This window comes from Streptomyces viridifaciens (genome assembly GCF_001888885.2).
GTDB classification, from domain to species: Bacteria; Actinomycetota; Actinomycetes; order Streptomycetales; family Streptomycetaceae; genus Kitasatospora; species Kitasatospora aureofaciens.
Window position 1 is genome coordinate 7,174,871 of record NZ_CP090841.1, and the last position, 230,686, is coordinate 7,405,556.

The 230,686-nt window shown below is 72.1% G+C and carries 184 protein-coding genes, 9 pseudogenes and 1 riboswitch (2 of these 194 cut by a window edge); of the genes and pseudogenes, 96 read left to right on the plus strand and 97 right to left on the minus strand.

Features of this window, described 5'->3' with window-relative positions:
• Positions 1-150, minus strand: partial view of a MarR family winged helix-turn-helix transcriptional regulator gene (locus BOQ63_RS39375; RefSeq protein WP_150476307.1) — the start only. 321 nt of this gene lie to the left of the window's left edge; the window shows 150 of its 471 coding nt (coding positions 1-150); it begins with the start codon at positions 148-150; its stop codon lies beyond the left edge, outside the window.
• Entirely contained in the window at positions 147-1,979 is a 1,833-nt protein-coding gene (locus BOQ63_RS39380) for an MFS transporter (protein WP_223886330.1), read from the minus strand. The genes BOQ63_RS39375 and BOQ63_RS39380 overlap by 4 nt, the downstream gene beginning before the upstream one ends.
• A 227-nt stretch (positions 1,980-2,206) precedes the next feature.
• Here BOQ63_RS39380 and BOQ63_RS39385 point away from each other — a divergent pair, with 227 nt between their 5' ends.
• Positions 2,207-3,664 (plus strand): PTS transporter subunit EIIC, encoded by a 1,458-nt coding sequence (locus BOQ63_RS39385; RefSeq protein WP_030288825.1) that lies wholly within the window; start codon positions 2,207-2,209, stop codon positions 3,662-3,664.
• A gap of 145 nt (positions 3,665-3,809) precedes the next feature.
• Here the strand turns inward: BOQ63_RS39385 and BOQ63_RS39390 are convergent, their stop codons facing one another.
• Complete coding sequence (locus tag BOQ63_RS39390; RefSeq protein ID WP_030288823.1) at positions 3,810-4,451, minus strand: carbonic anhydrase; 642 nt, start codon at positions 4,449-4,451, stop codon at positions 3,810-3,812.
• A gap of 303 nt (positions 4,452-4,754) precedes the next feature.
• Between BOQ63_RS39390 and BOQ63_RS39395 the strand changes: the two genes are divergently transcribed.
• The gene (locus tag BOQ63_RS39395; RefSeq protein WP_318299394.1) at positions 4,755-5,765 is read left to right on the plus strand and encodes a hypothetical protein; all 1,011 of its coding nucleotides are present in this window, start codon (positions 4,755-4,757) and stop codon (positions 5,763-5,765) included.
• Positions 5,766-5,794: 29 nt separating this feature from the next.
• Positions 5,795-6,013, plus strand: coding sequence for a hypothetical protein (locus BOQ63_RS39400; RefSeq protein WP_191093630.1), 219 nt, complete (start codon positions 5,795-5,797; stop codon positions 6,011-6,013).
• A gap of 474 nt (positions 6,014-6,487) precedes the next feature.
• On the opposite strand, the gene BOQ63_RS39405 is transcribed toward BOQ63_RS39400, so the two are convergent.
• From BOQ63_RS39405 to BOQ63_RS39420, 4 genes are all read right to left on the minus strand, one after another.
• On the minus strand, positions 6,488-6,754 hold the full coding sequence (locus tag BOQ63_RS39405; RefSeq protein ID WP_030288812.1) for a DUF4235 domain-containing protein: 267 nt from the start codon (positions 6,752-6,754) through the stop codon (positions 6,488-6,490).
• A 5-nt stretch (positions 6,755-6,759) separates the two neighbouring features.
• Positions 6,760-7,224: a DUF3618 domain-containing protein gene (locus BOQ63_RS39410; protein WP_072655897.1), complete on the minus strand. Its 465-nt coding sequence runs from the start codon at positions 7,222-7,224 to the stop codon at positions 6,760-6,762.
• Positions 7,221-7,562 (minus strand): phage holin family protein, encoded by a 342-nt coding sequence (locus BOQ63_RS39415; RefSeq protein ID WP_072655898.1) that lies wholly within the window; start codon positions 7,560-7,562, stop codon positions 7,221-7,223. The genes BOQ63_RS39410 and BOQ63_RS39415 overlap by 4 nt, the downstream gene beginning before the upstream one ends.
• A 606-nt stretch (positions 7,563-8,168) precedes the next feature.
• A complete protein-coding gene (locus tag BOQ63_RS39420; protein ID WP_030288810.1) occupies positions 8,169-8,867 on the minus strand; it encodes an SDR family oxidoreductase in 699 nt (232 codons plus the stop codon).
• Between the two features lie 414 nt (positions 8,868-9,281).
• On the opposite strand from BOQ63_RS39420, the gene BOQ63_RS39425 reads away from it, so the two are divergent.
• Positions 9,282-10,025: a G1 family glutamic endopeptidase gene (locus tag BOQ63_RS39425; protein ID WP_030288808.1), complete on the plus strand. Its 744-nt coding sequence runs from the start codon at positions 9,282-9,284 to the stop codon at positions 10,023-10,025.
• Between the two features lie 300 nt (positions 10,026-10,325).
• On the opposite strand, the gene BOQ63_RS39430 is transcribed toward BOQ63_RS39425, so the two are convergent.
• On the minus strand, positions 10,326-12,368 hold the full coding sequence (locus BOQ63_RS39430; protein WP_150476310.1) for a heavy metal translocating P-type ATPase: 2,043 nt from the start codon (positions 12,366-12,368) through the stop codon (positions 10,326-10,328).
• 98 nt (positions 12,369-12,466) lie between these two features.
• Between BOQ63_RS39430 and BOQ63_RS39435 the strand changes: the two genes are divergently transcribed.
• Entirely contained in the window at positions 12,467-12,862 is a 396-nt protein-coding gene (locus BOQ63_RS39435) for an ArsR/SmtB family transcription factor (RefSeq protein WP_030288804.1), read from the plus strand.
• 59 nt (positions 12,863-12,921) lie between these two features.
• Here BOQ63_RS39435 and BOQ63_RS39440 read toward each other — a convergent pair whose 3' ends face one another.
• The 3 genes from BOQ63_RS39440 to BOQ63_RS39450 form a co-directional block, all read right to left on the minus strand.
• On the minus strand, positions 12,922-13,890 hold the full coding sequence (locus BOQ63_RS39440) for an NAD-dependent epimerase/dehydratase family protein (RefSeq protein WP_072655900.1): 969 nt from the start codon (positions 13,888-13,890) through the stop codon (positions 12,922-12,924).
• Positions 13,891-14,004: 114 nt separating this feature from the next.
• Positions 14,005-14,628, minus strand: coding sequence for an ester cyclase (locus BOQ63_RS39445; protein WP_072655901.1), 624 nt, complete (start codon positions 14,626-14,628; stop codon positions 14,005-14,007).
• Positions 14,629-14,702: 74 nt separating this feature from the next.
• Positions 14,703-15,428 (minus strand): SDR family oxidoreductase, encoded by a 726-nt coding sequence (locus BOQ63_RS39450; RefSeq protein WP_030288799.1) that lies wholly within the window; start codon positions 15,426-15,428, stop codon positions 14,703-14,705.
• Between the two features lie 138 nt (positions 15,429-15,566).
• Between BOQ63_RS39450 and BOQ63_RS39455 the strand changes: the two genes are divergently transcribed.
• Positions 15,567-16,562 (plus strand): LysR family transcriptional regulator, encoded by a 996-nt coding sequence (locus BOQ63_RS39455; protein ID WP_150476311.1) that lies wholly within the window; start codon positions 15,567-15,569, stop codon positions 16,560-16,562.
• Between the two features lie 84 nt (positions 16,563-16,646).
• Here BOQ63_RS39455 and BOQ63_RS39460 read toward each other — a convergent pair whose 3' ends face one another.
• Together BOQ63_RS39460 and BOQ63_RS39465 are read right to left on the minus strand one after the other, a co-directional pair.
• The gene (locus BOQ63_RS39460) at positions 16,647-16,817 is read right to left on the minus strand and encodes a hypothetical protein (protein ID WP_157881799.1); all 171 of its coding nucleotides are present in this window, start codon (positions 16,815-16,817) and stop codon (positions 16,647-16,649) included.
• Between the two features lie 65 nt (positions 16,818-16,882).
• Positions 16,883-17,284, minus strand: coding sequence for a hypothetical protein (locus BOQ63_RS39465; protein WP_030288795.1), 402 nt, complete (start codon positions 17,282-17,284; stop codon positions 16,883-16,885).
• Positions 17,285-17,736: 452 nt separating this feature from the next.
• Here BOQ63_RS39465 and BOQ63_RS39470 point away from each other — a divergent pair, with 452 nt between their 5' ends.
• Positions 17,737-18,456 (plus strand): hypothetical protein, encoded by a 720-nt coding sequence (locus BOQ63_RS39470; RefSeq protein WP_030556052.1) that lies wholly within the window; start codon positions 17,737-17,739, stop codon positions 18,454-18,456.
• 355 nt (positions 18,457-18,811) lie between these two features.
• Here the strand turns inward: BOQ63_RS39470 and BOQ63_RS39475 are convergent, their stop codons facing one another.
• The 5 genes from BOQ63_RS39475 to BOQ63_RS39495 all read right to left on the minus strand — a co-directional run bounded on the left by BOQ63_RS39475 (position 18,812) and on the right by BOQ63_RS39495 (position 25,103).
• Positions 18,812-19,480, minus strand: a complete 669-nt coding sequence (locus BOQ63_RS39475; RefSeq protein WP_072655904.1) for a hypothetical protein — start codon at positions 19,478-19,480, stop codon at positions 18,812-18,814.
• A 193-nt stretch (positions 19,481-19,673) separates the two neighbouring features.
• Positions 19,674-20,156, minus strand: a complete 483-nt coding sequence (locus tag BOQ63_RS39480) for an acyl-CoA thioesterase (protein ID WP_079183960.1) — start codon at positions 20,154-20,156, stop codon at positions 19,674-19,676.
• Positions 20,153-22,489 (minus strand): 5-methyltetrahydropteroyltriglutamate--homocysteine S-methyltransferase, encoded by a 2,337-nt coding sequence (gene metE / locus BOQ63_RS39485; protein ID WP_072655905.1) that lies wholly within the window; start codon positions 22,487-22,489, stop codon positions 20,153-20,155. The genes BOQ63_RS39480 and metE overlap by 4 nt, the downstream gene beginning before the upstream one ends.
• Positions 22,490-22,624: 135 nt before the next feature.
• Positions 22,625-22,856: riboswitch (cobalamin riboswitch) on the minus strand.
• 234 nt (positions 22,857-23,090) lie between these two features.
• Complete coding sequence (locus BOQ63_RS39490; RefSeq protein ID WP_223886174.1) at positions 23,091-24,137, minus strand: DUF8832 domain-containing protein; 1,047 nt, start codon at positions 24,135-24,137, stop codon at positions 23,091-23,093.
• Positions 24,138-24,377: 240 nt separating this feature from the next.
• Positions 24,378-25,103, minus strand: coding sequence for a YcnI family copper-binding membrane protein (locus BOQ63_RS39495; protein ID WP_150476312.1), 726 nt, complete (start codon positions 25,101-25,103; stop codon positions 24,378-24,380).
• Between the two features lie 923 nt (positions 25,104-26,026).
• On the opposite strand from BOQ63_RS39495, the gene BOQ63_RS39500 reads away from it, so the two are divergent.
• The 3 genes from BOQ63_RS39500 (at position 26,027) to BOQ63_RS39510 (ending at position 29,338) form a co-directional block, all read left to right on the plus strand.
• Positions 26,027-27,121 (plus strand): sugar ABC transporter substrate-binding protein, encoded by a 1,095-nt coding sequence (locus BOQ63_RS39500; RefSeq protein WP_072655907.1) that lies wholly within the window; start codon positions 26,027-26,029, stop codon positions 27,119-27,121.
• Between the two features lie 136 nt (positions 27,122-27,257).
• Complete coding sequence (locus tag BOQ63_RS39505) at positions 27,258-28,046, plus strand: ATP-binding cassette domain-containing protein (RefSeq protein ID WP_072655908.1); 789 nt, start codon at positions 27,258-27,260, stop codon at positions 28,044-28,046.
• Positions 28,043-29,338, plus strand: a complete 1,296-nt coding sequence (locus tag BOQ63_RS39510; RefSeq protein WP_030286037.1) for a sugar ABC transporter permease — start codon at positions 28,043-28,045, stop codon at positions 29,336-29,338. Before BOQ63_RS39505 ends, BOQ63_RS39510 begins: the two co-directional genes overlap by 4 nt.
• Before the next feature lie 252 nt (positions 29,339-29,590).
• Here the strand turns inward: BOQ63_RS39510 and BOQ63_RS39515 are convergent, their stop codons facing one another.
• Positions 29,591-29,893 carry an RICIN domain-containing protein gene (locus tag BOQ63_RS39515; RefSeq protein ID WP_030558301.1) on the minus strand — a complete coding sequence of 101 codons (303 nt, stop codon included), beginning with the start codon at positions 29,891-29,893 and terminating at the stop codon, positions 29,591-29,593.
• 82 nt (positions 29,894-29,975) lie between these two features.
• Between BOQ63_RS39515 and BOQ63_RS39520 the strand changes: the two genes are divergently transcribed.
• Together BOQ63_RS39520 and BOQ63_RS39525 are read left to right on the plus strand one after the other, a co-directional pair.
• Entirely contained in the window at positions 29,976-30,560 is a 585-nt protein-coding gene (locus BOQ63_RS39520; RefSeq protein ID WP_072655909.1) for a TetR/AcrR family transcriptional regulator, read from the plus strand.
• A gap of 92 nt (positions 30,561-30,652) precedes the next feature.
• Positions 30,653-31,633 carry a zinc-binding dehydrogenase gene (locus BOQ63_RS39525; protein WP_030286032.1) on the plus strand — a complete coding sequence of 327 codons (981 nt, stop codon included), beginning with the start codon at positions 30,653-30,655 and terminating at the stop codon, positions 31,631-31,633.
• Positions 31,634-31,931: 298 nt separating this feature from the next.
• Here BOQ63_RS39525 and BOQ63_RS39530 read toward each other — a convergent pair whose 3' ends face one another.
• Positions 31,932-32,390 carry an SsgA family sporulation/cell division regulator gene (locus BOQ63_RS39530; protein ID WP_051746994.1) on the minus strand — a complete coding sequence of 153 codons (459 nt, stop codon included), beginning with the start codon at positions 32,388-32,390 and terminating at the stop codon, positions 31,932-31,934.
• A 495-nt stretch (positions 32,391-32,885) separates the two neighbouring features.
• Between BOQ63_RS39530 and BOQ63_RS39535 the strand changes: the two genes are divergently transcribed.
• From BOQ63_RS39535 to BOQ63_RS39545, 3 genes are all read left to right on the plus strand, one after another.
• Entirely contained in the window at positions 32,886-34,370 is a 1,485-nt protein-coding gene (locus BOQ63_RS39535) for a PucR family transcriptional regulator (protein ID WP_072655910.1), read from the plus strand.
• Between the two features lie 174 nt (positions 34,371-34,544).
• Positions 34,545-34,691, plus strand: coding sequence for an alpha/beta fold hydrolase (locus tag BOQ63_RS39540; protein ID WP_223886176.1), 147 nt, complete (start codon positions 34,545-34,547; stop codon positions 34,689-34,691).
• A gap of 111 nt (positions 34,692-34,802) precedes the next feature.
• Positions 34,803-35,666, plus strand: a complete 864-nt coding sequence (locus BOQ63_RS39545; RefSeq protein WP_150476313.1) for a helix-turn-helix domain-containing protein — start codon at positions 34,803-34,805, stop codon at positions 35,664-35,666.
• Between the two features lie 432 nt (positions 35,667-36,098).
• On the opposite strand, the gene BOQ63_RS39550 is transcribed toward BOQ63_RS39545, so the two are convergent.
• From BOQ63_RS39550 to dnaK, 8 genes are read right to left on the minus strand one after another with little or no spacing between them, the layout of a single operon-like run.
• Positions 36,099-37,913, minus strand: a complete 1,815-nt coding sequence (locus BOQ63_RS39550; RefSeq protein ID WP_072655912.1) for an FAD-dependent oxidoreductase — start codon at positions 37,911-37,913, stop codon at positions 36,099-36,101.
• On the minus strand, positions 37,913-38,176 hold the full coding sequence (locus BOQ63_RS39555) for a UBP-type zinc finger domain-containing protein (protein WP_030286021.1): 264 nt from the start codon (positions 38,174-38,176) through the stop codon (positions 37,913-37,915). Before BOQ63_RS39555 ends, BOQ63_RS39550 begins: the two co-directional genes overlap by 1 nt.
• Positions 38,177-38,181: 5 nt before the next feature.
• Positions 38,182-38,628 (minus strand): thioredoxin, encoded by a 447-nt coding sequence (gene trxA / locus BOQ63_RS39560; RefSeq protein ID WP_030286019.1) that lies wholly within the window; start codon positions 38,626-38,628, stop codon positions 38,182-38,184.
• Positions 38,625-41,264, minus strand: a complete 2,640-nt coding sequence (gene clpB, locus BOQ63_RS39565) for an ATP-dependent chaperone ClpB (RefSeq protein WP_072655913.1) — start codon at positions 41,262-41,264, stop codon at positions 38,625-38,627. The genes trxA and clpB overlap by 4 nt, the downstream gene beginning before the upstream one ends.
• Positions 41,255-41,629: a chaperone modulator CbpM gene (locus tag BOQ63_RS39570; RefSeq protein ID WP_030286016.1), complete on the minus strand. Its 375-nt coding sequence runs from the start codon at positions 41,627-41,629 to the stop codon at positions 41,255-41,257. Before BOQ63_RS39570 ends, clpB begins: the two co-directional genes overlap by 10 nt.
• On the minus strand, positions 41,626-42,564 hold the full coding sequence (locus BOQ63_RS39575) for a DnaJ C-terminal domain-containing protein (RefSeq protein ID WP_072655914.1): 939 nt from the start codon (positions 42,562-42,564) through the stop codon (positions 41,626-41,628). The genes BOQ63_RS39570 and BOQ63_RS39575 overlap by 4 nt, the downstream gene beginning before the upstream one ends.
• Before the next feature lie 6 nt (positions 42,565-42,570).
• Positions 42,571-43,155 (minus strand): nucleotide exchange factor GrpE, encoded by a 585-nt coding sequence (locus BOQ63_RS39580; RefSeq protein WP_072655915.1) that lies wholly within the window; start codon positions 43,153-43,155, stop codon positions 42,571-42,573.
• A 10-nt stretch (positions 43,156-43,165) separates the two neighbouring features.
• Complete coding sequence (gene dnaK / locus BOQ63_RS39585) at positions 43,166-45,070, minus strand: molecular chaperone DnaK (protein WP_030286009.1); 1,905 nt, start codon at positions 45,068-45,070, stop codon at positions 43,166-43,168.
• A 635-nt stretch (positions 45,071-45,705) separates the two neighbouring features.
• Between dnaK and BOQ63_RS39590 the strand changes: the two genes are divergently transcribed.
• Positions 45,706-47,487 (plus strand): PucR family transcriptional regulator, encoded by a 1,782-nt coding sequence (locus tag BOQ63_RS39590; protein WP_079183964.1) that lies wholly within the window; start codon positions 45,706-45,708, stop codon positions 47,485-47,487.
• A 208-nt stretch (positions 47,488-47,695) separates the two neighbouring features.
• Here the strand turns inward: BOQ63_RS39590 and BOQ63_RS39595 are convergent.
• Positions 47,696-48,208 (minus strand): annotated as a pseudogene (locus BOQ63_RS39595) (aldehyde dehydrogenase family protein); the annotation flags it as partial.
• Positions 48,209-48,639: 431 nt separating this feature from the next.
• Between BOQ63_RS39595 and BOQ63_RS39600 the strand changes: the two are divergent.
• The gene (locus BOQ63_RS39600) at positions 48,640-49,089 is read left to right on the plus strand and encodes a DUF1931 family protein (RefSeq protein ID WP_030286000.1); all 450 of its coding nucleotides are present in this window, start codon (positions 48,640-48,642) and stop codon (positions 49,087-49,089) included.
• Between the two features lie 215 nt (positions 49,090-49,304).
• Here the strand turns inward: BOQ63_RS39600 and BOQ63_RS39605 are convergent, their stop codons facing one another.
• The gene (locus BOQ63_RS39605; protein ID WP_223886178.1) at positions 49,305-51,041 is read right to left on the minus strand and encodes a protein kinase domain-containing protein; all 1,737 of its coding nucleotides are present in this window, start codon (positions 51,039-51,041) and stop codon (positions 49,305-49,307) included.
• A 144-nt stretch (positions 51,042-51,185) separates the two neighbouring features.
• Between BOQ63_RS39605 and BOQ63_RS39610 the strand changes: the two genes are divergently transcribed.
• The gene (locus BOQ63_RS39610; protein ID WP_030285996.1) at positions 51,186-51,980 is read left to right on the plus strand and encodes an FHA domain-containing protein; all 795 of its coding nucleotides are present in this window, start codon (positions 51,186-51,188) and stop codon (positions 51,978-51,980) included.
• Positions 51,981-52,035: 55 nt separating this feature from the next.
• Here BOQ63_RS39610 and BOQ63_RS39615 read toward each other — a convergent pair whose 3' ends face one another.
• The 3 genes from BOQ63_RS39615 to BOQ63_RS39625 all read right to left on the minus strand — a co-directional run bounded on the left by BOQ63_RS39615 (position 52,036) and on the right by BOQ63_RS39625 (position 55,664).
• Positions 52,036-52,275 carry a hypothetical protein gene (locus BOQ63_RS39615; RefSeq protein ID WP_030558130.1) on the minus strand — a complete coding sequence of 80 codons (240 nt, stop codon included), beginning with the start codon at positions 52,273-52,275 and terminating at the stop codon, positions 52,036-52,038.
• A gap of 38 nt (positions 52,276-52,313) precedes the next feature.
• Positions 52,314-54,821 (minus strand): ATP-binding protein, encoded by a 2,508-nt coding sequence (locus BOQ63_RS39620; protein ID WP_150476314.1) that lies wholly within the window; start codon positions 54,819-54,821, stop codon positions 52,314-52,316.
• Between the two features lie 81 nt (positions 54,822-54,902).
• Positions 54,903-55,664: a Crp/Fnr family transcriptional regulator gene (locus BOQ63_RS39625; RefSeq protein WP_030285990.1), complete on the minus strand. Its 762-nt coding sequence runs from the start codon at positions 55,662-55,664 to the stop codon at positions 54,903-54,905.
• 182 nt (positions 55,665-55,846) lie between these two features.
• Between BOQ63_RS39625 and BOQ63_RS39630 the strand changes: the two genes are divergently transcribed.
• Genes BOQ63_RS39630 through BOQ63_RS39650 form a run of 5 tightly spaced genes read left to right on the plus strand, consistent with a single transcriptional unit; the run spans position 55,847 to position 60,078 of the window.
• Positions 55,847-56,611, plus strand: coding sequence for a hypothetical protein (locus BOQ63_RS39630; protein ID WP_072656460.1), 765 nt, complete (start codon positions 55,847-55,849; stop codon positions 56,609-56,611).
• 7 nt (positions 56,612-56,618) lie between these two features.
• Complete coding sequence (locus BOQ63_RS39635) at positions 56,619-57,035, plus strand: hypothetical protein (RefSeq protein ID WP_030285985.1); 417 nt, start codon at positions 56,619-56,621, stop codon at positions 57,033-57,035.
• Complete coding sequence (locus BOQ63_RS39640; protein ID WP_094743066.1) at positions 57,032-58,234, plus strand: protein phosphatase 2C domain-containing protein; 1,203 nt, start codon at positions 57,032-57,034, stop codon at positions 58,232-58,234. The genes BOQ63_RS39635 and BOQ63_RS39640 overlap by 4 nt, the downstream gene beginning before the upstream one ends.
• Positions 58,231-59,412, plus strand: a complete 1,182-nt coding sequence (locus BOQ63_RS39645) for a protein kinase family protein (RefSeq protein WP_072655918.1) — start codon at positions 58,231-58,233, stop codon at positions 59,410-59,412. The genes BOQ63_RS39640 and BOQ63_RS39645 overlap by 4 nt, the downstream gene beginning before the upstream one ends.
• Positions 59,413-59,427: 15 nt before the next feature.
• A complete protein-coding gene (locus tag BOQ63_RS39650; RefSeq protein WP_030285979.1) occupies positions 59,428-60,078 on the plus strand; it encodes a vWA domain-containing protein in 651 nt (216 codons plus the stop codon).
• 688 nt (positions 60,079-60,766) lie between these two features.
• Here the strand turns inward: BOQ63_RS39650 and BOQ63_RS39655 are convergent.
• The 6 genes from BOQ63_RS39655 to BOQ63_RS39680 all read right to left on the minus strand — a co-directional run bounded on the left by BOQ63_RS39655 (position 60,767) and on the right by BOQ63_RS39680 (position 69,767).
• Positions 60,767-65,251, minus strand: a complete 4,485-nt coding sequence (locus BOQ63_RS39655) for a hypothetical protein (protein ID WP_150476315.1) — start codon at positions 65,249-65,251, stop codon at positions 60,767-60,769.
• Positions 65,248-65,547: a hypothetical protein gene (locus BOQ63_RS39660; RefSeq protein ID WP_030285975.1), complete on the minus strand. Its 300-nt coding sequence runs from the start codon at positions 65,545-65,547 to the stop codon at positions 65,248-65,250. The genes BOQ63_RS39655 and BOQ63_RS39660 overlap by 4 nt, the downstream gene beginning before the upstream one ends.
• A 330-nt stretch (positions 65,548-65,877) precedes the next feature.
• Positions 65,878-66,810, minus strand: a complete 933-nt coding sequence (locus BOQ63_RS39665; protein ID WP_143174861.1) for a hypothetical protein — start codon at positions 66,808-66,810, stop codon at positions 65,878-65,880.
• 383 nt (positions 66,811-67,193) lie between these two features.
• Positions 67,194-68,213: an NADPH:quinone reductase gene (locus BOQ63_RS39670; protein WP_030285972.1), complete on the minus strand. Its 1,020-nt coding sequence runs from the start codon at positions 68,211-68,213 to the stop codon at positions 67,194-67,196.
• Positions 68,214-68,319: 106 nt separating this feature from the next.
• A complete protein-coding gene (locus tag BOQ63_RS39675; RefSeq protein WP_030285970.1) occupies positions 68,320-69,213 on the minus strand; it encodes an aldo/keto reductase in 894 nt (297 codons plus the stop codon).
• Complete coding sequence (locus BOQ63_RS39680) at positions 69,210-69,767, minus strand: TetR/AcrR family transcriptional regulator (RefSeq protein ID WP_050367024.1); 558 nt, start codon at positions 69,765-69,767, stop codon at positions 69,210-69,212. Before BOQ63_RS39680 ends, BOQ63_RS39675 begins: the two co-directional genes overlap by 4 nt.
• Positions 69,768-70,111: 344 nt before the next feature.
• Here BOQ63_RS39680 and BOQ63_RS39685 point away from each other — a divergent pair, with 344 nt between their 5' ends.
• Positions 70,112-71,413, plus strand: a complete 1,302-nt coding sequence (locus BOQ63_RS39685) for an MFS transporter (protein ID WP_150476316.1) — start codon at positions 70,112-70,114, stop codon at positions 71,411-71,413.
• A gap of 224 nt (positions 71,414-71,637) precedes the next feature.
• On the opposite strand, the gene BOQ63_RS39690 is transcribed toward BOQ63_RS39685, so the two are convergent.
• From BOQ63_RS39690 to BOQ63_RS39720, 7 genes are all read right to left on the minus strand, one after another.
• On the minus strand, positions 71,638-71,787 hold the full coding sequence (locus BOQ63_RS39690; RefSeq protein WP_157881910.1) for a hypothetical protein: 150 nt from the start codon (positions 71,785-71,787) through the stop codon (positions 71,638-71,640).
• A 43-nt stretch (positions 71,788-71,830) separates the two neighbouring features.
• Positions 71,831-72,349 carry a hydrogenase maturation protease gene (locus tag BOQ63_RS39695; protein WP_046387080.1) on the minus strand — a complete coding sequence of 173 codons (519 nt, stop codon included), beginning with the start codon at positions 72,347-72,349 and terminating at the stop codon, positions 71,831-71,833.
• Positions 72,346-73,707, minus strand: coding sequence for a Ni/Fe hydrogenase subunit alpha (locus BOQ63_RS39700; protein WP_072655921.1), 1,362 nt, complete (start codon positions 73,705-73,707; stop codon positions 72,346-72,348). The genes BOQ63_RS39695 and BOQ63_RS39700 overlap by 4 nt, the downstream gene beginning before the upstream one ends.
• Before the next feature lie 64 nt (positions 73,708-73,771).
• Positions 73,772-74,617, minus strand: coding sequence for an NADH-quinone oxidoreductase subunit B family protein (locus tag BOQ63_RS39705; protein ID WP_050367026.1), 846 nt, complete (start codon positions 74,615-74,617; stop codon positions 73,772-73,774).
• 1 nt (position 74,618) lies between these two features.
• Positions 74,619-75,425 carry an FAD/NAD(P)-binding protein gene (locus BOQ63_RS39710; RefSeq protein ID WP_030285958.1) on the minus strand — a complete coding sequence of 269 codons (807 nt, stop codon included), beginning with the start codon at positions 75,423-75,425 and terminating at the stop codon, positions 74,619-74,621.
• Positions 75,422-75,877: a Crp/Fnr family transcriptional regulator gene (locus BOQ63_RS39715; protein WP_030285956.1), complete on the minus strand. Its 456-nt coding sequence runs from the start codon at positions 75,875-75,877 to the stop codon at positions 75,422-75,424. Before BOQ63_RS39715 ends, BOQ63_RS39710 begins: the two co-directional genes overlap by 4 nt.
• A complete protein-coding gene (locus BOQ63_RS39720; protein WP_072655922.1) occupies positions 75,874-77,025 on the minus strand; it encodes a 4Fe-4S dicluster domain-containing protein in 1,152 nt (383 codons plus the stop codon). Before BOQ63_RS39720 ends, BOQ63_RS39715 begins: the two co-directional genes overlap by 4 nt.
• 462 nt (positions 77,026-77,487) lie before the next feature.
• Between BOQ63_RS39720 and BOQ63_RS39725 the strand changes: the two genes are divergently transcribed.
• Positions 77,488-77,718, plus strand: coding sequence for a hypothetical protein (locus BOQ63_RS39725; protein ID WP_072655923.1), 231 nt, complete (start codon positions 77,488-77,490; stop codon positions 77,716-77,718).
• Positions 77,719-77,788: 70 nt separating this feature from the next.
• The gene (locus BOQ63_RS39730) at positions 77,789-78,757 is read left to right on the plus strand and encodes a 1-phosphofructokinase family hexose kinase (protein WP_072656461.1); all 969 of its coding nucleotides are present in this window, start codon (positions 77,789-77,791) and stop codon (positions 78,755-78,757) included.
• Between the two features lie 345 nt (positions 78,758-79,102).
• Here the strand turns inward: BOQ63_RS39730 and BOQ63_RS39735 are convergent, their stop codons facing one another.
• From BOQ63_RS39735 to BOQ63_RS39750, 4 genes and pseudogenes are all read right to left on the minus strand, one after another.
• Positions 79,103-79,633 (minus strand): hypothetical protein, encoded by a 531-nt coding sequence (locus tag BOQ63_RS39735; protein ID WP_030557688.1) that lies wholly within the window; start codon positions 79,631-79,633, stop codon positions 79,103-79,105.
• Positions 79,630-80,220 (minus strand): annotated as a pseudogene (locus tag BOQ63_RS39740) (DUF4913 domain-containing protein). The gene BOQ63_RS39735 and the pseudogene BOQ63_RS39740 overlap by 4 nt, the downstream one beginning before the upstream one ends.
• A gap of 277 nt (positions 80,221-80,497) precedes the next feature.
• Positions 80,498-80,842: pseudogene (locus BOQ63_RS39745) on the minus strand (CBS domain-containing protein); the annotation flags it as partial.
• Complete coding sequence (locus BOQ63_RS39750; RefSeq protein ID WP_223886179.1) at positions 80,839-81,501, minus strand: OsmC family protein; 663 nt, start codon at positions 81,499-81,501, stop codon at positions 80,839-80,841. The pseudogene BOQ63_RS39745 and the gene BOQ63_RS39750, both read right to left, overlap by 4 nt.
• A gap of 266 nt (positions 81,502-81,767) precedes the next feature.
• Here BOQ63_RS39750 and BOQ63_RS39755 point away from each other — a divergent pair, with 266 nt between their 5' ends.
• Positions 81,768-81,965 carry a hypothetical protein gene (locus tag BOQ63_RS39755; protein ID WP_030285944.1) on the plus strand — a complete coding sequence of 66 codons (198 nt, stop codon included), beginning with the start codon at positions 81,768-81,770 and terminating at the stop codon, positions 81,963-81,965.
• A gap of 131 nt (positions 81,966-82,096) precedes the next feature.
• Positions 82,097-83,083 (plus strand): Acg family FMN-binding oxidoreductase, encoded by a 987-nt coding sequence (locus BOQ63_RS39760; RefSeq protein WP_043481573.1) that lies wholly within the window; start codon positions 82,097-82,099, stop codon positions 83,081-83,083.
• Positions 83,084-83,358: 275 nt separating this feature from the next.
• On the opposite strand, the gene BOQ63_RS39765 is transcribed toward BOQ63_RS39760, so the two are convergent.
• Together BOQ63_RS39765 and BOQ63_RS39770 are read right to left on the minus strand one after the other, a co-directional pair.
• On the minus strand, positions 83,359-84,222 hold the full coding sequence (locus BOQ63_RS39765; RefSeq protein ID WP_072655924.1) for a universal stress protein: 864 nt from the start codon (positions 84,220-84,222) through the stop codon (positions 83,359-83,361).
• Positions 84,223-84,286: 64 nt separating this feature from the next.
• Positions 84,287-84,784, minus strand: a pseudogene (locus BOQ63_RS39770) (STAS domain-containing protein); the annotation flags it as partial.
• Positions 84,785-84,853: 69 nt separating this feature from the next.
• Here BOQ63_RS39770 and BOQ63_RS39775 point away from each other — a divergent pair.
• The 4 genes from BOQ63_RS39775 (at position 84,854) to BOQ63_RS39790 (ending at position 87,459) form a co-directional block, all read left to right on the plus strand.
• A complete protein-coding gene (locus tag BOQ63_RS39775; RefSeq protein ID WP_223886180.1) occupies positions 84,854-85,270 on the plus strand; it encodes a chromate transporter in 417 nt (138 codons plus the stop codon).
• A gap of 22 nt (positions 85,271-85,292) precedes the next feature.
• On the plus strand, positions 85,293-85,850 hold the full coding sequence (locus BOQ63_RS39780; protein WP_072655925.1) for a hypothetical protein: 558 nt from the start codon (positions 85,293-85,295) through the stop codon (positions 85,848-85,850).
• Entirely contained in the window at positions 85,802-86,605 is an 804-nt protein-coding gene (locus BOQ63_RS39785; protein ID WP_143174862.1) for a hypothetical protein, read from the plus strand. The genes BOQ63_RS39780 and BOQ63_RS39785 overlap by 49 nt, the downstream gene beginning before the upstream one ends.
• 101 nt (positions 86,606-86,706) lie before the next feature.
• Entirely contained in the window at positions 86,707-87,459 is a 753-nt protein-coding gene (locus BOQ63_RS39790; RefSeq protein WP_143174863.1) for a S1 family peptidase, read from the plus strand.
• A gap of 730 nt (positions 87,460-88,189) precedes the next feature.
• Here BOQ63_RS39790 and BOQ63_RS39795 read toward each other — a convergent pair.
• The 7 genes and pseudogenes from BOQ63_RS39795 to BOQ63_RS39825 form a co-directional block, all read right to left on the minus strand.
• Positions 88,190-88,699, minus strand: coding sequence for a flavodoxin family protein (locus BOQ63_RS39795; RefSeq protein WP_072655927.1), 510 nt, complete (start codon positions 88,697-88,699; stop codon positions 88,190-88,192).
• A 181-nt stretch (positions 88,700-88,880) separates the two neighbouring features.
• The gene (locus BOQ63_RS39800) at positions 88,881-89,759 is read right to left on the minus strand and encodes a universal stress protein (protein WP_072655928.1); all 879 of its coding nucleotides are present in this window, start codon (positions 89,757-89,759) and stop codon (positions 88,881-88,883) included.
• A gap of 229 nt (positions 89,760-89,988) precedes the next feature.
• Positions 89,989-91,392: a nicotinate phosphoribosyltransferase gene (locus tag BOQ63_RS39805; RefSeq protein WP_072655929.1), complete on the minus strand. Its 1,404-nt coding sequence runs from the start codon at positions 91,390-91,392 to the stop codon at positions 89,989-89,991.
• Between the two features lie 3 nt (positions 91,393-91,395).
• Positions 91,396-91,884, minus strand: coding sequence for a cation transporting ATPase C-terminal domain-containing protein (locus tag BOQ63_RS39810; protein ID WP_223886332.1), 489 nt, complete (start codon positions 91,882-91,884; stop codon positions 91,396-91,398).
• Positions 91,885-92,182: 298 nt separating this feature from the next.
• Positions 92,183-93,097: pseudogene (locus tag BOQ63_RS39815) on the minus strand (HAD-IC family P-type ATPase); the annotation flags it as partial.
• A 12-nt stretch (positions 93,098-93,109) separates the two neighbouring features.
• On the minus strand, positions 93,110-93,343 hold the full coding sequence (locus tag BOQ63_RS39820; protein WP_072655931.1) for a DUF1918 domain-containing protein: 234 nt from the start codon (positions 93,341-93,343) through the stop codon (positions 93,110-93,112).
• A gap of 158 nt (positions 93,344-93,501) precedes the next feature.
• A pseudogene (locus BOQ63_RS39825) lies at positions 93,502-93,812 on the minus strand (NAD(P)-dependent oxidoreductase); the annotation flags it as partial.
• A gap of 13 nt (positions 93,813-93,825) precedes the next feature.
• On the opposite strand from BOQ63_RS39825, the gene BOQ63_RS39830 reads away from it, so the two are divergent.
• Complete coding sequence (locus BOQ63_RS39830; protein ID WP_030285927.1) at positions 93,826-94,167, plus strand: hypothetical protein; 342 nt, start codon at positions 93,826-93,828, stop codon at positions 94,165-94,167.
• Positions 94,168-94,395: 228 nt separating this feature from the next.
• Here the strand turns inward: BOQ63_RS39830 and BOQ63_RS39835 are convergent, their stop codons facing one another.
• Positions 94,396-95,286, minus strand: coding sequence for an IS3 family transposase (locus tag BOQ63_RS39835; protein ID WP_150475799.1), 891 nt, complete (start codon positions 95,284-95,286; stop codon positions 94,396-94,398).
• Positions 95,283-95,573 carry a transposase gene (locus BOQ63_RS39840; RefSeq protein ID WP_072653749.1) on the minus strand — a complete coding sequence of 97 codons (291 nt, stop codon included), beginning with the start codon at positions 95,571-95,573 and terminating at the stop codon, positions 95,283-95,285. The genes BOQ63_RS39835 and BOQ63_RS39840 overlap by 4 nt, the downstream gene beginning before the upstream one ends.
• 137 nt (positions 95,574-95,710) lie before the next feature.
• Between BOQ63_RS39840 and BOQ63_RS39845 the strand changes: the two genes are divergently transcribed.
• The 4 genes from BOQ63_RS39845 (at position 95,711) to BOQ63_RS39860 (ending at position 98,502) form a co-directional block, all read left to right on the plus strand.
• Positions 95,711-95,944 carry a universal stress protein gene (locus BOQ63_RS39845; protein WP_030285925.1) on the plus strand — a complete coding sequence of 78 codons (234 nt, stop codon included), beginning with the start codon at positions 95,711-95,713 and terminating at the stop codon, positions 95,942-95,944.
• Positions 95,945-96,153: 209 nt separating this feature from the next.
• A complete protein-coding gene (locus BOQ63_RS39850; protein WP_043482100.1) occupies positions 96,154-96,717 on the plus strand; it encodes an Rv1733c family protein in 564 nt (187 codons plus the stop codon).
• A 772-nt stretch (positions 96,718-97,489) separates the two neighbouring features.
• Complete coding sequence (locus BOQ63_RS39855) at positions 97,490-97,942, plus strand: hypothetical protein (protein WP_141763637.1); 453 nt, start codon at positions 97,490-97,492, stop codon at positions 97,940-97,942.
• A 119-nt stretch (positions 97,943-98,061) separates the two neighbouring features.
• Positions 98,062-98,502: a DUF7144 family membrane protein gene (locus BOQ63_RS39860; RefSeq protein WP_141763638.1), complete on the plus strand. Its 441-nt coding sequence runs from the start codon at positions 98,062-98,064 to the stop codon at positions 98,500-98,502.
• Between the two features lie 284 nt (positions 98,503-98,786).
• Here BOQ63_RS39860 and BOQ63_RS39865 read toward each other — a convergent pair whose 3' ends face one another.
• Positions 98,787-98,999: a hypothetical protein gene (locus tag BOQ63_RS39865; protein WP_030556308.1), complete on the minus strand. Its 213-nt coding sequence runs from the start codon at positions 98,997-98,999 to the stop codon at positions 98,787-98,789.
• A gap of 11 nt (positions 99,000-99,010) precedes the next feature.
• Between BOQ63_RS39865 and BOQ63_RS39870 the strand changes: the two genes are divergently transcribed.
• Positions 99,011-99,562, plus strand: a complete 552-nt coding sequence (locus BOQ63_RS39870; protein ID WP_030556306.1) for a sulfocyanin-like copper-binding protein — start codon at positions 99,011-99,013, stop codon at positions 99,560-99,562.
• A 309-nt stretch (positions 99,563-99,871) separates the two neighbouring features.
• Positions 99,872-100,834: a ferritin family protein gene (locus tag BOQ63_RS39875; RefSeq protein WP_191093631.1), complete on the plus strand. Its 963-nt coding sequence runs from the start codon at positions 99,872-99,874 to the stop codon at positions 100,832-100,834.
• Between the two features lie 106 nt (positions 100,835-100,940).
• Here the strand turns inward: BOQ63_RS39875 and BOQ63_RS39880 are convergent, their stop codons facing one another.
• The 5 genes and pseudogenes from BOQ63_RS39880 to BOQ63_RS39900 all read right to left on the minus strand — a co-directional run bounded on the left by BOQ63_RS39880 (position 100,941) and on the right by BOQ63_RS39900 (position 106,361).
• A complete protein-coding gene (locus BOQ63_RS39880) occupies positions 100,941-103,265 on the minus strand; it encodes a heavy metal translocating P-type ATPase (protein WP_107488601.1) in 2,325 nt (774 codons plus the stop codon).
• 42 nt (positions 103,266-103,307) lie between these two features.
• Positions 103,308-103,736, minus strand: coding sequence for a 6-carboxytetrahydropterin synthase (locus BOQ63_RS39885; RefSeq protein ID WP_305953092.1), 429 nt, complete (start codon positions 103,734-103,736; stop codon positions 103,308-103,310).
• Positions 103,737-103,908: 172 nt separating this feature from the next.
• Positions 103,909-104,232: pseudogene (locus BOQ63_RS39890) on the minus strand (thiopeptide-type bacteriocin biosynthesis protein); the annotation flags it as partial.
• A gap of 291 nt (positions 104,233-104,523) precedes the next feature.
• Positions 104,524-105,225: a sirohydrochlorin chelatase gene (locus BOQ63_RS39895; RefSeq protein ID WP_158876569.1), complete on the minus strand. Its 702-nt coding sequence runs from the start codon at positions 105,223-105,225 to the stop codon at positions 104,524-104,526.
• 11 nt (positions 105,226-105,236) lie between these two features.
• Positions 105,237-106,361, minus strand: coding sequence for a uroporphyrinogen-III synthase (locus tag BOQ63_RS39900; protein WP_030556295.1), 1,125 nt, complete (start codon positions 106,359-106,361; stop codon positions 105,237-105,239).
• A gap of 193 nt (positions 106,362-106,554) precedes the next feature.
• On the opposite strand from BOQ63_RS39900, the gene BOQ63_RS39905 reads away from it, so the two are divergent.
• The 5 genes from BOQ63_RS39905 to BOQ63_RS39925 are packed head-to-tail and all read left to right on the plus strand — an operon-like array spanning position 106,555 to position 114,257.
• Entirely contained in the window at positions 106,555-108,675 is a 2,121-nt protein-coding gene (locus BOQ63_RS39905) for a molybdopterin oxidoreductase family protein (protein ID WP_072655933.1), read from the plus strand.
• Complete coding sequence (locus tag BOQ63_RS39910; protein WP_223886182.1) at positions 108,672-109,880, plus strand: NAD(P)/FAD-dependent oxidoreductase; 1,209 nt, start codon at positions 108,672-108,674, stop codon at positions 109,878-109,880. Before BOQ63_RS39905 ends, BOQ63_RS39910 begins: the two co-directional genes overlap by 4 nt.
• Entirely contained in the window at positions 109,880-112,483 is a 2,604-nt protein-coding gene (gene nirB, locus BOQ63_RS39915; RefSeq protein WP_072655934.1) for a nitrite reductase large subunit NirB, read from the plus strand. Before BOQ63_RS39910 ends, nirB begins: the two co-directional genes overlap by 1 nt.
• Before the next feature lie 50 nt (positions 112,484-112,533).
• Positions 112,534-112,902: a nitrite reductase small subunit NirD gene (gene nirD / locus BOQ63_RS39920; protein ID WP_030285904.1), complete on the plus strand. Its 369-nt coding sequence runs from the start codon at positions 112,534-112,536 to the stop codon at positions 112,900-112,902.
• On the plus strand, positions 112,899-114,257 hold the full coding sequence (locus tag BOQ63_RS39925; protein WP_030556287.1) for a nitrate/nitrite transporter: 1,359 nt from the start codon (positions 112,899-112,901) through the stop codon (positions 114,255-114,257). Before nirD ends, BOQ63_RS39925 begins: the two co-directional genes overlap by 4 nt.
• A gap of 224 nt (positions 114,258-114,481) precedes the next feature.
• Here BOQ63_RS39925 and BOQ63_RS39930 read toward each other — a convergent pair.
• Positions 114,482-115,674: pseudogene (locus tag BOQ63_RS39930) on the minus strand (RICIN domain-containing protein); the annotation flags it as partial.
• 64 nt (positions 115,675-115,738) lie between these two features.
• A pseudogene (locus BOQ63_RS39935) lies at positions 115,739-116,048 on the minus strand (DDE-type integrase/transposase/recombinase); the annotation flags it as partial.
• Positions 116,049-116,683: 635 nt separating this feature from the next.
• On the opposite strand from BOQ63_RS39935, the gene BOQ63_RS39940 reads away from it, so the two are divergent.
• Entirely contained in the window at positions 116,684-117,682 is a 999-nt protein-coding gene (locus BOQ63_RS39940) for a YihY/virulence factor BrkB family protein (RefSeq protein WP_051746981.1), read from the plus strand.
• A 479-nt stretch (positions 117,683-118,161) separates the two neighbouring features.
• Here the strand turns inward: BOQ63_RS39940 and BOQ63_RS39945 are convergent, their stop codons facing one another.
• Positions 118,162-119,229, minus strand: a complete 1,068-nt coding sequence (locus BOQ63_RS39945; protein WP_030285900.1) for an SRPBCC family protein — start codon at positions 119,227-119,229, stop codon at positions 118,162-118,164.
• A gap of 3 nt (positions 119,230-119,232) precedes the next feature.
• Positions 119,233-120,063, minus strand: coding sequence for a hypothetical protein (locus BOQ63_RS39950; protein WP_072655936.1), 831 nt, complete (start codon positions 120,061-120,063; stop codon positions 119,233-119,235).
• A gap of 441 nt (positions 120,064-120,504) precedes the next feature.
• On the opposite strand from BOQ63_RS39950, the gene BOQ63_RS39955 reads away from it, so the two are divergent.
• The 13 genes from BOQ63_RS39955 to BOQ63_RS40015 all read left to right on the plus strand — a co-directional run bounded on the left by BOQ63_RS39955 (position 120,505) and on the right by BOQ63_RS40015 (position 127,878).
• Positions 120,505-120,855, plus strand: coding sequence for a gas vesicle protein GvpO (locus BOQ63_RS39955; protein ID WP_046386381.1), 351 nt, complete (start codon positions 120,505-120,507; stop codon positions 120,853-120,855).
• A 72-nt stretch (positions 120,856-120,927) separates the two neighbouring features.
• On the plus strand, positions 120,928-121,371 hold the full coding sequence (locus tag BOQ63_RS39960) for a gas vesicle structural protein GvpA (RefSeq protein WP_030285897.1): 444 nt from the start codon (positions 120,928-120,930) through the stop codon (positions 121,369-121,371).
• A 1-nt stretch (position 121,372) separates the two neighbouring features.
• Complete coding sequence (locus tag BOQ63_RS39965; protein WP_030285896.1) at positions 121,373-122,086, plus strand: GvpL/GvpF family gas vesicle protein; 714 nt, start codon at positions 121,373-121,375, stop codon at positions 122,084-122,086.
• Between the two features lie 13 nt (positions 122,087-122,099).
• Positions 122,100-122,351 carry a gas vesicle protein GvpG gene (locus BOQ63_RS39970; RefSeq protein ID WP_030285895.1) on the plus strand — a complete coding sequence of 84 codons (252 nt, stop codon included), beginning with the start codon at positions 122,100-122,102 and terminating at the stop codon, positions 122,349-122,351.
• Positions 122,352-122,387: 36 nt separating this feature from the next.
• Positions 122,388-122,825, plus strand: a complete 438-nt coding sequence (locus BOQ63_RS39975) for a gas vesicle protein (RefSeq protein WP_167395850.1) — start codon at positions 122,388-122,390, stop codon at positions 122,823-122,825.
• Positions 122,822-123,640 carry a GvpL/GvpF family gas vesicle protein gene (locus BOQ63_RS39980; RefSeq protein ID WP_030285893.1) on the plus strand — a complete coding sequence of 273 codons (819 nt, stop codon included), beginning with the start codon at positions 122,822-122,824 and terminating at the stop codon, positions 123,638-123,640. The genes BOQ63_RS39975 and BOQ63_RS39980 overlap by 4 nt, the downstream gene beginning before the upstream one ends.
• Positions 123,637-123,885 carry a gas vesicle protein gene (locus BOQ63_RS39985; protein WP_030285891.1) on the plus strand — a complete coding sequence of 83 codons (249 nt, stop codon included), beginning with the start codon at positions 123,637-123,639 and terminating at the stop codon, positions 123,883-123,885. The genes BOQ63_RS39980 and BOQ63_RS39985 overlap by 4 nt, the downstream gene beginning before the upstream one ends.
• Entirely contained in the window at positions 123,882-124,292 is a 411-nt protein-coding gene (locus BOQ63_RS39990; protein WP_030285889.1) for a gas vesicle protein K, read from the plus strand. Before BOQ63_RS39985 ends, BOQ63_RS39990 begins: the two co-directional genes overlap by 4 nt.
• A 510-nt stretch (positions 124,293-124,802) precedes the next feature.
• Positions 124,803-124,976, plus strand: a complete 174-nt coding sequence (locus BOQ63_RS39995; protein ID WP_072655938.1) for a CsbD family protein — start codon at positions 124,803-124,805, stop codon at positions 124,974-124,976.
• A 306-nt stretch (positions 124,977-125,282) separates the two neighbouring features.
• Positions 125,283-125,732 carry an SRPBCC family protein gene (locus BOQ63_RS40000; protein WP_030285887.1) on the plus strand — a complete coding sequence of 150 codons (450 nt, stop codon included), beginning with the start codon at positions 125,283-125,285 and terminating at the stop codon, positions 125,730-125,732.
• 216 nt (positions 125,733-125,948) lie between these two features.
• The gene (locus BOQ63_RS40005) at positions 125,949-126,326 is read left to right on the plus strand and encodes a transposase (RefSeq protein ID WP_072655939.1); all 378 of its coding nucleotides are present in this window, start codon (positions 125,949-125,951) and stop codon (positions 126,324-126,326) included.
• Between the two features lie 41 nt (positions 126,327-126,367).
• Complete coding sequence (locus BOQ63_RS40010; RefSeq protein WP_072656465.1) at positions 126,368-127,351, plus strand: IS3 family transposase; 984 nt, start codon at positions 126,368-126,370, stop codon at positions 127,349-127,351.
• Positions 127,352-127,500: 149 nt separating this feature from the next.
• On the plus strand, positions 127,501-127,878 hold the full coding sequence (locus BOQ63_RS40015; protein ID WP_030285885.1) for a hypothetical protein: 378 nt from the start codon (positions 127,501-127,503) through the stop codon (positions 127,876-127,878).
• 557 nt (positions 127,879-128,435) lie between these two features.
• Here BOQ63_RS40015 and BOQ63_RS40020 read toward each other — a convergent pair.
• Entirely contained in the window at positions 128,436-128,600 is a 165-nt protein-coding gene (locus BOQ63_RS40020) for a hypothetical protein (RefSeq protein WP_454131814.1), read from the minus strand.
• A gap of 191 nt (positions 128,601-128,791) precedes the next feature.
• Positions 128,792-130,132 (minus strand): type I glutamate--ammonia ligase, encoded by a 1,341-nt coding sequence (locus BOQ63_RS40025; protein ID WP_072656466.1) that lies wholly within the window; start codon positions 130,130-130,132, stop codon positions 128,792-128,794.
• Positions 130,133-130,409: 277 nt separating this feature from the next.
• Between BOQ63_RS40025 and BOQ63_RS40030 the strand changes: the two genes are divergently transcribed.
• Together BOQ63_RS40030 and BOQ63_RS40035 are read left to right on the plus strand one after the other, a co-directional pair.
• Complete coding sequence (locus BOQ63_RS40030) at positions 130,410-132,593, plus strand: pyridoxal phosphate-dependent decarboxylase family protein (RefSeq protein ID WP_167395851.1); 2,184 nt, start codon at positions 130,410-130,412, stop codon at positions 132,591-132,593.
• Positions 132,594-132,777: 184 nt separating this feature from the next.
• A complete protein-coding gene (locus tag BOQ63_RS40035; protein WP_072655941.1) occupies positions 132,778-133,860 on the plus strand; it encodes an alpha/beta fold hydrolase in 1,083 nt (360 codons plus the stop codon).
• On the opposite strand, the gene BOQ63_RS40040 is transcribed toward BOQ63_RS40035, so the two are convergent.
• From BOQ63_RS40040 to BOQ63_RS40060, 5 genes are read right to left on the minus strand one after another with little or no spacing between them, the layout of a single operon-like run.
• Positions 133,850-135,154, minus strand: a complete 1,305-nt coding sequence (locus tag BOQ63_RS40040; RefSeq protein ID WP_072655942.1) for an NAD(P)/FAD-dependent oxidoreductase — start codon at positions 135,152-135,154, stop codon at positions 133,850-133,852. The genes BOQ63_RS40035 and BOQ63_RS40040 overlap by 11 nt on opposite strands.
• Positions 135,151-135,954, minus strand: coding sequence for an ABC transporter ATP-binding protein (locus tag BOQ63_RS40045; protein ID WP_030556274.1), 804 nt, complete (start codon positions 135,952-135,954; stop codon positions 135,151-135,153). The genes BOQ63_RS40040 and BOQ63_RS40045 overlap by 4 nt, the downstream gene beginning before the upstream one ends.
• The gene (locus BOQ63_RS40050; protein ID WP_030285871.1) at positions 135,951-137,843 is read right to left on the minus strand and encodes a dipeptide/oligopeptide/nickel ABC transporter permease/ATP-binding protein; all 1,893 of its coding nucleotides are present in this window, start codon (positions 137,841-137,843) and stop codon (positions 135,951-135,953) included. The genes BOQ63_RS40045 and BOQ63_RS40050 overlap by 4 nt, the downstream gene beginning before the upstream one ends.
• Before the next feature lie 2 nt (positions 137,844-137,845).
• Entirely contained in the window at positions 137,846-138,814 is a 969-nt protein-coding gene (locus tag BOQ63_RS40055; RefSeq protein WP_030285868.1) for an ABC transporter permease, read from the minus strand.
• A gap of 14 nt (positions 138,815-138,828) precedes the next feature.
• Positions 138,829-140,409, minus strand: a complete 1,581-nt coding sequence (locus tag BOQ63_RS40060; RefSeq protein ID WP_072655944.1) for an ABC transporter substrate-binding protein — start codon at positions 140,407-140,409, stop codon at positions 138,829-138,831.
• A gap of 211 nt (positions 140,410-140,620) precedes the next feature.
• Here BOQ63_RS40060 and BOQ63_RS40065 point away from each other — a divergent pair, with 211 nt between their 5' ends.
• The 11 genes from BOQ63_RS40065 (at position 140,621) to BOQ63_RS40115 (ending at position 176,649) form a co-directional block, all read left to right on the plus strand.
• Positions 140,621-142,309, plus strand: a complete 1,689-nt coding sequence (locus tag BOQ63_RS40065) for a DUF885 domain-containing protein (RefSeq protein WP_072655945.1) — start codon at positions 140,621-140,623, stop codon at positions 142,307-142,309.
• Between the two features lie 302 nt (positions 142,310-142,611).
• Positions 142,612-142,983 carry a DUF5132 domain-containing protein gene (locus BOQ63_RS40070; RefSeq protein WP_030285863.1) on the plus strand — a complete coding sequence of 124 codons (372 nt, stop codon included), beginning with the start codon at positions 142,612-142,614 and terminating at the stop codon, positions 142,981-142,983.
• Between the two features lie 246 nt (positions 142,984-143,229).
• Entirely contained in the window at positions 143,230-145,482 is a 2,253-nt protein-coding gene (locus BOQ63_RS40075) for an ABC transporter ATP-binding protein/permease (RefSeq protein ID WP_359795363.1), read from the plus strand.
• Positions 145,483-145,586: 104 nt separating this feature from the next.
• Positions 145,587-169,556, plus strand: coding sequence for a non-ribosomal peptide synthetase (locus tag BOQ63_RS40080; protein ID WP_072655946.1), 23,970 nt, complete (start codon positions 145,587-145,589; stop codon positions 169,554-169,556).
• A 3-nt stretch (positions 169,557-169,559) separates the two neighbouring features.
• On the plus strand, positions 169,560-169,775 hold the full coding sequence (locus BOQ63_RS40085; protein ID WP_072655947.1) for an MbtH family protein: 216 nt from the start codon (positions 169,560-169,562) through the stop codon (positions 169,773-169,775).
• A gap of 5 nt (positions 169,776-169,780) precedes the next feature.
• Positions 169,781-171,028, plus strand: a complete 1,248-nt coding sequence (locus BOQ63_RS40090) for a cytochrome P450 (protein ID WP_030285856.1) — start codon at positions 169,781-169,783, stop codon at positions 171,026-171,028.
• 30 nt (positions 171,029-171,058) lie between these two features.
• The gene (locus tag BOQ63_RS40095) at positions 171,059-171,811 is read left to right on the plus strand and encodes an SRPBCC family protein (RefSeq protein WP_030285854.1); all 753 of its coding nucleotides are present in this window, start codon (positions 171,059-171,061) and stop codon (positions 171,809-171,811) included.
• On the plus strand, positions 171,811-172,008 hold the full coding sequence (locus BOQ63_RS40100; protein ID WP_030285852.1) for a hypothetical protein: 198 nt from the start codon (positions 171,811-171,813) through the stop codon (positions 172,006-172,008). The genes BOQ63_RS40095 and BOQ63_RS40100 overlap by 1 nt, the downstream gene beginning before the upstream one ends.
• A gap of 418 nt (positions 172,009-172,426) precedes the next feature.
• Positions 172,427-173,695: an IS21 family transposase gene (gene istA / locus BOQ63_RS40105; protein ID WP_072653819.1), complete on the plus strand. Its 1,269-nt coding sequence runs from the start codon at positions 172,427-172,429 to the stop codon at positions 173,693-173,695.
• Positions 173,695-174,513, plus strand: coding sequence for an IS21-like element helper ATPase IstB (istB, locus tag BOQ63_RS40110; protein WP_223886207.1), 819 nt, complete (start codon positions 173,695-173,697; stop codon positions 174,511-174,513). Before istA ends, istB begins: the two co-directional genes overlap by 1 nt.
• Positions 174,514-175,287: 774 nt before the next feature.
• Positions 175,288-176,649 (plus strand): jacalin-like lectin, encoded by a 1,362-nt coding sequence (locus tag BOQ63_RS40115; RefSeq protein WP_072655948.1) that lies wholly within the window; start codon positions 175,288-175,290, stop codon positions 176,647-176,649.
• Positions 176,650-176,837: 188 nt separating this feature from the next.
• Here BOQ63_RS40115 and BOQ63_RS40120 read toward each other — a convergent pair whose 3' ends face one another.
• Positions 176,838-179,549 carry a beta-L-arabinofuranosidase domain-containing protein gene (locus BOQ63_RS40120; RefSeq protein ID WP_079183970.1) on the minus strand — a complete coding sequence of 904 codons (2,712 nt, stop codon included), beginning with the start codon at positions 179,547-179,549 and terminating at the stop codon, positions 176,838-176,840.
• Between the two features lie 479 nt (positions 179,550-180,028).
• On the opposite strand from BOQ63_RS40120, the gene BOQ63_RS40125 reads away from it, so the two are divergent.
• The 8 genes from BOQ63_RS40125 to BOQ63_RS40160 all read left to right on the plus strand — a co-directional run bounded on the left by BOQ63_RS40125 (position 180,029) and on the right by BOQ63_RS40160 (position 190,598).
• Positions 180,029-181,591 (plus strand): alpha-L-arabinofuranosidase B, encoded by a 1,563-nt coding sequence (locus tag BOQ63_RS40125; RefSeq protein WP_072655949.1) that lies wholly within the window; start codon positions 180,029-180,031, stop codon positions 181,589-181,591.
• A gap of 147 nt (positions 181,592-181,738) precedes the next feature.
• On the plus strand, positions 181,739-183,292 hold the full coding sequence (locus BOQ63_RS40130) for an alpha-L-arabinofuranosidase B (RefSeq protein WP_030556254.1): 1,554 nt from the start codon (positions 181,739-181,741) through the stop codon (positions 183,290-183,292).
• A 411-nt stretch (positions 183,293-183,703) separates the two neighbouring features.
• Positions 183,704-184,735, plus strand: a complete 1,032-nt coding sequence (locus BOQ63_RS40135) for a LacI family DNA-binding transcriptional regulator (RefSeq protein WP_197698020.1) — start codon at positions 183,704-183,706, stop codon at positions 184,733-184,735.
• Positions 184,736-185,441: 706 nt separating this feature from the next.
• Positions 185,442-186,425, plus strand: a complete 984-nt coding sequence (locus BOQ63_RS40140) for an ABC transporter substrate-binding protein (protein WP_030285838.1) — start codon at positions 185,442-185,444, stop codon at positions 186,423-186,425.
• Between the two features lie 78 nt (positions 186,426-186,503).
• The gene (locus BOQ63_RS40145; protein WP_072655951.1) at positions 186,504-188,027 is read left to right on the plus strand and encodes a sugar ABC transporter ATP-binding protein; all 1,524 of its coding nucleotides are present in this window, start codon (positions 186,504-186,506) and stop codon (positions 188,025-188,027) included.
• Positions 188,024-189,106: an ABC transporter permease gene (locus BOQ63_RS40150; RefSeq protein ID WP_030285835.1), complete on the plus strand. Its 1,083-nt coding sequence runs from the start codon at positions 188,024-188,026 to the stop codon at positions 189,104-189,106. The genes BOQ63_RS40145 and BOQ63_RS40150 overlap by 4 nt, the downstream gene beginning before the upstream one ends.
• Complete coding sequence (yjfF, locus tag BOQ63_RS40155; protein ID WP_078867414.1) at positions 189,103-190,074, plus strand: galactofuranose ABC transporter, permease protein YjfF; 972 nt, start codon at positions 189,103-189,105, stop codon at positions 190,072-190,074. The genes BOQ63_RS40150 and yjfF overlap by 4 nt, the downstream gene beginning before the upstream one ends.
• A gap of 263 nt (positions 190,075-190,337) precedes the next feature.
• Entirely contained in the window at positions 190,338-190,598 is a 261-nt protein-coding gene (locus BOQ63_RS40160) for a hypothetical protein (RefSeq protein WP_072655952.1), read from the plus strand.
• Between the two features lie 173 nt (positions 190,599-190,771).
• Here the strand turns inward: BOQ63_RS40160 and BOQ63_RS40165 are convergent, their stop codons facing one another.
• Positions 190,772-191,446: a TetR/AcrR family transcriptional regulator gene (locus BOQ63_RS40165; protein WP_063756608.1), complete on the minus strand. Its 675-nt coding sequence runs from the start codon at positions 191,444-191,446 to the stop codon at positions 190,772-190,774.
• A gap of 143 nt (positions 191,447-191,589) precedes the next feature.
• Between BOQ63_RS40165 and BOQ63_RS40170 the strand changes: the two genes are divergently transcribed.
• Entirely contained in the window at positions 191,590-193,845 is a 2,256-nt protein-coding gene (locus BOQ63_RS40170; RefSeq protein ID WP_079183971.1) for an MMPL family transporter, read from the plus strand.
• Between the two features lie 222 nt (positions 193,846-194,067).
• Here BOQ63_RS40170 and BOQ63_RS40175 read toward each other — a convergent pair whose 3' ends face one another.
• A complete protein-coding gene (locus BOQ63_RS40175; RefSeq protein WP_072655954.1) occupies positions 194,068-195,708 on the minus strand; it encodes a glycoside hydrolase family 27 protein in 1,641 nt (546 codons plus the stop codon).
• A gap of 379 nt (positions 195,709-196,087) precedes the next feature.
• On the opposite strand from BOQ63_RS40175, the gene BOQ63_RS40180 reads away from it, so the two are divergent.
• Positions 196,088-196,450 carry a CGNR zinc finger domain-containing protein gene (locus tag BOQ63_RS40180; protein ID WP_143174865.1) on the plus strand — a complete coding sequence of 121 codons (363 nt, stop codon included), beginning with the start codon at positions 196,088-196,090 and terminating at the stop codon, positions 196,448-196,450.
• A gap of 173 nt (positions 196,451-196,623) precedes the next feature.
• Here the strand turns inward: BOQ63_RS40180 and BOQ63_RS40185 are convergent, their stop codons facing one another.
• Positions 196,624-197,658 (minus strand): site-specific integrase, encoded by a 1,035-nt coding sequence (locus BOQ63_RS40185; protein WP_072655956.1) that lies wholly within the window; start codon positions 197,656-197,658, stop codon positions 196,624-196,626.
• Positions 197,659-198,267: 609 nt separating this feature from the next.
• Positions 198,268-199,248 (minus strand): pirin family protein, encoded by a 981-nt coding sequence (locus BOQ63_RS40190; RefSeq protein WP_072655957.1) that lies wholly within the window; start codon positions 199,246-199,248, stop codon positions 198,268-198,270.
• A 117-nt stretch (positions 199,249-199,365) separates the two neighbouring features.
• Between BOQ63_RS40190 and BOQ63_RS40195 the strand changes: the two genes are divergently transcribed.
• Complete coding sequence (locus tag BOQ63_RS40195) at positions 199,366-199,854, plus strand: carboxymuconolactone decarboxylase family protein (RefSeq protein ID WP_030285813.1); 489 nt, start codon at positions 199,366-199,368, stop codon at positions 199,852-199,854.
• Positions 199,855-199,992: 138 nt separating this feature from the next.
• Here the strand turns inward: BOQ63_RS40195 and BOQ63_RS40200 are convergent, their stop codons facing one another.
• From BOQ63_RS40200 to BOQ63_RS40225, 6 genes are all read right to left on the minus strand, one after another.
• On the minus strand, positions 199,993-200,700 hold the full coding sequence (locus tag BOQ63_RS40200; RefSeq protein WP_046385456.1) for a helix-turn-helix domain-containing protein: 708 nt from the start codon (positions 200,698-200,700) through the stop codon (positions 199,993-199,995).
• A gap of 14 nt (positions 200,701-200,714) precedes the next feature.
• Complete coding sequence (locus tag BOQ63_RS40205) at positions 200,715-201,578, minus strand: universal stress protein (protein ID WP_030285809.1); 864 nt, start codon at positions 201,576-201,578, stop codon at positions 200,715-200,717.
• Between the two features lie 243 nt (positions 201,579-201,821).
• Positions 201,822-202,316 carry a universal stress protein gene (locus BOQ63_RS40210; RefSeq protein ID WP_050367051.1) on the minus strand — a complete coding sequence of 165 codons (495 nt, stop codon included), beginning with the start codon at positions 202,314-202,316 and terminating at the stop codon, positions 201,822-201,824.
• Positions 202,317-202,556: 240 nt separating this feature from the next.
• On the minus strand, positions 202,557-204,920 hold the full coding sequence (ppsA, locus tag BOQ63_RS40215) for a phosphoenolpyruvate synthase (RefSeq protein ID WP_072655958.1): 2,364 nt from the start codon (positions 204,918-204,920) through the stop codon (positions 202,557-202,559).
• A 201-nt stretch (positions 204,921-205,121) separates the two neighbouring features.
• Positions 205,122-206,387 (minus strand): APC family permease, encoded by a 1,266-nt coding sequence (locus BOQ63_RS40220; RefSeq protein WP_499504817.1) that lies wholly within the window; start codon positions 206,385-206,387, stop codon positions 205,122-205,124.
• A 165-nt stretch (positions 206,388-206,552) separates the two neighbouring features.
• The gene (locus BOQ63_RS40225) at positions 206,553-207,086 is read right to left on the minus strand and encodes a flavodoxin family protein (protein WP_030555609.1); all 534 of its coding nucleotides are present in this window, start codon (positions 207,084-207,086) and stop codon (positions 206,553-206,555) included.
• A gap of 265 nt (positions 207,087-207,351) precedes the next feature.
• Between BOQ63_RS40225 and BOQ63_RS40230 the strand changes: the two genes are divergently transcribed.
• The gene (locus tag BOQ63_RS40230) at positions 207,352-207,969 is read left to right on the plus strand and encodes an Rv1733c family protein (protein WP_079183973.1); all 618 of its coding nucleotides are present in this window, start codon (positions 207,352-207,354) and stop codon (positions 207,967-207,969) included.
• A gap of 6 nt (positions 207,970-207,975) precedes the next feature.
• Here BOQ63_RS40230 and BOQ63_RS40235 read toward each other — a convergent pair whose 3' ends face one another.
• Entirely contained in the window at positions 207,976-210,372 is a 2,397-nt protein-coding gene (locus BOQ63_RS40235) for a glycoside hydrolase family 65 protein (protein ID WP_318277727.1), read from the minus strand.
• Positions 210,373-210,656: 284 nt separating this feature from the next.
• Between BOQ63_RS40235 and BOQ63_RS40240 the strand changes: the two genes are divergently transcribed.
• From BOQ63_RS40240 to BOQ63_RS40250, 3 genes are all read left to right on the plus strand, one after another.
• Positions 210,657-213,380: a bifunctional acetate--CoA ligase family protein/GNAT family N-acetyltransferase gene (locus tag BOQ63_RS40240; RefSeq protein WP_454131427.1), complete on the plus strand. Its 2,724-nt coding sequence runs from the start codon at positions 210,657-210,659 to the stop codon at positions 213,378-213,380.
• A 6-nt stretch (positions 213,381-213,386) separates the two neighbouring features.
• The gene (locus BOQ63_RS40245; protein WP_030285795.1) at positions 213,387-214,118 is read left to right on the plus strand and encodes a CBS domain-containing protein; all 732 of its coding nucleotides are present in this window, start codon (positions 213,387-213,389) and stop codon (positions 214,116-214,118) included.
• A 122-nt stretch (positions 214,119-214,240) separates the two neighbouring features.
• Complete coding sequence (locus BOQ63_RS40250) at positions 214,241-215,590, plus strand: chloride channel protein (RefSeq protein WP_454131425.1); 1,350 nt, start codon at positions 214,241-214,243, stop codon at positions 215,588-215,590.
• A gap of 116 nt (positions 215,591-215,706) precedes the next feature.
• Here the strand turns inward: BOQ63_RS40250 and BOQ63_RS40255 are convergent, their stop codons facing one another.
• The 4 genes from BOQ63_RS40255 to BOQ63_RS40270 all read right to left on the minus strand — a co-directional run bounded on the left by BOQ63_RS40255 (position 215,707) and on the right by BOQ63_RS40270 (position 218,552).
• Positions 215,707-215,973, minus strand: coding sequence for an SHOCT domain-containing protein (locus tag BOQ63_RS40255; RefSeq protein ID WP_030285791.1), 267 nt, complete (start codon positions 215,971-215,973; stop codon positions 215,707-215,709).
• 50 nt (positions 215,974-216,023) lie between these two features.
• Positions 216,024-216,488, minus strand: a complete 465-nt coding sequence (locus BOQ63_RS40260) for a DUF6325 family protein (RefSeq protein WP_046385470.1) — start codon at positions 216,486-216,488, stop codon at positions 216,024-216,026.
• Positions 216,485-218,128 (minus strand): MFS transporter, encoded by a 1,644-nt coding sequence (locus BOQ63_RS40265; protein WP_107048777.1) that lies wholly within the window; start codon positions 218,126-218,128, stop codon positions 216,485-216,487. Before BOQ63_RS40265 ends, BOQ63_RS40260 begins: the two co-directional genes overlap by 4 nt.
• Positions 218,129-218,204: 76 nt before the next feature.
• Positions 218,205-218,552 (minus strand): hypothetical protein, encoded by a 348-nt coding sequence (locus tag BOQ63_RS40270; RefSeq protein ID WP_072655959.1) that lies wholly within the window; start codon positions 218,550-218,552, stop codon positions 218,205-218,207.
• 74 nt (positions 218,553-218,626) lie between these two features.
• Here BOQ63_RS40270 and BOQ63_RS40275 point away from each other — a divergent pair, with 74 nt between their 5' ends.
• Positions 218,627-219,277 (plus strand): STAS domain-containing protein, encoded by a 651-nt coding sequence (locus BOQ63_RS40275; RefSeq protein ID WP_360329626.1) that lies wholly within the window; start codon positions 218,627-218,629, stop codon positions 219,275-219,277.
• Positions 219,274-219,702, plus strand: a complete 429-nt coding sequence (locus tag BOQ63_RS40280; RefSeq protein WP_072655960.1) for a DUF7144 family membrane protein — start codon at positions 219,274-219,276, stop codon at positions 219,700-219,702. The genes BOQ63_RS40275 and BOQ63_RS40280 overlap by 4 nt, the downstream gene beginning before the upstream one ends.
• 90 nt (positions 219,703-219,792) lie before the next feature.
• Here the strand turns inward: BOQ63_RS40280 and BOQ63_RS40285 are convergent, their stop codons facing one another.
• The gene (locus BOQ63_RS40285; RefSeq protein WP_046385472.1) at positions 219,793-220,677 is read right to left on the minus strand and encodes a YhjD/YihY/BrkB family envelope integrity protein; all 885 of its coding nucleotides are present in this window, start codon (positions 220,675-220,677) and stop codon (positions 219,793-219,795) included.
• Positions 220,678-221,136: 459 nt separating this feature from the next.
• Between BOQ63_RS40285 and BOQ63_RS40290 the strand changes: the two genes are divergently transcribed.
• The 4 genes from BOQ63_RS40290 (at position 221,137) to BOQ63_RS40305 (ending at position 224,537) form a co-directional block, all read left to right on the plus strand.
• On the plus strand, positions 221,137-221,832 hold the full coding sequence (locus BOQ63_RS40290) for a CBS domain-containing protein (protein ID WP_030285776.1): 696 nt from the start codon (positions 221,137-221,139) through the stop codon (positions 221,830-221,832).
• Between the two features lie 9 nt (positions 221,833-221,841).
• Complete coding sequence (locus tag BOQ63_RS40295) at positions 221,842-222,444, plus strand: CBS domain-containing protein (RefSeq protein ID WP_107488603.1); 603 nt, start codon at positions 221,842-221,844, stop codon at positions 222,442-222,444.
• A gap of 185 nt (positions 222,445-222,629) precedes the next feature.
• Complete coding sequence (locus tag BOQ63_RS40300; RefSeq protein ID WP_030285772.1) at positions 222,630-223,310, plus strand: response regulator; 681 nt, start codon at positions 222,630-222,632, stop codon at positions 223,308-223,310.
• 237 nt (positions 223,311-223,547) lie between these two features.
• Positions 223,548-224,537: an Acg family FMN-binding oxidoreductase gene (locus BOQ63_RS40305; protein WP_072655961.1), complete on the plus strand. Its 990-nt coding sequence runs from the start codon at positions 223,548-223,550 to the stop codon at positions 224,535-224,537.
• Between the two features lie 16 nt (positions 224,538-224,553).
• Here BOQ63_RS40305 and BOQ63_RS40310 read toward each other — a convergent pair whose 3' ends face one another.
• Positions 224,554-226,269, minus strand: coding sequence for a sensor histidine kinase (locus BOQ63_RS40310; RefSeq protein ID WP_030285767.1), 1,716 nt, complete (start codon positions 226,267-226,269; stop codon positions 224,554-224,556).
• 195 nt (positions 226,270-226,464) lie between these two features.
• Here BOQ63_RS40310 and BOQ63_RS40315 point away from each other — a divergent pair, with 195 nt between their 5' ends.
• A complete protein-coding gene (locus BOQ63_RS40315; protein ID WP_030285765.1) occupies positions 226,465-227,508 on the plus strand; it encodes a zinc-dependent alcohol dehydrogenase family protein in 1,044 nt (347 codons plus the stop codon).
• A gap of 25 nt (positions 227,509-227,533) precedes the next feature.
• Positions 227,534-228,193, plus strand: coding sequence for a helix-turn-helix domain-containing protein (locus tag BOQ63_RS40320; protein ID WP_030285762.1), 660 nt, complete (start codon positions 227,534-227,536; stop codon positions 228,191-228,193).
• 22 nt (positions 228,194-228,215) lie between these two features.
• On the opposite strand, the gene BOQ63_RS40325 is transcribed toward BOQ63_RS40320, so the two are convergent.
• Positions 228,216-229,256: a zinc-dependent alcohol dehydrogenase family protein gene (locus BOQ63_RS40325; protein ID WP_043481126.1), complete on the minus strand. Its 1,041-nt coding sequence runs from the start codon at positions 229,254-229,256 to the stop codon at positions 228,216-228,218.
• Between the two features lie 284 nt (positions 229,257-229,540).
• Here BOQ63_RS40325 and BOQ63_RS40330 point away from each other — a divergent pair, with 284 nt between their 5' ends.
• Together BOQ63_RS40330 and thrS are read left to right on the plus strand one after the other, a co-directional pair.
• On the plus strand, positions 229,541-230,275 hold the full coding sequence (locus BOQ63_RS40330; RefSeq protein ID WP_072655962.1) for a leucine-rich repeat domain-containing protein: 735 nt from the start codon (positions 229,541-229,543) through the stop codon (positions 230,273-230,275).
• A 213-nt stretch (positions 230,276-230,488) separates the two neighbouring features.
• Positions 230,489-230,686: the start of a threonine--tRNA ligase gene (gene thrS / locus BOQ63_RS40335; protein ID WP_046385473.1), read on the plus strand. 1,080 nt of this gene lie beyond the right edge of the window; the window shows 198 of its 1,278 coding nt (coding positions 1-198); it begins with the start codon at positions 230,489-230,491; the stop codon falls past the right edge of the window.

A 230,686-nucleotide genomic window follows, 5' to 3' on the forward strand; every position in this document is an offset into this window, starting at 1 on the left:
GTGCTGCTCGACCCGGGCCAGGGCGGAGAGTTGGGCGGAGGTGAGGTCCTGGTCGCCGGAGGCGCGGACCAGCTGGCGGTTGAGCCGGCCGATCGCCAGCCGGAGCCGGACCACCGCCTCGGCGGAGAGCCCGCCGCCGTCCGCGCTCACGGCCCCTGCTCCGTCGCACGCGGGGCGCCCGGGTCCGCCGCGGCCGCGGACCGGCCAGTGGACGGGGACCGGCCAGTGGGTGCGGACCGGTGGGTGGTCGTGGACCGGTCGGCGGCCGGACGGTCGGCTGCCGGCGGGCCGGCCTCGGCCGCCGTGGTCGGGGAGGCTTCGGCGGCGGTCCGGGGCCGGCCGTGGACCAGCGAGGCGGCCGCGGCGACCAGGGACATCGCGATCGCCAGCCAGAACACCACGACCAGGCCGTCGTGGAAGGGCCCCGAGATCAGCTGGGGGAAGAACTCCCGGCCGGTCAGCGTCCGGGCGTGGTCCGGCGGCAGCCCGCCGAGCACCTGCGGACCCAGCAACTGCTGGACGGGGTTGTAGCCCAGAAACGCGGCGAACAGGGTGCCCACCGGAGGCAGCGAGGCGATGGTGCGCGCGTCGGCGGCGGGCACGCCCTGCGCGGTCAGCCCGGCGGTGAGGGTGTGCGGCAGCGAGCCGGCCAGCCCGGCGACCATCAGGGAGAAGAAGACCCCGATCGACAGCACCATCCCGGCGTTCTGGAAGGTGGCCCGCATGCCGGAGGCGGCGCCGCGGGCCGCGGCCGGCACGCTCGACATGATCAGCGAGGTGTTGGGGGCGGCGAACAGGCCGCCGCCCAGACCGTTGAGGAAGACCAGGAGCGCGAACCAGGGGTAGCCGAAGTCGGTGGGCAGCAGGAGCAGCCCGGCGAACGAGGCGGCCATCACCACCAGCCCGCCCGCGGCGAACAGCCGGGCCCCGGCGCGGTCCGACAGGTAGCCCGAGATCGGCCCGGCGGCCAGGAAGCCGACGGTCAGCGGGACGAGGTAGATGCCCGCCCACAGCGGGGTGTCGGCGTAGTCGTAGCCGTGCAGCGGCAGCCAGATGCCCTGGAGCCAGATGATCAGCATGAACTGAAGCCCGCCGCGGGCGATCGAGCCCAGCAGGGTCGCCGCGTTCCCGCCGGTGAAGACCGGGTCGCGGAAGAGCGAGAGCGGGAACATCGGCTCGGCGGTCCTGGCCTCGACCAGGCAGAACACCGCCAGCAGCGCGACCCCGCCGAACAGCCCGGCCAGCACCCAGGGGTTGGTCCAGCCCATGGTGTGGCCGCCGTAGGGCTGGATGCCGTAGGTGATCGCGGCGAGCAGGGCGGTCAGGCCGACCCCGAAGGTGATGTTGCCCCACCAGTCGATCCGGGCGGGCTTGCGCACCCCGGTCTCGCGCAGTGAGCGGTAGGCCCACACGGTGCCGAGGACGCCGATCGGCACGTTGACCCAGAAGATCGAGCGCCAGTTCCACTCGGCCAGCAGCCCGCCCAGGACCAGGCCGATGAAGGACCCGGCGATGCCCGCGACGATGTTGACCCCGAGCGCCGTGCCGCGCTGCCGGGCCGGAAAGGCGTCGGTGATGATCGCCGCCGAGTTGGCCATCAGCATCGAGCCGCCGACCGCCTGCACCACCCGCCAGCCGATCAGCCACAGCGCCCCCGGCCCGCCGTGCAGCGGGTCGAGGGACAGGGCCACCGAGGTGAGGGTGAAGATCAGGAAGCCCGCGTTGTAGATCCGCACCCGGCCGTGGATGTCGCCCAGCCGGCCGAGGGTCACCACCAGGACGGCGGTGACCAGCATGTAGCCCATCAGCATCCACAGCAGGTAGCCGACGTTGCCGGGCTGCAGCGGGTCCAGGCCGATGCCGTTGAAGATCGCGGGCAGCGAGATCAGCACGATCGAGGCGTTGATGGTGGCGACCAGGGTGCCCAGAGTGGTGTTGGACAGCGCCACCCACTTGTACCGGGGGTGGTCCGCTTCCACACCCGTACGGGCCGGTCGCCGTCGCCCGGTCCTGCCGCCGCCGGAGAGTCGTGTCGCCACCGCTGCCTCCCGCTGTCCCGGGGAAGCGTCTCCCGAGGCCCGCCGCGGATCGGAGTGGAAATGTCGATAGCTTCCGCCAACTAACGATAGTCCCGGCACCCGTTCGGGCGACAGGCCCCGGCGGGCCACCGGTTGAGCGCCCTGACCAACCGGGTACGTCCCCTGGCATGTCCGACGAGAAGCACCGCGCCGTGGCCGAGGCGATCCTCCCGCTGGTCGGCGGCGCCCCCAACATCCGCTCGGTCGCCCACTGCATGACCCGGCTCCGGCTCGGCCTGGCGGACCGTTCGCTGGTCGACCGCGAGGCGCTCGGGGCGCTGCCGGCCGTCCTGGGCACGGTCGAGGACGACACCTACCAGATCGTCCTCGGTCCCGGTGCCGTAGCCGGGGTCACCGCGCAGCTGCGCCGGCTGCTGGACTCCGGCGGTGATCCCGCCCCCGCGGCGGCCGCCCCCGGCGCCGAGGACCTCGCCGGGCGCGGCGCCCGGATCCGGGCCGAGGCCCGGGTGCGCAACGCGACGCCGGTGAAGCGGATGCTGCGCCGGATCGCCAACGTCTTCGTCCCGCTGATCCCCGCCCTGATCGGCTGCGGGATCGTCGCCGCCCTCGCCGGGGCGCTCGCCAACCTCGAGTGGGCCCCGGGCCTGGTCACCGCCCTCGGGCCGGTCTCCTCCGGGTTCATGTCGCTGATCGCCGTCTTCGTCGGCTACAACACGGCGAAGGAGTTCGGCGGCACGCCGGTGCTGGGCGGGGCCGTCGCCAGTGTGACCGTCTACGCGGGGGTCGCCAAGGTGGAGGCGTTCGGCCACCACCTCACCCCCGGGCAGGGCGGGGTGGTCGGGGCGCTGCTCGCCGCGCTGCTGGCCGTCCGGTTGGAGCAGTGGACCCGGCGGGTCGTGCCCGAGGCGCTGGACGTCCTGGTCACTCCCACCGTCACCGTCCTGTTCGGCGGGCTGGCCGCGCTGTTCGGCCTGATGTTCGTCGCCGGGGAGGTCTCCACCGCGATCGGCCACGCCGCCACCTGGCTGCTCGCCCACGGCGGGCTGCTCGCCGGGCTGGTGCTCGGTGGCCTCTTCCTGCCGCTGGTCATGCTCGGACTGCACCAGGCGCTGATCCCGATCCACACCACCCTGATCCAGCAGCAGGGCTCCACCGTCCTGCTGCCGATCCTCGCGATGGCGGGGGCCGGGCAGGTCGGCTGTGCCGCGGCCGTCTACCTGCGGCTGCGGCACAACACCTCCGTCCGGGCGACGATCAGGTCCGCACTGCCGGCCGGACTGCTCGGGATCGGCGAGCCGCTGGTCTACGGGGTCACCCTGCCGCTGGGCCGCCCGTTCGTCACGGCCTGCGTGGGCGGTGCCGCCGGGGGCGCCTTCGTGGGGGCGGCCGGCCAACTCGGCGGCGCCGTCGGCTCGACGGCCGTCGGCCCGTCCGGCTGGGCCCTGTTCCCGCTGCTGGCCGGCCCGCACGGGATGGCCGCCGGCGCCGCCGTCTACGGCGGAGGCCTGCTGACCGGGTACGCGGTGGGCTTCCTGGGCACCTACTTCTTCGGCTTCACCCGGGAGACGCTCGCGGAGTACAACGCCGCCGCCGCGGAGCCCGCCCCCGCCCTCGCGGCCGAGTAGCCCAACGCGCCGGGCCGGCGGTGCCGGTGGCGTCGTCGCCGGTGCGCAGTGGGCCGTTCGGGTGTGCCCCGGTGTGATCGGCGCAGCGTGATCGGCGCAGCGCGACAACGCGAGGGCGGCCCCCGGGGCTGCGGGAGCGCTGACGTCAGACCACGGCGTCGGCCGCCATCTCCACGCCGCGGGCGGTGACCAGGTGCACGGCTCCGTCCGCCAGCTGGTAGGACAGGCCCACCACGGCGGCACTGCCCGCTTCGACGGCGTGGGCCAGGGCGCGCGAGCGCTCCATCAGCAGGTTGACCGTGTGCCGGACGTGCTCCGCGATGAAGTCCGCGTCCTCGACGCGCCCGGCCGCACGGGCAGCCAGCACGCTGGGCGTGACCCGCTCGACCACGTCGCGCACGTACCCGCGCACCGTGGTGCCGTCCGAGACAGCGGCCCTGGCTGCGGCCACCGCCCCGCAGGCATCGTGGCCCAGCACCACCACCAGAGGGCAGCCGAGGACACTGATCCCGTACTCGATGCTGCCCAGCGTCTCCGGGCCGACCACGTGACCGGCGTTGCGGACCACGAACAGGTCGCCCAGCCCGCGGTCGAAGATGATCTCCGCGGCGAGGCGGGAGTCCGAGCAGCCGAACAGCACCGCGAACGGCGCCTGCGCGGGCGCGATCTCACTGCGGCGGGCGGCGTCCTGGTTCGGATGCTCGACGGTGCCGGTGATGAATCGCTGGTTACCGGCCAGCAGTATCTCGAAGGCTTCCTGGGGCGTGGGGGGCTGCGTCAGAGTCATGGCCGCAGGCTACTGTCCCCACCCGGTCACCGCCCGGAACTGGCACCCTTCCGAGTGCGACCACCTGGGCCGACCGTCACCGCGGACTCACGCGCGGCAGGGGGAAGGTCAGCTGCCGGTCAGCGGGGAGGGGAAGTGGCGGATCACGCTCGCTCGTGATCGGCCGGAGCGACTGCCGGTGTCGGCGGGCAACCGTTTCGTGCCTGGGGCGTCGGGCAGAAGCGGGCCGTGGCTTCGTACGAGCCGGAGCAGCGGGTGGCGCGAGCGACCGCGCCCGTCGCGCGCGGGGGCAGAGGAGGAACGATGATCCCGCGGACCGTCGCACGCGTGCAAGGCCTGTTCAACCTCGTCGGCGGCGCCTGGCTCCTCCTGCACCTGCGCAGCTTCGAGCGGGTCTTCGGCCCCAGGACCGACCGGTGGCTGCGGTACACCTCCGGTGGCCTGCAGGCCACCACCGGCTGGACGCCGGACGGCGGCGCGGAAGCGGTCCGGAGCCGCCGGGCGGGCGTGGGATCGGCGGCGACCCTGGTGTCCGTCGACCTGATCCACGTGCCCCTGGGCCGGCTCCGGCCCACCTACCTCCTGGACGCCGCCGTGCAGGCCGGATGGCTCGCCGCCCGGGCAGCGTGCGGCCGGCTGACTCCGGGGAACGCGAACGAACGTGCCGGCGGCGTGCCGGTACACCGAAACCGGCCAGCACAGCGGTCAGCGGCGGTGCCGTCGCCGGCCGACAGCGGACTGAAGGACGACGCGACAATGACCAGAACCCACCCCGGCACGGCGACGGACCACAGCGCGCGCACGATCGATCCGGACCTGTTGGGCATCTACCTGAACGATCACCTGGCCGGAGCCACGAGCGGCACGGAACGCGTGCGCTACCTGGCCCGGGCGACCGCCGGATCGCCGCTAGGCCGTGAGATCGGCCCACTCGCGGCCGAGATCGCCGAGGACCGCAAGACACTGCTCGCCATCATGCGGAACCTGGGCGTGCCGGTGCGCCGCTACAAGGTCGGCGCGGCCTGGATCGCCGAGCGCGCCGGACGGCTGAAGACCAACGGCCGCCTGGTGCGGCGCTCCCCGCTGACGACCTTCTTCGAACTGGAGATGCTGCGCATGGCGGTGGAGGGCAAGGCCGCCGGGTGGCAGACCCTGCGCCGGCTGGCCCCCGACCACGACGCGCTGGACGCGCGGCTCCTCGACGACCTGCTGGAGCGGGCCCGGAGTCAGCAGCAGACCTTGGAGCAGTGGCGGGAGCGGCGGATCCAGTCGACTTTCGAGAGGCCCGGTCCGGCGACCGCCGACTCCCCGTAACCCCGGGGAGGGCTCGGGGAGTTGGCGTCGTGGTCGTGGTCGTGGTCGTGGTCGTGGTCGTGGTCGTGGTCGTGGTCGTGGTCGTGGTCGCGGTCGTGGCGCCGGCGGGCGGGCCCGCCGGGAAGGCGCCGTACGACGTGGTGCGGGTCATCACCACGGTGAGAAGGCCGAAGGGGCCGGCCGCGGGGCCGACGCTCCGGCCGCCCACGAGCACGGGCATGCGTACCGTGGTGACGCCGGACTCCTGAGGGTCCAGGTGGCCGCCGGCGCGCCCGGGGTGTGCCACGCCGTTTGCGGTGTCGTCGGGTGCGGCTGGGTGTCGTCTCTGGCCCACTCTGCGAGGATGACGGCGGGGCCGGGTGTCCGGATGGTCCGGGCAAGCCGCTGGCCGCTTGTGGTCAGACAGGTCGCAGTGTTCATGCCACCCTCCGAATGCCGTTGACGGTGATGCCGGTCGCGAGCAGGGACGGTCCGGGGCTCCGGAAAACGGGCCGCGGTCTCGATGGGACCGTCGGCTCCGTAGCCGACCGGTTGTCCTGTCTTTCACGCTACCGGCGGCGCAACGGCAGACCGCGGTACCCCGGAGGGAACCTCGTCGGCGGGGCGGTACCCGGGTACTACGCCCGCCCGGGGCGGCAGTACCGCTGGTCACCGGGGACGGCCGGATGCTCGGCAGAGAACCGGTGTCCGTGTCCCACCGGCCCTCCGGCCTCCTTTCCGGGTCAGCCGGGCCAGGTTCCGGTCAAACGGCGGACGGTGGTGGCCCCGACGCGGTCGACGGCCGCCTTGACCCCGGCGAAGATCGCGCCCTGGAGCGTGGCCGCGAGCAGCACCTCGCGCCAGGAACGATCTTCGTCGGTGGCGTCCGGAGCGTCCTCGCCGTGACCGAGCGCCTTCCACGTCTGCTTGAACAGCGCTCCCGCGGCCATGCCGCTGACGGCGCCGAGCACGAGGGCGACCGGCCTGTAGGCGATCTTCGATGCTTTCACCCGGTTCACCCCTTCCGGCGGCGGCAGGCCAGCCACAGCACGACAGCCACACACGCTGCGGCCACCAGTACCTTGCGGTTGTCCCGCGCCAGCTGCGCCCCCCGGGCGGTCTTCTCCCGCACCGGCTCGGGCGCCTTCTCCTCCCACAGATGACCGACCTCGGCGGCCTTGGCCCGGGCCTGCCCGGCGGCCTGGGCGGCCTTGTCCCTGACCGGTTCGGGGAGCCGGTCCTGCGCCTGGTGGGCCACGTCGGCGGCCCTGGCCTTCAGTTCCGCGGCCTTGAGGGTGGCCTGTTCCTTCAGCTCGCCGGCCTTCGCCGCAGTCTGCGCCTTGACCTCGGCGGCCTTCTCCTCGGCCTTCGCCGTGAGTGCCTGGACCGTCTCTCCGAGCTCGGCCCGGGTCCGCTCGACCTGTGCACGGAGTTCCTCGGGGCTGGAGGCGGTGGGTTCGTCGTGAGGCGGCTGGGTCATCGGTGTGCACTCCCCTTCATCTCGGCCATGTCGGCCTTCACGTTCTCGACGGTCCGCTCGGGCGCGGGCGGCCCGGCCCGGTCGACCTGTTTCTCACTCATGACCGGCGTCGCGGTGATCACGCCCAGCGCCGCTGTGACGATCGGCCCGGCTGCCCGTACCGGCAGCGCCACCGCCAGTGCGGCGGTCACGGTCGCGACCAGCGCCTGCGCCGTCAGGAATCCGACCACGCGGCGCCGCCGAACAGGACGCCGCCCTTGCCGTAGCGCTTGCCCTTCTCCTTCATTCTCCGCCTGCGCCAGGCACAGTTCGTCTCGCACCGGCTCGGTCAGCTGCACGAGGCCCGCTGCACCAGCTCGCCCACCGGCTCATGGCCGAAACGGTCCACGCTCGGGCGGACCCGGCACCGTGCGGCTGGGTGCTCGACACGACGGTCGCCTCCTGTACCTCTGAACTCCTGCCGGCCGGACCGCGTCGCGCGTCCGACCATCCGATGAGGACGCGAGTACCCGGAGCAGGCGAATTCAGGCCGGGCAGACGATCCAGTCGTCTGCCCGGCCTGAATTCGCCTGTCCTCCCGACCTCCCCGAACCACCCTGATGGCCGCAGGTGCCGACCACTTCGCCACCGAGGGCCCGGACGGACCGCCGCTCGCCGCCGCGCGGAGCCTCGCCGAACGGGCGCAGCGAGTCGCCTCGGTGTGCAGCGGCGCCTTCGTCCTCGCCGCGCTCGGCCTGCCGGGCGGTCGCCGCGCCAAACCACCCACTGGCGACACGGACGCGCACGCGCCGCCACCCGCGCGTGCACGTCGAACCCGACGCCTTGCACGTCAGCGACTGGCGCTACCACACCAGCACGGGCATCGGCGCGGGCATCGGCCTCGCCCTCGCGCTGGTCGAACACGTCCACGGTGCCGACGCCGCTCAACCCGACCCCGGGCTGGGTCAGTTGACCTGGCCGGCGGGCCGCACCACGAGGTGGCTGACGTCGACGCCTTCGGGCTGGTTGACGGCGAACAGGATCGTCTCGGCGACCTGCTCGGCGGTCAGGGCCGGTGCCGCGTCGGGGCAGCCGCCGCGCTCGTCCCAGAACGGGGTGTCCACGATCCCCGGGGCGACGAGGGTCACGCCGATGCCGTCCTCGGCCACCAGCAGCCGGACGTTCTCGACCAGGGCGTGTGCGGCCCACTTGGTGACCGAGTACATGTTGCCGGGCGTGTTCCTGATGCCCGCGACCGAACCGACGACCACGATCCGCCCCTTGGACTGCCGCAGGTGAGGCAGCGTCTGCTGCACCAGCAGGGCCGGGCCGAGGACGTTGGTGAGGACCATGGTGCGCATGGCCTGGGCGTCGTGGTTCTCCAGGGTGCCGGGCAGGGAGAACCCGGCGTTGGCGATCACCGTGTCCAACCGGCCCCAGGAGTCCACGACTTGCCGCACGGTGGCGGCGACATGGTGCTCGTCGGCGGCGTCCCCGCTGATGGTCAGCAGTCGTTCCCCCGCGCCGGTGGAGGTGGCGAACGCGGCCAGCCTGTCGGCGTCGCGGCCGGTGATCGCCACGCGGTGGCCCTGCTTGAGCAGGCCGCGGGCGGTGGCCGCGCCGATTCCGCTCGAACCGCCGGTGATCAACGTGACAGGTTCCATGGGATGACCTCCTCCTTGACGGCGGTACCGGCGACCCCGCCGGGATCCAGGCGCCGGAGAACGCCAACCGACGTGTGATGCCCGGCCGTTGCGAGTCGCTGCCGCTCCCCCGATGTCGTGACAGTCGACGATCCGATGAGCCGGCGACGCGGGCGGTCCGAGTACGCCTCGGCCACACCACCGGTGATCAACTTCTGTCGTCGGCCCCGATGCTACTACGCCGCGGCCATCGACCCCCGTGACTGCGGCTGCAGTACGAACTCCACGACGGACCGGGGACCGGCGGCGACACCGAGCCGATGGAGCAGCTCACAGAGTGGCGTTTCGTTATGTCCCCGTAACATCCGCACCTGATCCGGCGGGTCTACCTTTGTCGACGCTCGGCCAACTCCACACCCTCACAAGGGAGTAGCCATGCCCGAAGTCCGTCGGCGTACCCTCGCCGTGTCCACCGCCCTGCTGACCCTCCTGGGCACCGCGGCACCGGCCGTCGCCGCCACCGCCCCCACCCTCGTGCAGGCCCCGCTCGCCCACCACGGCGGCGGCCTGTTGCACAGCACCAGCGGCAACTGGGCCGGATACGCCGCCACCGGTGGCCGGTTCACCAGCGTCAAGGCCAGCTGGGTCCAGCCGGCCGTGTCCTGCAACGGCACCGACACCTGGTCCAGCTTCTGGGTCGGCCTCGACGGCGACGGCAGCAACTCGGTCGAGCAGACCGGCACCGAGGCCGACTGCTCCAGCGGCTCCCCGGTGTACTCGGCCTGGTACGAGATGTACCCGGCCTACCCGGTCAACTACAGCAACACCGTACGGCCGGGCGACCACTTCACCGCGAGCGTCACCACCAGCGGCAGCGGGTCCTTCACCCTCACCCTGTCCGACACCACGGCCGGTTGGAGCCGCACCGTCAACAAGTCCCTCAAGAGCGCGGCCCTGGCCTCCGCCGAGGTGATCGCGGAGGCGCCCTCCAGCTCCAGCGGGGTGCTGCCGCTCTCGAACTTCGGCTCGGTCGCCTTCAGCGGCTCCACCGTCAACGGCCAGGCGCTGGGCGGCTTCAGCCCGGACGCCATCACCATGGCCTCGGGCGGTACCACCAAGGCCACCACCTCCGGGCTGAGCGGCGGCAGTTCCTTCTCGGTGACCTGGAAGCACAGCTGACGGACGGTGGACGGGGCCGCGCCGCGGGTGCGGCCCCGTCCACCCGGCATCCACGAACTGCTGGAGCGGCAGGCTCCGCAGCGGCCCGAGCTTCTCCCTGCTCAGCCGGAACGCGTACGCGCCCATCAGCATCTGCACCAGCAGGAATGCCGCCCACAGACCGGTGATCCGGACCGGGGCGAGGAAGGTCACACCTGACTTCCGGCTGATATCGAGCGAGTGACGCTCAGCGCCGGGCCGCGAACGAGCGGAAGGCCGTCGCCCCCGGCCCGGGAGCGACGGCCTTTCCGTGGTGACGGCTCAGCCTTCGGCGCGGGCCCTGGCCCAGGCGGCCTCGCGCAGCAGCCGCAGGCCGTTGAGGCCGACGATGACGGTCGAGCCCTCGTGGCCGAGGACGCCCAGCGGCAGCGGGAGGGTGGCGACCAGGTCCCAGACCACCAGCGCGGAGATGAACACCGAGGCGATCACCAGGTTCTGCACGACGAAGGAGCGGGCCCGCCGGGAGAGGGCCACCACGGCGGGGACCGTGGCGAGTTCGTCGCGCACGATGACGGCGTCGGCGGTCTCCAGCGCGAGGTCGGAGCCGGCCCGGCCCATGGCGACGCCGGTGTGGGCGGCGGCCAGGGCGGGCGCGTCGTTGACGCCGTCGCCGAGCACCAGGACCTTGCGGCCAGCCCTCTCCTGCTCCTGGACGGCGGTGACCTTGTCCTGGGGGAGCAGCCCGGCGCGGACGTCGGTGATCCCGACCTCGGCGGCCAGTCGGGCGGCGGCGCGCGGGTTGTCGCCGGTGAGCAGCACCGGCGCCGTGCCGGTGAGGGCGGTGAGCGCGGTGACGGTGGCGGCGGCGTCCGGGCGCAGGCGGTCGGCGATGCCGAGCACGCCGACCGGGACGCCGTCGACCTCGACCAGGACGGCGGTGCGGCCGCCGGTCTCCAGTTCGGCGGCGACCGCGGCGGCGCGGGCGGCGATGGCGCCCCCGGTGCGGTTCAGCAGCCGGGCCGGGGCGCCGACCGCGACGGTGCGGCCGTCGACGGTGGCGGTGACGCCGATGCCGGGGGCGGATGCGAAGTTCTCGGCGGTGGCGAGGGCCAGGCCCCGGGTGCGGGCCGCGTCCACGATCGCGCGGGCGAGCGGGTGCTCGCTCGGGTGCTCGGCGGCTGCGGCCAGGGCGAGCAGGCCGTCGGTGGTGAGGCCGTCGGTGGTGAGGCCGGAGCCGGCGATACCGGAGCCGGTGAGGCCGTCGTCGGTCGGGCCGGAGCCGGTGAGCGGGCGCAGGTCGGTGACCCGGGGCGTGCCCTCGGTCAGGGTGCCGGTCTTGTCGAGGGCCACGCCGTCGACCTGGCCGAGTCGCTCCATGACCACGGCGGACTTCACCAGCACACCGTGCCGTCCGGCGTTGGCGATCGCCGACAGCAGCGGCGGCATGGTGGCGAGCACCACGGCGCACGGGGAGGCGACGATCATGAAGGTCATCGCCCGCAGCAGCGAGCCGGTGACGGCCGCGCCGAAGGCGAGGGGCACCGCGAAGACCGCGAGGGTGGCGATCACCATGCCGATCGAGTAGCGCTGTTCGACCTTCTCGATGAACAGCTGGGTCGGCGCCTTGGTCTCGGAGGCCTCCTCGACCATGGCGACGATCCGGGCGATCACCGAGTCGGAGGCGTCGCGCTCGACCTTCACCCGCAGCGCACCGGTGCCGTTCAGGGTGCCGGCGAACACCTCGTCGCCGACCTCCTTCGCCACGGGCAGCGGCTCGCCGGTGATGGTGGCCTGGTCGACCTCGCTCGCGCCGTCCAGCACCCGCCCGTCGGCGCCGATCCGCTCGCCGGGCCGCACCAGGACGGTGTCGCCGACCGCCAGCCGCTCGGTCGGCACGTTCTCCTCACGGCCGTCGTCCAGCAGCCGGGTGGCGGTGGTCGGGGCGAGGTCGAGCAGTCCGCGCACCGAGTCGGCGGTACGGGCGGTGGCCAGGGCCTCCAGCGCGCCGGAGGTGGCGAAGATGACGATCAGCAGCGCGCCGTCCATGACCTGGCCGACGGCGGCGGCGCCGAGGGCGGCGACGATCATCAGCAGGTCGACGTCGAGGGTCTTCTCGCGCAGTGCCCGGAGGCCGGCCCAGGCGGGCTCCCAGCCGCCGGTGGCGTACGTGAGGGCGTACAGCGGACCCCAGGCCCAGGCGGGGGCGCCGGTGAGCTGGAGCGGGAGCGCGATCAGGAACAGCACGGTCGCGGCGGCGGCCCAGCGGGCCTCGGGGAGGGCGAACACCCGGGTTCGGCGGCGCGGGGCGGTGTCGGGACGCGGTGCGGCGGAGGGCGCGGGTCGCTCGATCAGAGTGGTGGGCATGGGGGCGGGACCCTTCGGGGCAGGGCGGGGCCAGTGACTCATCCACGATACATGAACATATGAACCCCTCTTCATGTATGAGTTGTACTATTGCCCGCATGGGTCATGGAGCCGCCCCCGCAACCGCCGTCCCGCACACCCGCCTGGACGAAGCCAGCGCTGCCCGGGTGGCCACCACCCTCCAGGCCCTGGCCACCCCCTCGCGCCTGCTGATCCTCTCCCGTCTGCGCGAGGGCCCCTGCGCGGCGACCGAACTCGCCGCCGAGGTCGGCCTGGAGCAGTCCGCCTGCTCCCACCAGCTGCGCCTACTGCGAAACCTCGGCTTGGTGGTCGGGCGGCGGCAGGGCCGTTCGGTCGTCTACGCCCTCTACGACAACCACGTCGCCGCCCTGCTCGACCAGGCCGTCTACCACATCGAGCACCTGCGCCTCGGTCTCACCGACACGGACACGGACACGGACGCGGACACGGGCACGGACACCGCGCTCGACTGACTCGGTTGACTCCCCGTCGGGTCGGCCCGAAGGCTCCGTCCCGACGGGGAGCCGACTGCTCAGCGCTGGTGCCAGGCGGTGAGGAGCTCGGCCTCCTGGTCCGGGGTCAGGGTCTGCGGCAGCGGGTCGAACGGCCGGATGTCACGGGCCGAGTCGGCCACCGGGCGGACCTTGAGGCCGGTGGCGAGGGCGGCGGACGGGTCGGCGGTGCCGGTGGCCCGGATCAGCGGGTTGGTGCTCCACAGCGGCAGCGCCTGGTCCTGGACGCCGGCCGCACCGAGGAAGTCCTCGTCCACCCAGGTGAGCGTGGTGCCGGGCGGGGCGACCGCCGAGGCGACCGCGTCGAGTAGGTCGCCCATGCTGAAGGGCGGGGGCGTCGCGGCGTGGAAGGGGCCCGAGGCGCCCTGGTCGAGCAGGCCGAGCATCCAGTCCGCGAGGTCGCGGGCGTCGATGACCTGGATCGGGGTCTCGGGCCGGCCCGGGGCCAGTACCTCGCCGCCCCGGGCGAGCCGCTGCACCCAGTGGTCGAAGCGGTGGGTGTAGTCCTCGGGACCGATCACATAGGTCGGACGCACCAGCAGCACGTCCGGGCCGAAGGACTCCCGGGCCTCCCGCTCGCACTGGACCTTGAGGACGCCGTAAGTGGCGGCGGTGATCGCCTCGGCCTCGGGCCCGTCGGCGGGGAGCAGTGGGGAGCGCTCGGTGAACCCCGGGGCGGTGGGCGTGCCGTAGACGGCCAAGGAGGACACCAGGAGATAGCGCCCGGCGGCGCCGGGGTCGAGTGCGGCGGCCAACTGGCGGATCTGGCGCGGGAAGTAGGCGCTGACGTCCACGGTGGCGTCCCAGGCGAGGCCGCGCAGGACGGACAGGTCGGCGTCGCGGTCGGCGATGAGGTGGGTGGCGTCCGGGAGCAGATGGGCACCGGACCTGCCCCGGTGTAGCACCGTGACGTCGTGCCCGGCGGCGAGGGCCGCCCGGGCGAAGTGGTAACCGACGAACCTGGTGCCGCCCATGATCAGAATGCGCATCAGGCCATGGTGGCAGCCCGGCGCGGGCCGGGCCAGGGCCGATGCGGTCCTGGCCCGGCCCGCGTGGGTTCGGGGGCGCGTTCGGGGGCGTGTTCGGGGCGCGCTCCGGAGCCGTCAGCCGTGGATGCCCAGCTGGGTCAGCAGCGTCTGGTTGTCCTCGATGTGCCAGTCCTCCACGATCCGGTCGGTGCCGACGTGCTGGATGTCGATGGCGTTGAACTCGACGCTCTGGCCCTCGCCCCGGACGCCGTTGAAGGTGCCGGTGAAGTGGCCGCGGAAGACCAGCCGGGCGGTGATCCTGTCGCCGGTGACCAGCACGTCGGACAGCTCGCAGGTCAGGTCCGGCACGGCGGCGCGGAAGGTCTTCGAGGCGGCGAGCGGCCCGGCGGGGCCCTGGGGGCGGCCGGGCGGCAGGGTGTTGTCCCGGAACTGCGGGCTGATGGCCGCGTCCAGGTACCGCTGCCGGCCGGTGTTCCAGAAGGTGTACAACTGCTGCGCCAGTCGGACCTCCTGGGCCGCACGCCGGGCGCCGATCGAGCGGTCCACGGTGAGCGACTTCGGCTGCACCAGGTCGGGCGACCGGTCGAGCAGGCGCTGCGGCCAGGAGTGCGAGGCGGGCTCGGGGTTGCCGTCGTGGCGGGCGGAGGAAGGGGCGGGGGCAGCGGCGGCGGTGCCGGCCGCCAGGGCCGCGACGGTCGCGGCGACGGCGGCGGTGCGGGTCAAGGTGCGCCAGGACATGGGGAGTTGCTCCTCGGATCGAATCGGGGGGTGGATTTTCGCGGACGGGCGTGGCCGGACGGCCGGACGGACGGTCAGGCGAGCCGGCCGCCGCCGTCGACGTGCAGCACGGTGCCCGTGACGTACGGGTTGTCGATGGCGTAGAACACGGCCTTGACCAGGTCCTCCGGGCTGCCGACGCGGCGGGCCGGGTTGCGCTCGGCCACCCCGCGCAGGAACGCCTCCTTGTCGGCGCCCAGGCCGTCCCAGGAACCGGTGTCGACGATGCCGGGGGAGACCGCGTTGACCCGGACCGGGGCGATCTCCACCGCCAGCGCCTGCACCAGGAAGGCCAGCGCGCCGTTGGTGGTGGCCATCACCGTGCGGGCGGGCGCCGGGCGCCAGGCCGCCACCCCGGAGAAGAAGGTGAACGAGCCGCGCTCGGACACCTGCCCGGCCAGATGCTTGGCCAGCAGCATCGGGCCGATCACCTTCGCGGCGAACGCCCGCTGCACGTCGGCGAGTTCGAGGTCCTTCAGCGGGCCGTTGGCGGGCATCGCGGCGGTCGAGACCAGGTGGTCGAACCGGCCGGCCCGCCGGGCGAACCCGGCGATCGAGTGTTCGTCGGTGAGGTCGAGCGCGATCACCTCGGACGGCCCGGTCAGCTCGCCGGCCGTCCACTCCAGCTTGCGCGGGTCGGGACCGGCCAGCACCACCGCGGCGCCGGCCGCCGAAGCGGCCCTGGCCAGGGCACGTCCGGTGCGCGAACCGGCGCCCACCACGACCAGTCGCTGTCCCTGCAGAGGCGTGCCGTCGGACATGGGAGTACTCCTTCGAGTTCGGGTCATCAGGGGATTCCGGCCACCCGCTGTTCCCTGCGGCGGCCGCACCACGAGCCTCTCCCGACGTGGGGTGATGAGTCCAAGGCATCTTTTCGACAGCTGCCATAAAATTCCTTCATGGCAACCCCGACACTCCGACAGCTCGAATACCTGGCCGCCGTGGTCGACACCGGCTCGTTCACCCGCGCCGCAGAGCAACTGCACGTCACCCAGCCCGCGCTGTCCCACCAGATCAGGGCCCTGGAGACGGCGCTCGGCGGCCCGCTGCTGGAACGGCTGCCGCGCTCGGTGCGGCTCACCCCGACGGGCCGGGCGGTGCTGCCGCACGCCCGCGCCGCGCTGGCCGGGGCCGACCGGCTGCAGGCGGTGGCCCGGCGGGCCACCGGGCTGGAGGAAGGGGAGTTGGAGGTCGCCGCGGTCTACTCGATCAGCCTCGGCATCCTGCCGCCGGTCCTCCGGGCCTGGCATCGCCAGCACCCCGGCGTGCGGATCCGGCTGCGCGAGTACGCGCACGCCGACCGGCTCCAGGAGGCCATGGCCGAGGGCCGGGCCGACCTCGCCATCGGACCTGCGCCGGAGGGCTGGGAGGGGCCGATCCGGGAGCTCGGCGTCGAGGAGTTCACGGTCGTCCTGGCCGCCGACGACCCCCTGGCCGACGACCCCCTGGCCGACGACCCCCTGGCCGACGACTCCCGGGCCGACGACGGGCTGCGCGAGGGCCGGTCCGAGGGCCGTACCGCCGGATCCGTCGCACTCGGCGCCCTCGCGGACCGCGCCTGGGTCCACTACGCCCCCGACAACGGCCTCGCCGACCTGCTCGACCAGGCCTGTGCCCGCGCGGGCTTCCACCCCCGGGCGGCGGTCCGCGCCGAACAGACCTCCGCCGCACCGCTGCTCGCCGCGGCGGGTCTCGGACCGGCCCTCGTGCCGGCCGACATCATCCCGCCGCAGTTCGACGGGCTCCTGCTCCGCCCCGACCCGCCGATCCGCCGCACCCTCACCGCCTACACCCGCACCCGGCCCGACCCGCTCACCGTGGCCTTCGCCGAACTCCTCGCCGAGCGCGCCCGGATCAACCCAGCGGCCGCCGAGCAGCCGGCCGACCACGGCTGAGGCCCCGGATCCGGCAGCGGGCGCGGACGCCGCGGACGCAACACCGCGGCGGCCGGGGCCCGGCCGCCGCAGGTCAGCCGCGCCTCAGTCGGTCGGCGCGCTTCCGGCTTCCTCTTCCTGCGGGGCGGCGGCCGGAGCCTCGGACGCCGCAGTGTCCGCCTCGACGGGGCTCGTCCCGCCGGGGGCCGCCGCGTCGCGGTCGGCGCTCCCACCTGTCACCTCGGGCAGCGGCTTGCCTCCGCTCCAATCGGGCATCGGTTTGCCTCCCGTCCAATTCGGCATCGTGCTACCCGTTGCCGGCAAAGCACGTTGACGCCCTCTCACAGTGCGGCAAGAACGTCCTGGTGTACACCGTCGAGGACGAAGCCGTTGTCCAGGCGGATCCGGACCGTCACCCGGCTTCCGTGCGCCCGGTGCGTGGCCCACTCCGGTTCCAGCGCGGCGATCTGCGCCTCCAGCCGCTCCCGGCTGGCCTCCGGCATGGTGTGCCCGTAGTCGTCGAAGAGCGCCTTGAGCCGCTGGTACTCGCGGACCTCCTCGCTCTCCGGGAGTTCGCCGTCCACCCGCTCGACGGTGCCCTCCGCCCCGACGCCCAGGGAGAGGAACCCGACGACGGTCCCGGGCCCACCGGGGTTGCCGGGCTCGCCGGGCTCGCGGGTGAAGGCCTCACCGATCCCGAGGTCCGCCGTCAGCCTGACGCGTCGTCCTTCCTCCAGGGTCATCCGTCCTCTGCCTCTCAGATCGTTCGGTGCCGCGGGCGCGGCCGTCCGACGGTCAGGTCATTATCCGTGGCCGCGGGGGTGGTCGGGTCAGGCGCGGCCCGCCGCGGCGCGGCGTCGGGCCCTCCGGGCCCCGGCCGTGGCGGCGGTGATCGTCGGATAGGCCGCGGGGTGGCGAGGAGATCGGTGGCGAGGTCTCGCCGCACCGGACTTCCCGTGCTGCGTGCCCACGATCACCGCCCCTCGATGAAGCCCCACAGGCCGGCCCTTTACCTAACACGCCCCGGGAGCGGAGCCTTTGCGGACGCGTGGTGGCGAGCCGCGAGCCGTACCCTGGCGCAGCTGGGCGATCTCTGACACCATCTCAGCCGACGTGAACGATTCGTGTGTCCGTCGTTCACTCCACCCGCACAAGAGCAGTCGTAGAGCGTCGTCGAGAAGATCTGAGGCCTGCCATGAAGACCTTACGGACCCGCACCTCGCACGTACTGACGGTCGTGCTGATGCTCCTGGGCGTGACGACCGCCGCGACCGCGCAGGCGCAGGCGGCCCCGCAGCGGCTCGCAGCGAGCACCACCATCTGTTCCAACTCCCCGATACCGGCGGGGTGGGTGGTCACGAGCTCGTACAGCAGCTGGGGCTGCCCCGGCACCGGAGTCTCGTACACGATCACCGACACGGCCGGGCAGACCAACCTCACCATCTGCTCGTTCTCGCCCAAGCCGGCCGGGTGGGTGGTGACCAGCTCGTACAGCAGCAGCAACTGCGCGGGCAGCGGCGTCGCCTACGGCTTCCACAACGTGGCCAACGACACCAACGTCGGTGTGTGCTCCATGTCCCCGATCCCGGCGGGGTGGGTGATCACCAGCTCGTACAGCAGCAGCAACTGCGCGGGTACCGGCGTCGCCTACTCGCTCCACAACGTCGCGAACGACACCAGCGCTGGTGTGTGCTCCATGTCCCCGATCCCGGCGGGGTGGGTCGTCACCAGCTCGTACAGCAGCAGCAACTGCGTCGGCACCGGCGTCGCCTACACCCTCTTCAAGATCACCACTCAGACCTCCGCCGTCGTGTGCTCCTTCTCGCCCCTCCCGGCGGGCTGGGTGGTCAGCAGCTACTACCCGAGCAGCAACTGCTACGGCAGCGGCGTCGCCTACTCCATCCGCAAGGCCTGACCCGCCAGCTGCCGGCACTGCGCGGCGGCCCGGGCCGGTGAGGCGCGAGGAAGCCTGACGACAGGGCCTCTCGGCGGCTCGGGAGCACCACTCCTCCCGGCCGTCCGGAGGCCCTGTCGCCATCGCGCCGCCCGCGCCCACTCCAGCGACGTCCGCTTCGCCCGCGTGCACACCTTCGTCCAGGACATCCGGGTGGTGCGGGGCCGGCCAGCCCTCACCGCTGCCGGCTCCCACGGAGGCGGCGCACCGGGCGGCCGACTGGTTCGAGGCGGTCCTCGCGCGGCCCCGGGGCCGCTACGAGTGGCTGTACCAGGGGAAGGCCTACGCCCTCCGCGACGAGTACGCCGGGCGGCCCTCAGTCGAGGGTGAGCAGGAGCGCCACCGTGTTGCCCTCGGCGTCCAGGCACTCGGTCGTGTTGGAGCCGTCCGGGTTGGCCAGGACGCCCAGCACGGTGCCGGTGCCGTCCTCGTCCGGGATCATCAGCCAGTCGTTCGCGAAGTCGCCCTCGATCGGCTCCACCGGCCAGTCGGCCGGTTCCACCGAGGCGAGTTGAAGCGACTCGCGGAGGTTCTCCAGCCTCCAGCTGTCGCCCTCGGCGGCGCGTGCGTGCAAGGTGGCCCAGGCACGCTTGAGCATCCCGGTGCCCGGCTCGATCCAGGTCCTGCTGGGGTTCGCGTGCACCACGGCCAGACCGGACGGGGTCGCCACGCGGTCGCCGCAGTCCCGGGTCCGGACCGGGACGGTCTCGCCAGGGTGTACCAGGACCGCCACCGGGACCCCGGGTGCGTTCTCGCGGGCGATCAGGTAGACAGGCGTGCCGCCGGGCCGCATCGGGAAGCCCCCGCCCTCCGGTCCCAGCGGGTCGTAGATCGTGCCGTGGCCCGCGGCCCCCCGGATCAGACCGAGCCGCTCGATCCGCCAGCCGTCGCGGGTCAGAACACCCTCGGACGGATCGGCCAGGGCCGCGCTCAGCGCGGGCATGAACTCGTACTCGTACTCGAACTCGTCGTCCTCGTAGGACATTCGATCACTTCCCGAAGTCGTAGGTTCCGGGGAGCGTAGACCGTGGCACCGACACGCCGGTGGCCGTCCCGGGGCGGAGCCGCAGCGTCGGCCGGACCCGCTTCTTGGTCTGTGCGCCTCATGGGTCGGTCGAGCCACCGACCGGAGTGCCGTGGGGCTCGCCGTTTTCGGCGTGGCCCCACGGCACTCCGGTCTAGCTGCGGGTTTCGGTGGTGCGGCGCCGGCGCCGTGCGCGGGCCTGGCGGCGGCGGTCGGCCGGGGTGGCCGGGTGGAGGGCGGGGACGCGGTGGGGTTGGCCGTCGGCGTCGACGGCGACGAAGACGAGGTGGGCGGTCGCGGCGCGGGTGACGGGGCCGGTGAGGTTCCAGCGTTCGGCGGTGACGGCCACGGTGACATCCATGGAGGTGCGGCCGGCGTGGTCGACCTGGGCGCGGACGGTGAGCAGGTCGCCGGCGCGGACCGGGGCGAGGAAGGTCATCTCCTCGACGGAGACGGTCACGGCGGGGACTCCGGCGTGTCGGCCGGCCGCTGCGGCTGCGGCGTCGTCGATGAGCTTCATGACGACGCCGCCGTGGACGGTGCCGTAGAGGTTGGTGTCGTGCTCGCTCATGATGTGGGCGAGGGTGACGGCGGAGTCGGCCGGGGTGCGGGAGGTGATGTCGGCGGGGGCGGTCATCGGCGGCCGTCCAGGGTGGTGCGCAGGTCGCGGGCGGCGGTCACGAGGTGTTCGAGGGCGGGCCGTACTTCGGCCCAGTGGCGGGTCTTGAGGCCGCAGTCGGGGTTGACCCACAGGCGGTCGGCGGGGAGGTGGTCGAGTGCGGCGCGCAGGAGGTCGGTGACCTCCGACGTGCCGGGGACGCGGGGCGCGTGGATGTCGTAGACCCCGGGCCCGGCGGCGCGGGGGTAGCGGGCGGCGGCGAGTTCGGTGGCGACGGCCATCCGGGAGCGGGTGGCTTCGAGGGAGATGACGTCGGCGTCGAGGTCGTCGATGGCGGGGAGGATGTCGCCGAACTCGGCGTAGCACATGTGGGTGTGGATCTGGGTGTCGGCGCGCACGCCGCTGGTGGTGAGGCGGAAGGCTTCGGTGGCCCAGGCGAGGTGGTCGGGGTGGGCGTCGCGGCGCAGGGGCAGTGTCTCGCGCAGGGCGGGTTCGTCGACCTGGATGACGGCGGCGCCCGCGGCCTCCAGGTCGGCGACCTCGTCGCGCAGGGCGAGCGCGACCTGGCGGGCGGTGTCGGCGAGTGGCTGGTCGTCGCGGACGAAGGACCAGGCGAGCATGGTGACCGGCCCGGTGAGCATGCCCTTCACCGGACGGTGCGTCAGATCGGCGGCGTAGCGGTACCAGTGGGTGGTCATCGCTGCGGGGCGGGAGACGTCACCGGCCAGGATCGGGGGCCGGACGTAGCGGGTGCCGTAGGACTGGACCCAGCCGTGCCTGGTGGCGAGGTATCCGGTGATCTGTTCGGCGAAGTACTGGACCATGTCGTTGCGTTCGGGCTCGCCGTGGACGAGGACGTCGAGTCCGGCCTTCTCCTGGAAGGCGATGACCTCGCTGATCTCGGCCTCGATGCGCGTGCGGTAGGCGGCGTGGTCGATCCGGCCGGTGCGCAGTCCTGCCCGGGCGGAGCGCAGGGCGTCGGTCTGGGGGAAGGAGCCAATGGTGGTGGTGGGCAGCGGTGGGAGGTTGAGCCGGGCCTGCTGGGCGGCGGCCCGCTCGGGGTACGGCTGGGGGCGGTGGGTGTCCTGAGCGGTGACGGTGGCTGCGCGGGCGCGGACTTCGCGGTCGAAGGTCAGGGCGGAGGCCGAACGGGAGGCGCGGGCGGCCCGGTTGGCGGCGAGCTGGGCGGCGACGGTGTCACGGCCGTCGGACAGGGCCCGGGCGAGGGTGACGGTCTCGTCGACCTTCTGCCGGGCGAAGGCGAGCCAGCGCAGCACCTGCGGGTCGAGGTCGTGTTCGCGGCCGGTGTCGAGCGGCACGTGCAGCAGGGAGCAGGACGGGGCGACGTCCACCTGCCCGGCCAGCCCGAGCAGGGTGGCCAGGGTGGCCAGGCTCTGTTCGAGGTCGGTGGTCCAGATGTTGCGGCCGTCGATCACACCGGCGACCAGGCGCTTGTCGGGGACGCCTCCGATGGCTGTGAGAGCGGGCAGGTTGGCGGCCGCGGGGCCGGTGAAGTCGAGTGCGAGGCCCTCGACCCGGGTGCGGGCGAGGACGGGCAGGGCGTCGCCGAGGGCGTCGAAGTAGGAGGCGACCAGCAGCTTCGGCCGACGGGTGGCGGAGGTGAGGTCGCGGTAGGCGCGGGCGGTGGCGGACAGGACGGCGGGCGGCTGGTCCTGGACGAGTACGGGCTCGTCCAGCTGGACCCATTCGGCTCCGACCGTGTGCAGGGCGTCCAGGATCTCGGCGTAGACGGGCAGTAGCCGGTCGAGGAGGGTGAGCGGCTGGAAGTCCGCGGGCGCGTCGGGAGCAGGTTTGGCGAGGAGCAGGAAGCTGATCGGGCCGAGCAGGACCGGGCGGGTGGTGAGGCCGAGGAGTTTGGCCTCGGCGAGCTCGGTGAGCGGCTTGCCGGGGTCGGCGCGGAAGGCGGTGTCGGGGCCGAGCTCGGGCACCAGGTAGTGGTAGTTGGTGTCGAACCACTTGGTCATCTCCAGCGGTTCGGCCTGCTCGGTGCCGCGCGCCATGGCGAAGTAGACGGCCAGGGTGTGCTCCGGCGTGCCGGGGCGGGCGTCCTGGGCGGCGGCGAGGTGGCGCGGCGGGACGGCTCCGAGCATCCATGCGGCGTCGAGGACGTGGTCGTAGAGGGAGAAGTGGTTGCTGGGGATCTCGCCGAGCCCGGCGTCCGCGAGCTGCTGGAACACCTTGCGGCGCAGGTCGGCGGCGGTGGTCAGGAGCTGGTCGGCGCTGCTGCGGCCGGCCCAGAAGTCCTCGACGGCACGCTTGAGTTCGCGGTCCGGTCCCTGGCGGGGGTAGCCGTGGACGGTCGCGCTGGGGCGGTGGGTGGTGCGGTTCACGGAACTCTCCTTCGCGAGTTCGCATGGACCCCGCCGGACAGGGGTGCGCGAAGGAGCGGGCCGATGGGGGACGAGAGCCCCTGCCCGTGCCGCCGCCGACCTTCCCGCGAGGTCCCGGTGAAGACCGTGCGCCGCTGCGGCGCACGGGCAGTGGCAGGTCTTCGGACTCGCGGGCGTGCCGGGCCATGGTGGCCGTACCGGCTCCTACCGGCCGTCGCTTCCCGGACAAGAGCGTCTGTCCAGTGCTTGATTGACGGCTTTCGTTCCCACTCACCGCTGCGGGGCAGTTCCGGATTCGCACCGGATTCCCTCTTGCGACGCCTCCCGCCTGGCGGACGGGGGCGAACCAGCTGCACGCCCACCCTAGCCGCACTCGCGGCCCCGCGGCGACCGGTTCAGCAGCCGGAGTACCGGTGGAAGCCGTGGCCGGGTCTGCGGCCGAGCAGACCGGCGTCGGCCGTTCGGATCGCGGCCAGCGGGTCTGGCACGAGCAGTGGTTGACGGCGGACCCGGCCCGGTCCGGGGAGCCGCTGACGAGGAGGTGCGAGCGGCCGCTGGACGGCCGTTCGTCCGCGGCGGAGTGGTTCTGCGGCAGCCGGCGTCAGGCGACGTGGAGTGTGAGTGCCGCGGTGTGGAGTTGGCCGGCGGTCCGGAACTGCAGGTAGGCCCGCCAGTTGCCGGGTTCGCCGAGCAAGGCGTAGAGGGTCAGCGTCGGCCCGCCGTGGTCCGCGTGGACCGGGGTGGTGGGGTGGAGGTGGGCCAGGGCCTGGTCACCCTCGTGGACGATGCTGAGGTGGGCGTAGCTGTCGAGGTACGGCTGGAGGTCGGTGACCGGCTGACCGTCCTTGCTGATGGTCACGATGAGTGGGGCGGGCGTTCCTGCCGTCAATTCTCCTTGGACGGCGATGGCGTAGCCGTCGGCCGTGGTGCTGTCGGTCGCGGCGGGCAGCGGCGCGGCGGTGGCCTGGCCGGGCACGGTCACGGTGCGGCTGAGGACGAATTCGCTGCCCTTGCGGGGGCCGGTGTTCGGTGTGAACGAGGCGTACAGGCGCCAGGTGCCCGGTTCGAGGGCGGTGAGCTCGGCGGTCCAGGTGCCGTCGGGGGCCATAGTGGGGTGGAGGTGCTGGTAGCCGGTGAGGTCCGAGCGGATCGCGTAGAAGTGCAGCCGCTTGGTCTGGACGTCGGCGAAGTCGGTGACCGGGCGTCCGTCCGGGCCGATGACGGTGAACGGGTAGGTCACTGCTCGGCCGGCGGGGAGGCTGGTGGCCGCGGAGTCGAGGCGGTAGCCGTCGCGTTCGGCGGCGAGCCCCTCCCCGGTCGCCGTGGCCGGCATCCCCGCCATCCCGGGCATCCCCGCCATCCCGGGCATCCCCGCCATCCCGGGCATCCCCGCCATCCCGGGCATCCCCGCCATCCCGGGCGTCGTCGCACTGGGCGGCGCGGTCATGCCGTGGTCCATGCCGGGCGGGCCGGCAGGTGCCGAGTGCGTCGACGATCCGCGCGCGGGCAGTGTGAACAGGACGATCGCGGCGACCGCCAGGGCGAGTGAGCAGGCATGGAGGACGCGGTGCCCCGCCCAGCGGCTGGCCGCAGAGGAATCCCCCTGCTCTGTGGACGGCGACTTCTGGTGTTCGGTGCCGGTGTTCATCCTTGCCCGCTCTCCTCTGGTTCGGCCGGTCGGGCCGTGCTACTCAGGAGATCCGAGCGGCCGGTGGCGATAACGGAAAGACGCGGGCGCGGGCACGTTTCCGCGCGGGGCGGCGGACGAGGCCCGTGCGTGCGGCCGCCCTCGCCACGGGGGATTCCGTGGCGAGGGCAGCGGCTGGGCACGCGGCGGGCGCGGGAAGCATCCCGCACCGGTCGCGGCCTGCTCACGCGCGGGGTGTGCTCACGCCGAGGCGTCCGCGCCGGTGCCACGGCCACGGCCGCGACGGCCGAGTACGAAGCCGGCCGCCGTGCCGAGGACGCCGACCACGATGCCCGCGACGCCCAGGGCGCGGGCGGTGGAGTCGCTGCCGCTCGCCTTCGCGGTGTCAGTGCTCGTCGTGTTCGCCGGCGTCGGGTCGGCCTTGGCGCCCGCCGCGGCGCCGGGGGCGGGAGCGTCGGAGTCACCGGCGGTGGCGGCGGTCAGCTTGAGCACCGGCGCCGGGTTCTTCGGCTCCGGCTGGCCGGCCTGGGGCTCCTCGATCCAGCGCACCACGGTGCCGTCGCTGTAGGTCTGCAGGGCCTTGAAGACCACCTTGTCGGTGCCGTCGGGCAGCGCGCCGAGGTCGACGGTGAAGTCCTGGAAGTGGCCGGGGGTGATCTGGCCGCCGGTCCACACGACCTGCGAGACGGCGTCGGTGATGTCGCCGTCGTCGGTGTGGACCGGGGTGGCGAGCTTGGTGGTCCGGATGCTGTCGGTCCAGCCCGGCACCGGCGCGACCTTGACGGACGGGATCGGGTGGTCGGTGGGGAAGTCGATCTCGACCTTCACCGTGCTGTTCTTGTCGTCCTCGTTGGGCACGCGGAATGCGAAGGTCTGGTCCGTCGCGTTCTTCGGCACGCTGGACGGCTGCACGATGACGTGCGCGGACGCCGGTACGGCCGCGCCGAGGACGGTCGTGGCACCCAGCGTGCAGGCGGCGGCGACCCGCGAACAGACTTCGCAAGGCCTCGGAGAAGGCGCGGCACTGCTCGTTCAGATCGCCCGGGTCGAGCGGCGTCCCGCACCCCGGCACCGTCCTGTCGCACCGGGTGCACCTGCGTTGGGGGAGGGCGCGGCGCCTACTGGGTGGCGGGCTTCCGGGTCGCCGAAATGCGCCGCCACCAGGATGTGGACGCCCTCGTGCGGTTCGGTCTTCTCAGTGCCGGTCTCCATGCCGTGGGGGGCGTCGGTGCTTCCGTCGGCGCCTGTCCGGACATCACACGATGCCCGTCACGCCGGCAGCAGCGCACCGGTCGTCACCCCCTCCAATGCCTGGCGGGCATCTCCTGGGGCGGAGAGCAGCACACGGGCGCGGGCGGAGAGGTTCGCACGAGCAATGCGCGCCTGGCGAGAAACGATCTCCGCACGGGCAGCATGGCTCGGGACCGTGCCCGGGTACTGACGTAGAGCCAGAACTTCGACCCGGCAAGGGAGTCGGATCGCCGCGCTAGCCAGCTCGAGGTGTCCGTGTCCGGCGTGCGAGGAGCCCTCAGTCATCAAGCCTTGGAGTCAGTGATCCCGCAAGCGGCCAGGTGGTGTTCATGGTCCGTGGCCCGTTGTCCGGGCCGATCCGCTCCCGCTTTCGCCCGGTTGCCGTTACCGAGGGTTCAACCTGCGTATACGCGTGTACACGACACCGTTTATCCGCGGGCAGCCTTGCCGGGCGGGTCGGTGTGCTGTCGGCCGGGCCGTCGATCTGCGGTCCTGTCGGCCGGATGCGTTCAGGAAGATAACGAAAAGGCACGCGATGGTCTCGTCTTGGATTTACTTCTTGACGTCCGCTGACGAAGGGGGGTTGACTCCCCCCAACTCCGCCGCACCGTTGCGGCGACGTCAGGGAGGCTCCTCACATGAACGCAACGATGCGTCGCGCCGTCATCGCCACCGCAGCCGTCTCGATGGCCCTTTCCATGGCCGCCTGTGGCAAGGCCGGCGGCGACAAGAAGGATTCCGCCGCCTCCGGCGACAACAAGTCCATCGGCCTGCTGCTGCCCGAGAACGCCTCCTCGGTGCGCTACGAGTCATTCGACAAGCCCTTCATCGAGGCCAAGGTCAAGTCCCTGTGTGCGGACTGCAAGGTGTTCTACAACAACGCCGAGGGCAGCGCCGCCAAGCAGAAGCAGCAGTTCGACACCCTGATCGCCCAGGGCGTCAAGGTGATCGTCCTGGACGCCTTCGACGCCACCTCGACCGAGAGCTGGGTCAAGGAGGCCGCCGCCAAGGGCGTCAAGGTCGTCGCCTACGACCGCCTGGCCACCGGCCCGGTCGCCGCCTACGCCTCCTTCGACAACGAGAAGGTCGGCGAACTCCAGGGCCAGGCCCTGCTCGACGCCCTCGGCCCCCAGGCCGCCGACGACAACATCGTCATGATCAACGGCGATGACGCGGACCCGAACGCCGGCCAGTTCAAGGCCGGTGCCCACAAGATCCTCGACGGCAAGGTGAAGAAGGTCGTCTACGAGCAGTCGGGCGAGTGGAAGCCCACCGTCGCCGGCCAGAAGATCGGCGCCGCGATCACCCAGCTCGGCAAGGACGGTTTCCAGGGCGTCTACTCCGCCAACGACGGCATGGCCGGCGCCATCATCACCCAGCTCCAGGGCGCCGGCATCAAGGTCCCCGTCGGCGGTCAGGACGCCGGTCTGGACGCCGTCCAGCGCATCGTCAACGGCGACCAGGCCTACACCATCTACAAGGCCTACAAGCCGCTCGCCGACAGCGCCGCCGAACTGGCCGTCGACCTGCTCCAGGGCAAGGACGTCAAGACCGTGGCCACCACCACCGTCGACAGCTCCACCGACAAGGGCATCCCGGCCAAGCTGCTCGACCCCAAGGTCGTCACCAAGGCCAACATCAAGGACACCGTCATCGCCGACGGCCTCTACAAGGTCTCCGACATCTGCACCGCGGACTACGCCGCCGCCTGCGCCGCCGCCGGCCTGAAGTAACACCGCCCGGGCGGTGCACCCCGTCTCCCCCGGAGGGAGCACCGTCCGCACGCCCTTTTTCGACGTTCACCCGCGCGGCGACGCGCGGGCCAGCCCGGCCGCCGACCACCATCACGGCGCGTACGGGAAGAAGGAGATGGTTCACGTGACAGGCGCACCCGTACTGGCGTTGCGCGGAGTCTCCAAGCGCTTCGGCGCCGTCCAGGCACTGACCGACGTGCATCTGGAGGTACACGCAGGCGAGGTCGTGGCCCTGGTGGGCGACAACGGCGCCGGAAAATCCACGCTGGTGAAGACCATCGCAGGTGTGCACCCCATCGACGAGGGAACGATCGAGTGGGAGGGCGAGGCGGTCTCCATCGCCCGCCCGCACGACGCCCAGGCCCTCGGCGTCGCCACCGTGTACCAGGACCTCGCGCTCTGCGACAACCTCGACGTGGTCGGCAACCTGTTCCTCGGCCGCGAGCTGAAGCGTTTCGGCACGCTCGACGAGGTCGCCATGGAGAAGCGGGCGCGCGAACTGCTCGACACCCTCTCCATCCGCATCCCGAGCGTGCGCATCCCCATCGCCGCCCTCTCCGGCGGCCAGCGCCAGGTGGTCGCCATCGCCCGCGCCCTCGTCGGCGATCCCAAGATCGTCATCCTGGACGAGCCCACCGCCGCCCTCGGCGTCGAGCAGACCGCCCAGGTCCTCGACCTCGTCGAGCGCCTGCGCGGCCGCGGCCTCGGCGTCATCCTGATCAGCCACAACATGGCCGACGTCAAGGCCGTCGCCGACACCGTCGCCGTCCTGCGTCTGGGTCGCAACAACGGCGTCTTCGAGGTGGCCGGCACCTCGCACGAGGAGATCATCTCCGCCATCACCGGCGCCACCGAGAACGCCGTCACCCGACGCCAGGCCCGACTCGCGGAGGAAGCGAAGTGACCACCGAACAGACCACCCCGGACGAGCCCGCAGCGGCCACTCCCGCCCCGGCCGAGCCCACTGCGTCCACGCCCGCGGTCGACCCCCGCCTGCTCGTCCGCGAGTCCGGCCTCGCCGGCTACCTCGCCGAGTTCAAGCAGAAGATGAAGAACGGCGACCTCGGCTCCGTACCCGTCGTCCTCGGCCTGATCCTCATCGGCGCCATCTTCCAGGGCATCACCGGGAACTTCCTCAACCCCGACAACCTCACCCACATCACCCAGTGGATCGCCGGCCCCGGACTGATCGCCGTCGGCATCGTCTTCGTACTCCTGCTCGGCGAGATCGACCTCTCCCTCGGATCCGTCGCCGGCGCCTCCGCCGCGATCGCCGCCGTCCTGTCCGCACGCTCCGGCTACAGCGAGTGGCTCTCCTGCCTCATCGCCGTCGCCGCCGCCCTCGCCATCGGCGCCCTCCAGGGCTTCTTCTTCGCCAAGATCGGCGTTCCGGCCTTCGTCGTCACCCTCGCCGGCCTGCTCGCCTGGAGCGGCCTGCAGGAGTACGTCCTCGGCGACAAGGGCACCGTCAACGTCGTCCACGACGGCGTCCTGGCCAACCTGGACAACTACTTCCTCGGCGACGGTGACATCGTCTACGCCTGGGGCCTCGCCGTCGTCGCCGTCGCGCTCTTCGCCGCCGGACAGTTCCTCGACGCCCGCCGCCGCACCGCCGCCGGCCTCACCGCGCGGCCCGTCAGCGAGATCGTGCTGCGCACCGGCGTGCTCGCCGTCGTCGCGCTGGCCGCCGCCTACATGCTCAACCAGGACCGCGGCCTGCCGCTGCCCGTGCTGGTCTTCCTGACCGTCGTGGTCGTCACCGACTTCGTCCTGCGCCGCACGAGCTACGGCCGGCAGATCTTCGCCGTCGGCGGCGGTGTGGAGGCGGCCCGGCGTGCGGGCATCAACGTCTCCTGGGTGCGGATCTCGGTCTTCATGATCTCCGCCGGCATGGCCGCCCTCGGCGGCCTCTTCTACGCCTCCCAGCAGGGCTCTGCCGACAAGATCCTCGGCGGCGGGAACGTCCTGATGAACTCCATCGCGGCGGCCGTCATCGGCGGCACCAGCCTCTTCGGCGGACGCGGCAAGACCTGGTCCGCTCTGCTGGGCATCCTGGTCATCCAGAGCATCACCACCGGCCTCGACATGGTCCACGTCAACCAGGCCATCCAGTACATGATCACCGGCGCCGTCCTGCTCGCCGCCGTCGTCCTGGACTCGGTCTCCCGCCGCACCCGCAAGACCGCTGCGCGCTGACGTTCCGTCGTCTGCTGTCTCCCGCCGGCCCGGTACCCGTCCCCACGGGCACCGGGCCGGCGTGTTGGTCTTCCGGAAGCCCGGAGCGTCGCCCATGAGTCGATGCACGACGGCGACGTCCTCGGCGGCGACACGGGCCAAGAACACCGGCGGGGGCAAGCTCGCCGCGGGCGGCACCGCGGCTGGTGGAGCGGGGCCGCTGGGCGGGACCCCGGGAGCGGCTGGGGGAGCCGCTCCCGGGGGCTGTTCGTCCTACGGCAGCTGCCACTGCTGGTTGCTGCCGCCGTTGCAGTCCCAGATCTCCAGCCGGGTGCCGTTGGCGGTGGCGAAGGCGGGGTCGTCGAGGCAGCGGCCGGACTGGGCGCTCTTCAGGGTGCCGTCGGGCTGGGGCGTCCACTGCTGGTTGGCACCGCCGTTGCAGTCCCAGAGCTCGACCGGGGTGCCGTTGGCGGTGGCGCCGCCGGTGACGTCGAGGCACTTGCCGCCGTGGGTGAGGGTGCCGTTGGTGCGGGTCCAGGTCTGCGCGGCACCGCCGTTGCAGTCCCAGAGCTGCACCGCGCTTTACTCGGAGGGGACGGCGGCTGCGGCGGGTGTGCGACCGGTTGTTCTTGAATGGTCGCTCATGTATGTTTACCCCATGCCCAGACCACGCGAGTTCGACCCCGAGACCGTCCTGAACCAGGCGATGCTGCGGTTCTGGGAGCGCGGGTACCGGGCCACGTCCATCGAGGATCTGGTGAAGGCCACGGGCGTGAAGCCGGGCAGCATCTACAGCGCGTTTCCCGGGGGCAAGCACGCCCTGTTCGTGAAGTCGCTGGAGCGCTACTCGAAGCTGGTCGTGCCCGGGAAGCTCGGGGAGCTGGAGGCGCCGGGCGCGTCGGTGGCGGAGGTCCGCGGCTACTTCGACGGGCTGGTGCGTGACCTGCTCAGCCCCGAAGGGCGGCAGGGATGCCTGCTGGTCAACACGGCGATCGAGAAGGCCGCCGAGGACGACGAGGCGGCTGCCGTCGTGCGGGGTCACCTGGCGCGCCTGGAGCGCTGCATGACCCGTGCCCTGGAGAACGCCGTCCGCCGGGGCGAGGTCAGGGCTTCGCTTGACGCGAGTGGCAGTGCCAAGCTGCTGGTCGCCACCTGCCAGGGGCTCATGGTCGTCGGCAAGGCCAATCCCGACGAGGCGGTTCTGCGGGCCATCGTCGACAACGCCTTCGCCGCACTCTCCTGACGGCGCAGGATCGAAGGAGTTCGGGCCACCGTGCGCGGTGGCCCTTTCGTCGGCCCGATAGTTGAATGACTACTAAAGAATGAGGTTCGGACATGAAGGCCATCGTCATATCCGCCCACGGCGGCCCCGAGGTACTCACGGTCACCGAATTGCCCGACCCGGTGGCCGCCACCGGCGAGGTCCTCGTCAGGGTCAAGGCCTTCGGCCTCAACCACGCCGAGGCCTACATGCGCAGCGGCGCCTGGGGACCGGTGGCAGCCGTCCCCGGGATCGAGTGCGCCGGCCTCGTCGAGGCCGACCCCTCGGGCGAACTCCCGGTCGGAACGAAGGTGGTGGCGATCCTCGGCGGCATGGGCAGGACCCGCAACGGCAGCTACGCGGAACTGGTGAGCGTCCCTGCAGCGAACGTGGTGGCCGTGAACTCGCTGCTGCCCTGGTCCGACCTGGCGGCGGTGCCGGAGGTGTACGCCACGGCGTACAGCGCCCTGCACGGCAACCTGGCACTCGGGGTCGGGGAGACGTTGCTGGTCCGGGGTGCGACGTCCTCCCTCGGACAGGCCGCCGTCAACCTGGCCGCCCACCACGGTGCGACGGTGCTCGCCACCACCCGCCACTCGGCACACGCACCCCTGCTCAAGGAACTCGGGGCCTCTGACGTGCTCGTCGACGACGGACGCCTTGCTGAGCAGGTCGAACGCCGGAGCCTCGCCGTCGACGCGCTGCTCGACATCGTCGGCAACACGGTGCTTCGCGACTCCCTGGCCGCGGTCGGGCCGCGCGGGCGGGTCTGTCAGGTCGGTTTCCTCGGCGGATTCGAGCCGGTGAAGGACTTCGACCCGATCGCCGACCTGCCCAGTGGCGTCCGGCTCAGCTTCTTCGGCAGCGCGTTCGTGCTGGGAACCCCGGCCTTCCCCCTCTCGGACGTCCCGCTGGACGAGATCTACGCCCAGGTCGAGGCGGGCTACCTTCGGGCCCGCCCCACCAGGGTCTTCCGATTCGAAGAGATCGTCGAAGCCCACCGGGTGATGGAGTCCGGCCGGGCCCTGGGGAAGATGGTCGTCACCCTGGACTGACCCTCTTCGCCGGACCCGTGGTTCCCGGCCGGCCCGCGGGTCGCCGGCCGGCCGGGCGGAGGCCACACCCGCGGCACGGAGGGCGTTCGGATACGTATGCCCTCGTCTCCCCGGTTCCGGCACGTTCCGTTCCTATGGGTGCTGACGGTGTGCGGGGACACCACGAGCACGTCGGCAGCCGACCGGTTGCCGACTCGACGATGCCGAGGCCGGGTCCCGTCCGCGTCACTGTTCCCGGCTCCAGAGGGTACGCCGTGGGTGGTCGGCCGCTTCACCGGAGGTGGTGGCGGGGCGGGCGTCAGCCGGCGGGGCGTGGCAGTTCGGCGTCCCAGTCGATTGCGTCGGCTTCGGTGCCCCGGGGGACGAGGGCGAAGACTTCCCGGCGGAGCCAGCGGCGCACCTGACGCGACGGGAGGTCGACCAGGACGGCGTCGTCGCGGTTGCGGAGCATGACGCGCAGGGCCGTCCGGCCGTGGCAGGTGCAAGGGGGCCAGATCCGGACGTCGCCGAGACCGGCGGGCCGCTGCAGCCCCTCCCAGAGGAGGTCGCGGGAGAACTGCCAGACACCTCCTTCGGTGGCCTGCCCGAGGAACTCGAGCGCGACGACGAACGGGTCGTCGCTGCGGTAGCCCAGGTGCACGGGGACGCCGAGCGACTCGTGTTCCCCCAGGACGAGTCGGGCGTCGAGGCGGATCTCGGTGCTCGTGACCTCCGGACGGGGCTGGGAGGAATTGGGCAGCGACTGGTGGGCGGGCATGGACTCTCCTGGGGCGGTGTCGGGGCGGGTGTCGGTGCCGGCGCACGGAGGGCGGGGCCGTGTGGGCGCGGCGCGGTGGTCTCGCCCCGGGCCCTGGGAGCTGCCGTGGACCAGGAGAGGCGGATTCGGCACCCAGGCTAGGAAGGGATGCCGCCGGGGATGTTCCGGTGGTGCACCAAGACGTGACGGTCCGTGCACCGTTCGGCCGCCGCACCGGGCGGAAGGTGGGCCCGCTCAGGCCGTTCCCGTTCTCCGGGGGCCGGTGGGCCCGGTGCCACACCGGTCCTCGTGTTCTCGTCCCAACGGTTCGAACTCCCTTGAACGGTAAGCAGTTTCGCCTTGTCCGCGGGCGCGGGCGCGGCCTCCCGCGCGGAGCGGGCCCTGCTCGGCAAGAGCGCCGTCCGGCCGGACGGAGCCGTCGGAACCACGGTTTGTTGAATATTTGTCCACCTCCTTCCGCTCCTTGTATGAATGGCGCCCGGGAGGCTTTTGATCATGAAGAAGTGGATCCAGCGCGCTCGTCCGGGAGGCGAGGCGGTCCAGTCGTTGGTGGACGCCCTGGCGGAAGTGCTGGGTCGTTCCGTCGTCCTCGACGACCCGCTGGTGCGGATGATCTGCACCAGCCGGCACTTCGGTGACGAGGACCGGGTGCGCGTCCGCACCCTGCTGCAGGGCGTCGCCGACGACGAGCCCATCCGCTACGTGCTGTCGCAGGGCGTCGCCGGGTGGGCCCGCCCGGGGGTGATTCCGGGGCGCGACGACCTGGGGCTGCAGCCCCGCTACTGCGTGCCGATCCGGGAGCGGGGGCACATGCTGGGCATCCTCATGGTCGTGGCGGCCGGGGAGCCCCTCACGGCGGCCGAGATCGAGGCCATCGACGTAACGGCCAGCGCCGTGGCGGCCGAACTGTACGAGGAGCAGCTGGCCTCGAACGTCGAGGAGGAGCAGGTCCGCCGGCTGGTGAACCAGCTCGTCGGCACGAACTCCGCGCAGCGCTGCGAGGCGCACCGGCGCCTGGTGGACGACGACCTGCTGCCGACCGGCCCCTACGTCGTGGTCACCAGCGTGGCGGTCCCGGGGCAGCGGGAGGCGTCCGGCCAGGTCGCCGTGGCGCTGCGCGGGGCGCTGGAACCGTTCCGGCAGACTCGGGCGGCCCGCGGTCTGCTGGCGATCGAGCAGGACCGGGCCGTCCTGGTGCAAGTCTTCGAACGGGAGCCCGCGGAGGACGAGCTCGACCAGCAGTGCCGGGCCGTGGTCCGCTCGCTGAGGACCTTCCTGGGGCGGGAGGCGGCCACGGTGGTGGGCGTGGGCGGGCGCCAGACCGCGCTCTCCCGCGCATGGACCTCGTACGACCAGGCCCGGGTGGCGGCCCGGGCGGCCCGCCGGCTGCCCCAGCTGGGAGGCATCGGTGACTGGGAGCGGCTCGGGGAGTACGCCGTGTTCCTCCAGTTGCCCGAGGACGTGCTCAACGACTCGCTGGTGCCGCAGCCGCTGAAGCGCCTGCTGAAGGGCGGCGGCAACGCCCGGCTGGAGGAGACCCTGCGCTGCTTCCTGGAGAACGCCGGTTCGGTGCCGAGGACTGCGGAAATCCTGGAGATCCACCGCACCTCCTTGTACTACCGGCGGCGGCAGATCCAGGAGATCACGGGCCTGGACTTGGACAACGGCGCGAACCGGCTCGTCCTTCACATGGGGCTGCGGCTGTGGGACCTGCTCCGAGCCTCCCGGGCGCCCTCCCGCCAGCGGTCCGAGCCGCCACCGGGCGGCCGGGCCGCGGCGCTACCGAGCGAGGAAGCCCCGTTGCTACAGAGGGATGAAGCCCCGTCGGGTAATCCCTACGTCGGGCGGTCGTCAACGAGGTCCGTGCACGGCCAGACTCGTCACCACGAGCTGCCACTCGCCAAAGACCTGCCGGTTTCGGACTTCCTGACCCCAGGAGCCAATACGAACGGACAAGGACGAGCACCATGCACGAACTGATCACCAACGGCGGTGTGCGCTTGAGCTACCGTGACAGCGGCGGCGACGGAGTCCCGCTGGTGCTGCTCCACGGCTGGGGGCAGACGCAGGACATGTTCCGCCACCAGTACGAGGCACGACCTCCTCGACCGCATCGACGTACCGACCCTGGTGCTCGGTTGCGAGGGCGGCCACGTGGACCCCGTCTCCCAGCGCTTCATCGCCGAGCGGATCCCCGGTGCCCGCCTTCACGTGTTCCCGGCGAGCATCGCCGGCTCGCACTTCCCGGCCCTGGAGAACCCTGGCGAGTTCAACGCCGTCGTGGAGGACTTCCTCTCCTGAACGCCCCTCGCCGGCGGCGACGCCGCCACTGACCGCCGCGAGCCCCTGCACCAGCACAGAGCCACTCATCACTGGTCGGAGCCTCCCGTGAGCCAGTCGGGTCCCTCACCCATGCCCGTTACCCCCGAGCCCGAAGCCGAAGTGCACCAGCTCGACCAGGCCGCCCGTGAGGGCGGCGACGGATGCATCGACATCCTCTCCCCGCCGCCCGGAACCGATCCCGAGGACTGCCTCCACGTCGCCCTGCACGTCCACGGCGCGGCCTCCGTCCGGCGCGGCGGGGCCAGCACCGTCCTGGCCCCCGGAGACCTGCTGATCAGCGCCACTCCGCACCCGGCGGGCCTGCTGCAGGACTCCGAGTGCCGCATGCTCCTCTTCCGCGTCCCCTGCTTCTACCTGGGCGTCCGGCAGAGCGATGTCCGGCGCGCGGGCGGGTTGGTGGCGCGGGGGACCGAGGGGACCGGCTCGCTCGCCTCCCAGTTCCTCCGCACGCTCGCCGCCCAGGCGCGGGCCCACCGGGCCCGGCCGGGCAACCACCTCGCGCGCAGCGTCTCCGACATCGTCGCCGTCCTGGTGGCCGAGCTGCTCGACCGGGAGGACCCGGAACACCCCACCGGCGCGGCCGAGTTGCTGTCCCGGATCCGCGCCCACATCGAGGAGAACCTCGCCGACCCGGACCTCTCGCCCGAATCGATCGCCCGCTCGCAGCACATCTCGGTGCGCTATCTCCACAAGCTCTTCCAGCAGGACGGGACGACCGTGGGCCAGTGGGTGCGGCGACGCCGGCTGGACGCCTGCCGCCGGGAGCTGGAGCGCCCGTCCCGTCGGCAGGCCAGCGTGTCCGCCGTCGCGCACCGCTGGGGCTTCGTCAGCCACTCCCACTTCAGCCGGGCGTTCCGCGACGCCTTCGGCGTCTCGCCCCGCGAGTGGCAGGCCTACGCCACCCGGACCGAGGGCCACAACCCTGCCTCCTGACCCCTCCACCCGGTGCCATCCGAAAGGCCGCCATGCCCCCCACCAGGCCCACCGTCGTGCTCGTCCACGACGGCTGTTCGGACGCGACCAGCTGGTTCGGCGTCATCGCCGAAACCGCCAGGGTCGGGCGGGACCCGGCCGGGAAGGCAGCTTCCGGGCGAAGAGGCCGGAGCCGATGAACGACGAGACGGTCGTCACGGGCGCGGTCCAGGACGCGGTTCCCGGGCGCCGCCCGTCCGAGCGGGCCGGAAGTGGTTCGTGCCTCGGCCCCGGACTCAACGCCCCGGTCCGAGCGGCACTACCGGACCTGATCAACCGGGTGGCCGCCGCCGTCCAGCTCGCGCACCGGCGTCGTCCCGGCCCCTGTGGGAGCTCAGGCGGCCTCTCGTGCCCGTGGCCGCCGCCGCGGTGGCGCTGGACGGGTGCCGTTCGTCACGCGAGCCATGCGGACTCCTTGTGACGTATGCGGGGGGAGACGTCCGAGTGGCCCGCGACAGCCGGCGTGCCCGTGGTGCCGGGTACGGCCGAATGCCCCAGGTGCCGGTGCACGAAGTGGATGGCCATCGCGCCCTCACCGGCCGCGGAGGCCACCCGCTTCACCGAGCCGCTACGGACGTCCCCTACCGCGAAGACCCCGGGCAGGCTGGCCTCCAGGGTCATGCACGAGCGCCCGCGGCCGTGCCACACCTCGGGGTGGGCGCAGGCTTCCTGGGCCTCCGACCCGGTGAGGACGAAGCCGCGGGAGTCGAGGGCGACGATGCCGGCGAGCCACTCGGTGTGGGGGTCGGCTCCGGTGAAGATGAACAGGCTCCGTACCGCGAGCCGGCGGTGGCCGCCCGTGCGGTTGTCGACCACGTCGAGCTCCTCCAGCACTTCCTGGCCGATGACCTCGGTGACCTCGGTGTGCAGCATGACTTCCACCCGCGGATGGCGCGCGACCTGGTCGACCAGGTAGCGGGACATGTTGGCCTCGAGGCTGGCTCCGCGGACCAGCAGGTGCACCTTCGGCGCGTACCCGGCGAGGAACAGCACCGCCTGGCCCGCCGAGTTGCCCCCGCCGACGACGGCCACCGGGTCGGTGAGGCACTGCTGGGCCTCGTAGACGGTCGCCGAGTAGTGCACGCTCGTTCCCTCCAGGCGTTCGATACCGGGCACCTGGAGCCGGCGGTAGCGGGCACCCATGGCCAGGACGACGGCGCGGGCGGCGAGCTCGCTGCCGTCGGCGAACGCCACGACATAGTGGTCGTCGTCCTTGGGACGGAGACCGGTCGCCTCCGCCGGGATGCTGATCCTGGCGCCGAACTTGTCGGCCTGGAGCACGGCGCGTTCGGTGAGTTCGGCGCCGGAGATTCCGGATGGGAAGCCGAGCAGATTCTCGATGCGGGACGACGTGCCGGCCTGGCCGCCGGTGGCCATCGCCTCCACCACCGTGGTGCTCAGGCCCTCGGAGGCGGCGTACACCGCGGCAGCGAGGCCGGCGGGTCCGGAGCCGACGATGAGGACGTCGCCGTGCCGGTTTCCGGCGGGTAGTGACGGCAGGCCGATGAGCCGGGCCAGTTCCGCATTGCTGGGGTTGCGCAACAGGGTGGTGTCCCGCCAGATGACGAGTGGTGTCTCCGCCGGGCCGACGCCGAAGCGGCGCAGCAGCTCCTCGGCCTCCACGTCGGTCTCCAGGTCGATCCAGCGGTGCGGCAGCCGGTTGCGGACGGCGAACTCGCGTAGCCGTCTGGTGTCGGGCGAGTAGCGCGAGCCGATGATGCGGAAGCCGGCGCCCTGGCTGACGAGCAGCGCGCGACGGCACAGACAGGCGCGCAGCACGATGTCCCCGATGGTGGAGTCCTGGGCCACCAGGTGGCGCAACTGGTCCAAGGAGACCACAAGGACCTCGCCCGGCCCCCTGGCGACAGCGGTGTAGAAGGCCACTTGTCCGTACAGCAGGCCGAGTTCGCCGATGAAGCGACCGGGGCCGTGCACGCGCAGCACGTGCTCCTCGGGAGTGCCGTAGTCCTCGACGACGGCGACGGTACCGCTGAGGACGACGTAAAACGTCTCGCAGCGCTCCCCCTCCCGGATCAGCACGTCGTTCGGAGCCATGGTCCGGCGTTGCCCGTGCTCCGCCAGACGTGCTGTCTGGTCCTCCGTGAGGCGCGGATACGCGCCGTAGGTGTCCGGGGTCTCCCAGAAGGCAGCCTCGTCCGCTTTCTCCAGCACCGGCTTCTCGCCCGGCAGCGACTGGTCGCCGGACATCAGACGAACGCCTCGTGGACGAAGCACCAGCGCCATTCCTCGCCGGGCTGGAACGACTGCACGATCGGATGGGCGACGACAGCTGCGTGCCTGCGCGCGTGCTTGTTCGGCGAGGAGTCGCAGCAGCCGACGTGCCCACAGGTCAGGCAGAGCCTCAGGTGGACCCACGGGGAGCCGAGCATCAGGCACTCCTGACACCCTTCTGGGGTCAGCGGCTGGACCGGCCGGACGAGCGCGAGGTGGGGGTCTGCATGCAGGGTCATCCGGATCACCCTTTCCGGGTCGCGATCGACTGTTCCACCCACTGGCGCAGAGCGGGGGCGGGCGCCGCCCCCGCCTGCCGGGCGACCGTCTCGCCCTGATCGAGGATCAGCAGTGTCGGTACGGCCTGGACCTCGAAACGCTGCGACAGTCGGGGGTTCTTGTCGACGTCGACCTTGACGAGTTTGATTCGGCCGGCGAGGTCGGTGGCCACCTGTTCCAGGGCCGGGCTGACCATGCGACAGGGACCGCACCAGGTGGCCCACAGGTCGACCACGACGGGAACGTCGGCCCGCTCGGCGACCTCGGTGAAGTCGTCGTCGCCCGCGTCCACCGTCCACGGTAGGGGCTGCTTGCAGTGGCCGCACTTGGGACGGCCCTCCGCGGCCACGGGCACCCGGTTGGTGCGCCCGCAGTGGGGACAACTGACGGTCGTCGCCTGCATCGTGCTCATGCCGCCCGCGCTCCCTTCACGTCCTCGGGCTGGTCGTAGGTGACCACCATCTCTCCATGTTCGGCGTCGACGCGGATCGTCGCGCCGTCCTGGACGTCTCCGCGCAACAGGGACCGTCCGACGAGGGTTTCGACCTCGTGGGAGATGTAGCGGCGCAGCGGTCGGGCCCCGTAGACCGGGTCGTAGCCCTGGTGGGCGATAAACTCCCGTGCGGAGTCGGTGAGTTCGACGGTGATGCGGCGTTCGGCTAGGCGGCGGCGCAGTTCGTCGAACTGCAGCTCCACGATCCGTTCGATCTGCCGCTCACCGAGCGGCTTGAACAGCACGATGTCGTCGACGCGGTTGAGGAACTCCGGGCGGAAGTGCCCGCGCAGCTCGCCCATCACCAGGGCGCGGGCGTCGGGCTTGATCTCACCCTCGGCGGTGGCGCCGTCGAGGAGGTGCTCGGAGCCGATGTTGGACGTCATGATGATCACGGTGTTGCGGAAATCGACGGTGCGGCCCTGAGCATCGGTGATGCGGCCGTCATCGAGGATCTGCAGCAGGGTGTTGAAGACGTCGGTGTGCGCCTTCTCGATCTCGTCGAACAGCACGACCGAGTACGGCTTGCGGCGTACGGCCTCGGTGAGCTGGCCGCCTTCCTCGTAGCCGACGTATCCGGGCGGTGCGCCCATGAGTCGGCTGACGGTGTGACGCTCCTGGTACTCGCTCATGTCGAGGCGGACCATGTTCTCCTCGGAGTCGAACAGGGCCCGGGCGAGGGTCTTGGCCAGCTCGGTCTTCCCGACGCCGGTGGGGCCGAGGAAGATGAACGATCCGATGGGGCGGCGTGGGTCGCGGATGCCGGAGCGGGCGCGGATGATGGCGTCGGCGACGAGCTTGACGGCCTCGTCCTGGCCGATGACCCGCTCGCGCAGGATCTCGTCGAGGCGCAGCAGTTTCTCGCGTTCGCCCTCCTGGAGGCGGGCGACGGGGATGCCGGTCCAGGCGGCGACGATCTCGGCGATCTCCTCCTCGGTGACGACCTCCCGCAGCAGCCGGTTCTGGCCCTGCTTGGCGGCCAGTTGCTCCTCCTCGGCCTTCAGCCGGCGCTCCAGTTCCCGGAGTTTGCCGTAGCGGAGTTCGGCGGCCCGGTTGAGGTCGTAGTTGCGCTCCGCCTCCTCGGCTTCGAGGCGGACCTGCTCCAGTTCCTGGCGCAGTTCCTGCACGCGACGGATCGCCTGCCGTTCGGCCTCCCACTGGGCGCGTTTGGCGTCGGCCTCGCCACGCAGGTCGGCCAACTCCCTGCGCAGCTCCTCCAGGCGGGTTTTGCTGGCGGGGTCGGTCTCCTTGGAGAGGGCCGCCTCCTCGATCTCCAGGCGGGTGACGCGGCGGGTGATCTCGTCGAGTTCGGCGGGCATCGAGTCGATCTCGGTGCGCAGCCGGGCGCACGCCTCGTCGACGAGGTCGATGGCCTTGTCGGGCAGGAACCGGTCGGTGATGTAGCGGTGGCTGAGGGTGGCCGCGGAGACCAGCGCGGTGTCCTGGATCTTCACGCCGTGGAAGACCTCCAGGCGTTCGCGCAGCCCGCGCAGGATGGAGATGGTGTCCTCCACGCTCGGCTCGTCGACCAGGACCTGCTGGAAGCGGCGTTCGAGAGCGGCGTCCTTCTCGATGTGCTTGCGGTACTCGTCGAGGGTGGTGGCGCCGATCATGTGGAGTTCGCCGCGGGCGAGCATCGGCTTGAGCATGTTGCCCGCGTCCATGGCTCCTTCGGCGGCGCCCGCGCCGACGACGGTGTGCAGTTCGTCGACGAAGAGCAGGATGCGTCCTTGGGCGGCCTTGACCTCGCCGAGCACGGCCTTGAGGCGTTCCTCGAACTCGCCGCGGTACTTGGCGCCGGCGACCAGGGAGCCCATGTCGAGGGCGAACACCGTCTTGTCGCGGAGTCCTTCGGGCACGTCGCCGCGGACGATGCGCTGGGCGAGGCCCTCGACGATGGCGGTCTTGCCGACGCCGGGGTCGCCGATGAGGACGGGGTTGTTCTTGCTCTTGCGGCTGAGGATCTGGGTGACGCGGCGGATCTCGGCGTCGCGGCCGATGACCGGGTCGAGTTTGCCGGCCCTGGCCTCGGCGACGAGGTCGCGGCCGTACTTCTCCAGAGCCTCGTAGGCCACTTCAGGGTTGGCGGAGGTGACCCGCTGGTTGCCACGGACCTGGGTGAGCGCGCTCAGGAACGAATCCCGGGTCACGCCGTACTCCTTGAGCAGGCGTCCGGCGGCGGTCGCCGAGCCTTCCTCGACCAGGGCGAGCAGGAGGTGCTCCACGGACACGTACTCGTCCTTGAGGCGTTTGGCCTCCCGCTCGGCGGCATCGAGCAGGCGGGACAGGCGCTGGGTGACGAAGACCTGGCCGGGTGCCGCGCCGGGACCGGTGACCTTCGGGCGGCGGGAGAGCTCCTCGCGCACGGCCGCGCGCAGTTCCTTCGGCTCGGTGCCGGCCTGTTGCAGCAACCGTGGGATCAGACCGTCGTCCTGATCGAGAAGCGCGAGCAGCAGGTGTTCCCCGTCGACCTCGGTCTGCCCCATGCCGACGGCCGCGCTCTGGGCCTCCTGCAGGGCTTCCTGGGACTTCTGGGTGAGACGGTTCATGTCCATGGGGGTGTTCCACTCCTCGTACCGGCGCGGCGCAGGGCGGCTTCGAGCAGGCTGATGCGGTCCAGCAGGTCCAGCACCAGGCCGATGGATGCGTAGTTGAGGCAGAGTCCGGTGCGCAGCCGCTGGACGCGGGCGAGGGCGGCCGGTGCCGTGGGTTCGAACGCCAGCTCTCCAGAGGCGTCGCGCTCGGCCTCGACCAGGCCGAGAGCGACGAACCGGCGGATGAGGTCGGGATGGACCCCGGAGAGGCGGGCCACGGTCTGCAGAGAGAGCCTGGGCACCGGCACGATCGCGTACCGGACGCGTGCCGGCGCGGCGGCTGCCAGCCGAGACGCCTGGCGCGCCCCGGCGCGTGGGTCACTCATCGTGTCCTCCTGGGGTCGAACGAGGAGACGGCGGCGAGCTCCTCGAACAGTTCGCGCTCCCGGTCGCTGAACCTGGACGGCACCATGATCCGGAGCTCGGCGTAGAGGTTGCCGTTCGCACCCCGCGGGTTCGGCATGCCCTCGCCGCGCAGTCGCAGCCGCCGCCCGCTGGACGAGCCCGCGGGCACCGTGACCTTCGCCGTCGCCCCGCTCGGCGTGGGCACCGGAACCGTCGCACCCAGCGCGGCCTCCCAGGGGGTGACCGGAAGCTGCACGTACACGTCCCGGCCCTCGAGGCGGAACTGGGGGTGCGGCTGGATCCGCACCCGCAGGTACAGGTCCCCCGCGGGGGCGTCACCATTGCCCCGGCCGCCCTCGCCCGCCAGGCGGATACGCTGCCCGTCGGTGACACCCGGGGGCACGTCGACCTCGTACCGCCGCGGCTGCCCGGAGGGCCCGGCAAGGGTGACGGTGCGGCGGCCACCGCGGTAGGCCTCCTCGAGGGTGAGCGGCAGTTCGGCCTCCTGGTCGGCTCCGGGGACACGCACCCGTCCGGCGCCCCCGAAGATCGAGCCGAACAGGTCGTCGACGTCGACGCCCTCCGCGCCGAAGCCGCTGGTGGCATACCGGACCCGGGGGCCGCCCCCGGTGGACCAGCGGAAGCCGCCGCCGGGTCCCGCGCCGGCGCCGACCCGCTCCTCCCAGTCCTCGGGGACCTTCCGGAAGTCCTCGCCGAAGCGGTCGTAACGGCCCCGCTGGTTCGGGTCGGACAGGACACTGAAAGCCTCGTTGATCTCCTTGAACCGCTCCTCCGCCGCGGGGTCCCTGTTGACGTCGGGGTGGTACTTGCGGGCCAGCTTGCGGTACGCCCGCTGGATCTCGTCCTCGTCGGCGTCTCGCGGGACCCCGAGAACCTCGTAGAAGTCGCGTGCCATGGCCGCTCACTCCCGCTTGGCGACGGTCACGGCGGCCGGCCTCAGCTGCCGCTCGGCCTCGCCGTAGCCGGGGCGCAGCACCTGCGCCACGGTGTTCGGTTCGGCGTCGGGGTCCTGGACCACGCCGACGACCTCGTGCCGGGAGGGGTCGAACGGGACGCCGGTCTCGGCGTGACGCTCGTAGCCGAGGCGTTCGAGGATGGACACGGCCTGGTCGCGCACGGCGCGAACCCCTTCGACGATCGCCCCGGGGTCGGAGCCCGCGTGGTTCAGGGCCAGTTCGAGGTTGTCGATGACCGGAAGGAAGGCCGCCGCCGTGCGGGCGCGTTCGACCGCGCGCTCCCGGTCCAGTTCCCTGGCATGTCGCTTGCGCAGGTTGTCCAGATCGGCGAGAGCACGCCGCCAGCGGTCCTCGACCTCTTTCAGCGCGGCCGCGTACTCGTCCTCGGCCCCTGCCGGACCGGTGGCCGCGTCGGGCCCCGGTTCGGCCTCCGCGGTCGGCGGCGCGGGCTCGGGCAGGTGGCCCTGCGGCGGTCGTGCGGCGCCTTCGCGCGGTGGGTCGGACGATCGGTCCTGGGGAGGGATCGGCATGGCGGATACCTCAGCCCTTGTCGAACTCGGCATCGATCACGTCTTCGTCGGCGCCTGCACCGCCCTGCCCGGAGCCGTCCGGCCCGGTGGTGTCCGACGGACCACTCGCCGCCGCGGCTTCGGCCTGGTGGGCGGCGAGCCCGGCGTGGACCTGCTGGAGTTCGGAGGTCAGACGCCTGACCTCGTCCACTCCGGCCTCGTTTTTGACCGCGTCGCGGGCCTCTGCCACCAGCATCTCGGCTCGCGCCTTTTCGTGGGCGGGCGCGGCGTCGGCCAGTTCGTTCAGACGCTTCTCGACCTGGTAGGCGATCGCGTCGAGTTCGTTGCGGGCGTCGACGGCCTCGCGGAGTGCCTGGTCCTGGCCCCGGTTGCTTTCGGCCTCCTGGACCATGCGTTCGACCTCGCTCCGGTCCAGGTTGGAGCTCTCGCTGATGGTGATGCCCTGTTCCTTGCCGGTGTCCTTGTCGCGAGCGCTGACGTTGAGGATGCCGTTGGCGTCGATGTCGAAGGTGACCTCGATCTGCGGTCCGCCCCGCGGCGCCGGCCGGATGTCGGTGAGCTGGAACCGGCCGAGGACCCGGTTGTCGGCGGCCCGCTCGCGCTCGCCCTGGAGGACGACGATGTCGACGGCGGGCTGGTTGTCCTCGGCGGTGGAGAAGGTCTCGCTGCGGCGCACCGGGATGGTGGTGTTCCGCTCGATGATCTTCGTCATCACTCCGCCGCGCGTCTCCACTCCCAGCGACAGCGGGGTGACGTCGAGCAGCAGGACGTCCTTGACCTCACCCTTGAGCACCCCGGCCTGGATGGCGGCGCCCAGCGCCACCACCTCATCGGGGTTGACGCTCATGTTGGGTTCCTTGCCGCCGGTCAGTCGACGCACGAGGGCCTGGACAGCGGGGATGCGGGTGGAGCCGCCGACGAGGATGACCTCGTCGATGTCGTTGTCGCTGACCTTGGCGTCGTCCATGGCCTGCCGGACCGGACCGAGGCAGCGCTCCACCAGATCTCCGGTGATCTGCTCGAACGTGGACCGCATGATCGAGCCGGTGAGATGCTTGGGCCCGGACGCGTCGGCGGTGATGAACGGCAGGCTGACCTGGGTCTGGGTGACGGAGCTGAGCTCGGTCTTCGCCTTCTCCGCCGCCTCGAACAGGCGTTGCAGGGCCTGCGGGTCCTTGCGCAGGTCGATGCCGTTCTCCTTCTGGAAGTCGTCCGCGAGGTAGTCGACCAGACGCCGGTCGAAGTCGTCGCCGCCCAAATGGCTGTCACCCGCTGTGGAACGCACCTCGACCACGCCGTCGCCGACATCGAGGATGCTCACGTCGAAGGTGCCGCCGCCCAGGTCGAAGACGAGGACGGTCTCGTGCTGCTTCTTGTCCATGCCGTACGCGAGGGCGGCCGCCGTCGGCTCGTTGATGATCCGCAGCACTTCCAGTCCCGCGATCCGTCCGGCGTCGCGGGTCGCGGTGCGCTGGGCGTCGTTGAAGTAGGCGGGCACCGTGATGACCGCCTCCGTGACCCGTTCCCCCAGCTGCTTGGAGGCGTCGTCGGCGAGCTTGCGCAGCACCAGGGCGCTGATCTCCTCGGGCGCGTACAGCTTGTCACGCACCTTGAAGCGGGCCTCGCCGTTGTCTCCCGGTACGACGTCATAGGCGACGGCCCTGGCCTCGTCGGGGATCTCGTCGAAGTGCCGGCCGATGAACCGCTTGGCCGAGTAGATGGTGCCTTTGGGGTTGAGGATCGCCTGGCGCCGGGCCAGCTGCCCCACCAGACGTTCCCCGGTGTCGGTGAAGGCCACCACGGACGGTGTCGTGCGGTTGCCCTCGCTGTTGGGCACGACGGACGCCTCGCCGCCCTCCCACACGGCGATCACCGAGTTGGTGGTGCCCAGGTCGATGCCCACTGCCTTGGCCATGAGGAACTCCTTCCGCGGCGGTCGACGTCCGTCGGCGACCGTTCATGGACCGCCGAGCGGTCCCGACTGCCACCAGAGTGGCTGTTCGCCCGGTCACCCCGCCTGCGCCCGGCGGGTCGAAAAGTGACATCGTCGGTCGGTCTGCGAGGACAGGAGGCGGGACGGCGATTCGGGTTCGCAGCGGGGTGCCTCAGGGACGTGGTTCTTGGAAGCCCAGAGGGAACCGGGTTGATTGCATGGTCGACCGCAAGGGACTCTCTCCTTGCTTCGACGCTCAGGAGGCGGGCAGCACCCGGGGCACCACCGTGGAACCGAGGCCGAGGTGCAACCGCGGAAGCCGGCGAACGGCCCCGTGGTCGGGCCGGTCGCTGCATCGCTCCGGCCCGGTGGTCTCGCGCACCAGCGCGGTGCGCGAGTGCGCCGGCTTTACGGCATCCGCGGGACCCGACCTGCCGCGGAAGTCCCGCAGCCCGGCGTGAGCGGTCGCGTGTGGACACTCGTTGACAGCGTCCACCACCGGTCGCCCCACGAGCCATGAGAGGAAAGGATCCACACATCTCGGGTGAGCCGTACCGCGAGCGGGTAGGCGACATGCCGCTCGGTTCTCCGAAGGCGCCGAGGGAGGGAGTGATCCCATGGCCGGCAGCCGGGCGCACAGCCTGTACCACCACTCCTCCCACCGGAAGGGCAGCATCCCGCGGGGCAGCGCCGGACGGCGCCCCACGGTCGCGCGCGGAGAGCCCCGCCCGCCCGCGCGCGCCCCGGCCGACCATGCCCTCCACGATCTGGTCGCGCTCTCCCGAGCCCTGTTCGATGCTCCGGACGAAGTAGAGATCCTGCGCCTGGCCATGGACCACATCACCGCTGCGGGGTCGTACAGCGCCGAGGCCGGATACCTCGAGGTGGGCGGCGACCTGGTCCCCAGCCCCAGGAACGGACAGACGCATGCCTCGGCCATTGGCCGGAGGGTGCGGGAGCTGGCCGGGCAGGACGGCAACGTGGCCGTACCTGGCAGGCGCTGGGGCCGGGCCCTGGGGCTACGCGGATCTGCGGGACTCCACGGCTACCTCGTGGTCACGTCCCGCTCCCGGCCCACCGAGGCCGAGCGATCCCTGCTCGCCATGCTCGTCCGGCACACCGCTGCCGCACTGTCAGTCACCTTCGCACACCGCCGCCAACGCGAGGACGCGCTGGAGCTGCGCCGGCTGCGGGAGGAACACACAGCCCTCCAGCGGCAGCTGATCTCCGTGGTGGCTGAGCTGGGCTACGAGCGAGCCGTTCACTCTCTCATGGCCGGCGTCGCTGCCTCGGGTGGCGGCGAAGAAGCTGTCACCCGCGCACTGCACGGGCTCACCGGACTTCCCGCGCTGCTCGAGGACCGCTTCGGTCGGCTGAGGTCCTGGACCGGTCCCGATCGCCCCGTCCCCTATCCCGAACCGGACCCCGTGCGCCAGGACGAAATGCTGCATGCCGTCGCCAAAGAGGCCGGGCCGGTACGGATAAGGGACCGGCTGATCACCCTGATCCGCCCGCACGGCGAGATCCTGGGCGTGCTGGCGCTGGTCGATGCCCGGCACGAGGCCGACGAGCACACCGTACTCGCGCTTGGACACGCCGCCGCGTCGCTCGCCCTGGAGCTGACGCACCTGCGCAATCTGGCCGAAGTGGAGCTGAGGCTGCACCGCGTGCTGGCCGACGACCTCCTGGCGGGGACGGACGAGACGAGCGTCTACGCGCGGTCCGAGGCAGTCGGACACGACCTGCACCGCACCCACTACATCGTCGTCGTGCAGTGGGCGAACCGGGCTGCGGACGAGCCCTTCGCGCAGACCGTGAGCCGGGCGGCCTCTGCCGTGGGCATGCGCTCGCTGCTGACCCGACGTTCCGACCACGTCGTTCTCATCGCCGACGACAGGCCGCACGCCCGCGCGTTGTACGAGGCGCTCGCCCACGAGACCGGGACACGGTCCGGGACGATCGGAGTGAGCACCCCTTGCGACTCCGTGAATGACATCCCCCGCCGCTACGAGGAGGCGCAGCGCGCCCTGGAGGTGCGCCGCCACTGCCGCGAGCACTACGGCACGTCGTTCTTCGACGAGCTCGGCCTCTACCGCATCCTGGGACCTGGCAGCGACTACCGGGAACTGGAGACCTTCGTCCAGGAGTGGCTCGGGCAGCTCATCGACTACGACTCCCGGCACCACGCGACCTTGGTGGAGACCCTGTCCCGGTACTTCGACTGCGGCGGCAACTACGACGAGACCGCCGACTCCCTCGCCATCCACCGCAGCACGCTGCGCTACCGGCTCCAGCGCATCCGCGACATCAGCGGCAATGACCTCGCGAACGTCGAGGACCGGCTGAACCTCCAGGTGGCGACCCGAGTGTGGAAGATCGTGCTGGGCGGGACCGGCTGACGCCCTGGAAGGCCACGAGGCCGCTCGAAGGCCAGCCTGTCCCGCTCCCGAACACCAGCTCGCCGCGAGGTCGCGGTCGGCTGGCTCGTGGTACAGTCCAGCACTTCTCCGATCGGGGCGTCGGCGTCCACGTAGCGCACGAGCTTGCGGTTCGCGAATTCCATGATGCCCGCGTCGCCGAGTTCGCGTCCGTAGCCGGAGCGCTTGGTGCCGCCGAAGGGCAGCTCGCGTGCTTGAGCAGGATCGTGTTGCCGAGGACGAGGTTGGGAGCCGCGAATCGGACCACCTGGTACAGCGGGAAGTTCCACGGCATCACACCGAGAAGGACGCCGAGCGGCTCGTTCACCAGCACAGCCGTGCCCTCGGGCACCGGCAGGGGTCGCTCTTCCAGCAGCTCGAGGCCGTGCTCGCCGTAGTAGGTGAGGATGTCGGACGCGAGGTCGACCTCTGCACGGCTCGAGTTGATCAGCTTGCCGACCTCAAGCGTCAGGAGATGCGCCAGTTCCTCCTTGCGCTCCCTCATGAGCCGGCCGGCGCGTTGCACGACGGCCCCCCGGTCGGCCGTCGACCGGGCAAGCCAGTTCGGAAAGCTACGGTGGGCCGCGTCGATCGCGCGCCCCACCTCCTCCGCGCTCAGCGCCGGGAACCCACGAACCCCTTCACCGGTGTACGGATTGACCGTGGCGATGGGGCTTCCCTGGGCAGTGACGTGGGCGTCCATGACGCCTCCCTGGAGTCGGGGCACCTCGGGTTTCCACGCCGGGACCCGCTCACACCTGCTGATTCGTCTCCTGCGGCGGAACTGATGACCTCACCGAGGCGGCAACCCTCGTCCGGCCCCTCACCGCCATCATTCCGGCCCCTCACCGCCATCATGGGGGGCGCTGTGAATGAGTGCAATACGACGGCCTTCCGGCTGACGAGGCCCTGCACGCCACGGTGCACGGAGGCAGAGGGACGCCTTACGGCTGGCCGGGGAATGCCCACGCATTTCATGCTGCCCTGCCAGGGCAGGAGGGGGTGTTCCTTTTCGGCCTGGGGTGCGGAGGCGCTCAGCGGGCGGTCTCTGCGAATCTCGACCGGTGACAGCCGATGGGCGACGCCGGCGGGAGCGTAGGACGCCGTCCGGTTCCCGGTGAGGAGGCGAGAGGCATGACCGTGATGGGTGTGTCGAAGTTCGAGAGGTTCTTCCGCGCCGCCGCAGGCCTCGACGTGGACAAGAACGACCTGAAGCGGTACGGCGACTTCGTCGACGCCAAGCTCTACGACCTCCTGGTCGTCGGCCAGGCATCGGCCAAGGCCAACGGCCGTGACACCGTCGAACCGTGGGACCTACCGATCACCAAGGGCCTCCAGGAGAGCGTCCACCGGTTCCGGCGGCTCGACGAGGAGGTCGAGCTGAAGCCGATCCTGGAACAGCTCGCCGTGCACCCTCCGCTCGACAGGACACCCACCCAGGAGACCGAAGAGCGCTACCCCGAGATCATCGGCGGTCTCAGCGTCGCCCTCGCCGAGACGTTCAAAATCATGTATCCGGACATCAAGAACCCGCAGACCAGCCACTGGGAGGGCGTGACCGCGGTGTTCGACCGGCTGCTGTAGCAGTCGCGCCCAGGCGCATGTGACCCGACCCGTCTCAGGCCGGGAAGGCAAGCCGCCCCGGATCGTCTCCAACGAAAATCGTCCTTACTCGGTGACTGGAGATGCACTGCGGCGGCCTGGCATGCGGCGAGTGCCGCTCTCGGGCAGGTAGTTCCAAAGGAAGTTCCATGGCATTCCTCGTGTAGGGGCCTTTCGGAGCCCTTGTCGCAAGCGGTTCACTGGCGGGTTGGGGTGGTGCCGTTCATGGCGAAGCGGGCGGAGCATTGTTCGGCGGATCGGTTGTTCGCGTTCCAGACACAGATCCACATGGTGTAGCCGGTGTCCGGGAGGAAGGTCGTTTTCGCGGCGCCCCAGGAGGCGCGGAACGTGTAGGTGAGGCCGTCGCTGCGTGAGAGCTCGGCAACGCAGGTCTGGTTCAGCGAGGTGTTGAGCACGCCTGCGAGTGAGCCGGAGCCGTTGTCGTCCAGCCAGGCGGAGCAGGCGGCGTCGTTTCCGAACCAACTGGTGTCCGCCTCGGAGCCCTTGACCTGTGCGGGGTCGTCGCTGCCGTTGATGCCGCTGATCGATGACGATGTGAGGCTGCGGGCGGCTGCCGAGGTGGTGGCGGGGGCCGCATTGGACGGGGTGGCGGGGGCCGCATTGGACAGGGTGGTCGGGGGCTGGTCGGCGGATCTGGCGGTGGAGACCGTCGAGGGCCGCAGGCCCTGGGAGGGGGTTCGGGTAGGGCCGGCTGGAGTGGTCGAGGGCGGGGATGGGGAGCCGGCGGTGGGGGAGGGCGAGGCGCCGGCGGTGGGGGAGGGCGAGGCGCTCGGGCTGGTGGAAGGCCCGGGCGTCGCCCCGGCGAGCGGCTGAACGGTGACCGGCGTGTCGACGGAGCCCTGCGAGGTGGGGTGCTCCGGGGAGGTGGACGGACTGAGGGCGAACACGGTGACCGCCCCGAGGGCGATCACCGCGGCGATCGGCAACAGGAGACGGTGCCTGTGTGGGCGGCGCGGTGATGTGGGGGCTGGGGTCCCGGGGTCGGGGGGTGGGGCTGTGCTCGTGTCCGGTGGCGGGAGGGTCTCCAGCTTGCCGACCGGCGTTTCGGCGAAGGCATGTCGCGAGTCGATGCGTGCCATGAGCTCGGACGGCCAGGACGGAGGAGGAGCGAGCAGGTGTGGGCGGGTCGCCTGGACGAGTCGGTCGGCGGTGGGGCGTGCTCCGGGGTCGGTGTCGAGGCAGGGCGCCAGGACGGCAGCGAGGTCGGCCTCCACGGCGCGCAGCCGCTCCAGGTCGGGGACGGCGCCGGGCGTGCGAGCCGAGGCGGCGTAGAGCAGGAGCGCCGCGAGCGCGTAGACGTCCGCGGGTGCTGCCACGTCCTCGTCCCCGGCCTGCTGTTCCGGTGCCGCGAAGCCGTGCGTCCCGTAACCGTCACCGCTCCTGGTGAGCCTGGCCTGGTCCGCGGCGCGCGCGATGCCGAAGTCGATCAGCTTCACGCCGTCGCGCACCAGCATGACGTTGGCGGGCTTGATGTCGCGGTGCGCGATGCCGGACGCGTGCACGGCTCGCAGTTGGGCGGCCGTCTCGGCCAGCAGCAGCCACAGCGCCTCGGCTGGCAGCGGGCCGTGCAGCCGGACCGCCTCGTCCACCGTGAGCCCGGGGACGTACTCGGTGGCGAACCACGGGCGCTCCGGCGTGCCGTCGCTCGCCAGCACCCGCGGTGCGACCCCGAACGGCACGCGGTAGAGGATTCCGACCTCCCGTTCGAAGCGCTCGCTGGATACCAGCCGCGGACGGACGAGCTTGACGGCGGCGTAGCCCCGGTCCGAGACCCCGAGGTAGACCTCGCCCATGCCGCCGGTGCCGAGCAGGCCGATGACGCCGAAGCTGCCGATCTCCTGCGGATCGCCCGGGCCGAGTGGTTCGGCGACCATGCTGTCGATCGCAGCAGCTCGCCGGCTGATCGTGCTCACGGCGGGCAGGCTACCGAGCAAGTTCATTCGGGACAAGCAGAGTTGACAGTTCCGCAAGTTCGAGGCAGGCATGCCGCCGGGAGGACTGGTCCCCCCGGTGCGCTCGTACACTCACTGGCGCGAGCCGACGCGGAGGTGTGTGAGATGTCGTACGGTAACTTCCCGCCCCAGATGCTGCCGCCGGGCAGTCCCTCCGACCGGGTGCCCCCGGCGCCACCCGGAACGATCTTCGTGATCGGCCCGCAGGGCGGGTACGCCGTGCCACCGCGCCGGTACACCTTGCTGTTCGGGCGCGACCGCGAGGACGTGCACGTACCGGTCGGCGTCGACGACCCGACCGTCAGCCGTCGGCACGGCGTCTTCACCTGTGCCGCCACGGGCGGCGACTGGTGGCTGGTCAACACCGGCAACCTGCCGATCGAACTGCCCGACGGCGTGCTGATGCTCACCGGCCACAAGCGGATCGTCGGGCCCGGGTACACCCCGCTGGTGATCAACTCGTCCAAGCGGCGCTCCCACCTGGTGGAGGTGCGCGTCGTGGACGGGGACGACCTGCACCCCCGTTCCACGAGCAGCGCCGACACCGCGGCCCCCGAGACGGTGTACGCGCTCTCCCCGCAGGAGCGGCTGGTGCTCACCGCGCTCGCCCGGCGGTACCTGGAGGGTCAGGACGCGTTCCCGCTCCCGCTGTCCTGGGAGGACACCGCCCGGCTGGTCAACGCCTCGCCCTACGCGACCAAGTCCTGGACCTACAAGTCGGTCGCCAACACGGCCGAGGACGTGCGCGAGCGGCTGCGGCGACGGGGCGTGCGCGGGCTGACGCGCGATGAGGTCGGTGAGCCGGTCGGGTCGATGCTCAGTGTCAATCTGATCAGGGAACTGCTGAGAACGGCGACGCTGAACGCCCAGGACCTGGAGTTGCTGGCCGAGCGGAGTTGAGCGAAGGACGGGATGCGCGCCTCGGTCGATGGTTCGACCGGGGCGCGCAGCGTTCTCAGTGCTCGGTCTCGGGAACGGGCGCGGGTTCGGCCTGGGCGTGGTAGGTGACGTGCATGGTGCCGCGTTCCACCGAGAAGACGGCCGCCTGGCCCTCGGCCGAGTTCTGTTGGCGCGGTTGGGATTGCGACTGCTCGGGGCGGTCCGTCGTGTTCGTCACGTGATTGTTGTCGCCCACGATGAAGGTCCCGGAGACGTCCCTGGTGTGGATGTCGCCCGGTGTGGATTCTGCAGGCATGGTCGGCCTTTCCCGGTCGGTTCTGTGGGTGGTCGGATTCAGCAGCGGAACACCAGGTCGAACCAGGCCGAGTTGTATGCCGAAGCCTGGTTCGTCGTGTCGACCCTGGAGCCGGACGGATGGTTCCGGAACGAGCGGTATTGGCTCTCCTCCTGCTGATGAGCGGTCAGCATGCTGTTGAGGTCGGATGCCACCGATCTGTCCCGCGCCTGCGATATGGCTTGCCGCAACGTGGACTCGGAAGCGCGCAGGTCTTTGATGACGGTATCGAGCGCGGATTTCAGCGTGCTGTCGTCGGGAATGGTGGAGGTCCGCCGTGAGTTGTACGCGTCTACGGCGTTGTTGTACGACTCCAGAGCGCGGGACTCGGTGGCCTTGTCGGTTTTGAACTGCCGGGAATCTCGTTCTACGGCCGGTATCACCGTCGCGCACACGGGATCGACGAGGCGCGGCGTGACGACCGGAGATGGGGCCGGCGGGGCGTGGGTGTAGACCGGCGGGGCGGGGGCAGGGACCGGCGGGTGGGGGGTGTAGACCTTCGGGGGCGGGGCCGACGGGTAGGTGGCGTGGGCTGTCGGAGCCTGGTCCGACTGTTTGGCGGCGTAGACCATGGCACCCACGCCGAGGACGGTGGTGAAGCCGACTGCGCAGGCGACGGCAAGGGCTGTGCCGCCCTTGGCGGTCGCCGCGCCGGCGGCGCCGACGGCCGTGTGGCTCGGGCCGGTCGCGGCGGTGCCTGCGGCCTGCGTCGGCTGGGCGGCAGAGCTGTGCGCTCCCGAGAGGTCGATCTTCGGCGACGTCGCCTGTGAGGTGGAATGAGCGCCGGTCATGTGGGTCGGTGGCAGAGGCTGTTGGGTGGATTGGGACAGGTCGATCACGATCGGTTTGGTCGGTGGTTGTACGGGTGTCGGGCTGACGACAGGGTGCGTGACGGGCGCCGGGCTGACCACAGGTTGGGTGACCACCGGCGGGCTGACCACGGTGGTTACCGGGGTTACCGGGGTTACCGGGGGTACCGGTGTTACCGGTGCTACCGGCGTGATCGGTGCTATCGGCGTTGCCGGGGCGATCGGCGCGACGGCGCTGGTCGCCACCGTGGTGGCTACCTGGTGGGCCGCCGACTGTGCGTGCAGGGCGGTGAGTTCCTGCCAGAGCACTCCCGCCTCGAGCACCAGTGTCGCCGTTTGCGCCGCCCGGCCGATCGCCCTGCGGCGGGCGCGTGCCTCGCGTAGGAAGAACTCCTCACCCGCGCTGTCGCCCGCGCTCCTCGCGGCGGCCCAGCCGGCTCCGAGCAGGCTGCCCCACGCGTCGAACTGCCGGGACAGCGCCAGCTTCGGCGAGGCGGCACGGGCCAATGCCATGCCGAGCGGCGCCTGTCCGCTCCGCTCCGCCCGCAGCACCGCGACGTCAAGGGCCTGGAAGTGGGCTGCCACCTGGTCCGGGGTGGTCTGCCGCGACTCGACCCACGCGGTGAGCGCCCGGCAGAGGGGCTCGGCGGGGAACTGCGTCATCCGGCTCTTCAGTACGCACTCGGCGACGTCCGGTGGACACCGGTAGCCGGTCTCGGAGGCGAGCAGCAGACCGTGTCGCACCAGGCCTTCGGCGAGCGCTTCGGCGTCCGGCCGGCCGAGCAGGGAGCTGAGCTGCGGGGCGGCCAACTCGGCGCCGGACAGCGAGCCGAGCAGGTGCAGCAGGTCGCGCTCCGGTGGCCGGAGCCGATTGAGCAGTGCAGGCAGCAGTTCGGGGAGATCGGCGATGCTCGGCAGGCGCTTGCCGGTCGCGGCCGAGAGGGCGATGCGCCGCAGCCGGAGCGGATTGCCGTGCAGGGCGTCGCACAGTGCCTGCACGGTCCGTGCTTCGTCCGGTAGCAGCCCGCGGGCCAGGACCGTCTGCACCAGGTTCACGCCTGCCGGGGCCGTCAGCCCGTCGAGGTGGATCGCGTGGACGCCGTCGAGCGCCGACCGGTGCTGCGAGGTGAAGACGAACGCGGACTGCTCGGCCATGTCGAAGAGCCGGCGCAGGTCCTTCTCGTCGAGTCCGGCGTCGTCCAGGTAGATCCGCAGTCGCAGGGTCTTCAGGTGCTCCTTGAGCACCTCCAGCGACGGCTTGTAGTTCGGCGCCTCGAAGCCGATGTCGAAGATCGCCTGCGCCAGGTCGTCGGCCGTCCGCCCACCGGCTTCGACGTAGGCCGCACCGTCGGGCCCGCCCGGCAGGGTGCGGGCGAGGTGGCGCAGCAGTGCACTCTTGCCGACGCCGGAAGCGCCCCAGACCTGCACCAACTGACGTTTCCCGAGCGCCTCTTGCACCAGCCGGAGGTCCCGCTCCCGGCCGATCAGCGGATCGGCGACGGTCCGCGGCAGATGGGAGATCCGCTGGCGCTTGACCGGATCCGGCAGTGGTCCGGCGTGCAGGGTGACGGCTGAACCGTACTCGGCGGTGATGTTCAGGTTGGTCACGGTGTTCCGGTTGCCGACGATCATCGTCCCGGACACGTCGCCCGCCCGGATCCGCTCGGAACCGCCCGGAGCACCGTTGTTCTCTGGCATCCGCTTCCCCGATCCTCTCCAACGCTCGGCTCCTGGCTCTCGGTCATGCTGGCGCCGAGCCGTCGTGGGAACCCGGCGCTTTTAGCTGTTTGGTGGGATCGCCCGCGAATCCGCCGCTCCGGATGCGACAGATGCTCCGGCTTCTTCGGCCGCGACGGCGATCCGGGCGAGGTGATCCAGGTCGAGGATCGTGATCCTGCGGTAGCCCGTGATGACCGCGCCCGACTCCCGCAGTGCCCGCAGGGCCTTGTGGATCGACGACTCCGCCGCGCCGACCAGCGTGGCCATCTCCGGCTGCGACAGCGGCAGTTGGGCTTCGTTCCGGCCTGGACGCCCATAGGTGACGGCCAGGTGGTGCAGGATCCTGGCCAGCCGCCCGAGTACGTCGCAACCGGTGAAGTCGACGATCCGGCCGGTCGCCGTGCGCAGCTTGGCCACCACGCTCGCGCTGAGCGCGAGCCCGATGGCGGGGTGCTGCTTCGTGCACTCCAGCAGTTCGGAGGACAGGATGTAGCGGGCCAGCACCCGGCCGCAGGTGGTCACGGTGCCGCTGCGCGGCTGGCCGTCGATCCCGGCGAGCTCCCCTACCAGGTCCCCGGCCATTCGTACGGCCACCAGCGCCTCCCGGCCGTCCTGCGCATGCGCGGTGACCTTCACCGTGCCGCCGACCAGGAGCAGCGCGAAGTCCGAGGTGTCGGCCTCGTGGATGGTGATCTGCCCGGCCGGGTAGACCACGCCGTGGCCGAGCCCCAGCAGGACCCGGCGGTCGGCCTCGTCGACCCGGCCGAGCAGCCCGCTCGGCGGCCAGTAGGCCTCGGCCCTGCGCACCCGTGCGTTGCTCATCGGTCACTCCTCCTCCTCGTCCGGCCGAAGCCGGACAAGCCGTATTTGTAGCCGTTCTACCCGAGGACCCCTCCCCTACGATCTCGTCAACCATCTTGTCGGCGCCGCTAGTCGGTGCCGGCGGCACCTCGATCGCCGAAGTGCCGGCCCCCGTCGTGATCGCGGAGGGAAGCGGAGGGAACGTGAATCCGAAGTACGAATACCGAGCCCTGCTGGCGTGCGACATCGCGGGTTCCGCAGGCCGCGGGCAGCAGCGGCTGCAGGAGATCCGCAGTGCGCTGCGATCCGCGCTGTCCGGTGCCCTCGACCTCGCGGAGTTGGACCGGCGGGACGTCTCGTACGTGGACACCGGCGACGGCTGCCGGCTGGTCGCTCCGGCCGGGCTGCCCAAGGCCGGACTGCTGGTCCCGCTGCTGCCGGAGTTGAGTGCGCGGATCCGCGAGCACAACCGGCAGGCCGGCCCGGACACTCGGTTGCGGGTACGGGCGGCCGTGCACGCGGGGGAGGTCCGGTTCGATCCGGACGGCACCGTCTCCGGCACTCCTTTCGAGGCGCTCGCCCGGCTGCTGGATTCGACCCCGCTGCGGCGTGCGGCCGTGGCCGGTCCGGACGGCGCCCCGCTGGCGGCGATTCTTTCGCAGCACTACTACGAGGAGACGGTCGGGCACGGCTACGAGGGGCTCGAAACCGGTGCCTTCACCGCGGCCGAGGTCGTGGTCAAGGAGTACTCCGCGCGGGCCTGGCTCTGGTACCCGGGCAGCCCGGTGGGGCCGTACGGCGGCTCCGGCCGGGAACCCGGCTCCGGCGGGCGGCCCGCTGAAGCCGGGCAACGGCCGACGGAAGCCGGGCCTCGGACCGTGGAGCAACTCGTCCGGGCCACCGGGAACGGCACGGTGTTCGCCGTCGGCCGCGGTGACCAGCACATCCGATACAACGAACGGGGCTGAAGCGTCGATGAACGAGGAACTCGCCGAGCTGGCCGCGAGCGGAGCCACCGCTCTGGTCGCCGCGATGGGCACCGACCTCTGGACGGAGGCCAAACGGCTGATGAGCGGCGTCGTCGCCCGGGCCCACGGAGGCCGCCGCAGGGAACTGTCCGCCGCGTTGGAGCTGCCGTCGACCACCACGAGGGGAGTGGTCGACGGCGAGGCCGTGAGCTACTGGACCGACGCCCTGGTCCAGTTGCTCCACCGGAACCCGGGCCTCGCCCAGGACGTCATGGCCCTGGCGTCGCTGCGGATACCACGACAGCCGGATGTCGCGGTCCAGGTCAACTCCGCCACCGGTTCGGGTGAGGTGTTCGCGGTGCAGCACGGCAACCAGCACTTCGCCGGCGGGCCGAGGTCCCGCGATTCCGGGGACGGCCGATGAGCGGGGGCGACAGTCGGCCGGACAGCCTGATGGACGGCTGGGTGCGGGCGGGGTTGCTCGTCGCCGTGACCGTCGGGGCCTTCGTCGAGGTCGGCTCGCCACACCGGCACTACGGCTGGCTGGTGGACGTGTTCGCGCTCGCGGCGGTGGGTGTCGTCGGTGCGGCGGCCGCCCTGGGGTCCGAGCTCGCCGCGGTGCCGGCCGGGCAGCGGAACCGGCTCGACCGGGAGCCCGGGCCCGATGCAACGGTGCCGGCCTGCCGCTACGTCGCAGGACCATCCGCGCCGACGGCCCAGCCGGCGAAGCCCCGGCCGTTCCTGCGCGAGCGGCCCACCGACCCGATCGTTCCCCGCTTCGGTGACGGTGCGCGGGCCCAGGGCTTCCCCTGGCTGCTGCCCGAGCGCACGGTGCAGAACGGGATCGCCGCGGACGAAGCCACGGTCGGAGCCCTCACCATCCGCGCGGCCTCCGTGGTCGGGCCCGGCCACCGCTGTGACCAGCCCGCCGGGCCACGACAGGATTCCTACCGGATCGGGCGCACCCGGGACAGCCGGTACGCGATCGTGGCCGTGGCCGACGGCCTGTCCAGTGCCGCGTGGTCCGACACCGGGGCCACCACGGCCTCGAGCCAGGCAGTCACCCTGCTGCGCGAGCAGATCGAGGCAGGTGACTTCGACCGGCTCGACGTCAAGGAGTTGTACGGGCGGGTCGCGGAATCGATCGCCGGGCAGGCGGCCGGACGCGGCGTCGGCACCGCGCACCTGGCCACCGTGCTGATCACCGCGGTGATCGCCGAGCCGGACGCGAGCGGCACCGCCCGGGCGTGGGTCGGGTGGCTCGGTGACAGTTCGGCCTGGACACTCGACCCGCGCGTCCCGCGGTGGCAGTTCTCCGCGGGCCAGGCCAAGGACCGTGAGGGCCCGGTGGTCTCGAACGAGGTTGCCGGCCGCCTGCCGGACACGCCGCACCTGGCCCTGGACGGCTACGTCACGCTGGCCCCCGGTGCAGCCCTGGCGCTGGTGACGGACGGGATCGGCGACGCGTGGGCGGACCCGGCGGGCAACGTCAACGAGTACTTCGCGAACGCCTGGCGCTCTCCTGTCCCTGCCACCCGGTTCACCGCCGACGTCGGCTTCGACGCACCGCAGTGCCTCGACGATCGCACCGCCGTCGTGGTGTGGAACGGCAGGGGGGCATGACCGATCTCAATCCCGTCGCCGACGGCAGCGTCCCGGCGGTCGATCCGCGGGGCTGGCCATTGCCGCGGGCCGTGGGCCTCGGCGATCTCGGACCGCTCGCCGAGCCGATCTCCGAGCACAACGGTCAGGCCGTCGCCGTACGGCCGTTGACGGACCATCCGGGCTGGCTCGCCAAGCTCTACCGGCCGGACCCGCACCCGGAGGACGCCCAGCGCATCGACCTGTTGATCTCGGCCCCGGACACCCTGCCGGAGTCGGAGCGGGCGACCCTGTACGCCGGAACGTGCTGGCCAGCGGCCCGGATCCACGGGCCCGGCAATCCGGCCGTCGGATGCGTGATCCCGATGGCGCCCGAGCACTACCGTGCCGAGCTGCGGCGCGGAAAGTTCAGCGAGCGCCGGTTCCTCGAGATCGACTGGCTGGCGAAGTCCGACGAGTCGATCCGGGGCGTCGGCCTGCCGCGCCCCGCCTTCGGGGACCGACTGGAGGCCTGCCGCCGGCTGACCGAGCTCGCCGCGATCCTGGAGGCTCTGGGCCTGGTCTACTCGGACTGGTCGTTCTCCAACGCCTTCTGGAGTCCTGACCGGCGTTCCGTCTACCTCATCGACGTGGACGGCTGTCAGCCGCAGAAGATGCCCGACATTCACCAGCCGAACTGGGCCGACCCGCTCACGCCGCCGGGCTCCGACGCGGACCACTGCACCGACCGCTACCGGCTCGGCCTGCTCGTCGCCAAGTGCCTGACCGGCCAGCGCGATGCGCGCGCCTTCCACAGCGTCTCCCTCTCGCCCTGGCCGGAGCAGCCTGCCCTCTCCGAGGTGCTGCTGGACATGCTGTTCGCGACCGAGCGTGAACGACGGCCCACAGCTGTCCAGTTGAACCAGGCACTGAACAACGGCCCCTACCTCAGGGCCGTGCCACGCCCCACCCGCAGCGCACTGCCCCCGCTGCCCGCGTCGCAGACGGTACCGCAGCCCCCCGCTGGCACGGGCGCCGCGGAGACGGGCGCCGCGGACACGGGCACCGCCAAGTCGGGCACCGTGGCCGAGGGCACCGTCGTCACGCGCACCACCGAGAAGAAGAAGGATCCTGCGACCACCTGGAACGCCCGGTGGATCTGGGCGTTCGCCTTCGCCGTGATCCTGCTCATCGTCATCAGCATCGCCTCCAACCACTAGCTCAGAGGTGCACCCATGTCACTCTGCCTGCCCACCTACGTGGTGATCGACGCGTCCTCGTCGATGAAGCCGCATGAGGCGGTGCTCAACGCGACCCTCTCGCGCTTGCACTACAACCTGGCGACGAATCCGCGTGTCTCGGAGTTCGCCCGGGTCAGCGTCATCGCCTTCTCCACCGACGTGCACGTGGTGATCCCGATGTCGGACATGGAACAGGTGCCGAACATGCCTGAAGTGATCTGCGGCGGGCGCACGGACTACGGCAAGACCTTCGACCGGTTGCGGGAGTGCATCGAGCAGGATGTCAGCAGCCTGCGGGCGCAGCACTACAGCGTGCTGCGGCCCACGGTCTTCTTCCTGACCGACGGCGGTCCGACCGACGCGAACTGGCGGAAGTCCTTCCGCGAGCTGGTGGACCGGAACCGGCCCCGCTACCCACACGTGATCGCATACGGCTTCGGCGGTGCCGAGCGGGGTGTGCTGCAGGTGGTGGCGACCAAGGCGCTGTTCATCGCCGACGGCACGGACACCGAGTCGGCACTGAGCGGGGCGATCTCCGGCCTGCTCAACACCCTGATCGCCTCGTCGCAGACAGGTCAGATGCAGATCGCCACCGATGTCAAGGGCTTCGAGTACGTCCAGGTCGCCCAGGAATACGTCGACTGAGCATGGCCTCCGACCCGAGTACCCCTGTGCCCCGGGCACTGCGTGCCTCTGTCGGGCTGTCCGTACTGGCTGCGGTGCTGCTCGCCTGCGGCGGCGCGGTCGAGGCAGCGGGCAATCTTCTCGGCCCGTCGACGAGCGGGGACAGAGGCGGCTCGCACCCGACGGCGCCGGCGCCGGTACGGCCGACCCCTGACATCTCCTCTTCCCCCGCAGCGCCGTCGCCGAGTTGCCCGCCCTCGGCCTCACCCACCCAACTGCCCGAGCCCTTGCCGACCGCCACCACACCATCGCCCTCCCCGGAGCGTCCTCCGAAGAAAGGCTCCAAGCACGAGACCGCCAAGACGACGGTTCCTGCACCGGATAGCACTGCTGAATAGCTGCCTGGTTCGCCGAGGTGCCGAGCAACACGGTCGGTAGGCGCCGGCCACCCGCCCCGGCGGACCGTCAACACCCGGAAAGGAACGCACCCGCGGCCCGGGTCGGGAGCTTGAACCCGATCCGGGTAGCCGTCGTCCTCCACTGGGTCGGTCACGATTCCCCGGCCGCTCGGTGAGCGGGCCTCACGGACTGCACTCAGCTCCGGTTCCGGGGATCCTACCGACAGCGCCACCGGCCCCCAGGCCACGCCCTCGTACGCCGGTCGAACGCCCCGGCCCGGTGCTCACCTCGACGTCCGGTCGGCGGGCGTTCACGCCGGGTCGGTCCGGTCGGTGGAGTCCAGCAGTTCCTCGGAGAGGACTCCGAGCGCACCGGGTTCGAGGCGGAGCAGCGTCGGCAGGCACAGCTGCCAGTGCCCGATGATCAGGGCGTGGGCCAGGACGCGGCGGCCGTCGGCGGGTGGGAGGTCGGGGGCCATGGCGGCGAGTGTGCGGGCCTGCTCGGACGGGTCCGCGATCGACCGCGCAAGCTGCTCGGCGCGACCCGGTTCGCCTGCCTTGGCGAGGTGATGGGCGATGGCTGCCAGCGCCTCGGCTTGGGGGCGAGGTTCGAGGATGAGCCGGGCCAGGTGCTCAGCCTGCTCCGGGTCGCCCAGGTCGAGGCAGGTCCGGACGGTCTCGGCGAGCGCCCTGGCTCTCGTCCGTGGTTGGTCGATGGTGTGGATGATCGACGCGGCTCGGTCGGGCGCGCCGGCTGCGGAGATCACCGACGCGACGTCGGCCAGGGCGGTCGCCCGCAGCGGCTCGGTAGTGATGGACCGGGCGAGTTCCTCGGCCCGCGGCAGGTCGCCCACCTGCGCGCAGGTACGGGCGATCTCGCTGATGGCCTGCTCCCGGTAGGGGGTCTTGGTGATCGAGTCGGCTGCCAGCTCGGCCTGTCCGAGGAGCCTCCTGCTCCGTGCGGCATCGCCGTTGCCGGCTACCGTCACGGCGAGTGCCGCGAAGCCGCCGGCACGCAGTTGTGGATGGGTGATCGCGCCGATGCTGCGTTCGGCCTGCTCGGGTTCGGCTGCCGCCTCCGCCCTGCGCGCCACGGCGATCAGGGCCTTGGCCTGCTGGTAGGGGTGGCTGATCTCCCGGGCGCTCTGTTCAGCCTGGATCAGTTCGGCCCGGATCGTTCCGGCCCGGATCGGTTCGGCGCCGTCGTCCACCGGGTCGGCAGGCGTGGCCTCCGCAGGCAGGGATGTGTTGCCGTCCGGGGCGGTGGCCGAAGTCGCGTGCCCCGTGCTCCGGTTGTCGACCGGAACCGTCGGGATGGCGCCCAAGGCCTTCTCGCGCTCCTCGGTCCCCCGGATGGCATCCGCGATCCGTACGGCTCGGGCGAGGTCGGCAGCTGCGACGGCCGCACGCACGACGAGCAGCAGCGCCTTGTCCTGCTGGGTCGGATCACTGATCGTGTCGGCAACGGCCACGGCCCGGTCCAGGTCCCCCGTGGTCGCCAGGGCCTGGGTGATCACCGTCAGGGCACGGTCGCGCTGTGGCGGTTCGGGGATGGCGTACGCGAGGGCTGCTGCCTGGTCGAAGTCGCCATCGGTGGCTGCCGCCTTCGACAGGGCGGAAAGGTCGCTGCTGCGGCGGACCGGGCGGCTGTGCGACCGGGCGACGCCCTCGGCCTCGCGCGCCACCGCCGTGGCGTGCCCGTCCTGACCATCGGCCACCAGCCCGGAGGCGACGTCGGCGAGGGCCCTGGCCTGCCGTGCGGGGTTCGCGACGGAGCGCGCGAGAGCCATCGCCCGGTCCGGGGCACCGACCGTGGCCAGGACCCGGGCGAGGGCCGACAGTGTCGTGTCCCGGTCGGATGACCGGGTCAGCGGCCGGGCGAGCCGTTCCGCGAGGTCCAGCAGGTCCAGTGCCCTGTCACGCTCGCGGCAGGCGGACAGGGCATGGGCGACACCGATGAGAATCCACGCCTTCCGCGCCGGGTTGCGGATCGCGTGGGCGATCGCCTCGGCTTCGGTGATGAGCTGCCGTGCCGCCCGGTGGTGGCCCGTGGCGCTCGCCGCCCTGGCGATGGTGGTGAGCACCTGGGCCCGCTCGGATCGGCTGGCGACGGAGCGGGCCAGCCCCCGGCCGCGTTGCCACTGCCCGGAGTTGGCAACCTCCACGGCGACCACGCCGAGTGCCTGGGCCCGCTCGGACCAGGTGGTGACGGATGTCGCGACCCGCTGGGCCGTACGGTCGTCGCCGGCGGCAGCGAATGCGCGGGCAGCCGCGACGAGCGTGTGGGCGTGCCGGGTCTCGTCGGCCGTCGACCGGGCCGTCGCCTCGGCGCGGGAGGCCAGCAGGAGAGCGCGGTGCCGGTCGCCGGACGCGGCGGCCGCACGTGCGACCGCGGCGACGGCCACCGCCTGCCGGTGGGGGTCGGTGATCGCTGCGACGAGCTGTTCGGCGTGGTCGGTGAGGATGCCGGCTCCTCGGAGGTCTCCGCTTCCGGCCGCCTCTCGCGCCACGGCGGCGAGCGCCTGGACCCGCCGGGCCGGATCGGTGATTGAGCGCGCCAGGGCCTCGGCTCGGCTGTGCTGACCGAGCTGCGCCCAGACGCCCGGGAGGTTGGCGGGAATGTCGACGTTGCGGTCGGTGAGCACGGTCCGGTGGACGGCGAGTCGGCTCAGTGACAGCAGGTCGGGAACCGCGTGTCCGGCCACGGCCTCCTGGGCTGCGGTGATCTCGGCCAGGGCGACCGTGTCACCGCCGATGATGTCGAGCATTCGGTCATGGCGGCCCGGGTCCGTCGCACACGCCAGGGTCCGGGTGAGGTCGCCGGTGCTGAGCAGCAACCGGAAGTACCCGCGCAGCAGGTACTCGGGAGTGTCAACCGGCCACCGTCGACGGCGGTACCCGTCCGCCCAGGCGTGCAGACGGTCCCGGTACGCGCCCAGCCTGGCGGCGCCGAGCAGCCCTGCCGCCTGTTGCTGCAGTTCTTCGTGGCCGAGGACGTAGACGACGGTCCCGCGTTGCCACCGCGCGGCGCGGGGCGCGAAGGTTCGGCCGGACACCGCCCCCAGGCACTCCTCGACCTCCCAGGCCGCCAGTCCGGTAAGGTCCGCCAGGTCGGCCCCGGAGAGACCGCCGCCGCTCGCGGTGAGCAGGCCCAGCAGGTCCTGTTCCGTCGGGCTCCCCCTCAGCAGCCGCTTGAGCTCGCGCTCGGCGTCCTGGCGGACCACCGCGGCATGCGGTGACACCCTCAGGCGCCGGGCGATGTCGCTGCGTCGCAGCGGGTGGTCGTCGGGGACGTCGGTGGGTATCGGCGGGTTGGGTCGTCCTGCCACGATCACGCGCATTCCGGCCGGTGGTCGGGCCGGGAGCATCGCCGCGATGCTGTGCGCGTCGGGGCCTGCGGTCACTCCCTGGTCCTCGTCCAGCCCGTCCACCACGAGGACGAGCCGTTCGCCCCTCGCGCGACACAGGTCGGCTGCCCGTTCAAGGGCACCCAGCAGGTGCGCGTCGCGAGTGGCGTCGGTCAGCAGGGTCGGCATGGGAGCACCGAGGATTTCCAGCAGCTGTTCGAGGACGACATCGGCGAAGGCGATCCGGTCGCCCTGGCCGGCCAGGCGGGCGGTGATGAAGAACGACACCACCCGGACACCCGCCGGAGGTGCGAGGACGAAGGAGGACAGCAGGGCGGACTTTCCGGCCCATGCCTCGGCCCGCCACCACAGGTATGACCGTGCCGCCTGTGCCGCGTCCTGACTCGTGCAGAACTCGACCATGTCTGCCAGTTCCTGCTCGCGGCCGCGCAGCTCTGCCGGGGCGATGCGCCGGACCTGAGCGAGATAGTCCGACCGTACGACGGGACCGGCGTGCACGAGGGGGCCGCCGGCGGAGGGTTCCGGGGCTGCTGTCGGCGCCGGCCCGCTCGGGATCTCCTTCCGGCCGTTGCGCGGCCGGGGATTTCGGGCCGGGCTGGAAAGTCCGGCCGGGCCGGGAATTCGGGCCAGGGGTACGCCGACCAGGTCACGGCGCAGCGAAGCCGCGTCCTTGCTGGCGGCCGCAGGAGCGTAGCGGCCCGCCAACTCGGCCAAGCGGCTGAACAGGGCGTCCGCTGCCTCCGCCGTGCCGGCTGACGTGACGTGCCGGAGCCGAGCGACGGCATGCGTACGGTCGCTCTGGTCGACGCCTTCCATGCGGAGCTCCCGCACTCTGAGCGCACTGAGGAAACGCCAGGTCAGCCCGGCGGCCCCGGCCCCTGACGCGGTGTCAATGCCGACAGCGCGTGCAGCGGCGGCGACGACCTCGTCAAGGTACTCAAGTCGGCGCCGATTGGCCTGGTTGGTCCGTCCCGGGAACGCCACTGCCGAACGGAAGGCCCGTTCGTCCGCGACGTCCCGGGCGATAGTCGCCAGTTCCGCGATCTCCTTCACATGAGCGTTGGAACCGGAGACGGTCAGACCGAGTTGCCACCGCCCCGAGGCCACCTGGGGCGCCTGGTCGCGCAGGACACGGAGGTAGGACCCGATCAGCTCGACCGAGGCGGTGTCACTGGGGACGAAGGAGGGATCGCGCCGCACGCCGATCGACACCGTGCGCTTGCTACCGTCCGGCGCGAAGCCGGTCACCACGAAGTCGTCCACCGCGCTGACAGCGCTCGCCTGGAAGGCGACCTCGTGCAGCGTGACGTCGTCTCCGAGCTCGGTGAGCGGATCGCCAGTCAGCAGATGGCTCAACAGCAGGGCGCCGTAACGGTGTTCCAGTACGGTCCCGCCACCACCCGTGGAGTACGGGCTTGCTCGTCTCACTTCACGCTGGGAGCTGGCCGACACCCGGTCAGCCTAGTACTGCGACGAGCCGTCGTTCCATCCCGTCGTGCTCTCGGACCCGACTCCCGGCGGCGGACGGCGTCCGGGTCGGCATGGATGTGCAGGGCGAGCCGGTGCTCCACCGCCAGCACGACTGAACACTCGGGCCCGTACGCCTGGCTCAGCATGAGCAGCACCCGCGGGTCGTAGACGATCGCGGGCACCTTCTGGTCCAGGCGCCCGGCGAGGAGCAGGCCGAAGAGTTCCTCGCACCGCTGCGCCACCGGCCAGTCCACGTGGTCCTGGATGTGGAAGTCTTGGTCGGTCGTGTCCTCGGGGCGGCGGTGCTGCGTGACAGCGAAGTTGAATCACCCGAGTTTCGGAGCAACGCGCTTGGGTTGCGCACCTGTCGCCCGAGGTTGGACAGCGTGCCGGCGGTGAAGGACCCGTCGCAGCGAAGCTTCACCGGTCTCAGCGGAGTTTGACTGGCCGGCGGTTGTCTCGCCGATGTTGGACCGCTGGGTTGCCGCCCGATGATGTCTCGGGCCTTGGTCACATCGCCTGATCTGGCCGCGGAGGAACGGACCGCTGCCGTCGGACACAGTGCCGCAGGGCTGGAACGCGGGCTATCGCCGGGACTCGGCCGCGGCGCGGAACTCCCGGGCGATCTCCGCGCCCTTGGTGACATCCTGCCCGGAAACTGCATCCGAAATGCCGATCACTGCAACGGTGTTGACGTCAACCCACGCGCACTGGGTGGTGCTGTACACGCTGTTGCCGAAAGCGTCCGTGGTTGCTGTCTTGGTGTACGTCTCGGCGCACTGCAATGTCCCACCGAGCGAGCCGGGATCGACGTTGCTGACCTGTCCGTGAACCACGGTCATGCCCGGCGCGTTGGCCGGACGCCAGATACCCGCCAGGATCTGGCTGCGTCCCTGGTCGGAGATGGCGCTGTCCTTCTCAAACGCCATCACGGTGACGTAGTTCTCGTCGAACGTGCCGCCCACGTACGCCGTGGTGGTGGAGTGCACATCCGGGTATCGGGCCGCCAGCGCCTGACTCTCTTGCCGTATCAGCTTTGCCATGTTGCTGTGGTCGTTGCGGGCCATTCCCATGAACGAGTCCGGTAGGTGGAGCTGCGACGAGGGCTGGTTCCCAGCGACGGGCGGCTGCCCGCCCAGACTCCCGGCGGTCGCCGACGAACCCGTGCCGGCACTGCCCGCCGAGCCATCCGGCATGGCAAGTGCGCCCGGTACAGCCGCGGGCCGGGCACTGTCACCGGAAGATGTCAGCGCGTAGGCTCCGCCGCCCAGGAGGAGTGCTCCGACCACGCCGAGCGCGACCCACAGGCTGATGCGACGGGAGCTTCGCGGGATGGCCGGTGAGCCGGGGCCGGGCTCCTGCGGATACCACTGCCCCGGGTCCGGCTGCGGATAGCCCTCAGTCCGGGCATGAACGGGCTGCGGCGACACATCACCCGGGGAAGGCGGGGGAAAGGCCGGCGGCGGGGGCACGCTCTGCGGCGGCTCGGCGGGCGGCCCGTCCTGTTGGTCGTGCATCGGCGAACTCCTAGAGACTCGGTGCGGCAGCGGTGAACGGTCAGAGCGTCGTCCTGAAGAATGCCCAACGGCACCTCGCCTGTGCAGGCATACCGGACCACTGTTTCCGTTCTGTAGCAGTCACCAGTCGGCCGTCACCAGCGCCGGTCAACTTCGAGGGAGAACGATCAACTTCGTTGAGACAAATGGCGTTGGGCCCCCTGCCCAGTCGTGATCCAATTTCGCTGTCACGCTTGCGTTCGGTCCAACTTGAGTGGCATGCCGTCCGCCTCGCTGTCACAGGTCACCAACCGCTCACGCAACGTCAGGGACCGGCCGGTGTAACGCGCAACAACACGCAAGGCGCGTTGCAGCCCTGACCTGCATCCGGCCGGCACTGAGGGTCAAGAAGCGATGTCCACCAGGACTTTGCCGACCGAGCGGCTCTCAACCGTGCGGTGCGCGTCGGCGGTGCGGTCGAGGGGAAAGCGGATCAGCGGCAGGCCGTGCTCCTCTCCGACCGGCAGCGCGCCGTCGCGCACTGCCGCGGCGACGTCCTGGGCGGCCGCGGCGCGTGCTTCCGGACCGGCCAAGTAGAGGACCAGGAACTGGAAGCGTGCGTTGAGCACCATGTTCTGCAGTACGTCCAGTTCGACCGGCTTGCCGCCGTCGTTGGCGTAGGTCGAGATCGTGCCGCGTGTTCGCAGCACGGCCAGGTCCAGTGCGAGGTTCGCGCCGAGCGCGACCTCGGCAATGATGTCGACGCCGTCCGCGGCTATCCTGCGGATCTCGGCGGCCGGGTCGCCCTCGCGGTAGTTGATCACGTGGTGGGCTCCGGTGGCGGTGGCCAGCCGGGCTTTCTCCGCGCTGCTGACCGTGCTGATCACGGTGGCGCCGGCCCATCGGGAGAGCTGGATCACCGCGTGTCCGACTGCTCCGGCCCCGCCCGCGGCGAGCACCACCTTCCCGTCGAGTGCCCCGGGCCGCAGCCGGCGCGGCCCGTCCTCGGCGACGGTGAGCGCGCGGTGCGCGGTCAGCGCGGGGACGCCGAGTGAGGCGCCGACGTCGAAGCCGGCCTCGTCGGGCAGCGGAACGGCCTGTTCGGCCGGCACGACGGTGAATTCGGCGGCGGTGCCGGTGGGCCGCCCGGCGGCGGCCATGAACAGCCAGACCCGCTGACCGACCCGGCTCTGGTCGACACCCGCACCGACGGCGTCGATCGTGCCGGCGCCGTCGAGGTGCGGGGTGATCTCGGGGAAGTGCTTGGGGTGGCCGGCACCGGAACGCGCTTGCCAGTCGGTCGGATTGACACCGGACACGGCGACCCGTACGCGGACCTCGCCGGGGCCGGGCTCGGGGAGGTCGCGGTCGACGAACCGGAGGACGTCGGGGGTACCGGTGTCGCGATAGATGATGGCCTTCATGATCCGTCCTTGGTGCCTGATGGAGGGGGATTCCTGTCGTGGCCCGTCGGTTGGTCAAGGCGGCCAGCGAAGGGCGTAGTCGCCGCCTGGGCCGCGTCGGTTCCGGTCAGCCGATGGGGACGTCGTTGGAGCGGGACCGGATGCCGTCGAGGGTGGCGAGGGTCGCGGCGTCGAGGGTGATCTCGCCGACCGCGACGTTCGCCTCCAGGTGGGCGAGGTCGGCGGTGCCGGGGATGAGCAGCACGTTCGGGGAGTGGTGCAGCAGCCAGGCGAGCCCGACCTGGGAGGGCGTGACGTCCAGGGACTCGGCCACGGCGTGCACCGCTGGCTCGTCGGTCGCTTTGGGCAGGCCGGGGAAGGCCCCGCCGAGGGGGAAGAACGGAACCCAGGCGATGCCCTCGGCCGCGCACAGCCGCAACAGGTCCTCGTCGTCGCGGGAGACGAGGCTGTAGGCGTTCTGCACGCAGACGACGCCGGCGGGCAGGGCGCGGCGCAGGCCGTCGAGGGTGACGCTGCTCAGGCCGATCTCGCCGATCTTGCCCTCGTCGCGCAGGGCGGTCATCACCGCGAGCTGGTCGTCGAGGTCGATGATCTGGTCCCCCTCGGGGCGTAGCCCGGGGCCAGTGTCCAGGCGGCGCAGGTTGACGACGGCAAGCCGGTCGACGCCGAGGCTCCGCAGGTTGTCCTCGACGCTGGCGCGCAGCTGCTCGGGACGCTGCGCCAGACGCAGCGGCAGGTGCCCGCCGGGGTTGGGGTCGGCCCCAACCTTCGTGACGACCAAGACGTCGTCCTCGGGGCGCAGAGCCTCGCGGATCACGTCGTTGGCGAATCCGAAGCCGTAGAACTCGGCGGTGTCCACGTGGTCGACGCCCAGCTCGACCGCGCGGCGCAGCAGGGCGACGGCCTCGTCGCGGCGGTCGTGCAGGCGCTCGAGCTGTAGTGCGCCGTAGCCGATCCGGAAGACGGGGCGGGCTCCTAACGGAGCGGTCGGGGTGGTCACGGCGCGGTCTCCTCATGCGGTGTTCGCAGGGCGGTGTAGAGCAGTTCGGCCTGGTAGAGCGCCATGATCCGGTGGGCGATCGGGGTGGCGCGCTCCCGGGCCGGGTCCGGTTCGTGGTGCTCGACCTTGACGAGCCAGGCCGTGACGCAGTCGTGCAGCATCGCGCGCATCCGGTCGGTCGCGTCGACGACGATGTCGTGGACGGCCGGGTCGGTGGTCGCTTCGCTCCAGGTCTGCACGCCGACCCGGGCCTGGACGGGGTCGATCGCGGCGGTCAGCCGGGAGAGCAGTTCGTCGGGGTCGGGCGGGACGTCGGCCGCGGCGTACTCGCCGATGGTGTCGGCGCGTCGATGGAGCATCTCGCGGGCGGCGGCGCGGACCAGGTCGGCCTTGTTGCGGTAGTGCGCGTAGATCGAGCCGGTCGACAGGCCGGACTCGGCGGTGATGTCGGCGATCGAGGTCCGCTCCAGACCGTTGCGGCTGAAGCAGCGGACGGCGGCGTCGGTGATCTGGGTGCGCCGGAGTTCTTTTCGCGCGTCGGTGAGCCGAGGCACATCCCACCCCTCACAAAAAGAGTCATCGTTCTGCTTGCAGCAGACTCTAGCAGAACCAGTGTTCTGTATACGGGGAGGCGCGTGCCATCGCGACCAGGCCCTGGACGAGGAAGAAGCCGCCGGTGCCTCAGACCGTTGAACGGCCCAACCCATTGGGGAACGAGAGCGGCACCGGGAATTTTCGATCGAGGACCGTCATCACGAGCTGCCCGCCGGGCGCTGCACCCGGTGTGGCCGGGACGGGATGCCGCTGAAGAGAGGGCACTGCCGCTTCTGCCACGTGGTGCTGTCCATACACGTCGGCGAGGGCAAGCCGGTCGATCAGTGACTCAGAGAACGCCGTCATGTTCCACAAATCCCCGGGCAAAGCCAAGATCGTCCGCCGGCTCCAGGAGGGAGGCCGCCTCATCGCCCCGAAGACCTGGCCCACATCTCGCCGTACCCTGCCCGCCGGCCACCCGCTCGCGCAGGCCGAGGCCGTCACTGCGGAGCACCTGGCCGAGCTGCCGCTCGTCCAACTGCCGCCCGCCGTAACGAAGTCCTTCCGCACCGACCGCAACCCGACGCGGACACCGGCCGGTATGCCGATCCCGCCCGGCCCGACCGGCGGCACGCTGAACGAGATCCTGACCCTGGTAGGCGCCGGCTGGGGCGCATTCCCGCTCGGTGCCCAGGCCCGCCGCTACCACCCCCGCCCTGACGTCGCCTACCGCCCGCTGACCGGCGCACCCCCGGTGCAGTGGGGCCTGCTGACCCTCGTCCACGGCATCGCCGAGGCGGAGAACGGCATCACCCGGCTCCAGGCCTGGCTGCCCCTGGTGATCAGTGCGATCGCCGGCGTGCTGTTCGTACTCCACGAGCGGCGCGCCACCGAGCCGGTTCTGGAGCCGTCGCTGTTCCACAGCAGCGCGTTCACCGTGGCCGCGCTGGCCAGCCTGACGCTGAACTTCATCGCCGCGGGGTTCAGCTTCGCCCTGGGGCAGTTCGGCAGTGTGGTCCTCACGCTGTCCCCACGCACGATCGGCCTGCTGTATCTGCCCGGCACGCTGCTGGTGGCGGGCGCCGTCGTCCTCGCCGGGCGCCTGATCGGGAGGTACACCCCCCGGCCGGTCCTCATCACCGGCATGCTGGTGCTGGTCGCGGGCGGGCTGCTGATGGCGGTCACCGCCGGGCCCACGATGGCGCTGTGGATCCTGGTCCTGGCCACCTGGCTCACCAACCTGGGCTCACTGGTGGCCTCGGCCTCGGTGGCCGAGACCATCCTCTCCCACGCCCCGCCCGGTCGGTCCGGTGCCGTCGCCTCCGTCCAGCCGGCGTTCGGAATGACCGGCTACGCCCTCGGCCCCGCCGTCTACCTCCTGCTGTTCAACCTCTTCTTCCGACGGCAGTGGCTCAACGACGCCGATGCGCGCGGCCTGTCGGAGACCCAGGCCGCCCAAGCCGTGGACGCGACCCGAAGCGCGATGGCGCAGAGTCCGGCCACCGTCGGGTACGACCCGAACCTGCTCCGGCAGGCCGGGCTGGACCTCGGGCTGGACTTCACCGACGGCCTGCGGCTCACCATGCTGGTCACGAGCCTCCTGCCGCTCGCCCTGGCCGTGGCCGCGTACTTCCTGATGCCCCGCAGGGTCCGGCCCACGCCGTAGCAGCCGGTTCCGACCGCGGGCGGCACGCGCCCCGGCCCCCGGCGGCTCGCTCACGGCGCGGACCCCGTCCGGTCCGCGTGGCCCCCGCCACGCGTCCGAGGACGGACCGGACGGCCCGACCGGGCGGGCGGCGGTCGGCGCGCTGCGGGGACCGTCGGCCGAAGCGGTGCGGGTCAGGGCCGCGCGAGGTGCCCTTCGCGGCTCGGGGACGACGCCGGCGCGGGTCAGCGGTGGCTGACGATGACGGACACACCCCACCCGATCGCGGCGAGGACCACCGCGAAGCACGCCGCGGCGACGAGGTAGCCGATCGGTCCGGCGGCCGGAGGCGTGGCGGCGGCCCTGTCCGGGCGGGCCGGCGTCGACTCGCTCATACGGCGCCCCGGAGCCGTCCCGTCGACGGTGTCGACGAGGTCGTCAGGGCGGCTTGTGCGGTCCCCCGTCGGCCGTGTCCCCGCCTGCACGGCCGAGGGTGCGATGCGCCTTGCGGATGCTGTCGGCCACCCGGCGGGTCAGTTCGGGCAGTGCGGTCCGGACCGCGGGGCTGAGCCCGACCCCCAGGGTGAAGTCGGCTCCCTCGACCGCGTGCACCACCAGGGCGCGGGGCATCCGGTCGAGAGCGGCGGCCAGGGCGAAGGTCTCGCCGAGGCCGAGCGCGTGGGTGCTGGCCGAGCCGACCGCGGCCCGCTCGGCCTGATCGGCGCGCAAGGTGAGCAGTCGACCGGGCTGCCCGGGGTGCGCATGCACCGCCTCGACCACCACGACTTGGTCGTGACGGTGCCACAGGTCGAGTATCCGGACGGGCTCGCCGTCGCTGACGGTCAGCACCGTGTCTGCGGGCACCTGGGTGCGCACTGCCTCGATGACGGCCGGGCCGACGCCGTCGTCCCGGCGGAACGGGTTGCCCATGCCGATCACCACCACCCGGCCGGTCATGCCCGCTCCACCGTGAGGTCGAGGAAGTGGGCGGAGCAGGAGATGCACGGGTCGTGGTTGCGGATGGCCCGCTCGCACAGCGCGGTCAGCTCCTCGTCGGTCGCCGCCGCGCCCGGGCGGTCCAGCCGGGTCTGCACCACGCGGCGCAGGTCCTCCTCGATGGCTGCCTGGTTCTGGGCGGTGGGCGGCACGATCCGGGCCTGGGTGAGCGCGCCGTCCGCGTCCATCGCGTAGCGGTGGTAGAGCAGCCCGCGCGGTGCCTCGGTGGCGGCGCAGCCGGCCGCCGGGCGTGGCGGCAGCTCGACGTACGGGCGAGGCGGCGGCTCGTAGTCATCGATGATCCGCAGCGCCTCGGCCACCGCGTGCGCCACCTCGACGGCGCGGACGACGATGCTGCGGAACGGGTTGCGGACGACCGCACCGGCGGCCGGGTCGCCCAGTCCCGCCGCTCGGGCGGCCTCGGCGGCCAGAGGGTGCAGCCAGCGCCCGCCGATCGCGTACCGGGCCAGCGACCCGGTGAGGTAGCGGCGGCCGTCCAGTTCGGACTGCAGGGCGGTGGAGTGCGGGACCTGGCGTTCCACCACGTGCTGCTCGAACTCGTCGACCGCGAAGCGCCGTACCGGTCCGGCTCGGTCCGAACCCGGGGAGTCGGGTGCGGCCATGGCGGCAGGGGTGCCGGAGTCGATGGCGTACCGGCCCGGGTCCTGCAACGCCAGCAGGTCGTAGTCGCAGGAAGCTTCGGGGAAGTCGAAGCCGGCCACCCAGCGCACGGTCTCCACGGCGTCCTCCTGGATCCGGCGCAGCCGCTCGGCCAGCGGGGCGAGCTCGGCTCTGGCCGGCACCCGGTGGAAGCCGCCGATGCGGACGTTGACCGGATGGATGGCCCGGCCGCCGAGCTGCTCCATGACGGCGTTGCCGGCCTGCTTGATCCGCAGGCCGCGCTCCACGGCTTCCCGCTGCTCGCGGGCGAGTTCGACCGCGCTGGGGCATCCGAAGAAGTCGGGGGCGTGCAGGAGGTGGATGTGAAGGGACTGGCTCTCGATCCACTCGCCGTAGTAGAGCAGGCGGCGCAGCTCGGCCAGTTGGTCGTCGATGGTGACCCCGCAGGCCCGTTCGATCGCCTGGCAGGCGGTCATCTGGTAGGCGACCGGGCAGATTCCGCAGATCCGGGAGGTGATGTCCGGGGGTTCGTAGTGCCCGCGGCCGACCAGGAACGCTTCGAAGAAGCGCGGCGGCTCGTAGATCTTCAGCCGCGCCTCGGTGACCGTACCGTCGTTCACGGTCAGGCGCAGCGCGCCTTCACCCTCCACCCTGGCGAGCGCGTCCAGCCGCAGGACGCGCGGTCCGCGATGGCTCATGCGCCCTCCTCGCCGCGCTCGCCGGTGCCTTCGCCGAACGCGCACCTTCCGGTGGTTCGCTCGTTCACTGAGGTGTCTCCGGGGGGTGGGGGTCTTCTGGGGGCTCCTGGGTGGCGAGTTCGGCTACCGGCGCGTACTCGGGAGAGGCCGCGTTGAAGGTGCGGAAGATCCTCACGATGTCCCGGCCGGTCATGCCGTCCTGTCGCAGCTGGCGCACCATCGCCACCAGGTTGGGGTTGGCGACCGGGCCGAAGCAGCCGTAGCAGCCGCGGCCGTACGTCGGGCAGAGGGCACCGCATCCGGCGTGGGTGACCGGCCCGAGGCAGGGGGTCCCGTGGGCGACGGTGACGCAGGTGTTGCCGCGCCGCTTGCACTCGAAGCACACGCTGTGGTCCGGGATGTTCGGCTTTCGTCCGGCCAGGAACGCGGTGATCACTTCGAGTAGTTGGCGCCGGTCGATCGGGCAGCCGCGCAGCTCGAAGTCGACCGGCACATGGGCCGAGATCGGGGTGGAGGTGGCCAGGGTGGCGATGTACTGGGGGCTGGCGTAGACGGTGGCCCGGAACTGCTCGACGTCCGCGAAGTTGCGCAGCGCCTGGACGCCGCCGGCGGTCGCGCAGGCGCCGATGGTCACCAGGCGGCGGGAGATCCGCCGGATGTGGTGGATCCGCCGTACGTCCTCCTCGGTGGTGACCGACCCCTCCACCAGGGAGAGGTCGTACGGCCCGATCCCGTTCAGGGTGGCCGGCTCACGCCCGTCCTCCGCACCGGACATTTCCAGGAAGTGTGAGATCCGCACCTGGTCGGCCAGGCCAAGCAGTTCGTCCTCGCAGTCCAGCAGGGTCAGCTGGCAGCCATCGCAGGAGGCGAACTTCCACACCGCCAGGGTGGGCCGGGTGTCGGCGTGCATGTCACAACTCCCTGACGGCGAGCAGGGGCTCGGCGCGCTCGTAGCCGATCACCGGGCCGTCCAGGCAGAGCAGCAGCGGCCCGAGCTGGCAGTGGCCACAGTGGCCGGTGCCGCAGCGCATGTTCCGCTCCAGCGACGTCTGGAGGCGGCGCGCCGGCAGACCTCGGGCGAGTAGTGCTCGCGCGGTGTGGCGGATCATCGCCTCGGGGCCGCAGACCAACGCGCGGGTCCGGTCGAGGCGCAGGTCGATGCGGTCCAGCAGCGCGGTGACGACGCCGACCGTACCCCGCCAGGTCGGGTCGGGCTGGTCGACGGTCACCTCGACCTGGACGGAGGTCCGCCACTGCGGCAGTTCCGCGCGGTACAGCAGCTCGCCCGGGCTGCGGGCGCCGACCAGCACGGCCAGTGAGCCGAAGCGGCCGGGGCGGTCGAGCGCCTGGTGCACGACTGGCCGCAGCGGGGCGAGGCCGAGGCCGCCGGCCACCACCAGCAGGTCGGAGTCGGCCGCCGCGTCCAGGTCCCAGCCGGTGCCGTACGGGCCGCGCAGGCCCACGGCGTCACCGGGCCGGAGTTGGCACAGCGCGCCGGTGACCGCGCCGACCGCGCGGACGGTGAGCACCAGACGGCCCCGGAGGGCGCTGACCGAGATCGGAACCTCGCCGATGCCGAAGGCGTACACCATGGCGAACCGGCCGGGCGAGAAGGCCGGCAGGGCCCGCTCGATCGGCTCGAGTTCGAGCGAGACGGTGTCCGCGGTCTCCGGTGTGGCGGCGGTGACCCGGTACGGCACGGGCACGGTGGTGGTCATGGCGGGCCGCCTCCGACCGGCGCGTAGAGGTCGAGCAGCCGGATCCGGGTGGCCTGCAGGCGGTCGGCGATCACCTCGACGCAGTGTCGCATCAGCGTGTACCCGAACTCCGGGTCATCCGCGCACAGTTGGCGCACCTCTGCGGCGGGGAGCTCCCAGGCCCGCACCGGCCCGACGGCCCGGGCCCCCAGGTGCCAGCGGTACGGCGGGAAGATCCACGACCAGCCGAGCTGCTGCCCCGCTCCCAGGGTCTCCACCACCGGCGCGGGACGGCCCGGGACGTAGACGTCGAGGGCGACCTCGCCGGAGCGGACCAGCCAGAAGCGGTCGGCCGGGCCGCCTTCATCGAAGAGCCTGCTGCCGTCGGGGAAGTCCCGGTCGTGGGCGAGCGCGAGCAGCCGGTCCCGGTGGGCCTCCGGGAGGGCGTCGAGCAGCGGTGGCAGGGTGGTCATGGTTCGCCGTCCGGGCGGTCGGCCCAGTCGTGCAGAGCGGCGGCCTCCTCGGTGATGTCGATGGCGACCGGGCACCACACGATGCAGCGGCCGCAGCCGACGCACCCGGAGGAGCCGAACTGGTCGTACCAGGTGCCGAGTTTGTGGGTGAGCCACTGCCGGTAGCGGCTGCGCGCCGAAGGGCGGACCGGTCCACCGTGCAGCTGGGAGAAGTCCAGGTCGAAGCAGACGTCCCAGACCCGCCAGCGCTCGGCGTGGTCCCCGGTCAGGTCGGTGACGTCCTCGGTGGTGGTGCAGTAGCAGGTGGGGCACACCATGGTGCAGTTGCCGCAGGTCAGGCAGCGGGAGGCGACGTCGTCCCAGCGGGGGGCGTCCAGCGTCCCGGCCATCAGCCGGCGCAGGTCGGTGTCGGGCATGGTGCGCCCCATTCGGTCCGCGGCGGAGGCGACAGCCTGGCGCGCGGTCTCGCAGACGGCTTCGGAGGCCGCGCTGGTGGGGAGTGCGGCGAGGATGTCGGCGCCCTCCGGGCTGCCGCTGCGGATCCAGAACCGGTGGCCGTCGGCGTCGACCAGCTCGGTCAGTGCCAGGTCGTACCCGGGTCCGGCCGCCGGCCCGGTACCCATCGAGGCACAGAAGCAGGTGGCGCCGGGTTCGGTGCACTCGACCGCCACCAGGAACGCCCCGGACCGGCGCCCCTGGTACACCGGGTCACGGTGCCGCCCGCCGGTCAGCACCCGGTCCTGAACGGCGATGGCCCGCAGATCGCACGGGCGGACCCCGAGGAAAGCGAAGCGCGGCGGCGGGGTGTCGTCCTCCTCGATCACCAGCTGTCCGTCGCTGCGCTCGGCCCGCCACTGGCGTACCCGGGCGGGGTGCAGGAACGTCTTCCACGACTGCGGACCGGCCGCATGGGCGAAGGCCGCGCCGTCCTCCCGCTCGCGCAGCCGGTAGTGCCCGGCTTCGAGCTCGACGCCCCACCCGTAGGGCAGCTGGTCGGCGGACTCCAACTCGGCCAGCACGATCGCGCCGTCCCGTACGGTCGGGCCGACCACCGTGAGCCCGCGCGCCCGCAGCAGATCGACCAGGGTGGCCAGGCCGTCCTTGCCGATCACGGCGCCTTCGGCCGCGGGAGTCGTCGTCGTACTCACAGCACCACACCTCCGTCACCGACCAGGGACGGACGGCCCTGGCTGCCGGAGCGGGTGTCGACCCGCACCATCCTGCCGCACCTCCTCGCCCGACCGGCCACGTCCAGCACTCCGCCCACACCCGCAGGCCCATCTGTCACACACGTCCCATAAGAGCAGGATTTCCGCCCCGACACGGCGCCGACAGGGCCGGTTGGGGCATCGGTGGCGGGTCTTTCGACCACCTTCACTGTCAGCCGCTCTCACCACGCACGAGGACCACCGGACAGGGCGCGTGGTGGACGCGGCGCCGTTGGCCCACCGTGTACGGCCTTGGCGGAGCCGGTGCTCGAGATGCGTTCCCTTCCCGGTTCGGCGGCTCGTGGAACGGGGTGCGGAGGGCGAGGACGGGCATGTCGTCGTGGCCGTCGCTGGGATGGTGGTCGGTCGCCTCCGAACGAACTCGTCGAGCGGCAGGTCGGCGTGGTCGAAGGCGAGCCGGGCGAGGGCCTGGAGACCGGTGTCGATGGAGTGGTGCGGGTCTGCTCGGCCACGGCCACGTTCTGTTTCACGGCGGCGAAGCTGTCCGGGGCCACCGGGATCGAGTCGATCTCCGGCCTCGACCGGAAAGCGGGCGAGGTCCGGATCATCGCTCGGGCGTTGACCGCACAGCCCGACCGGGACACCGGCGGCATGGGCGGACGCGATCTGTGAATAGAGCACGCCGCCGACGGGAGCGCACTCCGGATCGCGCGATCCCGGCTCGCACGCCAGTATGGACAGCATGTCCGGCCTGAGTACCACACCCCCGGTCCTCACCCTCACGATGAACCCTACGGTTGACATCTGCTGCGACGTCGACCACCTGGTGGACATCGGCAAGACCCGCGCGCGGGTCAGGTATGTGGCCGCCGGCGGCGGAGGGATCAACGTCGCCCGCGGCGTGGCGCGGTTCGGGGGACGGGCGACTGCCGTCCACACCGCCGGCCAGGAGATCGGCCAGCGCCTGAACCGGCTGCTGGACGAGGAGGGCATCGACCACGTCGCCCTCGGGATCGCGGGTGAAACCCGCGAAGCGTTCGTGCTGTTCGAAACCGAGTCACACCGCAGCTATCACATCGTGCCGCGCGGCCCGCGACTCGACGACGACGAGGGGCGGCGCTGTCTGGACCTGATCGAGCGGGCAGCCGGCACTCACCCGTACGTTGTGGCCAGCGGCAGCCTGCCCGAGGGTCTGCTCGACGACTTCTACACGGCCGTCGCCCGCCGGATCAGGGGAACCGGGTCCAGACTGCTGCTGGACACCTCAGGACCGGCTCTGCCCGAGTCACTGCACGAGGCCGTGTACCTGCGCAGATGCAACCGCAGCGAAGCCAGCTACCTCGTCGGCCGGGCCGTGCAGAGCTTCGACGACGCCCGCGCCGTCAACGAGCAGCTGCTCGCCGCCGGAGCAGCCGAGGTCGCCATCACCACCCTCGGGGAACTCGGCGCGCTGTGCTCGACCGGTCAGGGGCACATGGAACTGCACGCGCCGCCACTACCCGGAGAGCCGCTCAGCGACGCCGGCGCCGGGGACGGCATGATCGCCGCAATCGTCACCCGGCTGGCCGAAGGCGACGACCCGGTCGACGCCTGCGCGCTCGGGGTAGCCGCAGCTGCCGCATCGATGCTCACCCCCGGCACCGAACCGTTCGATCGGGAGGTAGCCGAGTCCCTCTGTCCCGCCGTTCGGATCAGCCGGCTTGCAAGCTGAAGACCCCCTGCCTGCCAGGACCCGTTCCGAGCAGGGCGAGGTGGTCGAAGCGCGACTGGCGGTCGGTCAGCGGATGGAGCCGACCCTGGAGGAACTGGCCCGCGTGGTGGGCGCCGTCCGACCCGGGCGCCCACCACGACCGGGAGGCGAACTGACCGGCGGCTAGCGCCGGTTCGCCACGTGCTGGGCCGCAGAGGCGGCGGCCGGTGGGGCGGGCTGGTCTGCGGGGCAGCCCCAGGGGGCGGGGTGCCTGCGAGGTGTGGGCGGTGGCGGCCCGTACTCGCTCGGCGTCGGGTCCGTCTTTGGCCTTGACAGCGAGTTCGCGGGCATCGACGACGTGGCGGATCATCTGGAGGGCGGTGTTGCCCTCTGCGTAGGCGGTGCGCAGGGCGCTCGCCGATTCGGTGATCCGGTCGAGGTCGTAGAAGGGCGGGGACGTGACCGGGCCGGGTCCTCATCGGCCGCTTTGACCTCGATGAGGTCGTAGCGCTCGCCGGAACGGTGGATCTGGTCCTCGATCCGGGTGGTGAGTTCGTCGGTCGGGCCGTAGGGCGTGCGCAGCTCCATCGCCTCGGGCGGGCAGCCGCGGTCGGCGAGCCGCTTGCGCGCGAACGCGACGTTGGCGTGCGTGAAGCTGTCCAACGCGAATGTGCCCGGGGACCGTTCGCGTTGGACATCGAACGTGGCGATGTTCGGCAGGTCTCGCTTGACGTCCCACGTGGCGGCGGTGTCGAAGGTGAGGAAGAAGCTGCGCTCGCCGACGTCGTGCCGGGCCAGGAGGTCGTAGTCGCTCTCCCAGGTGTACCGCCACAGGTGGTCGGAGTGGTCGTCGGCGGGGGACAGGCCGTCGACGTCGAAGTCGAGATCGGTGTTCATGCGGCGAGTCCCAGCTGGTCGGGGGTGGACAGGAGGCGATGGGCGGGCCGGGCCGGGCTGGTGGTGCACGCGGCGAACGGTCCTTCGGGGGAACGGAGTTGGAGGAGGGCGTGGTCGCTGTGGTCGCGGTGCCAGGTGGAGGGCCCGGTGTGGCCGGCCTCGGTGGCGGTCAGTTGCTGCCACGCGAGCCACAGGGCGTGCAGGCGGGCAACGGCCTCGGGGTGCTCCTACCAGCGCGCGCACCAGGGGCGGTTGGAACTGATCTCCCGGCCGTAGGCGGGCAGCAGGAGGTGGGTGACCCAGTTCGCCAGCCCGGCCAGCTCGGCGGCGTACTGCGCGCCGCCCATCGCCAGGATGAACAGGGGCGGGGCTGCCTCGGGTTCGCCCTCGGTGGCGGGGCTCGGTTGCTCGGAGCCGGGCCCGGCGTCGGGCTCGGTGTCGGCTTCGGAGCCGAGGCGGTCCAGGAGCACGCCGTGCTGGCGGACCTCGGCCATGGTGCGGTTGAGCGCGCTGACGAGGTCGTCGAGGTCCTCGTCGGGGATGCGGATCGGCCCGGGCTCGGAGGCGCCCGGCAGCGGGTCGGACATGGCACATCCAGGGGGTTCGGACGGACAGGGGACGGGGCGGTGGGTCTTCTTCGGCAGGGCACGGCTGGTCTCCGGTGGTGCGGGTGAGGAAGAGGATCCGCAGGATCGGCGGTTTGGTGCGGCCGCCAACTCGTGCTAGACGAAGGCGGGGTGAGCACGCCGGGAGGCAGCGAGGCGCAGGCCGAGGACGACGGCGTCGGTGAGGGTGTCGGTGAGCGGGTGGCCGGCGGCGGCCAGCCGGTTGTGAACCCGCACCGCAGCCCTCCTCGCGCAGCAGGTCGTCGACGGTCAGCATGCCGACCGGACGGTCGCCGTCGAGGACGGGCAGGCGGCGCACGCCGGTGTTGCGGAAGGATCGGTACGCGGTGTCGAGGTCGGCATCGCCGGCCACGGTGACGACCGGGGTGGTCATCAGCTCCGCGACCGGCTGCGCGGGGTGCGGGCCGTGGGCGAGCACACGGACGGTGAGGTCGCGGTCCGTGAGGATGCCGCACAATCGGCCGTGGTCGGTGACGAGCACGCAGCCGACCGCCTCCCGCTCCATGACCAGCGCGGCCTCGAAGGCCGTCGTGGCGGGGCGAACGGTGACCGGTGGCGCGGTCATCAAGTCTTCGGCCTTCATGACGCGCTCGCCTTCGGGCTGCCGTTCAGTGAGACCCTGACGGCCGGCGGGTGGTCGAGGGTGTTCTTCACGGTGCAGTGGCGGACGACGGCGAGCAAGCCCGCCTCCCGGTCCGGCGGCAGACCGAGGGCGGTGATCTCGACGGACACCGAGGCGATCCGGGCCGGTCGGTCCTGGGACATGGTGAAGCCGGCGGTGACGTGTAGGCCGTCGCGGCTGAAGCCGTGCCGGTCGAGGTAGCCGCCGGTGTAGTGAGCGGTGCAGGAGGCCAGGGTGGAGGCGCACAGCTCGACGGGCGTCGGCGCGGTGTCGGCGCCGCCCGCGTCGAGCGGCTGGCCGACGGCCAGGGCGTGCGAGCGGACGCCGACCGCGTACAGGTCTCCGGCCACCGGGTCGATCTCGATCCGTCCGGCCCGCGGGGCCAGGGGCCGGTCGACGGCGGCGGCTTGGCGCAGCAGCATCCCGGCGAGCTGCCGGGCCTCGCCCCGGGTGAGCGAGATCCAGACCTGGTCGGGGTCGTACGGTTCGAGGGTTGTGTCGAGGATGATGCGGCCGGTGTCGGACAGGACCGCTGGGGTGTAGTGGGAGACCGCGATGGTTCGCCCAGTGGCGGTGTGCAGCAGCAGCTGGGTGGTGGTGCGAGAGTCGTCGGTCAGCACGGCCGTGCCTCCGGTGCTCAGGGCCCGGCTGGGTGGGCTGGGCCTCCACCACCCAGGAGACGTGCTGCCGGGGGCGGGTCGGCAGGGCCGTTCGGCCCGCCACTGGGCCCTTGCCGTGGATGGAGGCCGGGCCGGCGGGGGAGGGCTGACGGCCCAGGCGAAGCAGGGCGGGGGAGGGCCGCAGCCGGGGCCGTCTGACTCTCGGTGGCCCTCGCGCCCGTACGTCATGGTGGGGGCATCCCAACGGGGACCGGAAGGTGAGCCCGATGATCATCTCGGAGACGGTGCTATTCCACGTCGGCGACCGCGTCTGCATCTACCGCGAATCGTTTTACGGCACGGTCGAGAGCGCCGTCGTCGTGGACGCCCCGGCGGACCACAGCCTGAGGCTGGAGTTTCCGGACGGTCACCGCAACCACCTGCGCAACGGCCACATCGAACTCCTGGCCCCGGCCGGCCGATGACACCCGTGCAGGCGTCACATCAGGCCGCTCGGCCGGTGAGACCAGGGCCGTTGGGCCCTCACCGGACACCCCGGCGCGGCGGACCATCGAATCACCGGCGCTCCCCGCCGGCAGCAGGGAGTGAACCCGCCATGACCACTCGAACCGCCCTCACCGCCGCCGACCTGCGTCTGCTCGCCGAAGCCGGCGGCCTGGCCCCGTCGCTGCACAATAGCCAGCCCTGGCACTTCCGTCCTACCCCCGACCGCAGCGGCCTGGAAGTCCACGCCGACCTGGCCCGGGCGGTCCCGGTCACCGACCCGGACGGCAGGGCGATGCACATCTCGATCGGGGCTGCGGTCTTCAACCTGCGCGTGGCCGCCGCCCGCCTGGGCCGCGAGGCCTCCCTCCGGTTGCTGCCCGAGGGCGAGGGGGCGCAGCCGTGCGCCGTGCTCGATCTCTCTGCGCGGGCCCGCTCATCGCAGCCCTTCGGCGCCGACCTCTACCCGGCCATCGCGGGGCGCCACTCCAGCCGCCACCCGTTCGCCAATCGGGACGTCCCCGAAGCGCTCGTCGCCGACCTCATCACAGCCGCCCGGGAGGAAGGCGTCACCCTCACCATGCTGGAGGAGGATGGCGTACGCCGGGTGCTCGCCCTCACCTCCGAGGCCGAGGCCCGGATCGCCGCCGACGCCACCCGCGAGGCCGAGACTCACTCCTGGCTGCGCCTCGAACCCTCCTGCGACGGCATCCCGCTCGCCGCCCTCGGCTCACACGACCGCGACGCCCGCATCCCGATGCGCGGCTTCACCGGCCACCCGCCGCGCCACGCCACCCCAGCCGCACGCTTCGAGGCCCTGCCCCAAATCGCCATCCTCAGCACTCACTTCGACAAGCAGGCGGACTGGCTGCGCACCGGTCAGGCGATGGAACGGGTCTGGCTGCTCGCCACCGTCCACGGCCTGCGCGCCTCCGTCCTGCACCAGGCCATCGAGATCCCCGACACCCGCTGGCGCCTGCGCGACCCGGCCGAGGGCCCCGCCCACGTCCAGCTGGTGCTGCGCCTCGGATACGGTCCGCCCGGCGTTGCCAGCCCGCGCTGCCCGCTGACGGAGGTCCTGGACCTGCCGGAGGGGTAGCGGCAGGGTTTCACGTGTCGCCGCGGGCGGCTTCCTCCAGGTCCAGGTCGTGTTGGAGCACACGCAGGGTGGTGTCAGTGATCCGGCTCTGTCCCGTAATTCGGTGGTGACGAAGTGACGAATCCCAGGCCCAGGCCGCCGGTTCCGCCACCGACTTGCGGGTGAGCCCGAGTTGGGTGGGGCGGTGGGCGACCCGGCGGCCGAGGTCGCCGGGGCCGGCTGAGCGGGGGGGCTGCCCGGCGTTCGTTCGTGGTCTTTACGTCGACCTTCGAGAGTCAGGCCTGGTTGCCGTTCGGGACGATCACCAGCGGGACGGTGCAGCGGTGCACCAGGGCGCGCGCGGTGGAGCCGAACAGCAGGCCCCGGAAGACGCCGAGGCCCCTGCTGCCGATGACCAGGCACCGGGCGCGGGTCGCGACGGCGGCCAGCATCGGGGCGGGGGAGCCGGTGAGCACCTCGCGCCGGACGCGGATGTCCGGGTACTTCTCCTGCCAGCCGGCCAGGGACTCGGACAGGTCCACCAGGGATTCCTTCACCAGGTCCGGCTGGGTGGCCTCGGCGGGGCGCCGGACCTCCACGGCCGGCACGGCGGCTCCGACGAGCGAGGCATCCTCGAAGGCGAAGCCGATCGCGGCCCGCGAGGCCTCGGAGCCGTCCACCCCGACCACGACCGGTCCAGGGCCAGAAATGTCGTCGGGCGGCTCGGGGACGAGGGCGATCGGGCAGCTCAGGTGGCCGACCAGGGACGCGCCCTTGGAGCCGATCGGCAGCGCAGAGTGGGGCTCGGTGAGCCTGCGGATGCCGAGGACGAGCTGTGCGGCCTCGTTGGCCGCCTCGCGCAGCACCCGGACCGGCCAGCCCTCAACCAGTCTGGGCGTGATCTCCAGTTTGGGGTGACGTTCGGTGGCCAGCAGTCGCGCCGTGTCGAGCAGCGCGTCGCCGGCGGCCCGGAGACCGATCGCCAAGCGGTGGTCCGTTTCAGCTTCCGGTCCGCTGGTGGGCCACTCCTGCGCGTGCAGCAGGCGCAGCGGGAGGCCGCGCCCGGCGGCCTCGTCCGACGCCCGGCGCACGGCCCAGTGGCTCGCCTCGGAACGGTCGACGCCCACGATCACGGGGCGGCGGGTTTCGAAGCTGTTCATCGCAGACTCCTTCCTCGGCCCCGGCCGGCGCCGTCACCGGCTCTGTGCGGAGCCTTGACCACCCTCATCGTCGGCCGCGGTCGTGTGTGAGGCCGTAGGCGTCCAGGTCGTCGAGCAGGTCCTGCTTGACGCGCGCCAGGCCGAAGACGATGCCGCGTGCGGTCAGTTCGCGGCGCAGGGCCTCCACGGAGTCCAGCGCGGTGATGTCGACCTCCACGTTGGCTTCGGTGTCGAGGACGAACCACCGGACTGGCGTCGGCTCGTCGGCGACGGCGGCCAGGGCCCGCGTGCGGAAGTCCTCCGCGTTGGCGAACACCACCAGCCCGGGGATGGTGCGGGCCTGGGGACAGTCCTCGATGTCGTGCATGCCGGCCAGGCCGGGGACGAGGCCCTCGACGGCGTCGTGTGGCCGGGCCACCCGGCTCAGCAGCTCGGCCACCGACAGGCCTACGGCCACCAGGACGCCGTACAGGATGTCCAGGGCGAGGACGTCGATCAGACAGCCGATCGCCAGCAGCAGCTCCCGGCGTTGGAATCCGGCCAGCCTGCGGAAGCCCGGCAGAAGAGCGCGCGGCCTCTCCCGCTGGCCCTCGCGGCCCCGGCCGGCGGCGGGTTGCTCGCCCTCGCGTGGGTGGCGTTCAAGGTCGGCGCACTGTCCTACGGCCGCGGATTCGTCATCATCCCCTTGATGCAGACCGACGCCGTCCACCAGTACCACTGGATGACCGACGGCCAGTTCCTCAACGCCGTCGCCCTCGGCCAGATCACCCCCGGCCCGGTCGGTCCAGACCGTCGCCGTCGTCGGCTACGCGGCGGCCGGCATTCCCGGCGGACTGCTCGCCGCCGCGGTGGCCTCGCCCCGTCGTTCCTGTTCGTGATCTTCGGCGGCCGGCACTTCGACGCGCTGCGCGCCGACCCGCGGGTCCAGGCGTTCTTCGGTGGCGCCAGCCCTGCGGTGCTGGCGGCGAGCAATACTCCGTATGGACGAATGGGTCCCCCCGATCGCCACACAGTGTCACGGCGGCGAATCCCCTCGCCGCCTTCATAGTGATGGCATCAAGGAGGTTTCCATGGCACATGACGACCAGTTCACCGCTGTCGGACCGCCGTTGGACGGCTCGGGACATCCGCGTACGGCGTTCTCGACCAAGGCCACCGGCATGGAATACGGCGGGAACATGCAAGGCGTGAGGGCCGGCTTGTACGCCCAAAGCCCCGAGACCGACACCGCCCGGGAGGCCGATGTCGAGGGCGTAGGCGTTTTTGGGGTGGGTGACAATTTCGGCATCTTCGGAAAGACCGATCCCAGCCCTGGACGCCCTGGCATCGCTGGGCTGTTCGGCCAGCACAACCGGGGCGGTGTCGGTGCTATCGGGGCCACGATGCGGGGCGGCATCGGCCTGGTAGGCACGAGTGTGCAGGGACTGGGCAACCCGCTAGAGACGTTCGGTTCCGGCCCCGGGCCGGGCGACGGGTCCGGAACCGGGGTTCTCGGCACGAGCGGCAGCGGCGTCGGCGTGCATGGGATCAGCCAATCCGCCGAGGGCCTCCACGGCGAGAGCACCCAGGGGATGCCGTCGTGGGCCACAGCACCGGCGGACGAGGCGGACGTTTCCAGTCCGGCCTAACGGCTGCCGGTACCCCCATCGGTCAGATCGGCCTGGTGCCTCAGTCGCTGTCGGTGTCCGGTCGGATCACTGCATCTCCCACGATGTACGACGGCACGGCGCTGGAACAGTTGCCCGCCGAGGGTAGCGGAGGCGACCTGCTGGTCACCCAGTCTGACGACGGCACCTGCGCGTTGTGGTTCTGCACGAACTCCGCCCAACCGGACCGCCGCGCAGTCTGGCGAGAGGTACTACTCGGCCCTCCGCCGGTGCCGCAGGCGTTGGAGTTGGTCGACTGGACCGTGGTCGAGCACGATCTGGCGACGGGAACCGCGCAGGGGACTTGGCACGGTGCCGATGTTCGGTTGATGGGGCCCATCGGCACCGGCAGCAGCGTGGACGGGACCTTCCGCGGGTTCTCCTCCAGTGCGTTCGCTCCGCCGTTGCCGTCCAGCGACGTTCTGGAAATCCGCGGCGGAACCGAGCACGCCTTCAGCGTTACTTTCGCGGCTGCCATTAAGGACCCGGTGCTGTATCTGGCGTCGATGGGATCGATCATGCCGTTTCCGGGAGGGACAGAGGTGACCCTGGTCAGCGGACAGGGGCTGAGCGTGTCCGGAAGCACTGTGACGGGCGTGGCCGGACCGAGCGACTCGAGCGGAATCATTAGGCTCGCGGGCGTGTTTACCACGATCTCGTTCACGGCCACGACGAATGTGCCCACGCCGGGCGTCATCGATGGGATCTTCCTGCAGATTGGTGGTGTGCCGGCGTAGCGCCTTCGCCGTCGACACACTCTGCACCACGTGCAGGGTGGCGAGACCCTAGACCGCGATCACATCGCCCGGGCGCCCACGACCCTCACCCTCCGTGTCCGGTGCCGCGATTCATGGATCGCCTTTCAGCCATTGCTCCCCTGATTTCCGGACTCATGGTTGCGGCGATCGGAGGGTGGGCCACATTGACGGTATCAAGGAATCAGAGGGCAGGTGAAACATCTCGTGCGGAGCGCCAACTCGCCGTGCAGCGCAGCTCTACGATCCCCCCATTGATTCCATATCTCGGCTCCGAAAAGGAAGAGGAAAAGCGGGCCGCCCTTCTCGCTATCGACGCTTTCGGCGACCCAGCCTTGGCGACGAAGCTCGCCGAGATTTACGGCGGCGAGGGAAGCAAGTCTGCACTCTCTAGCATTGCCGCACGATCGCCGCGCGAGGTGGCAGCCGCCGCAGAGAAATCGCTAGACACCCTATTCTCTTCCCTTAAGAGTTCCATTGTGCGCTTGGCTGTCGACGGTCAGCCTGCCGCTTCGGGGTTCTTCGTGGCACCCGGGCATGTTCTCACCGCGGGGCTCACTCCGCGACACGATGAGGCGCGGGTGACCCTGCACCTCCATACCGCGCAAGAGTTGGCCGCGACCGTACTGGCTTGGGATGATAATGCAGATCTAACCTTGCTCGCGACGAGTCGCGAAGATCTGCCTGCACTTACATTTCAAAAGCCAGGTCGCACTGAAGAAGAAATCATGGCGATATTCGGACAGGAAATCACCGCAATTGGCTATGCAGGATCGTCGTCCGAGCCCCGGGTTAGGCCCCATCGTGGAAATTTTTACACAAACGCTAGATGTTGAATTTTCGCCCGGGCCCATGATCTGGGCACGACTCCATGCTGCGTCTGGATTTAACGGGGCCCCTGCAGTGAACTCCAAGGGCCACGTCATCGGCGTGGTTCGAGCTGGCCAAGAGAACAACGGACTCATCTCTTCTAATTCAGTGCTCGATTTCCTGTATCGGCATAAGATCGCCGTGGATGTGGCCAGTTGAGCCGCAGTGCTGGCGGCGGCAGGCTCTTGAAAGTACCAATAGTCGGCCTACTCGGGGCCTGTCGAGGATTTTGTTACTCGGAGGCGGCTGGCGACGTGGCTGGCGCGGTCGCCTCCGTTCCATTTGTGCCAGTGGTGGGCGGTGCCGTCAGCGGCGCCCAGGAGGTCGGCGAGCATCTTCCAGTGGACCGCTCCGACGAGTGCCAGCCAGGCGCCGTTGCGGGCTTGGTTGGCGCTGGGGATGCCGAGGCGTTGGAGGCGACGTTGCAGGGTGTTCGAGCTGAGGGGGCTGGAGGGACGGAGGCCGGGGAACAGGTACGGGGTCTCCTGGTCTTTTGAGTGCCGCGGCCAGTGGGCGGCGTTCGTGGATGAGTTGTTGGAGGAGGGCGGACAGGCGCGGCCGGAGCCAGAGTGGTTCTCGGCCGAGTTGGAGGCCGAGGACGCCGGTCTCGCGGTGGGCGAAGACCACGTCCAGGGTCATCACGTCGCGGACGGTGCGGTGCTGCATGGTCGTTCCTCCCGGGCGGAGCCGGGTTGCTCAGACCAGCTGGGCGCCCCAGTCGCGGGCGCGGTCGAGCTCGCCGGCGCGCAGCGGGCCGTCGGTGCCTTCGACGATGAAGCCCTCGGGTTCGGCGACCAGGTCGTAGGAGTGGCGGGACAGGCGACTGGCGATGCCCCTGGCGGCGCCGCCGGCCCGGGGCGTGTCGACCCGGGTGTCGAAGGCGGCGGCGTAGGTGCCCGGTTCGGTCCTCGGGAGGTCCTGGAACCAGGAACGCAGGCCCTGGCTCTCGGCGGTCTCGTGGCCTTCCTTCCGGGACTCGGTGTAGGCGGCCAGATGGCGGCTGAGCCCGGAGGACATACCGTGCATGTGGGTCGGGCCGCCGACCACCAGGAGATCGGCCGTGCGGGTCACGTCGCTTCCGGCCTCGTTGAGCGCGAGACAGTCGATGGTTCCGGAGGGGTCGGCCCGGTGGACGCCGTCGGCGATGGCCTCGGCGACCTCGCGAGTGTTCCCGTACATGCTTTCGTACACGATCACGGTGTGCATGGTCTCCACCTTTCGTCGCCCCCAGGCTCGCGCCGGGAGCGCCGTCCGGACACGGGCCGTTCGGCCTGGATAGGGCCGCCGGACGGTCCCGGGTCGGTCGTGGGGGCGTGGCACGGGACACCGGGCCGGGAGGCGCCGGGCGGCAGTCGGCTTGTGCGGCGTCTCCCGGCATCGGTCCGGCTCAGTGCCGGGGAGCGGGCACGATCACGACCGGGCAGTACGCTTGGTGCAGCAGGCCGTGCGGGACGGAGCCGAGCCGCATACCGGTGAAACCGCCCTGGCCGCGGCGGCCGACGACCACGGCGAGGGCGTGCTCGGCGGCGGCTCCCAACTCCTCGACGGGATGGCCGTGCACCAGTTCGTGGGTCACGGCCACGTCGGGGTAGCGCTCGTGCCGGCCGGCGGTGGACTCGAACAGCAGCTCGCGGAAGGTCTGTTCGGCGGTCGCCTCGTCGAGGTTGCCGATCGGTGGGCGCTGCCACACCCAGAGGACGCGCAGCGCGGCCCGGCGTTCGTCCGCGAGCCGGAAGGCGAAGTCGACGGCGGCGGCCGAGGACGGGCTGCCGTCCACGCCGACCACGACGTAGGGCGGGGCCTGGGTGACGTGCTCGGGGCCGCGCACGACGACGACCGGGCAGTGGGACTGGGCGCCCACCGGGACTGTCACCGAGAAGGCGTTCAGCACCTCCTGCGCGCGGCTCAGGCGGCGGGAGCCGAGCACGATCAGCTCGGCGTGCGCGGACTCCCGGTACAGCACCAGCGCCGGAAGGTCCTCATCGACGGCGGTGACGAGCTCCAGACCGGGGTGCCGCTCGCGGGCTGCGGCGGCCGCCCGGTCCAGTGCCTGGTCGCCGCGCTCGCGCAGGGCCTTGTGGTAGCGGCCGTGGTCGAACGCGCGGAACTCGCTGAACAGGGACGGCACGGCGTGCACCAGCCGCAGCGGCAGCCCGCGGTGGTCGGCCTCGTCGGCGGCCCAGGTGGCGGTCATCAGGCCAGTGTCGAGCGCGTCGACGCCGAGGACGACGGGACGGCGGGGGCCGTCGGGACTCGCGGATGTCATGGCTCCTCCTCCGGTCCGGCTCCGGACCCTGTTTCCATGCTGGCCGTGGCCCAGCGGTCGGCACGAGGGCCGACCGGCCCCGGGGCCCGAGTCCGGCGGTCCCACCCCGGACGCTCCCGACCGGCGGCCCGGGTCGGCCCTCGGGGCCCTGGGGCCCCGAGGCAGGCGACGGCAGAGTGGAGGGCAGATCGGAACGAGGAGGTGGCCACGATGACCCGGATCAGGGTCGTCACCCGGCCGACCCGCCCCCACGAGCCCCCGCCACAGGACCTGCGGACTCCGTCCGGCCGCCCGTTGCCCTACTGAGGGCCGCCACCCGGTCCTCGATCCGCTGACGGACGTCGGCGGTCAGGCGGGACAGCCGCTCGGACACGGCGGCAGACGGCAGCTGCGGGGAGCGGATCCGCCGTGCGGCGGACGGGAGCTGGGCGAGATCGGCCTCGAACGCGGCACGGGCGTCCGCGAGGGTGCTCGGCGGGCTCGTGCGCTTGCCGCCCACCACGACCGTCCGCAGCAGGGGCTCGGTCCCCGGCGGGGCGGGCTCGTCCCGGAGCGCGATGGTGTCGGTGAGCCCCGGCCCCCGGTGCACCTGCTTGGCGCCCGGCGCGGTGACCTTCCCCGTCGAGAGCTTCATCATCGGCCGCCCGTCGTACTCGACCAGCTTGTACGCGGCGTCCAGGTACGGCGCGTCCGCCGAGACTCCGACCAGCGTTCCGACGGCGAACACGTCGATCGGCGCCCCCGACCGAACCAACTGGTCGATCCCGTACTCGTCCAGCCCGCCACTGGCGGTGATCCGGACACCGGGCAGCCCGGCCCCGTCCAGGATCCGCCGCGCGGTGGCCGCCAGCGCGCCCAGATCCCCGCTGTCGAGCCGCACCGCGCAGCCCTCGTGCAGTCCCGACTCCCGCAGCACGTCGGCGGCTACGGCGACTCCGGCAGCGGTGTCGTACGTGTCGACCAGGAACGTCACCGGCCCGGGGTGGGCCCGGGCGAAGGCGCGGAACGCCGCCGCCTCGTCGCCGAAGGCCTCGATGTACGAGTGCGCCATCGTGCCGACTGCCCGCAGCCCGTACGCGTGGGCCGCCACCACGTTGCTCGTCCCGGCGAACCCGACCAGCGCGCCCAGCCGTGCCGCCTGCGCGGCCGCCGGGACACCGTGGGTGCGCCGCAGCGAGAAGTCCACCACTGGCCGTCCGTCCGCGGCCAGCATGCAGCGGGCGGCCTTCGATGCGACCGCGCTCTGATGGCAGACCTGATTGAGCAGGTACGACTCCACGAACTGCGCCTCCGGCAACGGAGCGGTGACCTCCAGCAGCGGCTCCCCGGGCAGCACGATTCGCCCCTCCGGTACGGCCCGCAGTTCCCCGGTGAACCGCAGCCCCAGCAGCGGCTCCAGGTCGGCGTACGGGCGGTCGAGCGCCTCGGCGAAGGCGGCGACGTCCGACTCGTCCACCCGCAGCCCGGCGAGGTGGTCGAGCGCGGGCTCCAGCCCGGCCGCGACGAGGAAGCCGCGCTCGGGCGGCGGCTTCCGTACGAAGAGGCTGAACGTGGCCGGGGCCGTCATGCCCTCCCGCAGGTAGGACAGGGCCATCGTCACCTCGTACAGATCAGTGATCAGGGCGTTCGACATGCGTCAGATCCCTTGCTTGGGCAGCCGGGCCGTCGCGAACCCGAGGAGCCCGGCGACGGCGGGCGCGGCGTGGTCGCCCCAGGACAGTGGAACGGTCTCCAGCACGTCGCGCAGGAACGGCAGGTAGAGGGCGGCGGCCCCGAGCGCGGCCGAGGCGAGCACGGCCACCGGCAGGAACGGGTTCGCGCGGGTCAGCAGACGTTCGCGCAGGCCCAGCACGACACCGAGCTGGGCGGCCAGCAGGGCGACGAACAGCACGCTCTGCCAACGGCCTTCGCCGCCGCGGGCCCAGAGAGCAGCGCCGAGCGAGGCGGACGCGACGACGAGGCCGAGCAGCAGCACCCGCTGCCAGACCCCGGCGCCCAGGATGTGCTGGCGCGGCGGTCGCGGGGGCCGGGCCATTGCGCCGGGGGAGAGCGGCTCGGCGCCCATGGCGACGCCGGTGAGGCCGTGGGTGAGCAGGTTGATCCAAAGGATCTGGCCCGCCCGCAGCGGCCCCGGAGCCGTTCGTGGTCCAGGCCCGCCTACCGGCGGCCGTCAGCAGGGCGGCTTCGGTGGGATCGGCGAGCGCTCCCCACTCGCCGTCCCCGCCCGTCGGCGGCCGCAGTGCCGCGTCGTTGCACAGCGCGGCGGTGGTGAGCAGACCCTTCACCTCGTCGTCGGCCGTTCCGTCGAGCCTGATCCCGCCTGCCGGTCCGTACCCGAGGCCGGTCACGACGGCCGTCGAGTGCGGCGTCCAGAGCCGCTCGACCACCATCCGGCCCTCGGTGAGCGTGCCGGTCTTGTCCGTCGCCAGCACGGAGACCGAGCCGAGCGTCTCCACGGCCGGCAGCCGCCGGACGACGGCATGCCGGGCCGCCATCCGGCGCGCGCCCAGCGCCAGCGCGAGCGTGACGACCGCGGGCAGCGACTCCGGCACGGCGGCGACCGCCAGGCTGATCACCGTGACACCCATTTCGCCCGGCGGCTGGTGCCGCAGCAGTCCGAGGACGAAGACCACCGCGCACAGCCCCACCGCCACGGCGGCCAGCACCCGCCCGAGCCCGGCCAACCTCCGCTGGAGCGGGGTGGGTTCGGGCCGGGGCCGCAGCAGCGCGGCAATCCGGCCGAGCGCGCTCTCCGCCCCGGTGGCGGTGACCACAGCGAGCGCCCTGCCCCGTAGCACGATCGTCCCCGCCCGGACCGTTTCGTCTCCCGGCGCCGCGGCTTCGACGGCCTTGGTCACCGGCAGGGACTCGCCGGTCAGCATCGATTCGTCGACCAGCAGGGCGGCCGACTCGACCAGCCGGGCGTCGGCCGGGACGATGTCGCCCTCGGCGAGGGCCACCACGTCACCGGGGACGATCCCGGCCGAGGGGACCTTCCGATGCTCGCCGTCGCGCAGTACCCGCGCGGCGGGGGCGGAGAGCCGGGACAGGGCGGCGACGGCGCTTTCCGCCCGGACCTCCTGGACCACGCCCACGGTCGTGTTGACCACGATCACCAGTGCGATGACCACCGCGTCCGGGTGGTCGCCGATGGCCAGCGTCAGGGCGACGGCTGAAAGCAGCACGGTGATCAGGGGGTCGCGCAGCTGGGCGGCGATCCGGGCCCACAGCGGCACCCGGTGGTCGGCGGTGACCTCGTTCGGGCCGTGCTCGGCGAGCCGCCGGGCGGCCTCGGTGGCGGTCAGCCCGTGCGCGGGGGCGCAGGCGGCGACGGTCATGGCGGCGGCCGGTCAGTCGGCGAAGAGGTGCGGATGGGGCGGGTCCGCCACGTGCTCGTGGTCGAAGTGGTGGATCCGGGCGTCCGGGCCGGGGAAGTACTCGGTCACCCGATTGTCGTCCGACCAGCGCACGTCGTACGGCGGGCTGCCGTCCGGGTGGTGCAGGCCGACGATCTCGCCGTCCCTGCGGGCCGCACCCGGCCGGGTGCCCTGGACGATAATGCGGTCTCCCACGGCGGCTTTCATGCCGTCCTCCCTGGGTCGGTGCCGGGCCGCGGCACGCCCGGCCGTATCCCCATGGGACCACCGAAGGCCGGGCGGGGCACGGGCCGGACGGTCCCGGGCTTCGGGCCTGCCGGCCCCTTCGGCAGGTGCCCGCCGGGCGGTGCGCTGGGGAGTTCGGTGGCGATGCGTGCGAAGACGGTACCGATCTTGCCGGTGCCGAGCACGCCGACCGTGCGTCCGTGGAAGTCGCGGCCCAGCAACCCGTTGAGACGGAAGTCGAACTCGTGGGCTCGGACGGTGGCGCGAACGATGCGGCGGTTCACGGCGAGGGCGAGCGCCCACGCGAACTCGGCGACGGAATACGGGGAGTACGACGACACCCGGGCCACCGTCAGGGCCAGCTCCACGGCCGTGTGCAGGTCGATGTCGTTGCAGCAGGTGGAACGCTGGAGATCATCAGGGTTCCGCCGTCTGCGAGTGTGCGAAGGACGGGGCGCTTCAACGTGGTCGTTCTCGCTGCTGTGGACGGCTCGCCGGAGAGCCTCGCCGCCGCCCGCTGGGCCGCCGACGAGGCCGTCTGGCGCCGCTGCCACCGGACGCGCGCGAGCGACCGAGTCGACGCTCCGCCGTCCGCCGACTCCAGGAAGGACCCCGGGCGCCGGGGACGGTCGAGGTCCACCGCGAGCGCGGCCGCCCTGCGCAGGTTCTGCTGGACGCGAGCCTGCTCGTGGTCGGATCCCGTGGCAACCGGCCTCTGGGGCCGTCTCGCGCTCGGCTCGACGAGCACGGAGATCGTCCATCACGCCCACCTGCCCGTCGTCGTGCCGGGCGAGCCGCCAGCTTGAACCGGTGTGTCGGTGACCATGGGGCGGGCCACCCGGGCCGGGCGAGCTCGCCGGCTCGGACCCGACCCGGGCAAGGTCCATCACCGTCCGGGTATGGGCTCACCGGCCCATGCCGAGGGGGATCCGCGGGGCCACGATGAGAAGCAGGCCGGCTGACGTCTCGGTCGGTACGAAGAGGTGGTCGGTCCGGCCGCCTGAAGTTCCACCCTGTGGTTGGACACTCTCCGTCTACGCTGCGAGGGTGTGACCTTGCCGGTGCCGCTGGCGGGTCTCGAGTGGCGTGAGGTAGCCCCACTCGGGGTGTTTGCGTAGGCGCCTGCGGTTGTAGAAGGTCTCGATGAAAGAGAAGACCTCCGCCCGGGCGGTGGCGCGGTCGGGCCAGACCCGGGTGCCGATCTCCGCCTTCAGTACGGCGAAGAAGCTCTCGGCAGCGGCGTTATCGTAACAGGAGCCGACCCTTCCCATCGACTGCCTCATGTTTAACTTGCTTATCTCGGTGCGGAATTCACTCGACGTATATTCGCTGCCGCGGTCCGTGTGGAAGACGCAGCCGCGCTCCAGACCGCCTCGGCCGGCGGCCATCCGCAGCGCGGCCACCGGCAGTTCGGCGCGGTGGTGGTCGGCCATCGCGTAGCCGACCACCTCGCGGGTGGCCAGGTCGATGCAGGTGGCCAGGTAGAGCCAGCCCTCCTCGGTCGGCAGGAAGGTCATGTCGCCGACGAGCCGCATCCCCGGGCGGGGCGCGGTGAAGTCGCGCCCGACAAGGTCCGGGGCGAACACCGGCTTGCGGGCCTGGCGGGTCAGACCGCGGCGCCGGCGGCGGGTGACGCCCGTGATCCCGCGCTCGCGCATGATCCGTTCCACCTTCTTCCGGTTCACCGCCCGGCCCTGGCGGCGAAGTTCCGCGTGGACGCGCGGGACGCCGTAGGCGCCCCGGGAGGCGAGGTGGATCACCGCGATCTCCGCGGCGAGGAGGTCTTCGGCCCGTTCGCGGGCGCGACGGTCCTTCTCGCCGGCCCGCCAGGCGTAGAAGGAGGAACGGGCGATCCCCAGCGCCCGGCAGATCCGCTTGACGCCGAAGGCGCCGTGGTGGTCTTCAACGAAACGGAAGCGGATCACCGATTCGTCTCGGCCGCGAAATAGGCGGCCGCCTTGCGCAGGATCTCGATCGTCTTCTGCTGCTCGAGGTTCTGCCGACGAAGTCGGGCGAGCTCCTCGCGCTCGGGGCTGGTCAGGTCACCAGGCCGGCCCTCGCCCCGGTCGGTGCGGTCCTGCTTGACCCAGCCCCGCAGCCCCTCCGGGCTGACCCCCAGCTCCCGGGCGATCTCGGTGACGTTCCGGTGCGGAGAAGACCGGACGAGCGCGACCGCGTCCCTCTTGAACTCCGCCGTGTACCGCTTACTCATGTTGCCGTTGCTTCCCACCTGAAACTGCTTCCTCTGGGCTCACATGTCCCAGTCTCCAGGTGTCCAGCCCCAGGGTGGAACTTCAGCCCGTCGCAACTGCCTCGTCGGCTCGGGCAACTCGTAGGAGGCGAATTCGCATGCGGTTGGAGATCACCGTGGGCCTTGACGGCTCGGCCGAAAGCCTGTCGGCCGCCCGGTGGCCAGCGCGGGAGGCCCAACTGCGGGGACTGCCCGTACGGCTGGTGCACTTGTGGCTGCTCAGCCCTGTCGCGGCGCCGCACCTCCCGAGCGGGGAGGTTCGGACAGCCGTGGGGCAGCGCATTCTCCGGGGCGCGGAGAGCGAGCTGCGCGGGCACTACCCGGACGTTTAAGCCCCCGTCGTCAGACGGACTGCCACGCTGATAGGGACCATCGGCCCTGTCAGCGCGTGACAAGGTCTTGTTCGCACAGTCGGCCCTGTCCGTTCAGGGCCGGTCTTCGGGCCGATATGGGCCACCTGGACCATGACCGGCACGGGTCCGGGGTTCAAGGATGGAAGACAGCTCAGCCGATGCCTCAGGAACGGTGGGAGGCGGACGCCATGTCCACGCATCCGAGCCGGCGCAACCCGGTACGGCGGACCTCGGACCGCATCCAGTGGTGGCTCGCCCGCGTCCTGCTCGCCGTCATGGTCATCGGCCTTCCCGCCGCCGCGGTCAGTGCCGGCCTTCTGACCTACCGAGCCCAGATGCACACCGGGCACGTTGAGTCCTCGGCCCGGCACACCGTCACCGCGCACCTGACCGCCGCCGCGCCCGTCCCGTCGAACAACGACTACAGCCGGGTCCCGGCAACCGCCGCCTGGACGGCAGCCGACGGCACTACTCATACCGCCACCGTCCGGATGTGGCCCGGAGAACGGGCCGGTACCCCCGTCCCGCTGTGGGTCAACCACCAGGACACGGTCACCTCCGCGCCCCTCACCCGCGGCCAGGCCGCCGCGGCCGCCTGGACGACCGCCGCCATGACCGCCGGAACCCTCTCACTCCTGTGCCTGGCCGCCTGGAAGGGCTCGGTCTGCGTGCTGGACCACCACCGCTACGCCCAGTGGGACGCGGAGTGGAGCCAGGTCGAGCCGCGCTGGTCCAAGCGGCTTCCCAGCTGAGCGAGGCGGCGTGGCCGAGGATCGGACCGTCGCTTTCCGGTCGGATCGGGCCGACCGGCCCGCGGAGGCGGGGCGTTCGGCCACTGCCCGCTTGGGGGACAACATGTCCGACCGCGACAGGCCAGAGCACCTTCCGACAGCGTGAGGCGGGCGGACGAGCGGGCCCCGCACGAGGCCGTGAGGTCCGCTGCGAGGGACGACCAGGCCCGCCCCGCCGATCGTGTCGCCCACGCGGAACACCACGCCCCGGGCTGGCCCGCCACGGACAGCTCGCTGACGTACGACCGGATCACGCTCAGCCGCGAGCCCACCACCCATTGCAGCGGGAACGAACTGTAAGCAACGGATGCGACCAGCCCCACCGCCGCGGCCACGGTCACCCAGGGGTCGCCCGGGGCACACGGGGCTCTCGGCCGACTCGCCCATGACCGTGGCTCCCGTCCGGCACGCAGGCCCGGCATCACCACCCTAGGACGTTGGCGGTCAGAGGTCGTTGTCCGAGCAGGAGAGGTTGAAGCGCATGTTGTGAGCCGGAAGTCCGGAACGATCGTGTCGGGCAGGGCGGGCGAGTTGAAGAGCGGCATGGTCGGGCAGACTACGCAGGACAGTGCCACCGGGGACCACTCCGCCGCGCAGCAACCGGTGTTCGGTGACGGGTTGCTGTCCGGCGGACGCCGCCGCGCCCACCATCCTCCGTCGGGACCGCCGGTGTCGATCCCACCAGCCGGGACGCGCTATGGATGGCGCTGGCCCTGACGCCGATCGCCGGTGCTTGTTCCTCCTGTGGTTCATGGGCGCGGTACGGGACTACGTCGGCCACCGGGCGGACAGGCTCTTCGCCACGCTCTTCCTGGGCGGCGGGCTGCTGTCCGCCGCGATGCCGTTCGTCCTCGCGGCCATGGCCGAGCGCCTGGTGGGCGCACCCGGTGGGACACAGCCGCAGCTGTGGGGGTTCGACCGGCACCTCGCCCTCACCGTCCTGGTGGTGAGCCAGGCGATGCGGATGGCGTTGGTCTTCACCCGTTCCGCTACGACGGTCAGGTGCGGCCTCGCCCTCTTTCCGCGTTCGCTCGGCCGGCTCGGCTGCTTGGTGGCGCTGGTGCCGCTCTTCGTGGTCACCAGCCTTCCCTGGTCGGAGCCGGCCTTCCCCGCCTGGGTGTTGGCGGTGAGCGGCCAGATCCTCCGCTCCTCCTTCGGCGCCCCGCAGGCGATGGCAGCCGGCTGAGCTGGGTACGCCGCGCCCCCCGCGTGGTGCGGCCCTAGGCTGGTCGGTAGGAGCCACTCGGCGGAAGTACCCGTCGCCCAACAACCGAGGGACGGGCGAGACCGCGCTGGAGGTGTCTCATGGCTTCCTCTTCCTCGGCGACCGGCGCGGGCGGGAAGCCCGCAACGCACCACTGCTGCCCGAGCGGCATGGTGACCTTCGCCGGTGTACTGGTGTTCATCCTGGCGCTCTTCAACGGCCTGAACGGCATCGCCGCGATCAGCCGGTCGCACGTCTTCGTCGCGGGCGCCCACATCGTGGTGGGCGATCTGCGGGCCTGGGGCTGGACCCTGCTGATCCTCGGGATCCTGCTGGCCCTGATCGCGGCCGGCATCCTGGCCGGCAGCCAGCTGGCGCGCTGGGTCGGCGTGGCCGTGCTGTCGCTCAACGCCTTCTCGCACATGTGGGTGGTGGCCAGCTACCCGCTCTGGTCGGTGCTGATCATCGTGCTGGACATCCTGGCGATCTACGCGCTCTGTGTGCACTGGGGCACGCATGAGCACGAGGAGGCGACGCGGTAATCGGCCCCAAGGGCGACGACCACGGCGGAGAACGGGGCGAAGCGGGTCGAGGCGGTGCTCGACGAGCCGCTGCCGCGCCGGCTGCGGCTGGTCAAGTGGCTGCCCTCGTCCCGCACCACCTCGTGCTGGCCGCCCTCTGGCCCATCCTGCCGACTGGTTAGTTTCCGACGATCCGTCAGCTCAGCTTGGTGATCTTCATTGCTCGACGCCCGGGCTGACGTCAGCGCTGAGATGTAGATCTGGTCAGGTCCTCACAGGCGCCGGGCTCGGCTCGCGTCAGGCTGTCAGCCGGCGCAGGTGGCCTCGCTCGTTCTCCTGGCGCAGTTCCGTGACGAACGCCGCAGGAGGTGCGCGTCCGGCTCGGTGAGGCGGCTGCCGGTGAGGGCCAGGACGGTCCCGTCTGCCAGGTCGGCGCAGTACGGTGCTTCCTCCGGTGCGGCGGGTACGGGGTGACCGGCGGAGGCGAGGTGCTGCCAGCCCGTGTCGGACGGCCTCATAAGGGGCACTTGTGCTCGGCATCGCCACGACAGTGCTGCTCGCCACCGGCGCCTTCCGCAGTACAGCACCAGCGACGTGGCGGGCACCGGGTGCGCGGTGTGGTGCGCCGGCACTGCCGGGCCAGGTGGTCGATGTGACCACGGTCGACATGGGGCCTGGCGTGATGGCTGGCCCCAACGCACGCACCCCGATGAGCGGCGGCCCTGGTTGGTACGGCATGCGCCTGATGCGTCTGGCGGGCCACCCGGATACGGTCGCGGCCGGGGTGGTGTCGCTGCGGGTGTTCAACACGGGAGCTCTCACACACGAGGTCGTCGTGCTGCCCTTGTCGGCGGGCCAGAGCGCAGGAGAGCGTCCTGCCGGTCCCAGTGGGCGGGTCGATGAGGCCGGCAGCCTGGGCGAGGTCTCGCGCAGCTGCGCCGCCGGTGCCGGGGACGGCATCACTTCCGGCGCGACGGGATGGACCACGGTGACGCTGCAGCCTGGCCGCTACGAGTTGGTGTGCAACTTCCCCGGCCACTACACGGCTGGGATGTACACCGAGCTGGACGTCACGCCGTAGCCACAGGCCCAAGATCGATCTCACCGAGCCGACTCCATCGTCGGGCTCCTCGTCGTCTGTCTCGCAGTCCAAGAGGGCCGCGGAGCCTGGTGCGGCGATGAAGTGCCTGCTGACGGAGAGACGACGTCAGTCCGGAAGCCGGAAGCGGGGTGCTGTCGATTCTCGGTTCTGGTGAACAAAGCCAGGGGGCGTCAGCGCGTCCGTCATTTCGTGTAATCACCTGAATGGGTAATCCCGGATGGCCGCGTCCGGAGCGTCTTGCTGTGATGGGCGAGGGTGCCCGACGAGGCACCCGTCAAGGAGGTTGAGATGACCGCCTACCCGATACGTGCTCTCGTCACCAGTACGTTGGCCGTGAGCGTCGCGCTGTGCGCCGGCGTCACCGCCGCACCGGCTGCCGCAAGCCCGGCCGTCACCGGGACCGCGATCCCGGCTCTGCAGCAGCAGACACGCACCAACCTCGCGCAGGCCATGCGGGGCGAGGCGTTCGCCAACGTCTCCTACACCCTCTTCGCGGCCCAGGCGCAACGCGAGGGCCGGCCGGCCGTTGCCGACCTCTTCCGGAAGGCGGCCGCCGTGGAGCTCGGTGAGCACTTCACCCAGGAAGCCGCGCCGAGCGGCCTCGTGGGCGGCAACGAGGCCAATCTCACCGACGCCATCAGCGGCGAGGGGTACGAGTCCACCACCATGTACCCGACCTTCGCCCGCCAGGCCAGGGCGGCCGGCGACACCGCCGCCGCCGACCTCTTCACCGAGATCGCCAAGGACGAGGCAGCTCACCAGGCCGCGTACAAGGCCGCACTCACCGCGCTCCGCAGCGGCAAGGGCGCCATCCCGGCACCCCCGGCCATCACCCCCGTCACGGTGACAGCCGGGCAGCCCAAGGTCACCTCGGCGCAGACCAGGGCCAACCTCGACACCGCCATGCACGGAGAGGCCCTGGCGCACGCCAAGTACACCCTCTACGCCCAGCGTGCCCAGCAGAGCGGCAACGCCGCCCTGGCGCGCCTGTTCACCGCCGTCTCCGACGTGGAGCTGCAGGAGCACTTTTCCGGCGAGGCGGCGCTGGCCGGATCGGTCGGTACCACGAGCCACAACCTGGCCACGGCCATCGCCGGCGAGACCTACGAGTCCAAGACCATGTACCCGACCTTCGCCCAGCAGGCCAAGACGGCCGGCGACACCGCCGCCGCCACCCTCTTCCAGCACAACGCCACCGACGAGGCCGACCACGCCCAGGCGTTCCAGACCGCCCGCAAGAGCCTCGGCTGACCAACGGTGACCCGCCGTTTTCGGACGGCTCCCCACCGGAGCCCACCCGGACGGTTCGGAGAAATCGGGGGTGGTCGAGTCGACCGCCCCCGACTTCTCCGTTCGGTCAGCGTGCGAGGGAGAAGTAGTTCTCCTCCTCCTGGGCGAAGTGCAGGCGCAGCACGCTGTGGAGGCCGTAGAGGCAGGCCCTCAGGTCGTCGAGCTGTTCGTCGCGCAGGCGGCCGTGGTTGGCGTCGGCGAGTTGCAGGTGGGCGGCGATCCGGCGGGCGAGGCGGTGGATCTCGGTGTGGGCGCGGCTCATGGTGGCGGTGGCCTCCGGCCCGCCGAGGGCGGGAGCGAGGGCCGGGTAGAGCTGGTGCTCCTCGGCTAGTTCGTGGGGCAGGAGCCGGTCGGTGAGAAGCCGGTCGACGTGGCGGACGGTGTCCAGGGCGCGCGGGTCGGCGGCGTCGGTCAGGTGGTCGGCGGCTTCGCGGACGGCTTCGATGACCTCGCGCAGACCGTCGTGTTCGGCGGCGAAGTGCCGGATGAGCTGTTCGGTGGCCGGTTCGATGGTGGGCAGGGCGGTCCGGTCCAAGCGGAGAGCGCGCAGGGCGTTGATGATGACGGCGACGTCGATGGCCTCCTGAAGCAGGGCGCCGGCGGCGGGCGGCAGCAGCCCGAAGGCGGCGGCGGCCATCGCTGCGAGAGAGAGCAGCATGCCACCGAGCGCGCTCTGCACGGCGATACGCCGGGCGCGCACCGCGATGACGGCGGCGTCAGCGAGGCGGTCGACGCGGTCGGTGGTGAGCACGATGTCGGCGGCCTCGGAGGAGGCACTGGAGCCGCGGGCGCCCATGGCCACGCCCACGTCGGCGGCGGCCAGGGCGGGGGCGTCGTTGACGCCGTCGCCGACCATGACGGTAACCGCGCGCCCACGTTCGGCGACCTTGTCGGCCGGGGTCTGCTGGGCGTGGACGTCGTCGAGACCGAGGACGGCGGCGATCTCCCGGGCCGGCTCGGCGCGGTCGCCAGTGAGCATCAGCAGGCGGGTGATGCCGGCCTCGCGCAGCCGGCGCAGGGTACGTGGGGCGTCGTGGCGCAGCGGGTCGCGCAGCAGGATCGCTCCGGTGAGCTCGGCGTCGACGGTGAGCCAGGCGACGGCGGCGCCGTCCAGGGTGGCCCGGTTGTCGGCCGCACGCGCCCAGCCGGGCAGCGGTGTGACGTCGTGCCCGCGTCGGCCGACGCTCAGAACGGTGCCGTCGAGGCGTCCCGTGGCGCCGCGGCCGGGCACCTCCGCGACGTCGCGGACCGGTCGGAGGGTCAGGCCGCGGGCGCGGGCCTCGTCGGTGATGGCCTGGGCGAGGACGTGCGGAGAGAACTGATCGACGGAGGCGGCCAGGGTGAGGACCTCGGTCACGCTGTGGCCGGGGGCGGCGGCGATGTCGATGAGGCGAGGGCGGCCGGCGGTGAGGGTGCCGGTCTTGTCCAGGACCAGGGTGCGGGCCCGGCCAAGAGTCTCCAGGGCGGCACCGTCGCGGACCACCACGCCCTGCCGGGCGGCGCGCGACAGACCGGAGACGATCGCGACCGGCGCGGCCAGCAACAGCGGGCACGGGGTGGCGACCACCAGCACCGCCACCGCCCGCACCGCCGAGCCGCTGACCAGCCACGCCAAGCCGGCCACCACCAGCGACAAGGGCAGGAACCACGCGGCGTACCGGTCGGCCAGCCGAACCACCGGGGCGGCCTCGGCACCGGCCTGCTCGGCCAGGCGTACGATCTCCGCGTAGGTGCTGTCCCGCGCGCTCGCCTCGGCCCGCAACTCGAAGGCGGCGCCCGCATTGACCCCGCCACTGCGCACCCGCTCGCCCGCGGCACGTTCGACCTGCGCCGACTCGCCGGTCAGAACGGACTCGTCCAGGACCGCGGCACGGCCCTCGATGCGCCCGTCGACAGGGGCGACCTCGCCCGGCCCGACCACCAGCAGGTCACCCACCCGAACCTCGGCCAGGTCGATGATGTTCACCTGGTCTCCGATGCGGCGGCGGGCCGTGCGTGGAGCGTGTTCCAGCAGGTGGCGCAAGTCGTGGGAGGCGCGGCGTTCGGCCGCGGCGTCCAGCCAGCGGCCGGTGGCGAGCATGAGCGCGATCAACGCACCGGCCAGATACTCGCCTGTGGCCAGCGTGCCCGCCAGGGCGAGGACCGCGATCAGGTCGACTCCGGCCTTGCCGCGTCGCAGCGCAGCGACCACCCAGGTTACGGACGGCACGATCGCCGCGACCGTGCCAACGGCCCAGCACGCGTCCGCCAGGATCCGTGCGCCGGCCAGCCACGCGGCACCGCCCGCGACCAGGGCGGCGGCGGTAAAGCCGAGCAGCACCGGCGCCAGCCACTGCCGGGCAGGGGCCGGTGTCGCTCGCTCTCCTTGCCGTCCTGCCTGCCGCTGGTCCACCGTGCGCTCCGCTTGTTCCGCGTGTCCTCCCCCCAGGAGACCTCACCGCCCGGCGCTCCGGCCAGGGGCCTTCAGGCCCAGCTCAACGGGCCGTCCGGGCGCGTGCTGGCCGGGCATACCGATCCGCGAGTTGCCCCCGGCAGCATGACGTCCACAAGCAGAACGCCCGCTGGCAGCGGCTGCGAGCATCACAGCCCCGCTGGTGGGCACAGGAGGAGCAGGGGGCGGATCTGTGGTCATGCACGAACCAGCCGGCCAGCCAGGCGGCCCCCGATTCTCCGACGTCGGCACGACCGGTAGGACGTCGTTCAGCACCCGGTGGTCGAGCGTGCTGTCGATCAGCTTCTTCACCGGGGCGAGATCGCCGAAGTCCGTGACGAAACCGGGCGGCACCAGGTCGTCGGCGGTTCGGCCTCGCGCCAGCTGTCGATCGGACTCCCGTGTCGGCCAGCTCGCAGAGCCGGCCGACACGGGCGTTCAGGGGCAGGCACGCGGGCCGGATCCTCGCGACCAGCGGGAAGCGCTGGGTGCCCACCCCGTGGCTGCAGCAGGTCAAGCGCGCGAGCGGGGTGGTGTCGCGGGTGAGGGCCCAGGTGTCGAGGCGCAGCAGGTGGCGCATCGCGGCGGTCAGGGTGGCAGCACGGTCGGGTGCCACGGGCTTCGGGGCGTCGCGGAGCATCGCGAACTGGGCCCAGACGTCGCCCTGTTCGTACCAGTCGAGTCCGGCCGCGCGGAGCATGGCGGAGATGAGGACGACGACGGTCGCGGTGCGGCCGAGGGCGGGCGGGTTCGGCTCGGCGGCGCGGGCCAGCAGGTGGCGGCTGTCGGCATGGAAGAGGCGGTGGGCGATCTCCATGGCCTGCGGGCCTCCGAACGCCTTGGACTCGGGTTCGTAGATCACGGTGGCCCAGCCCGCGAGGAGACCCTCCTCGGCGAGGGTGTCCAGCAGGGAGGTGAGGACAGGCACGGGGGCGGCGGCCCGGTAGCGCAGTCGCAGCCCCTTCCCGGGTGGCAGCAGGGTGGTGGCGGATGACCAGCACGTACAGCACGGTGTCCACGACCAGCCGACGCGGGAACTTCAGCGAACGGCCGCCCCGGCGCGGATCCCGCTCCGGCAGCAACGGCTCGATCACCGCCCACTGAGCCTCCGTCAACGACGAGTCATACGAAGGCTTGCACGAACAGGCACACATGGCGGTGATCTTCGCGGAAACCCGACGGCGAAGATCACCGCAAATGCATCACACCCCGGAGTTGATCACTTACCCAACACTTTCTCAGGCGCCAGGGGCAGTGCCGTCGCGGTGCGGGCCTCGTCGTAGCGGTGGAGGATCAGGCGGGCTATGGCGTCGTGGGCTGCCAGTGGGGGGCTTGTCCACCTGGCTTCCGTCGTGGCGGCTCGGCGGGCGAAGAAGCCGGGGGCCAGGAGGTAGGTGGCTACGGCGACGTCGTGGTGGCCGGCCGCGCGTAGGGCGGCTACTGCCTCGTGCGGGGTGGGACCCACGGCGGAGAGGTGGGCGGGGGTGACCGGGCGGCCCAGGCGGCGTGCCAGGAGGTGCGCCATCCGGGTCGTGTCGGCGATGGCGGTCGGGTCGGAGGAGCCCGCGCCGGCCAGGACCACCGGGGCTTCGGGGGTGGCGCCGGTCTCGGCCAGCCTCGCTGCGAGGGCTTCGGCGAGCAGCGGGTGCGGGCCGAGTGCGCGGGCGACCTGGGACGTGGGGAGGCCGGCGGCGGCCACTGCGGCCGGAATGTCGACGCGCACGTGGTAGCCGGTGCTCAGGAGCAGCGGGACCAGGATCGGCCGCTCGCTGCGCAGTTGGTATAGGGCGTCACGGAGAGATGGACGGTTCAGATCCAGGAAGGCGTATTGGACGAGTAGTTCGGGGCGGAGCGAGCGAACACGACGCAGCAGGGTGTGAATTGTGACGGAGGACGAAGCGTCCCGGCTCCCGTGTGCCACGGCCAGCAGCATCAGTCGGCCGCCAACCGGTAGCCCCGCTTGGGCACTGTCCGGATGATCCCCGCGTGTGGTCCGAGCGCCGCCCGCAGCCGCCCGACGGCCGCCTCCACCGCGTGTTCGTCGGCGCTCGCGTCCGGCCAGGCCACGCGCAGGAGTTCGGCGCGGCTCAGCACGCGGCCCGGGCGTTCGGCGAGGGCGCGGAGGACGGCGGCGCCGCGGGGGCTGAGGAGGTGGCTCTCGCCGTCGACCAGGGCCGCGTTGCCCTGAAGGGTCAGCACCGCGTCGGACAGCGGGATCTCGCGTCTGCCGAGGGTGGGCAGGGTCTCCGCGAGCAGGCGGACGAGCGAGCCGAGCCGGCCGCGTTCCGGGTGGACCGTCGGCAGGCCGAGGTCCGCGAGCGGGCGGGCGCACAGGGCGCCGACGCACACGGGCAGGACGTCCCCGCGCAGGGCGTCGAGGACGGGTTCGCGCAGGCCCTCGGCCTCCGCCGTGGCGAGGAAGGCGGCGACGGCGGGTGCGCTGGTGAAGGTGAGCGCGTGCACCTGGCGCCGCACGGTCTGGTCGACGAGCCGTCGCACCGGGGCCATGTCGTCCGGCGGGGCCCACTGGTAGACGGGGACGGAGATCACCTCGGCGCCGCGCTCGCGCAGCGCCGCCGCGAAGGCGTCGAGCCGCACGCCGTGCTCCTGGATGGCGATCCGGCAGCCGTCGAGGGGGCGGGCGAGCAGCCAGGTGAGGAGCTCGTCGGTGGCCTCCGAGCCGGGGGAGAAGCCCTCGCCGAGGCCGCTGGCCCGTACGGCCCCGGTGGCCTTGGGCCCGCGGCTGAGGACGACCGCGCCCCGGCAGGCCTCGGCGAGGGCGGTACCGCCGCCCCATCCCTCGGCGGCGCTCATCCAGCCGCGCCAGCCGACGCCGGTGGTGGCGACGACGTAGTCGAGCGGGGCGGTCAGGCACCGCTCGGTGGCCTGGCGCAGGGCGAGGTCGTCGGCGAGCGGCATGATGCGCAGCACGGGCGCCTCGACCACCTGGGCACCGCGCCGGGTGAGGAGGGCGACGAGTTCCTCGCGGCGGCGCGCGGCGGTGACCCCGACGGTGAAGCCGGTGAGGGGTCCGGGCGAGGTGGTGGGGGTTGCCATGCCGGTCAGCGTGGAGTGCGCACGTTACGGGGGCGTTGCCCGGCCGTCACCCCCGGGTAAGCGAGCGGGCCGCTCCGGTTACGGCCGGTGTTCCTGGAGCGCACTCAGGGGCCGGGCGGCCGTGAGGGAGGCGTACCTCGCCCGCAACACGGGTGACGCGATCGCGAAACAGCGGACGACGACATTCCTCGGCATGACGCTGACCAGCCTGACGGCGGCCCCCGCCCCGCCCACCGACACCCACTGCCCGTACTGCTCGCTGCAGTGCGGCATGCGGCTGGGCGTCGGTGAGGGCACCAAAGCCGAGGTGCTGGAGCGGCCGGACTTCCCGGTGAACCGGGGCGCGCTGTGCGGCAAGGGCCGCTCGGCGCCGGCCCTGCTCGCCCGCGACGTCCGCCTCACCGGCCCGCTCCTGCGCGACCGCCCCGGCGGGCCGCTGCGGGCGGCGGGCTGGCCGGAGGCGCTGGACCGTGTGGCCGACGGACTCGCCCAGACACGGGAGCAGCACGGTCCGGACGCCGTCGGCGTGTTCGGCGGCGGCGGGCTGACCAACGAGAAGGCGTACCTGCTGGGCAAGTTCGCCCGGGTGGTGCTGCGCACCGCGAACATCGACTACAACGGCCGGTTCTGCATGTCCTCGGCGGCGGCCGCGCACCGCAAGGCCTTCGGCCTGGACCGCGGCCTACCGTTCCCGCTCGACGACATCCCGCGCACCGGCTGCCTGATCCTGGTGGGCGGCAACCCGGCCGAGACGATGCCGCCGGCCGTGCGCTACTTCCGCGAACTGCGGGAGAACGGCGGCAGGTTGATCGTCGTCGACCCGCGCCGCACCCGCACCGCAGAGCTGGCCGACCTGCACCTGCAGCCCCGCCCCGGCGGCGACCTGGCGCTCGCGCTCGGCCTGCTGCACCTGGTGATCGCCGACGGCTTGGTGGACAAGGACTTCGTCGCCGAGCGGACGACCGGCTTCGAGGCCGCCCGCGAGGCGGCGATGGCGCACTGGCCGGACCGCGTCGAGCGGATCACCGGCGTGCCCGCCCACCAACTGCGCGAGGCCGCCCGGCTGTTCGGCACCGCCGCGACCGGCATGGTGCTCACCGCACGCGGCCCGGAGCAGCAGAGCAAGGGCACCGACACCGTCGGCGCGTGGATCGACCTGTGCCTGGCGACGGGCAACTCCGGCCGCCCGTACGCCGGTTACGGCTGCCTGACCGGCCAGGGCAACGGGCAGGGCGGACGCGAACACGGCCAGAAGGCCGACCAGCTGCCCGGCTACCGCTCGATCGAGGACCCGGCCGCCCGGGCGCACGTCGCCGGGGTGTGGGGAGTGCAGGCCGAGAGCATCCCGGGGCCGGGCAAGTCGGCGTACGAACTGCTGGACGACCTCGGCCGGCCGGACGGCGTCCGGGCGCTGCTGCTCGCCGGCTCCAACCCGGCGGTGTCCGCGCCGAACGCGGGCCACGTCACCGAGCGCCTGCGCGCACTGGACCTTCTGGTCGTCGCCGACCTGGTGCTGTCCGAGACGGCCCGCCTCGCGGACGTCGTCCTGCCCGTGACGCAGTGGGCGGAGGAGGACGGCACCACCACCAACCTGGAGGGCCGGGTCATCCTGCGCCGCCGCGCCTTCGACCCGCCGGAGGGCGTCCGCAGCGAGCTGTGGGTGCTGCGCGAACTGGCCGCCCGGCTTGGTGTCGCCACGGGCTTCCCGGTCGACGCCGAGGAGGCCTTCGACGAGCTGCGCCGCGCTTCGGCCGGCGGCGACGCCGACTACGCGGGCATCAGCTACCGGCGGATCGCGGCGGAGGACGGCGTGTTCTGGCCCTGCCCGGCCGAGGACCACCCGGGCACCAGGCGGCTCTTCCTGGACCGGTACGCGACGCCGGACGGGCGGGCCCGCTTCGCGGCCGTCACCCACCGCCCGGCCGGCGAGGAGCCGGACGAGGCGTACCCGCTGTACCTGACCACCGGGCGGGTGCTCGCCCAGTACCAGAGCGGCGCGCAGACCCGCCGGGTGGCCGAGCTCACCGAGGCCGCGCCCGGCCCGTTCGTCGAGCTGCACCCGCGGCTCGCCGAACGGCTCGGGGTGGCCGACGGCGAGCCGGTGGCGGTGACCAGCAGGCGCGGACGGGCGGTGGCCCCGGCGCGGATCACCGGCGCGATCCGGGCGGACACCGTGTTCATGCCCTTCCACTGGCCGGGCGCGGGCCGGGCCAACAGCCTGACCAATCCGGCGCTCGACCCGGTGTCGCGGATGCCGGAGTTCAAGGTGTGCGCGGTCCGGGTGGAGCGCGCCGAACAGGAGGTGGCCCCGTGACCCCGAGGATCGCCGTCGTCGGCGGCGGCATGGCCGGCGCCCGCTTCGCCGAGCGCTACGGCGCGCTCGGCGGGCCCGGCACAGTCACCGTCTACGGCGCCGAGCCGCGCGCGCCCTACAACCGCGTGCTGCTCGCGGACGTCCTGACCGGGCGCTACGACGCCGAGTCGATCGCGCTGCCGCTCGGCGGCGCCGAGGCGAGGCCAGGCTGCGAGGTGATGGCCCTAGACCCGGCCGCCCGCACGCTGGCCCTGGCCGACGGCACCGTCGAGCTGTGGGACGAGCTCGTCCTCGCGACCGGCTCCAACCCGGTGCTGCCGCCGGTGCGCGGGCTGCGCCGCCCGGACGGGCCGGGTCTCGCCGAGGGCGTGCACACCCTGCGCACGCTGGAGGACTGCGGGCGGCTCGCCGAGGAGGCCGTCACCGCGAAGCGGGCGGTGGTGATCGGCGGCGGGGTGCTCGGCGTGAGTGCCGCCCGGGCGCTCGCCGCGCTCGGCGTCCGCACCGAAATCGTCCACCAGGGCACGCATCTGATTGAGCGTCAACTCGACGGCGAGGCGGCCGAGGTGCTGCGGGAGCGGCTGCTCGCGCTCGGCGTCGAGACGTACGCCCGCAACCGCGCCCGCGCCGTCCACGGCGGGGACAGGGCCGACGCGGTGGAGCTGGCCAACGGCTATCGGCTCGACTGCGACCTGGTCGTGCTCGCCTGCGGCACCCGCCCCCGCACCGCCCTCGCGTACGGCGCCGGGCTGCCGGTCGGTACCGGGATCCTGGTCGACGACCGGCTCGCCACCGCCGGCCCGCACGTGTCCGCGATCGGCGACTGCGCCGAGCACCGCGGCACCGTCCACGGCCTGGCCGGCCCCGCCTGGGAGCAGGCCGACGCGCTCGCCCGGCGGCTGTCCGGCGCCGACCCGGACGCCCGCTACACCGGCAGCCTCCAGCGCGCCCGGCTCAGCACCGGCGACCTGGAGTACGCGGCCTTCGGCGCCGTGGACGAGACCCTCGACCCCGGACTCGACGTCCTGCGGATCGCCGACGCCACCCGCGGCAGCTACAAGAAGCTCGTCCTGCGCGGGACCCGCCTGGTCGGCGCGATCCTGCTCGGCGACCTGGCCACCGTGGACGCGCTGGCCGGCGCCTTCGAGAGCAAAGAACCGCTCGGCGGCCACCCCCTGCACCTGCTCACCCGAGGAGAATCCTGATGACACCTGACCACCGCGCTCTCCGCGACCTCGTCCTGGTCGGCCACGGCATGGTCGGCCAGCGCTTCCTGGAGGCCTTCACCGCGCAGCCCGCAGCCCGCGGCTGGCGGATCACCGTGCTCGCCGAGGAGCCCTGGCCCGCGTACGACCGGGTCCACCTGAGCGCCCTGTTCGACGGCCGCACCGCCGAGGACCTCTCGCTGTGCCCGCCCGGCTTCCTCGCCGAGCACGGCATCGACCTGCGCCTCGGCGACCCTGTTACCGCGATCGACCGGGCCGGGCGGACCGTCACCACTCGGTCCGGTGCCGAACTCCGCTACGACGCCCTCGTGCTGGCCACCGGCTCGGTCCCGTTCGTCCCGCCGGTGCCCGGTAAGGACGCGCCCGGCTGCCACGTCTACCGCACCATCGAGGACGTCGACGCGATCCGCGCGGGAGCGGAGGAGGCCCGCACCGGCGTCGTCGTCGGCGGCGGCCTGCTCGGCCTGGAGGCCGCCGGCGCGCTGCGGGCCGGCGGACTCACCACCCACGTCGTCGAGTTCGCGCCCCGCCTGATGGCCGTCCAGGTCGACGACGGCGGCGGCGCCGTGCTCCGCCGCAAGATCGAGGACCTCGGCGTGACGGTGCACACCAGCGCCGGCGCGAGCGGCGTCGTCACCGGCGAGGACGGCCAGGTCACCGGGCTCGCGCTCTCCGACGGCCGCGAACTCGCCGCCGACCTCGTGGTGTTCTCGGCCGGCGTACGCGCCCGCGACCAGCTCGCCCGGGACTGCGACCTGCCGGTCGGCGCGCACGGCGGCGTCGTCGTCGACGAGCACTGCCGCACCGCCGACCCGGCGGTCCTCGCGATCGGCGAGTGCGCCCAGGCCGCCGACGGCCGTGTCTACGGCCTCGTCGCCCCCGGCTACCAGATGGCCGAGACGGCGGCACGGACCTTGGCCGAGCTGCCCGGAGAGGGCTTCACCGGCGCCGACACCTCCACCAGGCTCAAGCTCCTCGGCGTCGACGTCGCCAGCTTCGGCGACCCGCACGGCACCGCCGAGGGCGCGCTCGACGTGCTCTACAGCGACAGCCGGGGCGGCGTCTACCGCAAGCTCGTCATCGGCCCGGACGGCGCCCTGCTCGGCGGCGTCCTGGTCGGCGACACCGACGCCTACGGCACGCTGCGTCCGCTCGCAGTGGCCGGCAAGCCGCTCACCGTCCCGGCCGAACAGCTCGTGCTGCCCGCCGGGTTCGCGAACGCCGGGCCGGTCGCGCTGCCCGACGGCGCGGTGCTCTGCTCCTGCCACAACGTGACGCAGGGCGCCGTCCGCGCCGCCGTCCGCGACCAGGGCTGCGACAGCGTCGCCGCCGTCAGGAAGTGCACCCGGGCCGGGACCGGCTGCGGGAGCTGCGTCAAGATGCTCGGCACCGTCGTCACCGAGGAGCTGGAGGCGGCCGGTGTCAGCACCGACAAGGGCCTGTGCGAGCACTTCGCCCACACCCGCGCCGAGTTGTACGAGATCGTCCGGGTGACGGGGATCGACAGCTTCTCCGACCTGCTCGACCGGCACGGCAGCGGCGAGGGCTGCGAGGTCTGCAAGCCCACCGTCGCCTCCATCCTGGCCAGCCTCGGCAACGGCCACATCCTCGACGGCGAACAGGGCGCCCTCCAGGACTCCAACGACCACTTCCTCGCCAACCTTCAGCGCAACGGCTCCTACTCGGTCGTCCCGCGCGTGCCCGGCGGCGAGATCACTCCCGAGGGCCTCATCGCGATTGGCGAGATCGCCCGCGATCACGGCCTCTACACCAAGCTCACCGGCGGCCAGCGGATCGACATGTTCGGCGCCACCGTCGACGAACTCCCGGTGATCTGGCGCAAGCTGGTCGACGCCGGCTTCGAGTCCGGCCACGCCTACGGCAAGTCGCTGCGCACCGTGAAGTCCTGCGTCGGCGAGACCTGGTGCCGCTACGGCGTCCAGGACTCCACCACGCTCGCCATCGAACTGGAGCTCCGCTACCGGGGGTTGCGCTCCCCGCACAAGCTCAAGTCCGCCGTCTCCGGCTGCGCCCGCGAGTGCGCGGAGGCGCAGAGCAAGGACTTCGGCATCATCGCCACCTCGGCCGGCTGGAACCTCTACGTCGGCGGCAACGGCGGCATGACGCCCCGGCACGCCGACCTGCTCGCCGCCGACCTCGACCGCGAGACGCTCATCCGCACCATCGACCGCTTCCTGATGTTCTACATCCGCACCGCCGACCGCCTCGAACGCACCTCGGTCTGGCTGGAGCGGCTGGAGGGCGGCCTCGACCACCTGCGGGCCGTCGTCCTCGACGACTCGCTCGGCATCGCCGCCGAGCTCGACGACCTGATGGCCCGCCACATCGGCGGCTACCAGGACGAATGGGCCGAGACCCTGGCCGACCCCGACCGGATGCGCCGCTTCTCCTCCTTCGTCAACGCCCCCGGAACCCCCGACCCGGCCGTGACCTTCGTCCCCGAACGCGGCCAGATCCGCCCCGCCCGCCCGGGCGAGGCCGGGCGGTCCCTCACCGCCCTCACCGGACCCAACGCCCCGGTCCTGATCGCCGGAGCCCGACTGGAGGTGCTCACTCCGTGACCGTTCAGACCCGCGACGTCCACGACGTCCGTGACGTCCGCGACGTCGGGATTCACGACGTCCAGATCCACGACGGCACCCGCTGGCACGCCGTCTGCACCCTCGACGACCTGCAGCCGGGCCGCGGCAGGGCCGTCCTCCTGGAGGACGCGCGGCAGGTAGCGGTCTTCGTCGATCGCGCCGGGACGCTGTACGCCGTCGACAACCTCGACCCGTTCAGCGGCGCCCAGGTGCTCTCCCGCGGTCTGCTCGGCAGCCGAGGCGACCGCCCGACGCTCGCCTCACCGATGTACAAGCAGGTCTTCGACCTCACCGACGGACGCTGCCTCGACGACGAAACCGCCCCCGACGGCAGCCCGGCCGTCCTGAAGATCTGGCCGGTCCGGCTCGCCGGCTCCGTCGCCGGAGGTGCGAAGTGACGACAGCTGTCGACGCCAGACCGGCCGACCTGCGCGGCTGGGACCCGGAGGACGAGGAGTTCTGGCAGCGCGCGGGCGCCCGCATCGCCCGGCGCAACCTCGTCTTCTCCGTCCTCTCCGAACACATCGGCTTCTCGGTGTGGAGCCTGTGGTCGGTGCTCGTGCTGTTCCTCGGGCCCCAGTACCACATCGACACGGCCGGCAAGTTCACGCTCACCGCGCTCCCCACCGCGCTCGGCGCGCTGCTGCGCCTGCCGTACACCTTCGCCGTCGCCCGGTTCGGCGGACGGAACTGGACGGTGATCAGCGCCCTCCTGCTGCTCCTGCCGACCGCGCTCGCCGCCCTCGTCCTGAGGCCCGGCGTGTCGTACGGGACGCTGCTCGCGGTGGCCTGCGTGGCCGGCGTCGGTGGCGGCAACTTCGCCTCGTCCATGGCCAACATCAACGCCTTCTACCCGCACCGGCTCAAGGGCTGGGCGCTCGGCGTCAACGCGGGCGGCGGCAACCTCGGCGTGCCGGCCGTGCAACTGCTCGGGCTGCTCGTCCTCGCCACGGCGGGCGCGGCCCACCCGCGGCTGCTGCCGCTGCTCTACCTGCCGCTGATCGTGCTGGCGGCGGCGGGGGCCTGGTGGCGGATGGACAACCTGGCGGTGTCGTCGAAGGGCGAGGGACGGGCGCTGCGCGAGGTGGCCCGTGACCCGTACGGCTGGGCCGTGTCCACCCTGTACATCGGCACCTTCGGCTCGTTCATCGGCTTCGGCTTCGCCTTCGGACAGGTACTCCAGGTGCAGTTCCACGACCGCTTCGACACCCCGGTCAAGGCCGCCGCGCTCACCTTCCTCGGGCCGCTGCTCGGCTCGCTGCTGCGGCCCGTCGGCGGACGGCTCGCCGACCGCTGGGGCGGTGCGAAGGTCACGCTCGCGACCTTCGCGGCCATGGGCGCCGGGACGGCCGTCGTGCTCGTCGCCTCCCGGGCCGGCTCGCTGCCGCTCTTCCTGGCCGGGTTCATCGCGCTGTTCGTGCTCAGCGGGATCGGCAACGGCTCGACGTACAAGATGATCCCCGCGCACTACCAGGGCCGGGCCCGCGCCGCCGTCGCCGCGGGCGCCGAGACGGACGCGGCGGAGGCCGACTCCCGGCGCCGCTCCGCCGCGCTGATCGGGCTCGCGGGCGCGATCGGGGCGTTCGGCGGGGTGATCGTCAACCTCGCCTTCCGGCAGTCCTTCCAGGCCAGCCACAACGGGGACGCCGCCTACCTCGGCTTCCTGGCGGCGTACCTGGCGTGCTCGGCGCTCACCTGGCTCGTCTGGCTGCGGCCGGGCGCGCGGGCGGGGCTGGTGCGGCAGGCGACGTGAGGCCGGTCTCCCGTGCGCGGGGCGGCGTGAGCCGTTTGGGTCGCCCGGCGCACGGGGCCGGGGACGGGCGATTAGCGTCGGCCAGCTCGTCCTAGCCCCGGGAGGTTGGGCAGTGCAGCGGTGGATCATCCTGACGGCCCTCACCGGTCTGGCAGGGCCGTCTGTGGTCGTTGACGGTATTGCAGGGGTTCGGGCAGTGCGTCGTGAACCGCCCGGTCGGCGGCCTACTGTGCGATGAAGGACCACTGCAGGTTGGGGCTGCCGTTCCAGCCCCACTGCTTGGTGACGGAGCGGCGGCGACCTGGCCGCCGCCGTCCAGGACCAGGCCCGTGGTGCGGTTGGCGATGCTGCACAGGCCGTTGCCACGGTTTGTGATCTGCCACTGCTGGTTGGTGCCGCCGTTCCAGGGAGCTTGCTGCGCGGGTGCCCCGTTGGAGGTGGAGCCCCAGCCGTCGACTGCCATCCCGTTGGTGCGGTTGACCAGCTTGTAGTAGCCGTTGCCGAGGTCGACGGCCTGCCACTGGAGATTGGGGCTGCCGTCCCAGGTCCACTGCTTGAGGTTGCTGCCCGAGGCGACGTTGCCGCCGCTGTCCAGGGCCAGGCCGTCGGTGACGTTGCTGATCCGGAAGTAGGTGGCCGGATTGAAGATCACCTTCAGCGACGTGATGGCGTCGTTGTTGCCGGTGTTGCGCAGGTCTGTGGTGTCCGCACTGAAGGTCCACGCCGTCCCGGTGAAGTTGTCGCCGGAGTAGCCGACCAGTTGGTAGCCCGCCGGCACCCGCACGGAGGAGATGGTCCGCGCCGCCAGACCCGCACTCTGCAACTGGGCGGCCGTGTAGCCGCCCAGCACCAGGCCGGCCGCCGTGCCCGCGTACGAGACGTTGCTGTACGCGGTGACCACGCCGGTGCCCCCGGGCTGGAGGACGGGGATCTGACCGGAGAAGGTGAACTTCAGCACGTAGGCGAGGGCATTGAACGGGGCCGAGGACGACGGCAGGGTGATGTGCAGGCCGTCGCTCGCCTGGGTAGGCGCGGGCAGGCTGGTGTACGTGCCCGCGGTCGGATTCAGCAACTGGACCGACGTCAGGGAGCTGAGGTCGATGCGGCCGCTCGCCAGGGTGCTGATGGTCGTGGAACTCCCGGGCCAGCCCAGGGCCGTGGCGTACAGGACGGTGCTGTCCTTGCTGCGAGTGAACCGGAAGTCCGTGTTCGTGCCCGCCACGGGGGTGGTGAAGGAGCCGCCGCCCATCTTGGTCGGCCCCTCCCCGTAGACCGTCCAGGCCCGGGTGGCGTACAGGGACTCGCCGAATCGGTGGAGGTGGTCGCCGATGCCCAGAAGGACGTCCTTCTGGCCCTGGGGGATCGTCCCGTCCGCCGTCGGAGCGATGTTGAGCAGCATGTTGCCGTTCTTGCCCAGGAACCTCCGCTCGATTTCCTCCCGGCTATGCCGGGGATACGACAGAGCGCCTCGTGGCGCACTTGAAGCGTTCGACCTTGCCGTTGGTCTGCGGGCGGTAGGGGCGGGTGCGCTTGTGGGCGATGCCCTCGGCGGCGAGGGCATCGCGCCAGATGTGTGAGCAGTAGCAGGCGCCGTTGTCTGGTCAGCACCCGCTGGACCGTGATCCCGGCCCGGGTGAAGAACTCGTTCGCCCGGGCCCAGAACGCGGTGGCGGTCTCCTTGCGCTCGTCGGGCAGGATCTCGCTGTAGGCCAGGCGGGAGTGGTCGTCGACGGCGTTGCGCAGGTAGCTGTAGCCCGCGCTTGAGTGCGATGGGCTGCCCGCGCGGCCGCGCACTTTGTGGGTGTAGAGGCATGCGCGCGGCTACTGATGCGCTTGAGCGGCCCCCGGGCATATCTGGGTGGTCTTCTGGCTCTGCAGCCAGTCAGGGCGCTGGTCGGCCTCGCGGCGCTGCCGGTGGTTCGATACGGGCACCGCACCTACCGCCATTCCCTTCATGTGCCGATGCCAGTGCGGGAGTGAGTGGGTTCGGAGATGCGTGAGCAGTGTCAAACGCCTCGTCGCGTCTCGACCGAAGTTGCTGGAGACCGGCGACGCGCCCGCCACCTCAGGCCTCGAGTTCGTCTCCTCTCAGGCGTTCAGGGGCATCTACGTGCCGCGTGGGACACTCCGCCGCACCTACGGTGCCTGCCGTACCTCCCGCGTCTTGGTCCGCGCCGGCCACTCGGTCGCGCGGTGCACGGAGGGTCGAGCGAGGGGGCATCCGCGGACCGCACCACGGTCCCGGAGCCAGCCGCGCGGCGTCCTCCGGATCTGGTCAACGGTTGGGCTGACATTGGGGGCTCTGGCAGCTGCGGCCGCCATACCCAGCCGACTGTCCCCCAGCCCGGGTCGGCCGGTAACCTGCTGCCCCACGGGGTAGACGCGCCGTAAAAGGTTGCGGAGCCGGATGACAAGAAGGCCCAGGCATGAACCCCGTCGAACGCACCCTCCGCGCTCTCGACCGCGCCCAACAGCACCACACGGTCCCGGGAATGGTCGTCGGCGTGATCAAGAAGTACGGAGATGACCGCGGCAGTCTGCTCACAGCCCTGATCGCCTACTACGGGTTCATGGCCCTGATCCCGCTGCTGCTCCTGCTCAGCACCATTCTCAGCTTCATCCTCCACGGACACCCCGGCGCCCAGAAGACCATCGTCAACTCCGCGCTCGCCGACTTTCCCATCATCGGCGACCAGCTCCGCCAGAACGTCCACTCCGTCCAGGGCAGCGGCCTCGCCCTCGTCGTTGCCCTCCTCGGCCTGGTATACGGCGCGCTCGGCATCGCCCAGGTCCTTCAGCACGCCATGGCCGAGGTCTGGAACGTGCCCGGAGTGGTCCGCCCCGGCTACTTCCCGCGCCTGGCGCGCAGCCTGCTGCTGTTCAGCACCCTCGCCGTGGGCCTGCTACTCGCCACGGCCGCCGCTACCCTTGTCGCCACCACTCTTGGCGGGCTGGCCGCCCACATCGGCGCCCTCGTCCTGTCCGCCTTGCTCAACACGGGCCTGTGCCTGGCCTGCTTTCGCATCCTGACTCCCAAGATCATCTCCACTCGCGCCCTGCTGCCCGGATGTGCGATCGCCGGGCCTTTGTTCACCGTCCTGCAGGCCTTCGGTGCCGCCCTCGTGGCCCACCAGCTGCGCCACGCCACAGCTGTCTACGGGTTCTTCGCAACCGTGATCGGCCTGCTCTCCTGGCTCGCTCTGGCCGCGACGATCACCGTGTACGCAGCCGAGACCAACGTGGTTCTGCACCGGCGACTGTGGCCGCGAAGCATTCTGCAGCCACCGCTCACCGAGGCAGACGAGAAAGTCCTGGAATCCATCGCGAACCAGGAAGAACGCCGCCCCGAGCAGCACGTCGACGTCGACTTCGACGATGACAACACGTCCCCCGAGGACGGGCGGCCGCACCAAGACGACACCTGACCCGTAAGGTCGGGACGAGTCGTAGGCCCCAACGAAGTGCTTACGAAAGCATTGACTGACCGGGGTCCGAGACTCCGGGCGCCTGATCTAGGCCGGTCCTTCGCACATGACGAGTTCGGATGAACTGGTAATGAATGCGACCGGTACCCCGGTGGGGTGCCGGTCGTTGCCTGGCGTGCCGATATCCCGTTCACGGTGCGCCATTGGGGCCAGTGCAGGATGTGGTCGATGCTTGGGTTTCGGCGCCCAGGCCGGCGACTGGCCTGGGCGGCCATGTCCCTGACGCGATCGGGCGGCCGGTCTGCGCCTGGTGGGCCTGGCAAGCCGTCGCCTTCGGCTTCCCGGCTGGAGGATGGCCAGGGGCAGGAGCAACGGCACCTCGCTGCCAGCTGCAAGCCGGGTGGCTGCTCGCCTCCGCCGCCAGCTCGGCAGTCGGGGTCGGGCCGGTGCGCGGTGCGGGTGGGCTGCTCCGGGGCCGGTCAGCGGGCTTCCTCCAGGTACTCCTCATCCTCCTCTTCCGGTTGTTCGTCCTCTTCGCCGTAGTCGCGATCGTCGTACTCGTCGTCGTTCTCGTCCTCGGGCTCCTCTTCCTCGTCGTCGTACTCGCCCTCGGGCTCTTCTTCCTCGTCGTCGTACTCGCCCTCGGGCTCTTCTTCCTCGTCGTCGTACTCCTCCTCAGGCCCCTCCTCTTCGTCGTATTCGTCTTCTCCGAGCCGGTCGTCCTCGGTGGCTTCGTCTTCCATTGCCTCCTCGTGCGTGCGCACCACCTCGCCGTCGCGGATCTCACCGCGCCAGCCTTGGGCTTCGTCGTTGGACAGGGAGACGTGCCGCTGGAAGTTCTTGAAGTCGAGGCGGAGGCGCCGGCCCTGGGCACGCCAGATGTTGCCGGTCTTCTCGAAGAAGCCGCTGGGGTAGTACTCGACGACGAGCACGATGCGGGTCAGGTTCGGGGTGAGCTCGTGGAAGCTGACGGCCCCCCGAGTGCTGCCCTTGGCTCCTTCGGAGGTCCACACGATGCGCTCGTCCGGGATCTGCTCCTGGACCGTTGCCTTGAAGCTGCGTTTGGAGGGCCCGACTTTCACCTTCCAGTCGGTGGTGACCTCATCGCCCTGTGAAACGCTCTGCACACCCTTCGCGAAGCCGCTGAAATCCTCGTACTGCGTCCAGTGGTCGTAGGCGGTGCGCACAGGGACGCCGACATCCAGCGCCTCCACGATGTTCATCGTCTTCTTGCCGGCCTTGCGGCCGGGCTTGCCGCCTCCCCCGAACGTCTCCTTGGCCTTGTCGACGACGTTGTCCTTGATGCTCTTAGCCTTCTCGGCTATGAAGGCCTTGAGCGGGGAGTCACCCTGCAGGACACGGGAACCGACCTTGGGCAGGACGCCTCCGTTCTGGGCGACGTCACCAAGGGTGTCGGTGAGGTCGGAGACCTTCTCACCCGCCTTCTCTACCAGGTGCTCCAGCTGGGCGCCGAGGAAGTTGACGACTTCTTCACGTAGTTGGTCGACTCCCGACCCGGCTGTGGACCTGTCTCCCGTGGCGGCCATGGCTCACCTCCGCCGGGTCCGCGTCGACGGCTTGGCGGCGGTGCTTTTGCTCGCTGCGGTCCTTTTCGCTGCGGTCTTCTTCGCCGCGGTCTTCTTCGCCGGCGTCGGCGCTTTCTCGCGCGCGGGCTTGGATGCGGCGGTCTTCGACGTCGTGGCGCGGGCCGACGACTTCTTTGCCGCTGGCGGACTCTTGGCCGTGGTCTTCTTCCCCGCCGGTGCAGCCTTCCTGACGGGCCGGCGGGCGGCGGTCTTCGGCGCGCTGGTGCTCGGCGCCGTGCGGGAGGAGCGCGGCTGGTCACCGGCGGGTTCGGCGGTGCGGCGTCGCCGGGCCGGTTTCGCCGGACGAGTTTCCTCGGGCTCTTCCTCCTCCTCGGGCTCTTCCTCCTCCTCGGGCTCCTCCTCGTACTCGTCCTCCTCTCCGGCCTGGTCGGGCTCTTCCTCCTCCGGCTCCTCGTCCCATTCCTCCTCCCCGGCTTCGGCCTCGTACGGTTCCTCCTCGTCCTGCCCCTCGTCCCGCTTCGGTTTTCCGATGTTGAGCGTGCGCTCCCTGAGCGAGTCGGCCAGCTCACCGATGCGCCGGTCGGCGGCTGCGGCGACGGCTTTCTTGCCTGTTTCCAGCAGTTCGCCGCGGACCTGTTTGTTCAGCTCGGCGACCTGCGGGACCTCGGCGAGCTTGCGTATGCCTTCGGTGGCGAGCTGGCGCGGATCCAGACCAAACCGGCGCCCGGCGAGGTAGGTGGCGGCCGCGAACGCGAGACGCCCCTTCTTCGCGCGCCCGAGTACGTAACCGCCCACGACAGCCGCCGCCAAGGCGACCTTGGTGGTGTCATTCATAGGGGCATCCCTTTCCGGCGATCGCCCCTTCGCGAGTGATCGGCACCAGCGAAGGGGCCGTTCCTTGTCTTTCCGCGCGCGTGATGGCCGGTCTTGTGGTCGGCGCGACGCCGACATGCGGCAACGATCCGTCGCTGCGACGTCGGTCACGGCAGCCCGCGTCGGAAGCGGCGCTGGGAGAATCGGGGATCGTGACCCCGCCGAGCCCGGCAGAAAAGAACCCAGTTCCCAGTCTGGCATGCCGCGGTGTTACCGCACCTGGAACCGATGTCGCGCCGAGTGCACGGCCCCGTACTCCACGCCCCACGCCGACCCGCCCCCGCGGAGCAGGCCTGCGGCGCCGGGGCGTGAGACACAAGTCGACGGCTATATTGGTGCATATCGGGCATGCGTGGTATGTGAATGCTTTTGGAGCAGGCTTTCCCCGATCCGGAGAAGGGCATGACCACTGGCAACGAGCACGACGAGGAACCGAGGAGGGCCGGCGCGCGTCCCACACGGTCGCCGGGCCGGACGCCGCGGCCCCGTCGGCGTGTATCCGCGCCACACGCCATGCGTATCGCCGCTCAGCAACTGCAAGACCTCCTCGGACGTGTCCCCGAGTCGGTGTCGGCCCTGAAACCCGTCGAGGGCGGCTGGCAGGCCGACGTGGAGGTGGTGGAGCTGGAACGCATCCCCGACACGACCAGCGTGCTGGCCAGCTACCGGGTAAGGCTCGACGAAGAAGGCGAACTGCAGTCGTACGAGCGGATCCGTCGCTACACCCGGGGACAGGTCGATCGCCCGACCTGACGAATCCCGCGGCGCGATGACCTGCAAGAACGCCCGCGTTCACCGTGAGGGCGGGCCGCGAAGGGAGGCGCCATGACTGTGGTGCCGCAAAGCGCAGCCGGCGTTTCCCGCAGCGGGAACACCGGAAGTCTCTATGACGTCCTTGAGCTAATCCTCGACCGGGGCCTGGTCATCGACGTCTTCGTCCGGGTCTCGCTGGTCGGCATCGAGATCCTCAAGATCGACATCCGCATCGTCGTCGCCAGCGTCGACACTTACCTTCGATTCGCCGAGGCGTGCAACCGCCTCGACCTGGAATCCGGGCGCAAAGCGCCCGCTCAGCTCACCGACATCGTGGGGGAGGTCACGGAAGGGGGTGCCCGGGGCAAGAGCAAGGGCGCGCTGAGCGGCGCCGTCGACGCTGTCACCGACGCCCTCCACCTCGGAGACGCCAACGAGGAGGAGGAAGAGGAGGAGGAGCCCGCGCCGAGGCGCACGCGGCCCGCCCGTCGGCCCACCAGACGACGGGAGGAATGAGATGGCCGTCTACGTCTACTCCATCACCGCAGCCGGTCATCCCCACGACCTGACCGGCCTCGACACGGTCGGTCCCGTCCCAGCAGCCCTGCGCTCCCTGCGGGCCGGGCCGCTGGCGGCCGTCGTCAGCGACGCACCTGCGGAACTGCGGCCCAAACGCCGAGACCTGATGGCCCACCAGGCCGTTCAGGAACGCCTCGTCGCCGACGGGGCGGTGCTGCCGCTGCGCTTCGGCCTCACCGCTCCCGACGACGACGCCGTCCGGGCCGCCCTCGACCAGCACCGCGAGGAGTACCTCCAGCGGCTGAGCCACCTGGAGGGCTGCGCCGAGTACCACATCAAGGCCGCCGTCGAGGAGGACGCCCTGCTGCGGCAGATCCTGCGGGAGTCACCCAGAGCCCGGCAGCTCAACGACGACATCAAGGCGGGCAACAGCAACCCCGAGCTGCCGCTCGCCCTCGGGGAACTCGTCACGCAGGAGGTCCTCGCGCGCCAGCAGGCCCTGGCAGCCGGCATCACCGAGGCACTGCGTCCCCACACGCGCGAGGAACTGGCCTCCGAGCCCACCGGGAACGACTTCCTGAACATCTCCTTCCTCGTTGACCAAGAGCACCGAGAGCTCTTCCTCACTGCGGAAAAGGGCCTCGCCGACGAACTCGGCGCCGATTGCGACGTCCGGCTGTACGGCCCCCTGCCCGCCTACAGCTTCGTCTGAAGGACGTGAAGCCATGGGTCTGATCACCCAGATCCTCACCCTCCCACTCGCGCCGGTGCGCGGCACCGTCTGGGTGCTCGAACGCGTCGTCGAAACCGCCGAGGACGAGTACTACGACCCTGCGCCCGTCGAAAACGACCTTGCCGAACTGGAGCGAGCACTCCTGGCCGGAGAGATCGACGAGGAGACCTTCGACCGGCGTGAGGACGAACTCCTCGACCGCCTCGACGAAATCCGGGCCCACACCCAGCGCCGCGCACCATGACCGTGTAGCAGCCACGCGGCCGGACGGAGGACAGCAGTGAGTGATTCTCTCGCCAACCGTATGGGCTCGCTGCCCTCCCGGGCCGCGCCGCCCTACCAGCCGGCCTCCTCCGCCAGTCTCGCCGACATCCTGGAGCGGGTGCTGGACAAGGGCGTCGTCATCGCCGGCGACATCCAGATCAACCTCCTCGACATCGAACTGCTCACCATCAAGCTGCGCCTGCTCATCGCCTCCGTGGACAAGGCCAAGGAGATGGGCATCGACTGGTGGGAACACGACCCCTCGCTGTCCTCCCGCGCGGACCACTCCACTTCCCGTCTCGAAGAGGAGAACCAACGCCTGCGCGAACAGATCGAGGCCCTGCGCGCCGACGCCGCCCTCCCGCCCGTCAGCGCTCCGGAGGCAGCCACGCCGCGCCGCCGCCCGGCCAAGCGGCCCACCGCTCACACACGACCCGGTCCAGGTGACACATGAGCGACGCCTCCCTCACCTACGCCTACGCCGTCGCCCGCGACCGCACCCCCGCCCTGGCCGCCGAGGCGGGAACCCTCACCGGCGTCGCCGGAGCTCCCGTCCGCCTCCTGACTCCCGACCGCACCACCACCCCGGTGGCCGTCGTCAGTCACGTCCCCGCCGAGGACTTCCACGAAGCGGCCCTGCATCGGCACCTGGAGGACCTCGGCTGGCTCGAAGCCCTGGCCCGGGCCCACCATGGCGTCATCGAAGCGCTGGCAGCGCACACAACCGTCCTTCCACTGCGCCTGGCCACCGTCTACCTCGACGACGACCGGGTGCGCGCGATGCTCGACGACAACCAGAAACTGTTCTTTGACGGCCTGGAACGCCTGCGTGGCCATGTGGAGCTGGGCGTCAAGCTCTACGTCGAGGCCGAACCGCGGCCCCCCGCCGCAACGGACGCCCCGCCTGATCCAGCACTCAGTCCAGGACGCGCCTATCTGCGCCGCCGCCGTACGGAGCAGGACGCCCGCCACGACGCCCACCGGGCAGCCGAAGAGGCAGCACAACGGATCGCAGTGATCGCCCGCGCCCACGCGGTGCAGTGGGCACGCCACCGCGTCCAGGAAGGCGAACTGGCAACCGGCCCCGGACAGAACGTGGTCAACGACGCCTACCTCGTGCCTGCGGACCATGTCCGCGCGTTCCGCGAGGAGACCATGCACGCCACCGACGGTCTCCCCGGTCTGCGGGTCGACGTCACCGGTCCGTGGGCCCCCTACTCCTTCGCCACCCTCACCCCTCCCGAACCCGGCACGGCGAGTGCACCGTGAACCCTCCAGGAAACACCCCGGCTGCGACCACCGGCGCGCCCCCGTCGCAGCAGCAGGTCGCCCTCATCGACCTGCTGGACCGCCTGCTCAGCGGCGGAGTGGTCATCACCGGTGACCTCGTCCTGTCCGTTGCCGACATCGACCTCGTACGGATCTCGCTGCGCGCCCTCATCACGTCGATCAGCGAGCGCACGCCCGCCCCCTGGGCGGCACACGTCCCATCCGAGGAGCGGGGGACGCCGTGACCACCGACGAGCCACCCCGTCCGGACCGCCGCCAAGAGGTCGCCCAGGCCGCCACACGCGCGTTCCGCGTCCTGCCAGCCACTACGAGCGAGACAGCCACAGGCCGGGGCCGCCCGCGCCATGCACCCCGAAGGATCACGACCGGCCCCGAGACCGTCGAACGGGACCTGATGAAGCTCGTCCTCACCCTCGTCGAACTCCTCCGACAGCTCATGGAACGGCAGGCCCTGCACCGAGTCGAAGCCGGCGACCTCACCGAGGAGCAGGAGGAGAACCTCGGAGCCACCCTCATGGCGCTACACGAGCGCATGAACGACCTCTGTGCCCGCTACGGGCTCACCATGCAGGACCTCAACCTCGACCTCGGACCGCTCGGCCCCCTCCTCCCGCCGGACGAACCGCAGTAGTCCCGTCCTGCGCCGCAGTGCAGATGACCGTGGACGGCGCAGGCCCGGACACCGGGCCGTGCCCTCGGTCCCGTCAGGACAGAACCGCGTCCGCAGCCTTCTTGAGCGCGCTGGGCGTCTCGGGCCTGCGGGGCGCCTTCTCGCGGGCTTCGATCAGACGGACTCCGATACGTTCAACAAGCCGAGCGAGGCACGTCCAGGTCAACGGGAAAGACCCGGTCGCATCCGGTGATCTCCAGCAGCCGCGCCACCTGGTCGGAAGGCTGGGCGAGCTGGACGACGGCGGCCTTGGCGGGCGGCCTGGCTCCGGGCCAGCAGCAGCGCGTTCAGTCCCGCCGAGCCAGAAAGGTCACGTCGTGCAGGTCCAGCATCATCGCGGCGCCGCCCGGCTGCACCGGTCAGCACGGCGACTCCCGACCAACCGCACCGGACCACATCCGGTGCATGCCTGCGGGCAATCCGGGCAGCCGCTCCGGGGACAGGCCGTTGTGGAAACGGAGGGAGATCGCAATGAGCGCCTCGGACAAGGCCTCGAACCTCGGTGACAAGGTCAAGGGCAAGGTCAAGGAGGCCGCAGGCAAGGCGGTCGGCAACGAACGCCTGGAAGCCGAGGGCAAAGGCGACCAAATCAAAGGTGACGTGAAGCAGGCCGGCGAGAAGGTCAAGGACGCCTTCAAGGACTGACCGCGCCACCCGTTGCTGGGAAGGGCTGAACACCTCAGGAGAAGGGGTGCCCAGCGATCCGGGCCGTGTTCGCGGGTGCGCGGGCGTTCACCCGTGCGGACCACACGGCGCGGCCCGGGCGGCGCATGGCCGTGGCCGTCAGGAGACTGGTCCGCCGCCCGCTGCGGCTGGCCGGTCCTGGGTTTTTGCCGGTTGCGGGCACGCCGCGGGTGGGGCGGGATGGCCGAAGGGTCCCGCGTGCCTGACTGCCCGAGGGCTGGTGTGCGGGTCCGGTTCAGCAGACTGACGAGTAAGGAGTGGTTGGTTATGAGCAGGGTCCAGGAGACGATCGACGTCGACGTGCCGATCAGCACCGCGTACAACCAGTGGACGCAGTTCGAGCAGTTCCCGATGTTCATGGAGGGCGTCGAGGAGATCACGCAGATCGACGACCGCCACAACCGCTGGAAGACGAAGATCGCCGGTGTCAGCCGGGAGTTCGACACCGAGATCGTTGACCAGGCCCCGGACGACCACGTGGCGTGGCGCACGGTTACGGGCGAGGTGAAACAGTCCGGCATGGTGTCTTTCCAGCCTCTGGACGCAGGCCACACCCGGATCGTGATGACGATGGACTACCAGCCCGAGGGGCTGGCGGAGAAGGCCGCCGACATGGTGAACATGCTCGACCGGCAGGTGAGGGGCGACCTGAAGCGCTTCAAGAACTTCATCGAGAAGCGCGGCAGCGAGACCGGCGGTTACCGCGGCAAGCTCTGACCCGGCAGCATTGTGAGGGCCCCGGCTGGCGGCAGATCCCGCCCGCCGGGGCCGTCCGGCTTTGTCGGGCGGGTGGGGATGCTGGGCCGACCGGGAGCAGTTCACCAGCCGCTGCACCCGGCCCTGTCCCGGCCAGCCGCCCTCTCTGACAGTCTCGACTGAGACGCCCGGAATGTCGGGTTAGTCTGGATGGGCGAGACAGGAGATCCCTTCAGCATGGCCAGCACCACCAATCCCGACCCGGCGCCGAAGCCGAAGCGGCGGACGTTCTCGCCAGAGTACAAACTGCGGATCGTCGCCGAGTACGACGCCGCGCCCACCGGCGAGAAGGGCGCGATCCTGCGCCGCGAGCGGCTGTACCACTCACACATCATCGAGTGGCGCCAGGCCCGCGACGCCGGGGCGACGGTCACGCTGACCGACAAGCGGACCTCGCCCGCCCGCCCGAAGAAGGCCGCCGAACAGGCCGAGCTGGAACGGCTGCGCAAGAAGGTCGCCCGCCTGGAACAGGACGTCGCCAAGCGCGACGCAGCCCTGGCTGTTCTGGGAAAAGCACATGCGCTCTTGGAGATGCTCTCCGAGAGCGCGGACTGAACCGCGCCCTCGCGCCGGTCCTGGACGAGGCGTTCGCGGGCCTGGAACCCGAACTCGGCACCACCTCGGCATGCCGCCTGATCGGACGCTCGCGGGCTACCCACTACCGCAGGCTGAAACCGTCCCGGGCCGCCGAGCGCAAGCCACGACCGTCCCCGCCCTCCGCGCTGAGCCCGTCCGAACGGGCGGCGGTGCTGGACCTGCTGAACCGGCCCGAGTACGTCGACCTGCCGCCCGCCCAGGTCTGGGCGCGGGAGCTGGACGCCGGCACCTACTGGTGCTCCGAGCGCACCATGTACCGCATCCTCAACGCCGCCGGGCAATCCGGAGAACGCCGCAGGCAGGCCACCCATCCCGCCAAGACCGTGCCCCAGCTGCTGGCCACTGCCCCCTGCCAGGTCCTGACCTGGGACATCACCAAGCTTCGCGGCCCCAACAAGGGCGAGTGGTACCACCTTTACGCGATCATCGACATCTACAGCCGCTACATCTGCGGCTGGACCGTCGAGGCCGCCGAGGACTCCCACCGCGCCGAGGAGCTGATCCGCGAGACCATCGAACGCAACGGCATCGTGCCGGAGACCGTGCACGCCGACCGGGGCACCTCGATGACCTCCAAGGCCGTCTCCCAGCTGCTGATCGACCTCGGTGTGACCCGAAGCCACTCCCGGCCGAAGGTCTCCAACGACAACCCGTACAGTGAAAGCCAGTTCAAGACCATCAAGTACTCCACCGACTTCCCGGAATACTTCAACTCCCTTACCCACGCCCGCGAATGGTGCGAGGGCTTCTTCACTTACTACAACCACGAACACCGGCACTCGGGCATCGGCCTGCACACCCCCGCCTCCGTGCACTTCGGCACCGCCGATCTGGTCCGCGAGCAGCGAGCCGTCACCCTTACCGAGGCCTACGCACGCCACCCCGAACGCTTCGCCCGACGCCCGAAGCCGCCCGAGATACCCCAGAAGGTCTGGATCAACCAGCCCAAGCCGGAGACAGTGCCCGCACAACAGTCCATATAGTGTCAAACCGTCTCATTTGACTTGACAACTTCCGCCGGGACAGGGCCGTACAGGACGGGGCTCTCAGTTGCTCCGGTAGGAGTCTCGCACGGCCGGACGCGGTGGTCTCCTGGAAGGGGGAAGCCAAGTAGACCTCCGAGGTGGTCACTATGCAGCAAGCCGTGCACTTCGACGCGATCTTCCAGAACAGTCCGGGAGACCGTCACGTTCAGGTCCGGATGAACGGCAATGTGGTGTTCAACGACACCTTGGAAGGACAGGGCTCCGTAAAGGGGATGGACATTACGGAACCCATCGTCGGCACCACTCACATCGAGTTGGGGATCGTCACGGATGACGGCGCCTTCCACGCCTGCCGGTATACCGACATCCCGACCTTCGGCGGTCCACCCCCGTTCGAACTCGTCCTCCCCGACAGCGGACTGTTCCCGCCCAGCCCGGCGCACTTCGACACCGCGGCCACCACCGGCCTGCCGGCCTTCGGAGGAGGAACCTTCGAACTGTTCTACGAAGAGAGCATCGTCTGACCCAGCCCTGAAACCAGCCGCCCCGTTGAGCGGCAGAGCGCATGCTGCGGGCAGGGATCGTATGCGAGGCGGTCAAGGAATTGATCGGAGAAACATCCCCGTTCTCCAGCTTTCCGTACCACTTGACGCTGGCGCCAGTCAGCACAGCCACTTCGCTTTTAGAAAGCTCTCGCTTGCGCCGCGACGGCCTCGATGCCGACCGGGAACGGCATTGGGATCCATCCTTCGGCGCCTCCGCTGCACCATGATGGCGAGCTCTTCGTCGCGAGCGGCGAGACGCTCGTAGTCGGTTCCCATGGGTCGGCACGCCCCCTCGCCAGTTGCCGAAGGACGGTCACCACCCCGGACCGGGCATACCGGCGGAGGCAGCCACCATACCGCCCGCACCCCACCGGTGATCTGGCACCGTCGCGACCGTGCGGTCGGCACCGAATCGATGATCCAGGCTGGGCGCCGTGTGGCGACTTCCGCAAACTCCGCGAGTGCGCGATGTGGACCGTCCAGAAAGGCCTGACGGAACGTCGGTAAAGCCAGCATTGGGAAGCTCCTATAGATCGTCAAGCGGTCTGGGGGAGCGATTCAGTGGTTTGGATCGTGTGGGGTAGGTGGGGGCAGATCTCGCGGGCGACGAATCGTTTGAGGCAGCGGATGATGTCCTTCTTGGCCAGGCCTTCGGCGGTGCGTCGGGCGACGTAGTCCCGGGTGCGCTGGTCGTATTTCATGCGGACCAGGACGGTCGGATTTGCCATTGTCCCGCCGTGCTTTGCGGTCCGGCCGGTCCACCTCGATGACGGTGGTCCTGGCACGCGTCGCATCGCCTCGCCACCCCTCTGGCCGGAGGGCGCGCTTCCCACCGGCTTGCATATCGCGATGGATATGCCCCACGGGCCGGGAATGGCGAACTGGTGTCGCGTCAGTAGCGCCAGCGGACCGCCTCGATGACCTCCGCACCTGTGTGCATCGCGAACAGCTCCGCCTCCGCCCGCCGGACGGCCAGTACGGTCTCGAACAGCTCGGGGCCGAGTGCCTCCCGCAGTACGGCGGACTTCTCGTACGCGTCGATCGCCTCGGGCAGGCTCGCCGGTAGGCGTTCGGCGCCGCCGAGGGTGGCGGGGTCGCTCGGGGTCTCGGGCGGGAGGGGAAGGCCGGCGCCCAGGCCGGCGAGTCCGGCGGCCAGCGCGCCGCCGATCGCCAGGTAGGGGTTGGCGGTGGCGTCGAAGCACTTGAGCTCGGCGTTGGCCTGCCCGGCGGCGGAGCCGGCGATCAGGCGCAGCGCCGCCTCACGGTTCTCCAGGCCCCAGCAGCGGTAGGCACCGGCGAAATGGGAGGGGACCAGTCGCAGGTAGGAGGCGACGCTGGGCGCGCCGAGGGCGAGCAGGGCGGGCAGTTCGGCCAGGACGCCCGCGAGGAACTGCTCGGCCTCCGGGTGCAGCCCGTGGCGGCCGGGGCCGCCGTGCCCGAGGTTACGGCCCTCTCGCCAGAGGCTGAGGTGCAGGTGGCCGCCGTTGCCGATCGAGCCCTCGGAGAAGACGGGCGCGTACGAGACCCGCAGGCCGTGCCGGGCGGAGACGGCCCGGATAGTGTGGCGCACCAGCATCGCGGTGTCGGCCGCCTCGACCGGCCCCTCCGCGGCGACCGAGACCTCGAACTGCCCGGCGGCGTACTCGGGGTGGAGCTGGAGCACGGTCAGGCCCTGGGTGGTGAGGGCGCGCAGCACGGCCCGCAGATAGTCGGAGTGTTCGACGAAGCGGGTCATCCCGAACGCGGGCGCGACCGTCGCGGGGGCCCCGGCGGCGTCGGCCACCACCCACTCGATCTCGATCCCGGCTCGGATCGAGAGCCCGCGCCGCTCGATGGCCTCGGTGACCTGACGGGCGAAGGCGCGCTGGCACCCGGGGTGCGGCTTGCCGTCCTGGGTGTAGCGGTCGGCTGGGGCCCAGGCCCAGCCGGGCTGGGCGGCGAGCGGAGTGAGCCGGTCGAGGTCGGGGACGAGCCGCAGGTCGCCCACGGGGCCGGTGCTCGAAGGCGCAGTGGTGAGGGAGTCGTCCACCAGGGTGACGTCGAAGCAGGGTACGGAGCCGACACCGTACTCGGCGGCCTGTTCGAGCTGGGCGAGCGGGACGGATTTCACCCGGGTGAGCCCGGCGTTGTCGACCCAGCCGAACACCACCCCGTCGATTCCGTCGGCGGTGAGCTGGAATTCGGCCGCCCGGGCCCGGGCGGCCCGCTCGGCTCGGGGGTGCGTGGTGGTCATGTTGCCCATGCTGGCGTTCGCGGCAGCCGGTGGGCGAATTGCCGGCCGGGATTTCACTCGTCCGTGAACGGTCGGGGCTGAGACGTGACGCAGGAGACAAGGCGCGGGAACCGGTCTGCCCTGGCCGGTGGTTGGGACGGGTGCTCACTGAAACGGTCACCCGATGGTGGGACGGCCCGCCGAAGATCGTCCCCGAACCTGTCTCCAGGCCATTACGCTCCCACTCTCGAAGATCCGTGTCCGGACGAAGATGCGGCACGCTGCCGAAAGGCCCTGGATGACCCCCCACATCGCCCGTGAGCGACGGGAGCCGTCGCCGACGGTCGCCCCCGAGCTCCAGCTGGCCGATGCGCCCGGCACCCACTCGCTCGCCGCCTGGTTCCTCGGACCGATGGCCGAGAACCAGACGGTGCTCGCCGATCTGATCAACGACGCCCTGGCGGCGCACTGCGCGGCCCGCAGGAACCTCTACCGGGACGATCCGCCCTACGTCACCGACGGGATCAAGCAGTCGCCGGAGTACCAGCAGTCCGTCGCGACCATGCGCAGGGAACACGCCAAGCTCCTGGACTACCTGGGCAGCTCGGTGCCGTTCTTCAGCTACCGCTACCAGGCCCACATGAACTGGGACCAGACGATCCCGGCGCTCGCGGGCTACTTCGCGGCGACGCTGTACAACCCGAACAACGTCGCCCTGGAGTCCTCGCCGGTGACGACCCGGTTAGAGGAGGAGGTCGGCAAGGACCTGTGCCGGCTGCTCGGATACCAGCCGCTGGCCCTGCCGACCCCGTGGGGCCATATCACCTCCGGCGGCACGGTCGCCAACCTCGAAGCCCTCTGGTCCGCGCGCAACCTGACCTACTACCCGATCGCGGTGGCCGAGGCGATCCGGCGCCACCCACACGCGCTCGGCGGCGCACGGGACCTCACCGTCCGCATGGCCAACGGCAAGGACGCGCTGCGGCTGCTCGACCTGGACGCGTGGGAGTGCGTCAACCTGCCGGTGGACGAGGTGTTGGGGCTGCCGACCCGGATGGTCGAGGAGCACCGCGTCAGGACGGAGGACCTCGGCCTGATCAACGCCTACACGCTGCAGCACCTCGGCTACGAGGAGTTCCGCCGGCGCTTCCTGGAGGGCAAGGTCGGCAACCCGGCCGTGCTGGTGACGGCAACGATGCACTACTCATGGCCGAAGGCCGCGGCCCTGCTCGGCATCGGGCAGAGCGGTCTGGTCCCGGTCGAGGTGGACCTGGACGCGCGGGCCACCGTGGCGAGCCTGCGCACCCGCGTGGAGGAGTGCATCCGAGGTCGCCGCCCCGTCATCCTCAACGTCGCCGTGCTGGGCAGCACCGAGCAGAGCTCGGTCGACCCGCTGGCCGAGATGCTGGCTCTGCGTGAGGAGTTCCACGAGCGCAACGTCTCCTACCCGATCCACGTGGACGCGGCATGGGGCGGCTACTTCGCCGCCGTCAGGCGTCCCCGCCCGACGCAGGCCGACGGCCAGGTCACCTACACGCCCGACTTCGTGATGAGCGAGTACGTCAACCGGCAGTACGACTCCCTCGACCGGGCCGACTCGATCACCATCGACCCGCACAAGGCCGGCTTCGTGCCCTACCCGGCGGGCGGACTCTGCTACCGCAACGGCGCGCAGAAGAACATGGTGGCCTTCACAGCGCCCTACCTCGACCTGGGCAACTCGGGTGTGGGCCTGTACGGCGTCGAGGGCTCCAAGCCGGGCGCCGCCGCGGCGGGCGTGTACCTGAGCCACCGCGTCATCACCACCGACCAGCACGGTTACGGCAAGATCCTCGGGCAGGCGCTGTTCAACAGCAAGCGCCTGTACGCGGCCTTCGTCACCCTCGGCCTCGACCACCCCGACCTGCTCGTCGCCCCGCTCCAGCGGCTGCCCGTCGAACGCGAACGCCCGGGCGACGCGCGCGCCCTTCGTGAGCAGCTCCGGTTCATCCTGGACCGCATCGTGTGCAAGAGCAACGAGGAGATCCGGACCGACCCGGAGGCCCGGGAGCTCCTCGCCGAGCTCGGTTCGGACCAGGTCGTCATCGCCTACGCGTTCAACGCCGTCCGCCAGGGCCAGCCGAACCCGGACCTGGCCAAGGCCAACCGGATCAATCGCCTGATCGCCGAGAAGCTCGGGGTCGCGCCGACAGTCCCCGCGGCCAGGAACACCCCCGCGTCCCCGCAGCGCCCCGACCTGATCGTCAGCGGATCGGCCCTGGAACCGGACCTGTACGGCGGGGTGTACATGCGGCGGGTGGCGGACCGGCTGGGCCTCCAGGGAGATCCCAGCGGAACCCCGATCAGGCATCTGGTTTCCTGCACGCTGGACCCCTGGCTGACCGACACCGAGCGGGGAGACTTCATCCCCGTCCTGCGGGAGGCGCTGGCCGAGGGAGCGCGGGCTGCGATCCGCGAGGTGTTCCCCGAGCCCGCCCGGTGACCACTGGAAGCTCGAAGCCATCCTCGACTTCGACCATGCGGTGACTCCGAGCCTCTGAGCACGTGCGGTGCGTTCTCGGGCGGTCCTGGGGACGGTCTGGCGTCGTGGCAGGTGGATCAGGACCGGTGGATGCGGGAAGGAGACTGGCAGGGATTGGTTTTCGAGTGCCGTTGCGGAGGGACCGATGCGACGGGACGGACGGGTCGCGGACTCCTTACTCGCGCTGCTGAGCCGGGACTGGCTGGGGGTGCCGGTCGCGGTGCTGGTGGTGGGTGTGGGCGGTGCCCTGGTCGGGAAGGGGGCGGCATGGGCGGTGGCGCTCGGTGGCATCGTGGTGGCTGTCGGTGTGCTGCTGGGGGCGGGAGCCGTTCGTCACCTGGTGCTGGTCGCCCGTGAGGCCCGGGTGAATCCGCCGCCGGGGCGGCTGGTGGACGTGGGTGGCCACCGAATGCACGTTCTCGCCGAGGGGGAGGCCGGGGGCGGACCGACCGTGGTCTGGATGCCCGGCGGGCACGCTCCCGGTGAGGACTTCCGGGAACTGCACACGATGCTGGCGGCCCGGACGCGGTCGGTGCTGGTTGACCGCTTCGGGGCGGGCTGGAGCGATGTCGGGCCCTTCCCGCGGACGACGGCGGCCGAGGCGGAGGAACTGCTGACAGCGCTGGAGGGGGCGGGGGAGCGGCCCCCGTTCGTGTTCGTCGGCCATTCGTTCGGCGGCCTGTTGGTCGCCAACGCGGCCAGGCGGCGGCCGGACTTGGTGGCCGGGCTTGTACTGCTCGATCCGACGCCCCTGGAGGTCATCGCCTTCGCGCCGCGCAACCGGCAGCTCGCGGGGATGCGTCGTGGCTTTCTGCTGACGGCGGTGCGGCAACTGTTCGGTGCGCACCGCGGCCCCGGGTGCCGGACCGGGCAGGGCTGCGCCGCCGCGTCGGTCTTCGCCGAGCTGTCGCCGTCCGGGCTGGCGAGGGTGGGGTGGGAGACCGTGGTGTATGACGAGGACCTCGGGGACCTGCCGCTGGTGTTGGTGATACCCAGGGATCTCATCGGCGGGGAGGCGGTGCTGGGCGGTGCCCGGGACGCAGTCGAGGCCGAGCGGCTAGCCCGCTTCTACCTCCGGAGCAGGGTCCGGTACCTGGCGGCGTCGTCGGCGTCCCGGCTGGTGCACACGCCGGAGGGGACGGGCCACGACTTCCCGCACGAGGCGGCGGAGTTCGTGGTCGGAGTGGTCGGGGAGCTGGTGCGGGAGCTGCGGGCGGTCAGCCCATGACCGTCCGGGCCGCGCCGGAACGGATCGGGCGGCGGCGGGAGAAGGCGCCGAGGTCGATGACGTTGCCGGTGTGTTCGCCGTGGTGGCGGACCGGGTCGCCGTCGTGGTCGTGGCCGGCTTCGACCGCGTCGATCAGAGCCGCGAGGAAGCGGCCCACCAGCGGGGCGTTCTTGAACTGGTTGCCGCTGGTGCCCATCGCGACGTAGTAGCCGTCGAGACCGGTGCGGTCGTAGATCGGGGTCCAGTCGTCGGCGACGTCGTACACCCCCGCTGCGCCGAGGGGCCGGTTGGGGACGCCGATGGCCGGGAAGCGGCGTGCGGCCCGGGTGACCTGGGTGCGGAAGCGTCGGACGGTGGGGCGGGGGTCGGCCCCGTCCGGGTCGTCGATCCACTCGTGGGGGTCGCAGTCCGGCTCGGTGCCGCCGACCAGGAGGTGGCCTCCGGGAGCCTCGCGGATGTATGTGCCGAGGTCGAGGTCGGCGACCAGCGGGAAGGGTTCGGCGGGCCGGCCCTCCGGGGCGGCGACCTGGTGGACCTCCTCGCGCAGCGGGCGCACGCCGATGGTGAAGTCGCCGCCGACGCCCGCCAGCCGGTTGAGGCCGCCCGACCAGGGGCCGGTGGCGTTGACCACCACTGGGGCGGCGATCCGCGTCCCGTCGGCGAGCCGGATGCCCGCCACCCGGTCCGCGTACCGGTCGACGGCCACCACGGTGTGGTGGAACAGGAAGCGGGCGCCCAGCTCGGCCGCCGCGTCCGCGAGGTTCTGGGCGGCCAACTGCGGGTCGTCGACGTACCCGGCGTCCGGGGTGAACAGGGCGCCGAGCTCACCGGACGGGTCGGCGAAGAAGGCGTCGTCGTCCACCGGTTTAGGCGGCCAGTAGCGCCCGGGGTCGATGCCGGGAAGACGGCGGCGCAGCGTCGGGGCGTCCCACCGCTCGTACGGGACGCCGGCTCGGTCGAACAGGGCGGCGGTCGCGGACGGTGCGACGGTGGGGGAGTCGAGCAGCACGGCGCCGGTGCGCCGGAAGGCGGCGAGGGGACGGTGGCCGGCGAGCCGCAGGTGGTCGGCCCAGGACGTCCAGAGGTGCTGCGCCTCCCAGGCGGTGGCGACGCCCGCGAAGGTGGAGTAGTTGAACCGGATGACCGCGCTGGAGGCGCTGGTTGAGCCGTGGCCGACGGCGCCCGCCTTGTCCACGACGGTCACCTGCCTTCCGCCGCGCGCGAGTTCGAGGGCGATGGCCGATCCGATCACTCCGGCCCCGACCACCACGACGTCCGGTGCTCCGACGGTCATGGCGGCTGCTCCTCGGGGGCGGGCGCGGGCGGCGGCGTGCGCAGGCTCGGCACGGCGGCGAGCAGTGTCCGAGTGTACGGGTGCTGCGGGGCGCGCAGCAGGGCGTCGGTGGGGGCGGTCTCGACGATCCGGCCGTGCCGCATGACCGCCACGGCGTCTGAGACGTGGCAGACGGCGGGCAGGTTGTGGCCGATGAACAGCATGGACAGGCCGAGCCGCCGCTGGAGTTCGCGGATCGTGTTGAGGACGGCGGCCTGCACCGAGACGTCGAGCGCCGAGGTGACCTCGTCGGCGATCAGCAGGCCGGGTTCGACGGCCAAGGCGCGGGCGAGCGCGACCCGCTGGCGCTGCCCGCCGGACAACTGGCGCGGCAGGCGGCCTGCGAGCCGTGGGTCCAGGCCGACGAGTTCGAGCAGCTCGGTGACGCGCTTGTCGCGGGCGGGCCGGTCGAGCCGGTGGAAGACGGTGGCCGCTTCGCCAAGGGTCTGCCGCACCGTCATCCTGGGGTCCAGCGCTGTGTCCGGGTCCTGGAGGACGACCTGGACGAGGCGGCCAAGCCGGCGGCGGTCGCGGATGGTGCGCGCACGGATTTCCCGGCCGTCGAGCATGATCCGGCCGGTGTGCACGGGGACGAGGCCGACGATGGCGCGGGCCAGGCTGGACTTTCCGGAGCCGGACTCGCCCACGAGCCCGAGCGTCGTGCCGGAGGGGACCTCCAGCGAGACGCCGTCCACGGCGGTGACCTGGCCGAGTGGGCCGGGGTGGTGAACGGTGAGGTCGGTCACCCGGAGGACGGTCATGAGGCGGCCACCGTCTCCGGGTCGGCCGCCACCGGGACCGGGTACCAGCATGCGACCCGGTGGTCGGCGGCGAGGTCCTCCAACGGCGGGGTGTGATCGGCGCAGTGGCCCCGGCGGCGCGGGCAACGGGGTTCGAACGGGCACCCCGGTGCGGGCGTGAGTGGGTCGGGCGGTGCGCCGTCGATCGTCGGTAGCGGCCGGTCGCGGTCCGCGGTGAGGTCTGGTACCGAGGCGACCAGGGCCCGGGTGTAGGGGTGCCGGGCGCCGTCGGCGAGGCGGTCGGCGGGCAGGGTCTCGACGATGGTCCCCGCGTACATCACCAGGATACTTTCGCAGAACTCGCCGACGAGGGCGACGTCGTGGCTGATGAACAGGATCGCGGCGGAGGTGTCCCGCCGGATCTCGGACAGCAGCCGGGTGATCTCCCGCTGGACGGTGACGTCGAGCGCGGTGGTCGGCTCGTCGGCGATGATCAGGCCCGGACGGACCATCAGCCCGGAGGCGATCATCACGCGCTGGCGCTGACCGCCGGAGAGCTGGTGGGGGCGGGAGCGCAGCACGGCCGGGGGGAGGGCGACCCGGCGCAGGGCTTCGGCGGCCTCCGCAGTGGCCTGTGCACGGCTCGCACCGCGATGGGCCCGGACCGCCTCGGTGAGCTGGGTGGCGACCCGCAGAGCCGGGTTGAGCGCGGAGGCCGGGTTCTGGAAGATCATCGCCAGGCCGGTCGCGAGGTGCCGGTCCCGTTCCTTCGGCGCCAGGGCGGCCAGGTCGGCGCCGAGCAGGCGCAGGGTGCGCCGGGACACCCGGGCGCCGTACGGGAGCAGGTCGGCGATGGCGAGCGCAGTGAGCGACTTGCCCGAGCCGGACTCGCCGACCAGCCCGACGATCTCGCCCGGCCGTAGGGCGAGGCTGACTCCGTGCACCGGCCGGATCGGTCCGTCCGGGGTGGGGAGTTCGACGTGGAGGTCCTCGACCTGGAGCACCAGGCCCTCCTCCGCGGGGCCTCCCCCAGCCTTCGGCCGGGGGGACCCCCATGGTGCGGGCGTCGGCGCGGGCGTGCGCGGCGCCGGGCCGCGCCGGGCGGCGTTCCCGGCCAGCACCTCGCCGAGCAGTTGGAAGGCCAGGGCCGCGTAGAGGATCGCCAGACCGGGGGCGAGCGCGGGCAGGGGCTCGGCGTAGACGCGGTCGAGCCCCTGGTTGAGCAGCTGCCCCCAGTCGTAGCCGGGCGGTTGGACGCCCAGGCCGAGGAAGCTCAGCCCGGAGAGCGCGACCAGGGAGGTCCCCGCCGCCGTGGTGGTGCTCAGGAGCAGCGGCTCGGCGATGTTGGGCAGGACGTGCCGCCCCAGCAGGCGGAGGCGGCCCAGGCCGAGGACCCGGGCCGCGGCCAGGTGGTCGGTGCCCGCCACACCGGCGGCGAGGGTTTGGGTGAGCCGCGCGAATCCGGGGACGCCCGCGGCCGCGAGGGCCAGCATCGCCCCGGCGGCGCCCGCGCCGAACACGACGGCGAGGAACATCGCGACCAGGAGCGCGGGGAAGGCGAGCAGCAGGTTGATCAGCCCGGCGGTCAGCCTCCGGGCGCGCCGGCCGAGCACGGCGGTGGACGCCCCGAGGAGGATGCCCGCTCCCGCGCCGAGCAGGACGGCCGCGAGCGCGAGCAGTAGGGAGGGACGGGTGGCTGTCAGGACCCGGGCGAGCACGTCCCGGCCGAGGTTGTCGGTGCCGAACGGGTGTCCCACGGAGGGGCCCTGGAGCACGGCCGAGGCATCCGGACGGTCTGCCGCAGCGCCCCAGACCAGCGGGCCGACCACCGCGAGCACGACGAGCGAGGCCAGCATGACGGCGGCGGCCCAGGCCATGGGCGTGCGCCGGAGACCGGGTGGAAGGCTCATGCTCACATCTCCCGGATCGCCGAACGGGGGTCGAGCACAGCCAGCAGCACGTCGACCAACAGGCCGGCGAGCAGCACGGTGGTGCCCAGCACCAGCACCATCGCCTGGACCACCGGGTAGTCCTGGGCGACCACGGACTGGGCCATGGCCGACCCGATGCCGGGCCAGGCGAAAACCTTCTCGACCAGTACGGTGCCGGCGACCAGGGCGGGCAGCAGGCTCCCGGCCACGGTGAGCGCGGCGGTCGCCGTGTTCGGTGCCGCGTGCCGCAGGTATCGGCGAGCGGGGGACAGCCGTTTGCTCCGGGCCGTGCGCAGGTAGTCCTCGCCCAGTACTCTCAGCGCCTCCATCCGGACGATGCGCAGCAGGACGGCGGCGGGGGCGAGGGAGAGCGCGAGGACCGGGAGGACGAAGGACTCGACGCCCGCCGCGCCGGCCACCGGGAGGAGCTGGAGGCCGACGGCCAGCAGCGCGGTGAGCCCGGCGGCCAGAACGAAGTCCGGCACCCCGGCCAGGCCGGCGGTGACCACGGTGAACGCCAGCTCGCTGCGCGGGCGGCGGCCGTCGCGGGTGCGGACAGCGACGAGCAGCCCGCCGGGCAGGGCGACGGCCAGGGTGACCAGGAAGGCCAGCCCGGCGATCTCCAGGGTGGCCGGCAGCCGGGTGCGGACCAGCTCCGCGACCGGTGTCCCGGTGGTCAGCGAGGTGCCGAGGTCGCCGTGCAGGAGGCCGCCGAGATAGTGCCGGTACTGGGTGAGGAAGGGTGTGTCGAGCCCGAGGGCGTGCCGACGGGCGGCCACCAGGTCGGGGGCGGCGTCGACGCCGAGCGCGGCCCGGACCGGGTCGCCGGGAATGAGGCGGATCATCGCGAACGACGCGGTGAGCACGACCGCGAGGGAGAGGAACAGCCGGAGGATGCGGCGGCCGAGGAACACCGTCCAGGGGTGCCGCGGCAGTCGGGGTACGGACACGGTGGGCCCCCGGGTCACTGGTGGAGGCGGATGCTGGTGGGGACGAGCTGGCCGCCGAAGGTGGTGGCGAAGGTGGTGCGGGAGCCGTACACGCTGCTCCGGCCGTCGGCGATCGGCAGGGCGTCGGCCGAGCGGAAGAGCGCGGCGGCGGCCCGGTTCCAGGTGGCGCAGCCCGTCGTGTCGGGCTCCCGGAGCGCCTGGGCGACCAGGGCGTCGTACTCAGGATTGGTCACGCCCGCGAAATTGAGGCCCTCGGCGGGGGTGGGGCCGGAGAAGAACGGGATGAAGCCGACAGGCAGGGCGAACCCTGGCGTGCTGCCGACCACCACGTCGAAGTCGGCGCTCTGGTACATGGCGTTGACGAGGGCGGGCAGGCTCTCGGTGACCAGCTTGACCTGCGCGCCGAACGCCGTCCAGTCCCGCGCCATCAACTCGGCGACGGAAGACAGGGTCGGGCCGATGTCGGGGCTGGTGATCACACGGAGCCGCAGCGGCCGGCCGTCCTTGGTCAGCGGGCCGCCGGCGGAGCGGACCCAGCCGGCGGCCCGCAGGGCCTCGGTGGCGTCGTTCCCGGGCAGGTTGGCGTCGGCGAGGTCGGCGTGGCAGACGGCGCCCACGGCACTGAAGTCGGTGGCGGGCCTGCCGATGCCGCCCACGGCGACGTTGGCGAGCCCCTGGCGGTCCAGCGCGGCGACCAGGGCGCGGCGTAGGGCGGGGTCGGCGAGGGCCCGGCCGGGGCCCTGGTTGAAGAAGGTCAGACCGACCACGGTCGCCGCGTCGGTGGTGGCCAGGCCGTGGTCGGTGAGCCGGGCGCGATCGGGCCCGTTCACGGCGGCGATCTCGATGCCCCCGGTGAGCAGCAGGTTCGCCGCAGTAGAGGCCTGGGGGACGACCGAGACGACGATGTGCGCGGGGAGGCCGTGTTCGGCGGTGGTGGCTCCGGCGGGGCCCCAGGAGTACCCGTCGCGGACGGTGAACTCGTAGGGCCCGCCGGGGATGTAGCGGGTCAGCACGTAGGGGCCGGTGCCCTGGGTGGCGCGGTCCAGCGATCGGGGTCGGTCGAGCCCGGCGGGGCAGACGATCGGCAGCAGGCCGATGGTGCGGATGAGGAACGGGAAAGGTGAGGCGGCGGTCGCCGACACCGTGCCGGTCGCGTCGTCTGCGCTCGCGGTGAACGGGACGTTCGGGAGGACGGTCCGGGCGCCGGCGAGCTGGTGGCCCGGGTCCCCGGCGTAGGTGAGCGCTCTGGCCACCGCCGAGGCGGTGAGGGCGGTGCCGTCGGAGCAGGTGACGCCCGGGCGCAGGGTGAAGGTGGCTGTGGTGGCCGTGGCCTGCCAGGACGAGGCCAGGCCGGTGACCAGGCTGCCGTCGGTGTCGGCATTGACCAGCGAGTCGTAGGCGTAGCGGGCCTGGGCGGCCCCGAAGGTGGAGTACGGGTCGAAGCTCGGGATCTCACTGGCCGCCGCGATCCGGACGGTCCCGCGGTCCACCAGGGGGGTGGTCGTCGAGGACGCGGTGCCGCCGCAGCTGCTCAGCGCGACGGCCGAGGCAGTCAGGGCGGCCGCCAGGGCGACCGGCGGGGTGCGTCGGAGCATGGCGTCATGGTGCCACTCGGGCTTTGGCCGCGGCGAGCCAACTCATCCGTGAGATAGGCGTGTTCGAACGCCGGGACCGACCTGTCGGCCCGGCCGGGAGCCGGGGGCGGCGGCCGGGGACGGCGATCACGGTTCACCCTTTCGAGGGGTGTCACGATCCGGGCGTTCCGGACCGGGCCGCCAAGCGCCCGGTCGTCGCCAGGATGGGGGCATGACGAACGAACCGGGCCGAGGGATCGGCCGTCTGGCGGACCGCTACTGGCAGTTCCTGCTGGCCCGCGAGCCGATGCTGAGGGTCCGCCAGGGGCTCCCGGTCGAGACGCTGCCGAGGGCCTCACTCGCCGAGGCGGAGGAGCGGGCGCGGTTCGCCGAGGGGGTGCTCGGCGAAGTGCGGGCGCTCGACGGTTCGGAGTTGCCCGGCGCCGACGCCGACGCCGCCGCCTTCCTGGCCGGACTGGCCGAGCAGGAACTGCGGGCGCACCGTCACTACTGGCTGACGCCCGTCGCCACGCCGTACCGGCTGCTTCCGTTGTCGTTGTACACCGACGCGGTGCTGCGCCAGTTCCGCTTCACCGAACGGGCGGACGCCGAACGGTACCTGGGACTGGTGCGGGAGCTGGCCGGGGTGGTCGGATCGATCTGCGACAAGGTGATGGGGCAGGCGGTGCGAGGCTTCCGGGTGCCGGCCCCGGCGCTGGCCGGAGTGCGTGCCGCCGTCGCGGGCCTGCGGGAGTCGGTCCCCCGTCGGGTGGAGGTGGCCGAGGACCGGCTCGGCGCGCCGGGGCTGGGCGGGAACGGGCAGCTCCTGGACGGCGTACGGCGATTGGTGGAGGACGAGTTGGTACCGGCCTTCGACCGGCTGCTCGCCGTCCTCGACGACCCGGCCTGCCTGCTCGCGGCGCCGCAGAACGTCGGCTGGGCGCGGTACGAGGGCGGTGAGGAGGCGTACCGGGACTTCGTCCGGACCCAGACCGGGGGCGACACCGCGCCCGAGCGGCTGCACGAGCTCGGCCGCGAGCAGTGCCGCGAACTGGCCGGGCGGATGAGGGAGGTGCGCGCGACGCTGGGCTTCCACGGGTCCGAGGCCGAGTTCCACGAGCGGCTGCGGACCGAGCCGCGGCTGTACGCCCGGACGCCGGAGGAGGTCGAGGCCCGCTACCGCGGCCACCTCGACCGGCTGGTCCCGGTGCTGCCGCGCTGGTTCGCGGTGTTGCCGCGGGCGCCGTACGGGTTGGCGCGGCTGGACCCGGCGCTGGAGCCGGGGATGACCTTCGGATACTACGAGGCGCCGACCGCGGTCGATCCGGTCGGGCGCTATCGCTACAACGGTTCGGACCTGGGGCGGAGGTCCCTGCTCGGTTCGGCCTCGCTGATCTACCACGAGCTGGCGCCGGGGCACCACTTCCACCTGGCCCGCCAGGCGGAGGACCACACACTGCACCAACTGCGCCGCGAGGTGACCGAGTTCGGCGCGTTCAACGAGGGCTGGGCCGAGTACGCGGCCGGCCTCGGCTGGGAGGCGGGCCTCTACGAGGACCCGTGGGACGCCTACGGGCGGCTCGCCCAGGAGCGGTTCACCGCGCAGCGGCTGGTGGTCGACACCGGACTCAACCTCGGGACGATGGACCTGGAGCAGGCGCGGGACTTCATGCGAGCCAACTCCACCGAGTCGGACGGCCAGATCGCCTCGGACCTGCTGCGCTACTCGACGGATCTGCCCGGGCAGGCGCTCTCCTATCGCGCGGGCTTCCTGGAGTTCGTGCGGCTGCGGGGTGATGCCGAAGAGCGGTTGGGGATCGGGTTCGACGTTCGGGCGTTCCACGAGGCGGTGCTGGGGGGCGGGGCGTTGCCGTTCGACGGCCTCAGAAGGCGGGTGGCGCGGGAACTCGGCGCTTCGTAAACCATATGAATCGGATGAGCTGATTAACGGGTTTGAGGGTGCTCCTCAATTCGGATTGCGGAAGAGGTCTCAGGAGCACTCGCATGAGTGAACCCGCCGGGAGCCGTTTGGTGAGTGCGGACATGGTTCGACTACGGTGGTCAAGAGATCGGGCGGCGTGTCCCGGTGTCCGGGAATCCGGTTAGGTTCGTGAATCCCGGATTGCGAGGTGGAATGCTTCCGCCTGCCCGGCTGCGCGCTGCTCCGGTGTTCGCAGTGCCCGGGTTCCCTGTCATACGTGTGCGTAGAGAGGATCGAGCATCATGCCGCCCGTAGTACCGCCCTTCCTGGTCGGCCTCATCGTCGCCCCGCTGGCCAAGCGTCTGCTCAAGCCACTGGTGCGCGGCGTCGTCAAGACGTCCGTCGGCATCGCGATGGAGGTGAAGAAGGCCGCCCACGAGGCCGGGGAGAACATCCACGACCTCGCCGCCGAGGTGGCCGCCGACATGGTGGCCGCCCAGGCCACCAGCAGTGACACCGCGATCCGTTCCGGTGACGGCCAGCGCACCTCCGGGAACGGAGCCCCGATCGGCGCCAAGGAGGAGGGAGCCGCAGCCCGCCCCGAGGGGGACCCGAGGGCTCCCAAGATCCGCGCGACCGCCGGAGCCGGCACCACCGCCGGAAAGACCCACTGAAAGATCCACTGACGGCCCCTGAGGAGCCGCGGTCGCCGCCGGGCGCAAATTCCGATCGATTCCGACCGGATGCGCCCGGGCGGCGTCCCATCACGGGCCGTTCGGATGCAGAAATCCGCCCTTAGAATTCCCATTCCGTCGCCGTACTCCGTCGTGCCCGTGACGGTTCTCCGCGACCTCCGCAAACAGGTGATCGTACACATGCCATCGCTATTGGGTGCCGCAGCCGGATTCCGCTCCCTGGAATTGGACGCAAGCCCTCGCTCGGTCATTCCGGGGCGTCAGCGCTGGGACGTCAAGCTGGTCCTCGGACGGCCCCGCACGGCAGAGGTCCTCGCCGCCGTGTTGCGCCGTGTTCCCGGGATCACCGAGGCCCGGGCCAACCCGGTCACCGGCGGGGTGCTCGTCCGGCACGACGCGCGGGTGCGCGCCACGGACGTCGGCCGGATCGTCCGCAGAGCCGTCACCCTGGTCGCGGAGGGTCCGACGAGGACGGCCCGCCCGGCACCGGCCCAGCCCGTCGCCGCACCAGCCCAGCGGGCCGACCACGGCCTGGTGGTGCGACCGGTGCTCGCCGTCGGGGGCGGCGTCGCGGCCGGGATCGCGCTGATCAAGGGGTCGGCGCTGAGCAGGCAACTGGTGGCCCTCGGCGGGGTGGCGGCCGCGACCGCGGCTGTCATGCGGAAAGCCTGGCGCGGAACGGTCGATGCCGCCGGCGACCCCGCCGCGGACGGAACCGCGCGACACCCCCTGTTGGAGATCGTCGGACCGCACCGCCGCCGTCTCTACCGGGCCGTCGCGCTCTCGGTCTCCTGTCAGGTCTCGGAGATGGCGCTCGCCACTTTCCTCGGCTGGACCGGACTGGTCCTCATCAAGGGCGAGGCGGCACCGCTGGTCAGCCTCGGCCTGACCACCGCCTCCGCCCAACTGTGGGGCCTGGCCGGGATGGTGGCCGCCGCCTGCGCCGCCGTGGCGGGCCTGTCCTACGCCTCCAACCTCCAGTGGCGCCGACTCGGCCAGGACATCGAGCACGACTGGCGAAGCCGCACCTACCGGCACGTCCAGCACGTCGAACTCGGCCAGCTGGAGGGCGAGCGGACCACCCGGGTGGCTGGCGCGCTCACCGACGACGTCGGCCAGCTGGGCGCCTTCTTCGCCGGCCCGGCCAACGACGTGCTGCAACTCGGCACCAGCCTGGCCCTGCTGGTTCCGGCGTTCCTGCTGCTCGCACCGCAGATCGCCTGGATCGCCTTCCTGCCGATCCCGCTCATCGCCTGGCTGTCGCTGCGCCACCAGGACAGGGCCGCGGCCGACTACGCCGTCACCGGCGAGCGCCGGGCCAGGCTGGGCAGCCAGGTGATCAACTCGCTGGAGGCCGGCGCCACCGTCAAGAGCTTCTGCACCGAGGACTACGAGGCCGAACGCATCGACGGATTGAGCGAGGCGGCTCAGGAGAGCACCCGGCAGACCGACCGGAGCACCATCCGCCACGCCGAGACCGTCCGGGCCTGCACCACCGCCTCGATGGCCGGCACCCTGCTGATCGGCGGCCGCTCGGTGCTCAACGGCACCCTGCGCTTCGAGGTGTTCAGCCCGCTGATCGGACTGCCCCAGATGCTGTTGATGCGGATGAGCAGGCTCGGCGGCATCGTCGACCAGTACCAGCGCACCATCGCCTCCTACGACCGGGTCCAGCGGCTGCGCGCCCTGCCTGTCGAGACCGACGGCAACGACGGGACGCTCGACCGCGCCGAGGTGCGGGGGGAGATCGTCCTCGACGGGGTCACCTTCGCCTACCCCGGCCGCCCGGCAGCGCTGGAGGACCTCTCGCTGACCATCCCGGCCGGGAGCACCACAGCCCTGGTCGGCGCCACCGGCTCCGGCAAGACGACGATCGCCAGACTGCTGATGCGCTTCCAGGACGCGGAGCGCGGCCGCGTGCTGCTCGACGGACAGGACGTCCGGGACCTGCCACGGCGGGACCTGCGCCAGGCCATCGGCTTCGTGGCCCAGGACCCGTTTCTCTTCGACGGCAGCATCGCCGACAACATCCGCTACGGCAGCTTCGGGGCCTCCGACCAGGCCGTCGTCCGGGCCGCCACCATGGCCGAGGCGCACCCCTTCATCGCCGCGCTGCCCGATGGCTACGACACCCTGATCGGCGAACGCGGCGCCGCGCTCTCCGGCGGCCAGCGGCAGCGGATCGCCCTGGCTCGCGCGATCCTCAAGGACTCGCCGGTCGTCATCCTCGACGAGGCCACCTCCGCCGTGGACAACGAGACCGAGGCCGCCATCCAGCGCACGCTGCGCGGCTTCGCGGCCGACCGGACGATGGTCGTCATCGCCCACCGGCTCTCCACGGTCCGCCACGCTGATCGGATCTACGTCCTGGACAAGGGCGGCATCGTCGCCGAACAGGGCACCCACGACGAACTCCTCGCCCGGCACGGACTCTACGCATCCCTCTGGCAGCTCCAGGCCGGTGAACTCGCCGCCTGACCGCGGCAGGCCGCCCCGCCCGCCGACCGCGTGACGCCCCCGCGGTCGGCGCGGCCCGGCGTGCCGTGCGCGTACGCCCGCCCACACTCTCGGAGGTACCCCCCATGTCTCGTCGCGACGGCGACGTCCTTCCCCTGACAGCCGCCCAGCGCGAGATCTGGCTCGCCGAGCAGCGCTCCCGGACGCCCATCCCCGGCTACCGCGTCGGTGAGTGCGTGGAGATCCACGGGCCCGTCGATCCGGAGCTGTTCGAGAGGGCGTTGCACCGGGTGGTCGACGAGGTCGACGCTCTCCACGTCACCTTCGTGGACGAGGGCGACGGGCCGTGCCAGATCCTCCGCGCGACCTGGGACTGGGCGCCGGCGCACCTGGACCTCAGCGGGGAGCCCGTACCCCGGGAAGCAGCCGTGGAGTGGATGCGGCGGGACCTGATGCGCCCGCTGGACCTCGCGCGGGACCCGCTGTTCGGGCACGCCCTGGTCCGGCTGTCCGCGACCGAGTACCTGTGGTATCTGAACTACCACCACGTGGTGCTGGACGCGATCAGCAGCTCCATGGTCCGCCAGCGGGTCGGCGAGGTGTATTCCGCGCTGGTTGAGGGCGGTGCCGTGCCGCCCTGCCCCTTCGGCTCGCTACGGGACCTGGTCGACAGCGACGCCGCCTACCGTGCGTCCGACGACTTCACCGCCGACCGTGCCTACTGGACCGCGCGCTTCGCCGACCTTCCCGCGCCGACCCGACTCACCGCCGGCGCCGCGACCGACCCGCACCGCGCCCTGCGCCTGGCCGAGGAACGGGAGCTGCGGAGCCCGGACGCGCTGCGAGCGGCGGCGGGCAGGACCGGGGTCCGGTGGTCCCGCCTGGTGGTCGCGGCGGCTGCGCTCTACGCCCACCGGCTGAGCGGCGGGGAGGACGTGGTGCTCGCCCTCCCCGTCACCGCCCGGAGGGGCTCCGGGCGCGACCTGATGGCGGTGCCCGGCACGATGTCCAACGTGGTGCCGCTACGGCTGACCGTGCGGCCGGACATGCCCTGGCGCGAGCTCGTCGCCCAGGTGGCGCGGGAAGTCGAGTCGGCCGTCGCACACGAGCGCTACCGCAGCGAGGACCTGCTGCGCGACCTCGGCGCCCCCGGCAGCATCGGGACGGCGTTCCCGCTGATCGTCAACATCATGGCCTTCAACGCCAGGCCGACCTTCGCCGGGCACCCCGCCTCGGTGCACCACTTCGTGTCCGGGTCGACCACCGACCTCGCCGTCTGGGTGTTCGACTACCGGGACGGCAATCCTCCGCTCCTCCGGCTGCACGGCGCGCCGGAGGCGTACGGCGACGACGACCTCGCCGCGCACCAGGAAAGGCTGCTCAGCCTGCTCGACGCGGTCGCGGACTGCGACCCGGACGAGGCGGTGGGCCGGATCGACCTGCTCACGGCCGAGGACTGCCGCGAACTGGCCGAACTCGGCACCGGGCCGGTGGCGCCGGCCCCGGCCGCGAGCCTGCCGGAGCTGTTCCGGGAACACGTCCGGGCGACCCCGGACCTGACCGCGCTGGTGTGTGGCGAGGTCTCGCTGACGTACGCGGAGCTGGACACCCGGGCGAACCGGCTGGCGCACGCCCTGATCGCGAGGGGAGCGGGGCCGGAGCGTCTGGTGGCGGTGGCGCTGCCGCGCTCGGCCGAGCTGGTGGTGGCGATCCTGGCGGTGCTGAAGACCGGTGCGGCGTACGTCCCGGTCGACCCCGAGTACCCCGCCGAGCGGATCTCCTACCTGCTCGACGACGCCCGGCCGGCCCTGGTGGTGACCGACGCCCGCAGCGCGGGTCGGCTGCCCGGTTCCTTCGAGCGGCTGGTGCTCGACTCGCCGGAAGCTGCCGCCCTGATGGCCGGCCGCCCGGCGACCGACCCGGCGGTGGCCGTCGACCCGCGCCACCCGGCGTACGTCATCTACACCTCCGGCTCCACCGGACGTCCCAAGGGCGTGGCAGCGACCCACGGCGGCCTGCTCAACCTGCTCGCCGACCTCAGGGAGGTCCACTTCCGACAGGCGCTCAAGGGGCAGCAGCGGCTTCGGGTGGCCCTGAGCACATCGGTGTCGTTCGACGCGTCGTGGAACCAACTGCTCGCCCTGTTCGCCGGCCACGAGCTGCACGTCCTGGACCACGCGACCTGGACCGACCCGGACGCCTTCGTCGACCATGCCGCACGCTGCGGGCTGGACTACGTCGAAGCCACCCCGTCCTACCTGCACCTCCTGGTCGAGCACGGGCTCCTTACCGGCCCGCGACGGCGTCCGGCGCTGGTCGCGGCGGGCGGCGAGGCCGTCCCGGAGCGGCTGTGGGGACAGCTGCGCGCGGCCGAGGGGGTGTCCTGCCTCAACCTCTACGGACCGTCCGAATGCACCGTCAACCCCGTGATCGCGTCCGTGGCATCGACCCCGCTGCCCGTCATCGGCCGGCCCGCCACCAACGTGCGGCTGTACGTGCTCGACGGCGCCCTGCGTCGACTGCCGGCCGGAACGCCGGGTGAGCTGTACATCGCGGGAGAGTGCCTCACCCGCGGCTACCTGAACCGGGCGGGCCTGACCGCCGGGCGCTTCGTGGCGGACCCGTTCGGGCCGCCCGGAGCGCGGATGTACCGCACCGGCGACCTGGTGCGCTGGGGCGCGGACGGGAACCTGGAGTTCCTCGGCCGGACCGACGACCAGGTCAAGATCCGCGGCTTCCGGGTGGAACCCGGCGAGATCGAGGCCGTCCTCGTCGAGCACCCGCAGGTCGCCCGGGCCGCCGTCGTGGTGCGCGCCGAGGAGGAGCCCCGGCTGGTCGCCTACGCCGTCCCCGAGCCCGGCGCCGCGGTGGCCGACACCGCGCTGCGCGAGCACCTGCGGGAACGGCTCCCCAAGCACATGGTGCCGGCCGACTTCGTTGTGCTGGACGCACTGCCGTTGACACCGAACGGCAAACTCGACCGGCGTGCCCTCCCGGCGCCCGACCGTCAGCCGACGGCGACCGGCCGCGCTCCGCGAACCGCGACCGAGCACCTGCTCGCCGGGTTGTTCGCTGAGGTGCTCGGTGTCCCGGAGGCCGGAGCGGACGATGACTTCTTCGACCTGGGCGGCCACTCGCTGCTGGCCACCCGGCTGGTCGCCCGGGCACGGTCCGTGTTGGGTGTGGAGCTGGGGCTGCGTGACCTGTTCGACGCGCCGACGGTGGCGGAACTGGCGGCGAGGGTGGACACCGCGGGCCGGGCCCGACCCGCACTCGCGGCGGGTGAGCGGCCAGGGACGGTCCCGCTGTCCTTCGCGCAGCGCCGGCTGTGGTTCCTGCACCGGATGGAGGGCCCCGGCGCCACGTACAACATCCCGCTGACTCTGAGGCTGTCCGGCGACCTCGACCAGCGGGCCCTGGAGGCCGCCCTGGCCGATGTGGTCGAACGGCACGAGAGCCTGCGCACCACCTTCCCCGTGGTCGACGGCGCGCCGTGCCAGCACGTGCTGGACCCCGACGCGGCCAGGCCGCGGCTGCGGATGACCGAGGTCGGCGAGCACGACCTGCCGGAGCGGCTGGCGGAGGCGGCACGGCACGGCTTCGAGCTCGCGGAGGAGCCGCCACTGCATGCCGAGCTGTACCGGCTCGGACCGGAGGAGCACGTCCTGCTGCTGGTGGTGCACCACATCGCCGGTGACGGCTGGTCGACGCGGCCGCTCTCGCAGGACCTGGCGGCGGCCTACGCGGCCCGTCGCGAGGGCGCGAAGCCCGAGTGGAGGCCGCTGCCCGTCCAGTACGCCGACTACGCCCTCTGGCAGCGGGCGCTGCTCGGCGACGGCACCGACCCGGGCAGCCTGCTGAGCGAGCAGCTGGCATACTGGCGCGAGCAACTGGCGGACCTGCCCGAGCAGATCGAGCTGCCCTTCGACCGGCCCCGGCCGGCGGCGATGTCCTACCGGGGCGCCCACCTGCCGGTGCGGATCGACGCCGAATTGCACCAGAGCCTGCGCGAACTGGCCCGCGACGGCGGCGCCAGCCTCTTCATGGTGCTCCAGGCCGGACTGGCCGCCCTGCTGGGCAAGCTCGGCGCCGGCACCGACGTCCCGATCGGCACCCCGATCGCGGGACGCACCGACGAGGCCCTGGACGACCTGGTCGGCTTCTTCGTCAACACCCTGGTGCTGCGCACCGACCTCTCCGGCGACCCCTCGTTCACCGACCTGCTGGCCCGGGTGCGCTCGGACGCGCTGGCCGCCTACGCGCACCAGGACGTTCCGTTCGAGCACCTGGTGGAAGCGCTGAACCCGACCCGGACCCTGGCGCACCACCCCCTGTTCCAGACGATGCTCGCCCTGCAGAACGCACCGCTCGGCACGTTCGACCTACCGGGGCTGCGGGTGGAGACCGGGCTGGTCCACACCGGGACGGCCAAGTGCGACCTGACCTTCATCCTGGGCGAAGAGCCCGGTGGGGGCGGTCTCTCGGGCGTGGTGGAATACAGCACGGACCTGTTCGACGAGGCCACTGTGGCCGGGATCGTCGACCGGTGGCTGCGGCTGCTGCGCGCCGTGGCCGCCGATCCCGGCCGGCGGATCGGCCGGGTGGACGTGCTCTCCGCCGAGGAACTCCGCGCGCTTCTCCCGGCCGGTCTGGCCGGCACCGAGGGGGAGCAGGACGCATCGGGCGTTGGCCTCACCGTACTCTTCGAGCGGCAGGTTCGGGCGAATCCGGCCGCCGTCGCCCTCACCGACGGTGAAGTCACCCTGAGCTACGGCGAGTTGAACGCACGTGCCAACCGGCTCGCGCACGCCCTGATCGACCGGGGGGTGGGACCGGAGCAACTGGTGGCGCTGGCCATCCCGCGCTCGGCGGAGCTGGTCGTGGCGGTGCTCGCCGTGCTGAAGGCGGGCGGCGCCTACCTCCCGGTGGACCCGCAGTACCCGGCCGCCCGGATCGGCTACCTGCTCCGGGACGGCCGGCCGGCGCTGCTGGTGACGACCGGCACGACCGGCACGACCGGCACGGCCGGCGAGCTGCCGGGAGCGGACGGCGTGGACCGGCTGCTGCTGGACACCGCCGACCTGGACGGACAGCCCGACACCGACCCGCAGGTCGCGGTCGACCCGGCTCACGCGGCGTACGTCATCCACACCTCCGGCTCCACCGGCGAGCCGAAGGGCGTCGTGGTCCCGCACCGGAACGTGGTGCGGCTGTTCCGGACCACGGAGGAACTGTTCGGGTTCACCGCCGAGGACGTCTGGACGCTCTTCCACTCCTACGCCTTCGACTTCTCGGTGTGGGAGCTGTGGGGCGCGCTGCTGCACGGCGGCCGGCTGGTCGTCGTGGACCACGAGACCAGCCGCTCGCCCGGCCGGTTCCTGGAACTCCTCGCCCGTGAGCGGGTGACCGTTCTGAACCAGACGCCCTCCGCCTTCTACCAGCTGATCCAGGCGGACGCCGAGGCTGCCGGGGCGGGCCGTGAACTCGCCCTGCGGACCGTGGTGTTCGGCGGCGAGGCCCTGGAGCACGCCCGACTGGCGGACTGGTACCGGCGGCACCCGGAGGACGCACCGCGGCTGGTCAACATGTACGGCATCACCGAGACCACCGTGCACGTCACCCACGCGGCGCTCGGCGCGTCCGGCACGACGGGCGGACAGATCGGCACGGCCCTGCCGGACCTGCGGACGTACGTGCTCGACGGCGGTCTGCGGCCGGTGGCTCCGGGCGTGCCCGGTGAGCTGTACGTCGCGGGCCCCGGGCTGGCGCGCGGCTACCTCAACCGGCCAGGCCTGACCGCTGGGCGGTTCGTGGCGGACCCCTTCGGGCCGGCCGGCTCCCGGATGTACCGCAGCGGCGACGTGGTGCGCCGTGACACGGCAGGCGGTCTGCGCTACGTCGGCCGGGCCGACCAGCAGGTGAAGGTGCGCGGCTTCCGGATCGAACTCGGCGAGATCGAGGCGGCGCTCGCCGCGCACCCGGCCGTCGCCCAGACAGCCGTCCTGGCTCGCCAGGACCGGGCCGACGACACCCGGCTGGTCGCGTACCTGGTGCCCGCCACCGGGCACGCACTCCGGCCGGACCCGCTTCGGGCGCACCTGCGCGAGCTGCTGCCGGAGCACATGGTGCCGGCCGCGTACGTGCCGCTGGACGCGCTGCCGCTGACCGCCAACGGCAAGCTCGACCGCCGTGCCCTGCCCGCCCCCGACCTCGCCCCGGCGGCTGCCACCCGTGCCCCCCGCACCCCGCAGGAGCAGGTCCTCTGCGAACTGTTCGCCGAGGTCCTGGGCGTGGCGTCGGCCGGTGTCGAGGACAGCTTCTTCGACCTGGGCGGGCACTCGCTGCTGGCCGCCCGCCTGGCCGCCCGGATCCGCGCCACGCTCGGTGTGGAGATGCCGCTGCGTACCCTGTTCGAGGCACCGACCCCGGCCGGCCTGGCGGCCGCCCTGGTGGCGGCCGGGCCGGCGCAGACCGCCCTGGCACGGCGTAAGCGCCCCGAGAGGGTCCCGCTGTCGTTCGCGCAGCGGCGGCTCTGGTTCCTGCACCAGCTGGAGGGCGCTGCTGCGAACTACCACATCTCCCTGGCGTGGCGGCTGTCCGGGGATCTGGACCGGCGGGCCCTGGAGGCCGCCGTGGCGGACGTGGTGGCCCGGCACGAGAGCCTGCGCACCGTCTTCCCCACGGTGGACGGGGTTCCGGACCAGCGGGTGCTGGACGCGGCGGCAGCTCGTCCGCAGTTGCTCGTGAGCCGGACCACCGAGGCCGAGCTGCCCGCCGCCATGGCGGCGGCGAAGGACCGCGGCTTCGACCTGGCGGTCGACGTGCCGCTACGGGTCGCTCTGTTCGAGCTGGCAGCGGACGAGCACGTGTTCCAGTTGGTGCTCCACCACATCGCGGGCGACGGCTGGTCGCTGGGGCCACTCGCGCAGGGCCTGACCGCTGCCTACGCGGCGCGCTGCCGCGGCGAGGCGCCCCAGTGGGAGGAGCTGCCGGTCCAGTACGCCGACTACACCCTCTGGCAGCACGACCTGCTCGGCGACGCCGCCGACCCGGACAGTCTGTTCGCGCGCCAGGCGGACTACTGGACCGGGCAGCTGGCCGGTCTGCCGGAGCGCATCCAGCTGCCCACCGACCGGCCCCGCCCGGTGGTCGCCTCGCACCGGGGCGGTTCCGTGCGCGCCGGGTTCGACGCCGACCTGCACCGAGGCCTGCGCGAACTCGCCCGCCAGCACGGCACCAGTCTGTTCATGGTGCTCCAGGCCGGGCTGGCGGCGCTGCTGAGCAAGCTCGGCGCGGGCGACGACATCCCGGTCGGCAGCCCGGTCGCCGGCCGGACCGACCAGGCACAGGACGAGCTGATCGGCTACTTCGTCAACACCCTGGTGTTCCGTACCGACACCTCGGGCGACCCGACCTTCGCCGAGCTGCTGGGACGGGTCCGGGACACCGCGCTGGCCGGGTACGCCCACCAGGACCTTCCGTTCGAGTACCTGGTCGAGGCGCTGAACCCGGTGCGCTCGCTGGCGCACCACCCGCTCTTCCAGGTCATGCTGGTGTTGCAGAACGCGCCCCGGGCCGACTTCGCACCGCCCGGACTGCGCGTCGAGGACGTGCCGTCGACCTCGACGACCGCCAAGCTCGACCTGATCTTCACCATGTCCGAGCGGCTCGGGGAGGACGGTTCCCCGGAGGGGATCGACGGGTCCGTCGAGTACACCGGCGACCTGTACGACCCCGCCACTGTCGAGACCATGATCGGTCGGTGGGAGCGGCTGCTCCGCGCCGCCGTCGCCGATCCGCGGCGCCGGCTCAGCCGGTTCGGCCTGCTCACCGCCGAGGAGCGCGCGGAGCTGACGGCGCTGGGCACCGGCCCGGCGGCCCAGGCCTTCACCGAGAGCTTGCCGGAGCTGTTCCGGGCCCAGGTGCGCGCGATTCCGCACGCCCTCGCGGTGGTGGGACCGGAAGCCTCGCTGACGTACGCGGAGTTGGACGCCCGGACGAATCGGCTGGCGAATGCGCTGATCGCGCGCGGGGCCGGGCCGGAGCGTCTGGTGGCGGTGGCGCTGCCGCGCTCGGCCGAGCTGGTGGTGGCGATCCTTGCGGTGCTGAAGACCGGCGCGGCGTACCTCCCGATCGATCCGGAGTACCCGGCTGCGCGGATCGGGTACATGTTCGACGACGCCCGACCGCTCCTGGTGGTGACCGACGCCCGGACCCGGGACCGCCTGCCGACGACCGGTTCCGCCGGGTGGCTTGTGGTCGACGATCCGGAGACCGCCGCCCTGGTTGCGGACTGCCGGGCGACGGACCCGGCGGTGGCGATCCACCCGGGCCATCCGGCGTACGTCATCTACACCTCAGGGTCCACCGGGCGGCCCAAGGGCGTGCTGTCCACGCACGGCGGTCTGTTGAACCTCTTCGCCAACCAGCGACTCCTGATGTACCCCCAGCAGACGAAGCACCGGCTGCGGGTGGGGCTGACCACGTCCGTGTCGTTCGACGCCTCCTGCGACCAGATGTCGTGCCTCTACGCGGGCCACGAGCTGCACGTTCTGGACGAGGCGACTTGGACCGACCCGGACGCTTACCTCGACCACGCCGCGCGGGTCGGACTTGATGCCGTCGGTGCCACTCCGTCGTACATGCAGGTCCTCGTGGCGCACGGACTGTTGGACCATCCGCAGTGGCGTCCGCTGCTGGTCGCGATGGGCGGGGAGAGCGTTCCCGAGCAGCTGTGGGAGCGCTTGCGGTCGGCCGACGGAGTGATCTCCCTGAACTACTACGGGCCGTCCGAGTGCACGGTGGACTCGGTCTTCGCATCGATGGAGTCGAGCCCGCACCAGGTGATCGGCCGACCGCTCGGGGGCGTCCGACTGCACGTGCTCGACGCCGCCCTGCAGCCGGTGGCCGCCGGTGTGCCGGGCGAGCTGTACATCGCCGGCGTCGGCCTGGCGCGCGGATACCTGAACCGGCCGGGGCTGACGGCGGGACGGTTCATCGCTGACCTGTTCGGGCCGGGGGGTTCGCGGATGTACCGCACCGGAGACCTGGTGCGCTGGAACCCGGACGGGAACCTGGAATTCCTCGGCCGCACCGACGACCAGGTCAAGCTCCGGGGATTCCGGATCGAACTCGGTGAGATCGAGGCGGCACTGGCGGAGCACTCGCAGGTCGTACGGGCCGCCGTGATCGTCCGGCAGGACCGGGCGGAGGACCCGCGTCTGGTCGCCTACGTGGTGCCCGTCACCGGGGCGGAGCTTCGGCCGGAGGACCTGCGGGCGCACCTGCGCGAGCGGCTGCCCGACTACATGGTGCCGACCGCGTACGTCGCCCTCGACGCCCTTCCGCTCAACACCAGCGGCAAGCTGGACCGACGCGCCCTGCCCGAGCCGGCCTCCACCGCTGCGCCTGCGGGCCGGGAACCGCACACCCCTGAGGAGCACGTGCTGGCCGGGCTGTTCGCCGAGGTGCTGGGCCTCTCCGAGGTCGGCGCCGACGACGACTTCTTCGACCTCGGTGGGCACTCCCTGCTGGCCACCCGGCTGGTCGCCCGGGCACGGTCGGTGCTGGGCGTGGAGCTGCCGCTGCACACCCTGTTCCGCAACCCGACGGTGGCCGGCCTGGCCGCCGGGCTGGGTGGCGCGGACCGGGCCCGGCTCGCCCTGGAGCCGGCGGAGCGGCCCGCGCTGGTGCCGCTGTCGTCCGCTCAGCGGCGGCTGTGGTTCCTGCGCCAGTTGGAGGGTGCCGAATCCGTCTACAACATGCCGCTCGCGTGGCGGCTCTCGGGACCGCTGGACCTGGCTGCCCTGGAGGCGGCGCTGGGCGACCTCGTCGACCGGCACGAAACCCTGCGGACGGTCTTCCCACCGGTCGACGGGGCGCCGTACCAGAGGGTGCTGGCCATCGGAGAGGCGCGCCCAGGACTGACGGTCACTCCGGCCGACGAGACGGCCTTGCCGGAACTCCTGACGGATGCCGCAGCGCGCGGATTCGACCTCGCGGCCGAACCGCCACTGCGTGCGGAGGTGTTCGCGCTCTCGGCGACCGAGCACGTGTTGCTCCTCGTGATGCACCACATCGCCGGTGACGGCTGGTCGCTGGCCCCGCTGGCCGCCGACCTAGCCACCGCGTACGCGGCACGCCGCCAGGGCGAGGAACCGCGGTGGGCGCCGCTGCCCGTGCAGTACGCCGACTACACCCTGTGGCACGACCGGCTTCTCGGCGATCCGGCCGACCAGGACAGCCTGTTCGCCCGCCAGACGGCCTACTGGACGCGGACGCTGGCGGACCTTCCCGAGCAGATCCGGCTCCCCGCCGACCGCCACCGCCCCGCCAACCCCTCCTATGCCGGCGGCCATCTCGCTATCGAAGTGGACGCGGAGCTGCACGCCGGGCTGGTGCGGCTGGGTCGGGAGCACGGCGCCAGCCCGTACATGGTGCTGCAGGCCGCCCTGGCCTCGCTGTTGGACAAGCTCGGCGCGGGCACGGACATCCCGGTCGGCAGCCTGATCGCCGGGCGGACCGACCATTCCCTGGACGACCTCGTCGGCTTCTTCGTCAACACCCTGGTGCTTCGCACGGACACCAGCGGCGACCCGACCTTCGCCGAGCTGTTGCAGCGGGTTCGGGAGAGCGCGCTCGGCGCGTACGCGCACCAGGACCTGCCGTTCGAACACGTCGTCGAGGCCCTCAACCCCTCCCGCTCGCTCGCCCGGCAGCCGCTGTTCCAGGTGCTGCTGGCGCTGCAGAACGTGCCCCGCACCGAGTTCGCGCTGGACGGCGTGACCGCCGAGATCGTTCTGGTCCGGACACCCACGGCGATGTTCGACCTCGGCTTCCACCTGCTGGAGCGCGGCGGTGCCGGCGGCCCGGCCGAGGGCATCGTCGGGCGGGCCGAGTACAGCACCGATCTGTTCAACCGGGCCACGGTGGAGGACCTGGTCGGCCGGTGGCTGCGGCTGCTGGCGGCGGTGGTCGCCGAGCCGAACCGGCCGCTGAGCCGGATCGACGTCCTCACCGCGGAGGAGCGGCGCGAGCTTCTGGTCGCCCGCAACGACACGGCCCGGCCGGTGCCCGCTGCCACGCTGCCCGCGCTGTTCGAGGCGCGGGTCCGGGCGACCCCCGAGGCCGAGGCCGTGGTGTTCGAGGACACCGTGGTGACCTACCGAGAGCTGAACCGCCGGGCCAACCGCCTGGCCCACGCGCTGATCGCGCGCGGTGTCGGGCCGGAGCAGGTCGTCGCCCTGCGGCTGCCGCGCTCGGCCGAGCTGGTGGTCGCCGTCCTCGCGGTGCTCAAGACCGGCGCGGCGTACCTGCCGGTCGACCCGGACTACCCGACCGCCCGCATCGCCTCCATGCTGGAGGACGCGCGGCCCGCCCTCGTGCTCGACGACCTCGCGGCCGTCACGCCGTCCGACGAGCAGCCGGTGCACGACCCGGCCGTCCCGGTGGACGCGCGGCACCCGGCCTACGTCATTTACACCTCCGGCTCCACCGGCCGCCCCAAGGCCGTGGTGATGCCCGCCGCCGGACTGCTCAACCTGCTGGAGTGGCACCACGGGGCCGTCGGCGGCGGACCCGGCACGCGCACCGCGCAGTTCACCGCGATCAGCTTCGACGTCTCGGTGCAGGAGGTGCTGTCCGCGCTGCTGTACGGAAAGACGCTGGTGGTGCCGACCGAGGAGCAGCGCCGCAGCGCCGAGCTGTTCGCCCACTGGCTGGACCGGCACCGGGTCGGCGAGCTCTTCGCGCCGAACCTGGTGGTGGAGGCGTTGGCCGAGGCCGCCGAGGAGGCCGGGCTGGACCTGCCGGCCCTCCGGCTGGTCGCCCAGGCCGGCGAGGCGATGCGCCTCGGCGCGGCGGTGCGCCGCTTCCAGGCGCGTGGGCCGGGCCGGGTGCTGCACAACCACTACGGGCCCGCCGAGACCCATGTGATCACCGCCTACCCGCTGCCGGTCGACCCCGCGGACTGCCCGGTGCCGGTGCCGATCGGTCGTCCGATCGCCAACTGCCAGGTGTACGTGCTGGATGCGGCGCTGCGACCGGTCGCGCCCGGGGTGCTGGGCGAGCTCTACCTGGCCGGTGAGGGGCTGGCCCGCGGCTACCTGAACCGGCCGGGACTGACCGCCGGCCGCTTCGTCGCCAACCCGTACGGTGCGGCGGGCGCTCGGATGTACCGCACCGGCGATCTCGTGCGCTGGCGAGCCGACGGCGAGCTGGAGTTCGCTGGCCGGGTCGACCACCAGGTGAAGGTCCGCGGGTTCCGGGTCGAGCCGGGCGAGATCGAGGCCGAACTGACCGCGCACCCGGGCGTCGCCCAGGTCGCGGTGCTCGCCCGCGAGGACCGGCTCGTCGCCTACGTCGTTCCCGTGGCCGGCTCCGGGGCGACCGCGGTGGAGCTGGCGGCGTACCTGCGCGGGCGCCTGCCGGAGTACCTGGTGCCGTCGGCGTTCGTGCTGCTGGAGGCGTTGCCGCTGACGCCGAACGGGAAGCTCGACCGGGCGGCGCTGCCCGCGCCCGAGGCCGCGACCATGGTGGTGGGCCGGGCGCCGCGCACGCCGCAGGAGCAGATCCTGTGCGAGCTGTTCGCCGAGGTGCTGGGCCGTCCGCGGGTCGGGGTCGACGAGGACTTCTTCGACCTCGGGGGGCACTCCCTGCTCGCCACCCGGCTGGTCTCGCGGGTCCGGGCCACCCTCGGGGTCGAGCTGGAGCTGCGCACCCTGTTCCGGGCCCCGACGCCCGCCGCGCTGGCGGCCGGGCTGCACGACGCCCGCACCGGGCGGCAGGCCCTGGTGCCCAGGCCCCGCCGCGAACCGATGCCGCTCTCGTTCGCCCAGCGCCGGCTCTGGTTCCTCCAGCAGTTCGGGGCGCCGAGCGCCACCTACCACATGCCGCTGGCCCTACGGTTGTCCGGCGACCTCGATCGGGCCGCGCTGAGCGCCGCGCTCGCGGACGTCGTGGCCCGGCACGAGACCCTGCGCACGGTCTTCCCGCACACCGCCGGAATCCCGTACCAGCGGGTGCTGGACGCCACCGAGGCCGCCGTCCCGCTGACAGTCCGCGCGGCCGGCGACGCCGAGGTGCCCGCCCTGCTGCGCGAGGCCGCGGTGCGCGGCTTCGACCTGACCTCGGAAGTACCGCTGCGGGCGGAGCTGCTGGCGGTCGCACCGGACGAGCACGTGCTGCTGCTGGTGATGCACCACATCGTCGGGGACGGCTGGTCGATGGGCCCGCTGGCCCGCGACCTGGCCACCGCCTACACCGCTCGGCAGGGCGGCGGTGCGCCCGCCTGGCCGCCGTTGCCGGTGACGTACGGCGACTACACGCTGTGGCAGCACGAGATCCTCGGCGACGAGCACGACGGGGACAGCCTGTTCGCCCGGCAGGTCGGCTACTGGAGCGAGCAGCTGGCCGGGTTGCCGGAGCAGCTGCGACTGCCGGTCGACCGGCCCCGCCCGGCCGCCATGTCGTACGGCGGCGACCTGCTGGAAGTCCGGATCGACGCCGAACTGCACGCGGCACTGGCGGCGTTGGCGCGTCGCTCGGGTGCGACCCTGTTCATGGTGCTTCAAGCGGCGCTCGCCGCGCTGTACACCCGGCTGGGTGCCGGAACGGACATCGCGATCGGTTCGCCGATCGCGGGCCGGACCGACGAGGCCCTGGACGAACTGGTCGGCTTCTTCATCAACACCCTGGTGCTGCGGACGGACACGAGCGGTGATCCGAGCTTCGTCGAGCTGTTGGGCCGGGTGCGGGAGACGGCGCTGTCGGCGTACGCGCACCAGGACGTGCCGTTCGAACACCTGGTGGAGGTGCTGAACCCGTCCCGGTCGCTGTCCCACCACCCGCTGTTCCAGACCGGGCTGGTCGTGCAGAACGCGCCGGGGGGTGACTTCGAGCTGCCGGGGCTCCGGGTCTCCGGGGTGACCGTGCCCACCGGGACCGCTCGGCTCGACCTGACCTTCGGGTTCGCGGAGGAGCACGGGCCCGACGGCGCGCCGGCCGGACTCAGTGGTGCGGTCGAGTACAGCACCGAGCTGTTCGACCGTTCGACGGTCGAGGCCCTGGTCGCCCGGTGGACCCGGCTGCTGGCCGCGGTCGCCGCCGCGCCCGACCAGCCGATCGGTGGGATCGACCTGCTGTCCGCCGAGGAGCGGCACGAGCTGCTGCCCGACGCCGAGGGTGGTACGGCCGGGGTGAGCCTGCCGGAGCTGTTCGCGGCGCGGGTGGCGGCGACGCCGGACGCGGTCGCGCTGGTGTGCGGCGGTGCGGAGTTGACGTACCGCGAGCTGAACGCCCGGGCGAACCGGTTCGCGCACTCGTTGATCGCGCGGGGTGTGGGGCCGGAGCAACTGGTGGCGGTGGCATTGCCGCGCTCGGTGGAGTCGGTGGTGGCGGTCCTCGGCGTGCTGAAGGCCGGGGCCGCGTACCTGCCGGTGGACCCGGCCTACCCGCCGGCGCGGATCGCCTTCATGTTGGAGGACGCCCGGCCGGTGCTGGTGGTCGACGATCCTGCGACGGTGACCGACGCGGACCGGCCGGACACGGATCCCGATCCGGTGCCCGACGTCCGGCACCCGGCCTACGTGATCTACACCTCGGGTTCGACCGGTCGCCCCAAGGGCGTCGTGGTCAGCCACTCCGGCGTTTCGGGCCTGGCGGCGGCACAGATCGAGCGGCTCGGCCTGGTGCCGGGCAGCAGGGTGCTGCAGGCCGCCTCGCCCAGCTTCGATGCCTCCTTCTGGGACCTGTGCAGCGCCCTGCTCAGCGGTGCTGCCCTCGTCCTGGCTACGGCGGACGCCCCTCTGGACGCCCTGACGGACGGGCGGCTCGGCATCACCCACGTGACCCTGCCGCCCTCGGCCCTGGCGGCGGTGGACAGCGCCGGTGTCACGGCCGCCACCCTGGTGGTGGCGGGGGAGGCGTGCCCGTCAGAGCTGGTGGAGCGGTGGGCGCCGGGGCGGCGGATGATCAACGCGTACGGTCCGACCGAGACCACGGTGTGCGCGACCATGAGCGACCCGCTGTCCCCGGGCTCCGGAGTGCCGCCGATCGGCCGCGCGGTCGCGGGCTTCCGGGTGTACGTGCTGGACGAGGGCCTGCGCATCGTTCCTCCGGGGGTTGCGGGGGAGTTGTACGTGGCCGGTCCGGGTCTGGCCCGCGGGTACCTGAACCGTCCGGGCCTGACGGCGGGGCGGTTCCTGGCCTGCCCGTTCGGGCCTGAGGGCGCTCGGATGTACCGCACCGGCGACCTGGTGCGCCGACGCGGTGACGGTGAGCTGGAGTACCTCGGCCGCGCCGACCAGCAGGTGAAGGTCCGCGGCTTCCGGATCGAACCCGGTGAGATCGAGGCGGCGCTGGCCGAGCACCCCACCGTCGCCCAGGGCGCGGTTCTCACCCGGGACGACCGGCTCGTCGCCTACGTCGTTCCCGTGGCCGGCTCCGGGGCGACCGCGGTGGAGCTGGCGGCGTACCTGCGCGGGCGCCTGCCGGAGTACCTGGTGCCGTCGGCGTTCGTGCTGCTGGAGGCGTTGCCGCTGACGCCGAACGGGAAGCTGGACCGGGCGGCGCTGCCCGCGCCCGAGGCCGCGGCCACGGAGACGGGCCGGGTGCCGCGCACGCCGCAGGAGCAGATCCTGTGCGAGCTGTTCGCCGAGGTGCTGGGCCGCCGGCGGGTCGGGGTCGACGAGGACTTCTTCGATCTCGGTGGACACTCCCTGCTCGCCACCCGGCTGGCCGCCAGGGTGCGCTCGGTGCTCGGCGTCGAGCTGGGATTGCGGGCCCTCTTCCAGTCGCCCACCGTGGCGGGCCTGGCCGGGGTGCTGGCATCGGGCGGCAGCGCCCGCCCGGCGCTGACCGCGCGGGAGCGGCCGGAGGCGGTGCCGCTGTCCTTCGCCCAGCGCCGGCTCTGGTTCCTGCACCGCATGGACGGCAGTGCGGCGACCTACCACATCCCGCTGGCGCTGCAACTGACCGGGACGCTCGACCGGGCGGCGCTGGACGAGGCGCTGGCCGATGTCGTGGCCCGGCACGAGAGCCTGCGGACGGTGTTCCCCGAGGTGGGCGGCGTGCCGTGCCAGCGGATCCTGGACCCGGCGGAGGCCCGGCCCCGGGCCCGGCTCGTCGAGGTGCTGCGGACGGACCTGCACGAGCGGCTCGCCGAGTCCGCCCGGCGGCCCTTCGACCTAGCGGCGGAGACGCCGCTGCGGGCGGAGCTTTTCGCGGTCGCGCCGGACGAGCACGTGCTGTTGCTGGTGATGCACCACATCGCCGGTGACGGGTGGTCCACCGGCCCGCTGGCCCGCGACCTCGCCGAGGCGTACGCCGCCCGGAGCGAGGGAAGCGCGCCCAGCTGGTCGAACCTGACGGTACAGTACGCCGACTACACGCTCTGGCAGCGCGACCTGCTCGGCGACGCCACCGACCCGAAGAGCCGGTTCACCGAGCAGCTCGACTACTGGAAGCGGCAGCTGTCCGATCTTCCCGAGCTGCTCCAGCTGCCCGCCGACCGGCCGCGCCCGGCCGTCGCCGGCTGGTACGGTGACCACGTCGGCCTGGAACTCGGCCCCGAGCTGCACGCCGCCTTGGCCGAGTTGGCGCGGCGCACCGGCACCAGTCTGTTCATGGTGCTGCAGGCGGCGCTGGCGGCGTTGTACACCCGGCTGGGTGCCGGGACGGACATTCCGATCGGTTCGCCGATCGCGGGCCGGACCGACGAGGCGCTGGACGAACTGGTCGGGTTCTTCGTGAACACGCTGGTGCTGCGGACGGACACGAGCGGTGATCCGAGCTTCGTGGAGCTGTTGGGCCGGGTGCGGGAGACGGCGCTGTCGGCGTACGCGCATCAGGACGTGCCGTTCGAGCACTTGGTGGAGGTGCTGAACCCGTCCCGGTCGCTGTCCCACCACCCGCTCTTCCAGACCATCCTGGCCGTGCAGAACGCCCCGATGGGCCGGTTCTCGCTGCCGGGCCTGGAGGTCGCCACCTACGCGGTGGCCACCGGAACCGCCAAGTTCGACCTCGGGCTGAGCCTGGTCGAGCAGTTTGGCCCGGACGGCAGCCCGGCCGGGATCGTCGGCGCGGCGGAGTACGCCACCGACCTGTTCGACCGCTCGACGGTCGAGGCCATGGTCCGGCGTTGGACGCTCCTGCTGGAGGCCGTCACCGCCGACCCGGAGCAGCCGATCGGCGGCATCGACCTCCTCGACGCCGAGGAGCGGCACCGGCTGCTGGAACAAGGCAACGCGACCGCCCGCGAGGTGGGCGCCGTCCCGGTGCCGCAGGCCTTCGAGGGGCAGGTGGCGGCGACGCCGGACGCGGTTGCCCTCATCCGTGGCGATGTGGAATTGACGTACCGCCAGCTGAACGCGCGGGCGAACCGGTTCGCGCATGCGCTGATCGCCCGGGGCGTGGGGCCGGAGCAGTTGGTCGCGGTGGCGCTTCCGCGGTCGGTGGAAGCCGTGGTGGCCGTCCTGGGCGTGCTGAAGGCCGGGGCGGCGTACCTGCCGGTGGACCCGGCGTATCCGCGGTCGCGGATCGACCTCATGCTGGCGGACGCCCGTCCGGCGCTGATGATCGACGACCCGGCGGCGGTGAGCGAAGGAGACTGGCCGGACACCGATCCGAAGGTCACGCTCGACGTCCGGCACCCGGCCTATGTGATCTACACCTCGGGCTCCACCGGCCGCCCCAAGGGCGTCGTGGTCGCCCACGGCGGTGTGGCGAGCCTGGTGGCCGGGCAGATCGAGGGGTTCGCGATCGATCCCGACAGCCGGGTGCTCCAGTTCGCCTCGCCGAGCTTCGACGCCTCGGTGTCGGAGATCTACACCGCCCTGCTGCGCGGCGCGGCCCTGGTGCTGCCCCCGGCCGGGGATCCGGTCGCCGCGCTGACGGACCCGGACCTCGCGGTCACCCACGTGACCGTGCCGCCGTCCGTCATCGCAGCCCTGTCGGAGGGCTCGGTGGCGGTGCCGAAGCTGATCGTGGCGGGGGAGGCGTGCCCGCCGGAGCTGGTGGCCCGCTGGGCGCCCGGGCGCCGGATGGTCAACGCCTACGGTCCCACCGAGACCACGGTGTGCGCGACCATGAGCGACCCGCTCGCGCCCGGCTCGGGCGTGCCGCCGATCGGCCGGCCGATCGTCAACGCCCGGGTGTACGTGCTGGACGAGCGGCTGCGGCCGGTGCCGCCCGGCGTGCCCGGTGAGCTGTACGTCGCGGGCGCGGGCCTGGCCCGCGGCTACCTGAACCGGCCGGGCCTGACCGCCGGACGCTTCGTCGCCTGCCCGTTCGACCCCTCGGGCGCCCGGATGTACCGCACCGGCGACGTGGTCCGCTTCCGCGCCGACGGCCAGTTGGAGTACGTCGGCCGCGCCGACGACCAGGTGAAGGTGCGCGGCTTCCGGGTCGAGCCCGGTGAGGTCGAGGCGGCGCTCGCCGAGCACCCCGCCGTCGTCCGGGCCGCCGTCCTCGCCCAGGACGACCGGCTGATCGGCTACGTCGTCCCGCGCCAGGACATCGCCCGGGACGACGGCCTCGAAACCGACCACGTCGGCGAGTGGCGGGACATCTACGACGCCCTGCCCATCGCCCCCGGGGAAGCCGCCTTCGGCCGTAACTTCGTGGGCTGGAACAGCAGTTACGACGGCGACCCGATCCCCGTCGAGCAGATGCGGGAGTGGCGCGACGCCACCGTCGACCGCATCCTGGCCCTGCGCCCCCGCCGGGTGCTGGAGGTCGGCGTCGGCACCGGCCTGCTGCTCTCGCAGATCGCGCCGCAGTGCGAGACGTACTGGGCGACCGACTTCTCCGCCACCGCGATCGACGCCCTGGCCGCCCAGGTGGCCGGGCAACGGGACCTGGCCGAGCGCGTGGTGCTGCAGACCCGCCCGGCGCACGACACCGACGGGCTCCCGGTCGGCGAGTTCGACACCATCGTCATCAACTCGGTGGTGCAGTACTTCCCGTCCGCCGACTACCTCGCGGACGTCATCGGGAAGCTGGCGCGGCTGCTCGCCCCCGGTGGCGCCCTGTTCGTCGGCGACGTCCGCAACCTGCGCCTGCTGCGCCCGCTGGCCACCGCCGTCCAACTGCACCGGACGGCCGACGCCGACCTCGCAACGGTGCGCCGGGCCGTGGAACAGGCCCTCCGCGTCGAGAAGGAGCTCCTGGTCGACCCGGACTTCTTCACCGCTCTGCGGGAGCAGGGCACCGAGATCGGCGCGGTGGCGGTGGAGGTCAAGAACGGCCGCCACCACAACGAGCTGTCCCGCTACCGCTACGACGTGACGCTGCACAAGGCTCCGGTCGCCCCGGCCGCTCCGGAGCGCTCCGTCGAGTTGGAGTGGGGACGGCAGGTCGCCGGGTCGGCCGAGCTGCGCGAGCTGCTCGCCCGGACGGCCGCCGAGGTGCTGCGGATCACCGGGGTGCCGAACCGGCGCGTGGCGCGGGAGGCAGCCCTGGCCCGGGCGGTGCAGGACGACGACGGCTCGCTCGCCGAGCTGCTGGAGCGGCTGCACGCCCCGGAGGTCGGCGACCTCCCCGACCCGGAGGACTTCCACGCCCTTGGCGCGGAACTCGGCCGCTCGGTGGTCATCACCTGGTCGGCGACCGCGGCCGAGGCCATTGACGTCGTCTTCATCGACCCGTCGGCGCTCTGCGGCGCTCCGGTCGAGGCGTACCGGCCGGCCGGAACCCCCCGCAGGCCGCTGTCCTCGCTGACCAACCGTCCGACCGGCAGTCGGGGCACCGGGGCCCTCCTCGGTGAACTCCGCGACTGGCTACGCCACCGGCTGCCCGACTACCTCGTCCCCTCGGCGTTCGTGGCGCTGGAGGCGCTGCCGCTGACGGCCAACGGCAAGCTCGACCGTCGTGCTCTGCCCGCCCCCGACCTCGGCCCGCTCGCGGTGGGGCGGGCGCCGCGCACCCCTCAGGAGCAGCTCCTCGCCGAGCTGTTCGCCGAGGTGCTGGGCCTGGCGCAGGTCGGTGTCGACGACAGTTTCTTCGATCTGGGCGGGCACTCCCTGCTGGCGACCCGCCTGGCCTCCCGGGCCCGGGCGGCCCTCGGCGCGGAGCTGGAGGTCAGGACGCTGTTCGAGGCCCCGACCGTGGCTGCCCTGGCGGCCCGCCTGGACGGCTCCGGAGCGGCGCGTCCCGCGCTGACGGCCCGGGCCCGGCCCGAACAGGTGCCGCTGTCCTTCGCCCAGCGCCGACTGTGGTTCCTGCACCGGATGGAAGGGCCCAGCGCCACCTACAACATGCCGCTTGCCCTGAGCCTGACCGGTCGGCTCGACCGCTCGGCCCTGCACGCCGCGCTCGCGGACGTGGTGGCCCGGCACGAGAGCCTGCGGACGGTCTTCCGAGAGACCGACGGCGTGCCGTACCAGGTCGTGCTGAGCCCCTCGGAGGCGTACCCGGCGCTGCCGGTGATCGAGTCGGACGAGAACGAGCTGACCGAGCGGCTGGCGGAGACGGCCCAGCGCGGCTTCGACCTGGCGGTGGAACCGCCGGTCCGGGCGGAGCTGTACGCGCTCGCCCCAGGCCGGCACGCGCTGCTGGTCGTGGTGCACCACATCGCCGCCGACGGCTGGTCGATGGGCCCGCTCTCCGGCGACCTGGCCGCAGCCTACGCGGCCCGCTGCCAGGGCGAGGCCCCGCAGTGGTCCCCGCTGCCGGTACAGTACGCCGACTACACGCTTTGGCAGCGCGAGCTGCTCGGCGACTCCGCCGACCCGGACAGCCTGTTCGCCCGGCAACTGAACTATTGGAAGGAGGAGTTGGCAGGGCTCCCGCAGCAGCTGCAACTGCCGGCCGACCGGCCCCGGCCGCCGGTGGCCTCCCAGCGCGGCGACCGGGTCGAGATCCGGCTGGACGCCGACCTGCACCAGGCCCTCCGGGACCTGGCCGCCGCTCGCGGGGCCAGCATGTTCATGGTGCTCCAGGCCGGTCTCGCCGCGCTGCTCACCCGGCTCGGAGCCGGCACGGACATCCCGATCGGCAGCCCGATCGCCGGGCGCACCGACCAGGCCCTCGACGAACTCGTCGGTTTCTTCGTCAACACCCTGGTGCTGCGCACCGACACCGGCGGGAACCCCGGATTCGCCGAACTGCTCGGCCGGGTACGGCAGAAGGCGCTCTCCGCGTACGACCACCAGGACGTGCCGTTCGAGTACCTGGTCGAGGTGGTCAACCCGGCGCGGTCGCTGGCCCACCACCCGCTGTTCCAGGTCATGCTGGCCCTACAGAACGCGCCGGTGGGCGAGTTCGCACTGGCAGGCCTGGAGACCGGCCACCTGGCGGCGCCGACCGGCACGTCCAGGGTCGACCTGACCTTCAGCCTGGCCGAGCAGTTCCGTCCGGACGGCACCCCGGACGGCCTGGTCGGCGCCGTGGAGTACGCCACCGACCTGTTCGACGCGCCGACCGTGGAGCTGCTGTTCGAACGCTGGGCCCGTCTGTTGCGCGCGGCGGTCGCCGACCCCGACCGGCCGATCAGCCGGATCGACCTGATGTCCGCCGCGGAACGCCACCGGCTGTTGTCCGAGTTCAACGACACGGCGGCCGAGCTGCCCCGGGCCGCGGTGCCTGAGCTCTTCGCGCGCCAGGTGCGGGCCTTGCCGGACGCGGTGGCCGTCGTGGCGGGCGGAAGCGAACTGACCTACCGGGAGCTCGACCTGCGTTCCAACCGGCTCGCCCGGGCCCTGGTCCGCCAGGGCGTACGGCCGGAGACACCGGTCGCGGTGCTGCTGGAGCGTTCGGCCGAACTGGTCGTGGCGATCCTGGCGATCATCAAGGCGGGCGGAGCCTACGTACCGCTCGACTCGCGCTTCCCGTCCTCCCGGATCGACCTGATCCTGCGCGAGAGCGGGGCCGCCCTGATCCTCACGCGGGAGGTACTGACCGCCCTGACGCAGTCCGAGCCCGATTCGTCTGCCGTCGAAGTCCCCTGTGATCCGCGGCAATTGGCGTACATCATGTACACCTCTGGCTCGACCGGGCGGCCGAAGGGCGTGGCCGTCACCCACCGTGATGTGGTGGGGCACGCGCTCACCCCCGAATGGCGCGGCGGTGGACACGAGCGGGTACTGATGCACTCCCCGACGGCCTTCGACCTCTCCACCTACGAGCTTTGGGTCCCGTTGCTGGGCGGCGGCCGCATCGTGGTCGCGCCGCCCGAACAGCTCGACCTCGACCTGCTGCAGCACACTGTCACCACCCACGGGGTGACCGGACTGTGGCTGACCGCCGGACTGTTCCGGCTGGTCGCCGAGGAGCGCCCGGGCCTGCTCGCCGGGGTGCGCGAGGTGTGGACCGGCGGCGACGTGGTCTCCCCGGCCGCCGCCGCCCGGGTGCTGGCGGCCTGCCCCGGCATCGAGGTGGTCAACGGCTACGGGCCGACCGAGGCCACCACCCTGGCCACCTGTCACCCGGTGCGCACCCTCTCCGCAAACGCCGCGTCGGTGCCGATCGGCGGGCCGATGGCGAACATGCGCGCCTACGTCCTCGACGACCACCTGCGCCCGGTGCCCACGGGCCTGGTCGGTGAGCTGTACCTCGCGGGGACGGGCGTGGCCCGCGGCTACCAGGGCCGCCCCGGCCTGACGGCGGAGCGCTTCACCGCCGACCCGTACGGGCCGTCCGGGAGCCGGATGTACCGCACCGGCGACCTGGCGTGGTGGCGGCCCGACGGCGCACTGGAATTCGCCGGACGCGCCGACCACCAGGTCAAGCTTCGCGGCCTGCGGATCGAGCCCGGAGAGATCGAAGCGGTCCTGGCGGGCTGCCCGGGTGTCGCCCAGGCAGCCGTGGTGGCCCGCGAGGACCGGCCGGGCGACAAGCGGCTGGTCGCCTACCTGGTGCCCACCTCCGAGGGGGCGCCCGAGCCGGGCGAGCTGTCCGGCCGACTGCGCCGCGAACTGCCCGACTACATGGTGCCGGCGGCCTTCGTCACCCTGGACGCGCTGCCACTGACCGCCAACGGCAAGCTGGACCGGGCCGCCCTGCCCGCCCCCGAGTACGGCGCGACGGGCGCCGGGCGCGGCCCCCGGACACCGCAGGAGCAGCTGCTGTGCGGCCTGTTCGCCGAGGTCCTCGGCCGGGAGCAGGTGAGCATCGACGACGGCTTCTTCGACCTCGGCGGCCACTCGCTGCTGGCCGCCCGCCTGGCCTCCCGGGTTCGCGAGACCCTCGGCCTGGAGCTGGGCCTGCGGATGCTGTTCGAGGCACCGACCGTGGCCGGGCTCACCGAACGCCTGGTCATGGACAACCCCGACGACGCGCTGGACGTGGTGCTGCCGCTGCGTTCGACCGGGACCGGCACGCCGCTGTTCTGCATCCATCCCGGTGGTGGCATCAGCTGGTCGTACAGCGGTTTGCTGAACCACATCCCACCCCGGCACCCGGTCTACGCGATTCAGGCACGCGGCCTCGGCCGCCCCGAGCCGCTGCCGACCTCCTACGAGGAGATGGCGGCCGACTACGCCGACCAGGTCCAGAAGATCCAGCCGGAGGGCCCGTACCTGCTGCTCGGCTGGTCCGCAGGCGGGCTGATCGCCCACGCGCTCGCCTGTGAGCTGCAGTCCCGCGGTGAGCCGACCGCGCTGCTGGCGGTCCTCGACGCCTACCCGGTGAAGGACGTGAAGTTCGAGGTCGCTCCGGTGCCCACCGTGCGGGACGTGCTCGTCGGAGTGCTCGACGTCGACCCGGACGAGCTGGGCGACCGGGAGATCACCTACGCCGAGGTCGCCGAGGTCCTGAACCGGCGGGGCAGCGCGCTGCAGGGCCTGTCCGAGCGGCAGGTGGAGGTCATCGTCGACATCATGATCAACAATGCCAAGCTGGCGGTCGACTTCGTCCCCGGCAGGTACGACGGGGACCTGCTGCTCTTCAACTCCACGATCGACCGGGCCGAGGACAACGCCGGGTCGGAGACCTGGCGCCCGTACGTCACCGGCCGGATCGAATCCCACGAGATCACCACCCGGCACGACCGGATGACCCAGGCCGGCTCGCTGGCCCAGATCGGACCGATCGTCGCCGCCAGGATCGCCGGGGCGACCGGCGACACCTACAGCACCATCCGTTCCCACCAGGAGGACTGACCGATGACCAACCCCTTCGACGACCAGGACGGCACCTTCCTCGTGCTCGTCAACGACGAGAACCAGCACTCGCTCTGGCCGCAGTTCGCGGATGTCCCCGACGGCTGGACCGTCGTCCACGGACCCGACACCAACGCCGCCTGCCTGGAGTACGTCGAGCGGTCCTGGACCGACATGCGGCCCAAGAGCCTCGCCGACGCCATGGACGCCCAGCGGTAGTCGACGTGACCTCCATCGGCACCGGGGACGGGGCCCGCGGCACCGCGGGCCTCGCCCCGCCCCACGACCTCGCCGCGGACCTGTTCACCCCCGAGGCCCGGCGGGACCCGTACCCCTTCTACGCCCGCATGCGGCGCGAGAGTCCCGTCCACCGCAGCGCCCAGGGCATCTGGTACCTCACCCGGTACACCGACGTGGAGACGGCGCTGGGCGACCTGCGACTGTCCAACGACCGGGACCGGATGACCCGCGCCTACGAAGCGCTCGGCGGTGACCTGAAGGCCTTCAGCCGGCTCACCGACCGGCTCGGCCGGGTGATGACCAACACCGACCCGCCGGACCACGCCCGGCTGCGCAAACTCGCCAACCGGGCCTTCACCGCCCGGCGCGTCGAAGCCCTGCGCGACGGCGTCCAGCGCATCGTCGACCGGCTGATCGACCAAGCCGTCGAGGCCGGACCGACCACGGACCTGATCGAGGCGGTCGCCGCCCCGATGCCGATGTCCGTCACCTGTGAGCTCTTCGGCATCCCGCCGGAGGACCGCCCGCAGGTCGAAGTGTGGTTCCGCCGCTTCGGCCGGCTGGGCGAGGACATCGACAAGTCCGAGGAGGCGATCGAGCAGTACGAGGAATACCTCGCCGGACTCGTCCGCCGCAGGCGGGCCCACCCGGGCGACGACCTGATCAGCGCCCTGGTCGCCACCCAGGCGCAGGACGACCGGCTCAGCGACTCGGAACTGCTGTCCACCTGCTTCGTCCTGATCACCGCAGGTGGCGAGACCACCACCCACCTGATCGGCAACGGCACGCTCGCCCTGTTGCGCCACCCGGACCAGCTCGCCCGGCTGCGCGCGGACCCGGGACTGATCCGCGCCGCGGTCGAGGAACTCGCCCGATACGACACGGTGACCCAAGCGATCGTGCGGGTCGTCGCCGAGGACCTGGAGATCGGCGGACAGCTCCTGCGGGAGGGGGAGTTGGCGTACCTGTTCCTCGGCGCGACCAACCGCGACCCCGAGCGTTTCGAGGACCCGGATCGCCTCGACCTGACCCGCCCCGGCAACCGGCACCTGGGCTTCGGCCACGGCCCGCACTTCTGCCTCGGCGGGCCGCTGGCCAAGCTCCAGGCCGAGGTGGCGATCGGCACCCTGGTGCGCCGCCTCCCGGCCCTGCGGCTGGCCGACGGGTCGACGCTCGACTGGCGGCCCAACCCGCTGCAACGCCGGCTCAGCGCCCTCCCGATCACCTACTGACACCCGAACGACGACGAAGGAGCACCGACCATGGCCCGAGAGTTCGAGGTCCGCCGGGAACAGGACCTACCCGCCACGCCCGAGCAGGTCTGGGCCGCGGTCGCCACCGGCGCCGGCAACCTGGGCTGGCTGTATCCCATGGAAGTCGAACCGCGGGTCGGTGGGAAGGCCAGCCGGGCCGACAGCACGGTCGTGGCCTGGGAGCCGCCGAGCCACTTCGCCGTCCGGGCGACCGTCGGCGACGAGTTCTCCAACACGCTCAGCTACCGGATCGCGCCTGCGGACGGCGGAACGAGCCACCTGCGGATGGGGATCCACTGGGTGCACCAGGGCGTCTGGGACGAGGTCTGGGACAGGAAGTCGGACGCCGCCGAGAAGCACGTCGACTTCTACCAGCACGGCCTCGCCGAGTACCTGCGGCACTTCGCCGGCCGCCCCGCCGTCTACGTCAGGGCCCAGCGCCCCGAACCCACCTCGGACCCGGCCGACTTCGCCGCTCTGCGCCGCCGCCTCGGCCTCGCCGACGACGCGTCCGTCGGCGACCGCGTTCCACTCCTCGTCCCCGGTGCGGACACGGGCCCGGAGGAGGTGGTCGTCGACTGGCTCAGCCCCGACTTCGTCGGCCTGCGCGGCCCGGACGCCCTGTACCGCTTCTTCAACGGCAGTACCTGGAACGTACCGATCTGGCTCGGCCACCACCTGTTTGCCAAGGACGCCGACGAGCAGCGGGCCACCGCAGCGTGGACCGCCTGGCTCAATGACACCCAGTCCCAGGACGTTTGATGGAAACCTCCACCAGGACACTGCTCTTCGCCGCCGAACTCGTCGAGGAGAACGGCACCTACACCCTCCTCGTCGAGGACGTGCAACGGGGCGGCGTCCAGACCACCCCGGTCCCCAAGGCGATGGTCGACAAGCTCCCCACCTTTCTCTCGGCCCTCGCCGCCAAGCTCGACCCGCCGCCACGCCGCCGCTGGTAGACCTCCCCCTTCCACGAGGCCGGTGCCGTCCGGAGGGACGGCACCGGCCGCCGTTCCCTCGACCACGGGCGCGTTTCGCCAGCTGAGACGCGCGGGCGCAGCCGGCCGCTACCCCAGGCTGGGGGCCTGGCTCAACCATCAGAAGGCCCGCCGGGACAAACTCCCCCGGGACAGCTCGGACAGCTAAAGGTCCTCGGGGTGCGCTGGTAGTACTTGACCCGTTCAAAGTTCGGAGGCTTCGAAACGGGGTTCGGAGGAGACCTCAGGTCCAGACGATGTGTCCGTCCCTGATGAAGTAGTGGCATCGCTCGCTTCTGTCGGCGACGGGTGAAAACTGACCGCTGATCGGCGGATGAAACGGGACCCACTTCGCGATCTTCTGTTCATCCTGATCTTCATCGAGGGTCAGGAGGAGAGGGTGATTCGCGTGGAGGACTGGGCTGAGATCCGTCGGCTGCACCGGGCCGAGCAGATGCCGATCCGGGCAATCGCCCGGCATCTGGGGATCTCGAAGAACACGGTGAAGCGGGCGTTGGCGACGGACCGGCCGCCGGTCTATCAGCGGCCGTTGAAGGGATCGGCGGTTGATGCGGTCGAGCCTGCGATCCGCGAGCTGCTGCGGCAGACGCCGGCGATGCCGGCGACGGTGATCGCCGAGCGGATCGGCTGGGACCGTGGGCTGACCATTCTCAAGGAGCGGGTGCGCGAGCTGCGGCCGGCCTATCTGCCGGTCGATCCGGTCTCTCGGACGGTCTACTCGCCGGGCGAGCTCGCGCAGTGCGATCTGTGGTTTCCGCCGGCCGAGATCCCGCTGGGCTACGGGCAGACGGGACGCCCGCCGGTGCTCGTCGTCGTGTCCGGCTATTCCAGGGTGATCACCGCGCGGATGTTGCCGTCCCGCTCCACCGCCGACCTGATCGACGGGCACTGGCGGCTGCTGACCGGCTGGGGCGCCGTCCCGAAGACGCTCGTTTGGGACAATGAGAGCGGCGTCGGCCAGGGAAAGCTGACGTCGGAGTTCGCAGCGTTCGCCGGCCTGCTCGCGACCAGGATCCACCTCTGCCGGCCTCGTGACCCGGAGGCGAAAGGCCTGGTGGAGCGGGTGAACGGCTATCTGGAGACCAGCTTCCTGCCTGGCCGCACGTTCGCCGGACCGGGCGACTTCAACACCCAGCTCACCGCCTGGTTGCAGGTCGCCAACCGCCGGCACCACCGCACGATCGGCTGCCGGCCCGCCGAGCGCTGGGAAGCCGACCGGTCCGAGATGCTCACCCTGCCACCGGTCGCACCGCCCAACTGGTGGCCCCAGACGACCCGGCTCGGACGCGACCACTACATCCGCGTCGACACTTGCGACTACTCCGTCCACCCCCGCGCGATCGGGCAGCAGATCACCGTCCGGGCCGACACCGAGGAGATCGTCGCCACCAACCGCACCGGCGAGGTCGTCGCCCGCCACAGCCGATGCTGGGCTCGGCACCAGACCATCACCGACCCCGAGCACACCGCCGCGGCCCAGACCTTGCGCGGCCAGGCGATCCGGCAGCGGGCCTCACGCGCCTGGGCCTCGAGCCTGACCGCTCTCGCCCCCGATGACCTCGGCGTTGAAGTCGAACAGCGTGAGCTCGGTTCCTACGACCGCATCTTCACCCTCATCGAGGGCGGCGCCGGCAAGGAGGACACCTGATGGCTCGCACCGCCACCGCCACGACCACCGCAGAGCAGACGCCCAAGGAAGGGCGGCAGACCTCGGCAGACCTCGCGTTCCTCGCCCGCGCCATGAAGGCACCCGCTCTGCTGGACGCCGCCGAGCGCTTGGCCGAGCGGGCCCGCACCGAGTCCTGGACCCACCTCGAATACCTGGTCGCCTGCCTGCAGCGCGAGGTCTCCGCCCGTGACAGCCACGGCGGCGAACAGCGCATCCGGGCCGCCCGATTCCCCGCGGTCAAGACCATCGAGGAGATCGACACCGCCCATCTGCGGGGCATGACGCGCCAACAGCTCGCCCACCTGGGCACACTGGACTTCATAGCCGCGAAGGAGAACGTGGTCTTCCTCGGGCCGCCCGGCACCGGCAAGACCCACCTGGCCACCGGACTCGCCATCCGGGCCTGCCAGGCCGGCCACCGGGTCGCGTTCGCCACCGCCTCCCAATGGGTCGACCGCCTCGCCGCCGCCCACCACACCGGCCGCCTCCAGGACGAACTCGTCAAACTCGGCCGCTACCCGTTGATCGTTGTCGACGAGGTCGGCTACATCCCCTTCGAGCCCGAGGCCGCGAACCTGTTCTTCCAGCTCGTCTCGAACAGATACGAAAGGGCCAGCGTGATCGTCACCTCGAACAAGCCCTTCGGACGCTGGGGAGAAACCTTCGGCGACGAGACCGTCGCCGCCGCCATGATCGACCGGCTCGTCCACCACGCCGAGGTCCACTCCCTCAAGGGCGAGTCCTACCGCATGCGAGGCCGCGGGGACCTCGGCCGCACACCGACCAGCAACGACTAACAAGATCAACAGAAGACGCGAGGGTCAGAACTCAACCGCCGGAACCGGGTCACGGTTCAACCGCCGCCGACAGCTTCCGCGAAGTTCGTCGATACTGGGCGACACCGTGAGCGGCTTGGAGCTCTTCACGGTCCAGTTGGGCGGACGTTCGGGTTGAGATTGAGCAGTACCCGATGGCTCGCCTTGCAGGGGCAGTCGAACGCGATCCACTTCATGATCTGTCCGTTGGCCACCAGGGCGACTGTTCCGCGAGGGATCCGTTGGGGGAGGTCATGAAGACCTCGCATGCGTACAGCCGCCGCCAACCCTTCGCCAGTGGTAACCGATGCCGACAAGAAGCCATGACATGACCGGGCAGATCCCCCACCCCCGGCACATGCCGAAAGCCGTGTCGGCCAGAGCAGGCGACAGACTGCGGGAGTTGCTGACGTCATCGAGCCCTTGCCGGCGCCTTCGTGCCGTCCTGACGGGGCAGGTCGCGTTCATCGGACTGCCGGGGGATCACCGGCCGCCGAGGGGTCTAACGGCCGGAGCCCGCCGACCAGCGCGCCGCCTTCGCCGAGCACCGCTGGCGGCGCGACTCCTGCCCAGAGTCGAAACCCGAAGGAAATGTCCGTTAACGCTCACAGAACCGTCCGGAATCATTCGTGACAGTGACGGAAAGGTCCAGGTCACACGGGTAACGGCTGGTCATCGGCACTGTTGACGCGCACATGGTCGGCTCATACGCTCCGGGAAACCGGATCCCCGCAGTCGAATCCCACCGGAGCAGCGATGTCCGAGCCCCGCCTCCGCCGCCCCTTCGTCCGAACCGTGTTCGCCGGCGCTCTCGCCGCGGCAGCCGCCCTCGGCGGCCTGGTCAGCGCGCCGGCCGCGCAGGCCGCCGAGGGCGGCGGGTCGTTCGCCGTCCTGACATACAACGTCGCCGGACTTCCCCAGGTGCTGTCCAGCGCCTCGACCGACCGGCAGTCCAGCACCACCGCGATCGGCGGGCGCCTGGCCCCGTACGACCTCGTCGACGTCCAGGAGGACTTCAACTACCACGCCGCCCTCTACGCCGCCGACTCCCACCCCTACCGCACGCCGACCAGCGGCGGCGCGGGCATCGGCAGCGGACTCAACACCCTGTCCGGTCTCGCCTACGACACCGACGACTTCGAGCGCGTCAGGTGGAACGACTGCCAGCTGGACTCCGGCGACTGTCTCACCCCCAAGGGATTCACCTTCCTGCGGGCCCGGCTGGCCGAGGGCGTGTACGTGGACGTCTTCAACCTCCACGCCAACGCGGGCACGTCCGCCGGTGACGAGGCCGCTCGCGCCGCCAACCTGGCGCAGCTCACCTCGTACATCGGGACCCACTCGGCGGGGAACGCCGTGATCGTGATGGGTGACACCAACACCCGCTACACGCGTGCCGACGACACCGTCGCCGCCTTCGCCGCCGACAACCGACTCACCGACGCCTGGGTGCAGCTGGAGCGCGGCGGCGTGGCACCGACCCGCGGTGCCGATCCGCTGCTGTGCGACGAGAACGCGATCACCGACACCTGCGAGGTGGTCGACAAGGTCCTCTACCGCAGCAGCGCGCTCGTCTCGCTCAGCGCGACCTCGTACCACAACAAGCACGCCGACTTCCTGGACGGCTCCGGCGCGATGCTCTCCGACCACGACCCGATCGCCGTCGGCTTCAGCTGGAGCCAGAGCCCCGCCTACCGGACGAGCGAGCAGTTCGGCGGCCCGCACGGCGACTTCTACGACGACATCGACCAGGTCGCGGCCGGTGCGCAGGCCGCCGTGATCGGCCTGCGTGCGGGCTCCCGCGTCGACCAGGTCCAGCTGACGCTCGGGAACGGCACCACGCTCACCCACGGGGGCTCCGGTGGCACCGCGTCCTCGCTCGGCCTCGGCAGCGGCGAGTACGTCAGCTCCGCCACCCTCTGCCAGGGGGCGTACAACGGCCACACCCGCATCTTCTACGCGAAGTTCACCACCAGCCTGGGCCGGTCCCTGGCCGGCGGCACGACCACCGCCGACTGCGTCACCCGCACCGCGCCCGCCGGGTGGCAGCTCGCCGGCTTCGATGGTCGTGCCGGCGACGAGGTCGACAAGCTCGGCTTCATCTTCACCCGACGCTGAGAGACGAGGGATGAACGACCCGAACACCGTGGCAGCGGCGATCCGGTGTTCCAGGGGTCCCCGGTCTTCCAGAGCCGCTTCATCGGCGTCCGCCGTCATCCGCCGGTGCCGGCGGATGACGGCGGATGACGGCGGACGGCCGGGACACCGGCGCGGACGCGTGTGCGCGGCGGGGCGTGATCGCCCGGTCAGACGAAGCGCCAGAGGTGGTCGGCCGTGCCGTTGTCGTCCCACAGGACGACCTGGGCTCCTGCGGCGGTGGAGGCGCCGGAGACTCCGAGGACTCGGCCGCTGACGGCGGACTGGATGCGGAAGGTGTCGCCGCCGCCGTGCCGTAGGCGCCACCGGTGGTCGGCGGCTCCGTCGTCGGTCCACTGGACGATCCTGGCGCCGTTCGTCGTGCTGCCGCCCTCCACGCCAAGGACTTTGCCGCTGTTGGAGTTCCGAAGCCGCAGGTAGCCTCCGGCGTCGATCACCGCGGTCCACAGGTGGTCCGCGGTGCCGTTGTCGCCCCACTGGATCGCCGGTGCGCCGTCGGCGGTCGACATGGTCAGTACACCCAGCACCAGCCCACTGGCCACGTTCTGGATGCGGCGGGTGCCGCTCGGTACGAACCGCCACTGGCTGGTCGGCGCACCGGTGTCCGCGGCCTGCACAGCGAGGGCCCCTTGGGCGAGGGATCCGCCGGTGATGCCGAGCGGCTTGCCGCTGTTTGCGTTGCGCAGTTCGTACGCGCCGTCGGCCGCCTCGACGACGGACCACCGGTGGTCGGCGGTGCCGTTGTCCGACCACTGGAGCACGGGGGCGTCGTCGGCGGTGGACATGTCCTGCACGCCGAGGACCTTGCCGCTGTTGGCGTTGCGCAGGCGCAGCGCGGTGCCGTCGATCACGAGCCCCCAGTCGTGGTCGGCGGTGCCGGAGTCGGCCCACTGGAGGGCGGACGCGCCGTCCGTGGTGGACATGTCCTGGATGCCCAGAACGAGCCCGCTGGCCGCGTTGAGCAGGCGGAATCCGGTGCTCCCGGTGCTCCAGTAGACGGTGTAGTTGAAGCCCTGGGCCTCGTGGAACGGGACGAGGCCGACGGGTGAGCCGTTGGCGGTCGCGGTGAAGGCGAGGCCGGTCGTGCCGGTCCGGGTGATCGACGCCGGGTCGAGGACTGGGAGGGCGGCGAGGGCGGTGCTGCCATAGTTGCCGCACAGGACGACCGGACCGTAGGTGATCGCGGTGACGTCCGGGTTGTCGTTGGCGGCCCGGAGCGTGACGCGCATGGGCAGTTCGACGGTCACCGTGTCGCCGGAGGTCCAGGAGCGGGTGAGGGTGGCATAGCTGCCCGGCTTGGTGGCGATGTTCTGGACCGTGCCGTTGACGCTCACGGTGGCGCCGGAGGTCCAGGCAGGAATGCGGATGCGCATCGACCAGGTGCCGCTCACGCTGCCAGTGACCCGGAGCGTCGTGGTGTCCTGCGCCGGGTACGAGGTGGACTGGGTGACCGTGATGCCGCGTTCGGACCAGGTGAGGACGGTGGGCACGAACAGGTTTACGACGAGGGTGGTGCCGTCGTGGAAGTAGACGGAGTCCGCCAGTTTGGTGTTGGACTCCATGCCGGTGCCCTGGCAGCACCAGAAGCTGTCGTAGTCGGTGCTCCAGGTGCCGCCGCCCCAGGCCGGGCCCACGCCGCGGCGGCCGCCGGGCTTGAGCGGGGTGAAGTAGGTGACGTGCCCGTGGGGATCGGCGGGGTTCTGCGCGCCGACGACGTGGTTGAGCAGGGTGCGCTCGTAGAAGTCGAAGTACGCGGCCTGTGCGGAGTCCAACTGCCAGAGCTCGCGGGTGAGTTTGAGCATGTTGTACGAGTTGCAGAGCTCGCAGGTGTCGTTGGTCAGGTAGGCGGCGATGGCGTCGGGGGCGCGGAAGTGCTCGGCCTGGCTGTTCCCGCCGATGGCGTAGCTGTGCGAGGTGGTGCAGATCGTCCATGCGTGCGAGGCGATGTCGCGGTAGCGCGCGGTTCCGGTGGCCCGGTACTCGCGGACGGCGCCGGTCCACTTGGGCACCTGGGTGTTGGCGTGGAGGCCGTTCAACTGGTCTTGGCCCGCGGCCAGCGGGTCGAACACGGCGGCGTGGTCGAAGCGTTGGGCGACCGCGAGCCAGCGCGCGTCCCCGGTCCGCAGGTGGAGGTCGGCCAGGACCTCGTTCATGCCACCGAACTCGACACCCAGGAGTGCCTGCATCTGGCCGTACCCGAGGCTGCCGGTGCGCTGGTCGACCCAGGCGGCCAGCGCCAGGAGCACGTCCCGGGCCTGGGCGCTGCCCATGAGGCGCCAGACGTCGAGCAGGCCGGCCATGGTCTTGTGGACGCAGTAGTAGGGGACGTTGCCGTTCTTGAGCGTGCCGGACTCGAGCTGGGTGAAGTCCGTCTCGGGGAAGCCCGAGAGGTAGCCGGCGGCGAACCCCGCGGTGGCGTTGTTGGCCTGGCACTTGGCCAGCTCGGCCACCATGTAGGCGGCCTTGTCGCGGCAGGTGGTGTCGCCCGTTCCCGCGTAGGCCTGGGCCCAGGCGCTGAGGAAGTGCCCCTGCACGTGGGTGCGGAAGGGGAACGCCGGGGCGTCCCAACCGCCCGTCGCGAAGGCCGCGTTGGTGGACAGCCGGTGGTTCGCGCGGAAGTTGTACAGCAGGCGGTCGACGTCGACGAAGCGCAGGTACGCCAGGGTCCGGTTCTGGTTGTCGAGCCACCGGCCGCCGGTGAGCCGGACCTGGCCGAGGTCGAACGGCAGCGCCGAGACGCCTATGGCGGCGGCCTCGGCATCCGGGGCGGTGAGACCGAGACCGAGACCGACGGCGGGCGCGACGGCCAGGGCGCCGGTCGCCTGGAGCAGACTGCGGCGGCTCAGGGGAGGGGGCAGCATTGCTGACCTGTTCCTTTCGGGGAGGAAGAACCACCGTGCGCCCGTGAAGTGTTAGCGCTAACAAAGATGCCCGAGGCACGGCAACTCTGCGGGGCGGGGCGAGAGGTGACTAACATCGCGACATCTGCCGTTAACAGGTCCCACGTTTATAGCCCCGCGCGCCGGGCGTGTCCAGAGGTCCGCGGGGCGGGGGACCGTCACTGCCCACCGGTTCTCGACCGACCGCGGTGACGGGCCGGCGGTGCCGGCCCGGACCGCGAGTCGAAAAATGTTCGCACACTGACAAAGGTTCCATGTGCAATGTCTTGACGGTGCCCCAACGTGTGGCCATAGTGATGGCCGTTGCGGTGCCCCTGAGGTGTCCATTCCATCGTATGCGCGCACCGCTCCTTCTCGGGTGCAATTGTGAGCGTTAACAATCGCCCTCACCCCCACCCCACACCCCTTCCTTTCCCCCACCCCATGGAAGGAGTTCGTTCATGACCGTACGATCGTGGCTGCGCCGTGCCCGGCGGGCGCTGCTGGCGGCGGGGACGACCGCCGTGCTCGGCGCCGGCGTACTCACCGGCACGGCCACCACCTCCCAGGCCGCCACCCAGGGCCCATGCGACATCTACGCCGCCGGCGGCACACCATGCGTCGCGGCGCACAGCACCACCCGCGCGCTGTTCGCCTCCTACAACGGCCCGCTCTACCAGGTGCAGCGGGCGTCGGACGGCACGACACAGAACATCGGGGTACTGTCCGCCGGAGGCGTCGCCAACGCCGCGGCGCAGGACTCGTTCTGCGCGGGCACCGTGTGCACCATCACCCGCCTCTACGACCAGACCGGTAGCGGCAGCACCCTGGTCTACCAGGGACCCGGCGGGACCGGCGGCGCCGACACGGCGGCCACCGCGACCACCGAAGCGGTGACCGTAGGCGGCCAGAAGGCTTACGCGCTCTACATCAACCCCGGCAACAGCTACTTCGCATACAGCTCCACCTCGGGGGTGCCGACCGGCAGCTCACCCGAGGGCGAGTACATGGTCACCAGCGGCACCCACGTCAACAGCGGCTGCTGCTTTGACTACGGCAACACGGAGATCGACCACAAGGCCGACGGCAACGGCGCCATGGACGCGATCAACTTCAGCACGGAATGCTGGTTCGGCGGTTGCAGCGGAACCGGGCCGTGGGTGCAGGCGGACCTGGAGAACGGCCTGTTCTCCGGCGGCGGCAAGACGTGGAACCCCGACCAGGTCTCGCAGACCAGCCGCTTCGTCACCGCGATGCTCAAGAACAACGGCACCACACAGATGGCACTCAAGGGCGCCGACGCCCGGTCCGGGGGCCTGACCCAGCTCTACAGCGGCGCACTGCCCAGCGGATGGAACCCGATGCACAAGCAGGGCGCCATAATCCTCGGCAGCGGAGGCGACTGCTGCCAGACCAACCACAATGCGAGCGCGGGCACCTTCTACGAGGGTGCCATGGTCAAGGGCTACCCCTCCGACGCCACCGACGCCGCGGTCCAGGCCAACATCGCCGCAGCCGGCTACGGCAGCGCCTCGACCGGCACCGGCTCGCTGACGCCCGGCTCCCGGGTCTCCCTGCAGGCCACCACCGCGTGCTGCGCCTCGGACTACCTCCGCCACGACGACGCCGACACCAAGGTCGTCATCTCCGCGATCAACTCTTCCAGCTCGGCCACCGACAAGGCCGACGCCACCTGGATCGTCCGCGCCGGCCTGGCCAACAGCAACTGCATCTCCTTGGAGTCGGCCAACGCATCCGGAAGTTACCTCAGGCACTACGCATTCGAGCTCTACCTCAGTCCCAACGACGGGACCACCCAGTTCGCCGCGGACGCCACCTTCTGCCCGCAGCCAGGAAACAGCGGCACAGGTCACTCCCTCCAGTCCTTCAACTACCCGGCCAAATACATCCGCCACTACGACTTCACCGCCTACATCGCGAGCAACGGCGGCACCAACGCCTGGGACGCCACCTCGTCGTGGGCCCAGGACACCAGCTGGCTCGCGGCCGCCCCCTGGAGCTGAGGAGCAGCCCGCCCCGAGTCCGGTGCCGAAGACGGCCGAATCCGCACCGGACCCGGAGGCGGCAACGCAACCCACGCCGCCCGCACAGCCGGGCACCGGGGGTTCGTCGACGCTCACCTCACACCCCACCCTGTGAAGGAGTTCTTCATGATCAAGCGACCGTGGATCCGCCGCGTCAGGCGCGCGCTGCTCGGGGCCGGTACCACCGCCGCGCTCGCCGCCGGCCTGCTCACTGCCACGACCACCACCTCGCAGGCGGCCACCCAGGGGCCGTGCGACATCTACGCCGCCGGCAATACGCCGTGCGTCGCCGCGCACTCCACCACCCGGGCGCTGTACGCCGGTTACAGCGGAGCGCTGTACCAGGTGAAGCGCGCGTCGGACGGCGCGACCAAGGACATCGGCCTGTTGAGCACCGGCGGCTACGCCGACGCCGCCGCGCAGGACTCCTTCTGTGCCGCTACCAGCTGCGTCATCACCGTCATCTACGACCAGTCCGGCAAGGGCAACCACCTCACCCAGGCCCCCGCCGGCGGTGCCGCGCCGGGCCCGGACAACCTCGCGAACGCCTTCGAGGCGCCGGTCACGGTCGCCGGCCACGAGGCGTACGGCGTCTACATCGCCCCCGGCACCGGCTACCGCAACAACAACACCAACGGCATCGCCACCGGCGACCAGCCCGAGGGCATGTACGCGATCCTGGACGGCACCCACTACGACGGCGGCTGCTGCTTCGACTACGGCAACGCCGAGACCAGCAACACCGACACCGGCAACGGCCACATGGAGGCCATCTACTTCGGCAACAGCAAGGCCTGGGGCTACGGCTCCGGCAACGGCCCCTGGGTGATGGCCGACCAGGAGAACGGCCTGTTCTCCGGCATCAACACCCGCTTCAACGCCAACGACCCGAGCGTCAACAACCGGTTCCTGACCGCCATCGTCAAGGGCGAGCCCAACCAGTGGGCCATCCGGGCCGGCGACGCCCAGTCGGGCGGCCTGTCCACCTACTACAGCGGCGCGCGCCCCAACGCGGCCGGCTACAACCCGATGCACAAGGAGGGCGCGATCATCCTGGGCATCGGCGGCGACAACAGCAAGGGCTCCGCCGGCACCTTCTACGAGGGCGTCATGACCTCCGGCTACCCGACCGACGCCACCGAGAACGCCGTCCAGGCCAACATCACCGCCGCCGGCTACAGCAGCAGCTCAACCAGCACCGGAGCACTCACCCCTGGCTCCCGGGTCTCCATGCAGGCCACCACCACGTGCTGCACCTCCGACTACATCCGCCACGACGACGCCGACAACAAGGTCGTCATCTCCGCCGTCAACTCCTCCAGCCCGGCCATCGACAAGGCCGACGCCACCTGGATCGTGCGCGCCGGCCTGGCCAACACCTCCTGCCTGACGTTCGAGTCCGCCAATGACCCCGGCCGCTTCCTGCGCCACTACAACTTCGAGCTCTACCTGAGCGCCGACGACGGCGGCAGCTCGTTCGCGCAGGACGCCACCTTCTGTCCCACCTCGGGCAACAGCGGGGTCGGCCAGTCCTTCCAGTCCGTCAACTACCCGACGAAGTACCTCCGCCACTACAACTACACGGTCTACGTAGCCGCCAATGGCGGATCCAACAGCTGGGACAGCAGCACCAGTTGGGCCGCCGACACCAGCTGGCTGGTCGACCAGCCCTGGGGCTGAGCCCGGGCACCACCACCGCACACCGGCCGGCGCCCGCGCTTGGGCCACGACAAGACACACTGATTTGGGGTGGCCGGTACCGTCGAGCGCCAGAGACGGTACCGGCCACCGTGGCCGTGGCAATCACCCTTGCCTTACAGCGTCCGCGCGGGCGGTCTGGAGCGGCACACCGCCGAAGAGAGGTCTGGTCGTACGGGCAGGAGGCGTACGGCATCCTCCGCGACCACCTGGTGCTGCGCGAGGAGAAGCGCTGCGGCCTGCCATGACGCCCGTTCTGAGGCGGATCGAGGCGTGCCTCCGAGTTGTTTGTTAACGCTAACATCTACGCTGCACAGTGTAGGCATGAGACAGTGGCGCCGCCGCGCGACGACGGGGCGGACGGTCGGACCGGGGCACCAGAGGGGGCTGCGCGTGGGAACTGAAGCGGTCGGTACGGAGGCGCGACAGCCGGTGATGGCGGACGTCGCGAAGCTGGCCGGCGTCTCCCACCAGACGGTGTCCCGGGTGCTCAACGGCGCTCCGCACGTGCGGCCCGGCACCCGGGAGAGGGTGCTTGCCGCGATCCGCGAACTCGACTACCGGCCGAACTCGGCCGCCCGCGCCCTGGTCACCCGCCGCTCGCAGACCCTGGGCGTCGTCAGCTTCGACTCCACCCTGTACGGGCCCGCCTCGATGCTCGACGGCATCGAGCGCGCCGCCCGCACCGCCGACTACTTCGTCAGCGTCGCCAGCCTGCGCTCCCTGGACAGCCGCTCCGTGCAAGAGGCCGTGGACCGGCTGCTCGACCAGGGCGTGGAAGGCGTCGTGGTGATCGCCCCGCAGATCTCCGCGGTCAGCGCCCTCGCCAAGCTGTCCAGTTCGGTACCGGTGGTCGCGGTCGGTTCCGGCAGCCGGTCCCGGATGCCGATGGTGTCGTTCGACAACCGGGCCGGCGCCGAGGTCGCCACCCGACACCTGCTCGACCTCGGCCACCGCACCGTGCACCACCTCGCGGGGCCCGCCGGCTGGATGGAGAGCCGCGACCGCCAGGACGGCTGGCGGCAGACCCTGGAGGCCGGCGGTGCCCGGGTGCCGCGGGTCGGGAGCGGTGACTGGAGCGCCCGCTCCGGTTACGAGGCGGGCCGCCGGATCGCGCACGACCCGGAGGTCACGGCCGTCTTCTGCGCCAACGACCACATGGCCCTCGGCCTGCTCCGCGCCCTGCACGAGGCGGGCCGCGCCATCCCGGGCGAGATCAGCGTGATCGGCTTCGACGATATCCCCGAGGCCGCGTACTTCACCCCGCCGCTGACCACCGTCCGCCAGGACTTCGGCGAACTCGGCCGCCGCGCCCTCGAACTCCTCCTCGAGGAACTCGTCGGCGTCGCACATACCCGCAACCACGTCCAGATCTCCCCGGAAATGGTCCTCCGCCGCAGCGCCGGCCCCGCCCGCCGCGACTGACCCTGCCGCCCGCGGCCGCCGGGTGCGCTCGTTCGGACCGCGTCGGACCGGCTGGTGCCCGGCGGTCCGACGGCTGAGGTCTCGAGGAGGGCGTGCCTCGGCGGTGCGCGGAGGGAGTCCGTGCGGGCGGGGCACCTCCCGGCCGAAGGTTGGGGGCGCGCGTCGAGCGAGGACGTGGCTCTGCCGGGTCTGCTGCGGGTCGAGGGGAACGCTGTCGTTCCAGTCCTGCTGCCATCCGTCGGTGCCGGCGATCGGCGTGGGACCAGGGCTGGGCGCGAACGCGTAGTCGCGGTCGCATGCTTCCACCGCACGTCGGTGGAAGCCGTCTGCGCGGCTGCGCCGATGGCGGCGGCCGTCACTGAGAGCGCTCCGAGCAGGTCAAGTCGTCGCGTCTTCCCCCGGGTTCATGGCTCTCCGTGTGCCGCCTTCCAGCCGGGGGCGTGCGCGTCATCCAAACACCGTGCGGTGCGCGCGGCAAGGAATTCTCCTCCCGCAACGCGGGCCAACTCCCCGCGTTGCGGTCGAGTTGACGGTGCTTCGGGCCGCCCTCGACGGGCTGGTCAAGATTGGGTAACGGGGTGCGAGAGCCTTGCCGGTGCCGATTGTGAGCGTTAACAATCTGTCTGGAGCGAAACGGCGCCGATACCTCCCGTTCACGTGACCGGTGCCGTTCGCGCGATCGACGATCCCGAGAGGAAGTCCCACCATGTCCAAGAGAGCTGCGGCGGCCCTGGTCGCTGGTGCGATGGTCACCGTCCTCACCGCGTGCGGTTCCGGCGGAGGTGGGGGCTCGGCCGACAAGGGTGCCGGCCACAAGCTCGTCGTGGGCTTCTCGCAGGTCGGCGCGGAGAGCGGCTGGCGCACCGCGAACACCAAGTCGATCCAGGAGTCCGCGAAGAAGGCGGGCATCGAGCTGAAGTTCTCCGACGCGCAGCAGAAGCAGGAGAACCAGATCAAGGCGATCCGATCGTTCATCCAGCAGAAGGTGGATGTGATCGCCTTCTCGCCGGTGGTGGAGTCGGGTTGGGACACCGTGCTGAAGGAGGCGAAGGACGCCAAGATCCCGGTGATCCTCACCGACCGGGCGGTGGACTCCAAGGACGACTCGCTCTATGTCTCCTTCCTCGGCTCCGACTTCGTCGAGGAGGGCAAGAAGGCCGGCGACTGGCTGGTGAAGGAGTACCAGGGCAAGTCCGACGAGGTGAACATCGTCGAGCTGCAGGGCACCACGGGTTCGGCGCCGGCCAACGACCGCAAGGCGGGCTTCGGCGACGTGATCAAGGCGGACGCGAAGTTCAAGGTGGTGGCCTCGCAGACCGGTGACTTCACCCGGGCGAAGGGCAAGGAGGTCATGCAGGCCTTCCTGAAAGCCCAGCCGAAGATCGACGTGCTGTACGCGCACAACGACGACATGGCGCTGGGTGCGATCCAGGCGATCGAGGAGGCCGGCAAGAAGCCGGGCACCGACATCAGGATCATCTCGGTGGACGGGGTCAAGGACGCCTTCACCGCGATGAGCCAGGGCAAGATCAACGTCGATGTGGAGTGCAACCCGCTCCTCGGCGACCAGCTGATGGACCTGGCGAAGAAGGTCAAGGCCGGCGAGCAGGTGCCGAAGCGGATCAAGACGCAGGAGGGTGTCTTCACCCAGGACCAGGCCGCTGCCGAGCTGCCGACCCGCCAGTACTGACCGGGCCCGCCCGCCCGGGGAGCGATCGGCGGAACGCTCCCCGGGCGGGCCGGGTCGCACGAGGAGAGGAGAACCGGGGTGCGTCAGCAACCGGTCCTGGAAGTGCGGGGGATCCGCAAGGAGTTCCCCGGGGTGGTGGCGCTGGACGGGGTCGACTTCCGGCTCTTCCCCGGCGAGGTGCACGCCCTGATGGGGGAGAATGGCGCCGGCAAGTCCACGCTGATCAAGGTGCTGACCGGGGTGCACCCGGCGGACGGCGGCGAGGTGGTGCTGGCCGGGCAGCGGGTGCGGATCGCCGGTCCGCTGCAGGCCCAGCAGGCGGGCATCAGCACCGTCTACCAGGAGGTGAACCTCTGCCCGAACCTGTCGGTCGCGGAGAACATCTTCATCGGCCGCGAACCGCGCCGCCTCGGCCTGATCGACTGGGCCGAAATGCGCCGCCGCGCCACCGAGTTGGTTTGCACGCTGGAGCTGGGCATCGACGTCAGCGCGCCGCTGGACAGCTACTCCATCGCCGTCCAGCAGCTGGTCGCCATCGTCCGCGCGGTGGACGTCTCGGCTAAGGTGCTGATCCTGGACGAGCCCACCTCCAGCCTGGACCGAGACGAGGTGCGCCAACTCTTCACCGTGATGCGGCGGTTGCGCGACCAGGGGGTCGCCATCCTGTTCGTCTCGCACTTCCTCGACCAGATCTACGAGATCTGCGACCGGATGACCGTGCTGCGCAACGGCCGGCTCGAAGGCGAGTACCTGACCAGTGAGCTCAACCAGGTCGAACTGGTCTCCCGGATGATCGGCTCCGAACTCGCCGGGCTCGCCCAACTTGCCGGAGGCAAGCGGCGCGAGCGCTCCGCTCCGGCCACCGACCGGGCCTTCCTGGAGGCCGAGGGCCTGGCCCGGCAGGGCTCCGTCGAACCGTACGACCTCGCCATCCGTTCCGGTGAAGTGGTCGGCCTGGCAGGCCTGTTGGGATCCGGCCGGACCGAGGCCGCCCGGCTGCTGTTCGGCGCCGACCACAAGGACCGCGGCACCGTGCGGATCAACGGCACCGAGACGGACCTGCGCAGCCCGCGCGACGCGATCGCCCACGGCATCGCGTTCTGCTCGGAGAACCGCAAGACCGAGGGCCTGGTCGGCGAGTTGACCGTCCGGGAAAACATCGTGCTGGCGCTGCAGGCGGCCCGCGGCTGGGCCCGTCCGCTGTCGCGCACCGCGCAGGACAAGTTGGCGCTGCGCTGGATCGGCGCCCTGGACATCCGCCCGGGCAACCCGGAGGCGCTGGTCCGCAACCTCAGCGGCGGAAACCAGCAGAAGGTGCTGCTGGCCCGCTGGCTGATCACCGACCCCAAGCTGCTGATCCTGGACGAGCCCACCCGCGGTATCGACGTCGGTGCCAAGGCCGAGATCCAGAAGCTGGTCGCGGACCTCGCCGAGAAGGGCATGGCGGTGCTGTTCATCTCCGCCGAACTGGAGGAGGTGCTGCGGCTCAGCCACCGCGTCGGCGTGCTGCGCGACCGCCGGATGGTCGCCCAACTGCGCAACGACGGCGAGCTCACCCCGGAGCGCGTCCTGGCCACCATCGCGAGCGGAGCGGAACAATGACCACGGCGCCGACCACCCCGGGGGCCAGGGCGGTGACCCGGTACCGGCTGTTCTGGCCGGCCGCGGTGCTGGCCGTGCTGCTGCTCGCCAACCTCGCCTTCACCCCGGACTTCTTCGCCGTCCACCTCAAGGACGGCCACCTGTACGGCAGTACGATCGACATCCTGCACTTCGGCGCTCCGCTGATCCTGGTGTCGCTCGGCATGACCCTGGTGATCGCCACCGGCGGCATCGACCTCTCGGTCGGCTCCACCGTCGCCATCGCCGGCGCGCTGGCCTGTCTGCACATCAGCGAGGCCGCCGACCCGGCGAGTCTTGGCACGGTGCTCGGCGCGGTCGGCATCGCGCTCGGTACGGCGGTGCTGCTGGGCCTCGCGAACGGGGTGCTGGTGGCCCGGGTCGGGGTGCAGCCGATCATCGCCACCCTGATCCTGATGGTCGCCGGACGCGGCGTCGCCCAGCTGATCACCGACGGCCAGATCATCACGATCACCAGCGAGCCGTACAAGCTGATCGGCGGCGGCTACTGGCTGGCGATGCCGTTCGCGATCCTGCTCAGCGGACTGGTCGCGCTGCTCACCGCGCTGCTCACCCGCTCCACCGCGCTCGGCCTGCTGCTGGAGTCGGTCGGCGGCAATCCGGTGGCCAGCCGGCTGGTCGGTATCCGGGCGATGCGCCTGGTAGGCCTGGTGTACGTGTTCAGCGCGCTGTGCGCGGCGCTCGCCGGACTGATGGTCTCCTCCAACGTCTCGGCGGCGGACGGCAACAATGCCGGCTTGTGGATCGAACTCGACGCCATCCTCGCGGTGGTGATCGGCGGGACCTCGCTCAACGGCGGCCGGTTCTCGATCGGCGGCACGGTCCTCGGCGCGCTGATCATCCAGACCCTCTCCACCACCGTCTACACCATCGGTATCCCGCCGGAGACCACGCTCGTCTTCAAGGCCTTCGTGGTGATCACGGTCTGCCTGATCCAGTCACCGAACTTCCGTGCCAAGCTCGCCCGGCGCGGTGCCGGGCGCCGCGCCGGTGTCCGGCCGAGCCCTGCCACCACCACCAACCGGGAGGTCGGCGCGTGAACGCCAACGCCCTGCTGACCAGAGTGCGCGGACAGATCCCGCTGCTGGTCACCTCCGTCCTGCTGGTGTCGATGTTCACCGTCGGGTCGGTGCAGTACGACGGATTCTTCTCCGGGCAGGTGCTGCTCAACCTGCTGATCGACAACGCCTTCCTGCTCGTGGTCGCGGTCGGGATGACCTTCGTCGTGCTGACCGGCGGCATCGACCTGTCGGTCGGCGCGGTGGTGGCGCTGTCCACCATGGTCTCCGCCTGGCTGGTGGAGCGGCACGGCTGGCCGCCGCTGGTGGTCATCCCGCTGGTGCTGCTGATGGGCACGGCCGGCGGTTGGCTGATGGGGTGGGTGATCCACACCTTCGAGATCCAGCCGTTCATCGTAACGCTGGCGGGCATGTTCCTGGCCCGGGGCCTGTGCTACACGATCAGCGTCGAGTCGATCTCCATCACGGACCCGTCGTACACCGCGATGGCACAGACCCGGATCCCGCTCGGAGACCTGTTCGTCTCGCCGAGCGTGCTGATCGCGCTGCTGGTGGTGGCAGCCGGGTTCGTCGTTCTGCACTACACCCGGCTCGGGCGGAACGTGTACGCGCTCGGCGGCAGCGAGCAGTCCGCTCTGCTGATGGGTCTGCCGGTGGGGCGGACCAAGACCACCGTGTACGCGATCAGCGGCTTCTGCTCGGCGCTCGGCGGTGTGCTGCTCACCTTCTACATGCTCTCCGGCTACGGCCTGCACGCGGTCGGCCTGGAACTGGACGCGATCGCCGCCGTGGTGATCGGCGGCACCCTGCTCACCGGCGGCTCCGGCTACCTGCTGGGCACCTTGCTGGGCGTGCTGGTGCTGGGCCTGATCCAGACCGTCATCAGCTTCCAGGGCACCCTCAGCTCTTGGTGGACCAGGATCGTGATCGGCGGGCTGCTGTTCGTCTTCATCGTCCTGCAGCGCCTGATCACCGCCCGCCGTCGATAGCGCACCACGCCACACCACACCACACCACACCACCACCCCGGCCGGCCTGCCCCGGCCGTGCCGGGTGCGCGTTCGACGAGTGATCGTTAGCGTTAACAATCCTGCTCGTGCCAGTGATCTCCGCCGGGTCCACCGGCCCCCGCTTCGCCGGGCGGGCCCGAGCGGTCCCCGTTCCGTCCCCTCCGGAGGGTGAGGTCGGCGGAACACCGAGCCGGCCGTCGGCGCCGCAGCGTTGCGGATCCGCCGGCGGCCGGCGCCGTCCGTTGACCGTGCACCAAGGCGAGGTACTGGTGCTGGACAGCGGCGCCACCCTGTTCGGATCACGCAACCCCGCCGACTACCAGCTCTCCGGCAAGCCGGCCTGTGGCACCCTCGCCCCGTCGAGCGGCGGCTGCCGACCGCTGATCAGCGTCGCCGGGGCCAACGCGGGCATCGAGGCGGTCCGCGCGGCCGACGGCGGCCAGGGCCGGATCGACGGCCGGGGCGACCAGAGCATCCTGGGGACCGCGTTCCCCGCACTCTGACCGGATGCCGGGCCGACCACACGTGTCGGGTGATCCGCCCTCGGTGACACCGGCGATGTGTCCGCCCCGGTGCCCTCGTCCGGCGGGGCTCCTGAGGAACCGTTCGCAGTGGGTGCGGTCGCGAGGAGTTCGCGGAGTTGTTCGATGCACCAGGCGGCCGGGACGGGCCTTGATCACCACTGGTCCACGGCCGGCGACAGGCCCGCGGTGCGCGCGGCGACGCCCGCCTGGACTGCGAAGAGGCGGTCCCGCGCGTCCTGGTCGAGCGCGTGGAAGTGGCCGTGCACCTCGAGGGCGACGAAGCCGTGCACGGTGGCCCAGGCCAGCATCAGGGATTCCGCCGCGTCCGGCACCAGCGGGCTGCCGAGCCGGCCGCGTTCGGCCGTTTCGGCGACGAGTTCGGCCATGTGCTCCATCGCCCGCCGGGCGGCCACCACGGTCGGTCCGTCCGGTGGGGCCGCGTACCCGGGCACGGGGGAGCCGAAGATGAGGGCGAAGCGCTCCGGATTCCGCTGCGCCCAGGTGCGGTAGCCGGTGCAGGTGGCCACGAAGCGTCCGTCCAGGTCGTCCGCCGGCACGGTCTCGCTGGTCGTCGTCAACGCGTCCGACAGGCTGTCGTACGAGTCGGCGACCAGGGCGGTGAGCAGCTCGTCCCGGTCGGCGAAGTAGCGGTACAGCGCGGGCGGGGTCATCCCCATACTGCGGGCGATGTCGGTGAAGCGGAGGTTCGCGGCGCCGCGCTCGACGATCAGGCCCAGGGCCGCGCGCTTGATCTCCTCCACAGTGTCGGCGCGCAGCCGCTCACGGCGGCTCCGCCCCCCGCTCTCATCGGTCGACCCACCCGTCATCGCATCTCCATCGGCTCGCTGCGCCAGTCACCGCGTTGACAATCCGTACCCGTCGAGGGAAACGTTACGCTTCGTAAGACCCGTTATGAAGCGTAACGCCATTCCGGGGGGAACGGGGCCCCTGACGACGTACGGAGGACCACATGTCCCAGGGACTGCGCGAGGATCGGCGGACAGCCGCCGGGGAGAGCGGGCCACACAGACCCGGCCCGCTCGGCCGAATAGCCGGTTGGAGCTTCCGGAACCGGGGCCGCACGGTGCTGCTCTGGCTGCTCGCCGCCGGCGCGGCCTTCGGTCTCTCGGCCGGCCTCGGCGCCAAGTACAGCGCCGACTACACCGCGCCCGGCTCGGACTCCAAGCAGGCCCAGCAACTGCTGGCACGGGACTTCCCCGGGCTGGGCGGTGAATCGATCAGCCTGGTGCTGACCTCCGACGGCAGCGTGACCGACGCCGCCACCCGCGACCGGGTCAAGGACCTGCTCGCCCGGATGGCCAAGGTGCCGCACGTCAGCGGCATCGACGACCCGTACGGCCCGCGCGGCAGGGTGTCGGCCGACGGCCGCACCGCCCTCGGGCAGATCCACCTGGACGTCGCCGTCGCCCCCGACATGCCGAAGGCGGACACCCAGCAGCTGCTCGACCTCGCCCGCCCCGTCGACGGCGGCGTGCGCGTCCACCTCGGCGGCATGACGGTCCAGCTGGCCGAGCAGGGCGCGATCGGCTCGGAAGGCATCGGCATCGCGGCCGCCGCCGTGATCCTGGTGATCACCTTCGGGTCGGTCGTGGCCGCCGGCCTGCCGATGCTCACCGCGCTCGGCGGGCTCGCGGTCAGCAGCGCCCTGCTGCCGGTCCTCGCCGCGATCATGCCGGTCCCGGACTGGTCGACCTCGCTCGCCGCGATGCTGGGCATCGGCGTCGGCATCGACTACGCGCTGCTGCTGGTCACCCGGTTCCGCGAGTGGCGCGCCGAGGGGCTCGAACCCGAGGCCGCCACGGTGGCCGCGCTGGACACCGCGGGCCGCGCGGTCGTGGTCGCCGGAATGACCGTGGTGGTCAGCATGCTCGGGCTGTTCGCGATGGGCCTGTCGTTCATGCGCGGCGCCGCGGTCTCGGCGATCCTCTCCGTGTTCATCGTGATCGCCGCGTCCGCCACTCTCTTCCCCGCCCTGCTCGGCTACCTCGGCCGACACATCGAGCGCCTGCGGCTACCCCTGCCCCAGCGCCGCGCCGCCCAGGGCGAGAGCCCGGTGGGCGCCGGCTGGCTGCGCTGGAGCCGGCTCGTCGAGCGTCACCGCGTCCTCGGTGCCCTCACCGGGGTCGTCGTCCTGCTGGCGCTCGCGGCGCCGTTCCTCGGCGTGCGCTTCGGCTTCCCCGACGCGGGCAACGACCCCGCCGGGCGCTCGAACCGGCTGGCGTACGACACGGTGGCCGCCGGCTTCGGACCGGGCAGCAACGGGCCTCTGGTTCTGGTCGCCGAGTTGGCGCCGGGCACCCCCGCCGACGCGACGGCCTCGCTGCCCACCGCGCTGAAGGCGGTGCCCGGCGTCACGGCTGTGACCCCTCCGGTGCCCGGCGCCGACGGCCGCTCGCTGCTGCTCACCGTCGTCCCGGACAGCGGTCCGCAGTCCAGCGCCACCAAGACCCTGGTCCGCGACCTCCGCGATCACGTCATCCCGGCCGCGGTCGGCCCCGGCGTCCGGGTGCACGTCGGCGGGGCGACCGCCAGCGCGATCGACAGCACCGACAACATCTCCCAGCGCATCCCGCTGCTGGTCGGGGGCGTGGTCACGGTGTCGATGCTTCTGCTCCTGGTGGCCTTCCGCAGCCTCGCCGTCGCCCTCAAGGCCGCCGTGATGAACCTGCTCTCCGTCGGCGCCGCGTACGGCGTGGTCGCCCTCGTCCTCGAAGGCGGCACCGCCGGCCGACTGATCGGCATCGACAGCCCCACCCCGCTGCCGGCCTTCGTCCCGGTGCTGACCTTCGCCGTCCTGTTCGGCCTCTCGATGGACTACGAGGTCTTCCTGGTGAGTCGGATGCGTGAGGCCTGGCTGCGCACCGGCGACAACGCGGAGTCCATCGTCAGCGGACTGGCGGGCACCGCGCGGGTGATCACCGCGGCCGCGGCCATCATGGTCGCCGTGTTCGCGGCCTTCGTCCCGGCGCCCGACCTGCCGATCAAGGTCATCGGCGTCGGCATGGGGTCGGCCATCCTGATCGACGCCACGCTGGTCCGACTGCTGCTGGTACCGGCCGTGATGCACCTGCTCGGCCGAGGCAACTGGTGGCTGCCCACCTGGCTGGACCGCCGCCTGCCCCACCTCCACGTCGAAGGACACACCGAGTTCTACCAGCCGGCGGCCGCCGCCGAGGCGCCCCGCTCCCCGACAGTGGTCGGCTAGTCGCACCAGCGGACAGTCACACCAACGGACCGCGGGCGCCCCACGACGCCTGCGGTCCGCTGGTGTGGAACGCGCCGCCCCGGCCTGCGCGGACCCGACCGATTCCGTCCGATCATGCGCAACACCCTCGGCGGCCACCGATCGATTACGCACCTGGGCCCGACACCGGCACCGCCCTGTGGGCGAGCCGGAGCCGGGCCCGGATGAGGCTTCGAGCGGTGGTCAGCCGAGCTTCCACTGCTGGTTGCTCTGCCCGTTGCAGGCCCACAGCTGGACCAGCGCGCCGTTCGCCGTCGACGCTCCGCTGACGTCCAGACAGAGTCCGGACTGGACGCCGGTGACGGTGCCGTCGGTGTTTCGGGTCCACTGCTGGTTGGGCTGTCCGTTGCAGGTCCAGATCTCGACCTTGGTGCCGGGCGAGGTCTGGCCGTTGTACGCGTCCAGGCACATCCGGGTGCCGCCCGAGGAGACCGTCAGCTGGCCGGAGGCGGTGCGGGCCCAGGTCTGGTTCGGCTGGTTGTTGCAGTCCCAGATCTGCATCTGGGTACCCGGGGTGGTGGTTGAGTTCGGCACGTCCAGGCACTTGCCCGCACCGACCGCGTACACCGGGCCGGTCTGGTTCGTTCCGCCGCTGGTGCCGCCCGCGACGCGGAACATGGTGGTGCCGTGCGCCGGCACCGAGGCGCTGATGGTGCCGGAGGTGGTCGAAGTCGCGCCGGACCAAAGGTCGGTGAGGCCGTAGCTGGCGGCGCCGGTCTTCCCGATCGCGGCGGCGGAGGTGCTGATGGTCGCGGTCGATCCGGTCTCGTTGAACAGGGCCACCGAGACGTCGCCGTTCGCCAGCGGCTTGGCCAGCACGTCGAGACCGCCGGCGGAGGACACCAGGATGCCCTGCTTGCCGAGCGAGTCCTGGTCCACCGCGATCACGCGGGCGTTGGTGAGCGTGGCCAGGGTGGCCGGACTCGCGGAGGCGACGTTGGTGCCGGCGATCAGCGGAGCCGCCATCTCCGCCCACAGACTGAACTCCGAGCGGCTCTCGGTGTCGGTGAGCGGGCCGTTGCCGACCTCCAGCATGTCCGGGTCGTTCCAGTGACCGGACCCGGCGTAGGCGGCCAGGTTCACGTTGCTGTGGAAGATCGACAACATGCTGTTGTAGCTGGCGTTGATGTCGCCGGTGGTGCGCCAGCTGTTGCCGACGCCGGCGCCCCAGGTCCACACACTGTCCTCGCCCCAGCTGCACAGGCTGAACAGGATGGGGCGGCCGGTCGCGGCCAGGGCGTCGCGCATCGTGGTGTACCGGGTCTGCGCGGGCGCCTTGGTGCCGTTGGGGCAGGAGTTGAGCGAACAGCCGGGGCCCGCATAGCAGTTGTCGTACTTCAGGTAGTCCACGCCCCAGGCGGCGAAGGTCTGCGCGTCCGTGGTCTCGTGGCCCAGGCTGCCCGGGAAGCCGCCGCAGGTCTGCAGTCCGGCGTCCTCGTAGATGCCCAGCTTCAACCCCAGCGAGTGGACGTAGTCGGCGGTGCCCTTGATCCCGTCCGGGAACTTGTTCGGATCAGGTACCAGGCGCCCGTCGGAGCCCCGGGTGTGGGTCATCCAGCAGTCGTCGATGTTGACGTACTGGTACCCGGCATTCTGCATGCCGTTGTTGTGCATGGCCAGCGCCGTGCTCTTGATCAGCGGCTCGGAGACGTTGCAGCCGTAGGCGTTCCAGTCGTTGAAACCCATCGGCGGCGTGAGCGCCAGACCGTTGCCCAGCGCCGCAGCCGGCGGGGCCGCGGCCAGCGAGAGCAGCGGAAGCGCCAAGGACAGGAGCAACGCCGAGAGGGCGCGGGCAAGCGTCCTGCGCAGGTTCGCATGGAGCATGGTGGTCGCCTCCTGGCGGGTGGGGTGATGGAGGAGGTGAATCTTCGCGGGCATGACAACCCCGTGACTGGACGGCCCCGCCGTTGCGGGAGGTGGGGACTCCGAGCAGGGAGCACTACACGCCGGTTTCCGGTGCGGCTTCCTTGTTAGCGCTAACAATCGGTCGCGAACAGACCGCCGGGTGAATGTCCCCGGCGTCGGCCAATGGGAGCTTCCAGCACCCTGCACACAGTGTCAACCCCTCTTGCAACACTGCGCGCCGCCCGCTGGCCGCCCCCTGGCGCAACCACCGGTCACATGTGCTGTGCCGTCAGAGTGCGCGCAGCAGCCAGGTCAGCCCCAGCTCACGGGTGGTCAGGCGGGCCGCCTCGCGGAACTGGTGGCTTCGACTCCGGGCGGCAGTTCGGCGGCGAGGGTGAGGGCGGCCGCAGGCGTCTGCGGACGGGCACAGCACCCTCCGCTGATCCGGGTCGACGACCACGACGGCGAAGGCTCCCCCCACCTGCACCTCGCTCCGAACGGCGAGGACGCCGTGACCTGGCTCGGGCGCAGCTGCGCCGCGGCACTCGCCCACGTCGTGTGCGGCGACCTGGCGGTCACTATCGGCCACTGCCACGCCGCCGACTGCGAACGCTTCCACGTCGACGACTCCCGCAACCGCACCCGGCACTTCTGCTCCAACGCCTGCGCGAGCCGGACCACCGTCGCCGCTCACTGTGGCCGCCGAAAGGAAACGGGCTGACCCCGCACGGCACCCGCCCGACACCCGGACGACCTCGCCCCCGTCCGTCACGCTTTCGATGACCAGCGCCGAAAGTCCTGAAAATACCGTTCCCACAGGCTTGTTGACGTCTCGCATGACCTGCCAACGATGCCTGTCACGGTTCGTTGCCACCGATTACGAGGCAGAGCCGATTACCGGACAGAGCCGCTCATCGGGCGGCCTCGACTATCCGGGGGCGTTGCTTCGGGGCCGGCGGCAGGTGCGAGGGTGTGGCGGCGGAGGGTTGCACCGTCGGGGTCGGCCGGTTCGAGTTCGATGGCGCGGCGTAGCTGTTCCATGCGTCGTGGCAGGGGGTGCCAGCCGGGTTCTGTGGCCATGTCGGCGTTGAGCTCGTGGATCGCGCGGGCGTAGGCCCGGGCCAGGCCGCGGAACTGAAGGGGCAGGCCCGGGCGGGGGTGGCCGCTGGGGGCGGTGCTCACCCACAGGGCGTCGGTGGTTTCGTTGTCCGGGCCGGTGGGTTCGGTGGTGTCGCGGGCGACGAGGTGGCTGCGGACGGTGAGCCAGTGGCGCAGCGCGGCCCGGGTGGAGCGGGACAGCGCGACCGTCTCGGTGGCGGGAGTGGTGTGCGGGTTGCGGTGTTGGGGGAGGCGGGTGAGGCGGATCGTGCCGTGGTGCAGGTCGACGTTGTCCGTGCGCAGGGCGCAGAGTTCGCCGGCGCGGCAGCCGGTGTCCAGAACGGTGCCGATGATCGCGAGGATCCGGCTGCGGGACGCGGACCGACCGGGGCGGGCCGAGTGTTCCAGGTGGCCGAGGAGGATGCTGCGCGGGCGGGCGGCGACCACTGGCCGGAGCGCGACCTGCGGCCGGTCGCGCTCCGGGAACGTGACGGTGAGGCCGGCCCGGGTGCTGAGGATGCGGAGGCAGTCCTCCCGGACGCGCATGGACGCGGGTGAGGCGTGGTCCGGTCGTGCGGTGGGCTTGCGCCGCAGCAGACCCCGTTCGGCGGCGGTGAGATAGGCAGTGAGGGTGTCCGGCGCGAGGAGCAGGGCGAGTGAGCCGGAGGCTGTCTTTGCGATGGCACCTCGCTCCAGGGCGGTGCGCAGTTCGCCGGCGATCCAACGCAGTTGCTTCGCCCGGGAGGTGCCCGTGGGCGGTTCGCAGGCCCGCTCGACCAGGGCGTCCAGCGCCTCGATCGAAGGTGCCGCTGCCGCTGTGACGTCCGCCATGGGGTCACCCTAGCGACGGGGATGGTCGGGCCGGCGGGTTCTTTCCGTCGGCGAGCTCTTGGAACCTCTTGCGGGGTCGATCTAATAACTGGCTTGAAGCAAGATCATCGGTGGGGTGCGGGCGGCATGGTGGCTGTCTCCTCCAGCATGCCCCGTCCGGGGTGGTGACCGTCCTTCGGCAGCTGGAGAGGGGGCGTGCCGGGGCGTCCGCAGGTCCTCACGGCGGCACCCTCCGGGTGTGCTGCCGCTGCGGGTGCGAGCCGTCGAACGTTGCGAACCGGAAGGACTGCGAAGTCCCGGCACGGGGCAGCGTCGCGGCAGTGCGGTCGGCACCGAATCGACGATCCGGGCTGGGCGCCGTGGTGGCGACTTCCCCAGGCTCCGCGAGTGCGTGACGTGGACCGCCCTGAAAGGTCTGACGGAGCGTCAGCAAAGTCAGCATTGGGTCAGCATTGGTCCTGGCAGGCGCTGTCACAGATGGTCGAACCGTGTCATGCGTCGAGGGCGGAGGCGGGTGTCGACAGGGCCGCTTCGGGGTGGGCGTAAGGGGGCTCCGGCTCGGGGGTGCGGTGGACCGACCGCCGCACCCCCGATCGTCAAACACCCAGGTCAGCGCACGCGTCCGCGCGGTTTCAGGGGGATTCCGGGGAGCTCCGGAGCGGGCAGGCGGTCGCCCGGATAGCCCTGGACGGCGCCGAATCGGTCGGGGATTTCGGAGGCCATCCAGTCTTCGCGTGCTCGTGTAATGTCTTCGTTCGAGCGGCCGATGAAGTTCCACCACATGATGATCTGCTCCTCGAAGGGTATGCCGCCGAGGAGGACGAGGCGGGCGGGGGTGTCGGCGGTGTTGGTGACGGTCAGGCTGGTGGGGCCGGGGGCGAGGTAGCCGAGGTCGCCCTGGTGGAGGGCGGTGCCGGCGAGGCGGACCTCGCCGCGGTCGACGAGGACGCCGTGTTCGAAGGTGGGGTCGACGGTCAGCGTGACGGTGGCGTGCGGATCGAGGGTGAGTTCGGCGCCGAGGAGCGGGGTGAAGGTCGGCACCGGGGAGGTGTGGCCGGCCAGGGTGCCGAGGAAGACGCGGGCCTCGCCGCCGTCCAGGGTGACGGGCTCGGGGACGTGGTGGTGGAAGTCCCTTGCGGTGTCGCGGTGTTCGTCGGGCAGGACGACCCAGAGCTGAACGCCGTGCAGCACGGTGGTCGCGGGGGTGGAGACCTCGGAGTGGCAGATGCCGTGGCCGGAGGTCATCAGGTTGAGCTCGCCGGGGCGCACGAGGGCGTGGACGCCCAGGCTGTCCCGGTGCTCGATCTCGCCGGTGAAGAGCCAGCTGACGGTCTGCAGACCGGTGTGGGGGTGCGGGGCGACGTCCATGCCGCCGGTCAGGGCGACGTCGTCAGGGCCGTAGTGGTCGACGAAGCACCAGGCGCCGATGAGCCGTCGCGAGCTGTGCGGGAGGGTGCGGCGTACGGTCATCGCGCGCGGACCGCCGAGCGGGACGTCCCGGGCGGACAGGACTTCGACGTACGGGGCCTGCGGTTCCTGGGGCTCCTGGGGTTGAGCGTTGGGGTGCGGCTCGGTCTCGGCGTTGCTCACGGCTGGGGTCCCTCCCGGGGTGGAGTCGGTTCCATATAGTTCCAGATTCAACTATTATGCATGGCAGAGTGCCGAACGGCAGTGAGTCGACGGTGTCCGTGGGAGTCGAGGTTTCAGGTGAGTGATGTGACGGTGGTCCCGGCGGAGCGACGCGTGTTCGTCGACAAGCAGAGCCCCAAGGCCTACAAGGCGCTGCTGGCGGCCGCCGAGGCGGCGCGGTCGGTCGCGGCGGAGGCCGGGCTGGACCGGCGGCTGGTGGAGCTGGTCAACCTGCGGGTCTCGCAGATCAACGGCTGCGCGTACTGCCTGAACGTGCACACCCGGGCCGCGCTGCGCGAGGGCGAGACGACCCAGCGGCTCGGCGTGCTTCCGGCCTGGCGGGACACCGAGCTGTTCACCGCGCGGGAGCGGGCGGCGTTGGCCCTGGCGGAGGCGACCACGGACCCGTCGGACGCGGCCGCGCAGCAGGCCGCCTACATGCTCGCACGGGACGCGCTGACGGAGGAGGAGATATCGGCGGCGATCTGGGTGGCGATCGCGATCAACTCGTTCAACCGGGTGTCGATCATGAGCAAGCACCCGGTCCGTCCGACGCCGGGTGTGTAGACCGGGCGTGTGGACGGGCTTGCGGGCCGGGGTGGCGGCCGGGGACGCGGACGCCGAGCAGGTGGCGCAGCCCGAAGGCCGTCTCCAGCCCGGCGAAGCCGCCGCCGGCCACGAGGACGTGCGGTCAGGCGTTCACCGTCACGGTTCCCCGCCCACTCCGGAGTCGGCGACGGGAGGCCCTTCCGGGAGGATGATGCGGCCGCTGATCCCGGTGGGCCGGATCCGCATCCAGGTGTCCCGGGTGCCGCCCGCCCAGGGGCCGGGGTCGGAGTGCCGCTCGAACCAGCGCACGGCCTCCTCGTCGGAGACGACCGAGACGGTGCCGTTCACCAGTACGCTCCAGCCGGTGGCGAACACCTCGTCCAACTGGTCCACCTCGAAGGCGACTTCGCTGTCCGCGGCGCGGGCGAGAGTGCCGTCGGCGTCGGTGCGGTAAAGGACGGTGGCGTCCAGCACCCGGTAGTTGACGGGCAGCGCCACCAGCCCGCGGGGTGCCACGAGGACGACCCTGCCGACACCGCCGCGGCCGAGCCTGGTCCAGCAGGCGGCCGGGTCCAGCTCCTCGATCCGTACCCGGGAGTTGGCGCGGGCCCGGCCGGGCGGCACCTCGCGCCCGCCGCCGAGCAGGTCGGTGACAGTGGTGTCGAGCGCGTCGGCGAGCCGGGTGAGGGTGCTGACGCCGACCGGAACGGGACGGGTCTCCAGGTACGCGACGAATCCGGCGTCCAGGCCGCTGCGCTCGGCCACCAGCTCGCGGCTGAGGCCGAGCCGGGCGCGGCGATGGGCCACCCGTCGGCCGATGTCGCCGGGGTCGGCCGTGACGGCGCGTTCGTTGGTGGTCTTCATGACGATCTCCGTGGTCAGGCCGGGGCGCCGTTGGGGACGATCACCAGCGGCACGGTGCAGCGGTGCACCAGGGCGCGGCCGGTGGAGCCGAACAGCAGCCCGCGGAAGCCGCCCAGGCCCCGGCTGCCGATGACCAGGCACCGGGCGTGCGTTGCCACGGTGGCCAGCATCGGGGCGGGGGAGCCGGTGAGCACCTCGCGCCGCACCCGGACCTCGGGGTACTTCTCCTGCCAGCCGGCCAGCGACTCGGACAGGTCCGTCAGGGACTCCTCGACCAGTTCGGGCCGGCCCGCCTCGGTCGGGCGCCGGACCTCCACGGCCAGCACGTCGGTGCCGCCGATCGACGCCTCCTCGAAGGCGAACCCGACCGCGGCCCGGGAGGCCGGCGAGCCGTCCACCCCGACCACGACCGGACCGGGGCCGGAGAGACCGTCGGCGGGTTCGGGGACGAGGGCGAGCGGGCAGCTCAGGTGGCCGGCCAGGGAAGCGCCCTTGGACCCGATCCGCAGGGCGGAGTGCGCCTCGCTCACCCGGCGGACGCCGAGCACGAGCTGCGTGGCCTCGTCGGCGGCGTCGCGCAGCACGCGCACCGGCCGGCCCTCGGCCAGTTCGGACGTGATCTCGAGCGTGGGGTGCCGCTCGGTCGCCAGCAGCCGGGCGGTCTCCAGCACCGCTTCCCCGGCGGCCCGCAGGCCGATCGCCCAGGGGTGGTCCGCCACGTCGGTGGCCCGGTCGACCGGCCACTCCTGCGCGTGCAGCAGCCGCAACGGCAGATGGTGCCCGGCCGCTTCGTCCGCCGCCCAGCGCACGGCCCAGTGGCTCGCTTCGGAGCGGTCGACGCCCACGATCACCGGGCGGAGGCTTTCGAAGCCGTTCATCGCAGACTCCTTCGTCGGCCCCGGCCGGCGCCGTCACCGGCTCTGTGCGGAGCCTTGACCACCCTCATCGTCGGCCGCCGCGGTCCGTGCGGGGCAGGGCCGGTCGGACCGGGACGGTGGGTCGGTGGGCCCCGCGGGCCCCGGAGGGCGCCGGCCATCCGGGCGGGGCCGGGGTGGGTGTCGGCTCATCCGGGCGGGGCGGGGTGGGCGCCGGCCATCCGGGCGGGGCAGGGGGGTGCCGGCTCATCCGTGGGGGGTCCGGGGTTCGGGCGGCACGACGACGACGGGCAGGTGGGCGTGGTGGACGACTTCGGTGCTGGTCGAGCCGAGTGTGAGTCGGCCCCACAGTCCGGCGCCGCGGGTGCCCACCACCAGCATGGTGGCGTCCTGGCTCTCCTCCAGGAGGATCTTGGCGGGCCGGCCGCGCTCGCAGCGGACCTCGACCTCCACGTGGGGCTCGCCCACCTGCTGCCGCAGCTCCTCGACAAAGTCCGTCACCTCCCGGGCGACGGTGTCGTGCAGGTGCGGCAAGGGTTCGCTGCCGGCATCGCGCCAGCCGGTCATCGCCCGGTTCGACGGCTCGGTGCGTCCGCCGCCGTAGGCGCAGACGGCCCGGACGCCGACCCCGCGCAGCTGCGCCTCGCGCAGAGCGAAGAGCACGGCCCGGCGGGCGGGCTCCGAGCCGTCCGTTCCGACCACGATCGGGCCGGCCGGGCGTGTGGTGGGAGTGGTGTTCACGGGGACCTCCACGATGTGGCCACCGACTGGTGCCCTGCCCGGCTCGCGGTCCGGGGAGGCGGGCCGCGGGTCAGCCGGTTCACTCCCATGATCCCGCGGCTGTCGCGCGGTGGCATGCCGGTGCGAGCCGTGGCCGGGGCTGCGGCACTCCCGCCCCCGGCTCCTGACCGCACCGGGCACCGGGCCGCGGTTCCGTGCAGCCCGAACGGCGGGCCGCGGTTCCGTGCAGCCCGTGCGCCGTCAGCCCTCCGCCTCGGCCGAGGCCACCGCGTGCTTCACCGCGGCGAAGCTGTCCGGGGTCACGGAGATGGAGTCGATCCCGGCCTCGATCAGGAAGCGGGTGAAGTCCGGGTCGTTGCTGGGGCGTTGGCCGCAGAGACCGACGTGGCGGTCGGCCGCGTGGGCGGTCGCGATCAGGGACTCGACGCTGCGGGTGACGGCCGGGTTGCGTTCGTCGAAGAGGTGGGCGAGCAGGCCGGAGTCCCGGTCGACCCCGAGGGTGAGCTGGGTGAGGTCGTTGCTGCCGATCGAGAAGCCGTCGAAGCGTTCGGCGAACTGCTCGGCGAGCATGATGTTGGCCGGGATCTCGGCCATGACGTACACCCGCAGGCCGTTCGCGCCCCGGGCGAGCCCGTTGTCGGCCATCACCGCGAGGACCTGGTCGGCCTCCTGCGGGGTGCGGCAGAACGGAATCATCACGACCACGTTGGTGAACCCCAGTTCGTCCCGGGCCCGGCGCAGCGCCCGGCACTCCAGGGCGAACCCCTCGCGGTAGCCGGGGTCGTAGTAGCGGCTCGCGCCGCGCCAGCCGATCATCGGATTGGCCTCGACCGGCTCGAACGGCGCACCGCCGACCAGCCGGGCGTACTCGTTGGTCTTGAAGTCGCTGGTGCGCACCACCACCGGGTCCGGCCAGCGCGAGGCGGCGATCCGGGCGACGCCTCGGGCGAGCAGGTCGACGAAGTAGTCGGTGCGGTCGGGGTAGCCGTACGTCAGCTCGTCCACCAGCCGCCGGTCCTCGGCGGACAACCGCTCGGGGTGGACCAGCGCCATCGGGTGGACGCGCACCTGGTGGGCGACCACGAACTCGGTGCGAGCCAGGCCCACGCCGTCCGCCGGCAGCCGCCACCAGCGGAAGGCGGCGCCCGGGTCGGCGAGGTTGAGCATCACCTTGGTCCGGGTGGCCGGAAGCGATCCGAGGTCGGTCTCGGTCGCCTCGTAGGCGACCCGGCCCGCGTAGACGCGGCCCTCCGCGCCCTCGGCGCAGGAGACCGTGACCTGCCGCCCGTCGGTCAGCAGGGCGGTCGCCGAACCGGTGCCGACCACCGCCGGCACGCCCAGCTCCCGACTGACGATCGCGGCGTGCGAGGTGCGCCCGCCGTGGTCGGTGACGATCGCGGCGGCCCGCTTCATCAGCGGCTCCCAGTCCGGGTCGGTGATCTCCGTGACCAGGACGGCCCCCTGCGGGAAGCGCTCCAGCCGGACCGGCTCGGCCAGCGCGCACACCGGCCCGGCACCGACCGCCTCGCCGACCGCGATGCCGTCCACCAGCCGCTCACCCGTACCCGTCATCCGGAAGCGGCGCAGCACCTCGCCGTGCCGGCGGGACTGCACGGTCTCCGGGCGGGCCTGGACGAGGAACAGCTGCCCGGTGATGCCGTCCTTGGCCCACTCCAGGTCCATCGGGCAGCCGTAGTGCTCCTCGACGGCCACCGCCCATTCGGCGAGGGTGCGGATGTCGCCCTGGCCGAGCACCGGGCGGACCCGTTCGGTCTCGTCGGTGTCGACGGTCGTGGTCGAGCCGTCCTCGCCGTACACGGCCTTCCGGCTCTTCGCGCCGAGCTGCACCTGGACCACCGGGTCGAGGCGGTGGTCCTTGAGCACCGGCTTGAACACCGTGTACTCGTTCGGGTCCACCTGACCGCTGACCACCGTCTCGCCCAGCCCCCAGGCGGCGCTGATGACCACCACGCCCGGGAAGCCGGTCTCGGTGTCCAGGGTGAACACCACGCCGGCGCCCGCGAGATCGGAGCGCACCATGAGCTGCACGCCGATGGACAGGGCGATGGCGAGGTGGTCGAAGCCCATCCGCTCCCGGTAGTCGATCGCCCGGTCGGTGAACAGCGAGGCGTAGCAGCGCCGGCAGGCGTCCAGCAGGGCGTCGGCGCCCCGGACGTTGAGGAAGGTCTCCTGCTGGCCGGCGAAGCTCGCCTCCGGCAGGTCCTCCGCGGTGGCGCTGCTGCGCACCGCGACGTCGGGGTCGGTGCGCCCGGCTCCGCGGGCGAGGTGCCCGTACGCCGTCAGGACGTCCCCGGCCAGTGCGGCGGGCAGCGGAGTGGCCAGGATGGCGGAGCGGATCGAGGCGCCGACCTCGGGCAGCGGGGCGCCCCCGTGCAGCTGGTCGACCTGCTCGGCGATCCGCTCGCGCAGGCCACCGGTGTCGAGCAGTTCGCGGTAGGCGTCGGCGGTGGTGGCGAAACCGTCCGGTACCCGTACTCCGGCGGGACCGAGGCCGTTGATCAGTTCGCCCAGAGAGGCGTTCTTGCCGCCGACCAGGCCGACGTCCTCCCGGCCGAGGTCGCGGAAGCGGATGACACGGCGCATGGCTGCCTCCAGGCGCGCTCGCGGTGATCCGGCGCCGGACGCGCCGGGGGCTCCGTCCCTGTCACTGTCCGTCGGGGCGCGCGGTCGAGCCCAGGGGCGAACGCCTCCGGACGCTGGTCCGGCCGGTCGTCCCGGGAGGGCCGATCGGCCCGTCGGGCGGGCGCGGTCCGGGGCCGTACCCGGTCCGCCCCAGCCGGACGGTCAGGTGCGGGAGAGGGCCTTGCGCACGCCGTAGGCGGCGGCGCCGAGGGCCAGCACCACGGCGCCCCCCAGCACCGAGGCGCCGGGCAGGGCGAAGGCCAGCACCACGCACCCCGCCAGGCCGCACACCGGAGCCACGCGCGGCGGGCGCCCCTCGGAGGGGGTGAGGGTCCAGGCGGAGGCGTTGGCGACGGCGTAGTAGGCGAGCACGCCGAAGGAGGAGAAGCCGATCGCCCCGCGCACGTCCGCGACGGCCGCCAGGACGGCGACGACCGCACCGACGGTGAGTTCGGCGCGGTGCGGCACGGCGAAGCGCGGGTGCACGGCGGCCAGGACGTGCGGAAGGTGCCGGTCGCGGGCCATCGCCAGGGTGGTGCGGGAGACACCGAGGATCAGTGCGAGCAGGGAGCCGAGGGCGGCCACCGCAGCGCCGACGCGCACCACCGGGGCCAGGCCGGGCGCCCCGGCCGCCCGGACCGCCTCCGTCAGCGGAGCGCCGGCGTGGGCCAGGCGGTCGGGGCCGAGAACGGCGAGGGCGGCGAGCGCGACGGCGGCGTACACCACCAGCGTGATGCCGAGCGCGAGCGGGATCGCGCGGGGGATGGTCCGCCGTGGGTCGCGGACCTCCTCGCCGAGGGTGGCGATGCGCGCGTACCCGGCGAAGGCGAAGAACAGGAACCCCGCCGCCTGGAGCACGCCGCGGAATCCGGCGTCCGTACCGACCGCCCAGTGGCCGGTGTCGACGTTGTCGCCGGTGAGGCAGGCGGTGACCACGGCGGCGAGCACGGCGAGTACGACGGCGACGATGGCGCGGGTGAGCCAGGCCGCCTTCTGCACCCCGAGGTAGTTCACCGCCGTCAAGGCCACCACCGCCGCGACCGCCACCGCGTGCGCCTGCTGCGGCCACACGTACGAGCCGACGGTCAGCGCCATCGCTCCGCACGACGCGGTCTTGCCGACCACGAACCCCCACCCGGCCAGGTAGCCCCAGAAGTCCCCGAGTCGCTCGCGCCCGTACACGTACGTGCCACCCGACCGCGGATAGCGGGCGGCCAGACGCGCGGAGGAGGTCGCGTTGCAGTACGCGACCACGGCGGCCAGCCCCAGACCCAGCAGCAGCCCAGAGCCGGCCGCCGAGGCCGCCGGGGCCAGCGCGGCGAAGATCCCGGCGCCGATCATCGAGCCGAGCCCGATCACCACGGCGTCGAACACGCCCAGGTGCCGCCTCAGCTCCCCGGGCCCGGTCGCCGGTGCCGACGAAGTCATGGATCCGTGCCTCTCGACGCTCTTCGATGTCGGCGCGCACCCTACTGGAGGTGCTGCACGAGGACGACCACCGGCCTCCGGGGCGGTGCGCTCACCGTGTCCGGCGGCCGTGCTCCTCGGAGTTCCGGTGGGCGTGCGCGACGATCTCGGAACGACCGAACGCGGTCAGACCAGCCCTGCCCCCCAGGCGCGGGCGCGGGCGAGCTCGCCGGTCCGCAGCGGGCCGTCGTTGTCCTCGACGATGAAGCCCTCGGGTTCGGCGACCATCTCGTAGTGGTGGCCGGAGAGCCGGCGGGCGATGCCGTTGGCGGCGCCACCGGCCCGGGGCATGTCGACCCGGGTGTCGAACGCGGCGGCGCAGGCGCCGGATCCGGCCTGCGGCAGATCGTGGAACCAGGCCCGCAGCCCCGGTCCCTCGGCGGTCTCCCGCGCCTCGGCCGCGGCCGGCTCACGGTCCTGCTTGTGCGCCTCGGCGGCGACGGCCATCCGTCTGCTGAGCCCGGAGGACATGCCGTGCATGTGGGTCGGTCCGCCGACCACCAGCAGGTCCGCGGACCGGGTGGTCTCCATGTCGGCCTCCGCCACCGGCAGGCAGTCCACAGCCGCCCTCGGGTCGGCCTGGTGGATTCCCTCGGCTATCGCCTCGGCGATCTCGCGGGTGTCGCCGTACATGCTCTCGTACACGATCACGGTGTGCATCGTCTCCACCTTTCGTCACCCCAGGCTCGCTCCGGGGCCGCCCGCCCGGCGCGGGTCGAACGGCCCGGACCGGGCGGCCGGACGGGCCTGCGCCGAGTGCCGTGTCCGCCGGGGATGCTCTCGGCGCCACCGGGGACGAGTGGCCCGCAACGGATTACCCCTCGGGGCCCGGCACCGGGGCCGTCAGGCCCTCGGGCAGCCGGGGGAGCGCTCGGAAGACTGGTGCACGGGAGCACCCGCCGCCCCGGTACGGAGGAGGCGCGACATGTCCGCCACAGTCACCACGCCCAGGCACCCGTCGACGCACACGTCCCTGCGCCGCCACGTGCGCCGGGCGACCGGCAGGGACCACAGCCCGCTCTGCCGCCCGCTCGACCGGGCGTACAGCCGCCTCGTGGCCGGGCTTGCGCTGGCGATGCTCGCAACGCTGGTCGTGGCCGCCGCCGCTGCGCTGCTGGTGTACCGCGCCGAGACGCACACCGCCCAGCAGGCGGCTCGGCACCGGCACACCGTCACGGCGGTCACCACGGGCCCGGCGGGGTCGGCCGATCCGCGCGCGGGCGGCGTGCGGGAGTACGCCCCGGCCCGTTGGACCTACCCCGTCGGCCCCGGCACCGGGATCGTGCCCGTGCCGGACGGCACCCTCGCCGGGACGGCCGTCCGGGTCGGACTGAACGACGCCGGGGACCCCGTCCGTGCGCCCAAGCCGGTCGACCTGATCGTCACCGACGCCGTGCTCGTCGGCTTCGGCACGGTGACCGTGCTCGGCTTCGGCGCGGAGGGCGTCTTCGCGCTGCGCCGCCACGCGCTGGAGCGGCGGGCGGAGAAGGGCTGGGAGGCCGCCTGGGAGCAGGTGGAGCCGCGCTGGTCCGGGCGGCGGTGAACGGTGTCAGAGGTGGAAGTGGCGGGTCTCGCCCGGTCGGATCGTCGCCTCCGTGCCGCGCAGGCGGATGCGGACCGGTTCCTGGCGGTCCTCGCGCAGGCTGACCGTGACCGTACGGCGGTCGACGGCGATCGTCAGGCCCCAGTGGCTCCGGTAGCGCAGGTCGAGTTCCAGGTGACCGAGGGCGGACGGCAGGTGGGGGTCGAGCCAGAGGGCGTCCTCGCGCAGCTCCAAACCGGTGTAGCAGCGTTGCAGCAGGTCGACCGCGCCCGCCATGGCGCCGAGGTGGACGCCTTCCGCGGTGGTGCCGTGCTGGCTGTCGCGGAGGTCGGCGACCAGGGCGTCGCGGAAGTGGTGCCAGGAGGCGCGGTGGTCGGAGCGGGTGAGCACCCAGGCGTGCACCACGGAGCTGAGCGTCGAACCGTGCACGGTTCGACGCAGGTAGTACCCGGTGGTGCGGCGCAGCAACTCGTGGCCGGCCGGGTGGCCCAGACGCCGCAGCAGGTCACGGACCTCGCGGGCGGAGAACAGGAACCAGAGCATGAGCGCGTCGGCCTGCTTGGAGGCCTTGTAGCGGTTGACGGTGTCGCCCTCGGCCTCCAGGATCCGGTCGAGCCGCCGTAGGTCGGGGTAGCGGCGCCGGTAACTCTCCCAGTCGAGTTCGGCGAGCCGCTCGTAGCCGGCGAACTGGCTCAGCACGCCGTCGTGGAAGGGCACGTGGAGGTGCCGGCCGACTTCCTGCCAGCGGTCCAGTTCCAGGTCGTCCAGGGCGAGGCGTTCGCGCAGCTCGTCGCGGCGGTAGCCGGGCAGGACCTCCAAGGCGTCCTGGGCGCGGGCCAGCACCCAGGAGGCGAGCACGTTGGTGTAGGCGTTGTCGTCCAGGCCGGGCCGGGCCGCCCAGGGGTAGGCGTCGTGGTACTCGTCGGGGCCGAGCACGCCCCGGATCGACCAGTGCTCCTGGGAGCGGTCGTAGCAGGCGGCCGAGGACCAGAAGCGGGCGATCTCCAGCAGCATCTCGGCGCCGGCCGTGGCCAGGAAGTCCCGGTCCCCGGTGGACTGGTAGTACTGCCAGATGTTGTACGCGACGGCCGAGCCGACGTGCCGCTGGAGGTGGCTGTGGTCGGGCAGCCAGCGGCCGGACAGCGGGTTGAGGTGCAGCTGCTGGGACTCCTCCCGGCCGTCGGCGGCGCTCTGCCACGGGTACGCCGCCCCACGCAGGCCGAGCTCACGGGCCTGGCGGCGGGCGGCGTCGAGACGGCGGTGGCGGTAGCGGAGGACTGCGCGGGCCAGCTCCGGGAAGCGGAGGTTGAGCAGCCGCAGGACGAACAGCTCGTCCCAGAAGACGTGCCCGCGGTACGCCTCGCCGTGCAGGCCGCGGGCCGGGATGCCGACGTCCAGGTCGACGGAGTGCTCGGAGTAGGTCTGGAGCAGGTGGAACAGGTTGAGGTGCAGCGGGCCGGCGCCGTCGAAGTCGGCCTCGATCCGGCAGCGGCGCCACAACTCGGCCCAGCGTAGGGAGTGTTCGGCCAGCAGCTCGTCGAAGCTCCCGGCCTCGGCGGCGAGTTGGCGGGAGGCGCGCAGCGGGGTCTCGATCGCCCGGTCGCGGGAGGTGTGGACCGCGACGGTCTTGGTCACGGTGACGGGGCGGCCCTGTTCGGTGTCCAGGGTGAGGAGGTGGGCCGCCGAGCCCTCGCGGCACTCGGTGCCCACCCGCGCCGCGCGGTCCGTGCTCGTCCGGGCGCACAGGGCGATCCGCAGCGGAGAGCTGACGGCATCGGCCTCCAGCCAGAGCAGCCCGGCCTCGTCCACTCCTTGACCCGCCGGGACGAGGTGGCACGCGGTCAGCCCACGGTAGCGGAGCACACCGGTGTTGGTGACGCCGCCGTCCAGGGCCGAGCGGACCTCCAGCGGGCCGGACCAGTTCTCCGGCGTGAAGGTGCTCTCCAGTACGAGCAGGTGCGGCCGGGCCTGACTGGCAAGGCGGCGCTGCACCAGGAGGGTCCGCCGCCCCCGCTCGTCCACCACCAGCGCGCTGCGGGCCAGCACGCCACGGCGCAGGTCCAGCTCCAGGGTCTGCTCGGCAGGCGGTCCGGCGAACCACGTGCCGCCTGCCGGGCGGAAGGTCAGCGGCAGCCAGTTCGGGCAGTTGACGAGGTCCTCGTTGGTGACCGTCCGCCCCGCGACCGTCGACTCGACCCGGTCGTAGCAGCCGGCCAGGTACGTCCCCGGGTAGTGGACGCCGTCCGCGACGGATTCCGGCGCCGCGCCCCGGCTGACCAGGTAGCCGTTGCCGATCGCGCACAGCGCCTCGCGCAGCCCCTCCTCGACGGGGTCGAAGCCCTGGTAGCGGAGCGTCCACCGGTCCGGCATGTCGGGGTACCCCGCAGGCGGGTCTGGTGCCACGAGGTGACCTCCTGTGCCGACTGGCCTGCCTCCAGTCTGCGCACCGCGCCGCCGGGCCGCTCGCCGCTGGTCCGCCCGCCGCCGGATTCAGCCACCGGTCGGCCCGGCGCGGACCGGTCGGGGAGGGCGGTCGACGGGTGACCGGTCCCCCGTCGCCAGCCCGTCCCTCTGGGGCCCCGGCCGCCACGCCGTTCGGCGGGCTGGTCGGGGCCGGTCGGCCCTCCCCGCGTGGGCGGCGCGCGCGGAGGCTGGAGGGGTAGCACGGCGACGGCCGAGGAGGCGCCATGTCCACCGTCCACCCGCCGCACACCACCACCGAGGCCCTGCTGGCCGACGGCACCACCGTCGAACTCCGCCCGCTCGGCCCGGACGACCACCAGGCGGTGCTCGGCCTGCACGCCGAAGGGATGTCCGAGGAGAGCCGCCGGATGCGCTTCTTCGGCGTGAGCCGCAACGCGCCCGCGCAGGCCGCCGACCGGCTGTGCACACCGCGGCCAGGTCTCCTGGCGCTCGGCGCCTGGGTGGGGGAGGCGCTGATCGGCGAGGCGGACTGCGAGCTGTTGGACGAGCCGCCGGAGACCGCCGAGCTGGCCCTCTCGGTGGCCGACAGCTGGCAGGGCCGGGGCGCGGCCACCCTGCTGCTGGAACACCTGGTGCACGCCGCCCGAGCCGCCGACATCCGCTTCTTCGAGGCCGACACCCTGTTCGGCAACCGGGCCGTCCACCAGGTCTTCGCCGACCTCGGGCTCCCGGTCGAGCGCCGCTACGCCCAGGGCGAGGTCAGGATCCGGGTACCGCTGGACGACGAGGACGGCGAGCGCTACCGCTCGGCCGTGGACGAACGCGGCCGCCGCGCCGACCTCGCGAGCCTGACGTCGCTGCTGCGCCCCGCCTCGGTGGCGGTGGTCGGGGCGTCCCGGCGGGCGGGCTCGGTCGGGCGGACCGTCCTCGGGAAGATCCGGCGGGGCGGCTTCGTGGGCGAGGTCTGGGCGGTCAACCCGTATGCCGCGGAGATCGACGGCCGGCTCGCCTACCCGTCCGTCCGCGCACTGCCCGCCGTGCCGGACCTCGCCGTACTGGCCGTGCCCGCGGGCGCCGTCCCCGCGGTGGCCCAGGAATGTGGCGCCGCCGGCGTCCGGGCGCTGGTCGTGCTCACCTCCGGCCTCGGGGCGGACGAGGCCCGCGGGCTGATGCGGGCCTGCCGTCGGCACAGCATGCGCCTGGTCGGGCCGAACAGCCTCGGTATGGCCCAGACCGATCCCGTCGTCCGGCTGGACGCCGAGTTCGGCGGCGCCTTCCCGAGGCCGGGCAGCGCCGGCGTGGCGGTGCAGAGCGGTGGCGTGGGGATCGCGCTGTTGCAGCGGCTGGCCTGGCTGGGCGTCGGGGTGTCGAGCTTCGTCTCGCTCGGTGACAAGTACGACGTCAGCGGCAACGATCTGCTCCAGTGGTGGGAGGCGGACGGCCGGACCGATCTCGCGCTGCTCCACCTGGAGTCCTTCGGCAGCCCGCGCGCCTTCGCCCGCACCGCCCGCCGGGTCACCCGGACGATCCCGGTGCTGACCGTCGACGCCGGACGCTCCACCGCCGGCCGCCGGGGCGCCGCCTCGCACACCGCGGCCGCCGCCACCCCCACCGTCGCCCGGGAGACGCTGTTCCGACAGGCCGGCATCACGGCCACCCGCAGCATCGAGGAACTCGTCGAGGCCGCCGCCCTGTTGCGCGCCCAGCCGCTGCCCGCCCCGCGCGGCGCGGTCGCCGTGGTCTCCAACGCGGGCGGAATCGGCATCCTGGCCGCCGACGCCTGCGTCGAGGCCGGACTGACCCTGCCGGAACTCCCCGCGAAGCTGGGGGAGTTGCTTCCGCCCGGCGCCTCCGTCCGCAACCCGGTGGACACCACGGCGGCGGTGCGCCCCACCGAACTCGCCCTGTTCCTGCACGCGTTGGAGCAGGAGGAGGGCGTCGACGCGATCCTGGTCTGCCTGGTGCCGACAGCGCTGTGCGAGACCCCCGGCCACGACCCGGTGCGCGCCCTGCTGGAGGGCCCGGCCCTGCGGCGCGTCCCGATCGCGGCCGTACTGCTCGACCAGCAGGTGCCCGTCCGGTACCACGGCTGCGCCGACGGCGGCAGCCTCCCGGCCTACTCCGACAGCCTCTCCGCCGCCTGCGCCCTCGCCCACGCCCGGGACCGCGCCCGCTGGCTCGCGGAGCCGTCCTCGCCGCCGGCCGACGCCCCGGACTGCGACCGCCGCGCCGCCCGCAGTGTGGTGGACGGCTACCTCACCGCCCATCCCGAGGGCGGCTGGCTCGACCCGCTTTCCACCGCCGACCTGCTGGAGGCCTACGGGCTGCCGCTGACCACCTCGGTGTGGGCCCGCGACGAGCACATGGCGTCCGTCAGCGCGGCGGGGCTGCGTCGCCTCGGGTACGAGGGGAGGGCGGTCCTGAAGGCCTACTGGCCCGGGCAGGTGCACAAGAGCGCCGCGGGAGCGGTCCGCACCGGACTGGGTGATGATGCCGAAGTGCGCTCTGCCTACCGGGAGTTCACGCGACGGTTCGGGGACAGGCTGGCCGGAGCGGTGGTCCAGCCGATGGCCGCGCCCGGCGTCGAGCTGCTCGCGGGAGTCGTGCAGGACCAGGTGTTCGGCCCGCTGATCGTCCTCGGCCTGGGCGGCACCGCCGCCGACGTGCTGGCCGACCGGGTGGCCCGGCTCGCCCCGCTCAGCGAACGCGACCTGAGCACGATGGTCACCGAACTGCGCAGCGCGCCGCTGCTACTGGGCGACGGCGGGGCGCCACCCGTCGACCTCGCCGCCGTACGGTCCGTCCTCGCCCGGCTGTCCCGGCTCGCCGACGACTTCCCCGAACTCGCCCAGGCCGATCTCAACCCCGTCATCGCCCGCCCGGACGGCGCGCTCTGCGTGGACGCCCGGGTCCGCCTCGAACGCCGTCCGTCCTTCGACCCCTACCTGCGACGGCTGCGCCGCCCGGCGGCCGTCGAGGGGGAGTGAACCCCCATGAAGCACAGCATTCTCGACGGCACCCCGGCCGACACCTTCCCGGTTGTCGAGCCCGCACGCCCACCCGTCCGCACCCGGGTCCGCGACTGCATGAGCCGTGCCGCTGTCGCCGTCACCCCCCGCACCGACTTCGCCACCATGTCCGCAGTGCTGATCGCCTCCCGGCGCGGCATCACGCCCGTGGTGGGCGCCGACGGCACCGTCGCCGGTGTGGTCGCCGCCTCCGACCTGCTCGTCGCCCATGCCGCGGAGGACCCGGACCGGGAGCTCCTCGCCCGGGACCTGATGACCTCCCCAGCGGTCACCGTCACGGAGGACATGAGCGTCACCGAGGCGGTGGCCTTGGTCGCCGGGCACTCCCTGCACCACCTGCCCGTCGTGGACGCCGACGGCCGCCTGACCGGTCTGCTCTCCACGCACGACCTGCTGGACGCCCTGCGCCGCGAGGACGAGGCCGTCCGCTCCGAGGCGTTCGCCCTCGCCCTCACACCCGGCAGCGGAGTCGTCCCGGCCTCCCTGCACATCCGCTGCGAACGCGGACTGCTCTCGATCACCGGCCGCACCCGCACCCGCGGCGACGCCGCCACCCTCTGCCTCCAACTCGCCCGCATCGACGGACTCAGGGCCCTGGCCGACCACCTCAGCTGGGACCTGGACGACATCGATCCGGGGCCGCCGGTCACTGACGACGCGGACACCACGGGTTCCGGCGGTGGGCCGAGCGGGTGAGGCTCGGCACAGCGCCGACCGGCCGCGTCCGGATCGTTCCGCGCTGGCGGCCGCTGCGTGATAGACGTCGGGGACGCGGCCGCCGCCGCGTGTCCACCCGCAGACCGGCGCCGAGGAGGGCGATGCGCTTGTCGGCCGACCACCGGTCCCCGGCACCCGGCGCGGACCCATCGGATCCGGCGGCGCTCGTCCGCACCTTCGGCTACCTGGAGCTGCTGGCGCTGGCGGCCGTCCTCGGGGTGCTGATCTCGGCCGCGGCCTACGGCTTCCTCGCCCTGGTCTCCAGACTGCAGTCGGCGACCTACACGGACCTGCCGAAGGCGCTGGGCTTCCAGGGAACACCGCCCTGGTGGCCGTTGCCGCTGCTGGGCGTCGCCGGGCTGCTGGTCGGCGCGGCCGTCCGCCACCTCCCCGGAACCGGCGGGCACGAACCGACCGCGGGCCTGGCGACCACGGGCGCACCGAGCGCGATCGAGCTACCGGGAGTGTTCCTCGCCGCGCTGGCCACCCTCGGCCTGGGCGCGGTCCTGGGGCCGGAGGCGCCGCTGATCGCCCTGGGCGGCGGGCTGGCGGTGCTGGCGGTCAAGCGGCCCGGCCGGGACGTCGCCCCGCCGGTCGTCGCCGTCGTCGGGGCCACCGAAAGCTTCGCGGCCGTCAGCACGCTGCTGGGGTCGCCGCTGCTCGGCGCCTTCCTGCTGATGGAGGCCTCGGGGCTCGGAGGCCCGATGATGGGGGCGGTGCTGGTCCCCGGCCTGCTCGCCGCCGGTATCGGCTCCCTGGTCTTCCTCGGCCTCGGCAGCTGGACCGGTCTCGGCACCTACTCCCTGACACTGACCGACGTGCCGCACGCGGACCGGCCCGACCTCCCGGGGTTCGGCTGGGCGCTGGTGATCGGGGTGGCGGCGGCCCTGCTCGGCGCCGGTATCCGCCGGTTGGCCCTCCTGCTCCGGGCTCGGGTCGAGCGGCGCACGGTGCCCGCGACGGTGGTGATGGGCCTGGTGGTCGCCGGGTGCGCCATCGCCTACGCCGAGGCCACCGGCAAGGGCGCGGCCGAGGTGCTCTACTCCGGGCAGAGCGCGATCGGCCCGCTGCTGGCGGGTCACGCGGGTTATTCGGTCGGTGCCCTGGGCCTGCTCGTCGCCTGCAAGGGACTGGCCTACTGCACCTCGCTCAGCGCGTTCCGGGGCGGGCCGGTGTTCCCGGCGATGTTCTTGGGGGCGGCCGGGGGCACGGCCCTCTCCCACCTGGCGGGACTGCCGCTCACCGCCGCGTTCGCGACGGGGATCGGCGCCATGTGCGTCGCGCTGCTGCGGCTGCCGATGACCTCGGTGCTGCTCGCGACCCTGCTGCTGGGCGCCGACGGGCTCACCGTCATGCCGCTGGTGATCGTCTCGGTGGTGGTCGCCTACGTCCTGACGCTGCGGATCGGCCCAAGCGGTGCGGGAGCGAGCGCCCCTGTCGTTCGTGGCTGAAGGGGAGCGGGGCCTGTCGGTCACCGCCGGCCTGAGAGGACCGCCCCGGCCGGGGAGGCGCGGCCGGGGCGGAGGGATCACGGGCCGGGGAGAAGGGACGTCCGGCCCGTAGCGGGTCAGGTGCCGAGGATCTTTGCCTTCTGGGTGGCGAACTCGGCCTCGGTCAGGACGCCCTGCTCCTTGAGGGCGCCGAGCTTCTGGAGCTGGGCGATCGTGTCGTCGGTGCTGCCGGGAGCAGCGGCCGGCGGCGGTTCCCGGTAGGCGGCGGCCTGGTCCTGCTGGGCCCACCGGCCGGCCTGCCGCCGTGAGACGCGATTGGAGACGGCCGTCGCCGTCCCCGCGACCACGGCGGTGCGGGCCACTCCTCGAATCAGTCCGGGCACGGGTTCCTCCTTCGGTCGTGCTTCGGTTCGTGCGGGTCCTACGGCACCGGTCAGACGGGGCTGCCGGCGTCCTCGACGGCTGTCAGAGCCGCCAGGACGTCCTGGACCGGGATCCGACCGCTGGCGACGAGCTGGGCGCCGGCGCGGCGCAGGGCTCCCACCATCGGAGCGGCCCAGAGGTTCTCGTAGACGAGGACGGCGGCCGAGCTGCCGGGTTCCAGGGCCTTGGCCGCCTCACTGATGTCGTCGTCGCCGAGCAGGCCCGAGGAGGCCCCTTCGAACACGGTGAGGTCGAGCTGTCCGTCGCCGGTCAGATCGGCGAGTTCCAGCGCGGTCAGCGAGCCGTCCGGCTCCTTCTTGACGAAGGTCAGGTCCAGGATCCGGATGATGCCCCGTTCGACCAGGTCCAGGAGCAGGGGCATGCCCTCGCCGGTCAGACGGGTACCGGGGAACTCCACGATCAGGTAGTCGATCGGACCGGTTTCGTTGAACTCTTCGTCGATGGTGTCGCTCATGGCAGCTCCTCGTGCTGTTCGGTGGAATCACCGGGTCCGCCCGGAGGCGTACCGCGGGTGGGAGCCGGGACGCGGCCGTAGCCGCTCCCGGTGGCGGGCAGCCGACGGGTGAAGGGGAAGCCGGCCAGGGTGATGCCGGCGGCGGCCAGCACGGCCACCTTCAGGCCGTCGAGCTGGGCCGTCCGGTAGGCCGAGACGACGGCGTCCGCCTCCTCCGGCGGGATCGGGGTCTTGGCGAGGGCAGCGGCGGCCTGGTCGGCCGGTACGAAGTTGAGCCCCGACTCGATCCGGATGCCGGCCTGTTGTCGGACCGTCTCCGAGACCGCCGGGTCCTTGGCCATCGCTGCCGTGAAGGCGGCCGCCAGGGCGCTGATCACGATGGCTCCGATCAGCGCGGTGCCCAGCGACGAGCCGAGGTTCTGGGCGGTGTACTGCAGCCCGCCGACCTCGCTGCGCTCGGACTCGCCGACACTCGACTGCACGACGTTGCCCAGCTGGGAGGCGAGCAGGCCCATGCCGAGACCGAGCAGCGCCATCGCCAGGGCGAAGGACAGGTCGTCGAGTTCGGGCTCGATGGTGCCGAGCAGCCAGAGGGTCGCGGCGAAGAGCACCAGCAGGCCGGTCCGGACCACCGTGCGCGGGGACACGAACCTGTTCAGCGCGGGGCCGCTCAGCGCCGCCACGAGCATCGTGACCGACACGGGCAGCAGCCGCAGGCCGGTTTCGAAGGCGTTGAGCCCCAGCACCACCTGGAGGTAGAGCGGAATGGCGAAGAACAGGCCGAGCAGGATGACGTTCTGGCTGAACAGCATCAGCAGGCCGGAACGCAGGCTCGGAATGCGGAACAGGCTGAACCGCACCAACGGATCCGCCCGGTGCTCCTCCCAGAGGCGGAGGAGATAGAGCAGGACGAGGCCGAGGGCGATGACGAAGACCGTCGGGGAGAACCCGAAAACGGTGAAAGGGGGGTTGCGCGGATGGAGCCATCCCCACGAGCTGCTCTGCAGCACGGCCAGCACCACCAGGGCCAGTCCCGCGACCGACAGCAGCACCCCGCCCAGGTCGAGCCGGGGCCGGGTCGCGGGCGCGGGCTGCGGCGTGATCCAGCGGATCAGGAGGAGGATGACCACCACGAGGACGGCCTCCCCGGCGAACACCAGGCGCCAGGTCAGGTACGTGGTCACCCACCCGCCGAGCAACGGGCCCACCGCGATCCCCGCACCGGCGAGGCCGCCGATGACCCCGTAGGAGACCGCGCGGTCCCGGCCCTGGTAGGTGCTCGCCACGAGGGCGGCCAGGGCGGGGAGGACCAGCGCGGCACCGAAGCCCTCGATGACGGACCAGCCCAGTGCCAGCACCCCGAGCGTGGGCGCGACGGCGGTGAGCGCCGATCCCACCCCGTAGACGACGAGCCCGCCGGCGAACACCCGGCGGCGACCGAACATGTCGGCGAGTTTGCCGCCGGTGATCATGAAGGCTGCCATGACCAGCGTGTAGAGCGTGATGACCGCCTGGATCGCCGTCACCTCGGTGTCGAAGTCGATGACCAGCTGGCTGATCGACACGTTCATCACCGATGCGTCCAGCACCATGAGGAACTGCGCCATCCCCAGGATGATCAGCGCCTTCCACCGGTTCACGGCACCTCCTGAAGGGTTCACGCGCCCGCGCTCGCGTCGATCCGGCCACGCTCACGTGTTCCGCGTGCTGTGGGCGTCACGTCCCCGTCCTCCGATGCGCCGGGTTGGCCGCCCTGACGCTTTCCCGGACGCGTCCTCGGACGTGGGCCATCGCGCCGGTCAGGAGGAGGAGGGCACTGATGAGGATCCAGCCGTCCCTCTCGTCGCCGCTCAGAGCGGCGGGTGCGGGGCGGTCCGGCGCGGATGCACCGTGCGGAGCAGGGCACAGCATCCCCTTGGCGATCGCGACGACGCCCGACAGCGCGTGCTTGATCGCGCCTGCGATGATCATCGACGAGCCGATCACGACCCAGTCGACTCGTCCGAGCTCGGTGGGTCCGGTTGCGACGGTGCGACGCGTTACCAGGTGGTGGGTGCCGGGCATGTGCCTCGCCTCCTTGCTGGATGCGGTGGGACGATCCCTACCTTCCGACGTTCGCAGGGCCCGCGCGAAGTGCCATGGGCCGTCCGGCCCATGGCCCGGGGGGCCGGACGCCCGCAGGACTCCGCGTCACGGCGCCGTTCCTGTGCGCGACCGGACGACGGGCAGGGCCGTATGGACCACTGCCGCGGTCCGAGCGGCCCTGCCCGGCCGGCGGGCCCGGCCCTACGGTGGCCACAGGGCTCCGGTTCCGGGGTCCGTCAGCCAGCCGAGCTAGCGAGGCGGTCGTAGTGGAAGACCACGACCCACTCCGCACCAGGACGGGGGACGCCCAGGGCGCCACGTCGGTGGCCTTGGAGGGCGAACTCGACATCGCCACCGCGCCGCTCCTGATCGACGCCGTCGTGCGGGCTCTCGCGGCTCGCCGGCCACGGCTGGACCTCGACGTAGCGGCCCTCACCTTCTGCGACGCCGCCGGTGTGCACGCTCTTCTCCAGGCCCGCCGGATCTGCCGCGTCCACTGTGCGGGGTTCCGGCTCGTCGGCGTCCGACCGGGGCTCGGCCGGATCCTCGTTCTCCTCCGCCTCACCGACCTCCTGACCTCTCCGGCCGAGCCGGTCGGGAGCGGGGCGGGTGCCGGTTCACCGGATCCCCTCCACGCGAGTTCTCCCCCCTCTCGCCTCCCGTTCCCGGCGAGGCTGCCGCTACCGAAGGAGTCCATGTCATGACCAGCAGTGTCACCGATGCGGGCCGCACCGCCCAGGCACCCGAGAACCGTCCCTTCGTGTCCGGGTGGACAGTCTTCGCCGCGATCATGCTGATCGCCGGCGGCATCATGGCGATCTTCGAGGGGATCGCCGGCATCGCCAAGGACAGCCTGATAGTCGTCACCCGGCACTACGTGTACTCGATGAACACCACGGGATGGGGGTGGATCCACCTGATCCTCGGGGTCGTCCTCGTCCTGGCCGGTGTGGCGCTGTTCAGCGGCGCCGTCTGGGCCCGTGCCGTCGGCGTGGTCGTCGCCGGGCTGGGAATGATCGCGAACTTCCTGTGGCTGCCCTACTACCCGTTCTGGGCGGTCGTCCTGATCGCGCTCGACGTCTTCGTCATCTGGGCGCTGTGCGTCGGAACGGTCAGAAAGGAGACCTGACGGCCCGGAGGGCGCCCGTCCCGGGCCCTGACACCGTGGCCGGCCCGGCCCCCGGCGATCAGCCGGGGGCCGGGCCGCTTCCCGTGGACCTCAGTCGTCGGCCGAGGCCGGCTCGGGCGTCGCCAGCAGCCGGGCCAGTCGGCCCTGGCCCGCCACCACGTAGCCGGTGCTGATCCCGAGCGTGACGGCCGTGAACACCACGATGAGCCAGCTGAGCAGGGTGAAGACCAGGCCGAGGGGGCCGAACTGCGTCACGCTGCGCTCCAGCGAGCGGGGGACGTAGAGCCGCGATCCCCACGCGAGCGCCGTCAGGGCGGCACCGGTCAGCACGGCCCCGGGCAGCAGCGGGAGCCAGGGGACACGGCCGCCGAGCAGCAGGTGCTGTGTCCACCACCAGAGCAGAGCGGCCGTGAGCAGGTACAGGAAGACCCCGAGGCCGTGGCCCACTCCGAACCCGGACCACACCTTCCCCTGGACGGTCAGGGCGGTCAGCCAGACCAGCAGCCAGGCGAGCCACCGCCAGGCCGCCAGGCGTCCCGCCAGATGGGGCAGGTGCCAGCTCCGCTCGCACAAGCGCTGCAGTGCGCGGCTGCAACTCGTGGCCGAGAGCAGGGTCACCAGGATTCCGACGGCGCCGAAGGTGTCGGTGGTCTGGGTCAGGTCGGTCTGGAGCACGTGGTTGACCTCGTCGAGCGAGGCGCCGCGCAGCCCCAGGACGGTGCGCAGGGATTCGGAGACGCTGTTGCGCACCTCCTGGGGCATGAAGGCGGCCAGTACGAACAGCACCGGAACGGCGGTCAGGAAGGCCTGCGCCGCGAGGCGGGTGGACATGTCCAGGACATGGATGTGGACCAGCTGCGCCACCAGCCGGCGCGGGAACGGGGCGTCGCGCAGCGTGGCCGTCCGCCCCCGCAACCAGGTGGATCCGGCGCGGAGCCACCGGGAGCGGCCGGGCCGGCCGGGCTGTTCCGCCACTGTGTTCTCCCTCCGGCCGATGTCGGCCCTCCGGCCGCCGTGGTTCGTCGCCGACGCGAGGACCCCGGATTCCGTCCAAGACTGCGCGACGGGAGGATGCGGGGCATCTCCGGCGGACTGCCGTTCAGCGCAACGGCCCACACGCCACCGGCCGCAGCCGTCCGCCGTTCCTCGCCCGGACGGCTCACCCCGGGTGTCGGGCGCCGCGCGCTACGGGGCAATGGTGCTCAGCGGCACGGCCGCGCGGAGTTCCGGGAGGCCTGTGGAACCACCCGACCGTGCTGACTGTGCTGTTGCTCCGGCGCCGGGCCCCGTCCGATGCGTGAGTTCCCCGGCCCCCGGTGGGGCCGACGCGTCCTGGGCCGACCCGGCCCTGTCGGCGGGGACCGTACGGCCCTGTCCGGTGGCTTCCGGCGGACGGACAGTGGAGGCGGAACCACCCGAGGAGGAGTGAGGACGATGCAGCACCGCAGCGTCGGCGACGTGATGACCCGTGAGGTCGTCACCGCCCGGCCCGACACACCGTTCAAGGAGGTTGCGGCGCTGTTCCACCGCAACGACATCACCGCCATCCCGGTGATCGACGACCAGGGACGGCCGCTCGGCATGGTGTCCGAGGCCGACCTGCTCCGCAAGGAAGCTGTCCTTCCCGACCCCGAGGGCCGCTTCCCCGGGCGCTGGCTGGACGCCGGGGACCGTGCCCGGGCCGAGGCGGAGACCGCCGGCGGGCTGATGACCAGCCCCGCCGTCACGGCCCGCCCGGGCTGGTCGGTGCCGGAGGCGGCCCGGGCCATGGACAAGCACCGCGTCAAGCGGCTGCCCGTGGTGGACGAGGCCGGCCGTCTGGTCGGGATCGTCAGCCGCCGGGACCTGCTGGAGGTCTTCCTGCGCCACGACGCGGCCATCCGCGACGAGATCAACCACGACGTGCTCGGCCAGACCCTCTGGCTCACCCCCGGCGACGTCGTGGTCGGCGTTCACGAGGGCGTCGTCACGCTCAGGGGCCGGCTGCCGCGTCGCAGCCTGATCCCGATCACCGAGCAGCTCTGCCGCGCCGTGGACGGCGTGGTCGCGGTGCACGCGGCCCTCGACTGGACCGAGGACGACACCGACCCGCACCTGGAACACCCCCGCGCCTACCGCGCCGCTTCCTAGGAGGCCGCCGTGACCAGCACACCGAGCACCGTCGCCGACGTCATGACCCACGCGGTGGTCGCCGTCGGCCGCGACGCGGACTTCCGGGAGGTCGCCGAGACCCTGCAGCGCTGGCGGGTCAGCGCCCTTCCCGTGCTGACCGGCGACGGCCGGGTGGTCGGGGTGGTCTCCGAGGCCGACCTGCTCACCGCCCGGGACCGCGACGGCGAGCGCGCCGACGCCCTGACGGCCGGGCGGATGATGTCCGTCCCGGCGGTCACCGCGCACCCCGGCAGCCCGCTCAACGAGGCCGCCCGGGCGATGGCCCGCGGCCACCTCAAGCGGCTCCCGGTCGTGGACGAGGAGGACTACCTGGTCGGCATCGTCAGCCGGGGTGACCTGCTGAAGGTCTACCTCGGCGACGACCGCGAACTCGCCGACCGGGTCCGCTTCGAGCTCGTCGCCACTCTCGGCCCGAGCGCCGCCGTGGACACCGACATCCGCTCCGAGAACGGGCGGATCACCCTGACCGGCAACCTGCCGGACATGGTCTCCGCCGACGTCCTGGAGCGCCTGGTGCGCTCCGTACCCGGCGTGGCCGGCGTCGAACTCCGGCTCGCCGCCGCGGCCTGAACCCGCTCCGCCGGCCTGCTCGTCCTCGGGCGAACCGGGCACCGCCCCGGCCCGGTGACCCGGGCGGTGATCCACCGGGCCCGGTGCCCGGTCGCCGTGGTCCCGCGCGGCCGACCCGGTGCGCCGCGCGTCGCGAACGCGCAGAATCGGTGGTGTCACCGCTCGCGCACCCCAGGGAGCAGGCCATGGACACGCCCCAGCCCGTACGGGTGTTCCTGCTGGACGACCACGAGGTGGTGCGGCGCGGCGTCCGGGACCTCCTGGAGGCCGAGGAGGACATCGAGGTCATCGGCGAGGCCGCCAGCTGTGCCCAGGCCCTCGCCCGGGTGCCCGCCCTGCGCCCGGACGTCGCCGTGCTGGACGTACGGCTCCCGGACGGCGACGGGGTGAGCGTCTGCCGGGACCTGCGCGACCGGATGCCCGAACTGGTCTGCCTGATGCTGACCTCCTTCGACGACGACGACGCCCTGCTCGACGCGATCATGGCCGGGGCGGCCGGCTATGTCCTGAAGCAGGTCAAGGGCGCCGAACTGGTCAGCGCCGTACGGACGGTGGCCTCCGGCCAGTCCATGCTCGACCCGGCCACCACGCGCAAGCTGATGGAGAGCCTGCGCCACCACGAGGAGAGCGAGCCGGAGGCCGCGCTCGCCGGGCTCACCCCGCGCGAACGGGAGATCCTCGAGCTGGTGGGGGAGGGCAAGACCAACCGGCAGATCGGCCAGGAGCTCTACCTCGCCGAGAAGACCGTCAAGAACCACGTCTCCCGGCTGCTCGCCAAGCTGGGCGTCGAGCGCCGGCTCCAGGCGGCCGTCCTCGCCGCCCATGCCGAAGAGCCCTCCGAGTCGCACCACCCGCGCCGGGTTTGAGTCGACCGGGCCCGGAAAGAGAGCCGAACGGCCCAAGCACCCCGCCGGAACCCGGTCGCATGGTGGAAGTGATCCACCCGCCACGACCGGGGAGACCGCGATGAGGTACTGGGACGATCACGGCACGAGCGCCCGGGGCATCCCCCCGGCGACTGCGGGCACTCCGCTCCTCCGGGACACCCCGCGCCGCTGCGCCGAGCCGTCCGTCTCCGGCTGACACCGATCCCGGAGGACACCATGTCCACCCTCGCCCTCGACGCCGCCGGCCTGGAGAAGCTCGTCTCCGCCGCCGTCGCCGCACCCTCGATCCACAACAGCCAGCCCTGGCGCTTCCACCTCCAGCCGGCCACCTCCACCCTGGAGGTCCGGGCCGACCGCAGCCGCGCCGTCCCGGCCGCCGACCCCCAGGGCCGGGCGCTGCACATCTCCGTCGGCGCGGCCATCCTCAACCTGCGGGTCGCCGCCCGCCACCTCGGCTGGGCCCCCGAGGTGCGGCTGCTGCCCGACCCGGCCGACCCGGACCTCTTCGCGGCCGTACGGCTGGACGGCGCGGCCACCGTGCCCGCCCCGGGCACCGAGCGGCTGTTCGAGGCGATCTGGCGCCGGCACTCCATCCGCACACCGTTCACCGGCGAGCCCGTGCCCCAGGCCGTCCTCGACGAACTGGTCGCGGCCGCCCGCACCGAGCACACCGCCCTCCAACTGCCCGACCACGCGGAGACCACCCGGCTGCTCCACCTCACCGCCGAGGCCGAGCGCCGCAGCACCACGGACGAGGCCCAGCGCACCGAGAGCCGCAGCTGGATCCGTACCGGGGACGCCGACGCCCAGCCCTACGGCATCCCGGTCACCGCGCTCGGTCCCCAGGACCAGGCCGGCCACCTGCCCGTGCGGGACTTCGCGGCCCTGCGCGCCGCCGAGCACCAGGCCCCCGCCCCCTTCGAGCACGAGCCCCGCATCGCGGTCCTGACCACCGAGCACGACACCCCCGAGGACTGGCTGCGCGCCGGCCTCGCCCTCGAACACGTCCTGCTCGCCGCCACCGTCCACGGCGTCCGCGCCTCCCTCCTGCACCAGGCGATGGAGTGGCCCTACCTGCGCTGGGAGGCCCGCGACCCGCACCGGGGCCCCGGTTACGTCCAGATCCTGATCCGCCTGGGCTACGGCCCCGAGGGCGCCCCGACGCCGCGGCTCGCGGCCGGGAACGTGCTGGACCGGGAGGAATAGCCCAGGAAGAGACGGCTCAGGACTCGGGCAGGGGAACCCGCCAGACCAGTTCGGTGCCGCCCTCCGGGCGGGTGCGGGCGGTGAAGGTGCCGCCCAGGGCGGTGGCCCGGTCGGCGAGGTTGGTGAGCCCGCTGCGGCGGCCGCCCTCGGGGAGGCCGACGCCGTCGTCGGTGACCGTGACGGTCACGTCCCCCTCGGCGGCGACCGAGGCATCGACGGCGTGGGCCCTGGCGTGGCGGGCGGCGTTGGACAGGGCCTCCTCCAGGACCGCGACGGCCGCGTCCGCGATCTCGGCGGGCACGGTGGCGTCGAGCAGGCCGGTCATCCGCAGGGCGGGGGTGAATCCGAGGGAGCGGGCGGCCCGGTCGACGACGTCGACGAGTCGGGCGCGCAGGCCGCTCGCCGCCGGGCCGGACTCGCGCAGGCGCAGGCCGAAGATGGTGGCGCGGATGGTCTTCGCCGTCTCGTCCAGGTCGTCGATCGCCCGCAGGACGCGGTCGGTCGCCTCGGGGTGGTCGATGAAGCGGGTGGCGCCCTGGAGGGTCATGCCGGTGGCGAACAGCCGCTGGATGGCCAGGTCGTGCAGGTCACGGGCGATCCGGTCGCGCTCCTTGAGCAGCGCGACCTGTTCGGAGTCGAGGCGGCGCTCGGCGAGCTCCATGGCCACCGCCGCCTGACCGGCGAAGCCCAGCAGCGGCCCGGACTCCCCCTCCTCGAACAGCGGTGCGCCGGCCGCCCTGGCCAGCAGCAGCACTCCGCGGATCCCGCGCTCGGCCGTGCCGACGGGCACCGCGACCGCCGGGCCCAGGCCCTGCCAGCGCGGTGGTCCGGCGGTGATCCGCGGGTCCTTCTGGACGTCCGGGCTCACCACCAGGCCACCGGTGCGGAAGGCCGCGCCCATGAACGAGCCCTCGACCGACAGCACCAGACCGCGGTGCTGCTCCGCACCGAGCCCGACGGCGATCCGCACCTCCAGCTCCCCGGTGTCCGGCATCGGCACGGCGACGACCGCGAGGTCCGCGCCCGCGATCTCGGCGGCCCGGGAGAGCAGCAGGTCCAGCACCTCCTGCTCGGGGCTGCCCGACAGCAGGGTGCTGGTGACCTCGGCGCTCGCCTCCAGCCAGCGCTGCCGCTGCCTGGCCCGGTCGTAGAGCCGGGCGTTGTCGATCGCGACCCCGGCGGCGACGGCGAGCGTCGCGAGCACCGACTCGTCCTCCTCGTCGAAGTCGCCGCCGCCGCGCTTCTCGGTCAGGTAGAGGTTGCCGAACACCTTGTCCCGGATCCGGATCGGCACTCCCAGGAAGCTGTTCATCGGAGGGTGGTTGGACGGGAAGCCGTAGGAGGACGGGTGGTCCGAGATCCGGGTGAGGCGCAGCGGCTCGGGGTGGCGGATCAGCTCGCCCAGGATGCCGTGACCGGAGGGCAGGTCACCGATCAGTTTGACCCGGTCGTCCTCGATGCCGACCGGGATGAACTGGGACAGCCGTTGGCCCTCGCCGATCACTCCCAGGGCGCCGTACTCGGCGTCCACCAGGGTGACCGCCGCTTCCACGATGTGCTGGAGGGCCTGGGCCAGTTCCAGGTCGCGCCCGACCGCCAGCACCGCCTCCAGCAGGCTGTGGACACGGTCGCGCGTGCCCCGGGCCGTGTCCAGCCGGACCTGCAGCTCCTCCAGGAGCTCGTCCAGGCGCAGCTTCGGTACGGGGGCCGAACTCTCCGGTGCGCTGGCCAAGGAAGTCCTCCACGCTCGCCCCCTACCACTGCCAAGCGTAGGTGCACCGGCCGTGCTCCGCCGGACACCGAAGGGGCCCAACGGCCCACCCGCCGGACCCCACCGGGCCCCCTCACACCGGTGCACCGGCGGCGGAGGCTGGAAGTGCGAGCGGAACCGGCCCGGCTCCGCCGCCCCGAGAGGAGTGGACAGGGCATGAAGGCGCTCACCTACCACGGACCCGGCCGCCGCACCTGGGGTGACGTCCCCGACCCGGTCGTCCGCGACCCGGAGGACGCCGTCGTCAGGGTGGACGCGGTCACCATCTGCGGCACCGACCTGCACATCCTCAAGGGCGACGTTCCCGAGGTGGAACAGAACCGCATCCTGGGCCACGAGGCCGTCGGTACCGTCACCGAGACCGGACCGGGCGTCCGTACGGTCATGGCGGGCGACCGCGTCCTGGTCTCCTGCATCTCCGCCTGCGGCCGCTGCACCTACTGCCGCGGCGCGAGCTACGGCCAGTGCACCGGCGGTGGCGGCTGGATCCTCGGCCACCTGATCGACGGCTGCCAGGCCGAGCACGTCCGTACCCCCTTCGCCGACACCTCCCTCCACAGGCTGCCGGACGGTGTCAGCGACGAGGACGCCCTGCTGCTCGCCGACATCCTGCCCACCTCGTACGAGGTGGGGGTGCGCAACGGCCGGGTCGGCCCGGGCGACAGCGTCGCGATCGTCGGCGCCGGGCCGATCGGGCTCGCCGCGATCCTCACCGCACGGCTGTACAGCCCCTCCCGGATCGTCGCCGTCGACCTCGCCCGAGCCCGACTCGACGCCGCCAAGCGCTTCGGCGCCGACGCCACGCTGACGGTGGCCGAGGCCACTCCGGAGGCCGTCCGCGAGCTGAGCCGGGACGGGCTCGGCGTGGACGTCGCGATCGAGGCCGTCGGCGTGCCCGAGTCCTTCGAGCTGTGCACCCGCCTGGTCCGCCCGGGCGGCCGGGTCGCCAACGTGGGCGTGCACGGCAAGCCGGCGGTGCTCCACCTGGAGGACCTCTGGATCCGCGACATCACCGTCACCACCGGCCTGGTCGACACCGACAGCACTCCGCTGCTGCTCGACCTGCTGGCCGCCGGACGACTGGAGGTCGGCGGACTGGTCACCCACCGCTTCGGGCTCCACGAGATGCAGGACGCGTACGACGTCTTCGCCGACGCGGCCGACACCGGAGCCCTCAAGGTCGCGCTCTTCCGGACGTGACCTCCCGCGCGCAGGAGCCGCAACCATGATCCCCGACCGTACCGATCCTGCTGCCATCGCCCGCCGGATCCTCCAGCGCCGCGACCAACTCGGCCTGAGCGAAGGAATGCTGGCGTACCGGACCCACATGTCGCCGGCCTACCTCCGGCAACTCCTCTGCGCTGGGCCGGAGTTCGACCGGGAGGCCTTCCTGCGGATCGCCACCGCCCTCGGCACGACCTGGTCCGAGCTGCTGACCGGCCGCCGCCCCGACGCCCCGCCGGGACAGGCCGACCCCGCCGCTCCGCGCCCGTTGCTGCTCCACCTGACCGGGCCGCAGTGCTGGGAACTGCTCGGCACCCACGGCGTCGGCCGGATCGGCCTGCCCGGGCGGGCGGCACCCGTCGTACTCCCGGTGAACTACACCGTGGACGATCGAACCGTCGTCTACCGGACCGCCGCCCAGGGCGCCGCCGCCCCCACCGAGGGATCTCCCGCCTCGTTCCAGGTCGACCACGTCGACGACCGCCGCAGCAATGGCTGGAGCGTCCTCATCCTCGGCGAGGCCCACCACATCGACGATCCGGACGAGCAGCGGCGGCTCTCCGCCCGGCCCGGCGCCACCCCGTGGGCGGGCGGCGCCCGCCCGTTGTGGGTCCGCATCAGCCCGAGCGAGATCGCCGGCCGTCGGCTCGGTACGGAATGACCGGCCGGTACGGTCGGATCGCCTACTGCGGCAGCAGCACCGCGACGCCGGTCACCCGGTCCGCGGCGAGGTCGGCGAGCGCGGTGCCGGCCTGCCGTAGCGGGTAGCGGTTGACGTGCACCACCGGACGGGTCCGGGCGGCCTCGGCCAGGAAGGCGCGGCCGTCGTCCCGGGTGTTGGCGGTGACGCTGCGCAGGGTGCGTTCCTGGAAGAGGTGGCGCTGGTAGTCGAGCGGGGGGATGTCGCTGAGGTGGATGCCGGCGACGGCGAGGGTGGCGCCGCGGTCCAGCGCGGTCAGGGCGACCGGCACGAGTTCGCCGGCCGGGGCGAAGAGGATGGCGGCGTCCAGCGGCTCAGGTGCGGGGTCGTACGAGTCCCCGGCGAAGGCCGCGCCCAGGTCGAGGGCCAGCTGCCGGGCGGCCTCGCCCCGGGTGAACACGGCGACCCGGGAGCCCCGGGCGAGGGCGATCTGGGCGGTGAGGTGGGCGGAGGCGCCGAAGCCGTAGATGCCCAGGAGGCCGCCGGGCGGAAGGTCGGCCCGTTCCAGGGCGCGGTAGCCGATGATCCCCGCGCACAGCAGCGGGGCGAGTTCCTCGGCGGGCGGGCCCTCGGGCAGGCGGTAGGCGAAGCGGGCGTCGGCGGTCAGGTGACCGGCGTAGCCGCCGTGCCGGTCCCAGCCGGTGTAGCGCGAGCGCGGGCAGAGGTTCTCCCGCCCGCTCCGGCAGTACGCGCAGCTGCCGCAGGTGCGGGCCAGCCAGGCGATCCCGGCGCGGTCCCCGGTCGCGAAGCCCCCGACGGCGGAGCCCACCGCCCGTACCCGTCCGACCACCTCGTGCCCGGGGGTGCACCTCGCCACCCTGGGGGAGAGGTCCCCCTCCGCCAGGTGCAGGTCGGTGCGGCACACCCCGCAGGCCTCCACCTCCACCAGGACCTCCCCGGGCCCCGGCTCGGGAACGGGCCGCCGCTCCCACTCCAACGGCCCGGGGCCCGCGCCGCCCACCGGCCCCGGCTGCGCCACCACCCACGCGCCGGTCTCACCGGCCACCAGTCGCGTCGTGTCCATCACCGACTCCCGCCGTCCACCGGAGGCAAGACTGCTCCTCCCAGCCTGCGCCCGGGACGGGCGCGGTGCGAGACCGAGCGCGGGGGCCGAGTTCCCGGAGGACCTCCTCCACCGCGTCGTGGACGGGCTGTTCCACCCCGCCGCCCGGTAGCCCGGCCGCCCAGGAGTCCCGTCCAACGGCCGTGCGCGCTGTGGTGCGCGGTTGCGATGCCGGCCTGTGGCGCGCTGCGGCGGTGGGTGCCGACCGAGGGGTGGCGGAGGCGGAGAATGGCGGCGTGACAGACATGGCGCTCAACCTCTGGCGGCAGCCGCTCGGCCCGGTGGCCGCCGAGATGCTCAGCACGGTGTGGGACCGCAACGAGCTGACCGTGCTCATCCTCGCCGAGGGCGCTATCTCCGAACTCCCGCCCGGAATCAGCAGGTTGTCCAGGCTGCGCACCCTGGACCTCGGCCACAACCTGCTCACCGAGGTGCCCGCCGAACTGGGGCGGCTCACCGGGCTCCGGGACTTCCTCTACCTGCACGACAACCAGCTCACCGCACTGCCGGACTCGCTCGGACGGCTCACCCAGCTGCGCTACCTCAACGTCGGCGAGAACCGGCTCACCGAACTGCCCTCCTCCATCGGCAAGATGGCCGAGCTGGTGGAACTGCGCGCCCAGCACAACCGGCTCACCGCGCTGCCGGAGCCGATCGGCGCCCTCGGGCAGCTGCGCGAACTCTGGCTGCGCGGCAACCGGTTGACCACGCTGCCGGCCTCCTTCCGGCTGCTGTCCGAACTGCGGGAGCTGGAGCTGCGCGAGAACGCCCTCGCCGAGCTCCCCGCCGTCCTCGCCCGGCTGCCGCGGCTGCGCCGCATCGACCTGCGCAGCAACGAGATCGCCGAACTGCCCGACTGGCTGGCCGACCCGACTGCGCTCCCCGCGCTGGAGAAGCTCGACCTGCGCTGGAACGACGTAGAGGTGCCGGACCGGGTGGGGGAGGCGCTCGCCGAGCGCGGCTGTGTCGTCCTGCGGTGAGTGGGTCCGCCGCTGCGGGCCGGCCGGCTCATGAAGATCAACGCGGGGGGCGAGGACCTGCTACCGTGGAACGCATGAAGCGCGCTGCACTCGTCACGACGACGCCGGAACAAGTCCCGGCGCGCTGACTGCTGACCAAGTCCGAAGCCCCGGGGCGAGTGCCCCGGGGCTTCGTCGTTCCCGGCCGCTCGCCCCGCATCCGAGTGGAGACCCATGAACGAGCGGCTCAAGAACGACCACCTCCTCGACGGCGACCGGCCCGCGCACGACCACCGCAAGCTCGGCCGTGAGCTCGACCTGTTCGACACCGACCCGCTGATGGGCTCCGGCCTGCCGTACTGGCTGCCCGACGGCGCCGCGATCCGGCACACCCTGGAGGAGTTCATCCGCGGCCGCGAGCGCCGGGCCGGC

What these genes read in the sequence shown, in the direction of transcription:
- BOQ63_RS39980 (WP_030285893.1), top strand. Translation starts at nt 122,822, where the DNA reads ATGAGCGACGCCTCCCTCACCTACGCCTACGCCGTCGCCCGCGACCGC.
- BOQ63_RS39440 (WP_072655900.1), bottom strand. Translation starts at nt 13,890, where the DNA reads ATGCGCATTCTGATCATGGGCGGCACCAGGTTCGTCGGTTACCACTTC.
- BOQ63_RS40130 (WP_030556254.1), top strand. Translation starts at nt 181,739, where the DNA reads ATGATCAAGCGACCGTGGATCCGCCGCGTCAGGCGCGCGCTGCTCGGG.
- BOQ63_RS39455 (WP_150476311.1), top strand. Translation starts at nt 15,567, where the DNA reads ATGGCAACCCCGACACTCCGACAGCTCGAATACCTGGCCGCCGTGGTC.
- BOQ63_RS39520 (WP_072655909.1), top strand. Translation starts at nt 29,976, where the DNA reads ATGCCCAGACCACGCGAGTTCGACCCCGAGACCGTCCTGAACCAGGCG.
- BOQ63_RS40045 (WP_030556274.1), bottom strand. Translation starts at nt 135,954, where the DNA reads ATGACCGTCCTCCGGGTGACCGACCTCACCGTTCACCACCCCGGCCCA.
- BOQ63_RS40290 (WP_030285776.1), top strand. Translation starts at nt 221,137, where the DNA reads ATGCAGCACCGCAGCGTCGGCGACGTGATGACCCGTGAGGTCGTCACC.
- BOQ63_RS39955 (WP_046386381.1), top strand. Translation starts at nt 120,505, where the DNA reads ATGACCACTGGCAACGAGCACGACGAGGAACCGAGGAGGGCCGGCGCG.
- BOQ63_RS39780 (WP_072655925.1), top strand. Translation starts at nt 85,293, where the DNA reads ATGGCACATGACGACCAGTTCACCGCTGTCGGACCGCCGTTGGACGGC.
- BOQ63_RS40305 (WP_072655961.1), top strand. Translation starts at nt 223,548, where the DNA reads ATGTCCACCCTCGCCCTCGACGCCGCCGGCCTGGAGAAGCTCGTCTCC.
- BOQ63_RS39715 (WP_030285956.1), bottom strand. Translation starts at nt 75,877, where the DNA reads ATGACCACCCTGCCACCGCTGCTCGACGCCCTCCCGGAGGCCCACCGG.
- BOQ63_RS40025 (WP_072656466.1), bottom strand. Translation starts at nt 130,132, where the DNA reads ATGACCACCACGCACCCCCGAGCCGAGCGGGCCGCCCGGGCCCGGGCG.
- BOQ63_RS40035 (WP_072655941.1), top strand. Translation starts at nt 132,778, where the DNA reads ATGCGACGGGACGGACGGGTCGCGGACTCCTTACTCGCGCTGCTGAGC.
- BOQ63_RS39650 (WP_030285979.1), top strand. Translation starts at nt 59,428, where the DNA reads ATGTCACTCTGCCTGCCCACCTACGTGGTGATCGACGCGTCCTCGTCG.
- BOQ63_RS39545 (WP_150476313.1), top strand. Translation starts at nt 34,803, where the DNA reads ATGCCCGTTACCCCCGAGCCCGAAGCCGAAGTGCACCAGCTCGACCAG.
- BOQ63_RS39450 (WP_030288799.1), bottom strand. Translation starts at nt 15,428, where the DNA reads ATGTCCGACGGCACGCCTCTGCAGGGACAGCGACTGGTCGTGGTGGGC.
- BOQ63_RS40250 (WP_454131425.1), top strand. Translation starts at nt 214,241, where the DNA reads ATGCGCTTGTCGGCCGACCACCGGTCCCCGGCACCCGGCGCGGACCCA.
- BOQ63_RS40300 (WP_030285772.1), top strand. Translation starts at nt 222,630, where the DNA reads ATGGACACGCCCCAGCCCGTACGGGTGTTCCTGCTGGACGACCACGAG.
- BOQ63_RS39535 (WP_072655910.1), top strand. Translation starts at nt 32,886, where the DNA reads ATGAAGAAGTGGATCCAGCGCGCTCGTCCGGGAGGCGAGGCGGTCCAG.
- BOQ63_RS39940 (WP_051746981.1), top strand. Translation starts at nt 116,684, where the DNA reads ATGAACCCCGTCGAACGCACCCTCCGCGCTCTCGACCGCGCCCAACAG.
- BOQ63_RS39505 (WP_072655908.1), top strand. Translation starts at nt 27,258, where the DNA reads ATGGTTCACGTGACAGGCGCACCCGTACTGGCGTTGCGCGGAGTCTCC.
- BOQ63_RS39465 (WP_030288795.1), bottom strand. Translation starts at nt 17,284, where the DNA reads ATGACCCTGGAGGAAGGACGACGCGTCAGGCTGACGGCGGACCTCGGG.
- BOQ63_RS39645 (WP_072655918.1), top strand. Translation starts at nt 58,231, where the DNA reads ATGACCGATCTCAATCCCGTCGCCGACGGCAGCGTCCCGGCGGTCGAT.
- BOQ63_RS39760 (WP_043481573.1), top strand. Translation starts at nt 82,097, where the DNA reads ATGACCACTCGAACCGCCCTCACCGCCGCCGACCTGCGTCTGCTCGCC.
- BOQ63_RS39410 (WP_072655897.1), bottom strand. Translation starts at nt 7,224, where the DNA reads ATGACCCAGCCGCCTCACGACGAACCCACCGCCTCCAGCCCCGAGGAA.
- BOQ63_RS39530 (WP_051746994.1), bottom strand. Translation starts at nt 32,390, where the DNA reads ATGCCCGCCCACCAGTCGCTGCCCAATTCCTCCCAGCCCCGTCCGGAG.
- BOQ63_RS40330 (WP_072655962.1), top strand. Translation starts at nt 229,541, where the DNA reads ATGGCGCTCAACCTCTGGCGGCAGCCGCTCGGCCCGGTGGCCGCCGAG.
- BOQ63_RS39435 (WP_030288804.1), top strand. Translation starts at nt 12,467, where the DNA reads ATGGGTCATGGAGCCGCCCCCGCAACCGCCGTCCCGCACACCCGCCTG.
- BOQ63_RS39850 (WP_043482100.1), top strand. Translation starts at nt 96,154, where the DNA reads ATGTCCACGCATCCGAGCCGGCGCAACCCGGTACGGCGGACCTCGGAC.
- clpB (WP_072655913.1), bottom strand. Translation starts at nt 41,264, where the DNA reads ATGGACATGAACCGTCTCACCCAGAAGTCCCAGGAAGCCCTGCAGGAG.
- BOQ63_RS39500 (WP_072655907.1), top strand. Translation starts at nt 26,027, where the DNA reads ATGAACGCAACGATGCGTCGCGCCGTCATCGCCACCGCAGCCGTCTCG.
- BOQ63_RS39875 (WP_191093631.1), top strand. Translation starts at nt 99,872, where the DNA reads ATGACCGCCTACCCGATACGTGCTCTCGTCACCAGTACGTTGGCCGTG.
- BOQ63_RS40070 (WP_030285863.1), top strand. Translation starts at nt 142,612, where the DNA reads ATGCCGCCCGTAGTACCGCCCTTCCTGGTCGGCCTCATCGTCGCCCCG.
- BOQ63_RS40120 (WP_079183970.1), bottom strand. Translation starts at nt 179,549, where the DNA reads ATGCTGCCCCCTCCCCTGAGCCGCCGCAGTCTGCTCCAGGCGACCGGC.
- BOQ63_RS39670 (WP_030285972.1), bottom strand. Translation starts at nt 68,213, where the DNA reads ATGAAGGCCATCATCTATCGCGACACCGGTACCCCCGACGTCCTCCGG.
- BOQ63_RS39765 (WP_072655924.1), bottom strand. Translation starts at nt 84,222, where the DNA reads ATGAACAGCTTCGAAACCCGCCGCCCCGTGATCGTGGGCGTCGACCGT.
- BOQ63_RS40175 (WP_072655954.1), bottom strand. Translation starts at nt 195,708, where the DNA reads ATGCTCCATGCGAACCTGCGCAGGACGCTTGCCCGCGCCCTCTCGGCG.
- BOQ63_RS40230 (WP_079183973.1), top strand. Translation starts at nt 207,352, where the DNA reads ATGTCCGCCACAGTCACCACGCCCAGGCACCCGTCGACGCACACGTCC.
- BOQ63_RS39970 (WP_030285895.1), top strand. Translation starts at nt 122,100, where the DNA reads ATGGGTCTGATCACCCAGATCCTCACCCTCCCACTCGCGCCGGTGCGC.
- BOQ63_RS40050 (WP_030285871.1), bottom strand. Translation starts at nt 137,843, where the DNA reads ATGAGCCTTCCACCCGGTCTCCGGCGCACGCCCATGGCCTGGGCCGCC.
- BOQ63_RS39695 (WP_046387080.1), bottom strand. Translation starts at nt 72,349, where the DNA reads ATGACCGGCCGGGTGGTGGTGATCGGCATGGGCAACCCGTTCCGCCGG.
- BOQ63_RS40320 (WP_030285762.1), top strand. Translation starts at nt 227,534, where the DNA reads ATGATCCCCGACCGTACCGATCCTGCTGCCATCGCCCGCCGGATCCTC.
- BOQ63_RS40275 (WP_360329626.1), top strand. Translation starts at nt 218,627, where the DNA reads ATGGGCCGTCCGGCCCATGGCCCGGGGGGCCGGACGCCCGCAGGACTC.
- BOQ63_RS40085 (WP_072655947.1), top strand. Translation starts at nt 169,560, where the DNA reads ATGACCAACCCCTTCGACGACCAGGACGGCACCTTCCTCGTGCTCGTC.
- BOQ63_RS39665 (WP_143174861.1), bottom strand. Translation starts at nt 66,810, where the DNA reads ATGCACGACCAACAGGACGGGCCGCCCGCCGAGCCGCCGCAGAGCGTG.
- BOQ63_RS39430 (WP_150476310.1), bottom strand. Translation starts at nt 12,368, where the DNA reads ATGCCCACCACTCTGATCGAGCGACCCGCGCCCTCCGCCGCACCGCGT.
- BOQ63_RS39905 (WP_072655933.1), top strand. Translation starts at nt 106,555, where the DNA reads ATGACGCTGACCAGCCTGACGGCGGCCCCCGCCCCGCCCACCGACACC.
- BOQ63_RS39960 (WP_030285897.1), top strand. Translation starts at nt 120,928, where the DNA reads ATGACTGTGGTGCCGCAAAGCGCAGCCGGCGTTTCCCGCAGCGGGAAC.
- BOQ63_RS39445 (WP_072655901.1), bottom strand. Translation starts at nt 14,628, where the DNA reads ATGTCCTGGCGCACCTTGACCCGCACCGCCGCCGTCGCCGCGACCGTC.
- trxA (WP_030286019.1), bottom strand. Translation starts at nt 38,628, where the DNA reads ATGAGCACGATGCAGGCGACGACCGTCAGTTGTCCCCACTGCGGGCGC.
- BOQ63_RS39395 (WP_318299394.1), top strand. Translation starts at nt 4,755, where the DNA reads ATGATCCCGCGGACCGTCGCACGCGTGCAAGGCCTGTTCAACCTCGTC.
- BOQ63_RS39475 (WP_072655904.1), bottom strand. Translation starts at nt 19,480, where the DNA reads ATGTCCTACGAGGACGACGAGTTCGAGTACGAGTACGAGTTCATGCCC.
- BOQ63_RS39950 (WP_072655936.1), bottom strand. Translation starts at nt 120,063, where the DNA reads ATGAATGACACCACCAAGGTCGCCTTGGCGGCGGCTGTCGTGGGCGGT.
- BOQ63_RS39710 (WP_030285958.1), bottom strand. Translation starts at nt 75,425, where the DNA reads ATGACCACCACCGTGCCCGTGCCGTACCGGGTCACCGCCGCCACACCG.
- BOQ63_RS40005 (WP_072655939.1), top strand. Translation starts at nt 125,949, where the DNA reads ATGGCCAGCACCACCAATCCCGACCCGGCGCCGAAGCCGAAGCGGCGG.
- BOQ63_RS39420 (WP_030288810.1), bottom strand. Translation starts at nt 8,867, where the DNA reads ATGGAACCTGTCACGTTGATCACCGGCGGTTCGAGCGGAATCGGCGCG.
- nirB (WP_072655934.1), top strand. Translation starts at nt 109,880, where the DNA reads ATGACACCTGACCACCGCGCTCTCCGCGACCTCGTCCTGGTCGGCCAC.
- BOQ63_RS40060 (WP_072655944.1), bottom strand. Translation starts at nt 140,409, where the DNA reads ATGCTCCGACGCACCCCGCCGGTCGCCCTGGCGGCCGCCCTGACTGCC.
- BOQ63_RS39820 (WP_072655931.1), bottom strand. Translation starts at nt 93,343, where the DNA reads ATGAAAGCCGCCGTGGGAGACCGCATTATCGTCCAGGGCACCCGGCCG.
- BOQ63_RS40170 (WP_079183971.1), top strand. Translation starts at nt 191,590, where the DNA reads ATGTCCCAGGGACTGCGCGAGGATCGGCGGACAGCCGCCGGGGAGAGC.
- BOQ63_RS39555 (WP_030286021.1), bottom strand. Translation starts at nt 38,176, where the DNA reads ATGACCCTGCATGCAGACCCCCACCTCGCGCTCGTCCGGCCGGTCCAG.
- BOQ63_RS39480 (WP_079183960.1), bottom strand. Translation starts at nt 20,156, where the DNA reads ATGACCGCCCCCGCCGACATCACCTCCCGCACCCCGGCCGACTCCGCC.
- BOQ63_RS40245 (WP_030285795.1), top strand. Translation starts at nt 213,387, where the DNA reads ATGAAGCACAGCATTCTCGACGGCACCCCGGCCGACACCTTCCCGGTT.
- BOQ63_RS39845 (WP_030285925.1), top strand. Translation starts at nt 95,711, where the DNA reads ATGCGGTTGGAGATCACCGTGGGCCTTGACGGCTCGGCCGAAAGCCTG.
- BOQ63_RS40150 (WP_030285835.1), top strand. Translation starts at nt 188,024, where the DNA reads ATGACCACGGCGCCGACCACCCCGGGGGCCAGGGCGGTGACCCGGTAC.
- BOQ63_RS39755 (WP_030285944.1), top strand. Translation starts at nt 81,768, where the DNA reads ATGATCATCTCGGAGACGGTGCTATTCCACGTCGGCGACCGCGTCTGC.
- BOQ63_RS39690 (WP_157881910.1), bottom strand. Translation starts at nt 71,787, where the DNA reads ATGAGCGAGTCGACGCCGGCCCGCCCGGACAGGGCCGCCGCCACGCCT.
- BOQ63_RS40220 (WP_499504817.1), bottom strand. Translation starts at nt 206,387, where the DNA reads ATGACTTCGTCGGCACCGGCGACCGGGCCCGGGGAGCTGAGGCGGCAC.
- BOQ63_RS39840 (WP_072653749.1), bottom strand. Translation starts at nt 95,573, where the DNA reads ATGAGTAAGCGGTACACGGCGGAGTTCAAGAGGGACGCGGTCGCGCTC.
- BOQ63_RS40260 (WP_046385470.1), bottom strand. Translation starts at nt 216,488, where the DNA reads ATGAGCGACACCATCGACGAAGAGTTCAACGAAACCGGTCCGATCGAC.
- BOQ63_RS39385 (WP_030288825.1), top strand. Translation starts at nt 2,207, where the DNA reads ATGTCCGACGAGAAGCACCGCGCCGTGGCCGAGGCGATCCTCCCGCTG.
- BOQ63_RS39945 (WP_030285900.1), bottom strand. Translation starts at nt 119,229, where the DNA reads ATGGCCGCCACGGGAGACAGGTCCACAGCCGGGTCGGGAGTCGACCAA.
- BOQ63_RS40030 (WP_167395851.1), top strand. Translation starts at nt 130,410, where the DNA reads ATGACCCCCCACATCGCCCGTGAGCGACGGGAGCCGTCGCCGACGGTC.
- BOQ63_RS40080 (WP_072655946.1), top strand. Translation starts at nt 145,587, where the DNA reads ATGTCTCGTCGCGACGGCGACGTCCTTCCCCTGACAGCCGCCCAGCGC.
- BOQ63_RS40100 (WP_030285852.1), top strand. Translation starts at nt 171,811, where the DNA reads ATGGAAACCTCCACCAGGACACTGCTCTTCGCCGCCGAACTCGTCGAG.
- BOQ63_RS40015 (WP_030285885.1), top strand. Translation starts at nt 127,501, where the DNA reads ATGCAGCAAGCCGTGCACTTCGACGCGATCTTCCAGAACAGTCCGGGA.
- BOQ63_RS39865 (WP_030556308.1), bottom strand. Translation starts at nt 98,999, where the DNA reads ATGAGGCCGTCCGACACGGGCTGGCAGCACCTCGCCTCCGCCGGTCAC.
- BOQ63_RS39860 (WP_141763638.1), top strand. Translation starts at nt 98,062, where the DNA reads ATGGCTTCCTCTTCCTCGGCGACCGGCGCGGGCGGGAAGCCCGCAACG.
- BOQ63_RS39700 (WP_072655921.1), bottom strand. Translation starts at nt 73,707, where the DNA reads ATGAGCCATCGCGGACCGCGCGTCCTGCGGCTGGACGCGCTCGCCAGG.
- BOQ63_RS39610 (WP_030285996.1), top strand. Translation starts at nt 51,186, where the DNA reads ATGTCGTACGGTAACTTCCCGCCCCAGATGCTGCCGCCGGGCAGTCCC.
- BOQ63_RS39635 (WP_030285985.1), top strand. Translation starts at nt 56,619, where the DNA reads ATGAACGAGGAACTCGCCGAGCTGGCCGCGAGCGGAGCCACCGCTCTG.
- BOQ63_RS39735 (WP_030557688.1), bottom strand. Translation starts at nt 79,633, where the DNA reads ATGAACACCGATCTCGACTTCGACGTCGACGGCCTGTCCCCCGCCGAC.
- BOQ63_RS40270 (WP_072655959.1), bottom strand. Translation starts at nt 218,552, where the DNA reads ATGCCCGGCACCCACCACCTGGTAACGCGTCGCACCGTCGCAACCGGA.
- dnaK (WP_030286009.1), bottom strand. Translation starts at nt 45,070, where the DNA reads ATGGCCAAGGCAGTGGGCATCGACCTGGGCACCACCAACTCGGTGATC.
- BOQ63_RS40200 (WP_046385456.1), bottom strand. Translation starts at nt 200,700, where the DNA reads ATGAAGACCACCAACGAACGCGCCGTCACGGCCGACCCCGGCGACATC.
- BOQ63_RS39550 (WP_072655912.1), bottom strand. Translation starts at nt 37,913, where the DNA reads ATGTCCGGCGACCAGTCGCTGCCGGGCGAGAAGCCGGTGCTGGAGAAA.
- BOQ63_RS39590 (WP_079183964.1), top strand. Translation starts at nt 45,706, where the DNA reads ATGGCCGGCAGCCGGGCGCACAGCCTGTACCACCACTCCTCCCACCGG.
- BOQ63_RS39640 (WP_094743066.1), top strand. Translation starts at nt 57,032, where the DNA reads ATGAGCGGGGGCGACAGTCGGCCGGACAGCCTGATGGACGGCTGGGTG.
- BOQ63_RS39390 (WP_030288823.1), bottom strand. Translation starts at nt 4,451, where the DNA reads ATGACTCTGACGCAGCCCCCCACGCCCCAGGAAGCCTTCGAGATACTG.
- BOQ63_RS40325 (WP_043481126.1), bottom strand. Translation starts at nt 229,256, where the DNA reads ATGGACACGACGCGACTGGTGGCCGGTGAGACCGGCGCGTGGGTGGTG.
- BOQ63_RS40165 (WP_063756608.1), bottom strand. Translation starts at nt 191,446, where the DNA reads ATGACGGGTGGGTCGACCGATGAGAGCGGGGGGCGGAGCCGCCGTGAG.
- BOQ63_RS40225 (WP_030555609.1), bottom strand. Translation starts at nt 207,086, where the DNA reads ATGCACACCGTGATCGTGTACGAGAGCATGTACGGCGACACCCGCGAG.
- BOQ63_RS39425 (WP_030288808.1), top strand. Translation starts at nt 9,282, where the DNA reads ATGCCCGAAGTCCGTCGGCGTACCCTCGCCGTGTCCACCGCCCTGCTG.
- BOQ63_RS39615 (WP_030558130.1), bottom strand. Translation starts at nt 52,275, where the DNA reads ATGCCTGCAGAATCCACACCGGGCGACATCCACACCAGGGACGTCTCC.
- BOQ63_RS40240 (WP_454131427.1), top strand. Translation starts at nt 210,657, where the DNA reads ATGTCCACCGTCCACCCGCCGCACACCACCACCGAGGCCCTGCTGGCC.
- BOQ63_RS40040 (WP_072655942.1), bottom strand. Translation starts at nt 135,154, where the DNA reads ATGACCGTCGGAGCACCGGACGTCGTGGTGGTCGGGGCCGGAGTGATC.
- BOQ63_RS39795 (WP_072655927.1), bottom strand. Translation starts at nt 88,699, where the DNA reads ATGCACACCGTGATCGTGTACGAAAGCATGTACGGGAACACTCGCGAG.
- BOQ63_RS39965 (WP_030285896.1), top strand. Translation starts at nt 121,373, where the DNA reads ATGGCCGTCTACGTCTACTCCATCACCGCAGCCGGTCATCCCCACGAC.
- BOQ63_RS39730 (WP_072656461.1), top strand. Translation starts at nt 77,789, where the DNA reads ATGTCCGGCCTGAGTACCACACCCCCGGTCCTCACCCTCACGATGAAC.
- BOQ63_RS39525 (WP_030286032.1), top strand. Translation starts at nt 30,653, where the DNA reads ATGAAGGCCATCGTCATATCCGCCCACGGCGGCCCCGAGGTACTCACG.
- BOQ63_RS39600 (WP_030286000.1), top strand. Translation starts at nt 48,640, where the DNA reads ATGACCGTGATGGGTGTGTCGAAGTTCGAGAGGTTCTTCCGCGCCGCC.
- BOQ63_RS40315 (WP_030285765.1), top strand. Translation starts at nt 226,465, where the DNA reads ATGAAGGCGCTCACCTACCACGGACCCGGCCGCCGCACCTGGGGTGAC.
- BOQ63_RS39580 (WP_072655915.1), bottom strand. Translation starts at nt 43,155, where the DNA reads ATGCCGATCCCTCCCCAGGACCGATCGTCCGACCCACCGCGCGAAGGC.
- BOQ63_RS39470 (WP_030556052.1), top strand. Translation starts at nt 17,737, where the DNA reads ATGAAGACCTTACGGACCCGCACCTCGCACGTACTGACGGTCGTGCTG.
- BOQ63_RS40185 (WP_072655956.1), bottom strand. Translation starts at nt 197,658, where the DNA reads ATGGCGGACGTCACAGCGGCAGCGGCACCTTCGATCGAGGCGCTGGAC.
- BOQ63_RS39800 (WP_072655928.1), bottom strand. Translation starts at nt 89,759, where the DNA reads ATGACATCCGCGAGTCCCGACGGCCCCCGCCGTCCCGTCGTCCTCGGC.
- BOQ63_RS39575 (WP_072655914.1), bottom strand. Translation starts at nt 42,564, where the DNA reads ATGGCACGCGACTTCTACGAGGTTCTCGGGGTCCCGCGAGACGCCGAC.
- BOQ63_RS39705 (WP_050367026.1), bottom strand. Translation starts at nt 74,617, where the DNA reads ATGCACGCCGACACCCGGCCCACCCTGGCGGTGTGGAAGTTCGCCTCC.
- ppsA (WP_072655958.1), bottom strand. Translation starts at nt 204,920, where the DNA reads ATGCGCCGTGTCATCCGCTTCCGCGACCTCGGCCGGGAGGACGTCGGC.
- istB (WP_223886207.1), top strand. Translation starts at nt 173,695, where the DNA reads ATGGCTCGCACCGCCACCGCCACGACCACCGCAGAGCAGACGCCCAAG.
- BOQ63_RS39805 (WP_072655929.1), bottom strand. Translation starts at nt 91,392, where the DNA reads ATGTCGAACGCCCTGATCACTGATCTGTACGAGGTGACGATGGCCCTG.
- BOQ63_RS40020 (WP_454131814.1), bottom strand. Translation starts at nt 128,600, where the DNA reads ATGAAATACGACCAGCGCACCCGGGACTACGTCGCCCGACGCACCGCC.
- BOQ63_RS40205 (WP_030285809.1), bottom strand. Translation starts at nt 201,578, where the DNA reads ATGAACGGCTTCGAAAGCCTCCGCCCGGTGATCGTGGGCGTCGACCGC.
- BOQ63_RS40125 (WP_072655949.1), top strand. Translation starts at nt 180,029, where the DNA reads ATGACCGTACGATCGTGGCTGCGCCGTGCCCGGCGGGCGCTGCTGGCG.
- BOQ63_RS39490 (WP_223886174.1), bottom strand. Translation starts at nt 24,137, where the DNA reads ATGAACACCGGCACCGAACACCAGAAGTCGCCGTCCACAGAGCAGGGG.
- BOQ63_RS40115 (WP_072655948.1), top strand. Translation starts at nt 175,288, where the DNA reads ATGTCCGAGCCCCGCCTCCGCCGCCCCTTCGTCCGAACCGTGTTCGCC.
- BOQ63_RS40000 (WP_030285887.1), top strand. Translation starts at nt 125,283, where the DNA reads ATGAGCAGGGTCCAGGAGACGATCGACGTCGACGTGCCGATCAGCACC.
- BOQ63_RS40280 (WP_072655960.1), top strand. Translation starts at nt 219,274, where the DNA reads ATGACCAGCAGTGTCACCGATGCGGGCCGCACCGCCCAGGCACCCGAG.
- BOQ63_RS39995 (WP_072655938.1), top strand. Translation starts at nt 124,803, where the DNA reads ATGAGCGCCTCGGACAAGGCCTCGAACCTCGGTGACAAGGTCAAGGGC.
- BOQ63_RS40065 (WP_072655945.1), top strand. Translation starts at nt 140,621, where the DNA reads ATGACGAACGAACCGGGCCGAGGGATCGGCCGTCTGGCGGACCGCTAC.
- BOQ63_RS40095 (WP_030285854.1), top strand. Translation starts at nt 171,059, where the DNA reads ATGGCCCGAGAGTTCGAGGTCCGCCGGGAACAGGACCTACCCGCCACG.
- BOQ63_RS39460 (WP_157881799.1), bottom strand. Translation starts at nt 16,817, where the DNA reads ATGCCCGATTGGAGCGGAGGCAAGCCGCTGCCCGAGGTGACAGGTGGG.
- BOQ63_RS39570 (WP_030286016.1), bottom strand. Translation starts at nt 41,629, where the DNA reads ATGAGTGACCCACGCGCCGGGGCGCGCCAGGCGTCTCGGCTGGCAGCC.
- BOQ63_RS39625 (WP_030285990.1), bottom strand. Translation starts at nt 55,664, where the DNA reads ATGAGCAACGCACGGGTGCGCAGGGCCGAGGCCTACTGGCCGCCGAGC.
- BOQ63_RS40140 (WP_030285838.1), top strand. Translation starts at nt 185,442, where the DNA reads ATGTCCAAGAGAGCTGCGGCGGCCCTGGTCGCTGGTGCGATGGTCACC.
- BOQ63_RS39900 (WP_030556295.1), bottom strand. Translation starts at nt 106,361, where the DNA reads ATGGCAACCCCCACCACCTCGCCCGGACCCCTCACCGGCTTCACCGTC.
- BOQ63_RS39620 (WP_150476314.1), bottom strand. Translation starts at nt 54,821, where the DNA reads ATGCCAGAGAACAACGGTGCTCCGGGCGGTTCCGAGCGGATCCGGGCG.
- BOQ63_RS39685 (WP_150476316.1), top strand. Translation starts at nt 70,112, where the DNA reads ATGTTCCACAAATCCCCGGGCAAAGCCAAGATCGTCCGCCGGCTCCAG.